At 62.4% G+C, this 230686-nt stretch carries 210 protein-coding genes and 2 pseudogenes (2 of these 212 cut by a window edge); 98 read left to right on the plus strand and 114 right to left on the minus strand.

Features of this window, described 5'->3' with window-relative positions; all coding sequences use genetic code 11:
• Window positions 1–321, plus strand: partial view of a hypothetical protein gene (locus GJB56_RS21130; protein WP_020971303.1) — the 3' portion only. The gene continues 57 nt to the left of window position 1, outside the view; only the last 321 of its 378 coding nucleotides appear in the window; its start codon lies off the left edge, out of view; it ends in the stop codon at window positions 319–321.
• Window positions 322–370: 49 nt separating this feature from the next.
• Here the strand turns inward: GJB56_RS21130 and GJB56_RS21135 are convergent, their stop codons facing one another.
• From GJB56_RS21135 to GJB56_RS21145, 3 genes are all read right to left on the minus strand, one after another.
• On the minus strand, window positions 371–1075 hold the full coding sequence (locus GJB56_RS21135; RefSeq protein WP_041815421.1) for an SDR family NAD(P)-dependent oxidoreductase: 705 nt from the start codon (window positions 1073–1075) through the stop codon (window positions 371–373).
• Window positions 1076–1127: 52 nt separating this feature from the next.
• Window positions 1128–2009, minus strand: coding sequence for an MBL fold metallo-hydrolase (locus GJB56_RS21140; protein WP_020909662.1), 882 nt, complete (start codon window positions 2007–2009; stop codon window positions 1128–1130).
• A 128-nt stretch (window positions 2010–2137) separates the two neighbouring features.
• Window positions 2138–2719, minus strand: coding sequence for a TetR/AcrR family transcriptional regulator (locus GJB56_RS21145; protein ID WP_230091034.1), 582 nt, complete (start codon window positions 2717–2719; stop codon window positions 2138–2140).
• Window positions 2720–2796: 77 nt separating this feature from the next.
• Here GJB56_RS21145 and GJB56_RS21150 point away from each other — a divergent pair, with 77 nt between their 5' ends.
• Complete coding sequence (locus GJB56_RS21150; RefSeq protein WP_019745979.1) at window positions 2797–3480, plus strand: SDR family oxidoreductase; 684 nt, start codon at window positions 2797–2799, stop codon at window positions 3478–3480.
• Window positions 3481–3505: 25 nt separating this feature from the next.
• Here the strand turns inward: GJB56_RS21150 and GJB56_RS21155 are convergent, their stop codons facing one another.
• Window positions 3506–3910: a DUF4259 domain-containing protein gene (locus GJB56_RS21155; RefSeq protein ID WP_019745980.1), complete on the minus strand. Its 405-nt coding sequence runs from the start codon at window positions 3908–3910 to the stop codon at window positions 3506–3508.
• 109 nt (window positions 3911–4019) lie between these two features.
• The gene (locus GJB56_RS21160; protein ID WP_020909664.1) at window positions 4020–5105 is read right to left on the minus strand and encodes a PQQ-dependent sugar dehydrogenase; all 1086 of its coding nucleotides are present in this window, start codon (window positions 5103–5105) and stop codon (window positions 4020–4022) included.
• A 178-nt stretch (window positions 5106–5283) separates the two neighbouring features.
• Here GJB56_RS21160 and GJB56_RS31690 point away from each other — a divergent pair, with 178 nt between their 5' ends.
• Entirely contained in the window at window positions 5284–5469 is a 186-nt protein-coding gene (locus GJB56_RS31690) for a hypothetical protein (RefSeq protein WP_230091035.1), read from the plus strand.
• A complete protein-coding gene (locus GJB56_RS21165; protein ID WP_230091036.1) occupies window positions 5466–6488 on the plus strand; it encodes an MFS transporter in 1023 nt (340 codons plus the stop codon). Before GJB56_RS31690 ends, GJB56_RS21165 begins: the two co-directional genes overlap by 4 nt.
• Before the next feature lie 27 nt (window positions 6489–6515).
• On the opposite strand, the gene GJB56_RS21170 is transcribed toward GJB56_RS21165, so the two are convergent.
• Entirely contained in the window at window positions 6516–7412 is an 897-nt protein-coding gene (locus tag GJB56_RS21170) for a helix-turn-helix transcriptional regulator (RefSeq protein ID WP_113682802.1), read from the minus strand.
• Between the two features lie 134 nt (window positions 7413–7546).
• On the opposite strand from GJB56_RS21170, the gene GJB56_RS21175 reads away from it, so the two are divergent.
• The 3 genes from GJB56_RS21175 to GJB56_RS21185 all read left to right on the plus strand — a co-directional run bounded on the left by GJB56_RS21175 (window position 7547) and on the right by GJB56_RS21185 (window position 11173).
• Window positions 7547–8569 (plus strand): zinc-dependent alcohol dehydrogenase family protein, encoded by a 1023-nt coding sequence (locus GJB56_RS21175; RefSeq protein WP_021333263.1) that lies wholly within the window; start codon window positions 7547–7549, stop codon window positions 8567–8569.
• A gap of 397 nt (window positions 8570–8966) precedes the next feature.
• Window positions 8967–10802 (plus strand): acyl-CoA dehydrogenase, encoded by a 1836-nt coding sequence (locus GJB56_RS21180; RefSeq protein WP_021333262.1) that lies wholly within the window; start codon window positions 8967–8969, stop codon window positions 10800–10802.
• A 35-nt stretch (window positions 10803–10837) separates the two neighbouring features.
• Window positions 10838–11173 (plus strand): hypothetical protein, encoded by a 336-nt coding sequence (locus GJB56_RS21185; protein WP_230091037.1) that lies wholly within the window; start codon window positions 10838–10840, stop codon window positions 11171–11173.
• Window positions 11174–11191: 18 nt separating this feature from the next.
• On the opposite strand, the gene GJB56_RS21190 is transcribed toward GJB56_RS21185, so the two are convergent.
• From GJB56_RS21190 to GJB56_RS21200, 3 genes are read right to left on the minus strand one after another with little or no spacing between them, the layout of a single operon-like run.
• Window positions 11192–11896 carry a hypothetical protein gene (locus tag GJB56_RS21190; RefSeq protein ID WP_019745987.1) on the minus strand — a complete coding sequence of 235 codons (705 nt, stop codon included), beginning with the start codon at window positions 11894–11896 and terminating at the stop codon, window positions 11192–11194.
• The gene (locus GJB56_RS21195; protein WP_113682803.1) at window positions 11893–12921 is read right to left on the minus strand and encodes an NAD(P)H-dependent flavin oxidoreductase; all 1029 of its coding nucleotides are present in this window, start codon (window positions 12919–12921) and stop codon (window positions 11893–11895) included. Before GJB56_RS21195 ends, GJB56_RS21190 begins: the two co-directional genes overlap by 4 nt.
• A gap of 45 nt (window positions 12922–12966) precedes the next feature.
• On the minus strand, window positions 12967–14169 hold the full coding sequence (locus GJB56_RS21200) for a YbfB/YjiJ family MFS transporter (RefSeq protein WP_019745989.1): 1203 nt from the start codon (window positions 14167–14169) through the stop codon (window positions 12967–12969).
• A gap of 95 nt (window positions 14170–14264) precedes the next feature.
• Here GJB56_RS21200 and GJB56_RS21205 point away from each other — a divergent pair, with 95 nt between their 5' ends.
• From GJB56_RS21205 to GJB56_RS21215, 3 genes are all read left to right on the plus strand, one after another.
• Complete coding sequence (locus GJB56_RS21205; RefSeq protein WP_113682804.1) at window positions 14265–15185, plus strand: LysR family transcriptional regulator; 921 nt, start codon at window positions 14265–14267, stop codon at window positions 15183–15185.
• Complete coding sequence (locus GJB56_RS21210; RefSeq protein ID WP_113682805.1) at window positions 15182–15871, plus strand: hypothetical protein; 690 nt, start codon at window positions 15182–15184, stop codon at window positions 15869–15871. Before GJB56_RS21205 ends, GJB56_RS21210 begins: the two co-directional genes overlap by 4 nt.
• 96 nt (window positions 15872–15967) lie before the next feature.
• Window positions 15968–16405, plus strand: a complete 438-nt coding sequence (locus GJB56_RS21215; RefSeq protein ID WP_007735601.1) for an SRPBCC family protein — start codon at window positions 15968–15970, stop codon at window positions 16403–16405.
• Window positions 16406–16424: 19 nt separating this feature from the next.
• Here GJB56_RS21215 and GJB56_RS21220 read toward each other — a convergent pair whose 3' ends face one another.
• Complete coding sequence (locus GJB56_RS21220; RefSeq protein ID WP_020971317.1) at window positions 16425–16892, minus strand: hypothetical protein; 468 nt, start codon at window positions 16890–16892, stop codon at window positions 16425–16427.
• Between the two features lie 128 nt (window positions 16893–17020).
• On the minus strand, window positions 17021–17647 hold the full coding sequence (locus GJB56_RS21225) for a class I SAM-dependent methyltransferase (RefSeq protein WP_195849553.1): 627 nt from the start codon (window positions 17645–17647) through the stop codon (window positions 17021–17023).
• Between the two features lie 108 nt (window positions 17648–17755).
• On the opposite strand from GJB56_RS21225, the gene GJB56_RS21230 reads away from it, so the two are divergent.
• Window positions 17756–18001: a DUF3253 domain-containing protein gene (locus tag GJB56_RS21230; protein ID WP_046379624.1), complete on the plus strand. Its 246-nt coding sequence runs from the start codon at window positions 17756–17758 to the stop codon at window positions 17999–18001.
• A gap of 42 nt (window positions 18002–18043) precedes the next feature.
• On the opposite strand, the gene GJB56_RS21235 is transcribed toward GJB56_RS21230, so the two are convergent.
• The 8 genes from GJB56_RS21235 to GJB56_RS21270 all read right to left on the minus strand — a co-directional run bounded on the left by GJB56_RS21235 (window position 18044) and on the right by GJB56_RS21270 (window position 27010).
• Window positions 18044–18955 (minus strand): NmrA family NAD(P)-binding protein, encoded by a 912-nt coding sequence (locus GJB56_RS21235; RefSeq protein ID WP_230091038.1) that lies wholly within the window; start codon window positions 18953–18955, stop codon window positions 18044–18046.
• Window positions 18956–18965: 10 nt separating this feature from the next.
• Complete coding sequence (locus GJB56_RS21240; RefSeq protein WP_046379625.1) at window positions 18966–19466, minus strand: hypothetical protein; 501 nt, start codon at window positions 19464–19466, stop codon at window positions 18966–18968.
• 121 nt (window positions 19467–19587) lie between these two features.
• The gene (locus tag GJB56_RS21245) at window positions 19588–20106 is read right to left on the minus strand and encodes a MarR family winged helix-turn-helix transcriptional regulator (protein ID WP_003943230.1); all 519 of its coding nucleotides are present in this window, start codon (window positions 20104–20106) and stop codon (window positions 19588–19590) included.
• Window positions 20107–20126: 20 nt separating this feature from the next.
• Complete coding sequence (locus GJB56_RS21250; RefSeq protein WP_326839305.1) at window positions 20127–21626, minus strand: amidase; 1500 nt, start codon at window positions 21624–21626, stop codon at window positions 20127–20129.
• 58 nt (window positions 21627–21684) lie between these two features.
• The gene (locus GJB56_RS21255) at window positions 21685–23193 is read right to left on the minus strand and encodes a carboxyl transferase domain-containing protein (protein ID WP_020971322.1); all 1509 of its coding nucleotides are present in this window, start codon (window positions 23191–23193) and stop codon (window positions 21685–21687) included.
• Complete coding sequence (locus GJB56_RS21260; protein WP_019746000.1) at window positions 23150–24397, minus strand: CaiB/BaiF CoA transferase family protein; 1248 nt, start codon at window positions 24395–24397, stop codon at window positions 23150–23152. Before GJB56_RS21260 ends, GJB56_RS21255 begins: the two co-directional genes overlap by 44 nt.
• A gap of 46 nt (window positions 24398–24443) precedes the next feature.
• Window positions 24444–25796 carry an MFS transporter gene (locus GJB56_RS21265; RefSeq protein WP_113682807.1) on the minus strand — a complete coding sequence of 451 codons (1353 nt, stop codon included), beginning with the start codon at window positions 25794–25796 and terminating at the stop codon, window positions 24444–24446.
• Window positions 25793–27010 (minus strand): M20 metallopeptidase family protein, encoded by a 1218-nt coding sequence (locus GJB56_RS21270; protein ID WP_113682808.1) that lies wholly within the window; start codon window positions 27008–27010, stop codon window positions 25793–25795. Before GJB56_RS21270 ends, GJB56_RS21265 begins: the two co-directional genes overlap by 4 nt.
• 165 nt (window positions 27011–27175) lie before the next feature.
• On the opposite strand from GJB56_RS21270, the gene GJB56_RS21275 reads away from it, so the two are divergent.
• Complete coding sequence (locus GJB56_RS21275) at window positions 27176–28249, plus strand: Lrp/AsnC family transcriptional regulator (RefSeq protein ID WP_230091039.1); 1074 nt, start codon at window positions 27176–27178, stop codon at window positions 28247–28249.
• 38 nt (window positions 28250–28287) lie between these two features.
• Here GJB56_RS21275 and GJB56_RS21280 read toward each other — a convergent pair whose 3' ends face one another.
• On the minus strand, window positions 28288–28920 hold the full coding sequence (locus GJB56_RS21280; RefSeq protein WP_113682810.1) for a TetR/AcrR family transcriptional regulator: 633 nt from the start codon (window positions 28918–28920) through the stop codon (window positions 28288–28290).
• 195 nt (window positions 28921–29115) lie between these two features.
• Between GJB56_RS21280 and GJB56_RS21285 the strand changes: the two genes are divergently transcribed.
• From GJB56_RS21285 to GJB56_RS32110, 3 genes are all read left to right on the plus strand, one after another.
• Window positions 29116–30528: a pyridoxal phosphate-dependent decarboxylase family protein gene (locus GJB56_RS21285; protein ID WP_113682811.1), complete on the plus strand. Its 1413-nt coding sequence runs from the start codon at window positions 29116–29118 to the stop codon at window positions 30526–30528.
• A gap of 86 nt (window positions 30529–30614) precedes the next feature.
• Entirely contained in the window at window positions 30615–30953 is a 339-nt protein-coding gene (locus tag GJB56_RS21290) for a YidH family protein (RefSeq protein WP_230091040.1), read from the plus strand.
• Window positions 30950–31267 (plus strand): DUF202 domain-containing protein, encoded by a 318-nt coding sequence (locus GJB56_RS32110; RefSeq protein ID WP_113682813.1) that lies wholly within the window; start codon window positions 30950–30952, stop codon window positions 31265–31267. The genes GJB56_RS21290 and GJB56_RS32110 overlap by 4 nt, the downstream gene beginning before the upstream one ends.
• A 25-nt stretch (window positions 31268–31292) precedes the next feature.
• On the opposite strand, the gene GJB56_RS21300 is transcribed toward GJB56_RS32110, so the two are convergent.
• Window positions 31293–32729, minus strand: a complete 1437-nt coding sequence (locus GJB56_RS21300; RefSeq protein ID WP_113682814.1) for an amidase — start codon at window positions 32727–32729, stop codon at window positions 31293–31295.
• Between the two features lie 39 nt (window positions 32730–32768).
• Window positions 32769–33995, minus strand: a complete 1227-nt coding sequence (locus GJB56_RS21305) for an MFS transporter (RefSeq protein ID WP_113682815.1) — start codon at window positions 33993–33995, stop codon at window positions 32769–32771.
• Window positions 33996–34114: 119 nt separating this feature from the next.
• On the opposite strand from GJB56_RS21305, the gene GJB56_RS21310 reads away from it, so the two are divergent.
• Both GJB56_RS21310 and GJB56_RS21315 read left to right on the plus strand, forming a co-directional pair.
• Window positions 34115–35014, plus strand: a complete 900-nt coding sequence (locus tag GJB56_RS21310) for a LysR family transcriptional regulator (protein ID WP_113682902.1) — start codon at window positions 34115–34117, stop codon at window positions 35012–35014.
• Between the two features lie 68 nt (window positions 35015–35082).
• Complete coding sequence (locus GJB56_RS21315) at window positions 35083–35571, plus strand: hypothetical protein (RefSeq protein WP_113682816.1); 489 nt, start codon at window positions 35083–35085, stop codon at window positions 35569–35571.
• A 63-nt stretch (window positions 35572–35634) separates the two neighbouring features.
• Here GJB56_RS21315 and GJB56_RS21320 read toward each other — a convergent pair whose 3' ends face one another.
• Both GJB56_RS21320 and GJB56_RS21325 read right to left on the minus strand, forming a co-directional pair.
• The gene (locus GJB56_RS21320) at window positions 35635–36495 is read right to left on the minus strand and encodes an alpha/beta hydrolase family protein (protein ID WP_113682817.1); all 861 of its coding nucleotides are present in this window, start codon (window positions 36493–36495) and stop codon (window positions 35635–35637) included.
• Between the two features lie 795 nt (window positions 36496–37290).
• Complete coding sequence (locus GJB56_RS21325) at window positions 37291–37662, minus strand: MerR family transcriptional regulator (RefSeq protein ID WP_070386004.1); 372 nt, start codon at window positions 37660–37662, stop codon at window positions 37291–37293.
• A 78-nt stretch (window positions 37663–37740) separates the two neighbouring features.
• On the opposite strand from GJB56_RS21325, the gene GJB56_RS21330 reads away from it, so the two are divergent.
• The 3 genes and pseudogenes from GJB56_RS21330 to GJB56_RS21340 all read left to right on the plus strand — a co-directional run bounded on the left by GJB56_RS21330 (window position 37741) and on the right by GJB56_RS21340 (window position 39666).
• Complete coding sequence (locus GJB56_RS21330; RefSeq protein WP_113682818.1) at window positions 37741–38976, plus strand: MFS transporter; 1236 nt, start codon at window positions 37741–37743, stop codon at window positions 38974–38976.
• A 61-nt stretch (window positions 38977–39037) separates the two neighbouring features.
• A pseudogene (locus GJB56_RS32115) lies at window positions 39038–39192 on the plus strand (alkyl sulfatase dimerization domain-containing protein); the annotation flags it as partial.
• Between the two features lie 54 nt (window positions 39193–39246).
• Window positions 39247–39666 carry an alkyl sulfatase C-terminal domain-containing protein gene (locus tag GJB56_RS21340; protein WP_162793412.1) on the plus strand — a complete coding sequence of 140 codons (420 nt, stop codon included), beginning with the start codon at window positions 39247–39249 and terminating at the stop codon, window positions 39664–39666.
• A 552-nt stretch (window positions 39667–40218) separates the two neighbouring features.
• On the opposite strand, the gene GJB56_RS21345 is transcribed toward GJB56_RS21340, so the two are convergent.
• Window positions 40219–40506 (minus strand): hypothetical protein, encoded by a 288-nt coding sequence (locus GJB56_RS21345; protein WP_230091041.1) that lies wholly within the window; start codon window positions 40504–40506, stop codon window positions 40219–40221.
• A gap of 435 nt (window positions 40507–40941) precedes the next feature.
• Here GJB56_RS21345 and GJB56_RS21350 point away from each other — a divergent pair, with 435 nt between their 5' ends.
• The 3 genes from GJB56_RS21350 (at window position 40942) to GJB56_RS21360 (ending at window position 43543) form a co-directional block, all read left to right on the plus strand.
• Window positions 40942–41907: a hypothetical protein gene (locus GJB56_RS21350; RefSeq protein ID WP_024488176.1), complete on the plus strand. Its 966-nt coding sequence runs from the start codon at window positions 40942–40944 to the stop codon at window positions 41905–41907.
• 628 nt (window positions 41908–42535) lie between these two features.
• Window positions 42536–42997, plus strand: coding sequence for an Hsp20/alpha crystallin family protein (locus GJB56_RS21355; protein WP_113682821.1), 462 nt, complete (start codon window positions 42536–42538; stop codon window positions 42995–42997).
• Between the two features lie 195 nt (window positions 42998–43192).
• The gene (locus GJB56_RS21360; RefSeq protein ID WP_113682822.1) at window positions 43193–43543 is read left to right on the plus strand and encodes a hypothetical protein; all 351 of its coding nucleotides are present in this window, start codon (window positions 43193–43195) and stop codon (window positions 43541–43543) included.
• Window positions 43544–43642: 99 nt separating this feature from the next.
• Here GJB56_RS21360 and dnaB read toward each other — a convergent pair whose 3' ends face one another.
• From dnaB to rpsF, 5 genes are all read right to left on the minus strand, one after another.
• Window positions 43643–45049, minus strand: a complete 1407-nt coding sequence (dnaB, locus tag GJB56_RS21365) for a replicative DNA helicase (RefSeq protein ID WP_019746049.1) — start codon at window positions 45047–45049, stop codon at window positions 43643–43645.
• Window positions 45050–45557: 508 nt separating this feature from the next.
• On the minus strand, window positions 45558–46013 hold the full coding sequence (gene rplI / locus GJB56_RS21370) for a 50S ribosomal protein L9 (protein WP_003941243.1): 456 nt from the start codon (window positions 46011–46013) through the stop codon (window positions 45558–45560).
• Window positions 46014–46031: 18 nt separating this feature from the next.
• Window positions 46032–46274, minus strand: coding sequence for a 30S ribosomal protein S18 (gene rpsR / locus GJB56_RS21375; protein ID WP_003941245.1), 243 nt, complete (start codon window positions 46272–46274; stop codon window positions 46032–46034).
• Between the two features lie 39 nt (window positions 46275–46313).
• A complete protein-coding gene (locus tag GJB56_RS21380) occupies window positions 46314–46838 on the minus strand; it encodes a single-stranded DNA-binding protein (protein ID WP_003941248.1) in 525 nt (174 codons plus the stop codon).
• A gap of 64 nt (window positions 46839–46902) precedes the next feature.
• Window positions 46903–47190, minus strand: a complete 288-nt coding sequence (rpsF, locus tag GJB56_RS21385; RefSeq protein WP_003941237.1) for a 30S ribosomal protein S6 — start codon at window positions 47188–47190, stop codon at window positions 46903–46905.
• Between the two features lie 210 nt (window positions 47191–47400).
• Here rpsF and GJB56_RS21390 point away from each other — a divergent pair, with 210 nt between their 5' ends.
• Genes GJB56_RS21390 through GJB56_RS21400 form a run of 3 tightly spaced genes read left to right on the plus strand, consistent with a single transcriptional unit; the run spans window position 47401 to window position 50165 of the window.
• Window positions 47401–48756 (plus strand): glycosyltransferase family 87 protein, encoded by a 1356-nt coding sequence (locus tag GJB56_RS21390; protein WP_113682823.1) that lies wholly within the window; start codon window positions 47401–47403, stop codon window positions 48754–48756.
• Window positions 48756–49340: a GNAT family N-acetyltransferase gene (locus tag GJB56_RS21395; RefSeq protein ID WP_113682824.1), complete on the plus strand. Its 585-nt coding sequence runs from the start codon at window positions 48756–48758 to the stop codon at window positions 49338–49340. The genes GJB56_RS21390 and GJB56_RS21395 overlap by 1 nt, the downstream gene beginning before the upstream one ends.
• A 45-nt stretch (window positions 49341–49385) precedes the next feature.
• Window positions 49386–50165, plus strand: coding sequence for a DUF4190 domain-containing protein (locus GJB56_RS21400; RefSeq protein WP_113682825.1), 780 nt, complete (start codon window positions 49386–49388; stop codon window positions 50163–50165).
• Window positions 50166–50171: 6 nt separating this feature from the next.
• On the opposite strand, the gene GJB56_RS21405 is transcribed toward GJB56_RS21400, so the two are convergent.
• Window positions 50172–54014 (minus strand): nSTAND1 domain-containing NTPase, encoded by a 3843-nt coding sequence (locus GJB56_RS21405; RefSeq protein ID WP_113682826.1) that lies wholly within the window; start codon window positions 54012–54014, stop codon window positions 50172–50174.
• A gap of 187 nt (window positions 54015–54201) precedes the next feature.
• Here GJB56_RS21405 and GJB56_RS21410 point away from each other — a divergent pair, with 187 nt between their 5' ends.
• The gene (locus GJB56_RS21410) at window positions 54202–54501 is read left to right on the plus strand and encodes a helix-turn-helix transcriptional regulator (protein ID WP_020909716.1); all 300 of its coding nucleotides are present in this window, start codon (window positions 54202–54204) and stop codon (window positions 54499–54501) included.
• Window positions 54502–54503: 2 nt separating this feature from the next.
• Here GJB56_RS21410 and GJB56_RS21415 read toward each other — a convergent pair whose 3' ends face one another.
• The 3 genes from GJB56_RS21415 to GJB56_RS21425 all read right to left on the minus strand — a co-directional run bounded on the left by GJB56_RS21415 (window position 54504) and on the right by GJB56_RS21425 (window position 59244).
• A complete protein-coding gene (locus GJB56_RS21415) occupies window positions 54504–56081 on the minus strand; it encodes a glycosyltransferase family 87 protein (protein WP_029256732.1) in 1578 nt (525 codons plus the stop codon).
• Window positions 56082–56120: 39 nt separating this feature from the next.
• Entirely contained in the window at window positions 56121–58268 is a 2148-nt protein-coding gene (locus GJB56_RS21420) for a transglycosylase domain-containing protein (RefSeq protein ID WP_113682827.1), read from the minus strand.
• Window positions 58269–58845: 577 nt separating this feature from the next.
• Window positions 58846–59244, minus strand: a complete 399-nt coding sequence (locus GJB56_RS21425) for a DUF5318 family protein (RefSeq protein ID WP_007735522.1) — start codon at window positions 59242–59244, stop codon at window positions 58846–58848.
• Window positions 59245–59372: 128 nt separating this feature from the next.
• On the opposite strand from GJB56_RS21425, the gene GJB56_RS21430 reads away from it, so the two are divergent.
• The 4 genes and pseudogenes from GJB56_RS21430 (at window position 59373) to GJB56_RS21440 (ending at window position 61791) form a co-directional block, all read left to right on the plus strand.
• Entirely contained in the window at window positions 59373–60137 is a 765-nt protein-coding gene (locus GJB56_RS21430; RefSeq protein ID WP_060939392.1) for a DUF1707 SHOCT-like domain-containing protein, read from the plus strand.
• Window positions 60138–60167: 30 nt separating this feature from the next.
• A complete protein-coding gene (locus tag GJB56_RS21435) occupies window positions 60168–60980 on the plus strand; it encodes a DUF1707 SHOCT-like domain-containing protein (protein WP_020971370.1) in 813 nt (270 codons plus the stop codon).
• A 10-nt stretch (window positions 60981–60990) separates the two neighbouring features.
• Window positions 60991–61113: pseudogene (locus GJB56_RS32120) on the plus strand (DUF1707 domain-containing protein); the annotation flags it as partial.
• Window positions 61114–61122: 9 nt separating this feature from the next.
• Window positions 61123–61791, plus strand: coding sequence for a hypothetical protein (locus tag GJB56_RS21440; protein ID WP_049941017.1), 669 nt, complete (start codon window positions 61123–61125; stop codon window positions 61789–61791).
• On the opposite strand, the gene GJB56_RS21445 is transcribed toward GJB56_RS21440, so the two are convergent.
• Both GJB56_RS21445 and GJB56_RS21450 read right to left on the minus strand, forming a co-directional pair.
• Complete coding sequence (locus tag GJB56_RS21445; protein ID WP_020971372.1) at window positions 61773–62957, minus strand: M20 metallopeptidase family protein; 1185 nt, start codon at window positions 62955–62957, stop codon at window positions 61773–61775. The genes GJB56_RS21440 and GJB56_RS21445 overlap by 19 nt on opposite strands.
• A 28-nt stretch (window positions 62958–62985) precedes the next feature.
• Complete coding sequence (locus tag GJB56_RS21450; protein ID WP_230091042.1) at window positions 62986–63468, minus strand: VOC family protein; 483 nt, start codon at window positions 63466–63468, stop codon at window positions 62986–62988.
• A gap of 107 nt (window positions 63469–63575) precedes the next feature.
• On the opposite strand from GJB56_RS21450, the gene GJB56_RS21455 reads away from it, so the two are divergent.
• On the plus strand, window positions 63576–64430 hold the full coding sequence (locus GJB56_RS21455) for a MerR family transcriptional regulator (RefSeq protein ID WP_113682829.1): 855 nt from the start codon (window positions 63576–63578) through the stop codon (window positions 64428–64430).
• Between the two features lie 21 nt (window positions 64431–64451).
• Here the strand turns inward: GJB56_RS21455 and GJB56_RS21460 are convergent, their stop codons facing one another.
• From GJB56_RS21460 to GJB56_RS21480, 5 genes are read right to left on the minus strand one after another with little or no spacing between them, the layout of a single operon-like run.
• A complete protein-coding gene (locus tag GJB56_RS21460) occupies window positions 64452–65261 on the minus strand; it encodes a cyclase family protein (RefSeq protein ID WP_081377613.1) in 810 nt (269 codons plus the stop codon).
• Window positions 65258–65839: a flavin reductase family protein gene (locus GJB56_RS21465; protein WP_020971376.1), complete on the minus strand. Its 582-nt coding sequence runs from the start codon at window positions 65837–65839 to the stop codon at window positions 65258–65260. The genes GJB56_RS21460 and GJB56_RS21465 overlap by 4 nt, the downstream gene beginning before the upstream one ends.
• Window positions 65839–67329, minus strand: coding sequence for a 4-hydroxyphenylacetate 3-hydroxylase N-terminal domain-containing protein (locus GJB56_RS21470; protein WP_113682830.1), 1491 nt, complete (start codon window positions 67327–67329; stop codon window positions 65839–65841). Before GJB56_RS21470 ends, GJB56_RS21465 begins: the two co-directional genes overlap by 1 nt.
• A gap of 17 nt (window positions 67330–67346) precedes the next feature.
• A complete protein-coding gene (locus GJB56_RS21475) occupies window positions 67347–67799 on the minus strand; it encodes a RidA family protein (protein WP_020971378.1) in 453 nt (150 codons plus the stop codon).
• A gap of 25 nt (window positions 67800–67824) precedes the next feature.
• Complete coding sequence (locus GJB56_RS21480; RefSeq protein ID WP_020971379.1) at window positions 67825–69219, minus strand: purine-cytosine permease family protein; 1395 nt, start codon at window positions 69217–69219, stop codon at window positions 67825–67827.
• 173 nt (window positions 69220–69392) lie between these two features.
• Between GJB56_RS21480 and GJB56_RS21485 the strand changes: the two genes are divergently transcribed.
• From GJB56_RS21485 to GJB56_RS21500, 4 genes are all read left to right on the plus strand, one after another.
• Window positions 69393–70784: an L-serine ammonia-lyase gene (locus GJB56_RS21485; protein WP_205318833.1), complete on the plus strand. Its 1392-nt coding sequence runs from the start codon at window positions 69393–69395 to the stop codon at window positions 70782–70784.
• A 149-nt stretch (window positions 70785–70933) separates the two neighbouring features.
• Window positions 70934–71497: a PadR family transcriptional regulator gene (locus GJB56_RS21490; RefSeq protein ID WP_003946014.1), complete on the plus strand. Its 564-nt coding sequence runs from the start codon at window positions 70934–70936 to the stop codon at window positions 71495–71497.
• Complete coding sequence (locus GJB56_RS21495) at window positions 71490–72593, plus strand: inositol-3-phosphate synthase (protein WP_003945979.1); 1104 nt, start codon at window positions 71490–71492, stop codon at window positions 72591–72593. The genes GJB56_RS21490 and GJB56_RS21495 overlap by 8 nt, the downstream gene beginning before the upstream one ends.
• Window positions 72594–72737: 144 nt before the next feature.
• Entirely contained in the window at window positions 72738–73796 is a 1059-nt protein-coding gene (locus tag GJB56_RS21500; protein ID WP_019746062.1) for an isopenicillin N synthase family dioxygenase, read from the plus strand.
• Window positions 73797–73804: 8 nt separating this feature from the next.
• On the opposite strand, the gene GJB56_RS21505 is transcribed toward GJB56_RS21500, so the two are convergent.
• Entirely contained in the window at window positions 73805–75922 is a 2118-nt protein-coding gene (locus GJB56_RS21505; RefSeq protein WP_070797618.1) for an oxidoreductase, read from the minus strand.
• A gap of 59 nt (window positions 75923–75981) precedes the next feature.
• Window positions 75982–77367 carry a MocR-like pyridoxine biosynthesis transcription factor PdxR gene (gene pdxR / locus GJB56_RS21510; protein ID WP_113682832.1) on the minus strand — a complete coding sequence of 462 codons (1386 nt, stop codon included), beginning with the start codon at window positions 77365–77367 and terminating at the stop codon, window positions 75982–75984.
• Between the two features lie 97 nt (window positions 77368–77464).
• Here pdxR and GJB56_RS21515 point away from each other — a divergent pair, with 97 nt between their 5' ends.
• Window positions 77465–78172 (plus strand): pyridoxamine 5'-phosphate oxidase family protein, encoded by a 708-nt coding sequence (locus GJB56_RS21515; protein ID WP_113682833.1) that lies wholly within the window; start codon window positions 77465–77467, stop codon window positions 78170–78172.
• An 80-nt stretch (window positions 78173–78252) separates the two neighbouring features.
• Here GJB56_RS21515 and GJB56_RS21520 read toward each other — a convergent pair whose 3' ends face one another.
• The 4 genes from GJB56_RS21520 to GJB56_RS21535 all read right to left on the minus strand — a co-directional run bounded on the left by GJB56_RS21520 (window position 78253) and on the right by GJB56_RS21535 (window position 81701).
• Entirely contained in the window at window positions 78253–79491 is a 1239-nt protein-coding gene (locus GJB56_RS21520; protein WP_113682903.1) for an HNH endonuclease signature motif containing protein, read from the minus strand.
• A gap of 60 nt (window positions 79492–79551) precedes the next feature.
• The gene (locus GJB56_RS21525; RefSeq protein ID WP_113682834.1) at window positions 79552–80367 is read right to left on the minus strand and encodes a slipin family protein; all 816 of its coding nucleotides are present in this window, start codon (window positions 80365–80367) and stop codon (window positions 79552–79554) included.
• A complete protein-coding gene (locus GJB56_RS21530; RefSeq protein WP_020971386.1) occupies window positions 80364–80834 on the minus strand; it encodes an NfeD family protein in 471 nt (156 codons plus the stop codon). Before GJB56_RS21530 ends, GJB56_RS21525 begins: the two co-directional genes overlap by 4 nt.
• A gap of 117 nt (window positions 80835–80951) precedes the next feature.
• Entirely contained in the window at window positions 80952–81701 is a 750-nt protein-coding gene (locus GJB56_RS21535) for an IclR family transcriptional regulator (RefSeq protein WP_020971387.1), read from the minus strand.
• A 247-nt stretch (window positions 81702–81948) separates the two neighbouring features.
• Between GJB56_RS21535 and GJB56_RS21540 the strand changes: the two genes are divergently transcribed.
• From GJB56_RS21540 to GJB56_RS21580, 9 genes are all read left to right on the plus strand, one after another.
• Entirely contained in the window at window positions 81949–83001 is a 1053-nt protein-coding gene (locus GJB56_RS21540) for an NrtA/SsuA/CpmA family ABC transporter substrate-binding protein (protein ID WP_019746070.1), read from the plus strand.
• 4 nt (window positions 83002–83005) lie between these two features.
• Entirely contained in the window at window positions 83006–83863 is an 858-nt protein-coding gene (locus GJB56_RS21545) for an ABC transporter permease (protein ID WP_019746071.1), read from the plus strand.
• Window positions 83860–84702 carry an ABC transporter ATP-binding protein gene (locus tag GJB56_RS21550; protein ID WP_031332129.1) on the plus strand — a complete coding sequence of 281 codons (843 nt, stop codon included), beginning with the start codon at window positions 83860–83862 and terminating at the stop codon, window positions 84700–84702. Before GJB56_RS21545 ends, GJB56_RS21550 begins: the two co-directional genes overlap by 4 nt.
• Window positions 84686–85729 carry an ABC transporter substrate-binding protein gene (locus GJB56_RS21555; RefSeq protein WP_019746073.1) on the plus strand — a complete coding sequence of 348 codons (1044 nt, stop codon included), beginning with the start codon at window positions 84686–84688 and terminating at the stop codon, window positions 85727–85729. The genes GJB56_RS21550 and GJB56_RS21555 overlap by 17 nt, the downstream gene beginning before the upstream one ends.
• Window positions 85726–86835 carry an LLM class flavin-dependent oxidoreductase gene (locus GJB56_RS21560; protein ID WP_113682835.1) on the plus strand — a complete coding sequence of 370 codons (1110 nt, stop codon included), beginning with the start codon at window positions 85726–85728 and terminating at the stop codon, window positions 86833–86835. The genes GJB56_RS21555 and GJB56_RS21560 overlap by 4 nt, the downstream gene beginning before the upstream one ends.
• Window positions 86832–87986, plus strand: a complete 1155-nt coding sequence (locus tag GJB56_RS21565) for an LLM class flavin-dependent oxidoreductase (RefSeq protein ID WP_113682836.1) — start codon at window positions 86832–86834, stop codon at window positions 87984–87986. Before GJB56_RS21560 ends, GJB56_RS21565 begins: the two co-directional genes overlap by 4 nt.
• Window positions 87983–88690, plus strand: coding sequence for a class II aldolase/adducin family protein (locus tag GJB56_RS21570; RefSeq protein ID WP_113682837.1), 708 nt, complete (start codon window positions 87983–87985; stop codon window positions 88688–88690). Before GJB56_RS21565 ends, GJB56_RS21570 begins: the two co-directional genes overlap by 4 nt.
• 41 nt (window positions 88691–88731) lie before the next feature.
• A complete protein-coding gene (locus GJB56_RS21575; RefSeq protein ID WP_113682838.1) occupies window positions 88732–89673 on the plus strand; it encodes an ABC transporter substrate-binding protein in 942 nt (313 codons plus the stop codon).
• Window positions 89674–89913: 240 nt separating this feature from the next.
• The gene (locus GJB56_RS21580; protein WP_113682839.1) at window positions 89914–91164 is read left to right on the plus strand and encodes a reverse transcriptase family protein; all 1251 of its coding nucleotides are present in this window, start codon (window positions 89914–89916) and stop codon (window positions 91162–91164) included.
• Between the two features lie 13 nt (window positions 91165–91177).
• On the opposite strand, the gene GJB56_RS21585 is transcribed toward GJB56_RS21580, so the two are convergent.
• From GJB56_RS21585 to GJB56_RS21595, 3 genes are read right to left on the minus strand one after another with little or no spacing between them, the layout of a single operon-like run.
• On the minus strand, window positions 91178–91564 hold the full coding sequence (locus tag GJB56_RS21585; RefSeq protein ID WP_003946047.1) for a RidA family protein: 387 nt from the start codon (window positions 91562–91564) through the stop codon (window positions 91178–91180).
• Between the two features lie 42 nt (window positions 91565–91606).
• Entirely contained in the window at window positions 91607–92419 is an 813-nt protein-coding gene (locus GJB56_RS21590; protein ID WP_020909738.1) for an alpha/beta fold hydrolase, read from the minus strand.
• Window positions 92416–93198: an IclR family transcriptional regulator gene (locus tag GJB56_RS21595; protein WP_019746079.1), complete on the minus strand. Its 783-nt coding sequence runs from the start codon at window positions 93196–93198 to the stop codon at window positions 92416–92418. Before GJB56_RS21595 ends, GJB56_RS21590 begins: the two co-directional genes overlap by 4 nt.
• Window positions 93199–93393: 195 nt before the next feature.
• Here GJB56_RS21595 and GJB56_RS21600 point away from each other — a divergent pair, with 195 nt between their 5' ends.
• From GJB56_RS21600 to GJB56_RS21620, 5 genes are read left to right on the plus strand one after another with little or no spacing between them, the layout of a single operon-like run.
• Window positions 93394–94398: an ABC transporter substrate-binding protein gene (locus GJB56_RS21600; protein ID WP_029256745.1), complete on the plus strand. Its 1005-nt coding sequence runs from the start codon at window positions 93394–93396 to the stop codon at window positions 94396–94398.
• A 10-nt stretch (window positions 94399–94408) separates the two neighbouring features.
• Window positions 94409–95191 (plus strand): ABC transporter permease, encoded by a 783-nt coding sequence (locus GJB56_RS21605; protein ID WP_195849555.1) that lies wholly within the window; start codon window positions 94409–94411, stop codon window positions 95189–95191.
• A gap of 2 nt (window positions 95192–95193) precedes the next feature.
• A complete protein-coding gene (locus GJB56_RS21610) occupies window positions 95194–95976 on the plus strand; it encodes an ABC transporter permease (RefSeq protein WP_202022878.1) in 783 nt (260 codons plus the stop codon).
• Window positions 95976–96782 (plus strand): ABC transporter ATP-binding protein, encoded by an 807-nt coding sequence (locus GJB56_RS21615; RefSeq protein WP_021334430.1) that lies wholly within the window; start codon window positions 95976–95978, stop codon window positions 96780–96782. Before GJB56_RS21610 ends, GJB56_RS21615 begins: the two co-directional genes overlap by 1 nt.
• A gap of 25 nt (window positions 96783–96807) precedes the next feature.
• Complete coding sequence (locus tag GJB56_RS21620; protein WP_113682841.1) at window positions 96808–97818, plus strand: YdcF family protein; 1011 nt, start codon at window positions 96808–96810, stop codon at window positions 97816–97818.
• 6 nt (window positions 97819–97824) lie between these two features.
• On the opposite strand, the gene GJB56_RS21625 is transcribed toward GJB56_RS21620, so the two are convergent.
• The 11 genes from GJB56_RS21625 to GJB56_RS21675 form a co-directional block, all read right to left on the minus strand.
• Window positions 97825–98658: an NmrA family NAD(P)-binding protein gene (locus tag GJB56_RS21625; protein ID WP_113682842.1), complete on the minus strand. Its 834-nt coding sequence runs from the start codon at window positions 98656–98658 to the stop codon at window positions 97825–97827.
• Between the two features lie 14 nt (window positions 98659–98672).
• Window positions 98673–100613: a hydantoinase B/oxoprolinase family protein gene (locus GJB56_RS21630; RefSeq protein WP_003946069.1), complete on the minus strand. Its 1941-nt coding sequence runs from the start codon at window positions 100611–100613 to the stop codon at window positions 98673–98675.
• Window positions 100613–102712 (minus strand): hydantoinase/oxoprolinase family protein, encoded by a 2100-nt coding sequence (locus tag GJB56_RS21635; RefSeq protein WP_019746087.1) that lies wholly within the window; start codon window positions 102710–102712, stop codon window positions 100613–100615. Before GJB56_RS21635 ends, GJB56_RS21630 begins: the two co-directional genes overlap by 1 nt.
• A gap of 281 nt (window positions 102713–102993) precedes the next feature.
• Window positions 102994–103665, minus strand: a complete 672-nt coding sequence (locus tag GJB56_RS21640; protein WP_113682843.1) for an SRPBCC family protein — start codon at window positions 103663–103665, stop codon at window positions 102994–102996.
• Window positions 103662–106184, minus strand: coding sequence for an aerobic carbon-monoxide dehydrogenase large subunit (cutA, locus tag GJB56_RS21645; protein ID WP_019746089.1), 2523 nt, complete (start codon window positions 106182–106184; stop codon window positions 103662–103664). The genes GJB56_RS21640 and cutA overlap by 4 nt, the downstream gene beginning before the upstream one ends.
• Window positions 106181–106825 carry a (2Fe-2S)-binding protein gene (locus GJB56_RS21650; RefSeq protein ID WP_029256750.1) on the minus strand — a complete coding sequence of 215 codons (645 nt, stop codon included), beginning with the start codon at window positions 106823–106825 and terminating at the stop codon, window positions 106181–106183. Before GJB56_RS21650 ends, cutA begins: the two co-directional genes overlap by 4 nt.
• Window positions 106826–106827: 2 nt before the next feature.
• Window positions 106828–107730, minus strand: coding sequence for an FAD binding domain-containing protein (locus tag GJB56_RS21655; RefSeq protein ID WP_019746091.1), 903 nt, complete (start codon window positions 107728–107730; stop codon window positions 106828–106830).
• An 89-nt stretch (window positions 107731–107819) separates the two neighbouring features.
• Window positions 107820–109259, minus strand: coding sequence for a uracil-xanthine permease family protein (locus GJB56_RS21660; protein WP_020909747.1), 1440 nt, complete (start codon window positions 109257–109259; stop codon window positions 107820–107822).
• 292 nt (window positions 109260–109551) lie between these two features.
• Complete coding sequence (locus tag GJB56_RS21665) at window positions 109552–110775, minus strand: aminotransferase family protein (RefSeq protein ID WP_113682844.1); 1224 nt, start codon at window positions 110773–110775, stop codon at window positions 109552–109554.
• Window positions 110776–110816: 41 nt separating this feature from the next.
• Complete coding sequence (locus GJB56_RS21670; protein WP_020971405.1) at window positions 110817–112295, minus strand: amidase; 1479 nt, start codon at window positions 112293–112295, stop codon at window positions 110817–110819.
• Between the two features lie 137 nt (window positions 112296–112432).
• The gene (locus GJB56_RS21675) at window positions 112433–113542 is read right to left on the minus strand and encodes a ring-opening amidohydrolase (protein ID WP_003946033.1); all 1110 of its coding nucleotides are present in this window, start codon (window positions 113540–113542) and stop codon (window positions 112433–112435) included.
• A gap of 223 nt (window positions 113543–113765) precedes the next feature.
• On the opposite strand from GJB56_RS21675, the gene upp reads away from it, so the two are divergent.
• The 4 genes from upp to GJB56_RS21695 all read left to right on the plus strand — a co-directional run bounded on the left by upp (window position 113766) and on the right by GJB56_RS21695 (window position 119203).
• Window positions 113766–114389 (plus strand): uracil phosphoribosyltransferase, encoded by a 624-nt coding sequence (gene upp / locus GJB56_RS21680; RefSeq protein WP_019746096.1) that lies wholly within the window; start codon window positions 113766–113768, stop codon window positions 114387–114389.
• Between the two features lie 92 nt (window positions 114390–114481).
• A complete protein-coding gene (locus GJB56_RS21685; protein ID WP_003946020.1) occupies window positions 114482–116179 on the plus strand; it encodes a PucR family transcriptional regulator in 1698 nt (565 codons plus the stop codon).
• 289 nt (window positions 116180–116468) lie between these two features.
• Window positions 116469–117695 carry a CaiB/BaiF CoA transferase family protein gene (locus tag GJB56_RS21690; RefSeq protein WP_019746097.1) on the plus strand — a complete coding sequence of 409 codons (1227 nt, stop codon included), beginning with the start codon at window positions 116469–116471 and terminating at the stop codon, window positions 117693–117695.
• Window positions 117692–119203 carry a carboxyl transferase domain-containing protein gene (locus GJB56_RS21695; RefSeq protein ID WP_020909751.1) on the plus strand — a complete coding sequence of 504 codons (1512 nt, stop codon included), beginning with the start codon at window positions 117692–117694 and terminating at the stop codon, window positions 119201–119203. The genes GJB56_RS21690 and GJB56_RS21695 overlap by 4 nt, the downstream gene beginning before the upstream one ends.
• Window positions 119204–119306: 103 nt before the next feature.
• Here GJB56_RS21695 and GJB56_RS21700 read toward each other — a convergent pair whose 3' ends face one another.
• From GJB56_RS21700 to GJB56_RS21710, 3 genes are all read right to left on the minus strand, one after another.
• Window positions 119307–120740 (minus strand): uracil-xanthine permease family protein, encoded by a 1434-nt coding sequence (locus GJB56_RS21700; RefSeq protein ID WP_020971407.1) that lies wholly within the window; start codon window positions 120738–120740, stop codon window positions 119307–119309.
• Between the two features lie 148 nt (window positions 120741–120888).
• Window positions 120889–122532: a PucR family transcriptional regulator gene (locus GJB56_RS21705; RefSeq protein ID WP_019746100.1), complete on the minus strand. Its 1644-nt coding sequence runs from the start codon at window positions 122530–122532 to the stop codon at window positions 120889–120891.
• 102 nt (window positions 122533–122634) lie between these two features.
• Window positions 122635–123750, minus strand: a complete 1116-nt coding sequence (locus GJB56_RS21710; RefSeq protein ID WP_113682904.1) for an XdhC family protein — start codon at window positions 123748–123750, stop codon at window positions 122635–122637.
• A 282-nt stretch (window positions 123751–124032) separates the two neighbouring features.
• On the opposite strand from GJB56_RS21710, the gene GJB56_RS21715 reads away from it, so the two are divergent.
• From GJB56_RS21715 to GJB56_RS21725, 3 genes are read left to right on the plus strand one after another with little or no spacing between them, the layout of a single operon-like run.
• Entirely contained in the window at window positions 124033–125220 is a 1188-nt protein-coding gene (locus tag GJB56_RS21715) for a CaiB/BaiF CoA transferase family protein (protein ID WP_020971408.1), read from the plus strand.
• Window positions 125221–125263: 43 nt separating this feature from the next.
• The gene (locus tag GJB56_RS21720) at window positions 125264–125923 is read left to right on the plus strand and encodes a TetR/AcrR family transcriptional regulator (protein WP_021346115.1); all 660 of its coding nucleotides are present in this window, start codon (window positions 125264–125266) and stop codon (window positions 125921–125923) included.
• Entirely contained in the window at window positions 125920–126579 is a 660-nt protein-coding gene (locus tag GJB56_RS21725; RefSeq protein ID WP_020909755.1) for an enoyl-CoA hydratase-related protein, read from the plus strand. The genes GJB56_RS21720 and GJB56_RS21725 overlap by 4 nt, the downstream gene beginning before the upstream one ends.
• Here GJB56_RS21725 and GJB56_RS21730 read toward each other — a convergent pair.
• Window positions 126547–127092 (minus strand): hypothetical protein, encoded by a 546-nt coding sequence (locus tag GJB56_RS21730; RefSeq protein ID WP_230091044.1) that lies wholly within the window; start codon window positions 127090–127092, stop codon window positions 126547–126549. The two genes, GJB56_RS21725 and GJB56_RS21730, sit on opposite strands and share 33 nt — an antisense overlap.
• Window positions 127093–127189: 97 nt before the next feature.
• Here GJB56_RS21730 and GJB56_RS21735 point away from each other — a divergent pair, with 97 nt between their 5' ends.
• Window positions 127190–127921 (plus strand): hypothetical protein, encoded by a 732-nt coding sequence (locus tag GJB56_RS21735; protein ID WP_020909757.1) that lies wholly within the window; start codon window positions 127190–127192, stop codon window positions 127919–127921.
• Here the strand turns inward: GJB56_RS21735 and GJB56_RS21740 are convergent.
• Window positions 127913–129304: an amidase gene (locus tag GJB56_RS21740; RefSeq protein WP_113682845.1), complete on the minus strand. Its 1392-nt coding sequence runs from the start codon at window positions 129302–129304 to the stop codon at window positions 127913–127915. The genes GJB56_RS21735 and GJB56_RS21740 overlap by 9 nt on opposite strands.
• 150 nt (window positions 129305–129454) lie before the next feature.
• Entirely contained in the window at window positions 129455–129766 is a 312-nt protein-coding gene (locus tag GJB56_RS21745; protein ID WP_007735219.1) for an ArsR/SmtB family transcription factor, read from the minus strand.
• Window positions 129767–129857: 91 nt separating this feature from the next.
• Here GJB56_RS21745 and GJB56_RS21750 point away from each other — a divergent pair, with 91 nt between their 5' ends.
• The gene (locus tag GJB56_RS21750; RefSeq protein ID WP_113682846.1) at window positions 129858–130916 is read left to right on the plus strand and encodes an SDR family oxidoreductase; all 1059 of its coding nucleotides are present in this window, start codon (window positions 129858–129860) and stop codon (window positions 130914–130916) included.
• 171 nt (window positions 130917–131087) lie between these two features.
• Here GJB56_RS21750 and GJB56_RS21755 read toward each other — a convergent pair whose 3' ends face one another.
• From GJB56_RS21755 to GJB56_RS21770, 4 genes are all read right to left on the minus strand, one after another.
• Window positions 131088–131942 carry an ATP-binding cassette domain-containing protein gene (locus GJB56_RS21755; protein WP_113682847.1) on the minus strand — a complete coding sequence of 285 codons (855 nt, stop codon included), beginning with the start codon at window positions 131940–131942 and terminating at the stop codon, window positions 131088–131090.
• On the minus strand, window positions 131939–133750 hold the full coding sequence (locus GJB56_RS21760; protein ID WP_205318834.1) for a dipeptide/oligopeptide/nickel ABC transporter permease/ATP-binding protein: 1812 nt from the start codon (window positions 133748–133750) through the stop codon (window positions 131939–131941). Before GJB56_RS21760 ends, GJB56_RS21755 begins: the two co-directional genes overlap by 4 nt.
• Window positions 133747–134640 (minus strand): ABC transporter permease, encoded by an 894-nt coding sequence (locus GJB56_RS21765; protein WP_205318835.1) that lies wholly within the window; start codon window positions 134638–134640, stop codon window positions 133747–133749. Before GJB56_RS21765 ends, GJB56_RS21760 begins: the two co-directional genes overlap by 4 nt.
• Window positions 134641–134797: 157 nt before the next feature.
• The gene (locus GJB56_RS21770; RefSeq protein ID WP_113682849.1) at window positions 134798–136279 is read right to left on the minus strand and encodes an ABC transporter substrate-binding protein; all 1482 of its coding nucleotides are present in this window, start codon (window positions 136277–136279) and stop codon (window positions 134798–134800) included.
• Between the two features lie 483 nt (window positions 136280–136762).
• Here GJB56_RS21770 and GJB56_RS21775 point away from each other — a divergent pair, with 483 nt between their 5' ends.
• Window positions 136763–139087 (plus strand): alpha-L-rhamnosidase-related protein, encoded by a 2325-nt coding sequence (locus tag GJB56_RS21775; RefSeq protein ID WP_162793414.1) that lies wholly within the window; start codon window positions 136763–136765, stop codon window positions 139085–139087.
• Window positions 139088–139154: 67 nt separating this feature from the next.
• On the opposite strand, the gene GJB56_RS21780 is transcribed toward GJB56_RS21775, so the two are convergent.
• Window positions 139155–140627, minus strand: a complete 1473-nt coding sequence (locus GJB56_RS21780; RefSeq protein ID WP_113682851.1) for an AMP-binding protein — start codon at window positions 140625–140627, stop codon at window positions 139155–139157.
• 407 nt (window positions 140628–141034) lie between these two features.
• Between GJB56_RS21780 and GJB56_RS21785 the strand changes: the two genes are divergently transcribed.
• From GJB56_RS21785 to GJB56_RS21805, 5 genes are all read left to right on the plus strand, one after another.
• Window positions 141035–142036 (plus strand): LacI family DNA-binding transcriptional regulator, encoded by a 1002-nt coding sequence (locus GJB56_RS21785; protein WP_113682906.1) that lies wholly within the window; start codon window positions 141035–141037, stop codon window positions 142034–142036.
• 124 nt (window positions 142037–142160) lie between these two features.
• Window positions 142161–143327 (plus strand): L-rhamnose isomerase, encoded by a 1167-nt coding sequence (gene rhaI / locus GJB56_RS21790; RefSeq protein ID WP_113682852.1) that lies wholly within the window; start codon window positions 142161–142163, stop codon window positions 143325–143327.
• An 8-nt stretch (window positions 143328–143335) separates the two neighbouring features.
• On the plus strand, window positions 143336–145381 hold the full coding sequence (locus GJB56_RS21795) for a bifunctional aldolase/short-chain dehydrogenase (RefSeq protein ID WP_162793415.1): 2046 nt from the start codon (window positions 143336–143338) through the stop codon (window positions 145379–145381).
• A gap of 4 nt (window positions 145382–145385) precedes the next feature.
• Window positions 145386–146798 (plus strand): rhamnulokinase, encoded by a 1413-nt coding sequence (locus GJB56_RS21800; RefSeq protein WP_113682907.1) that lies wholly within the window; start codon window positions 145386–145388, stop codon window positions 146796–146798.
• Between the two features lie 162 nt (window positions 146799–146960).
• On the plus strand, window positions 146961–148259 hold the full coding sequence (locus tag GJB56_RS21805) for a T3SS (YopN, CesT) and YbjN peptide-binding chaperone 1 (protein WP_020909759.1): 1299 nt from the start codon (window positions 146961–146963) through the stop codon (window positions 148257–148259).
• A gap of 24 nt (window positions 148260–148283) precedes the next feature.
• On the opposite strand, the gene GJB56_RS21810 is transcribed toward GJB56_RS21805, so the two are convergent.
• The 6 genes from GJB56_RS21810 to GJB56_RS21835 all read right to left on the minus strand — a co-directional run bounded on the left by GJB56_RS21810 (window position 148284) and on the right by GJB56_RS21835 (window position 155380).
• A complete protein-coding gene (locus GJB56_RS21810; protein ID WP_041815441.1) occupies window positions 148284–150473 on the minus strand; it encodes a transglycosylase domain-containing protein in 2190 nt (729 codons plus the stop codon).
• A 112-nt stretch (window positions 150474–150585) separates the two neighbouring features.
• Window positions 150586–150795, minus strand: a complete 210-nt coding sequence (locus tag GJB56_RS21815; RefSeq protein WP_019746112.1) for a hypothetical protein — start codon at window positions 150793–150795, stop codon at window positions 150586–150588.
• Between the two features lie 22 nt (window positions 150796–150817).
• Window positions 150818–151654, minus strand: a complete 837-nt coding sequence (locus GJB56_RS21820; RefSeq protein ID WP_019746113.1) for a carbohydrate ABC transporter permease — start codon at window positions 151652–151654, stop codon at window positions 150818–150820.
• On the minus strand, window positions 151651–152826 hold the full coding sequence (locus GJB56_RS21825; RefSeq protein WP_020971415.1) for a carbohydrate ABC transporter permease: 1176 nt from the start codon (window positions 152824–152826) through the stop codon (window positions 151651–151653). The genes GJB56_RS21820 and GJB56_RS21825 overlap by 4 nt, the downstream gene beginning before the upstream one ends.
• A 20-nt stretch (window positions 152827–152846) precedes the next feature.
• Window positions 152847–154136, minus strand: coding sequence for an ABC transporter substrate-binding protein (locus GJB56_RS21830; protein ID WP_003946022.1), 1290 nt, complete (start codon window positions 154134–154136; stop codon window positions 152847–152849).
• A gap of 170 nt (window positions 154137–154306) precedes the next feature.
• Complete coding sequence (locus GJB56_RS21835; protein WP_003946073.1) at window positions 154307–155380, minus strand: ABC transporter ATP-binding protein; 1074 nt, start codon at window positions 155378–155380, stop codon at window positions 154307–154309.
• 114 nt (window positions 155381–155494) lie between these two features.
• Between GJB56_RS21835 and GJB56_RS21840 the strand changes: the two genes are divergently transcribed.
• Genes GJB56_RS21840 through GJB56_RS21850 form a run of 3 tightly spaced genes read left to right on the plus strand, consistent with a single transcriptional unit; the run spans window position 155495 to window position 157240 of the window.
• Entirely contained in the window at window positions 155495–156319 is an 825-nt protein-coding gene (locus GJB56_RS21840) for a DUF2786 domain-containing protein (protein ID WP_113682854.1), read from the plus strand.
• A 50-nt stretch (window positions 156320–156369) separates the two neighbouring features.
• The gene (locus tag GJB56_RS21845) at window positions 156370–156813 is read left to right on the plus strand and encodes a TIGR04338 family metallohydrolase (protein ID WP_229757343.1); all 444 of its coding nucleotides are present in this window, start codon (window positions 156370–156372) and stop codon (window positions 156811–156813) included.
• A gap of 58 nt (window positions 156814–156871) precedes the next feature.
• The gene (locus GJB56_RS21850) at window positions 156872–157240 is read left to right on the plus strand and encodes a helix-turn-helix domain-containing protein (RefSeq protein WP_003946041.1); all 369 of its coding nucleotides are present in this window, start codon (window positions 156872–156874) and stop codon (window positions 157238–157240) included.
• Here GJB56_RS21850 and GJB56_RS21855 read toward each other — a convergent pair whose 3' ends face one another.
• Together GJB56_RS21855 and GJB56_RS21860 are read right to left on the minus strand one after the other, a co-directional pair.
• Window positions 157241–157828: an ATP-dependent Clp protease proteolytic subunit gene (locus GJB56_RS21855; RefSeq protein WP_003945993.1), complete on the minus strand. Its 588-nt coding sequence runs from the start codon at window positions 157826–157828 to the stop codon at window positions 157241–157243.
• A 4-nt stretch (window positions 157829–157832) separates the two neighbouring features.
• The gene (locus GJB56_RS21860) at window positions 157833–158441 is read right to left on the minus strand and encodes a ClpP family protease (RefSeq protein WP_113682855.1); all 609 of its coding nucleotides are present in this window, start codon (window positions 158439–158441) and stop codon (window positions 157833–157835) included.
• 271 nt (window positions 158442–158712) lie between these two features.
• Here GJB56_RS21860 and GJB56_RS21865 point away from each other — a divergent pair, with 271 nt between their 5' ends.
• Window positions 158713–159507: an LLM class F420-dependent oxidoreductase gene (locus GJB56_RS21865; RefSeq protein WP_020971420.1), complete on the plus strand. Its 795-nt coding sequence runs from the start codon at window positions 158713–158715 to the stop codon at window positions 159505–159507.
• Here GJB56_RS21865 and GJB56_RS21870 read toward each other — a convergent pair.
• Genes GJB56_RS21870 through GJB56_RS21880 form a run of 3 tightly spaced genes read right to left on the minus strand, consistent with a single transcriptional unit; the run spans window position 159429 to window position 163740 of the window.
• Window positions 159429–160658, minus strand: coding sequence for a CaiB/BaiF CoA transferase family protein (locus tag GJB56_RS21870; RefSeq protein ID WP_113682856.1), 1230 nt, complete (start codon window positions 160656–160658; stop codon window positions 159429–159431). The two genes, GJB56_RS21865 and GJB56_RS21870, sit on opposite strands and share 79 nt — an antisense overlap.
• The gene (locus GJB56_RS21875; protein WP_113682857.1) at window positions 160655–162370 is read right to left on the minus strand and encodes an acyl-CoA dehydrogenase family protein; all 1716 of its coding nucleotides are present in this window, start codon (window positions 162368–162370) and stop codon (window positions 160655–160657) included. Before GJB56_RS21875 ends, GJB56_RS21870 begins: the two co-directional genes overlap by 4 nt.
• Window positions 162370–163740, minus strand: a complete 1371-nt coding sequence (locus GJB56_RS21880; RefSeq protein ID WP_047889988.1) for an MFS transporter — start codon at window positions 163738–163740, stop codon at window positions 162370–162372. The genes GJB56_RS21875 and GJB56_RS21880 overlap by 1 nt, the downstream gene beginning before the upstream one ends.
• 147 nt (window positions 163741–163887) lie before the next feature.
• Here GJB56_RS21880 and GJB56_RS21885 point away from each other — a divergent pair, with 147 nt between their 5' ends.
• Window positions 163888–164766 (plus strand): LysR family transcriptional regulator, encoded by an 879-nt coding sequence (locus GJB56_RS21885; protein ID WP_031333904.1) that lies wholly within the window; start codon window positions 163888–163890, stop codon window positions 164764–164766.
• Here GJB56_RS21885 and GJB56_RS21890 read toward each other — a convergent pair.
• From GJB56_RS21890 to GJB56_RS21900, 3 genes are read right to left on the minus strand one after another with little or no spacing between them, the layout of a single operon-like run.
• Window positions 164763–166454 (minus strand): acyl-CoA dehydrogenase family protein, encoded by a 1692-nt coding sequence (locus GJB56_RS21890; protein ID WP_113682858.1) that lies wholly within the window; start codon window positions 166452–166454, stop codon window positions 164763–164765. The genes GJB56_RS21885 and GJB56_RS21890 overlap by 4 nt on opposite strands.
• A 10-nt stretch (window positions 166455–166464) precedes the next feature.
• The gene (locus GJB56_RS21895) at window positions 166465–167970 is read right to left on the minus strand and encodes a class I adenylate-forming enzyme family protein (RefSeq protein ID WP_020971425.1); all 1506 of its coding nucleotides are present in this window, start codon (window positions 167968–167970) and stop codon (window positions 166465–166467) included.
• A gap of 36 nt (window positions 167971–168006) precedes the next feature.
• Window positions 168007–168642 (minus strand): TetR/AcrR family transcriptional regulator C-terminal domain-containing protein, encoded by a 636-nt coding sequence (locus GJB56_RS21900; RefSeq protein ID WP_007735239.1) that lies wholly within the window; start codon window positions 168640–168642, stop codon window positions 168007–168009.
• 175 nt (window positions 168643–168817) lie between these two features.
• On the opposite strand from GJB56_RS21900, the gene GJB56_RS21905 reads away from it, so the two are divergent.
• The 11 genes from GJB56_RS21905 (at window position 168818) to GJB56_RS21955 (ending at window position 181033) form a co-directional block, all read left to right on the plus strand.
• Window positions 168818–169798, plus strand: coding sequence for a helix-turn-helix domain-containing protein (locus GJB56_RS21905; protein WP_113682859.1), 981 nt, complete (start codon window positions 168818–168820; stop codon window positions 169796–169798).
• A gap of 204 nt (window positions 169799–170002) precedes the next feature.
• Window positions 170003–171064 carry an aliphatic aldoxime dehydratase gene (oxdA, locus tag GJB56_RS21910; protein WP_020971427.1) on the plus strand — a complete coding sequence of 354 codons (1062 nt, stop codon included), beginning with the start codon at window positions 170003–170005 and terminating at the stop codon, window positions 171062–171064.
• A gap of 115 nt (window positions 171065–171179) precedes the next feature.
• A complete protein-coding gene (locus GJB56_RS21915; protein WP_020909773.1) occupies window positions 171180–171548 on the plus strand; it encodes an ArsR/SmtB family transcription factor in 369 nt (122 codons plus the stop codon).
• A 45-nt stretch (window positions 171549–171593) separates the two neighbouring features.
• A complete protein-coding gene (locus GJB56_RS21920; RefSeq protein ID WP_060939367.1) occupies window positions 171594–173000 on the plus strand; it encodes a substrate-binding protein in 1407 nt (468 codons plus the stop codon).
• A gap of 114 nt (window positions 173001–173114) precedes the next feature.
• Window positions 173115–174680: an amidase gene (locus tag GJB56_RS21925; RefSeq protein WP_069147415.1), complete on the plus strand. Its 1566-nt coding sequence runs from the start codon at window positions 173115–173117 to the stop codon at window positions 174678–174680.
• A 73-nt stretch (window positions 174681–174753) separates the two neighbouring features.
• The gene (gene nthA / locus GJB56_RS21930) at window positions 174754–175377 is read left to right on the plus strand and encodes a nitrile hydratase subunit alpha (protein WP_113682908.1); all 624 of its coding nucleotides are present in this window, start codon (window positions 174754–174756) and stop codon (window positions 175375–175377) included.
• Window positions 175378–175403: 26 nt separating this feature from the next.
• On the plus strand, window positions 175404–176042 hold the full coding sequence (nthB, locus tag GJB56_RS21935) for a nitrile hydratase subunit beta (RefSeq protein WP_003946075.1): 639 nt from the start codon (window positions 175404–175406) through the stop codon (window positions 176040–176042).
• A 98-nt stretch (window positions 176043–176140) separates the two neighbouring features.
• Entirely contained in the window at window positions 176141–177340 is a 1200-nt protein-coding gene (gene zigA / locus GJB56_RS21940) for a zinc metallochaperone GTPase ZigA (protein WP_113682860.1), read from the plus strand.
• A 31-nt stretch (window positions 177341–177371) separates the two neighbouring features.
• Window positions 177372–178313 carry an SMP-30/gluconolactonase/LRE family protein gene (locus GJB56_RS21945; RefSeq protein ID WP_154606697.1) on the plus strand — a complete coding sequence of 314 codons (942 nt, stop codon included), beginning with the start codon at window positions 177372–177374 and terminating at the stop codon, window positions 178311–178313.
• Between the two features lie 151 nt (window positions 178314–178464).
• Window positions 178465–180282: an ABC transporter substrate-binding protein/permease gene (locus GJB56_RS21950; protein WP_113682862.1), complete on the plus strand. Its 1818-nt coding sequence runs from the start codon at window positions 178465–178467 to the stop codon at window positions 180280–180282.
• Window positions 180283–180286: 4 nt separating this feature from the next.
• On the plus strand, window positions 180287–181033 hold the full coding sequence (locus GJB56_RS21955; protein ID WP_020909781.1) for an amino acid ABC transporter ATP-binding protein: 747 nt from the start codon (window positions 180287–180289) through the stop codon (window positions 181031–181033).
• On the opposite strand, the gene GJB56_RS21960 is transcribed toward GJB56_RS21955, so the two are convergent.
• The 7 genes from GJB56_RS21960 to GJB56_RS21990 form a co-directional block, all read right to left on the minus strand.
• Complete coding sequence (locus tag GJB56_RS21960) at window positions 181019–182200, minus strand: RNA polymerase sigma factor (RefSeq protein WP_113682863.1); 1182 nt, start codon at window positions 182198–182200, stop codon at window positions 181019–181021. The genes GJB56_RS21955 and GJB56_RS21960 overlap by 15 nt on opposite strands.
• An 8-nt stretch (window positions 182201–182208) precedes the next feature.
• Complete coding sequence (locus tag GJB56_RS21965) at window positions 182209–182616, minus strand: YciI family protein (protein WP_021346141.1); 408 nt, start codon at window positions 182614–182616, stop codon at window positions 182209–182211.
• A gap of 153 nt (window positions 182617–182769) precedes the next feature.
• Window positions 182770–183384, minus strand: a complete 615-nt coding sequence (locus tag GJB56_RS21970; protein WP_019746140.1) for a response regulator transcription factor — start codon at window positions 183382–183384, stop codon at window positions 182770–182772.
• Window positions 183381–184523, minus strand: coding sequence for a sensor histidine kinase (locus tag GJB56_RS21975; RefSeq protein WP_047889971.1), 1143 nt, complete (start codon window positions 184521–184523; stop codon window positions 183381–183383). The genes GJB56_RS21970 and GJB56_RS21975 overlap by 4 nt, the downstream gene beginning before the upstream one ends.
• Window positions 184524–184544: 21 nt before the next feature.
• Window positions 184545–185336: an ABC transporter permease gene (locus GJB56_RS21980; protein ID WP_070797551.1), complete on the minus strand. Its 792-nt coding sequence runs from the start codon at window positions 185334–185336 to the stop codon at window positions 184545–184547.
• The gene (locus GJB56_RS21985; protein WP_019746143.1) at window positions 185333–186271 is read right to left on the minus strand and encodes an ABC transporter ATP-binding protein; all 939 of its coding nucleotides are present in this window, start codon (window positions 186269–186271) and stop codon (window positions 185333–185335) included. Before GJB56_RS21985 ends, GJB56_RS21980 begins: the two co-directional genes overlap by 4 nt.
• Window positions 186268–186504, minus strand: a complete 237-nt coding sequence (locus GJB56_RS21990) for a hypothetical protein (RefSeq protein ID WP_019746144.1) — start codon at window positions 186502–186504, stop codon at window positions 186268–186270. Before GJB56_RS21990 ends, GJB56_RS21985 begins: the two co-directional genes overlap by 4 nt.
• 234 nt (window positions 186505–186738) lie before the next feature.
• On the opposite strand from GJB56_RS21990, the gene GJB56_RS21995 reads away from it, so the two are divergent.
• On the plus strand, window positions 186739–188820 hold the full coding sequence (locus GJB56_RS21995; protein ID WP_092765776.1) for a PhoX family protein: 2082 nt from the start codon (window positions 186739–186741) through the stop codon (window positions 188818–188820).
• 79 nt (window positions 188821–188899) lie between these two features.
• On the opposite strand, the gene GJB56_RS22000 is transcribed toward GJB56_RS21995, so the two are convergent.
• The 3 genes from GJB56_RS22000 to ggh all read right to left on the minus strand — a co-directional run bounded on the left by GJB56_RS22000 (window position 188900) and on the right by ggh (window position 199781).
• On the minus strand, window positions 188900–196660 hold the full coding sequence (locus tag GJB56_RS22000) for an isopeptide-forming domain-containing fimbrial protein (protein WP_154606698.1): 7761 nt from the start codon (window positions 196658–196660) through the stop codon (window positions 188900–188902).
• A gap of 980 nt (window positions 196661–197640) precedes the next feature.
• Complete coding sequence (locus tag GJB56_RS22005; protein WP_370334015.1) at window positions 197641–198336, minus strand: glycoside hydrolase family 25 protein; 696 nt, start codon at window positions 198334–198336, stop codon at window positions 197641–197643.
• 107 nt (window positions 198337–198443) lie between these two features.
• A complete protein-coding gene (gene ggh, locus GJB56_RS22010; RefSeq protein ID WP_019746148.1) occupies window positions 198444–199781 on the minus strand; it encodes a glucosylglycerate hydrolase in 1338 nt (445 codons plus the stop codon).
• A 110-nt stretch (window positions 199782–199891) separates the two neighbouring features.
• On the opposite strand from ggh, the gene GJB56_RS22015 reads away from it, so the two are divergent.
• From GJB56_RS22015 to GJB56_RS22025, 3 genes are all read left to right on the plus strand, one after another.
• Window positions 199892–200590 (plus strand): haloacid dehalogenase type II, encoded by a 699-nt coding sequence (locus GJB56_RS22015; RefSeq protein WP_046379692.1) that lies wholly within the window; start codon window positions 199892–199894, stop codon window positions 200588–200590.
• Between the two features lie 72 nt (window positions 200591–200662).
• Complete coding sequence (locus tag GJB56_RS22020) at window positions 200663–201574, plus strand: cation transporter (RefSeq protein ID WP_020909816.1); 912 nt, start codon at window positions 200663–200665, stop codon at window positions 201572–201574.
• 119 nt (window positions 201575–201693) lie between these two features.
• Window positions 201694–203070 carry an HNH endonuclease signature motif containing protein gene (locus GJB56_RS22025; RefSeq protein ID WP_113683355.1) on the plus strand — a complete coding sequence of 459 codons (1377 nt, stop codon included), beginning with the start codon at window positions 201694–201696 and terminating at the stop codon, window positions 203068–203070.
• Window positions 203071–203119: 49 nt separating this feature from the next.
• On the opposite strand, the gene GJB56_RS22030 is transcribed toward GJB56_RS22025, so the two are convergent.
• Window positions 203120–204121, minus strand: a complete 1002-nt coding sequence (locus GJB56_RS22030; protein WP_113683356.1) for a PHP domain-containing protein — start codon at window positions 204119–204121, stop codon at window positions 203120–203122.
• A 60-nt stretch (window positions 204122–204181) separates the two neighbouring features.
• Here GJB56_RS22030 and GJB56_RS22035 point away from each other — a divergent pair, with 60 nt between their 5' ends.
• Both GJB56_RS22035 and GJB56_RS22040 read left to right on the plus strand, forming a co-directional pair.
• Window positions 204182–204592, plus strand: coding sequence for a TIGR03668 family PPOX class F420-dependent oxidoreductase (locus GJB56_RS22035; protein ID WP_031330968.1), 411 nt, complete (start codon window positions 204182–204184; stop codon window positions 204590–204592).
• A 144-nt stretch (window positions 204593–204736) separates the two neighbouring features.
• On the plus strand, window positions 204737–205489 hold the full coding sequence (locus tag GJB56_RS22040) for a cyclase family protein (protein WP_195849626.1): 753 nt from the start codon (window positions 204737–204739) through the stop codon (window positions 205487–205489).
• On the opposite strand, the gene GJB56_RS22045 is transcribed toward GJB56_RS22040, so the two are convergent.
• The 4 genes from GJB56_RS22045 to GJB56_RS22060 all read right to left on the minus strand — a co-directional run bounded on the left by GJB56_RS22045 (window position 205486) and on the right by GJB56_RS22060 (window position 209704).
• The gene (locus GJB56_RS22045; protein WP_113683358.1) at window positions 205486–207018 is read right to left on the minus strand and encodes a GGDEF domain-containing protein; all 1533 of its coding nucleotides are present in this window, start codon (window positions 207016–207018) and stop codon (window positions 205486–205488) included. The genes GJB56_RS22040 and GJB56_RS22045 overlap by 4 nt on opposite strands.
• Window positions 207019–207167: 149 nt before the next feature.
• Window positions 207168–208046 carry a metal ABC transporter permease gene (locus tag GJB56_RS22050; protein ID WP_113683359.1) on the minus strand — a complete coding sequence of 293 codons (879 nt, stop codon included), beginning with the start codon at window positions 208044–208046 and terminating at the stop codon, window positions 207168–207170.
• Window positions 208047–208049: 3 nt separating this feature from the next.
• Entirely contained in the window at window positions 208050–208781 is a 732-nt protein-coding gene (locus tag GJB56_RS22055) for a metal ABC transporter ATP-binding protein (protein WP_113683360.1), read from the minus strand.
• Window positions 208778–209704, minus strand: a complete 927-nt coding sequence (locus GJB56_RS22060; RefSeq protein ID WP_113683361.1) for a metal ABC transporter substrate-binding protein — start codon at window positions 209702–209704, stop codon at window positions 208778–208780. The genes GJB56_RS22055 and GJB56_RS22060 overlap by 4 nt, the downstream gene beginning before the upstream one ends.
• A gap of 77 nt (window positions 209705–209781) precedes the next feature.
• Between GJB56_RS22060 and GJB56_RS22065 the strand changes: the two genes are divergently transcribed.
• From GJB56_RS22065 to GJB56_RS22080, 4 genes are all read left to right on the plus strand, one after another.
• Window positions 209782–210459 (plus strand): SDR family oxidoreductase, encoded by a 678-nt coding sequence (locus GJB56_RS22065; protein ID WP_021332580.1) that lies wholly within the window; start codon window positions 209782–209784, stop codon window positions 210457–210459.
• A gap of 139 nt (window positions 210460–210598) precedes the next feature.
• A complete protein-coding gene (locus GJB56_RS22070) occupies window positions 210599–211378 on the plus strand; it encodes a TIGR04222 domain-containing membrane protein (protein WP_020909823.1) in 780 nt (259 codons plus the stop codon).
• Window positions 211379–211383: 5 nt separating this feature from the next.
• Window positions 211384–212298 (plus strand): TIGR04222 domain-containing membrane protein, encoded by a 915-nt coding sequence (locus GJB56_RS22075; RefSeq protein ID WP_230091045.1) that lies wholly within the window; start codon window positions 211384–211386, stop codon window positions 212296–212298.
• The gene (locus GJB56_RS22080; RefSeq protein ID WP_113683363.1) at window positions 212295–213203 is read left to right on the plus strand and encodes a TIGR04222 domain-containing membrane protein; all 909 of its coding nucleotides are present in this window, start codon (window positions 212295–212297) and stop codon (window positions 213201–213203) included. The genes GJB56_RS22075 and GJB56_RS22080 overlap by 4 nt, the downstream gene beginning before the upstream one ends.
• Here GJB56_RS22080 and GJB56_RS22085 read toward each other — a convergent pair.
• Genes GJB56_RS22085 through pdhA form a run of 5 tightly spaced genes read right to left on the minus strand, consistent with a single transcriptional unit; the run spans window position 213132 to window position 219041 of the window.
• Window positions 213132–214238, minus strand: a complete 1107-nt coding sequence (locus GJB56_RS22085; protein WP_113683364.1) for a Glu/Leu/Phe/Val dehydrogenase family protein — start codon at window positions 214236–214238, stop codon at window positions 213132–213134. The two genes, GJB56_RS22080 and GJB56_RS22085, sit on opposite strands and share 72 nt — an antisense overlap.
• Window positions 214239–214262: 24 nt before the next feature.
• Window positions 214263–215672: a dihydrolipoyl dehydrogenase gene (gene lpdA / locus GJB56_RS22090; RefSeq protein ID WP_195849627.1), complete on the minus strand. Its 1410-nt coding sequence runs from the start codon at window positions 215670–215672 to the stop codon at window positions 214263–214265.
• A 14-nt stretch (window positions 215673–215686) separates the two neighbouring features.
• On the minus strand, window positions 215687–216910 hold the full coding sequence (locus GJB56_RS22095) for a dihydrolipoamide acetyltransferase family protein (RefSeq protein WP_113683547.1): 1224 nt from the start codon (window positions 216908–216910) through the stop codon (window positions 215687–215689).
• Complete coding sequence (locus GJB56_RS22100; RefSeq protein ID WP_113683365.1) at window positions 216907–217911, minus strand: alpha-ketoacid dehydrogenase subunit beta; 1005 nt, start codon at window positions 217909–217911, stop codon at window positions 216907–216909. Before GJB56_RS22100 ends, GJB56_RS22095 begins: the two co-directional genes overlap by 4 nt.
• A gap of 2 nt (window positions 217912–217913) precedes the next feature.
• Window positions 217914–219041 carry a pyruvate dehydrogenase (acetyl-transferring) E1 component subunit alpha gene (gene pdhA, locus GJB56_RS22105; RefSeq protein ID WP_113683366.1) on the minus strand — a complete coding sequence of 376 codons (1128 nt, stop codon included), beginning with the start codon at window positions 219039–219041 and terminating at the stop codon, window positions 217914–217916.
• A gap of 154 nt (window positions 219042–219195) precedes the next feature.
• On the opposite strand from pdhA, the gene GJB56_RS22110 reads away from it, so the two are divergent.
• Genes GJB56_RS22110 through GJB56_RS22120 form a run of 3 tightly spaced genes read left to right on the plus strand, consistent with a single transcriptional unit; the run spans window position 219196 to window position 220860 of the window.
• Window positions 219196–219666: an Lrp/AsnC family transcriptional regulator gene (locus tag GJB56_RS22110; RefSeq protein WP_020971454.1), complete on the plus strand. Its 471-nt coding sequence runs from the start codon at window positions 219196–219198 to the stop codon at window positions 219664–219666.
• Window positions 219667–219712: 46 nt separating this feature from the next.
• Window positions 219713–220537, plus strand: a complete 825-nt coding sequence (locus GJB56_RS22115) for a DUF692 domain-containing protein (RefSeq protein WP_113683367.1) — start codon at window positions 219713–219715, stop codon at window positions 220535–220537.
• On the plus strand, window positions 220534–220860 hold the full coding sequence (locus GJB56_RS22120) for a hypothetical protein (RefSeq protein WP_020971456.1): 327 nt from the start codon (window positions 220534–220536) through the stop codon (window positions 220858–220860). The genes GJB56_RS22115 and GJB56_RS22120 overlap by 4 nt, the downstream gene beginning before the upstream one ends.
• Here the strand turns inward: GJB56_RS22120 and GJB56_RS22125 are convergent.
• The 8 genes from GJB56_RS22125 to GJB56_RS22160 all read right to left on the minus strand — a co-directional run bounded on the left by GJB56_RS22125 (window position 220849) and on the right by GJB56_RS22160 (window position 228141).
• Window positions 220849–221643: a family 1 encapsulin nanocompartment shell protein gene (locus GJB56_RS22125; RefSeq protein ID WP_113683368.1), complete on the minus strand. Its 795-nt coding sequence runs from the start codon at window positions 221641–221643 to the stop codon at window positions 220849–220851. The genes GJB56_RS22120 and GJB56_RS22125 overlap by 12 nt on opposite strands.
• On the minus strand, window positions 221640–222698 hold the full coding sequence (locus GJB56_RS22130; RefSeq protein ID WP_044480584.1) for a Dyp-type peroxidase: 1059 nt from the start codon (window positions 222696–222698) through the stop codon (window positions 221640–221642). The genes GJB56_RS22125 and GJB56_RS22130 overlap by 4 nt, the downstream gene beginning before the upstream one ends.
• 68 nt (window positions 222699–222766) lie before the next feature.
• Window positions 222767–223723: an SMP-30/gluconolactonase/LRE family protein gene (locus GJB56_RS22135; protein WP_046379703.1), complete on the minus strand. Its 957-nt coding sequence runs from the start codon at window positions 223721–223723 to the stop codon at window positions 222767–222769.
• 33 nt (window positions 223724–223756) lie between these two features.
• Window positions 223757–224713, minus strand: a complete 957-nt coding sequence (locus tag GJB56_RS22140) for an alpha/beta fold hydrolase (protein ID WP_019746174.1) — start codon at window positions 224711–224713, stop codon at window positions 223757–223759.
• Window position 224714: 1 nt separating this feature from the next.
• Window positions 224715–225089 (minus strand): nuclear transport factor 2 family protein, encoded by a 375-nt coding sequence (locus GJB56_RS22145; protein WP_003942502.1) that lies wholly within the window; start codon window positions 225087–225089, stop codon window positions 224715–224717.
• 65 nt (window positions 225090–225154) lie between these two features.
• The gene (locus GJB56_RS22150; protein ID WP_046379705.1) at window positions 225155–225835 is read right to left on the minus strand and encodes a HEAT repeat domain-containing protein; all 681 of its coding nucleotides are present in this window, start codon (window positions 225833–225835) and stop codon (window positions 225155–225157) included.
• A 54-nt stretch (window positions 225836–225889) separates the two neighbouring features.
• Entirely contained in the window at window positions 225890–227320 is a 1431-nt protein-coding gene (locus GJB56_RS22155; RefSeq protein ID WP_037136903.1) for an APC family permease, read from the minus strand.
• Window positions 227321–227418: 98 nt separating this feature from the next.
• Window positions 227419–228141 carry a FadR/GntR family transcriptional regulator gene (locus GJB56_RS22160; RefSeq protein ID WP_021332595.1) on the minus strand — a complete coding sequence of 241 codons (723 nt, stop codon included), beginning with the start codon at window positions 228139–228141 and terminating at the stop codon, window positions 227419–227421.
• A gap of 186 nt (window positions 228142–228327) precedes the next feature.
• Between GJB56_RS22160 and GJB56_RS22165 the strand changes: the two genes are divergently transcribed.
• The 3 genes in view from GJB56_RS22165 to GJB56_RS22175 are tightly spaced (each overlapping or abutting the next) and all read left to right on the plus strand, a layout consistent with a single transcriptional unit that may run on beyond the window.
• Window positions 228328–229134: a gamma-glutamyl-gamma-aminobutyrate hydrolase family protein gene (locus GJB56_RS22165; protein WP_021332596.1), complete on the plus strand. Its 807-nt coding sequence runs from the start codon at window positions 228328–228330 to the stop codon at window positions 229132–229134.
• Window positions 229118–229891, plus strand: a complete 774-nt coding sequence (locus tag GJB56_RS22170) for an SDR family NAD(P)-dependent oxidoreductase (protein ID WP_021332597.1) — start codon at window positions 229118–229120, stop codon at window positions 229889–229891. Before GJB56_RS22165 ends, GJB56_RS22170 begins: the two co-directional genes overlap by 17 nt.
• Window positions 229888–230686, plus strand: partial view of a glutamine synthetase family protein gene (locus GJB56_RS22175; RefSeq protein WP_051253103.1) — the 5' portion only. It continues 578 nt past the right edge of the window; the window shows 799 of its 1377 coding nt (coding positions 1–799); the start codon lies at window positions 229888–229890; the stop codon falls past the right edge of the window. The genes GJB56_RS22170 and GJB56_RS22175 overlap by 4 nt, the downstream gene beginning before the upstream one ends.

Here is a 230686-nt window from a genome sequence, read left to right on the forward strand (position 1 = left end):
AGGCGAACCCTGACGTACGGCCTGTCCGTCGTTCTGGCTACCGCGGCACTGGTTGTCGCGATCGTGTGGTTGGGCTCCCGGCGGGGCGAATGCTTCGGTACCGACACCTTGCTGTGCTCACAGAAAGATCGCCGACTGGCCGTCTTCGTCCCGAGCCTCATGCTGCTACTCGGCTCCGTGGGCGCGTTCTTGCGAGCCTCCCTGCGATTGCACCGTCTGCGGCGCCTCTACATCCGGCCGTACATGGCGTGGCTCCTGACGGGGCTCACCCTGGTGTACCTGGCGGGAGCCTTCATCTTTATCGAGGGCAATATTCTCTGAATACATCTGTTCGGCAATCGGATTCACAGACCGAAGCGGTAGCTGTCGTTCAGAATCGTGTGTCGTCGATGGCAGTAAGGACCACTTCTCGAACCGATGACGAAGACGACAGATTCGAGATGGAGCGCACGGTATCCACGACGTCGTGCACGGGAACCAGAGACCCATCTCCGCGGGCAGCAGCGATGTCTCGGGGCACATCGAGTCCATCTTCCGTGTTGAGATATCCGAGGTGAAGGACCGTCACTGCGAGTCGGTCCTTCCGGTAGCCCTCTCTCAACGCGTCGGCAATGCCGTTGATCGCGGACTTCGATGCGCCGAACGCAACTTCCGGCCTACCGCTTCGCGGGAGCCCCGAGGTAGAACCAGTCAAGAAAATCCGAGGCCGAGGACGCCCGATCATCCGTGGGATCAGGCGCTTCGACAAAAGGATCGTGCCGGTGATGTTGGCGTTGATCATTTCCAGCATTTCGACGTCGGATTGATCTGTGAACGCATAATCGGAAGTGAAGGCGTCCCCTTCCCAGATTCCGACGTTGCAAATCAGGGTGTCTACACCTCCGACAAGCTCCTGGTCGATCGAGTTCGCTGCCGCAACAGGGTCGGTCAGATCTGCTTCGATCCACTCGGAGACGTCGAACCCGTCAGGGCGCCGACGAGAAATACCGACAACGTCGTGACCATCGCTCCTCAAGCCCTCGATCAATGCACGACCAAGTCCCCGGCTCGCGCCGACAACAACTACCCTCGCCACAATTGCACCCTTCTGCCCGCTCTGTTCACATCCAATGGATGACACGACACATTCATGCACGCCGAAATACGTTGCCCTCGAGCGTGACAACGGCACCGGCCGCAACGAGCCGCTGAAGGTGCAGCTGCGCAGTTCGTCGTTCGACTGCATCGACGTACGGCGCGTTGACGTGCGGACGGTAGACGAGGCGATGCGCGACGATGTCTTCCAACTGCCTTGGTTCACCGAGAAATTGGACGAGTCTTTCTTCGCGGCTGAGCAGTTTGTCGCGGTAGGCGGTCAGCCGGCGACGGAACTCGTCGCTGCCTTCGACGACGCCCTTTTGATGGAAGGTGCCGTACCACCGAGCGTCGATGCCCGCGGCGCGGTCGATGGAGGCGAGGAAGTCGTCGACGCTACTGCCCAGGTCGCCGTACATCGGGCCGAAGGAGGTGAGATCGATGTCGGCGACATAGAAGAAGCCGTCGGGCTCGATGAGGAGGCCACAATGTCCGGGAGTGTGACCAGGTAGGTGAATGACCGTCGCCGTGCGGTCTCCGAGGTCGAAGACGTGGCCGTCGGCGATCCCGGAAACGTCATCGTGCGTCGGGGGAATGCCGTACTGCGCTGCTATTGAATGTTCGACCTCAGCTCGCTCCTCGGGGCGGAGGCCGTAATTTGTGAGCATCGTGTCAAGGGAGGCGACCGACGGTGCGTCGAGGTTGTGCGCGTACGTCGGTGCTTGAAAATGCCGGAGACCGGCAACGTGGTCCTCGTGGCCGTGACTGATGAAGACGAGGTCTGCGCCCACGGGATCTCGGTCGAGGGAGAGGGACGGGTCGATCACCAGCGTGCGTTCGGATCCGTGCACGACCACGGTGTTTCCGAAGGGGACGGTCCCACCGTTCTCTGGTACCAGCACCGAGACTTTGCCAAATTCTGTGGGTGTGAACATCTCTCGCTTCTCCCTGCGGCCATCGGGTAGTGACGTTGCAGATCTCGAAGCAATCGAAGGTATCGCTGACAGAGACCTCAGTCAGTATGCATGGCCGGGTCAGCGGGCCGTACGCGGATCATCCTGGACTACCCGGTGAGCTCTTCACGAGCAGCGACAAGGACTTCCTCGGAGAGGGACGATCCCTTGGTGGCTCGCGAGAGGACCAGAGCGCCGATCATGGTCGAGAGACGCACCAGCCCGTCATGCTCCTCATCCGCGAGCGCCTTGGCAAAATCACCGACCCCCTCGACATACACCCGACGGGCCTCACTGTCTGCCGGCTCGCGTGCCATGTCGGCGGCGAGTGCAGCAGCGGGACATCCGTCTGCCGGATTGTCGCGATGCTCCACGGAGAGGTAGTTGCCGATCAGGGCTTGTCGAGCCTCGTCACGCTGGCCAGCGTGCCTTTCGAGACCTGCTGCGTGCAGCTGCGCCAGTTCAGCGAAGGCATGGGTGGTCGCTTCGTCGATGAGCGCGTCCTTGGACGCGAACTGCTTGTAGAAACCACCGTGGGTCAGCCCCGACGCCTTCATCAAGTCAGCGACGCTGAGGTGAGTGCCCTTCTCTCGGAACAGACGAGCTGCGGTTTCCACGACGCGCCGACGGTTCTCTTCCGCTTGTTGCTGCGATACGCGGCCCATCACAACGCCTTCCAGTTTGGATTTCACTTGACATCTATCCTAGCCCACACTTAGATTTGATTCATAATCTAAATGTCACCGACAGTCACAACCCTGGGAGAATCATGGACCTGAACAAGACAGTTGCGGTCGTCACCGGAGCCAATCGCGGACTCGGCCGCCATCTGGCGGCAGGGCTCGTCGAGCGCGGCGCGAAGGTGTACGCGGCTGCCCGCAATCCGGAAACTGTCGATCTGCCCGGCGTCATCCCCCTGAGGTTGGACGTGACGGACGCCGAATCGATCACCGCCGCAGCGCAAATCGCATCGGATGTGACCTTGGTGGTCAACAACGCCGGAATCTCTACCTCGGCACCCTTGATCGGGGGCGACATCGATGACGTTCGCCGCGAGATGGACGTCAATTTCTACGGCCCGCTTGCCGTGACCCGGGCGTTTGCTCCGGTCGTCGAAAACAACGGAGGCGGAACAGTACTCAACGTTCTTTCGGTGCTGTCCTGGTTCCATCCGGCTGCGCTCGGGTCTTACGCGTCATCGAAGGCAGCGGCGTGGGCGATGACCGACGCCGTTCGAGAAGAACTGGCGCCGCGGGGAATCGCCGTCTCGGCACTGCACGTTGCATACATGGATACCGACATGGCTGCGGGCGTACCGGCCGAACAGAAGATCGCTCCGGCCGATGTCGCCGCGCAGGCCCTGGACGGCATCGAACGTGGGCTGGCTGAGATCCTCGCCGACGACACCACCCGGTATGTCAAGGGGAGTCTGTCGTCTTCGAACTCCGAGTAACCAAGGGACTGTTGACGAGTGACACTCATCCCACCGTTTTGAGACTCGCCAATCTGCCCAGGATCGGTGCCCGCCAAGCCGCGAGGTCTTCCGGACCGTTTTCTTCCCACAACTCGTACAACTCCGACGTGTCGCTGTCTGCGACGGCACGCTCGAGTGCGGTGAGGACCCATGCCTTCTGCTCCGGACTCAAGGTTCCGGCGTACCCGGCGGCATCAATCTCGGCCAGCTGCACAGGCGCCGGAGCAACCCCGTGCGCAACCGCAAGGATCTCGGCGACGGCAATAGCTGTTTGAGCATCATCGGCATCGAGGTAGCCGTCGTCGGGGTGGCGTGCGTAATCGTCGATATCGTAGTCACCCGCCTGTACCGCGCTGAGCAGGTCGCCCGCTACGTCGTTGTCGAAAGGTCCTGAACCCCAAGTCCCCATGCTGTCTCTCCGATCCGTACCCGCGTCATCTGTCGTAACGATATTAGTGAATCACCGGCTTCGGCGAGGATCCTCGGGCTGGAAGTACTGCGTTCGCCGGAAATCGACATCAGCGCAACGGCACGCGAATGATGCGGTCATCACCGGGTTTGGGGTCGCCGCGTCCGTCGGTGTTGTTCGTCAGTATCCACAGCGACCCGTCCGGTGCGACTACAACATCACGGAGGCGCCCGTATTCGTCGACGAATTGCTCGTCGGCGGTCGCGGGATCGGTCAAGGGCACCGTGCGGAGTCGCTCACCACGAAGATTGGCGATGTAGATCGTGCCGTCGTGGATGGCGATTCCGCTGGGGCTGGCATCGTCAGGTGACCATTGTTGGAGCGGGTCGATGAATCCGTCTTCACCCGCAATCCCTTCGACCTCGGGCCACCCGTAGTTTCCGCCTGCTTCGATCTTGTTGAGCTCGTCCCAGGTGTCCTGCCCGAACTCGCTGGCGTACATCGTGCCGTCCTCGGTCCAGGCAATGCCCTGGGAGTTGCGGTGGCCGTAGCTGTAGACAAACGAGTTCGGAAATGGATTATCCAGCGGTACATCGCCATCCGGAGTCATTCGAAGGATTTTCCCGGACATCGAGTCGAGGTCCTGAGCCCTGTCTCGACTACCGGCATCACCGACGGTCACGTACAGCATCCCGTCCGGGCCGAACGCGATGCGACCACCGTTGTGGTAGTTGGCCGAAGCGAGCCCGTCGAGAATCGTCTCGGCCGGCCCGAGCGCGAATTCCCCCGGAGCACCGATGATGTCGAAGCGTTCGATCCGGTTCTCCCCGTTCGCGGTGAAGTACGCGTACAGGCGGTTTTCACGTACTGCGATCCCTAGTAAACCGCCCTCACCTCTGGGGCTGACGCCGTCGACGACTCCCACCTCGCGGCTGTTTCCGCCGGCGTCGAGTTCGAGGATTCGCGCGCTGTCGCGCTCACTGACAAGTGGTGTGTCGCCGTGGAATGCGATCGACCAGGGCGCGTCCAAGCCGTCGGCGACGGTCTCGGGTTCACCGAAGGCCGCGGCGGGCGCCGATCGTGTTGTCGTGCTTGCCTGCGGACGGGGCCCTTCAGGATCCTCGCTACCGCAAGCCGTCAGGAAGGCCGAGACGAGCACGGCGGCGCCCAGTCCTCGGATCTGTCGTCGTGTCATGGGCGCGTCTCCCGGGTTCAGGCAGTCTTTGCGCCGACGGTAGCGCGCAATCGGCCACACCGGGAGTCCCTTCGAGTACCCCCAACGACCGGGACTCCCTCGCAGGCGACGGGCGTGATGCCCTGGACGGGTGCGCCACGACATGCGCGTCGTCAACAGAAAGAGAACTGACCACCTCATGATTTCCGCCCCGACCGTCGAAGAAACCGGCCGCCTGCCGCTCGTGATCTACGTGCTGGCCGTCGGAGTTTTCTTGATGGGCACAACCGAATTCGTCGTCGCCGGCATTCTTCCCGAAATCGCGGGTGACCTCGGTACGTCGATCGCGAACGTCGGCCTGATGATCACCGTCTTCGCGGAATGATCGTCGGCACGCCGGCGATGGCGATCTTGACACTCAGGGTTCCCCGACGCGTGACCTTGAGCTCGGCGCTGGTTGTTTTCGCGATCGGACACGTCATCGTCGCGCTCTCGTCCAACTTCGGACTCATTCTCGGCGCCCGCTTCCTCACAGCCGTGGCGACGGGCGCATTCTGGGCAGTCGCCGCAGTGGTCGGAGCAAAAGCGGCCGGCCCGGCGTCTTCCTCGCGCGCGCTCGGCATCGTCTTGGGCGGAGGCATGCTCGCGAACGTCATCGGTGTTCCGCTCGGCGCTCTGGCCGGTCAGACCATCGGGTGGCGTGGTCCTTTCTGGGCCCTCGCCGCCCTCGCACTCGTCGCCGCGGCCGTCGTCCACCGATTGGTACCCGCCGACACCGACTCCGGTGCGGTGCCGTCCTGGCGAGCGGAGATCGCGAGCCTACGGGACGGACGCATCTGGCTCGTTCTGTCCGGTTGCGCCGTCGTGTGCGGGTCGTCGCTGGCGGCGTACAGCTTCATCTCTCCGCTGTTGACCGAGAACACCGGACTTGCTGCGTCGGCAGTGCCGCTAGTGCTTGTCGGCTACGGACTCGGTGCGTTCGTCGGCTCCAATCTCGGCGGTCGACTCGGTGCGAAGCATCAGTACGGGGTCTTGTTCGTCTCGGCAGCGATGACGTTTCTCGTACTCGGGGCGCTCTGCCTCTTCTCGCACAACGTGATCGTGACGGTGATTCTCGTAGTCATGCTGGGACTATTCGGCATGTCGACCAATCCCATCCTGATCGGGATGGCTGTGCGTTATGCCGATCAGGCGCCGACGATGGCTTCTGCTCTCAGCACCTCGTCGTTCAATCTGGGCACGGCGGTCGGCTCCTGGATCGCCGGGTTCGCGTTGGCCTCGAGTCTCGGTGCCACTGGGCCGGTGTTGGTAGGCACCGGCGTTGCCGCTCTCTACTTTCTGCCGCTGATGATCCTGTTGCGCAAGGAACGCACGAAGCGCACCGCCGTCGAAGTGGTCAACTGACGACCCGATCAACCGTCGCGCAGTTCGTCAGCCGTCCGTCAGCGACCGCTCCGACACGTGAGGCGCAGAGTCCGCATTCTCACTGGCTGCCAACGAGGCGAGTAGCTGCATCCGTTCCGCGGAGGGCGATCCGGGCTCTGCGGTGTAGATCGTGAGCGTCAACCCCGGCTCGGCGGCCATCTCCAAACCTTCGAAGGCAAGCGTCAGCTCCCCCACGGCGGAGTGGTGAAAAGTCTTGAATCCGGTGCCGTGATAGCGGACGTCGTGCGCGCCCCACCGACGCCGGAATTCCTCACTCCGAGTGCTGAGTTCACCGATCAGATCGTGCAATTCCTTGTTGTGAGGATCTCGCCCAGCCTCGGTTCGCAGAATCGAGACGGTCACCTCGGCAAACGCGTTCCAGTCCGGATAAAACTCGAAAGCCCTTTCGTCGAGGAACGTGAAGCGCGCGATGTTCGGGGGCTGCCCCGGCATGTCGTAGAGGTCCTTGTAGAACGCACGCGCGAGTGGGTTGACAGCAAGAAGATCCATGCGACCGTTCCGCACGAAAGCGGGTCCTGCGGTGACTGCGTCGAGCGTCCACTGGAGGCTCTGATGGGGCTTCCAGCCCTTCGCATTTCGCCGACGCGGGGGCCTGGCTACCGGGCTTGCCGCGTGCGCGAGATCAAATAGGTGGGCGCGCTCGGCGTCGTCGAGTCGTAGTGCCTTCGCGATACTGTCGAGTACTCCCGGCGATGCGCCGCTGATCGCTCCGCGCTCGAGCCTCGTGTAGTACTCGACGCTCACGCCAGCGAGGGTTGCCACTTCACTTCGACGCAGACCTTCCACGCGGCGGTTCGATCCGGCCGGCAGTCCAACTTGTTCGGGCGTGACTCGGGCGCGCCGCGAGGTCAGGAATTCGCGTACTTGCGCTCGATCGTCCATGCCATCGAGCGTAAGTCAGTGACCGGTAGCGAGGGAGTCCCTCGCAGTACCACTATCGCGCGGGACTCCCGCACGCCGCCAAATCGTGATCAGGTTGAAGTGACACGAAGAAACCGATGGTGAGGAGCCACGTCATGCGCGCTGTCGTCATGCATGCCCCCGGCGATGTCCGGGTCGAAGAGATCGATGCGCCGGTGATCGTCGAACCGACCGACGCGATCATTCGCGTTACAGCCACCTGCGTCTGCGGTTCCGACCTCTGGCCGTATCGCGGCATCGAAGAGCTGAATGGCCCGACGCCGATGGGACACGAATACGTGGGCGTCGTCGAACAGGTCGGCCCTGAGGTCAACGACATCGAAGTTGGGGACTTCGTCGTGGGCTCGTTCGTCGCGTCGGACAACACCTGCGAAATCTGCGAGGCGGGCTTTCAGTCTCGCTGTATCCACCAGGTCATGATGGGCTCGGTCGGCACCCAATCCGAATACGCTCGCATCCCGCTCGCGGACGGCACCCTCGTCCCTGTCCGCGGAGAGCCGACCGAGCGGCAGGCTCGCAGCCTCCTTGCAGCCTCCGACGTACTCGGCACCGGTTGGTTCGCCGCCGTAGCTGCGGAAGCCGGACCTGGCAAAACAGTCGCCGTCGTCGGCGACGGCGCAGTCGGACTCCTGGCGATCCTCGCTGCCAGACAACTCGGCGCCGAGCGGATCATCGCCATGTCACGTCACGCCGACCGGCAGGCACTCGCCACGCAATTCGGCGCCACCGACATCGTCGAAGAGCGGGGCGACGCGGGCATCGCGAAGATCAAGGAACTCACCGGCGGCTACGGCGCCCACTCGACCGTCGAAGCCGTAGGCACCCAAGAATCGATGATGCAGGCTATCGGAGCTACCCGCCCCGGCGGACATGTCGGCTACGTCGGGGTATCCCACGGCGTCGAACTCGACGGCATGAACCTGTTCTTCGCGACGGTGAGCCTGCTCGGCGGTCCCGCGCCGGTCAGGCGATTCCTACCCGAACTGATCGAGCTCATCATGACCGACCAGATCGACCCAGGCATCGTCTTCGACCTCACTCTCCCGTTGGAGGACGCCGCCGCCGGCTACCAGGCGATGGACGAGCGGCGCGCCACCAAAGTGCTACTCACCCTCTGACCGATACCAAAGGCTCACGAGACAGAACTGGGCTCTCCACGCCGATCGAGGAACGTCTCGGCTACCAACGAGAGGCGCTCTTGGTTTACCGAGCAGCATGTTCACTGATCACAGCGAATGCATATGACGCCGAAGGTGAGGATGGGTACTTCGATTGGTGCGCAGCCGCTTTGATCCAAGAGGATGCCACGCGACTGGTATGCACCCCCACCAGCGGAAACCGATTGTACGAGTGAATGTTTCAACGAGAGCGGCTCGGCGCTACTTTGTAGCAACGAAACTCGTCTCTACCTACGGTTGCGTACTGAATTCCTTGTGGGGCAGGCTTTCTTGTGTACTGCTGACGAGCCGTATCTGCTGACGAATCGTATTGCTGACGAACCAAGGTCGGAGAACAATGGGTCACTACAAAAGCAACGTGCGTGATATCGAGTTCAATCTGTTCGAGGTGCTCGGGATCGGCGAACTGTTGGATGCCGGCGCATACGGGGACCTCGACACCGACACTGTGCGCAACATTCTTGCGGAAGTAGCGAGACTGGCAGAAGGCCCGGTCGCCGCGTCCTTCGCCGACGCGGATCGGAACCCTGTCGAATTCGACGCACCCAATCACGCAGTTGTGGTCCCGGAACCTCTACGCAAGACGGTCGAGGCGGTGAACGAGGCCGGTTGGTCGCGACTCGGCCTACCAGAAGGCATGGGTGGTGTTCCTGCTCCGGCACCGTTGGTCTGGGCGATCGGCGAAATGTTGGTCGCGGCAAACGGATCCGCAAGCTTTTTCAACATGGGTCCACTGATGGCGAGCGTGCTCTACACCATCGGAAACGAACAGCAAAAACACTGGGCCAAAGAAGGATTCGAACGCGGATGGGCCGGAACGATGGTGCTCACCGAACCAGACGCCGGATCCGATGTAGGCGCAGGCCGAACAAAGGCGATCGCGCAGGACGACGGCACGTGGCACATCGAGGGCGTCAAGCGATTCATCTCCGGCGGTGACGTCGGAGACACGGCCGAGAACCTCTTCCACTTGGTGCTTGCCCGGCCCGAGGGAGCCGGTCCAGGAACCAAAGGTTTGAGCCTGTTCTACGTTCCGAAGTCCCATTTCAACTCGGACACACTTGAACTGGGAGAGCGCAACGGTGTGTACGTCACCGGCGTCGAGCACAAGATGGGCCTCAAGTCTTCCCCAACTTGCGAGCTCACCTTCGGAGCGACGGACGTTCCTGCCGTCGGCTGGCTCGTGGGTGATGTCCACAACGGTATCGCCCAGATGTTCCAGGTCATCGAGAATGCTCGAATGATGGTGGGCACCAAGGCGACCGGAACACTGTCCACCGGCTATCTCAACGCCCTCGAGTACGCAAAAGAACGAATTCAAGGCGCAGACCTCACCGAGCTGACAAACAAGACCGCGCCCCGCGTGGCCATTACGCACCACCCCGACGTCCGACGCAGCCTGGCGATGCAGAAGGCCTACGCCGAAGGCCTCCGAGCGGTCTACCTCTACACCGCTGCACACCAGAATGCCGATGTCGCCGAGTTGGTTTCGGGTGCGGATGCCGAATTGGCGGCGCGGGTCAACGATCTGCTGCTGCCGATCGTCAAGGGCGTCGGCTCCGAGAAGGCCTACGAACTGCTCACCGAGAGCCTGCAGACCCTGGGCGGCTCCGGTTATCTTCAGGACTACCCCATCGAGCAGTACATCCGCGATGCCAAGATCGACACCCTGTACGAGGGCACCACGGCGATCCAGGCGCAGGACTTCTTCTTTCGAAAGATCGCACGCGACCGCGGCGTTGCACTCGCTCACGTAGCCGGTCGCATACGAGAGTTCATCGACAGTGAGGCCGGGAACGGTCGTCTCAAGGCCGAGCGAGTCCTACTCGAGACCGCCTTGACCGACGTGCAGGAGATGGCCGGGACGCTCACCGGGTATCTGATGGCTTCCCAGGACCAACCCTCCGAGTTGTACAAGATAGGCCTCGGCTCGGTGCGCTTTCTGTACGCGGTAGGCGACCTGCTCATCGGATGGCGCCTGTTGGTGCAAGCGGAAGTCGCGTTGGCAGCCTTGGACCGTGACGCGTCGGCAAAGGACCGATCGTTCTACCGGGGCAAGGTGGTGATCGCGTCGTACTTCGCCAAGAACATCCTGCCCATCCTGGCGTCGACCAAAGAAATCCTGGGTTCCCTGGACAACGAGATCATGGAACTCGAGGAAGACGCATTCTGACAACGTGCCATAGTGAAAGCAGCCCTGATACGTACATGCAGAACTGCGTGTGGACGGTGTCGATGCTCGATGACGGTCAGTGCCACCTCGCGCTCGACGCTGGACCACAGCCAAAGGGCAAGAGTGCAGGAACCAGTCCCCTGATCGGCGTCAGGGTCGTCGGGCCGCACATCGAACAGCCTGTACAGGAGTTGACGGCCCTGATCGCCGGCGAAGTCCAGGACGAGCTGGCCGGCGGATTTCCCTTTGTGCACTGGCCCATCGAGAAGGACCGACTCTTGATGCCGACATTGCGTGGCGGACGCGCGGTATGGGTGGTTCGCAGCGCTGATCGCATTGTCTCCGAGATCGGCGAACTCTGCCCGAGATGAGAATGCTTGCTGCGTGATTCAAACGTGGTCGTGAACCGGTGACGGAATCTTGTTGGAACGATACGAGTCTCCGCTCCGGTTCGGCCGCCAGAGACGCCAGTGTTTCGCGGACAACCGGAACGGGAGATGGTCTTGTAGGTGACGAGCACCGGACGACAACCGTTCGTCTGCAGGCAGGTTGAGCCACAGGGACAGTGAGGATGTCGCGTTGCCGAGGGTTGCGCGTATGCCTGACTCGCCGAGAATCCGGCCGTATCCATCTACGGCAAAACGGCCGAACGCGTCGGGGGTGATGTCGGGGTACGGCGCGCGCGTGTTGGGGTCGATCAGGCGTACGGGCGCGCTGCAGGTCAGTGCCGCCACAGAACGTCCGTGGGTTGTAACCGCATCGCAACCAACGAGGGCATCGAGCGCTTCGTTGACAGAACCAGGTGGGACGTTCCATTCGGTATGGGTTTGCGCTTTGTAGCGGGGCCCACCGAAGAGCTCGGTAGCGAACGATGACAACTGCGCGGTCGGCTCGGATGGCCCACTCTGGTAGATCTCGAACGTCCACGACGGCAACGACACTGGTTCGGTGCAGGATTCCAGGAACGTCTGCAGCCGCTGAAATGCAACATCGGGACGCTTGACTCGAAGCGAGTGTGCACCACCGGCGGACCCGGGCAACCCGTCGTATGTCACTACTTCCGGCAATCCGGCTTCCGGTGTCCGCGCCGTCACAGGTTAGCCAATCGCGAAATCACTACCCCGGCTGGTTCCTCCGTCGCGTGGCGATAGCCGGTGCCGGCCCACAGGTGCATTCGCTCGGGATCTGCCTGCGCAACAGCGGCTTTGCGCATCGGGTTGGTCAGGTGATGGATGGCCGGATACCCGATGGGCGCTTGTGCGTCGTAGCGATCGATGAACTCGTTCCGAAGTGCCCGTGCAGGACGTCCCGTGAAAGCTCTTGTGACGACCGTGTTCCCGCGTGACGTGTCGGCCAGAGCGGCCTTGTGCGGAGCCGAGGCACCACTCTCCTCGGTGCGCAGCAGTACGGTACCGACCACTGCCGCGTCCGCTCCGGCACGTAAGGCTGCAGCGACGTCGGCGGAGGTCGCCAGTCCACCGGCCGCCAATAGCGGAACCGACGTGCGGTGCCGGATCTGAGCGATCAGTTCGGTGATCGGTGTTTCTGCCGGAACCTGCAGGGGAGTGAGCGTTCCGGAGTGGCCGCCGGCAGCCGACGATTGCACGACAAGCAGATCGGCACCGGCGTCGACGGCAAGGAGCGCCTCTGCCTCCGAAGTCACAGTGAGGACGACAAGTGAACCGGCAGCGCGCAGCGCCTTGATGACGCCGGGTGCGGGAAAGCCGAAAGTGAAGCTGACCACCGGAACCGGGCTGGCCAGGAGCAGATCGATCTTGTCCTCGAAGTAGTCGTCGTCTTCGACCGGCTCACCGTCAGCCAGTGTGATGCCGTAGCGATCCGCCTCGACCTGGATCGCCCTGGTATAGGCACGGTAGGCATCGACGTCGACAGGCACCGGGTTGGGCGCAAAGACGTTGACACCGAACGACACTCCCTCGGCGCGCACGGTGTCGATCTGGTCGGACAGAGCCTGAGGCGTCTTGTACCCGGCGGCGAGGAATCCGAGACCGCCTGCGCGAGAGGCAGCAGCAACAAGTGCCGGTGTGGAAGCGCCGCCGGCCATGGGCGCTGCGATGACAGGGACCTTCAGGTCGAGATCGGTTGTGAGTGCGCTCATTCGAACATCTCCAGTCCTACGTCGGGTAGTGCTCCGGCGGTTTCGTCATCTGACATCAAAAACTACCTCCTCAGTCGAGGTGGCCGTCCGAGGGTCCGCATCGAGATCGGAAGGGAATCGGAACCGCAAGGCCGCGGCGGCCACTGCTGCGCACAGAACGACGGCCGCACCCAACAGCAGAGCGTCGCGATACCCGTCTCGCAGCAACGGAGTGACAACGAGTGGGCCGAGAATCTGACCGACGCTGTATCCAGCGGTCAGCAACGCCACGGCGCGTGGGAACTGCAGGTGCGCGCCGATTGCCAACACAATTGACCCGATACCAAGGAAGGTGACACCGAACAGGAAAGCTGAAATCAGTGCGGGGCCGACGCCTCCGATCACAGCAGGAAGCGCTATGCCCACCGCCTGAATCAACAGGGCAACGAGAAGCAGAGTCGGCCTCGACCAACGCAGGCTGAGCCAAGCCCACAGGGCGCACGAGGGAAATGCGGCCAGACCGACCACTATCCAAGCGCCGCTGCCGACCCATTCTGGAGCGGCGAGATCGATTGCGGCAACAAGGAACGTGCCCGCGATGATGTAGCCGATGCCTTCCAGGAAATAACTGATGAACAAGGCAGTGAACCCGCGTTGGGAACTGGGGGTTCCCGGCGCGTCCGGTGTGATGGCCGGACGCGGTTCCGGCGTCAATCCCCAGGCTGCGACCACACACACCACTGCAAGGGCCGCAGATGCCAGCCAGGCTGTACTCCAGGTACCGATGAAGCGGACGACGAACACGAGGACCCCGGACAGGGCGATACCCAACCCAACTCCGCCGAATCCCCATCCGGCCAGGAATTGGGACTGCCCCCGAAGGTGCGCGTGCAAAGCGCTGACGGCGATCATGAAGACGAGGGCACTGGCAATGCCTGCGACGAGCCGCAGGGCGATCCAGATGGATCCGTCGTGGGTAGTGGGCATGAGCGCCAAAGTCGCGATGAGGACCACCAACGACGTACGCATCACCGCTGCCGAGCGCACCACGCCGGGAATGAGGATTCCCGCGAGCGCGCCGATCAGGTACCCGATGTAGTTGGCCGTCGCCAGGGTGGCGCCGAGCGAGGCGGACAGACCGGCCTGCGTGTGCATCAACGGCAGGATCGGTGTGTAGACGAATCGACCGATTCCCATGCTCGCCGCCAGCGCAGCGGCAGCTTGGACAGCGTGCGCTCGCGGGGAGACGCCGTTGTGGACTGTGGTCATGGTCTTATCGTGTGCCCCGGCCGCGCCGGACCGCCACGACCGCTTTACTCCTGACTGATAGGCACAACCTCCCACCGCACGTAGCATGAAGGATCGTGGAGCTGCGTCAGCTGAGATATTTCGAGGTCGTCGCCGAGGAACTGCACTTCGGCCGAGCCGCGGCACGACTACTGATAGCCGGGCCGTCATTGTCGCAGCAGATCATGGCACTCGAACGCGACCTCGGCGTCAAGCTGTTCGTCCGCGACCGTCGTTCCGTCGCTCTGACGCCAGCCGGCGCGGCCCTGCTCCCGGATGTCCGTGCGCTACTCGAGAGTGCCGAGAATCTGCGACGCCGCGCGGAGCGTCTGTCCGGAGCGGAGCCCGTCCGGATCGGCTACGTCAATTGGATTCCCGCCGATCTGATCGCGCGTACCTCGGGGGTCGCGCAACTGCACGTCGACGCCTGGGTGGTGCCTTCCCACGCGCAGGCCGCGCGGGTAGCGGACGGCAGCCTCGACCTGGCGATCGCCTGGGTGCGGAAAACCGATGTCGCCCAACATGCTCTGAGCGCGAAACTGCTCGGTGCGGATCGGCTCTACGCGGTCTCCACCGGAGAGGACACCACACCGGTGCGGGCACGCGACGTCGTCGTACTCGTCGACGACGACACCACCTCCTGGTATTCGTGGAACGTCTACGCCGAAGAATTCGCTCGCGATACCGGCGCACAGATCCTGCGCATCAACGACGGTGGTATCACCGGTCCGGCATTCTTCGATCACGTCCGTGCCGTCGGCCGTCCGGTCGTCAACTCGCCCAAAGGGCAGACCATCACGTTGCCAAGCGATCTCACTGCACGTCCGGTGATCGACCCCGCGGCGATCTGGACGTGGTCACTCCTGTGCCGCGAGAACGAAACGCGCCCTGCAGTTCTCGCGGCCGTCGACGCTCTCACCCGCGGCGTCACTGATCTCGAAATCCACGAAGACGGGATATGGCTACCCATGGACGATCCTTACCGGAGGACTCGATGACACGACGCGCTATTCGAGTTTTCTGGGGACGACGGCCGGAATCGGTGCAGGCCGTGGCCTCCCGGTGGCGTCGGACGTTGGAGCAAGTCGAATTCCTGTTGCCCGAGGTGGTCGGCGGGTCGTGGCAACAGATCCATTCCACTGGACCTGCTACTGCCGTGACCGTCGACCAGTTGGCGCAGGTCCTCGAGAACGCGCAGGCCGCCGAAGACTGGTCGGATCGTCTGGGAATCGGATTGAGGCTCGCATCCAGTGGAGGGTCCGAATGGGGGCTCGAACTCTCCGGGTTGGCGGGCGGCGAACCTGAAATCGTCCTTCAGTCGATGATTCTTGCCGTCAGCGCGCCGGACACCGCCGAAGTTCCTGAGACAGACCTACTTCGGATGCTCGCCGCGGAGTGGGAACCGGACTTCGGAGACGTCACCGACGACAACATCCTCGACGCTCTCGAAGACGAGTCCGACTATCGCGTCGGTGATCCCGTGATCGGCCGAGTCGGCTACCTCTCGTCCGCTCGCGCTGACGCGATCCCGGATGACCTGGCAGCAGGCGTTGCCGCGTTACCGGGCGGCGGCGTGTTGCTACAGATCGGGGCCGTCTATGGGGTCGTTCGGGCGTACGAGCGCCTGCGCGAGACCGGCGCACTCGATCCGCTTCCGCGTCCACTGGACCGCGCAGTCCTCTGAAGACGGTTACCGTTCGTCGAGTTTGGGTAGCCCGGGCGTCGGAACGAACTCTCACCGCGGCACTACCGCCGAAAAATGAACCGAAAGGCCCACCGCATGGTTGACGTCACCCGCAAATTCACCGCCGAGGTACCGATCGAAAAGGCTGCGGCGTTTCTCCGCGACTTCGCCAATGCGCCGACGTGGGATCCGGGCACCGAGAGCTGCACGCAGATCTCCGACGGTCCTGTCGGCGTCGGAACCCAGTGGCACAACGTGTCCAAGCTGTTCGGCGTCACCACGGAACTGACGTACACGCTGGTGACCGACGAGCTGAATCACGTTGTTCTCGAAGGAAAGAACAAGACTGCCACCAGTACCGACGACATCACCTTGACTTCGGTGGGTCCGAACTCGACCGAGATCGAATATCACGCGAACGTCGAGTTCAACGGTGCCGCCAAGATTGCGTCGCCTCTCCTGAAGGCGGGATTCGAAGCCAAAGTGGCACCAGAGACGGTGAAGAAGATGACGGAAGCCCTCGAAGCTCTCTGACAAGTCCGTCAGGTTCTTGTCACTGTGTGTTGCCGCCGCTCGCGCCACCGTTGCGAGCTTCGATGGCATCGATGGACTTCGTGAACGACTTTCCCAGCACTTGGGTGCCGACGAGTCCGAGTACCGACGCCAGGAGTTTTCCCTTGAGGTTCTTGCCGTCCCGGACCACGACGGCATCGACATCGGTCAGGCCCGTCGGCTGCCGGGTCAGCGTGTAGGTATGGCTCGACGCCCCGCCCCACAGGTTGGAGTCGGTGGTTGTCATCACGACGCGGTGCGGGTCGGTCCAGTCGTAGTGCAGACGCTCCCAGATACCACTGGAGCCCTCGGTGACATCAGCATCGTGGGGTCCTTGTTGGTGCACTTTCAGGTAGCTGTCCGCACTGCGGCCGAAGATTTCCTCACGGCCCGGGCCGAAGTCGGTCAGGCCTGCAAGGACCTGTTCGGGCGTCGCAGTGGTCGTCTTGTGAAGATGGATCGTGGTCATGGCGCCTTCTTTCAACTGTGGATGATCCGGTGCTGAAAAAGCCGGGGAGTGACTCATCCAGCACACCACTCACACGAAATGAATGAAAGAGAATTGCTCGCCCCGTCTCGATCCGCTGTCTCGATCCGCTATTCGACGCCGCGCCGGCTGGCAGTGATTGCGCCGTGCGGCCTGTAACCGCTCCCCGTCCGGGTATGGGTCTCGATCACGTCGAAACCCGCTGTGACCAGCACCTCGGCGAGTTCGGTCACCGGCCATCGATAACCAGTCGTCGCGGCGTGATCGAAAGGCTCTACCGTTGCGCCTTCGAAGAAGCCGACTAACAATCCACCGCCTGGGCGGATCACGCGCGCGAATTCAGCGAGCGGTGCCTCGATATCTTGCGGGTGATGGTGAATGAGCGAGTACCAGGACAGCACGCCGCCCAGTGAATTCGTTCTCGCGCCCAATGCCTCGAAGCCCCCGACCTCGAAGGAAAGATCCGGGTATTGGTTGCGTGCTCGTTCGACGAACTCAGGCACGAGATCGATCCCGCTCACAGCCAGCCCGCTCTGGGCCAGGAAGTCTGTCCACTGCCCCGGCCCGCACCCGGCGTCGAGTACGGGGCCGGTCAAAGTGGCGGCCCAGCTGGTCACCAGGTCCCGATCAGATACGTGCGTCGAATCCATCGAGCCGAAGAGGTCCGCGTACTCCTGGGATCTGGCCGAATACGACTTTCGGACTACGTCGCGGCGCGTTGCACTCGAATTCTCCACGCCGTCAATAATTATCGATGTGCACGATTCCTTCGCCACAACTCGCCGAACCGAAGGTTCATACTCTGTTGAAGGCCTACGGTCACGACCGGAAACTGAGGTCACACGGTGGAAGAGAAAGAACTGGCGGCGAAGATCCGCGAACTACTCAGTGCCCGATCGGCCGAGTCGAGCATCTGCCCCTCCGACGTGGCCCGCGCAGCGGCACCCGACAATTGGCGTCCGCTGATGGACCCCGTCCGAGAGGCTGCCCGCCACATGGTGGCCGACGGCGAAGTACAGATCACCCAGGGCGGCGAAGTCGTCGACCCGGAATCCGTACGAGGTCCGATCAGGATTCGGTGGGCTCGTTGATCAACCGCGTGACTTCTGGCGGCACTGCTCTCGCAGCGTGAATCAGCGGAAACGGTCCAGATGCTCACGCAGGAACGCATCCAGGCTTCGTGGCTCACGCCCCAGGACACGTGCCACCGTGTCGGTGGGTGACTCCGGGCGCGAGACGGCAAGTTGCTGGATCTCCAGAATGTGCTCGGCCAGCCACGGAGGCATGTGGGCATGATCGACGAGGTTTTGCCGCAGTTCGTGCGGTGCCAGGTCGATATATTGGACGGGGCGATCGAGCATGCGGGTCAGAGAATCGGCGATGCCGCCGTAGCCGACTGCCTCGCTACCCGTCAGGACGTAGGTACCGCCGGCGAGGTCGGCGCGTGTGAGCACGGCCGCGGCGACGTCACCGATATCTCGGCAGTCGATCCAGTTGCACGGCGCGTCCCGCATCGCGCCCAGAATCACCCCTTGCGCAGCCACCGCCGGAGCCAGGAGCAACAGATTCTGCATGAACGCATAGGGGCGGAGCAGAGTGTGGCGGATCCCGGATGCGCGCAGGTGTTCGCCGACGGCATGGTGGCCGCGGGAGAGAGCGATAGGGGAGTCGGCCGCGGCGGCGGGATCGGAGATCTTGACGATGTGTTCGACGCCGCTCTCGGCGGCTATGTCGATCACACGCGTTTCAAGCTCGACCTGTTCGAGTCCGTTGGCCATGGCGAGGAAAAGTTGTTCAGCCCCTTCGAAAGCCGTGCGTAGCGAAGTTGAGTCTGCGGCATCGGCCGACACTACTTCGACCAAACCGTCGGCCAAATCGCCGAGGTGGGCGCGCAGCCTGTCCGGGTCGCGGGACAGCGCTCTGCTCGGCACACCCGAGGATGCGAGACTGCGTAGCAACGCGCCGCCTGTGGTTCCGGACGCTCCCATGATGACGATCATCTTGTTCCTTTCGGTCTTCCCCGCGAAGCCGGGGATCTTTGACATGTGTTGTCTGTCATGGATTCTGACGGCGCCATCGCCAGCTGACGATGACGGCAGCCACAGCGGCAGATATCGGTAGATCGAGTTGCAGGCGAGCAAGCCGAGCGGTGTCGACCACACTCGTGTGAGCTGGTAGCCAACGGGAGGCGAACCACCCGACGAGGCCAGCAATTGCAGCGGCTCCGACGGCAAGAATTGCCGCCACCATGATGCGAGGCAGGGCCGTGGTCCACGGCCGTGACCTCCCGCGACGCTGCAGCCAGGAGCCGATCAGCAACGCCACCACTGCCGACGTGCCCGCAATGGACGTAAATGCCGCCATCGTGAGGCCCGGTTGGCCGGATGCGACTCCGCCCGCACCCGCCATCAGCGCAGGGGCAAGGTAGGCGACCAGCACCTCTCTCCACAGGGTGAAAGGTCGTGCGGCGCGACGATCGGTAACCGGGACGCGTCGATTGGAATCGGTTATCTCCCTTTTGTTTTCGCGACGGATCGGCGGGGTGAGTCCGGACATGAAGGAGACCAACTTTCCGATTTTAATTAGGTGGCTAACTATTTGGGCATGGAGAGAGAAGCCTTTGTCGAGAATTGGCGACGATTCGAATCGCTACACGAATGCCTGGAATCCCGGCCGACTACTCCGCAGTCAGCGCACCGATACCGCGAACGACCCGCGAGAGCAGATCCAGAAAAACCGCACGCTCGTCGACAGTGAGCTCGTCGACCATTTCCTCGAGACGAGCAAAGTGTTCGGGCGCCATGTCACGTAAACGCTGAGCGCCGCGAGCAGTCAGGACGACCACCGCACCACGCCCGTCCTCCGCGGACGGACGCCGAGCGACCAAACCCTCCTGCTCGAGGCCGTCGACCAGCCCGGTCACCGTGGCTCGCGAGACGCCGAGATCAGCGGCCAGTCGCGAGGGAGATTTCTCCCCGTCGTGGTCTTCCAGATCCGCAAGCAATCGGTAACGGCCGGTCGACAGTCCATACCTCGCGAAGTGAACCTCGGTTGCTCGACCGAGCCGCGCGCCCGCCGAGATCAGCCGCACCGCAACCAGCACCGCCTGCGGATCGGACCCGAGGCCGTAATGCTCCAACTGCCGCCGCGCCTGATCCAACGTGGGTGAGTCGTGATCGGTTCCGTCCACTGCCATGCAACTAATATGGCACCTAACTACATTCTGGTCAACCCTTCACCAGAGCGAGTGTCAACGCTGCCTAAGCCGTGCGCGAGTTGCAACAGGTCCAGATCGGCGTGACTGCGAGCCAGAACCTGTATGCCCATTGGCAGCCCCTCAGAATTGAAGCCTGCAGGCAGGCTGATGGCCGGCACGCCGAGAAGCGTTGCGATTGTTGCAACCTCCATCCACCGGTGGTACGACGACATGGCCCTGCCGTCGATCGATGTGGGCCAGTCCATTTCGATGTCGAACGGAAACACCTGGACACTCGGTAGCACGATGAAGTCGTACGTATCGAAGAGAGTCAGGAACGCGTTGTACATCGCGGTGCGCTTCACCGAAGCCTCGTAAACGTCCAGCGCCCCGATGGGCGGACGCCCATCCGTTCCATCGACCAGGCCCTCCACCTCATATCGAGCTTCGGGCTTGAGCGCCGCCCGCGTGACCGCGTTGTAGTAGAGAGGGTACAGCTGAGAGCCGGCGAGCCAGTGCCGGAACGTCAGCCACAGCGGCCAGAGATCCTCATTTCCGTTGAACCCGCCCGCTTTCGGCAGACCATGTTGTGAATCCATCTCGATTCCAAGCGCTTCGAAGATCGGTAGTGATGATTCACAGAGATCGAGCACTCCCGACTCCATCGGGAGATACCCACCGAGGTCACCCATCCACACTGCCCGTGCGCCGGAGAAATCTCGCTCCAACGTCGACGCCAGGCCTCCGTCCGAGTCGATGGACAACGGAGTGCGCGGATCGTATCCCGACATCGTTTGCAACAACATCGAGAGATCTGTAGCGGTGCGCGCCATCGGTCCGGGAACCCCCGCCTGTTGCACGAACACATCCGGCCCCTTCGCGGGTACGCGGCCGAAGGATGGACGAAGTCCGAGAATGTTGTTCCAAGCGGCTGGATTTCGAAGTGATCCCATGAAATCACTGCCGTCCGCTACCGGAACCATGTGGAGAGCCACTGCGACGGCAGCACCACCGCTACTTCCGCCCGCCGATCGGCTCGGGTCGTAGGCGTTGCCGGTTGCACCGAAGATCTCGTTGTAGGTGTGTGAGCCCAGACCGAATTCCGGAACATTGGTCTTGCCGACGAAGATCGCTCCCGCGTCCCGTATTCGAGCAACGTGAATCGAATCACTTTGCGCTGCAGGAATGTCGAACTCACCCCGAAAGAACCCGCGAGTCGTCTTGAATCCCGCCACATCGGCAGTGTCCTTGACCGCATGAGGGAACCCGTGCATCCATCCCATATCCTGGCCATCGGCCAGGAGCTTGTCGTGCTCTTGTGCCTCCTGCACCAATTCCTGTCGTGGGCGAAGACTGACAATCGCGTTGACCGAAGGGTTCACGGACTCGATCCGGTCGAGATAGGCATTCATCACCTCCTCGCATGACACTTGCCGATCATGAATTGCCGCCGACAAATCGGATGCGTCGAGTCGAACGATCTCGTTTCCAACGGGCAAAGTGGGCTGTGAAGACTTCAAGTGATGCTCCTCGAGTCGGTGCTGATCAGTAGTTCGGTGAATTGGAGCGCGGGCCGGTTTACATCGGTACCGCCACAGGGGATTCCCCGATGCGACTGAAGTGCGTCAGCCGTCCACTCAGGCGCTGTTCGGACGTCTCTCTCAGAGAGGAGACCAGCGCGGCACGTAATGACTGGCCGACGCGTTCACAGAATTGGTCAGGTTCGTCGGCGGCATCGGGATACTCGGGTATCACCGCATGCACAATGCCGTCTGCCAGTAGATCTGTTGATCGAATGTTCTGCGCCGAGACCATCTCCGGCGCATGGACGATGTCGCGGTAGATGATCGCGCTTGCACCTTCCGGCGGTAGCGGGGACAACCAACTGTGCTGAGCGGCGAGAATGCGGTCCGCCGGCAACAGCGCCAGTGCGCCTCCACCCGCCCCCTGGCCGAGGAGCAGCGATACCGTCGGCGTCCTCAGCGCCAGGAGTTCTGCCAGGCACTTCGCAATTTGGTTCGAAAGTCCGCCTTCCTCAGCTTCTTTCGACAGATTCGCGCCGGGTGTGTCGATGACTGTCACGAGCGGCAGGTCAAGCTCTCGGGCAAGGCTGATTCCCCGGCGCGCCTGACGCAGCGATGCCGGGCCGAACGACTGTTGTCCGGTCTGGGCACGGCGATCCTGCCCGAGCAGAACGCACGAGATGTCCCCGAAGCGGACCAACGCAAGAATCAGAGCGGGGCTCTGTTGGCTTTGCCCGGTTCCATTCAGGAGCACCATGTCTGAAGCTGAATGGCCAAGTAGCTCGCGGACGCCCGGCCGTCCGGAACGGCGGGACGCAAGGACCGTTTCCCAGGCGGGTGTCGCGGGGTCACTGACATTCGGAAGCGCCAGTCCGCGCTCGTCAAGTGTCGGGCGCGAGGTCAAAACCCGCAGTAGCACGTCCAGTGTCTCCGCGAGCTTGTCAGGAGAGCACACTGCATCCACCAGCCCGTGCGCGTGGAGGTTCTCGGCCGTCTGGACCCCAGGTGGAAACGCGACGCCGTACAAAGTTTTGTACACCCTGGGACCGAGGAACCCGATGAGCGCCCCGGGCTCCGCGATCGTCACGTGACCGAGCGAGCCCCAGGAAGCGAAAACTCCACCTGTGGTGGGATTTCGGAGATACACCAAGTAGGGAAGGTGGGCTTCCTTGTGCGCGGTGACAGCGGCGGTGATCCTGACCATCTGAAGGAACGCCGTCGTTCCCTCCTGCATCCGTGTTCCACCGGAAACCGGCAGGGCGACAAGGGGTAGTGCTTCTCTCGTCGCCCGCTCGATGGCATCGACGAGGCGTCCGCCGGCCGCTACACCGATCGACCCCGCCAGAAATCCGAACTCACAGATCAGTACCGCGACTCGGCGTCCACGTACCGTTGCGGACCCGGTCATCACGGACTCGTCCAGTCCGGTCCGCTCGCGCGCCGCGGCCAGTTCGTCCGTGTACGCACCACGCGCCATGCTCTGACGGACACTCGAATCCCACGACTCCCACGAGTCAGGATCAAACGTGAGATCGATCAACTCGTGTGCCGTCAGACGATTCATTGCCTTGCTCTCCTAGCCATTTCATGATTTCTTCGCCATCCGCACCGAGCACAGGAGGCGGTCGATGTGCGGTTCGGGTGACCTCACTTCCGTCAGGATCGAAGAACCGCAACGGTGGTCCCGGGATGGTCAGCCTCCCGAGCGTTCGATGATCGACGTCGACGAGGAGCCCCTGCGAGCGGGTCTGTTCCCACTCGTAGACCTCACGCAGGTTTCGGACTTTTCCTGCCGGAACGCCGGTGGCCTCCAGCTTCGTCAACAGTTCTTCGGTCCCGTAGGCCCCGAAGACCGCTTCGACCAATTCGTTGACCTTCTTACGGTTCTCGACCCGTTCCGGGTTGGTCGCCATACCGTGTGTATCCGGGTCGATCCAGAATCCGTCGCAGAAACGTTTCCACAGACCTTCACTGCCGACTGCGATCTGTACAGCACCGTCTGCCGTCGGAAATAGTCCGTACGGACAGATCGACGGATGATGATTGCCCTGAGCCTCGCCGATCTCCCCTGCGACGGTCCATCTCGTCCCCTGAAAAGCATGCACCCCGACAACACTCGCCAGCAGGGAGGTTCGGACAACTTGTCCCCTGCCCGTCACCTCCCTCTCTCGAAGTGCTGCAAGAATTCCGAACGCTCCGTGCACTCCCGCAAGGAGATCGGCGATAGGAACGCCGACACGTTGTGGGTCATCGGGTGACGAACCGGTCAGAGACATCAATCCGGCTTCACCTTGGGCGATCTGGTCGTACCCGGCGCGACCACCTTCAGGACCGTCATGGCCGAATCCGCTGATCGACAGCACGACCAGTCCGGGGTTGATCTCCGCTAACCTTTCCATCGGGAATCCCAGGCGGTCCATCACGCCGGTGCGAAAATTCTCGATCAGAACGTCGGCGCGTGCGATCAGGGCTGTGAGAGTTCGACAACCGTTCTCGGACTTCAGATCCAAGGCGATTGATTCCTTGTTTCGGTTTGCCGACAGGAAGTACGTCGATTCACGTTCGCCACGGGCGGGGTCGACAAAAGGTGGACCCCACCCACGCGTGTCGTCTCCACCGTCAGGTGTTTCGACCTTGACGACGCGCGCTCCAAGATCCCCGAGCATCATGGCCGCATGCGGACCGGCCAGTGCCCTGCTCAGATCCACGACGACTGTACCTGCAAGCGGTCCTTGATAATTCGGTGTCACTGCTGCTTCTGCCGGCACTGCCAAATCCTCTCGGGCGATGGGAGACCTGCTCCGTATCTGTGAGCTAAACACTGGAAGGAGAGAGGGATTCGGAAACTTCTCCAGCAGCAGTGAGGTCCTTTCCTTTCGACTCGGGCAGGAAGAAGATCACGGTAGCGACCGAGATCGCCATCAGAACAATGGCGTACCAGTTGAAGACGCCGGGAATTCCCTTGTCGGCGAAGAAAGCCTGGAGATACGGCGTCGTGCCACCGAAAATTGCGACGGCAAGGGAAGTCGGCAATCCGATTCCCACCGCACGCATGCGAGTCGGGAACATCTCGGAGAACACAGCAGGACCGATGGACACGGTGCCGGCCATGAATACCAGGGCAATTGCCATCGCCACGAACAACTGCCACGCCTGCCCCCGAATGATGGAGGTGAGCGGAAACAGCAAGGTGATCATCATGATTCCCGAGAAGATCAGAACCGGGCGCCGGCCGACGCGATCCGAGACGGTTCCCCAAACAGGCAGCATGATGATGAACACCACGTTGGCGGCGGCTCCCGCCCACATTGCTCCCGATGGATCCACGCCGTGGACACTGATGGCATACGCCGGAGTTGCCACGGCCCACACGTAATAGTTGACCGTCGATCCAACCGTCATGGCGGCGACTCGCACCAGCAGGCGACGGTGTTCACGGATCTGCGACCACAGCGAGGGCTTGGCCTGCTGCGATTCCGACTTCTGTGATTTGGCAGATGATTCGAAGATCTCTGTTTCCTGCAACCGTGATCGCAAGTACAGCGCGAACAGTCCGAAGACACCGCCGAGCACAAACGGAATTCGCCAACCGTAACTGCTCATTTGGGCGTCGGTGAGGATTCCCGAGAGGACCGCCGCCAGAACTGCGCCGCAGATGATGCCGATGGTTCCGGAGAAGTAGATCAAGCTGGCCCACAAGCCACGCTTCTCTCGCGGCGCCATCTCCGAGATATACGTATTGGCCGAAGGCAACTCTCCGCCATGAGCAAGACCCTGGATCATTCGACACGTCACCAACACGACGGCAGCCCAAGCCCCGATCGTCTCGTGCGTTGGGGTCAGTCCGATGATCAGACTCCCCACTGCGGCGAGTCCGACTGCCACCGTCATCGAAAACTGTCGGCCACGGCGATCCGCGATCAATCCGAATAGCACTCCACCGAAAGGACGAGCGACGAACCCGACAGCGAAGACTCCAAAAGTCTTCAGCAGATCGGACATCGGGCTTCCGCTGGCAAAGAACTGTGGCGCGAAGAACACCGCGAAAAGCGCGTAGATGTTCCAGTCGAACCACTCCATCGCGTTGCCGGTGCCGATTCCGAACAGAACCTTGAGGTTCTTCTTCCTCGACGAGGGCGGTGTGGTTTCTTTGTGGTGATCGCTCATCGTGTGCCTCCAGCGGTGACGGCCAACTTTTCGACGGCCAGTGCCGAATAGACCGAGGCCGCATCCCCGAGCACACCCTCGAAGAACTGTGCACGCGGCGAATGGTTTGTCGGAGCAGCGACCGGATCGCAGCCCGGCATTGCAGCTCCGAGCCCGATGAACGCTCCCGGGACTCTGTCCAAGACATAGGAGAAGTCCTCGGAACTACTTGTCGGCCTTGGCGATTCCAGGTAATGCTCCTCGCCGAGCAATTCGCGGATCACGCCCTCACTGAACGCAACTTCCTCCGCATTGTTGACGGTCAAGGGGAACTGGGCACGGAAGTCGATGTCCACCTCTACGCCGTGCGCGGCGGCAATGCCCTCCAGTCCACGGCGAATCACTGCGCCGAGTTGTTCCTCGTTCTCAGCCGACCAGTGACGGACGGTGGCACCGAAATGTGCGGAATCGGGGATCACGTTGTTTGCCGTGCCCGCATCCACGACACCCACGGTGATGACAACCGGATCGAATGCGTCGAAATCCCGTGTCACGATGACCTGCAGCGACGTGATCATCTGCGCCGCAGCCGTGATCGGGTCCTTCGCGCGGTGCGGCGACGAACCGTGACCGCCCGCGCCCCGCACCGTCACGTCGAGCGTGTGCGACGCCGACATGATCGGCCCCGGCCTACTCACGAAGAGTCCGGCCGGGATCCCGTTGGCCATGACGTGCAGTCCGTACGCGTAGTCGGCACGGCTCCCTGATGCATCCAACACGCCCTCGTCGATCATGTTCTTGGCCCCACCCCAGCCCTCTTCACCGGGTTGGAACATGAACACGACGTCACCGGCCAAGTGATCGCGGTGATGTGAGAGCAGCCTTGCCGCGCCGACCAATGCGGTTGTGTGCAAGTCGTGTCCACACGCGTGCATGGCTCCGTTCGTGGAGGCGAAGTCCACCCCGGTGCGCTCGTCGACCGGAAGCGCGTCCATGTCGGCTCGCAGCAGCACCGTCGTCGTATCGCCTGAATCCCTTGCTGCACCTCGCAGAACGGCTGTAACCGAGGTGCTCGAAGTTCCGGTGGAGATCTCGAGTGGGAGACCCTGCAGCGCTTCGAGCACCCGCTCCTGGGTTCGTGGCAGCTCGAGACCGATCTCCGGCTCACGGTGTAACTTGTGCCGCAGCGCGACGAGGTCGCCCTGCATCTCGTCTGCGTCATCTTTCAGGTTCACAGAATTTGGCCTTTCATTGGCAGGGGAAGACTCGCGAAGTTCCGGAGACAGACGCAGGTGCGATCTGCAGTTCTTGCAGCCCGGCACGGTGTGTCGTAGGTAACGATCTAGATAGCTATGATGAAGCTTCCCTTAGGAATGATCGAGAATTCGCAGGAATTTCGCATGAGTGATGAACCAATGAAGGAATTCGACATGCTCGACGCGGCGGACCAGGCAATGGTTCACGCTTTGCAGATCAACCCGAGGGCAAGTTGGGCGCAGATCGGGAAAGCTCTCGAGCTCGACCCGGTGACGCTGTCGCGTCGATGGATCCGTCTGGTCGACCGCGGTGCAGCGTGGATAGGGTGCAATCCTGGCCCGATCCTGGCCGCCTCCGGTCTGGGAAACCTTGCCTTCGTGGAAATCGACTGCGTCAACGGCAGCGTGCAAGCCGTGGCGCACGCGCTCAGTGAGCAGCGGATGGTGACCGGCATCGAACACGTGACGGGCGCACGAGATCTGCTGGTCACGGTGATGGTGACGGATTTGAGCGTCCTGTCGCAGTGGGTCACCGAGGAGTTGGGTGCCATTGCCGGCGTCGTATCGAGCCGCATCCAGCTCGCCGGGACGATCTACACCGGCGGTAGTCGGTGGAGGTTGCGTGCGCTGAGTTCGAGTCAGGCAGATGCGCTGGCCGCAACGCGCATCACGGTCGATCACCACGGCGCATTTCGGCCGACAGACATGGACCGACGCATCATGGTTGCACTGTCGGTGGACGGACGCGCCTCGTACACCGAGTTGGCCGAGGAATGTGGCGCCAGCATCGACACGATTCGACGACGCGCGCGGCGCCTCTTTGCCGCTGGAATGGCACGACCCCGCTGCGAAGTGGCCCGCCCCCTCTCCGGAAGCCAAGTGACCGTCATCCTCTGGGCCCAGGTTTCACCGTCTCAGATCGGCCATGCTGCACTGACGATCTCGGCTATGCCCGAGGTCCGCCGGTGCACGGGGGTCACTGGTCGCGACAACTTGCTGATTGTCGCGTGGGCACGGTCCGTGGACGACGCGCAACGGCTCGAAGGTCGGTTGTGCGAAGCACTACCCGGGCTCTCGATCGCAGATCGCGCGATCTCGCTGTGGACGATGAAGCTCAACGGTCATCTACTCGACGAGCGAGGGTACCGCGTGGGAGCGGTACCGATCAGCCCCGGTGAACCGGCCCGTCGCAGTGTGGAACCTTCCAGCTCGATCTGAATGTTGCGCTCTTCGAAAGCCCTTGGAAAGCAGGACGATCAACTCTTTGCGGTACCGGACAATCCGAGCGCAGTCGGCAGTATGTGATCGACCAGCATGTCGACGATGCGTTCAGCTTCGTCGGGATCGAGGACGGTCGCGAACCGGACGGTCGAACCGGCGATGTGATTGCAGGTGAAGACAAGCTGATCGACGTCGTACTGCATGGACTCCGGCACGACACCCCGGATCACGTCAGCGATGAGAGCACTGGTCTGACGCGTGTTCTCCACATCGATCCGAGCGAGATCGGGGTTTGCGACGGCGGCTGACCACACCGCCGCGTACGTGGTGTCGTCGCGGAAGATCTGCCAGTAACCGCGGACCACGGAACTGATGACTTCGCGAGCGTCTTGCACCGTCCCGGCGGGAGCAATCGATTCGATGAGCCTGGCACGCACCAGAGTTTCGTATCGCTCGAGCAGCGTCTGCACGATGGCGGTCTTTCCCGGAAAGTACCGGTAAATCGACGGGAGCCGAAGGTCTGCTGCCGATGCCAGTTCACTCATGGTCATGGCGTCGATTCCGTCGCGCGCGATGAGCTCTGCCGCACAGTCCAAGATGGCCTCGACGCGCGCCTTGCTGCGCTGCTGTTCCGGGAGGCGACGGGAGGGAACGGCGTCGGGCGTCATCGTGCAGTCTCCGTCATGGATACGAGAATATACGGCCTTCACCGCTTGACATGACAGAGTGTCACGTTCACCATATGTGAAAGGTTCTCACGTATCGGTTCGATTGTTCGCCGGTGCGCTGACGATCCACTTCGATTAGTTCGGCCTGACATCGCCGACGACCCAATCAAGTTGACACACAAGAGGAGTCAAGACGTGTTGGAAAACGGTGTGCCAATCGACCAGGTACTGGCGGAGCTTGCCGAACGGCATCGAATGGATGATCCGTACGCAGATCGCCCGGGCATGGTCAACATGTACAACACTGGTCTCGACACCGTCGAGAAGGTCGCAACGGACGCCTTCGGAATGTACATCCATGTGAATCCCCTTTACTCGTCGACGTTTCCGAGTGTTTATGCGTTGGAGAAGGAGTTGGTCCGCGCCGCGAACGACATGCTGCACGCACCCAACGACGCCACCGGCAGCTGGACCATGGGTGGCAGCGAAAGCATCATGATGGCCACGAAGGCTGCCCGAGACGGGGCGAAGAACATCACGCGGCCGAACATGGTGCTTCCGATCTCGGCCCATGCGGCATGGTGGAAGGCAGCGCACTACCTCGGCGTCGAAGCTCGAACCACGACGGTGGATCCGGAGACGTACAAGGCCGACGTCGCTGCAATCAAAGCGGCCGTCGACGAGAACACGATCTTCGTGGTTCTGTCGGCCCCCCAGTACGGCCAGGGCGTGATCGATCCGATCGAAGAGATCGGTAAGTTCTGCCTGGAACAGGGGATTCGCCTGAACGTCGATGCCTGCATCGGCGGTTGGGTTCTTCCGTTCGCTGAACGCCAAGGATGCGAAATTCCGCTGTGGGACTTCAGAGTTCCCGGCGTCAGCTCGATCACCGTCGACCTGCAGAAGTACGGGTACACGAACAAGGGATGCTCGCTCGTTCTGTATCGCACTCGCGAACTGCGTCTTCCGCAGTTCTTCGCACACGCGAATTGGACTGGCTACCCGATCGTCAACTCCACGGTAATGAGTTCGAAACCAGGCGGGTTGCTCGCCGCAGCATGGTCGATCGTCAAACACATCGGTGACGACGGCTACATGCATCTCGTCGAGGAGGGTCTGCGGATTCGCCGGGAACTGGAAGCGGGGGTCGCCGCGATACCCGGGCTGCGAATCATGGGGAAGCCCGAATCCACACTCGCTGCAATCACCACCGATCCAGACGCGGACGAGGGCGTCGACTTCTTCCTCTGGATCGACGAACTCGCGAAGCGGAACTGGACCATGCAGCCGCAGTTGACGCAGCCCGGCGTTCCTCCGAGCATCCATTTCACGATCGCGAAACAGCACGGTAGTTACATGGCCGAGTTCATCGAGGTCATGCGAGAGGCCTTGGACGCAGCGCGCCTTCGTGATCCCTTGATTCCGGCGGAGCGCCTCGCCGAGATTCACGCCCTTCCGGCGGACACGACCTTCGCCGACATCGTGCCCATCGTGATGGAGAGCTTCGAGGACGGGAAGCCGTCGACGAAGACTCACCTCGTGCTCGACGCCTTGCCGATGCCGCTGAGAGAGATGGCGATGCTCGCGTACTTCGACGCACTCACGTGAGCCGGCGATCAGTTTCGATCGACGAGACAACAACTCGGTCATACCGCGACTTCAAAGACCTCCTGTTCACTCGAAGGAGATCGTTGGTGGATCCGGACAGAGCGGATGAGAACGAGCCTGACTATCGATTCACTCTGGCGAACGAGCGAACTTTTCTTGCCTGGATCAGGACTGCATTCGGCCTTCTGGCAGGTGGCGTGGCGATCGATCAACTGATTGCACCGTCACCGGCCAGGACCGCAATCTCGATTGCATGTCTGTCGATGGCGACAGTGCTCGCGACCGGCGCCTATACCCGTTGGCGCCGTGTGCAACGCGCGATGCGGCAAGACAAGCCGCTGCCGAAGTCCGCGCTGATGCCGGCAATCGCTTGCGCCAGTGGGATGATCGCTGTTATCGCGATGCTGTCGATGGCTCTGCCATGAACGGCGTCACAGCTCGCGATCCCGGACTTCAACTGGAGCGCACGGCATTGTCCTGGCGGCGAACTGCTTTGGCATCTACATCCATCGCCGCTCTGTTCATCCACCAGGCCGCGAAGGAAGGATGGAAGGCATCTGCGATCGTCCCTCTCCTGGCCACCTTCACCTTGCTCGGGACGGCGTGCGCTGCATTCATACGGGACCGAACATTGCGGAGTGGATGCGTAAGACTTTCTCGATCAACGGCATTCGCGGTTTCTTGCGCAACCGCAGCTACGGCGGTCGGCACAGCGGCAATACGCATTGTCGGCACGTAGACGGACCGCTGCCGTCGGAGGCCGTCTACGTCCGAGGGTTCGGATGCTCATTCGGATACGGCAGGACCTTCTCGAGGGCGAGCCCTATCGCAAAGGCCGTGTGGTCGTCGTACGGCCGCGTAACTATCTGTGTACCGGTGGGGATTCCGTTCCGAGCGAAACCGGTGGGGATTGTCAGCACCGGGCAGCTGCTCAGGATGTTGAAGGTGATGGCCAGGACAGCCTCGAGGTAGAACTCCAATTCTGTTCCAGCCACATTGATTCCGTGCCCGACGTAGTCGTCGCCGGCAAGAAAGCCCTCCGTCACCACTGCCGGAGTGATCAACGCGTCATACGTGTCGAACAGGGATCCGATCGACGAATAAAGTTCGGCTTCGATCGCGAGTCCGTCCAGGAAAGTCGCGTCACCACGGGTGCGGCGTGCCCATCGCGCGAATTCCTTCGCGTACTCCGTGACCTTGTCGGGGTGCGCGGACGCTTCGGCGGAGATCGATGCACCGAACACGTGATCGTAGTGAATGGCGGCCGCACGCATGATTGCAGCGCGTGACAGGTCGACTTCGATGATCTCCGCGCGTGCGCCCAGCGCAGTGAGGGTGTCCACCAACTTGGCGGTGTTGGCGGCAACGTCCGGATCAACCGGCCAGTCACCCAACGCGGGGATCACGGCGATACGCATTCCTGTCAACGAATGCGTTGCGAGGCCGGGCAGCGGCGATGCCGGCACATGCGAGGCAATGTCAGTGGAGGTCGGTCCCGCGATGACCGACTGCATTGTGAGGCAGTCACTTACGGTGCGAGCCATCGGACCGCAGTGGCAGTAGCGATCGAGATTGAAGGGCGGATCGACGGGGACACGGCCGTGCGGTGGCTTGAACCCGACAATTCCGTTGAGTGACGACGGAGTTCGGATCGATCCTGCAACATCGGAACCGGTAGCCAAGTGCGTCATACCGGTGGCAAGTGCGACTGCCGATCCGCCGGAAGACCCGCCGGAGGAGTATTTCGTGTTCCACGGATTGCGAGCGACGCCCCACAACTCGGACTGTGTGAACGCGGCCGAGGAGAATTCCGGGGCCGTCGATCGCGCGTGGACGATGGCACCGGCGTCGACGATCCGCTGCACGAAAGTCGAAGTGTGGGTGGCGATCAAGTCCTCATAGACCTTGGACCCTTGAGTCCACGGTTGGCCTTGTACCGGTTCATCCTCTTTCACCACAACGGGAACACCGGCGAGCGGAAGGCTGACATCCGAACCGCGGACGTAGTGGCGTTCCGCTGACTTCGCTTGCGCCCGTGCCGCATCGAAGAAAGTGTGTCCCACTGCATTCAAGGTCGGGTTGAGCGCCTCGATACGTTCGATGGTGGACTCGAGTACCTCCACCGGAGACAGCGATTTGTCCCGGTAGCGTTCGAGCATCTCGGTCACATCCATGAAGGTTGAAACGGGTGTCTGGCGCATATCTGTTGTCCTGCCTCTATGAAGGTTTTGTGTAGGCGGCTAGGTTGTCAGTTCGTGCTTTGCCACGACGGGATTGCGGAATGTGGCGAGCAGCATTGCGAGAGTGGCGATTCCCGCGGCTATCCAGAAGACCGTTTCGGAACCGGAGTGGTCATGAATGCGTCCACCCGCGAACGCGCCGAGGGCGATGCTTGCATTGAAGACTGCAACCCACAGAGCCGCAGCGGCCTCTCGGTGAACGGGAGCTGCTTGTGCGATCCATGTTTGAGTACTCACCGATACACCACCGTAGAAGAGGCCCCAAGCCGCCATGAGCAGAGCAGCTGTGATCAAGGTGGTAGCCGAGATCGGGAACAGGGCAAGGGTGATCGCTACTCCCGCGCTGAGGATGACGACCACAGTCTTCGGAGACTTGGTGGCAGATGGCCCGGCTATGAAGTTGCCGACAACGCCCAGAACCCCGTAGATCAAGAGCATCGTGCCGATCTGCGCAGGGTGCAATCCTGCGAAGAACTCCAGCCCCGGACGCACATAGGTGTACGCCGCGAAATGAGCGGTGACGATGAGCGCGGTAATCGCGATTCCGACCCGGACTCCCGGGTTCCGAAAAGCCACCGCGAGACTCCCGAGCGACAAAGCTTGATCAGCTGGCATCACGGGTAGGACAGCGAACATGGCGAGCGCGATCAGCGTCGCGGCGCAGCTGAGAGTCCAGAATGCCACGCTCCACCCGGCCGCTGCTCCGATATACGTCCCCGCAGGGACACCGAGAACTGAGGCAACCGCGATTCCGCTGAAGATGATCGTGGTCGCCAACCCGACGGATCTGGAACCCACCAATTTGGGTGCCAGGCTAGCGGCGAGTGCCCAGACTCCGCCCATGCTCACACCGAGTAGGACGCGAGCACCAGCGAGGACAGCGAAGCTTGGTGCGAGAGCCGTGAGGGCGTTCGCCGCTGCGACTACAAACATCAGGACGATAAGCGTCGACCGACGATCGAAGCGCCGGGTCACGATGGGCACGAACGGGGCAGTGGCCGCTGCCACCAATCCGGTAATGGCCAGTGAGAGCCCGATGGTCCCTTCGCTTTCCACCAGGTCAGCACCGATCGGGGTGAGTAGCCCGACCGGCATCATCTCTGCCGCGACAACGATGAAGGTGGACGCTGCGATCAGGGCGACCGCAGCCCAGTGGTTCTCGATGGTGTGTGCGTGGGTTGAGGACGTGGGCGCGGGGCTGTTCTGCCCGGGCGCGGAATGTGGCATGTAACCAGAGAAGCTCCCGCACGCCCAAGTATCAACGGCGATTCGCTCATCCAACCATTAGCTCAATTCATCGATGAGCCATGATGGAGTGGTCGAATGAGTCGAGGGTCGGAGTGAAAATGTCGGAGCCTCCGATGCGTGAGATCGAGTGTTTCCTCGTTCTCGCTGAAGAACTGCACTTCGGTCGCACCGGCGAACGACTGTTCATCTCCCAGGGCCGAGTCAGTCAGCTGATCAGCGGGTTGGAGCGTCGTATCGGCACCAGCCTGGTGGCGCGCACCAGTCGCCGCGTACACCTGACTGAATTCGGCGCCGAATTTCTTGCGTCGTTGGCTCCCGCGCATCGTGCGCTTGTCGGAGTAATCGAGGACGCTCAGTCACGAGCACGCAACATGCCGACGCCGCTTCGGGTGGGTTTCCAAGGAGCAATTTACGATTCGATCGCGGCTGCTGTCTCTCGCTTCGAGATACAACATCCGCAAACTTGCGTGACCATCAAAGAATTACCCCTGGGTGATCCGTTCAGTGATGTACTCGCCGGGCGAATCGATGCGGCAGTGGCACTTCTCCCCGTAGATGAGCCCGAGCTGACAACCGGGCTCGTCTTTTCTCGACAGCCCCAGACCCTGGCCGTCTCAGTCCATCACCCGTTCAGTGAACTGGGCGTGATCGACGCCGAGCAGTTGGCGCAGATCTGTCTGGTACCCATCACCGGCCCCGCCCCCGACTATTGGCAGCGTGTGAATTCCCCGAGCACGACGCCGGGCGGAGCCACGATTCCCACGCAGGGTGGGGCGAGCACCGTTCAGGAAGGCCTGTCGCAGGTCGCATTCAGTCAGGTCGGCCTCATCCTGTGCGCAGCAACCGCTACATACAGCCAGCGCTCGGACATCACATTCGTACCGATCAACGGATTACCCGCATCTGCTTTGGGCCTCGTGTGGCGTACCGATCTCGAAAGCCCACGACTCCGCGCTTTCGCGAAGGCGATCGAGGAAGCACACTCCTGCCCCGCCTGACGGCGATCAGCCAAGTCGCGGAAGGACTCCGGGACGTGGGGATGCATCGTGTGTGGGATGATCGCGCCATGTCTGCGATCACCGACTACTTCACCGCGCGCACGGATGAGCACGCCACCTCCGCCCTCGAGGGGCTCGTCGACTTGGAACCAGCGGTGATGGAGGCGAACGATGCCTCTCGCCCGCGGATTCAGTTGGCTGCGGGTGGGACTCCAGTTCTGCAGGCGAAAGGCGTCGATCCGGTTGTCGCGCTCGGCCGACTGGAGGCAGCCCTCACCGCTCGCCCCTACGACGAGGTCGCAAAAGGTCCACGCTGCGGGAAACTCGTCGCAATGAGCGACGACGGCGACACCCTCGTGCTCACGGTTACCGACGAATTACGCGATGCCCTAGCGGAATTGAACGCTGAAGGTGTCGCCGCCACTGCGGCGGCCTGGGCGATCGACGAGACGAGTGAACCGTCGGAGGACTCAGTGCCGTTCCTGACCGCCTTCGCCGAACTAGCGACCAGAGCTGTTGCTCAGGGCGCACGGATGTACGGCTACGTCGTCATCTGAGCTTCGCGACTCCGCCGACCTGATTGGAAGGCTGTTCGTCTTCGACAACTCCAGATCTGACCGTCACCCCGGGATCTGCAGGGCCAGATCGTTGCGGTCGAAGTCGGAGAACTGCTGGGTGTCAGTGCAGTATCCGCAGCTCGCTCCGAAGAACTCGGTGCGAGCGTTCGGATCGTCGAGTAGCCAGTACCGCAGCCACGCCGTGCTCGGCCCGCGCATATCGCCGCCGTTGATCGCCGTACCGAAGTGCGTGGCGCCGCGCAGTTCCAGATACTCGGCCGGTACGTGGTCGGCGTCCTCGTACATCGCCCGCACGATCGCCGGCCAAACGATTGCGTCGGCCTGGCCGGCCAGATAGAGAACCGGCTCGTCGATGAGATCGACATCATTGAGCGGGCCAGGCTGGATCGCGACGGCAGTGTCGACGCGGTCGTCGATCGCCGCATTGATCGCCGCAGACCCACCCTGCGAGTGCCCCACCGCACCAATGTGTTCCAGGTCGACTTTGCCGTAGAAGACGCTCGACGGGCTGGCCGCCTTGTCCGCGATGAGGTCGATTCCCGACCGCATGGTGATGGCGAAGTTGCTTGCCGGTGTATTGGCGGCGACCACGATGAATCCGTGGCTGGCGTAGTGGCGCAACAAGGAGGTGTACGCACCTGGGAGCACACCGGTCCCGTTCCCCCAGATCACAACAGGGTGCTTCTCGCCGCGCGCGCCGAGCTGGCGCGGGTAGTACAGAGTGTGCACCAGCCCGATCGAGACGTTCGGCGTGTACGGCCCTGCACTCGCCCAATCGTGCCCGACGCTCGGGATGCCGGGCGCATCGGCAGCCGCTGTTCCGGTTGCGCCCGTGAGTCCTAGCGTCGCGCACAACGCAACCGCCGCTGCAGCATTCACGAAATGTTTCAGAGACTTTCGCATGAAAGTCAACCTTTCGAAGTTGATCCGGAGTGACGTGTATTACATATTCACCGGAAGGCAACCCGTCGGCTTTGTTCGAGGAAACGGACTATCCCAGAAGTGTTGTGTCTGTAGACAAAAATCATCGTTCTCGGCGAATGACCGGCCGACGCAAACACCCAGGGTCCCACGGCGTGGTGGCAGTTCGAGTATCTCGCCCACAGTGCAGCCGCGTTCGGATGCTCGCTCAGCACTGGAGAGTTCGAGGAGACAGCACCGACCCCTTCGTATGCGAAATACGCGAAGGCATCGCGATGCTGTGACCTCATCACGAAGGCGTGGTCGATTCGCGGTTCGATCGAACGCAGATGGCGATAGACATCGAAAGTTTCGAACCGCGGTGCGACGACCAAGCCGATACGCATGAGGTCGTCGCCGATGAATACCCCGCCCACCGGTGACGGGGTGCCGGGCAGTGGTCCGGAAGGCGCACCATGCGCGTCCCGGGAACGCCGGTGGGCGGCGACTCCATTATTGCCACGTCAGCGGTGCCGGCCATGACGGTGATACACGTACATCGAAGTTGGAGATACTCATGGCCAAGTCGAAAGCACGGGCCGCAACGACCGTCGCGGCTCTTTCCCTGGCAACTCTTGCCGCTGCGCCTACCGCGTGCGGGTGCCGCCGTTTATGCGACTGAGTGTCCTCGGTTTCGTCGGTCGAGATGGGGAAAATCCGGGTGCTGACCGCGGGGTGAATTCGCGGGAACTTTCCGCTCGCTGTGCGCATCCGACTAGTCGTCGGCGTGTGTTCTTGTTACGAAGCTCGGATCTCGCGGCTCACAGCCTCGAGGTAGCCGTTGATAGCTCGGTGATTCTTCGTGAGGCATTCGATCTTCTCGGCCATTCGGTCACGTTCGTGTTCGAGGGTCGCGATCATCTCTGGGGTGACGTAGGGCATGTGAATCGCCTGTGAACTGTTCAGGCAGGGCAGGATCTGCTTGATGATCCGGGTGGGCAGACCGACATCGAGCAGGCCCCGGACTTGCAGTACGCGGTCGACAACGTAGCCCTCGTAATCTCGGTACCCGTTCGGGAGCCGGTCGGAATGGATCAGCTCCTGCTCTTCGTAGTAGCGGAGCAGGCGCACCGGCGTATCCGTGCGCTGCGAGAGCTCGCCGATCCTCATCGCCACTCCTCTTCTATCTGGCCCGCGCTACGGCCGAACTTGACCCTCACATTAATGTCATACATCGATGATAAGGATATGACACGAATCGATACCCCACCATCTCCTTCTGTCGCTGACACCCGATTCCCTCTCGCGGGCCTGCTGGCTCTGGCTGCCACAGGCTTCATCACGCTCCTGACGGAGACCATGCCTGCCGGAATGCTGCCGCAGATGAGTCACGACCTCGGAGTAAGTGAGTCGGCGGCGGGGCAGGGCATCACCGTCTTCGCGATCGGAGCGATTCTCGCGGCAGTTCCGCTCACACGAGCCACAATCGGCTGGCAACGCAAGCACCTGCTGCTGTTCGCGATCTCAGGGTTCGCCGTCGCCAACACGGTCACAGCACTTTCCAGCAATTTTTCACTCACACTGGCAGCACGATTCCTAGGCGGGATCGTCGGCGGCCTGCTGTGGGCGCTTCTGGCCGGGTACGCGAGGCGGATGGTTTCCCCGCATCAGCGCGGCAAGGCCATGGCTATCGCGATGGCCGGCGGGACCGTTGCTCTTTCCGTCGGAGTTCCTGCCGTAGCGTTCCTGGCGAAAGTCGTGGAGTGGCGATTCGCTTTCGGGATCATGACACTGGCGTCACTCGCACTGATCGTGTGGGTCATCGCAGCCGTTCCGAACTTCCCCGGCCAGCACTCGGACGCCCGGCTCCCGCTGGCGAGCACGTTCCGCCTGCCCGGTGTCGCTCCGATCCTCGTCGTGACGTTGACGTTCGTGTTCGCACACAACATCCTCTTCACCTACATTGCGCCCTTCCTCGCCCCGCTCGACATGACCGGTGATGTCGATTCGGTGCTACTCACCTTCGGCCTGATCTCGCTGGTGAGCATTTGGATCACCGGTGTCCTCATCGATCAGCACCTGCGCACGCTCATGATCCTGGCCTGCGCATTCCTGGCCGCGGCTGCCCTTGTCCTGAGCGTATTCTCAGGCATCCCTGTTCTCGTGTATGTCAGCGCGGCACTGTGGGGACTCGCATTCGGCGGGACCTCAACTCTGCTGCAGACTGCGATCGCTGATGCCGCAGGTGCCGCGGGCGACGTCGCACAAGCACTCCTCACAACGTGCTGGAACATCGGGATCGCCGCGGGCGGGATTACTGGCGGCATCGCCCTCAGCGCAGTGGGAACCCCAGCCCTGAGCTGGATCACAGTCGTGCTCGTGACCCCAGCACTCGTGATCGTCATAGGAGCACGTCGACACGGGTTTCCCAGACGTGCACTCAAAAACGACACGATGCCTGAACTCGGCCATCCGACAACATAAGTTCGATAAGAACCGTGTGGAGGTGCACGCGGTCGAGGCGTCGCGCCGGTATCTCGCTCTCATGGGCGGACGTGACCGTGTCGTCCGGGAAGCGAAAACCGTTGCCGGGCAAGGTGACCATCAGCGGTCGGCAGAACTTCTGCGGCACGTGTCCGGGTCGATCCTGACGACTTCGAGGCGCGAGAGCTCAAAGCCGAGGAACTTCGCCAGATCGGATATCGCACCCCCAATAGCAACTGGCGCAACTGGTATCTCACCGCCGCCCGCGAGTTGGACGGCACCATCGACTACTCCCTCGCCATTGACATCAACGCCCCCGATCAGATCGGAGCCCTCCCCGCCGCCGCGCTACTAGAGGGATTGCGATTCCGGATCGACCCGAACAAGAACGAAGGAACCACCGCCTCAGCGGGATTCGTGGTCACCGACACGGACGAGAGCATCGGACTCACCATCCGCAACGGAGTCGTCGAAACGAACACGACCATCCCGAACGACGCAGACTTCGTGGCCGAACTCCCCAAACTCGTCGTCATGGGCATGCTGTTCGAAGACAGCACCGCGGTCCTTACCAAAGCCTTCGACAGCGGCAGTGGGAAACTCCCACGCGGATCACTCGATGACGCCGCCCGATTCTTCGCGTATTTCGATCCCAAGGACACCGGCCACGTCCACCTCAGCGACCGCTGAACACCCGCACTGTCCGAGTCCCCGAAACGATCGACTTCGCCGTCAGCGGTACGGAATAACTCTGCGGGGGTGTTCGTTGTAGAGGCTGCCGGTGTTCGGATCTTTGCCCCGGGTACCACCGAAAGAAATGCCGCTTCGAGCGGCCACCTGCCGAGAGGCGCAGTCGGGGCGGCCCATCAGACTTACATGTGAAGACTTACATGTGAAGACTTACATGCGACGTCTGTCCGAGAGGCCGAATCCGATACTGCCCACGGACCCAGGGCGTCAAACATTATGTGGCTCGCGGACTGCGGTGCTGAACATTGTGAGCTGACCTTGCGTTCGATCTGGCCGGGAATCCGTGATGACATCTGGTGCGTCGACTCACAATGAGGTCGACACAGTCGTTCCGACAGCATCGAACTTCGGTTGCCACCAATCCACAGAAATCCGCAATCCTCTCGAAAAACTCTGGCATGGCCAACCACTACGCAAAACCCGGTGCACTCTCGAACCGCAGTTTGAGTGAGAACCGTCGGACCGCGCGCCGGTGGTAGGGCGGTTGGACCGTCAGTCCTCATGATGCTTGTCGTCAGCACGAGCCTGGAATTCCGAGAACTGTTCGTCGAGGTTTTCGACCTTCTCGTCCGACATCCCCGTGACGTGGTCGGCGAAAGCTGTCCCGGCGACTGTGCCGCCGGTCCCGGGCACCGTGACCGTCTCTCTCGATCCAGGCTCGTATCTTTTGTCCATCTCGTCCGCGAGTTCTTTCGCCCCGTCAGCGGTGTCGGGACTTGTTTCGGATCCAGTCGTACCCTCTTGGCCGGCATCAACGTGCCCGGAACTTTCCACGTTCACTGGTATCCCACTCTCTGCATCGACACCGACCGGTCGTCGCTTCAGGCAACCTGCCGACACTCGAACGGGTTGCTCGGCAGCCTGTTTCGTCGACATATCAGTTGCGGGGTCACGACGCATTGGAGGTACCCCGTCCGCCGCACGGCGAATCCGGAATGTTGGTCCGCGGTATCCAACGACCTACACGCGCGGTGGTACAGGGACTGCGAGAGCCTCGCGGACGGATCAGGCCGCCCCACCATGAAATCGGCCCTCGCCACCCTTGGCCCAATTACTCGTCGATGCGGTTCGACATCCGCAGCGAAGTTGCGGTGGTTACTAACGGTAGGTCGGGGTAGCCCGCGTATCGGCGGTGGCTCCGCGGTCCGCGGAGCACTCGTCGAGCACAAGCTGAACATCATGTAAAGCACGCACCGACGAAGGGACGACCCCGATATGAGCAACTCCGAAACCACGTCCGCCTTGATCAACCAGCTGCGCATCATCCTCGGTCTGACACATGCCGAGATCCAGGTCGCCGAAACACGCGTCGCTCAGGCCAGAACCGAAGCGGTTCGACGCGAACTCACGGAAAACGCAGAGAACGGTCGAGAAAGGGCCAGTTCCATCGAGTCCACGATTCGCGATCTGGGTGGCGTTCCGGAATCGGTCGGTCCGTTCCTCGGACGAGCGACAGCAGGAGTGAAAGCGATGGTCGAACAGGCCCAGCCCTTCGACGAAGCTGTACTGGGAGACCTTGCGCTCGAACATCAACTCCTCGACCGCTCCCGCTACCTCAAGGCCCTGGCCACTGCCGGCGGCGATCAGACCGTCGCGGCGTTGGCCGACCGCCTCATCACTGCACACTCCGCGACTGTGGACTGGCTGACCACCGTCCTTGCCGAGGAGGCACTCGGGGGGCCGGCAGCTTTGCGTCGCACTCCCTTCCAAGCGGCCACCGGAGCAGCCATTCGACTGGTCAACGTTCCGGTCTCCTGGTCCACCCGCAGTCTCGACCGTGCCATCGACGCTGTTCGCACGTCGCCGCCGGTATTGGGTGAGCTGATCAGCTGGGGCGCATATGCCGGTGACGTGACTGTGAAAACACTGTCGGCCAGTAGGGATGCGGCCATCGCCACGGCTGAGAAAGTCACTCGCCGAGAAGGTGCCGACGGTGCCGCGGATGTCTTCCGTTCGGTACGGAAGTCGAGTGGGTTACTCGACCCCGCTGAACTTCCCATCGAAGACTTCGACGAACTCAACGTCACCCAGGCCGTCTCCGCGGTGAAGGAACTGGCCGACGCCGCACAGGTACGAGACATCGTTGCGTACGAGGAAGCGCACAAGAACCGACACGGCGTCGTATCCGCTGCACAGGCAAGACTTGCGGCGATCGCCCAGGAAGTCGTCGGAATTAACTGACCTTCGTATCCGCCTGAGGAGGGCGAGAGAAAACAGCCTCTGCATTGCTTCGTGTCCCGAAGAACCGAGCAAGGCCAGACCGCCCCGAACACAACTACAAAGCACTCCCGAAATCGGCGATACGCGTTCATCACGACAGGTTCCGGGCATACGGGGCGGGGGCTGACCACGCATCAAAGTCAGCCCCCGCCGCCGTTTCTGCAGTTTAGGGCTGTCAGCGCAAACTCACCATGGAAGAACGCGCCTGTCTGCTCGAAATCTACGAGACGCGGCAGTTTCTGAATCGAAACACATTGCAAGAATACGGGTTTGAAGCAATCGCCGTTGTACGCGAACATCGATCTTGCTGGGCGCAGCGGCAGTCGTAATCCCGCACGAACTCGACCGGCAGCTGACAGCATCTCGACACCGGCAATTCCCGTTCCGCCCCAACCACTTGGGGTTGGCAACCGCCGTTGTTCCTGCTCCGATGCTGCCTTGTTCGCGACCGAGACACTCCTCGAAAAAATCTGGCACTCTCAGTTGCAGAGTGCTAATTCGTCTGGTTATCATGTTCTCGCACAGTGAGTTCGGTCGACCGCCACAGTGGCGGGGACCTTTCGTTTCACGACATGGGAGGTGCGTTGCTGTGCTTCGTTTCGATCCTTTCACCGACATCGACGCGATCACCAAGTCCGTCCTCGCCGCGGGAACCGGCAACGGACGCAGTCCACGGTTCATGCCGATGGACCTCTACAAGGTCGAGGACCAGTACGTCCTGCACGCCGATCTTCCCGGCGTCGATCCCGGCTCGGTGGACGTTCACATCGACGGCTCGACTCTGACGTTGACCGCGCATCGCGCCGCCCTCTCCGAAGAGGGTGTGAGCTGGCTGGCGAGTGAGCGTTTCGCTGGAACATACAGACGGCAACTGTCGATCAGCGACGACATCGACGCCGAACAGATCGTCGCCTCGTACGACAACGGTGTGTTGACGGTGACCTTGCCGATCGCAGAGAAGGCGAAACCGCGGCGGATCGAGGTCTCCTCCGGACCGCCCTCACGTACCGAAACCATCGAAGCGACAACACAGGTCCAGGTCGAAGCCTGATCCTACTGGCCCGGACAAGCGTTCCACGGTGGGGTGAGTTCCGAAGACACGCGATGCGTGCTCGGGACTCACCCCACCGCCCTTTCGATCCCCTCTGCCGTTCGATCCCACTGCCGTTCGATCCCCTCTGCACCCGTATGGCCGATCGGCCCATCCACCACACGAAAGAATCAGCACGAGAACCCTTTAGCTGCCATGACTGCATCCACCATCCCCCCGCACGAACAATCCGACAACACCGACAACACCGAATCCCGCGCGCACACTCCACCCGATTGGTGGGATCACCACCGTCCGATCACCAGCGACGAATACAGCGACATGGCGCTGATGCTCGGTGCACTCTCGATCCTGACGTTCTGGATGTTCGGCCTCGGCATCCTCCTCGGTGCCGCCGCCATCGGAACCGCCCTGGCAGCGCGCCGACCCGACACCCCCGGACACGACCCCAGCGACAACACCGCCGGTATCGTCGGGATCCTCACCGGCATTGCCGGAATCGCCTTCGGCATCATCTTCCTCACCGCAGCACTACCCCACCTGTAGACGAAACCGAATTTTGCACTAGTGGAATCGAATTGGTGCTTGTAGCAGGATCTCACAAGATCTGAAATCCGTCCCACCTTCAGGCGATGGCGGCAGCAGCTATCCCCGCGCCATATCGACGAACTTCGAGAGGTGAAGCTGGTGCGCCACAGTGATTGTCGCGGTTGGGCCGTTACGGTGCTTACCCAGAATCAGGTCGGCTTCACCGCCACGCGGATCGTCTCGCTCGGTCGCGTCGGGGCGGTACAGCAGAATCACCATGTCGGCGTCCTGCTCGAGCGATCCGGACTCACGAAGGTCGGCGACCTGGGGACGCTTGTCGGTTCGCTGCTCGGGACCACGGTTGAGCTGACAGATCGCGACAACCGGAACTTCGAGCTCCTTCGCCAAAAGCTTTAGGCTACGGGAGAATTCGGAGACTTCCTGCTGACGGGACTCGACCTTTTTACCCGAGCTCATCAGCTGGAGGTAGTCGATGACGATCAGGCGAATGTCGTGTTTCTGCTTGAGCCGCCGCGCTTTTGCGCGAATTTCCATCATGGTGAGGTTGGGGGAGTCGTCGATGAATAGCGGCGCCTCGCTGATCTCACTCATGCGACGCGCGAGCTTGGTCCAGTCGTCGTCGGTCATCTTGCCGGAGCGCATGTCGCCGAGCTTGATCTTTGCCTCCGCAGACAGCAGACGCATGACGATTTCGGTTTTGCTCATTTCCAACGAGAACATGACGCTGGCCATGCCGTGTGTGATGGAGCAGGAACGCAAAAAATCCATTCCAAGGGTCGATTTGCCCACACCAGGTCTAGCCGCGACGATAATCATCTGACCAGCGTGAAGGCCGTTGGTGATCTCGTCGAGATCCTTGAATCCGGTGGGCACACCGAGGGAAATTCCGCCGCGGCTGGCGATGGAGTCGATCTCGTCCATCGTGGGCTGGAGGAGCTCGGTGAGGGGTACGAAGTCTTCGGTCGTTCGACGCTCGGTGACCTCGAAGATCTCGGCCTGCGCGCGGTCGACAACCTCGGCCACGTCCTGGCCCTCGGTGCCGGCGTAGCCGTACTGGACGATGCGCGTACCGGCGTCGACCAGACGACGCAGCACGGACTTCTCGGCCACGATCTCGGCATAGAAGGCGGCGTTGGCGGCTGTGGGCACTGTCTGGGTCAGCGTCACCAGGTAGGCAGCACCACCGATACGGCGGAGCTCACCTCGACGGTCGAGCTCGGCGGAGACCGTCACCGGGTCGGCGGGCTCGCCACGGCTGTAGAGGTCCAGGATCACGTCGTAGACGGACTGGTGGGCGGGCCGGTAGAAGTCACCCGGACGCAGTACCTCGAGGACGTCAGCGATGGCGTCCTTGCTCAGCAGCATGCCGCCGAGCACCGACTGCTCGGCAGTCATGTCCTGAGGTGGCTGGCGTCCGAACTCCTGGTCGGGCTCGGCCTCGGGAGGGCCCGGGTAGTCCGGCCCCGAGAAGTCGGAAGGTCCTCGATCATCTACAACAGCCACAAGCGAGACCTTCCCGTAAAACACTCGACGACACTGCCAGAAACCGCAGCGCCCTCATCATTTGTACCTGCCCCCACCGACATCCCCTAGCCGCATTCGGCCGGGCTGTAGATAGACGCCGAGATGACGTTAGGGACTAGTAGGTCCGCATACAAACCGGACTGTGGATAAACCTGTGGATGCTTTGTGGAAACTCCCGCCCCACGGTGTGCACCGCCTGTGGAGCATTTGGGGACTACTTTGCCTAGCAACCACAAAAGACCAGGTAGATGGCTATCCACAATTTCACAGGCCTGTTGATGAAAATAGTTTTTCCACAGTCGGCGCGTCGGCGTGTCGGGCGTGTTGCCTCGCCCGATTCGTCACTGATCACCAAGTCGAACATCACAGTGTGAGAGTTATCCCCAGGTCCGATTCGGGACGCTGTCAGGCGGCACACCGCACCCCGAAACAAAACGTCGGGCCCCACACACCGAAGTGTGCGGGGCCCGACGAGACGAACAGTCGACTATGCGCCGACGACGTTCAGGTTGAACTTGGCAACCACATCGGGGTGCAGGTTCACGACCACGGCGTGCTTGCCCGTGTTCTTGATGTGAGCCTTCGGCAACACGATGGAGCGCTTGTCGACAATCGGTCCACCGGCAGCCTTGATCGCAGCAGCGACGTCAGCGACGGTAACCGAACCGAAGAGCTTGCCCGAGCCACCGGCGGTCTTGACCGTCAGCGTTACGGACTCGAGGCCCTCGATAGCTGCCTTGAGCTCCTTGGCGTGATCCAGGCCGCGCACAGCGCGCGCTTCCTGTGCACGACGGATGCCCTCGACCTGCTTCTCGGCGCCACGGGTGGCGACGATTGCCAGTCCGCGGGGGAGCAGGTAGTTACGGCCGTAGCCGTCCTTGACCTCCACGGTGTCGCCAGGCGCACCGAGGTTGTCCACGTCAGCGGTGAGGATGAGCTTCATGTTCTTTCCTCCCTTTCCTTAGCGAGCCACGGTGGCGTAAGGCAGCAGTGCTACCTCACGTGAGTTCTTGACGGCAATGGCAACGTCGCGCTGGTGCTGGACGCAATTGCCGGTGACACGGCGAGCACGGATCTTTCCGCGATCGCTGACGTACTTACGAAGCAACGTCGTGTCCTTGTAGTTGATCTGCGTGTTCTTCTCTTTGCAGAAGGTGCAGACCTTCTTCTTCATAACCTTGTCGCGCAAGGGCGGCTTCGGCATGTCTTTGCTCTTTTCTGGATGTTCCTGATCAGGTACGGATCAGAAGGGCGGTTCGTCGCTGCCCGCACCACCGAAGGAGCCCGAAGCCTGAGGCGCACTGCCCCAAGGATCGTCTCCACCCGAAGGTGCAGCGCTCGGACGTCCGCCACCCGATCCGCCGGAGGAACCGCCGAAGTTGCCGCCTCCACCGCCGCCACCACGGTTGGCCTTGTTGACCTTTGCCGTGGCGTACTTCAGTGAAGGACCGATTTCATCGACTTCGAGCTCGACGACAGTTCGCTTTTCGCCCTCGCGAGTTTCGTACGAACGCTGCTTGAGCCGGCCGCTCACGATTACTCGTGAACCACGGGTCAAGCTCTCCGCGACGTTCTCGGCTGCTTCGCGCCAGATGTTGCAACGCATGAACAGCGCATCGCCGTCTTTCCATTCATTGGAATTACGGTCGAAGGTGCGGGGCGTGGAAGCAACCGTGAAGTTTGCAACCGCGGCACCCGCCGGGGTGAAACGAAGTTCAGGATCAGCCGTCAGGTTTCCGATGACGGTGATGATGGTGTCGCCAGCCATGTGGTTCCTCCTGCATTGATGTAAGACCGTTGGGCGCGAGAGTAGAGCTCGCTACCGACAGTAATTACTTGTTGTGGCGCAGAACCTTCGTGCGCAGAACCGACTCGTTCAGACCGAGCTGACGATCGAGCTCAGCGACGGTGGCGGGAGTGGCGTTGATGTCGATCACCGCGTAGATACCTTCAGCATGCTTCAGGATCTCGTAGGCGAGACGACGCTTACCCCAGACATCGACCTTGTCGATCGTGCCGCCGTGCTGGCGCACAACATTGAGGAACGTATCCAGTGAAGGAGCGACAGTGCGCTCGTCCAGGCTGGGGTCAAGGATGACCATCAATTCGTAATGACGCATAAGACCTCATCACCTCCTGTGGACTAAGTGAAAACGGCCACGGACTATCCGTGGCAGGAGGGTCGTTGCGTCAGCAACCCTCGTAGGTTACACGAGGGGCCTTGACCAGGGAAATCGTCCCGGCCCTCCGGGAAGACCACCAGATCGATGCGCGACGCGTGGTGCAGACGCATCACCCCGCGAGCCACTGCGCCCCCTAGGGTGAGAATCATGCGAACAGACCGCAAGACCCCGGCGTCGATCCTGGCGTTGGTCGTCGGATTGTGCGGGCTGACGATGGCGCTGGGCTATTTCAACAAGGCCAGATGCGGCGGTGCACCGTTCGCGCCCGACGGCCGAAGCCTGAACTTCGACGTCAACAAGAACATCGACGTCTGCTACTCCGACATTCAGCTGCTCTGGCTCGGACGAGGCATCGATCAGCATCTGTTCCCCTTCGTCACCGGCGGCATAACGCCCGAAGGATTCCTGACCGGCGGAACCGTCGAATACCCGGTGCTCAGCGGAATTCTGATGTGGCTGGGCGGTATCGGCTCACACACCGACACCGATTTCCTTCTGCACTCGGCCCTGATCCTGGCTCCTTTCGGACTGCTCACGGCGTGGATGCTCGGCAAGATGAGCGGCGCGTACGCGCTCGTGTGGTCGGCGACTCCGCCTCTGGTTCTGTACGCATTCCACAACTGGGAGCTCCCGGTGGTGGCCACCAGCGTCGGCGCGATCTTCCTGATGACGTTCGAGCGGATCCCGCTGCGAACTCGCGCGGTTCTGGCGGCCGTCATCCTGGCGATCGGTTTCTGTTTGAAGCTGTACCCGGGAATGTTCGTGCTGCCGCTCATGGCCTACGTGCTCCTACGCGGCACCGAAGGCAAGCGCTACGACGTTCGTGGGGCGCTGATGACGGCGGGCGCGGCGATCGTCACCGTCGTCCTCGTCAACCTGCCGTTCGCCCTCATCTCGTACGAAGGCTGGCGCGCGTCGTTCAGCTTCCAGGAGAAGCGAAGCGCCGACATCACCACCAACTCGGTGTGGTTCTGGGGTTTGCGCCCGTTCTACGGTTTCGGAGTTCGCGAACTCAACGCCGACTACGACGCACTGGTGAGCATCCTGTCTCCGGTCATGATCCTGGTCTCGTTCGCGCTCGCGATGTATCTGGGTTGGCGCCGCTACGTCCGTGACGGCTACTTTCCGTGGATTGCAGTCAGTGCCGCGATGTTGTGCGGATTCGTGTTGCTGCACAAGGTCAATTCACCGCAGTACACACTGTGGATCCTGCCGTTCCTCGTACTGTTCAAGATCCGGTGGTTCTGGATCGTCGCCTATCTGATCGCCGACGCAGCGTTGGGTATCGGCATCTTCCGGTACTTCTACCAACTGGACATGAATCTCGATCCGAGCAAGTACGAGGCCGTCGTCCAGGCGAGCGTGTGGGGCCACGTCATCCTGCTCGCCCTGTTCTTCTTCCTGTTCCTGCGAGTCCCGTTGCGGTATCCGCTTGCCGGTGGGACCGATCAGATTGCCAACTCCGACAACAACCTTCCGACTCACTCACGGGAGCACGCCTGATGACTGCATCATGGTTCGAATCACCGACGCTGACCGGTGATCGTGTCCGACTCGAACCCCTGGGCGTCGCGCACACCGACGCTCTGCTCGCTGCTGCCGACGACCCGGCGATCTTTCGTTGGACCGCAGCGCCCATCACCGATCGGGAACAGGCACAGAGGTACATCTCTGCAGCCCTCGACGACCCGAATCGGATCGCCTTCGCGCAGGTGAACATCGCGACGAACGCCGTGGTCGGCACTACGTCCATGTACCAGATCGACCCGGTAAACCGCAGTCTTGCAATCGGATACACGTGGTTGTCGCGATCTGTTCAGGGAACCGGGATCAATCCCGAATCGAAACTGCTCCTGCTTCGTCACGCCTTCGACCAGCTCGAGGCCGTGCGCGTCGAGTGGCACACGGACGAGTTCAACGAACAGTCCAGGGCAGCGATCGCAAAGCTCGGCGCTCAGTTCGAGGGCCTGCTGCGCAAGCACCGGCGCCGCGCCGACGGCAGTTGGCGTACAACAGCGCTGTTCGCGATGACCGACGACGATTGGCCGACCATCGCACCTCAGCTCGAGACACGTACCCGAAACTAGCCATCACCTGCACTCTTCGGCCAAGTCCATGCCAAGATTCACCTCATGAGCGATCAGGGTGGGTACGGGTACCAGGGCAATCAGAATTGGCAACCGGCTCCGTACGGGCAGCCCGATCCGTACGGCAGGCGCCCGACGAACACACTCGCGGTGCTCGCCCTCGTCTTCGCGTTCCTCATCGCGCCGTTGGGGATCGTCTTCGGGCACATCGCTCGCGGCCAGATCAAACGGACCGGCGAAGAAGGCGACGGACTCGCCCTTGCCGGACTGATCATCGGCTACATCTTCACCGCACTCGGCATCCTGGCCGTGATCGTGTGGATCGCGTTCTTCGGGCTGCTTGCCGCCGCTTTCGGCAACGCCGCCGATGAAGCGAGTTCGCGGAGTTTCACCTACACGACGCCGTACTCGTACTCCACGACCACGACTCGGGCGCCGAGTGCACCCACCACAGCGCCGAGAACGACGACGCCACCACGCGTCACAACCTCGATCGGTCCAGCGCCGACCGTCTCTGGCACCGACCGTCAGGGTTTCATCTCCGGCGGCCCCAGTTGCAACTCCACCAATCCTGCCGTCGCCATCGCCGTCACGACCGGATCACGAATCGTCATCTGCGAAACGGGAGTCGGCCGCTACTACTACAAGGGTCAACGGCTGAGCGACGGCGCCACCATCGAACTCGACGATCCGACGCCCACCGGCAACGGATTCACCGTCACCAACAAGGACGTGACGTACCAGCTTACCTCCGCCGGACTGGTGATCACCGGCAGCGGAGGCGAGCTGGGTCGGGAACCGGCGCTCGAGTTCTGGATGAACTGAAGCGCGTCAGCCGGCGCACGGATCCTGATAGGGAACACCGGGCAGGTAACGCTCCCATTCGGCTTCCGTGATGGGAGATCCTGCGGTGCGGCACAATCGATCAACGACGCTGTCGGGGTCGATTCCCCACAAGCGAACGGTCTTGTCCGACCCGCTGCCCGCGATCATGTCACTCTCGCCGGCGAACTGAGCGTCGTTGACGCGACCCGGGTAGGCGGACAGCGTCGCAAATCGTGTTGACCGCGAGGGGGTCTCGATATCCCAGAGCCAGACGGTTCCGTCGCCGACACCGGCAGCGAGCCGATCACCGGCGCGGTTGAACGAGATCGAATAGATTGCGCCCTCGGGACCGAGAAGACGAGCGAGCTCCTCGGGTGCCGACGGTGTGCGTACGTCCCACACGGCGACCCTGTGATCCGCACTTCCGGCGGCCAACAACGTCCCGTCGGCGCTGAAAGACACTGCTAGTGCGTAACTTTCGAATCCACCCACCGTCGCCGCCACCCGGGGCGACGCTGGGTTCGACACATCCCACAGATCCACTTCGTTCTTGGCGTTCGCGATCGCCAGGATGTCGGCGCCCGGTTGAAATGCCATCATCTGCGGGTAAGAGCCGACATCGGTCGACGACAGCAGCTTCGGTTCCGATGGATCGGAAACGTCGACCAACGCAATGCTGTTGTCGTCCTGCGAGGACACCGCCACCAGATCTCCGGCGGGATTCAACGCGACGACCGCCACGATGCCCTTCACGTACACCGCGGGTTCGCTGTAGATCCGTGGCGACGCCGGATCACTCAGGTCCCAAAGATATGCACCGCCGCCGCCGGTGCCGCTCACAGCCAGGTTCCCGTCTGCCGACACCGCCGACGCACCGCTGAAAGAGTCGTCCCCTTGCGGTTTCAACTCCGGCATCACCGCGGGGCGATCGAGATCCTCGGTGTTCCACGCCAACATCGCGCCACCCCTGGCCCCGACGCCGGCCACCAGACGCGAGCCGTCCGCGGCAAAGGGACTGGTGAAAATCGTGTCCCGAGGTCCCGCCCAGACCGGACCCGGTAGAGCCCACACGCGAGTCACACCGTTGAGTCCTCCGGTGACCAGGTTGCGGCCGTCGTCGCTGTAGTCGACGGTGGTCACCGCCCCACTGTCCGGAAGTGTTTCGATCAACGCCCCGGTTCGTGGGTCCCACACGCGCACGGAGTTGTCGGAACTTCCTGCGGCAAGACGTGTTCCGTCTTTGCCGTAGTTGAGTTCGTTGACGTAGCTGGAAAATCCCGTCAGTGCCGGCAGGGGAGTGGGGCGCGCCGGATCGCTCATGTCCCACCGAACCACCTCCCTGCCAGTGGTTCCCGCCGCAAGCTCGCGTCCGTCCGGACTGAAGGCGACACCGAGGTAGTGGACGGTGGTGCCGTTCGGCTCGGTCGCGAAGATCGGCGCCGATTCCTCACCCCACTTCGCGACGTCCCACACACGAAGTGTCGATTGACGCCCGCCTGCCACGAGGAAACGTCCGTCAGGACTGAACGTCGCGGTGACGATGCCGTCAGCTGGGTGCGGAAGAGCAGGCAAAGCAACGGCATTCGCGGAAACGTCGATGTTCCATCGCAGGACGTCGGGCGTCGAGGTACCGGCGACCAGCTTGGTTCCGTCTGGACTGAACTCCATGTCCTGCACTACGCGTTCACCGTCGACGGGAAGAGTTCCACGGACCGGATTCTCGGGATCCGACACGTCCCACAGCGCAGCGCCGCCGGCGCCACCGGTCGCAAGCAGCCGTCCGTCCGGGCTGTAGGCGACGGCAAAGAGCGCCGTGCCCTCCGAGACTCCGAGGAACTCCGCCTGCGGAACAGCTGAGGCCACACCGTCCACCATCGGATAAAGTCTGACCTTCCCATCCGAACCACCCACCGCCACAACAGTTCCGGCTGGGTTTATCCGGGCCTTCATCGCGCCGGGCGGTCCGATGATGCGAGTAGCCGAATGAACGCCCGACGCATCCAGCAATGCCGAGCGGGCTTCGGTTGTTTCGTTGACCGCAAATGCCGCCAGAGCAAGCTGCGACGCCAGCGACGGATCCCGCTCGCGCATCCTGATCGACTCGGTGGCCACCTGACGCGACATCGCCTCGTCTCGCGCGGTATCTGCTTGGACACGTTGACGATTGGCTCCGATACCGGCGACGGTCGCAACCACCGCCAACACCAGAGCGATCACCGACGCAGCTGCCAACGCAGTCACGAGCCGTCGCAGAACGCGTGTACGTCGGCGATCGGCAAATTCCTGCTGATCACGATGCTCGATGCTCGCAGCGAGGTACTCCCGCTCGGTGGCGTTGAGGTCGGCGGCGCGGGTCCGACTCGGTTCCAGTGGGAGACCGAGTTCACCCGAGTTCAGCCATTCTTCCGTCAGGTGAAGACGTGCGGGTCCGAGCAGCGCGCCGGGGTCGCGTCCACTGTCTTCCCACACCTGCGCCGCGTAGGTGAACCGGCGATGCACCGCCAGGCCGGCGCGGTCCGAGTCGATCCAATCGCGAAGCCGACTCCACGCTGACAGTAAGACCTCGTGCGAAACCTCGACCGTCTCTTCGTCGACGGTGAGAAGGCGCCGTAAGGCGAACCGGTCGATGACGGTGTTCACGTCGTCGACGTCGTCACCGAGGAAGAGTTCGGTGCGCGGTGCACGCCGACGCGTCTGCGTCACTTCGTCGACGTTGACCAATCGGAGGAAGATCCTGCGCGCCAACTGCTGCTGCCGCTCTGTGAGCTCGCCGTACACTTCCTCCGCGCTTTGCTGGACGGCTCCGGCAATCCCGTCGGTGGCGTAGTAATCCGAGACGGTCAGAGTTTTACGCGTCGACCGTTGCCAGGTCCCCAACAGTGCGTGTGACAGCAAGGGCAAAGCTCCGGGGTCGCTCGCCGTACGCGAGCCGCGTGGTGTCAGCTCGGAGACCAGAACCTGAACCAATTCGCTCTGCACGGTCATCCCGGCCTTGACCGCCGGCTCGACGATCACCTCGCGCAATTGTTCGTCGGTCAGTGGCCCGACCACCATCGGCGAATCGTCGAGCAGCGGCACCAAAAGCGGTTCCTCCGCCGCGAGACCGTAGAAGTCGGCGCGCATTCCGATGACGGCGATGGTGTTCTCACCGAGTTCCGCGAGAGTCCGCAGTATTTCCTCGCGCCGATCACCGTCGCACTGCGTCCACAGTTCCTCGAACTGGTCGAGGATCAAGACGGTTGGTTCGTCGGAAATCGACGACGGAATTCCTCCCGTACCCGGCTGCAGGATTTCCACCCGCCAGCCGTCGAACCGTGAATCGCCCTCGGCAACCTTGGGGGCGAGTCCCGCCCGCAGCAACGACGACTTACCCGATCCGGAAGCACCGATCACCATGAACTGACTGCGGCCGACACCTCGTATCGCCGACGCCACCCGCTCGACCAAGTTGGCAGTGAGTTCGTCTCGACCGAAGAACCACTCGGCGTCCTCTTGTCGGAAAGATTCGAGACCTCGATACGGAACGGTGGCGTCGCCGCGTCGTCTGGCCGTCAGCTGCCTCACTCGTTGCACCGCACCGATCCAGCGCTGCCGCTCATCCTCGGAGTCGACACCGCAGGCCTCGAGGAGCGCAAAAAACATCGGGGTACTCGCCGGCGTCGGCAGGTGTTGGCCGGCGAACCATCCGCTGACGGTTCCGTGCAAACCACCCGAACGCTCGACGGCTTCGCGGACCGTCAGTCCGGCTGCCTTCCGCAACGCCGTGAGCGCCTCAGCAAACTGTCCACGCGACTCGATCTGGCCCGGATCGACCTGATTGTGCCTACCGGCTTCCGCCTTCGAGTTCATAGCGAGGCACTCTATCGGAGCAGGTAGGAGATTTGTCCGTTGTATGGACTCTGTATCGAGAGAGTTGCGTCCGTTCCACTGAGACGCCTAGATCGAAATACTCGTTCTCAGTCGCGCCCCATCTCAGCAGCCCTTCTGCAAATACGGCAGTCGACGCCCATTCCCTCCGTCGAAAGGCGCTGCGCGCATGTCTTCAATCGGCTTTTCTCCGAAGATCGAGGCAAACGTGTCCCGAGTCGGCAACCCCAAGCACGGCAAGCACAAGCCGAAGCTGAGCGTCCGCGAGATCGAAGTACTTCTCGCCTGGCTTCGTTCGGATTCCAAGTCCGAGGTCGCCGAGACACTCGGCCTACGCGTCTGCACCGTCAACACACACATCACTCGGGTACGCACGAAGTACAGCGACGTCGGGCGGCCGGCTCCCACGAAGGCAGCGTTGTTCGCCCGCGCGGTCCAGGACGGGTACACCACCCTCGACGAGTGGTGACCTCAGACCGCGACGGTTTCCGGTTCCTTCGCTTTGGACGGCTTCAACCAACCGGGTAGCCAGGCAGGTTGTTTGTCCGGAGCCTGATCGAGAACACCGCCCGCCGGATCGTCGATGAACCCGTACCGCACGAGATCCTCCGACGGCCGGTAGATCTGACGGAGCACCAGCGCGCACAGAACGAGTACCGCGATGTCCCGGATCACGACGGTTCCGGTGAACCACTGCTCGGGCAGCCCCTTGTTGGACACCCCGAGGTAATACATCATTCGAGGAACCCAGACCAGGGCGTCGATGGTCATCCACGCGAGCAGGAGTCTGCGGTGCGGCAAGGCCAACACGGCCAGCGGCACCAGCCACAGAGAATACTGCGGGCTCCACACCTTGTTGGTGAGCAAGAAGCCCGCCACCAACAGGAAGCACAACTGCGCAACGCGCGGACGACGCTGCGCCGTCAGGGCGACGTATCCGACACCGATGCAGACGGCCACGAACAAAAGCAGAGAGACGGCGTTGAGATTCGACGGTGACTCGCCCTGTGCGAGAGGACCGTCGAGGCCCTTCCACGACGTGAACGACGCGATCACGTTGTAGAGGGAATCTGGATCGGCCCCGCGCTCGGAGTTGAGCCGGAAGAACTCGTACCAACCATGCGGGTACAGCGCGGCGATGGGCAGGTTCACCGCAAGCCATGCCGCGACGGCACTGAGTGCGGTCACCAGCCAGTCCCTCGTCTTGCCCGCGCGCAGACACAGGACGAAAAGCGGTCCGAGTAGGAGCAGCGGGTAGAGCTTCGCGGCGCCGCCCAGGCCGAGCAGGATTCCCGCGAGCACTGGCCGCTTGCGTGCCCACGCCAACAACCCGCCAGCCGCGAACGCCGTCGCCAGAGGATCGAAGTTCGTGAACACGTGCACGATCACCAACGGGGAACACGCGATGAGCGCGCCGTCCCACACTCGTCGTCCGGCCAGCAGGGTGCTCGCCCACACGGTGACCAGCCACGCCAACGCCAACCCGAACGCCACGACGTTGAAATAGAGCGCCACCTGAATCGCGCCCGGCAGCCAGGTGATCGAATCCCACGCCTTGGCGACCTTCATCGCGCCGTACTGATAGAGCCCCGAGATGACCGGATACTCCATGTACCGCATCTGGATCGAACCGTCGCCGCGTACTTCTTCCCACGACGTCTTGTACGGGAATGCTCCCTGATCGAGGCGTTCGGCTCCGTACAGCGGAACGGTGTCGGAGTAACACATCGCCACGTACTGACGGCTGCCACTCCAGTCGAGGCCGACCTGCCCGCTCTCGCCGACCGGCGCCTGCTGAATACAGCCGGCCTTCGCGAACCAGCCGAAAGCCAAAAACACCACGGCGAGCAGAAGGATCACTCGCATCGGGGTGAAGAAGCGAGTGCGTCCGATCAGTGCGTGACGACCTACCGGACCGCCGACGGTTCCCGACAGCGCAGACACCATCGCGTCGTTGCGACTGGGAACGTCCCGCCAATCCGCCGAACGAAGATCTTCGGCCAGCGGAGCGGGGGAGGTCGGTTCGGCATCATCAGCATTCGCGGCCACTCCGCGAGGTTACCGTCTTTCGAACCGACCACCCTCCAACTACTGGCCGGGGCTCACACCTGCCGGTTCTTCCTCGGTGGTCTCGCCTGCCCCTGGTACCTGCGGCGTGGTTGTCGTCGGCCGGGAGATCCCCGGAATCGGGATGGTGATGCCCGGCAGAACCTCGACCTGCGTCGTCGTCACCACGGGCGGCGGAGTGGTTTCCGTCGTCGTCGGTGCGGTGGTCGGCGGCGCCGACGTCTTGGGCGGTGCAGGTGCCGTGTACTCCGGAACACCACCGGCTTGGCCGTTGATCTTGCCCGGCGTCGGGAACTTCTCGTTGTCGGTGCCGTCGAGAGCGCCGTCCATCGTGTCCTTCCAAATGTCCGAAGGCAGACCCGAGCCGTAGATCATCGCGCCACCGGAATTGGTGATCGCTTCACCGTCGGGAGTTCCGACCCAGACCGCGGTCGAGAGTGACGGCGTGTAGCCGACCATCCATGCGTCCTTGTTGGCTCCGGTGTCACCGAGCTGCGCGGTACCTGTCTTCGACGCCGACAGACGTCCGCCGGCCAGGTTGTGACCGCGCGAGTACGCCGCGATCGGCTGCATCGCAGCCGTCACGTTGTCCGCCACGGCAGCGTCGATGCGGTCCTCACCGGCGGGTGCGCCGCGGTCCAGCAGCACAGTGCCGTCAGCCGCGACGACCTTCTGGACGAAGTGCGGTGCGTGATACGTGCCGGATGCGGCGAGCGTCGCGTACGACGACGCCATGTCGAGCACGCGGGCCTGGTACTGGCCGAGCACGATGCCGTTGTTGGGACCGGAACCGTCAGCCTCGGTGAGCGACGGGCCGACGCCCGGGATGTCCTTCGGGATGCCTGCTTGGTGTGCGATGTCCGCGATTGCCTGCGGGCCGTTGCCGTCGAGGCTGAGCATCTGGCGGTAGAAGCTGGTGTTCAGCGAACGCTTGAGCGCCTCTGCGATGGTGCAGGTGCCGCAGCTTTCACCTTCGACGTTGCCGATGGAGATGCCGTTGACGGTCAGCGGCGAGCTGTCGTACATCTGCGAGAGCGGGATTCCCTGATCCAGGGCGGCTGCGAGACCGAACACCTTGAACGAGGAACCGGTCTGAAGTCCGGCATTCGCGAAGTCGTATCCCGCGCCGTCCTCACCGCCGTAGTACGCCTTGACGGCACCGGTCTTCGGGTCGACCGAGACAACTGCGGTACGCAGGTTCTCCGGCTCACCCTCCATGTTGGAACGGGCTGCCTCGACCGCTGCGGCCTGAGCCTGCGGGTCGATGGTCGTGGTGATCTGCAAGCCCTCGGTGTTGAGCAACTGCTCGCTGATTCCAGCGTCGCCGATCTCCTTGAGCACCTGACGCTTGATCAGGCCCTCGGGTCCGGTCGAGCCTTGGCTGCTGTTGTCGACCTGGGCGAGCGGGATGTAGGCGGGGTACTGCATCGGCGTGCGCGCGGCCTGATCCAGCGTGCCGGCGGACACCATGCCGTCGAGCACGTAATCCCAACGGGACTTCGCGCCGGTCGGGTTGGTCTCGGGATCGAGGAGCGACGGAAGCTGAATCGACGATGCCAGGACGGCGCCTTCTTCGATGGTCAGCTGGTCGACGGGCTTACCGAAGTAAGCCGTGGATGCTGCGCCGATGCCGTATGCGCCGCGACCGAAGTAAATGGTGTTCAGATACGCGGCGAGGATGTCGTCCTTGGACCACTCGTTGGCCATCTTCGAGGAGATGACGAGCTCTTTCATCTTTCGCGTCAGCGAACGCTCCGAGCCGACGAGCGCCTTCTTCACGTACTGCTGCGTGATGGTCGAGCCACCACCGGCACTGTCGCGACCGAGGACGTTGTCTCGGGCTGCGCGTGCGAAACCGGAGATCGAGAAGCCCGGGTTCGAGTAGAAATCGCGGTCCTCTGCGGCCAGAACGGCGTTCCGAACGTGAAGCGGTACCTGATCGAGCGAAACCTCGACGCGGTTGCCGTCCGGCGGGACGACGGTACTGATCACCGTGGTGCCGTCGGCGGCGAAGACCGTCGCCACCTGATTGGTCTTGAGGTCACCTGGCTTGGGGACGTCCTGCACGATGTACGCCGCCATGAAGGCAAGGACGGGCAGAACAAGACCGAGCGCCACCAAGACGTAGGCCGAGCGGCGAACTGTGCGCCACTTGGACTTCTTCTTCACGGTGCTCTTTCTTCCCTTCGGGGGTTGTCCGTCGTTGCCACCGCCACCGGAGCCACCTGTCGGCGGCTTCGTCGGCGGAGGTCCGACCGGCGGGCGGGTGCCCGCGTTGGTACGGGTGGTCGCTGCTGCTGCCGCGACGCGCTGGGTCGGTTCGTTTGCCTGAGCGCCTGCGGCGCGATCTCGAGGCGGCGGGCCGGCAGGTCGGCCTTGCGGCGGACGACCCTGAGGAGGGGGACCGGCGGGGCGGCCCTGAGGAGGCGGGCCCGAAGGTCGGGCTTGCGGCGGACGACCCTGGGGCGGGGGTCCCATCGGACGGCCTTGCTGCGGACGACCCTGAGGGGGCGGACCCATCGGAGGGCGTCCCTGCGGAGGCGGACCCTGCGGTGGTGGACCCATCGGACGTCCCTGCGGCGGACGACCCTGAGGAGGTCCGGCGGGACGGTTGGGACCGACGGGACGGCCACCCGGGTTGTTGCCTCCCGGGTTGTTGTTGCTGGGGGAACTCACGAATCAAATCTCCAGTGGTCACGGACCGATCACGTGCAGACTTCGATCGGGCCCTTCTTCGGGTGTGGCGTTACTCGCTGGCGGTGCGCCGGCTTGGTGGGCGTGCTCGCCGCGGTCGCGGCGGCGCAGGTACTGCGCCGAGCACATAGGACTGCACCAAGTGGTTCCAACTGCAGGTACGGCACACCTCTACAACGTGCACCGTGAACTCCTCTGCTGTTTCCGCAAGCCGAGCGAGCTCGTCCGAGGTTCGGGCCGATCCCGAAACCTGACCGAGCTTGTCGCCGAACACCCAGGACACGAGCGTCAACTGTTCCTTGCGGCAAATGGGGCAGACGACGTCGCTGCCCCGGCCGTGGAACTTCGCGGCTCTGAGTAGGTACGGATCGGCGTCACACACTTGCTTGACGTCGGTCCTACCCGCAGACACTTCGGCCAGCACAGACCGACGCGCGAGCGCGTAGTCCACAACTTGCCGCTGTATCCGCACCTGACCAGCGTACGTGCGTCCGTGCCGCCACGGACGGTTCGGGAGGGTCACGATGAACACATTTTGCGGTCCGGACGCATGGCGACCAGCAATTATCATTGGAACCTGTGAGTTCTTCCAAGACGCCGGCCACCCGCGCACGCGATACGGACCGTATCGACGCCTGCGCCAGACTCGACGCCGCTTACGCCGAGGGACAACTGGGCGCCGCCGAATACTTCGATCGCACCGAGCAAGCGCGAACTGCCACGACGGTGGTCGAGTTGGCGTCGTTGATCGGCGATCTACAGGAAGCTGCACCTCGTGCGCGCGTGAAATCTCCCCACGTGACCTTTCGACGAAAAGTGCTCTACGTTTCGCTGGCCGCTGCGGCGGTGGCGGGCGCGATTGCACTGGCTGCAGCCCAACGCGGTCCGCTCGAGCCGCCGGCCGAGGTGGTCGAACGGTTCACAGCAAGCACCGAGCCTGCCGATTCTCCGTTTACTCCCACCGGCATCGACGACGTCTTCGCGTCGTTCGTCGCGACGTACGGTTCCGAGACGGTGCGGGTTGCGACCTTTTACCCCGATCGAGCGGTGGTCGGCCGCGTCGACGGATCAGGGAACTTCCGGAACTTCGATTTCCGCGGCACTCTCACTCCGTCCGACGAACCCGCGTCGGTGGCCGGCAACACGGACATGGACCTCACCAACGTGAACCGCGACGCCTTGGTATCGGTGATCGCACAGTCCCCCGCCGCGCTGGCCGGTACCCGCGTGGACCACATCACCTTGGCCGATTCGGGTGCGCCGGTGATAAGCATCTACGTCGTCGACGACACCGGGGCGTACACGGGCGTGCGCAAGATGACCTTCGACGGCAGGGTGTTCTGACGCACAGGCCTTGAATTTAGGATTCTCGGCATGGCCCAGAAATATCCGCCGAACACCCGCGCCGCAAACCGGGACAGGGAGACAACCGCGGCCGTCGTCGATGCGGCGTTCGGAGACGGACAGTTGAACGCCGCCGAGCATCGCGCTGCCGCGCAGGCGGTGGCGAAAGCGCGCACTCTCGACGAACTGGCCGCCATCGTCGCCGACTTGCAGGGCGCAGCGAATCCGCCGTCCGATCGACGTCGCCCACCAAAACGACCGGTGCCGTGGTTCGCAGCGGCAACGGTGGCGGCAGCGCTGGTCGTCGGCGTCGGGGCTTATTCGCTCACGCACCGAGATCCCGTGACGCCGCCGTCCGCAGTTGCGCCTGCCGTTGTCCCGAACCCGGAGCCCTTGGTCATACCCACACCCTTCATGGCGAGCGCGGAAGGGATCGCCCTCTTACGTGACCGGTTGCGGGAAAAGTTCGGCTCCACCGTCGTCGACGAGATCACCTTCAACAACAGCGCAGCCTATTTCTCCCTCGCTGTTCCCGGTCAACCCAACCGGAAGATCAAGTACTCCTTTCGCGGCGGCTTCACTGCGGACGGCGATCCGGAAAGCCGTAAGATCGACACTGCGACAGTCGATCTCGACGCGATTGATCTCGAAGCCGTACGACGAAACATCGAGGCGATCCAGCGGCACGTCAATGTGCCCGACGCCCAGGTCTACTACATTTCGTACACTGCCGGAGAAGAACCGCTGCTGGATATTTCGGCGAAAAACAGCTTCGGCGAAGGCGGATTCGTCAATACCACCTCCGCTGGCGAACTCGTCCGCGTCTACGCCTTCACCGATTAGGAATCAGATCATGCCGTCGAGTCCCTCCCCGTCTAAACGTGCACGAGATTCCGACCGAGCCGATACCTGTGGGGTGCTGGACAACGCCCTCGCAGACGGGCAGCTACATGCCGGAGAATACGAGTCTCGAACATCAAAAGCAATGTCCGCCAAAACAATTCACGACCTTCAGGTTCTCGTGAATGACCTTCAGATCCCCTCTCGATATCTCGACACCGAGGTGGTCCGGCCCCGCCTGCCTGCGCCACCGAAATCGGTGAAAGCTGCTGCGGCCGTCGTACTTGTCGCCGGTGTCGTCGGGGCGCTGATCGGTTCGGCCACCAACCCGGACACGTCACCGCTCGGGACCGACGCACCGATCCCGAATCTGATGACCGGCCACGGCGTGGCGCAGTTCATCGACGATTACCGGGCCGAATTCGGCGACACCATCGCCGATACCGTCTCGCTCAGTACCGAAAACGCAACCGTAGAACGAGTGGCCCATGATCAGCCCGGCAACTACGTCAGATACATCTACGATGGTGACTTCAAATCCTGGTCGACACCTTCACCCCGAAAAACCGGGACACGAACAATCGACCTGTCGACGGTCGATCTCGAGGTTCTGGCGCGGCTGATCGCCGGCGCTCCGGAAACGCTCCGGGTTCCGGGCGGAGTGGTCGACCAGATCCGTTTCGAATACCCCACCATCGGCCGAGCCAACGAGCCGACTGTCTCTATGTACGTGAGAAACGAGGCCGACGACTCCGGCCACCTGGAGACCACACTGTCGGGCGAGCCATTGAGCGTCTACCCATTTGCGCCTTGATCTGCCAGACGCCCTTGCACCCACGCCACGATCAGATCCCGGGTGGGGGCGAGCACGTCATCGGAAAATGTCGCCCGCGCAGAGTGATTCGACGGTAAGTGGCTTTCGTCGCTGGTACGGGCCCCGACGAGCAGGAAGACACCGGGCACTTCGCGGAGGATCCACGAGAAATCCTCGGAGATTCCGATCGGCTGCTGCAATCGAGTGACCGACGTGCCGACTCCCGCGGCGACCGCATCCAGTCGGTCCAGTTCAATGCCGTTGCTGACTGTCGGCACAGTGTCCTGGGTCAGCACCACTTCAGCCTCGACGCCGTGCGCGTGTGCGACGCCGTCGACGGTACGACGCACGATCGACTGCAGACGCGCATCCGTGTCCTCCGAGAAACTGCGGATCACCCCGGACAGAGAAGCGTTGTCGGGTATGACGTTTCGCGCCTCACCGGCGCGTAATGCACCGAACACCACCGCAGCGGGCTCGAACATCGAGACGCCGTGTGACGCCGCGATCCCCACGGCACCAACAGCTTCCGCCGCCGCTGTGAGTGGACTACGCGCCAGGTGAGGGGAGGAGCCGTGGCCGCCACTGCCGGTGATGGTCACATCGACGAGCGTCGAACCCGACAGCACTGCACCCTCGCGTGACGCGAATTCACCGGCGCCGAGCAGATGAGCGAGGACGTGCAACCCCAGTGCGGCCACCGGGCGCGCGCCGGAAACGCCCAGGAGGCCTTCCTCGAGTGCCAGTTTCGCACCGCCGTGGCCTTCTTCTCCCGGCTGGAAGAAGAAGATGACGTCGCCGGTCAGATCGGCTCGCCTCTCCTGGGTTTCCAATGCCGCCGCGAGGACGATCGCCATGTGCGCGTCGTGACCGCACGCGTGCATCGCCCCGTTGCCCGACGCCCAGTCGAGTCCGGTGTCTTCGGCAACAGGGAGAGCGTCCATGTCGGATCGCACCAGGACGGTGGGAACCTGAGACGGGTTCGAGCGATCGACCCTGCCGCCGCGCACCACGGCGGTTACCGACGACATCGCGGTGCCGAGCGTCAGTTCGATTCCCGATTCGACGAGTCGGTCCAGCAGGTAGGCCTGGGTCAGCGGGAGGTCGAGGCCCACTTCGGGCATGGCGTGCAGATCGCGACGTACCGCGACGATGTCGATGCTCACAGAGTGCTCCAGATGTCGTTGGTGACGCTCAACTCGTGCCCGTCCGCGTCGTCGAGGGCGAACGAGGAAGGGCTGCGGGTCCGCGGGTCGTCACCAGTTCAGTGGGTCCGTTGCTAAGACCGCCCGGTTCTTCGGGTCCGCGCAGGTGGATCTCCCGCAGTCGGCGCGGCTCAGATGTCGCGCCGGGAAACGCCTGGCCGCCGGGACGCTCGAGCCGGAAAGGTAGGTCAGGGCGAATGATCGCCTGGTCGCAGCCGACGAGGCGGACGCTGACGCCGGCGCGACTAAGCGGCACGGCGTCGTCGCCGACAGTGCCTGCCACTGCCCACGCCGCCAAGGCCCGGTCGTGTTCAAGTGCGGCAGAGACCAGTCGTCCGAAGGGGTGCTGCGCAGCGGCGACGGGGTCGTTCACAGTCGCCAGTTCCAGGTACGTCTCCCCCATCGGAATGATCAGATTGCTGGTGCCGACTCCGTCGTGGCGGCCACCGCCACGCACCTCGAGACCTGTCACCTGCGACACAATTTGTGCGGCTTTCTTCAAGTCGCCATGTACGAGAACTATATGATCTACGCGCACGTTCACCGTGATCCGTTTCCCCTTTCGTGAGGTCGAGGTCCATGTCTTCAACCAGTTCCCCGAATCGTCCGGACGAGCCGGTGCCGAAGTCTGCAACCGATGCCGCGATCCTCAAGATCGGCCACGTGGCCAGCATCGTCGGCGTGTCTACCGCACGAATTCGGTTGTGGGAGCAAGAACGGCTGATCACCCCTCTTCGCACCGAGTCCGGGCAACGCATGTATTCGATGCAGGACGTCAAACGGCTCGAGAAGATCCGCAAGCTCCTCGAATCCCGCTCCATGACCGTCGTCGGTATCCGACAGGCGCTTGACGGCGACGTCGAGGACGACGCCCCACCCGCCGAAGACGACATCGGCGCCATAGGCGCCCGAGTCAAGGAGCTTCGACGCCGAAATCGGATGAGCCTGCGTGACCTTTCGCAGGAAATCGCGGTCAGCCCTTCTGCGTTGAGCGCATTCGAGCGTGGACTGAGCAAACCCAGCATCGGACGCATCACACAGATCGCACATGCGCTCGGAACGACCACGCCGGAGCTCCTCGGTATGCCGGCCTCCGAGGATCGGATGATCGTGCGCGCCGACGAGCGCGAAGTCCTTCCCCTCGAAGCCGAAGGCGTTCGAATCGAGAACCTTTACCAGTCGTCGACGGTGTTGCAGTCCCAGATGGTCACCATCGAGCCCGGTTTCGGCAGCGGTGAACCGATGGCTCATGCAGGAGAAGAGTTCCTCACCGTTGTCGCCGGCAGCGTGGAGATCGTTCTCGACGGCGTCGAAACCGTGTCTCTGGCCACCGGCGACTCGATGACGTTTCCCAGCACTCGCCCGCACACTTACGCCAATCATGGCACCGTCACCGCCCGCGTAGTGTGGGTGAACACTCCACCGACCTTCTAATTCCTCCAGCCCTGTGCGTGGTTAAGGAGTCTCCGGACTCCCTAACCGCGCACGGGGGATCGCGACGGCCCGAATGGGCGAGCCGGTGCCGCCGACGAGGTGCAGTGGCAGGCCGAAGTAGTCGAAGCGGGTGTTCACCAACTGTCCCAGATTCTGCAAATGCTCGGTGTTCACGATCCCGTACTTCTTGCACACCATGTGTCCGGCGAAGCTGTTGTCGAGACTGTTGTCGATCGCATTGCAGTCGGTGCCGATGTTTACCACACCCTTCTTCGCGAGGTATTCGGCGCCCTCCCAGGAGAATCCGGGATTCTCGTCGATGTACTTGCGTTCGGGGAACCAGCGATCGCCGTAGTCGAACCAGGCCAGTACGATATCGCCGGGCCTGATCTCCTCACCTGCCTCGGCCAGCGCCCGCTCGGCGATCTCGACGTCCTCGATACCCGCCGATCCATGTGTCATCGGTTCGGGGCCTTCGAATTTCACGTGCGATAGATCGAGACAGACGGCCGAACCGTAGTAGTACGCCAACGGGGTGTTGTCGATGGTGGCGCCGTCGGGGTCGTACTCGATGGTCGCGTCGGCGTGGGTGCCGGCGTGCTCGCTGATCACGAGATTGCGCGCGTAGAACCCATCCTTGGTCCCGTACATCGCCTTGAACTGCTCGTGTGTCTGGTTCACCGGAGTGAAGGTGCGCTGATGGCCGAACCACATCGGCATCCCTTCGTACACCGGCCTGGTCAGATCGACTATCGGTTGACGGTTCTCGAGTAGCCGATCACCAAGCAGTGGGCTCTGCTGTCTGGCAGCCGTATCCGGTGTCGTGGTCATACGATCCCTCCTTCTGGGTCTCCCACGGCGAACGAGCCGAAGGTGCGGTCGAAGTACGTCAACGGTCCGGCAGTCTCCGCGTGAGCGCCTGCACGCGCCGAGACCACGTCGGCGACAACGAGGACGTGGTCGACGGCTTCCACCATGAAGACCACTGCGCATTCGATGTTGTACAGGGCCCCGTCGATCGCCGGCAGCGAGAACCGCGGTCCAGGGCTGCACAGTTGTTCTTCGGCAATGAATTTCGGCTTACCAGGCGCAGCGAGATCGGCGGCGAGCGCCATCTTGTCGTCGGAGAGGATTGCGACGCCGAAGCGCTCGCGCTCGGCGATGTAGCGGGCTGTGACATTGGTCTTGTTCACCGACAACGAGATCCGGGCCGGATCAGCCGAGAACGAGGACACCGAACTGAGCGTCAGCCCCCAAGGTCGCCCCTCGACCTCGGTGGTCACCACCACGATACCGCTCGCCAGCTTGCGCATCGAGGCAGCAAAATCCTCGGCGGGCACACATGGGTGGGTGGCGCCGGCTGCTGCACGAAGTGATGCGGTGCGTCTGTCCATCACCGGCGCGCCCATCAGGCGATCCCCACGTAGTCGCGGACTCGCCGAGCGGCTGCGGTGCGATCGGTCTTGGAGTAGACGAGGTTACGGACGAAGGCTGGCGGAGTGGCGTTGACGTTCTCGAACAGTCCGACGCGGCCCGCGTGAGCACCCGCGACCAGGTCCCAGACGAAGTTGAAGAAGGTGTTCTTGTCCCGGGCGGAGACCCCGGTTCCAGGAAAGAACTCTTCCATCCGGGAGCCGAATTCCGGATGATCCCAAACTTTTTCGGGCCAGCGGGCGACGAGCGCCTGCCCGCACAGATCGCGAAGCAGATAGGTGATGCGGGGATAGTTCTCGATCGAGTAGAGACGGCCTGCCGTTGTCAGTTCCGGGTTCGGTACATGCAGGCCACACCATTCCACTGACTCGTGAACGGTGGCGAGCGAATACGCCTTGAGGGTTTGTGCGTAGAGCGTGATGTCGGCGACGGCAGCCTGCACACCGGGAATCTTGTCGGTGCCGAGGATCTCGGTGATCACCTGCGCCACACCGGTGAACATCTCTGCCCGGAAGGCCAGGCGCGTCATCACCGACCACAGCGAATACGCACAGGATTCGTAGTACAGGTCGAGCAATCCCAGGTTGTACTTGCTGAAGACGTACTCACGCGGGATGAACACCTTGTCGAAGATGATCGTCTGATCGAGTTCTTCACCGGCGTGATCGAGCGGGTGATCATTGCGCGGCGTGTTCATCTTCGCCGTCGGCTCGCGCAGGATGAGCGAGAGACCGGGGGAGTTGACCGGGATCGCCGCCCAGATGGCCGCTTCCGGCCCGACTCCACCGCCGAGAGTGGTCGAGAGAGTGAAAAAGTGTGCGAGGGAACCGATGCTACCGGCTACCTTCGCACCTGAGATGACGATTCCGTCGGGTCGGTCTTCGACAATGCGCAACTGCGACGGGCGCTCGTTTCGCGGAATACTCTTGTCGGACTGCGGGTCTGCGATCAGATCTGTGCTGAGCAGGTTGTGATCACCAGATATCTTCACGAAATCGCGTATGTTCTGCGCGAATTCAGGGTTCTCCGCTTCGATCCTGTCGATGGTCGAGAGGAAGCCGAGTGCCATCATTGCGCCGTAGTCGTTGGGACGGCCGTACATGCCCATGGTCTTCTGCGTGATCAGCCGCGTCGCTTCACGTTTGGCCATCAGGTCAGCGCGAGTGCGGGGAATCTGCCATCCGATGGCGCGTCGGCCACCGTCGTCGTCCACGTAGGTGAGAACGTCGCGGGTCTCCGACGCGAACTGGGCATCCTGAATTCCGGCCAGGGTGTTGACGGCACGCAGGTCGGGATGGGTGGTGACATCCTCGACATCCTCACCCTGTGAGGAGATGATGCGGCGGCCGTCGCGCAACGAGGCCTTGTACTGATCACCGGTGAGCAGGTGCCCTCCGGTCTGCGAGAGTTGTTCGGTGACCTTGTCGATGCGCAGTCTCCGGGCGTCGAGCGTGGGGTTGGTCATGATGTTCCTTTCGGTGATCAGCCGCGGATGACCGCGATGGCTTCGGCCTCGATGAGAAAGCCGTCGTACATGAGTCCGGCGACGCGTACGCCGGTACCGGCAGGCCCCTCTTCGGGGAGGAATTCCATCCGAACGCGGGTCATGGTCTCCCAGTTCTCCTGAACCTGGTCTCCCGAGCCGTCGAAGCAGTAGTAGGTATTGAGTTTGACGACGTCGCCCCAGGTGGCACCGGCCTCGGCCAGTACTGTGGTGAGCGACTCGAATACATTGCGGGTCTGCGCCTCGATGTCACCCTCTCCGAGGACGTTTCCGTGTTCGTCCGCCGAGAGTTGGCCGCCGGTGAAGACGAGGTTCCCGATCCGCCATCCCTGTGAGAACGGAGTCTTGATGTGGTGAGTCCAGGTGCTGTTCATCAGACGCTGGCGGTCAGTGCCGTCGCCGACGAGGTCGGCGAGTTCGGTCCCGGTCATGAATATTCCTTTCGGTGTTCAAGTTTCAGGCAGCGGCTGCAGCGAGAGCCGGAGTGCGCTTGGCGGAGAGTCGAACGAGCGCGAGATAGAGAAAGAAGCTGGCCACGGACCCGACGAGCCAGGACACGTCGACCCCGTTCATGGCTGCGGCCACCGGTCCGGTAAAGAAATCGCCTGACATGAAAGGCATTTGGATGACAAAACCGAGGATGTAGGTAGCCAGGGCCGGTATGTTGAAGGCCCCATAGCCGGCATTGACGTCACTGAACGCGGCAATATCGTACTGTCCCTTGGCGATCATGTAATAGTCGACCAGATTGACGATGCTCCAGGGGATGAGCAAGCACATCAGGAAGTGGATGAAGTTGGAGTAGTTGACGAGAAAGTTGTCAGCGAACAGCAGGGCCACCATGAATGCGATGACGGCGGTGCAGGTGGCGACGAGGTTACGCGCGAAAGCTCCTGGTTTCCAGCCTGTTCGGAATGTTTGCATCAACGTCAGCGTGCACAGGGACGGGCCGTAAAGGTTGATCACCGCCGCGTCGATGGCGCCGAGGAAAAGCATGACGAGAACGAAGACGCCAATCGGACCTGGCATGATGTCGAGCAGTTGAGCGACGCTTCCGTCGCCGCCTGCCGCGGTCACGAGGAGCGCACCGAGGGTCATCACCGGAATCGCGCCGACAACGGCGCCGAGATAGGTGTACCAGAACGCCTCGCGCGAAGGAGTCGCCGCGGGCAGGTAGCGAGAATAGTCGGAAACGTAAGGCGCGTAGGCGATCTGCCATGTCGCGGCGATCGACGTCATCCCGAGGAAACCTATCACGCTAAAGCTCGTATCCGCCGATGTCGCGGGCCCTCCACCGGCGGCTTGGAAGGTGAACACGGCGATCAAGATGACGGCAATTCCGAAGAGAACGAGCAAGGCGCGGTTGAGTCGGTGAATGAACTCGTAACCGAAGATGACTGCCACCAGCGTGAGACCAGTAGTCAGCACCAACGCAAGCGAGGGGTTCAATGCGGGTACCAACGCAACAAGTGTGTCTCGGGCAAGCACGATGATAGACGCGAGAAAACCCAGGTACATCAGGATGACGACGACCAACACGAGCAGCGAGCCGTACATACCGAATTGTCCACGTGCCTGAATCATCTGCGGCACACCAAGTTTTGATCCCTGCACCGAGTGCAATGCCATGAAGACCGCACCGATCAGGTTACCGAGGACGATCGCGGCAATTGTCGAGGCGATGTCGAGTCCGTACACAGTCGGACCCAGCACACCCATCACGAGGGTAAGGGGCATGATCTGGACGCCGAACCAGACCGAGAACAGATGGCGGGCAGTACCGGTGCGGCGCTCTTCCGGCACAGGTTGGATCGTGAGGTCCTCGATGAGTGAGGAATCAGTGGTCTTCATTGGCACCTCTGCAGTGCGTGAGTAGTGAGAATCGGAACCGATCGAGTGATGTACGGATAATCTACAACTGTGCAGTAAGAAATATCTACGGAACCGTGGAGAATTTTCTTTGCCGAAACATCCTCGAAACAGGGCAATTTCCCTGTTTAACTCACTTCAGACGGAGAAGATCGATGAAATCTGTGCTAAATACCTCATATTGTGCTGATGGATCTGTGGGCGCACACACGTCCATGTCCGAATTGTTTTCGATAGGCATAGGTCCGTCGAGTTCACATACCGTCGGGCCCATGCGTGCTGCCGCGTCGTTCGTGGCGGGACTACGCAACGCACACCTGCTTGCACGGACTTCGCGCATTCAGGTACGGCTTCGCGGCTCCCTCGGGGCCACCGGAGTCGGCCACGGATCTCCCGACGCAGTCCTCGCGGGCTTACGCGGATGGTCACCGCACGACTGCGATCCCGCTGCCGTCCACGGATTATGGGAACATTCGCGTTCGCTGCACGAAATATCAGTCGACGACCACTCGGTCACCGTCGCTTACGAGGACATCACTCTTGCCCCGTTCGACCCCCACCCAGATCACCCGAATACGTTGGAGTTCACTGCGATAGCGAACGACGGCACAGTTATCGAGGACCGCACTTTCCTATCCGTCGGCGGCGGTTTCGTAGTGACGGTGGGCCAGACGCAACCATCGCCACCACAGATTCCGTACCCCTACCGCACGTTCGACGACCTTCTTACACTCAGCGCATCACGGGAAGTGACCGTCGCAGAGATTGCCGCGGCAAACGAGTGGGCGCTCGGCCGAGACCCCCAAGCCGACGCGGTCCAGATCTGGGAAGCCATGCGGGCGTGCATCGGCGCCGGTCGCACGCGGGCAGATGGCACACTCCCGGGAGGTCTTGCCGTTCGCAGACGTGCCCCCGGACTCGCCAGGACTCTGGACAGCCAACCCACGCACGAACTGACCGCAATTTCTCGGATCCAACTCGCAGCATTGGCCGTCAACGAGGAGAACGCATCGGGATTCCGGGTGGTCACCGCGCCGACGAACGGGGCAGCGGGAATCTTGCCCGCAGTTGTGGAGCATTACCTTCGGACGCCAGGTGCCGACATGAATGGCGTCGTCGACATGCTCCTGACCGCGACTGCCATCGGCAGCGTCGTGAAGGCGGGCGCTTCCATCTCCGGGGCAGAGGTCGGCTGCCAGGGCGAAGTGGGTTCGGCGTGCGCGATGGCGGCCGGAGCCTTGTGCGCGGCCCTCGGCGGAACGCCGGCACAGGTGGGAAAGGCAGCGGAGATGGGTCTGGAACATCACCTGGGCCTGACCTGTGATCCGGTGGCCGGACTGGTACAGATCCCGTGCATCGAACGCAATGCGATAGCTGCCGTCACCGCGGTTCAGGCGGCGACACTCACCCTGAACGAGGAGGATCAGCCACACCACGTCTCACTGGACACCGCCATCCGTACCTTACGCGACGTTGGCGCCGACATGCACGACAAGTACAAGGAAACTTCACGCGGCGGGCTTGCAGTCAATGTCGTCGAGTGCTGAGTTGTCCACCCAGCCCGCGGCCAATCGAGGCCGTCTATCCGTGACACCTTGGTACACGTATCGGGCCGCAGTGTGGTTTTATATATCGGCGCGATATAGTTGGTTATCGCATCAAGCGGTTAGGTTCAACGACTCGGGAGGTTTGTCAGTTGCTCGAACTCGCAATCCTCGGGCTGCTCCTCGAGTCACCGATGCACGGATACGAGCTGCGTAAGCGGCTCACTGGTCTGCTCGGCGCATTCCGCGCGTTCTCGTACGGATCGCTGTACCCGGCACTGCGGCGCATGCAAGCCGACGGATTGATCTCGGAAGACGTCGACACTGCCACCGGCACGCTCAAGCGTCGGGCGCGTCGCGTCTACCAGCTCACTCCGGAAGGTCGGCAACGTTTCACCGAACTGGTCGCCGACACCGGGCCGCAGAACTACACCGACGACGGTTTCGGCGTTCACCTCGCCTTCTTCAGCCGCACCCCCGCAGAAGCGCGGATGCGGATCCTCGAAGGCAGGCGACGCCAGGTCGAGGAGCGCCGTGAGGGGCTCCGCGAGGCCGTCGGTCGGGCCAGCGGATCGCTGGACCGCTATACCCGTCAGCTCCATCAGCTCGGACTCGAATCGAGTGAACGCGAAGTGCGTTGGCTCAACGAATTGATCGCAGCCGAGCAATCGACAACAGGAACATCCCGGAAAGAAGGAGAACCCGACCATGGGTGAGAACAGCACCGCGGTGCGCGTAGCCATTGTGGGCGTGGGTAACTGCGCCTCGTCCCTGGTTCAGGGCGTCCACTACTACAAGGATGCCGACGAGACCCAGACGGTCCCCGGCCTCATGCACGTCAAGTTCGGCAAGTACCACGTCCGCGACGTGCAGTTCGTCGCTGCGTTCGACGTCGACGCCAAGAAGGTCGGCTTCGACCTCTCCGAGGCGATCCTCGCGAGCGAGAACAACACCATCAAGATCGCCGACGTCCCGCCCCTGGACGTTCCCGTTCAGCGTGGCCCGACCCTCGACGGCATCGGCAAGTACTACGCCGAGACCATCGAGCTGTCCGACGCCGAGCCCGTCGACGTCGTCAAGGCACTCAAGGACGCTCAGGTCGACGTACTCGTCTCCTACCTGCCCGTCGGTTCCGACGACGCTGACAAGTTCTACGCACAGTGCGCGATCGACGCAGGCGTTGCATTCGTCAACGCCCTGCCCGTCTTCATCGCTTCCGACCCGGAGTGGGCTGCCAAGTTCAAGGACGCCGGCGTCCCGATCGTCGGCGACGACATCAAGAGCCAGGTCGGCGCCACCATCACCCACCGCGTGATGGCGAAGCTGTTCGAAGACCGCGGCGTCGTGCTGGACCGCACCTACCAGCTCAACGTCGGTGGAAACATGGACTTCAAGAACATGCTCGAGCGTGATCGCCTGGAGTCCAAGAAGGTTTCCAAGACCCAGGCCGTGACGTCCAACCTGACCGGCGCACTTGCCGGCAAGGTTCACGACCGCAACGTCCACATCGGTCCCTCGGACTACGTGGAGTGGCTCGACGACCGCAAGTGGGCATACGTCCGCCTCGAAGGCCGCGCCTTCGGTGACGCTCCCCTGAACCTGGAGTACAAGCTCGAGGTCTGGGATTCGCCCAACTCTGCCGGCATCATCATCGACGCCGTGCGCGCCGCCAAGATCGCCAAGGACCGCGGCATCGGTGGACCGGTTTACCCGGCTTCCGCTTACCTGATGAAGTCCCCGCCGGTCCAGATGGCCGACGACAAGGCTCGCATCGAGCTCGAAGCGTTCATCATCGGAGCCGACGAGGCCTGATTTAGGTTCACGCTGATTCGGGGTCTTGCGCCAACGGCGCAAGGCCCCGATTCTGTTATCCGCAGGGTGTTTCCGCATCCGCGCGGGTAATCACGCCTGCGGCTGCCGAATCGCCGAGCGGGTCCGGGTGCCGATCAGCGTGGAATGATGGACATCAGAACCATCACACGGATCGAGGACCCCATGTCGATTACGTCGCTACCAGTGCTCGATCTGTCGCTTGCGCAGAACCCCGACACCGCCGAGCAGTTCCGCACTCAGCTCCGCGAGGCCACCCACGAGGTCGGATTCTTCTACCTGGTCGGCCACGGAATTCCCGACGAACTGCAGCGACGCCTCCTCGCCGTCGCCCGCGAGTTCTTCGCACTTCCGACTGCCGAGAAGCTCGCGATCGAGAACGTCCGCAGCCCGCACTTCCGTGGGTACACCAGGCTCGGCGGCGAACTCACCGAAGGCAAGCAGGACTGGCGCGAGCAGATCGACATCGGCGCCGAACAGCCCGCGGCCGAGCGCACCGACACCTCACCGGCCTGGGAGATCCTGCAGGGCCCCAACCAGTGGCCAGACGCCCTTCCCGAACTCCGCGACGTCATCACCGAGTGGAACGACACACTCACCTCGATCGCACTGAGCCTCTTACGCGAATGGGCGGTAGCCCTGGGCCAGGATGCGAACATCTTCGACGACGCGTTCGCTCACGATCCGTCGATCCTCATCAAGGTGGTGCGTTACCCGGGCCGCCCGAAAGGTGCCGGCTCCCAGGGCGTCGGCGGGCACAAGGACGCGGGTGTGCTGACTCTGCTCTATGTCGAACCGGGCAAGGGCGGTCTGCAGGTCGAGCACGACGGCGACTGGATCGACGCCCCGCCGATCGACGGGGCACTGGTGGTCAACATCGGCGAACTGCTCGAGGTCGCTACCGGCGGCTACTTGAAAGCGACTGTGCACCGGGTAGTTTCACCCGAAGGTGACGGTGAACGTATCTCGGTGCCGTTCTTCTTCAACCCGAACTACGCAGCGCAGATCCCGGAGTTCGACCTACCGCCCGAGCTGGCGGCGCGCGCCACCGGCGTCACCGTGGACGCGAACAACCCGATCCACGATTCCTACGGGGCGAACGCCCTCAAGAGTCGACTACGCGCGCACCCCGATGTCGCGGCCCGATGGTGGCCGGACATCGTTGCGGCACAAAGCGCTACCTAGGGGATGGGTCAAAGATCCATCGCGACTTTCCACGCCGTGTGCATCGCACCTTCGATGTAGTCGACGTTCACCGCGTCACCGACCACGTGCACGTCGGAGACGACGCCGATCAGAGCGTCGGCCAGCGGCGCTTGCGCTGACACCCCCGATGCGACGACAACCATGTCGGCTGGAGCGGTCAGTGTCTTGTCACCGGAACGGAATTCGACGTGCTCCTTGGTGATTCGCTGCACCGTTGAATTGCGGTGAATGTCCACACCGACATGCTTGGCGTGGCGCACAGCCGTCCAGCGGCGCGGCATCGCCATCGGAATACCCAACTGCTGGCCTTCTTCGATCAGCGTCACATTGCGACCTCGCTCGGCCAGGAACTCCGCAAGCTCGAGTCCGACAAGCGAACCACCGATCACGACAACGTCCTTACCCATGGGCAGGAACTTGCGGGTCACAGCTCGGATCGCCGCGGGGCTCTTGGTGATACCGGACAGCTTGCCCAACTTGGCCATCGTCCGCAGGAACGGCGGCACCTGTGAGACGTCTCCCGCTCCGGTCATCAACGCGCGCAACGAATCACCGGTGTGCACGTGCGGCAAGTCGCCGCCCGGAACACTAGGCCGCTCACGAACTGCACCGGTGGCCACGACTACGGCGTCGGGGTTCAGTGCCCGGATCGAAGCAACCGAGGCTTCGGTCTTCAGTCGAACATCGACACCGAGACGCTCGATCTCCACTTTCAACCAGCTGAGCAGACGTCCGTTGTCCGGGGTAGTGAGGCTCGAGAACCACAGGGTGCCGCCAAGGCGATCGGATTTGTCCAACACCGTGACTCGGTGCCCACGTTCAGCGGCCACGCGAGCCGTTTCGAGACCACCGGGGCCCGCTCCGACCACAACAACGTGTTTCGGAGTGCTGGTCCGAACGAAGGGGAGCAGCGCTTCGTTGCCCAGGGCAGGGTTCACCGCGCACAGCGGGGTCTCGTCCCAGAAGTTCTCCTGCACGCAGACGTAGCAATTGATGCAAGGCCGAACCCGCTCGGGTACACCGTCTTTGAGTTTGTTCACCAGCTGTGGATCGGCCAGGAGCTGGCGGCCCATCGCGGCGAAGTCCGTGCGACCTTCCGCGATCATCTTCTCGCCGACCTCGGGGAGCATACGTCCGACCGTGATCACGGGGATCGATATCGCCTGCTTGATTCGCGTTGCATTGTCCGTGTAGTAGCCGACCTTGTCGGGCAGGGGGCCGTCGGTGAAGTTGGCAAAAGCATTCAGCGCGGTACCGGTGACGTGAATGGCGTCAGCGCCGGCCTCTTCGAACATCTTGGCGGCCGCAGCAGCCTCGTCGACGGTCAGCCCGTCGGTTTCGCCGTACTCTTGACCGGCCAGACGCACGATGACGGCAAGCGCACCACCGACCTCCTCCTTGACCGCCCGAATAACCTCACAAGCCAGGCGAGCACGGTTCTCCATGGAACCTCCGTACTCATCGCTGCGCTGATTCGTGTACCGACTCAGGAACGCTCCGAGGACGTAGTTGTGGGCACAGTGAATCTCGACGGCGTCGCCGCCCGCCGCTTTCACCCGTCCGGCAGCCTCGGCGAACATGCGGACGAGCCAATCAAGATCTTCCTTGGTGGCCTCGTGGTAGGTCGCCCTCTTGCCCTCGTTGATGGCAGCCATCTTGCCCAGTTCTTCGGGCGTGCAATCGGCCATCGCACTCATGTCACCCGGCGGCTTCGGTGTGGACGGGACCAACTGGGGTCGGCCGTCGAGGGTATCGATGCGCGCCACCTTGCCGTGGTGTGTCATCTGCACACAGAGCTTGCTGCCTGCGTCGTGCACCGCGTCGGCCAGCGCTTTGAGTCCGGGGATGAACCGGTCTTCGGAGAGCCCCGGTTCCTTGCGGCTGGTGCAGCCCAGCGGGTACGCAACAGCGCAGCAACCGGTGATGATCAGACCCGTTCCACCGGCCGCACGAGCCACGAAGTGGTCGATGTCGCCCTTTTCGATTTCCCCGTCTTCACACAGGTTCATGTCCATCGCAGGGAGAACCACGCGATTGGGCACGGTCATCGGGCCGATGGTGCCTGGTGCGAGCAGGTGCGGAAAGGTCTGGCTTCGGATCGTCACGAGCAGACGCTAGAACTGGACCACGCCCATCCGTTGCCGCACTCCCGATCAACGAGACTTCACGCGCTGTGACGTGCGAGGCACTCGGCTATCACCTCGAGCGAATATTCGAGGTCCGCGGATTCCACTCGCCCGTAGCCGATGACCAATCCGCCGGGGTCTCCGTGCGTTCGGGTGGACTCGACCAGGGTGGGCACTTCGACGCCGTGTTCAAGTGCCTCGCGAGCGACGGTGGCTGCCAGATCCGCGTCGAGCATGAGCGTCGTGTGCATGCCGGCGCCGAGACCCCGCAGTTCACCGAACGATGACAGCGCTTCCTCGACCGCCCGATCGCGCTCCCGGTACCTGCGCCGGGCGGTACGTACCGCCCGATCCCATTCGCCGTCACGGAGCAGGGACAGGAGTGCTTGCTGCAACGGAACCGACGGGAAGTCGCCGATTCGCTTGCGGTGTAATGCTATGCGGTCGACCAGGTCGAGGGGAGCTACCAACCAGCCCAATCGAATTCCGGCGCCGAGCGTCTTGGCGACCGTTCCGAGATACACCACCCGATCAGGAGCCAACTGGGCGAGCGCAGGCAAAGGCGCTACATCGTAACGGAATTCGGAGTCGTAATCGTCCTCGAACAGGACGACGTCGCGGGCGCGTGCGAACTCGATCAACTGGTTGCGCCGACCTACCGGAAGCAGCCCACCCGTCGGATACTGATGGGACGGTGTCACATACACACCGCGGACGCCCTCCGACGCCGTTTCGAGTTGGTCGACACAGAGACCATGAGCGTCGACGGGCACGTCGAGCAGCGACCATCCACAGGCTGTTGCGGCCGAGGACGCATACCGGTATCCGGGATCTTCCATCGCCAGAACAGCACCACGGGTACGCAGAGCCGACAGGGCGAGGCCGAGACCATGCGTGGCACCTGAGGTGATCAGGATTCTCTCGGGTTCAACCGACATTCCGCGGGCTCTTGCCAGCAATTCCGAGAGTGCCGAACGCAATTCGTAGTCACCCGCAGGATCGGGATCCTCGAATGGTGGCGGTTTGGACCCGACGTCACGCCACGCCCGCCGCCACGCTGCCGATGCACGCGGCGGCGTCCACGGCACGCCTGGCCGGAGCTGCACCCTGGGCGACATCTTGTCGGCGGTCTTCTTCGGTGTAGTCGTGGGAGTGACCACGGGAGAGGGCGCCTCGGCAACGAAGGTACCCGAGCCGTGCACAGCGACAAGCCAACCCTCGGCGATCAACTGCTCATACGCCCGTTCCACGACGCCCCGCGCCACCTCCAGCTCCGCCGCCAGCTTCCGGGAGCTGGGTAACCTCAGTCCCACTGCCGCCTTACCACTACGGATATCAGCTCTGAGGTGGTCGGCAATCTGGATCGGGAGCGCCCGCCGATCTGTCCGGTCGAGGACGACGGCTACCGCCGAAGGAAGAAACATTCAGAACCCTCTCGGAAGTGGCAAATCGAAGTGGCCTATCGAAGTCTCCACTGATTGGACCATGACTTAAAGCCACTTTGCCACCAGCATTGTCTGCATGACAGATTCCGTTGTCTTTGCTGCCCCTGCTCCTGCCCCCACTGCACCTACTCCGCTGTCTCCGACAGCACGTACGACGCACAAGCGCGCCCGCCACCACGGCGTCGCAGAACGCGCGGCACTCGTCGACGTCTTGCAGTCCGCGAAGCTGTGCCACATGGGCGTGAACGTCGGCGGAGTTCCCATGGTGTTCCCCACCGCGTACGGGTTCGACCTCGACGGCCCTGACCGCGGCGGGTCTATTTATGTTCACGGCTCGGTGGCCTCGCGAAGCTTGGCTCCCGACAGCGAAATCTGCATCACCATCACGATCCTCGACGGGCTCGTGTTGGCGCGGTCGGGCTTCCACCACTCGATGAACTACCGCAGCGGCGTCATCATCGGATCACCTCGAGTCGTGACCGACGGCGACGAGCGAGTGAAGGCTTTGAATCTGATCGTCGACCAGGTGGTTCCCGGACGTTCCCAACACTTGCGGGATCACACGCGCAAGGAAATGGCGGCAACCATCGTTCTTGCCCTGCCGTTGTACGAGGCTTCCGTCAAGGCCCGCACCGGCGGCCCCGGCGACGATGCCGCCGACATTGGTGTCGAAACCGTTTGGGCTGGAGTAGTTCCCGCAGCTACGCACTTCGGTGAACCGATCCCGTCCGAGGATCTCGACTCAGGTGTCGCGCTTCCGGACCATATCTCGACGATGCTCTGACCGCACACGCGACTCCGACAAACGCAGCTCGCACCGGGGCATGGCTATGCCCCGGTGTGTACGTATTCAGTTGCGCCCGTTCAGGCTGCTGTAGGTGGGCTGTTCCCGCCGATCGGGTGCTGATACGGGTCAACCGACATCGGCGGATAGAACACCGTCCTCCGATCCGGGCCGATCTCCACCCGCCACTCCGTGTGGTGCAGCGTCCGATGGTGATGACCGCACAACAAGATCAGATTGTCGAGATCCGTTGGGCCACCATCACCCCAGTGAACAATATGATGAGCATCGCACCACCCCGACGGCGTCCCACACCCCGGAAACGCACACCCGCCATCCCGAACCGCAAGAGCCCGGCGCTGCGGAACAGTCGCCGTTCTCGCTTCCTTACCGCAGTCGAGCGGAACACCGTTCTCATCCAACAAGATCCGCGTCACGGTGCAGTCGCACGCCAGCATCCGGGCAGTATCGATACTGATCGGACCTACCCAATCCGTCCACGCGAACCCCAGTTCCTCCGTCGACGGCAGGAGGTCTTTCAACGCTTGCAGATCTGTCATATCTTTTGCCGACGCGGTGACCGTGATGTGTGGTTTCACGCCGCCTTCGATCGGACCCAACCCCGCCCGCTCATACCGGCGCAACAACTCGCAAAACCCGTCCGCACGCCGTAATGCCGGAGTACGCGTGTCCTTCACACCGTCCTTCTCCGGCGTCGGCGCCGACAAACTCGACAACAACGTGATCAGACGGGCCCCGTTCACAGCATCCAAGTCACCCTTCACAGACACACGCCCGTACAAGCCTTTCGAGGCGTAAAACTCGTTGCGCTCCGAATCCTCCCCGACCGGAACACCATCCTCACGCTTGCCGTACTGCTTCTCGATCCGCCGAATCGCCGCCCGCACCGCATCACAATCGGCAATGTTCTTCGACGCCAGGCCAAGCAGAATCCCTCGGGCCTTGTCCACATCCGCCAGCGTCATGTTCTTCGGCGGATGCTGACAAAACGACGCCACCTGACGCGCCTTCAACGCATCCACATCACCACGATGAAACGCATCCGCGACAACAGGTTCGAGCATCAACAACCGCGCCAACCCGACCAGCAGACTGCACTCACCGATCTCCAAATTCGTCGAACCATGCAACCACTGCGCGATCGCCCGAAAACCCTTCCCACCGAGAACCTCCCGGGAAAACATCTCCACGATCAGCAACACCAACCGCGACTGCAACTCGTGCCGGACACGCACCAGATCCAGAACCTCACCCTTGAGGTCCTCACCATCCAGCTGCCACGCATCCCGACTGTCCATGCAGCAATCATATTCGAACATAGTTTCGAATACAAGAGAAAAACGGAATGAAACTAGCTGCTAATCAACAACTTTCGCATTCCAGACAGAACGGGCATGATCTTGGGTGGCTGTGGAAACCTCCGCTTGGCCGCCCATGAAGGGCCGGACAAGATCCAGCGGCAAGGGGAAGACAACGGTGGAGTTGTTCTCGCTACCGATCTCGTGAAGTGTCTGCAGATATCGCAATTGCAGGGTGGTCGGATTGCGGCTGATCACCTCGGCCGCCTCGGCGAGCTTGGCCGAAGCCTGAAACTCTGCGTCGGCGTTGATGATCTTGGCCCGACGTTCACGTTCGGCCTCTGCTTGCCTGGCGATGGCGCGCTGCATGTTGGCTGGAATCTCGACGTCCTTGATCTCGACGGTCGTGACCTTGACGCCCCACGGTTCGGTCTGCTGGTCGATGACTTTCTGCAGATCCTCGTTGAGGCGTTCACGTTCGGATAGCAGCGAGTCCAGCTCAGCTTTACCGAGGATGGAGCGCAGTGTGGTCTGGGCGATCTGTGAGGTGGCGGCCAGAAAGTCCTCGACTTCGACTATCGAACGGTCAGCGTCGACGACCCGAAAGTACGTGACGGCGGTGACCTTCACAGGAACATTGTCGCGGGTAATCACTTCTTGGACCGGTATTTTCAGCGTGACGGTTCGCAGACTGACCCGTTCCATGCGATCGATCGCCGGCACCAGAATCACCAGGCCTGGGCCTTTCAAGGTGATCAATCGGCCGAGGCGGAACACCACCGCGCGCTCGTACTCGCGCAGAACTCTCACCGACATTCCCACAAGGACTGCAATCAGCACGACAAACACGAACAACACGACAAGCACGGTGGTCATAGCGGCAGCTCCCACGGTTCACGACGGCGCACTTTCAGAGTCAGGCCTCGTACCTGCTCTACGACGACGGATTCGCCCACGGCAGGCACAGAGTCGTCGTACCCGAATTCCATTCGAGCACTCCATAATCCGCCGTCAAGCTCGACCTGCCCCTGCGCGCCGGTCCAACTGCGAACGGTCGCGTCGGAGCCGACAAGAGATTCCGTTCCGGTACGCACGGGCGCGCGGCGCGCGGTAAGCGCTTTTCGACTCGCTACCGCCACCACGCCCAGGCCGACTACCGCGACCCCCGCCGTCACCGGGATCGCGATCAATTGCCCGATACCGTCGGATGTGAAAAGCATCCAGACGCCGGCACCGATCATGAGTGCTCCAAGCACACCGAGCACCCCCGCGGTTGGGGCATGCGCCTCGACCACGATCAACAGGACGCCCAGCACCAGGGCAACGACACCGATCGTCGTCATCACTCGTCTCCACGCTCGCGAGGACGCGGTCACGTCGCGTAGCCATTGTGCGATCGCGCCCTCGGCTTCAACGGTAATCACGTTCGGCCGGATCTGCCACAAGCACTTCACGCCAGTTCAGAGAAGCACTTCACCGATCTGTCGCGCAGTCACCTTGGCAAGGTCGGCGAGGAACGGAATCCGTTCGTCGATCATCAGCTCGACCGGACCACGAAGCCCGAGAGCGTAACGCACAGTACCGGATCCATCGATGATCGGAATTCCGATCGTTCGGTAATCCGGGGTCAACTCCTCGTCGTTGAATCCGTATCCTCGCTCACGAGTCAGTTCCAATTCCCGGCGGATACCGGCAACATCGGTGATCGCACGCTGAGTGGTCGCTTCACGTGGCAGCGCAGCGAGCTCGGAATCGTCGACATCGGACCACGCCAGAAACGCTTTCCCGAGTGCGCTCGCATGCAAGGGAAGGCGGACACCCTGGAGCACGTGCCCGTCGGCCTCGCGCCACCGACTGAATCCGAGCAACACCACCTCACTTCCACTTCGCACTGCCAGGGAGGCGGATGCTCCTGTCGTCGCGGCCAATTGCTCCAAATAGGGCTCGGACAGATAGATCCGATGCTGCCGGTAGGAGACCTGTCCGTAGGCCGCCAGCGCCGCGCCGATGCGATACCGACTGGTTGCGTCGTCCTTCTCGAGGAACCCCGCGTCGACGAGCGACTGCAGCAATCGATGCGTGGTGCTGACCGCAAGCTCTTGTCGCCGCGCAACTTCCGAGACTCCCAGTTCTTCGCCACTGCGAAAACATGTGAGCATGGTCAGGGCACGAGTTACCGTCTGAACTCCCGCGCCGCGTGCGTCCGTCACGAACGATCCTTTCGCTGTGGCCTGATCGACCTGAGAATCGGACGCTAACACGGACCCAGCAGTCCGGCCATCCTTTCCATCAGGCGGAAAGGAACCAGACGCGGACCCACAAAAGCCCAGATGAACAGACTTCCGATGTTGTCAAGATTTCCAATCTCCAGAAAACAAACGGGGGTAAAACAGACACGCACCCAATAGCGTCATCGTCGTCAGTTCTGACGAATCAACGCCTGAAGGAGCCACATACATGTCCCGCTTCCGCCGACTGCCACGAGCTGCCGCTGCGCTCGCCATGATCCCGCTGGCCGGGTTGGCGGTGGCGTGTGGGTCTTCCGATTCCGACAGCGCCGCAGGCAATTCCAGCGCCGACTTCACGCTCAAAGTCTTCGATCCCGGAAACTCCGGTGCCATCGCCGTCGGCAAGCGTGACGGAACCTACGACGAGGCGCTGGCACCGCTGGGCGCAAAGATCGAATGGGTCAAGACCACACCGGGATTCAGCTCCAACCTCAAACTGTTCAACAGCGGAGAACTCGACATCCAAACCGGCGCATACAGTCCCGTCGTCGGCGCACTGTCCAAGGACGTGGGTGTCCGCATCTTCGCCACGTCCGACCCGTACAACAAGGACCAGGCCGGCATCATCGCCACTCCGGAATCCGGAATCAAGACCGTCGCAGATCTGGCCGGCAAGCGCATCGCCGTCAACCCTGCAGGTAAGGGCGAGTACATCACGCTCAAGGCCCTGACGCAGGCCGGAGTGCCGATCGATTCCGTCGAACGTGTTCCGCTGCAACAGGCTGACGCGGCGTCGGCGTTCTCCACCGGGCAGGTCGACGCGTGGGCATCGTTCCTGATTCCGTATCAGGAGGCCAAGGCCAAGGGCGCGGTCGAGATCGCAACCGAGGCGAGCATCGACTCCGTGGACAGCACCATCATCGCCGGCCGCACCGCAGTACTCGAAGCGCATCCCGAGGTGGTCCAGAAGTTCCTCGAGGTCACCCAGGAACTCACCGCGAAGCAGCAGGCCGACCCAGCAGCCTTCGAGAACGTCTTCGAACAGACCGGTCCGCGTGCACTCTCCGGACAGCGGCTCGACGACGCGATCACCCTGGGCGGCCAGATCACCAACTTCCGCTATCCGACTGCAGCGGATGCCACCGACCTCGAATCTATCTCCACACTGTTCGCCGAGAACAAGGTGATCCAGCAGCCCCTCAAGGGCAGCGACGTGATCTTCGACCTCCAGGGTGCTGTGGCAGGTTCGGCAGCGGCAGCGCCCACCACCGAGGGGAAGTGACCCGATGGTGACGCTGACCCGGCCCGCACGAACGGCGTCGCCGTCAGTGGAGCATCCGCAACTCGAAACGCCCCGCTACCGGCGCAATCGCAGCAGGCCCAAGTGGGTCTCGATCCCCCTCCGCTTCCTCGTGCCCGCGCTGCTGGTTGCCGGATGGTGGATCGGATCCGCTACCGGACTGATCCGCGAAGAGATCCTGGCCGGACCTCCGGCGGTGTGGACGGCATTCGCCGAGCTGTACCAGTCGGGTCAGTTGGTCGACTTCGGTCTCGCGTCGCTTCAACGTGCTGCACTCGGTGTTTCGGTCGGTGTGATCGTCGGATTGGTGCTCGGGGTTCTCTCCGGTCTCTCCTCGCTCGGCGAAGAACTGATCGACTCGACCATGCAGATCAACCGCGCGGTTCCGTTCCTCGCGCTCGTTCCGTTGTTCATCGCCTGGTTCGGTATCGACGAAACTTTCAAGGTGGTCCTGATCGCGGTCGCCACCGTCGCCCCCATGTACGCGTACACCTACCTCGGTGTGCGCGGGGTCGATCGCAAGATGGTGGAAGCGGCACAGGGTTTCGGACTGACAGGTTGGCGACTGGTGTTCGGAGCGATTCTTCCGACCGCCCTCCCCGGTGTTCTGATGGGGCTTCGAATCTGCCTGTCGCTCAGCATCACCGGATTGATCGCCGCCGAGCAGGTCGGCACACGTGAGGGGATCGGATACCTGGTCACCCTCGCGCAGGAATACAACCGCACCGACTACATGGTTCTGTGCATCGTCATGTACGCGGCGCTGGGTCTCATCTTCGACGCCGTGGTCAGGCTGATCGAGCGGTACTCCATGCCGTGGCGGAGATTGTCGGTGGCGCGATGACGAACACGACCGTCGGCTCGCTGCCGACCACCGAAGCACCTCTACCACCGTTGGCAACGCGTGAGCGGACCGGTACCACCGCGGCCGAACGACGAGCCGGATCACCAGTGGCAGTCTCACTCACCGGAGTGCGGAAGTCGTTCGGTGACAAGACTGTTCTGGGAGGTATCGACCTCGAGATCACACGCGGAGAGTTCGTCGTTCTCCTCGGCCCCAGCGGCACCGGCAAGACGACCCTGTTGCGAGTGCTCTCCGGTTTGGAAGCACCGGACAGCGGCGAGGTGCTGGTTCCGCGCGACCGCACGGTCGTCTACCAGGAACCGCGATTGATACCGTCGAAGCGAGTTCTGGCCAATGTCACAGTCGGACAGAAGCGGTCACGTCAGGTGACCGACAATGCACGCAACGCACTCTCCGAGGTCAACCTCGCGGACAAGCACCGAGCCTGGCCGGCCACCCTCTCCGGCGGCGAGGCCCAACGCGTCGCATTGGCGCGCGCTCTCGTTCGCGAACCTGAACTATTACTGCTCGACGAACCGTTCGCGGCCCTCGACGCTTTGACCAGGCTCCAAATGCAAGACTTGGTAGGCGATCTGGTCGCCCGCCACCGTCCGGCTGTACTACTCGTCACGCACGACGTCGACGAAGCCGTACGACTTGCCGACCGCGTGCTCATCCTCGACAAGGGCGGTTTTGCCGTGGACGTCGACATCGACCTGCCACGCCCCCGCGATCGAAACGATCCCGAATCTTTGCGCTACCGAGCGAGTTTCCTGAAGGAACTCGGTGTCGGCCGCACCTTCCCCGACGGACAGGACAGTCATGACATTGATCGCTGATTCCGCAATCGACACACTCTGGTACACCCGCTGCCCCGTTCCCACCGCCAGCGGTCTCGCCAACAGTCTCGGTTGGCTCGACCGGACGGCAAACGAATCCGGGGTGCGTTTCGGCGTACTGCAAGATGCCGGACCGGAATTGGCAGTGCGCCATTTCGATCACCACCTCTCCGGACTCATTCGCGAAGGCGGCAACGTCCCCGCACTGGCCGCGCGTGCCAGTGGTTCTCCGACGCGGCTCATCGGGCTCACCTGGATCGACGAGGCCCAGGCGATCCTGGTGCGCGGAGACTCCGACATCCGAGAAGCAGGTCTTCTGGCCGGCGCTCGGATCGGAATCCCGGCCTGGGCTGCGGATCAGGCCAGGAGCTTTCCTCGCGCCATGGCCCTGCACGGCTTCGCCTCCGCACTTCGACTGGGCGAGTTGAGTTTTGCCGACGTCACCCTCGTCGAGGTTGCGACGACCGCAGCCCCCGAGGTCCGCACCGCCTCGTCCACCCGCAACACGACGTGGGGTGTCGAATCCCTGCTCCGCGGCGACGTCGATGCCATCTACGTCAAGGGCGCCCGCGCCCAGGAAGTTGCCCGCGAACACGGCCTCGTCGTGGCCGTCGATCTCGATTCCACTGCATCCCTACGTGATCGCGTGAACAACGGCACCCCACGACCGATCACAGTTCATGCCGACCTACTCGAACAGCGCCCGGACATCGTCGTCGGTTTCCTCGCCGAGAGCCTGAGAGCGGCGGACTGGGCCGCAGCCAATATCGACGAGGTCCGAGCCGTGCTGCAGACCGAAACACAGTCCGGGCCCGAAGGTGTGGTGGCAGCGTACGGCGAGAACTTCCACACCGGACTGCATTTGAGCCTGTCGGACGAGCGTGTGGACCTGCTCGGCGTGCAGAAACAATTCCTGTATGCGCACGGCTTCCTTGCCGCCGACTTCGACCTGCAGTCCTGGGTGGCGCACGAACCACTGGAACAGGCACGCGCACTTGTCGCCGCGCAGAAGGGCACAGAAGAATGACGGACGTCTACTGGGAGCTGCCCTCGCGCGGTGACGGACGCCGGGCCGTGACCGCGCTGAACAGTCGCGGCGGCTTCGGGCCACAGCGACCGACTACCGTCGCGACCGATGTTCGCCCCGGAAACTTCGGGCCCTTCGACGAATTGGCACAGATCGTTCTCGCAGCCGAACTGTCGGGCGTCGACGGCGTTGTCGCACCGTACGATCCGAATGGCGAAGAATCCTGGATCGTTGCTGCCGCCGCCCTACGTCAGACGCGTCATTCGCGAGTGGTCGTGGAGTTTCACCCCACTTTCGGCACCCCCGTCTACGCCGCCAAAATGTCGGCCACACTTCAGCGCCTGTCGGCAGGTCGTCTCGAATGGCGAGTGAAGGTAGAGACGGACCCCGAAGACGCCGCTGCTCGCGGAGACGTGGTTCGAGGAGCCGACCGCTACGCGCGCGCCGCGGAGTTCCTGACCGTCGCACGCGGTGTGTGGAACGAGGAACAGATTCTCCCCGGCGGATTCGGCGGCACGGGTTACGACTTCGACGGCGAATACTACGACGTACTCGGCGGCGGATTCCGAGGCATCTTGTCGGGACTCCGCTTTCCCCGAGTACATCTGACCGGAGACTCACCGGAAGCTCTGGAACTCTCGGCCCACCATGCCGATGTCCATCAGTTCACCCTTGCCGGTGACGAGTTGTCGACACGGATCACCACCCTCGACGACCGAGCATCCGAACTCGGCAGGACCGTCGAGAAGGTCCTGCGCATCCCGATCATCGCGAGGGAGACAGCCGACGAAGCCTGGGCTCGCGTCGAACGGCAACTGAGAGAGGCCGATTCCGCTGCACTCGAGATCGATCGGGGCGGCATCCTGTGGTCCGGATTCGACCGCATCGGCTACGAGCACAGTATCGGCCTCGTCGGAAGCTACGAGGAAGTGGCGCAGCGATTGTCGTCGTATCGCGATCTCGGCGTGGACGGTTTCGTCCTGTCCGGTCGGCCACACATCGAAGAGCTGCACCGCGCGGGCGAGCATCTCCTACACCTGGTCGATCCCGAGGGTCGGATCCGCAAGGAAGAGAAGGCCACCACAGAAGAGAAGGCCACCGTATGAGCATCGATTTCTATTGGCGGATCGGGATGGAAGGCGACCACGCGTCGCTGCGTACTCCACGTCGCTACAACCGCGGCGATGCCGGTGGATACGGGCCGGGCAACATCGCTCCCGCGATCCGCGGCGGTGAGTTGGACGGATACAGCTACATCGACCACATGGCCGCAGTGGCAAAGGCTTCCGAGTCCGCCGGCTTCCTCGGTGGACTGCTGCCGTCCTTCCCGATGACCGAGGATCCGTGGGCGACCGCAGCAGCATTGGCCGCCGAGACCACCACGTACCGTTTCATGGTCGCGTTCCAACCGGGGTTCCTTCACCCGGTGCAGGCCGCGCGGATGTCGGCCAGTCTGCAGCGAGCAACCGGCGGACGTCTGGTTTACAACATCATCAGTGGTGGAGGCGGCGCGCCTCAGCTGTGGTGGGGCGACAAAGTCGACCACGACGATCGCTACACCAGGACATCCGAGTTCCTCGATGTCCTCAAGGGTGTGTGGGACGGCGAACCTTTCGACTTCGACGGTCGCTTCTTCCAAACCCACGGCGCTGCACTTCCACCCGGACTTGCCTGCCAGCCGTTTCCCGAGGTGTACTTCTCCGGATCTTCGGCAGCAGCCGTCGCCGCCGCCGGACTGCACTCCGATTACTACCTTTCCTGGCTGGAGCCGTACGCCGATCTGAGAGCCAAGATCGACGGCGTGCGGGAGAACTCGGCCAAGCTGGGACGCACCCCGAAGTTCGCCGTACGCATCGACGTCGTTGCCCGGCACACCGAAGAAGCCGCGTGGGCCGAGATCGAGAAAGGCTGGGCCTTCGTCGACAAGGGGGCCGCCGACCGCGCAGCGCAGGGCGATTCGGTGGGCGCCGCCCGCATCAAGGGGTGGGTGCCCGAACACATCACGGGTTACCGAGATCTGGAAGTACAGCCCAACGTGTGGTGTGGCTTCAGCCTCATCCGTGGCGGACCGGCGTTCGGACTGGTCGGCAGCTACGAACAGGTCGCCGAAAGACTCGACGAGCTGCGCGAACTAGGCGTCGACGCCTTCATCCTCGCCGGTAACCCGCATCTCGAAGAGGCATACCGCGTCGGCGAAGAAGTTCTTCCCCTCCTGCAGCGCACCCCGATCACACCTTCTGGACTGGAGACTCGATGACCACCACCGAAACTCGACTCGACGCCGATACCGCAGCATTCGTCGAAGCAGTGCGCAAAGCAGCAGACAAGGCATTCGACGTCTTCCGCAAGACCGGAACGGTTGCAGCCAACGGGACCGTGAACTTCGTCGAACGCGTACCCGGCACCGAAATCGCGGTCGCCCTGAACGACCCGGGACCGTGGGCGGACGATCCGTCGGTGTCACCAGTTGTCGCTACGTTCGATGGAGAGGTGCTGTCCGGCAACGGATCGGCTGGTTTTGTCACCGGCTACGCGTCAGTGTTCCGTGAGCATCCGGAAATCACCAGCGTCGTCCACATCCACACTCCGTGGCTCGGCGGTTGGGCACAGACACACCGGACGCTACCCATCCGCTATGCGGCTTCGCAGAGGCTGACGCTCTCCCGAGAGATTCCGCCGCACATCGATCGATCCCGGTCTGCGGGCGAGTTCATTCTCGAGCGTCTCGAACACGATCCCGATCTGGTGGCGATCTTCGAAGCCAACGGCGGGGTCAACGTCATCGGCCGCAGCGGGTTGCTCGACCTCGCGAAGTTCGTCGTCCTCCTCGAGGAAGGCGCCCAGTTCCAGGCGACCGCCGAAACCCTCGGCGGTTCGGTCGAATTCGATCCGTCCAACCTCGCCGTCCAGTGGGGCCGTAGCGGACTCGCCGACGAGGCGCGTCGACGCGGCCTCATCTAGCCACCCCCATCACTGATTCAGAACAGGAAACCGTAGATCTCATGACCGTTCGCGTCGGATACTTCCCACACAACAATTCACTGTTCGTTTTGCGCCACACCGGAATCCTCGAACGTCGTCTCCCGGACGTCGAGTGGGTGGACCTGCGTGAGCTTCCCGCCAAGCCTGCAGTGAACCCGGAAAACGCCTTGCCGACCCTGCACTCGGACTGGCTGTTCGAGGAGGGCGGATACGACGTGATCGGAACCGGCTTCACGCCGCCCGTCACCGGTTTGGCCCAGGGCCGCGATCTCGTCTACATCGGAATCTCCGGCCCCCGCGTGGAGAACGGGCGCCTGGTAGTCAAGGCAGAGTCCGAGATCAACACGGTAGAGGACCTGCGCGGCAAGCGCGTCGGCATCGCGCACGGATCGTGGCAGACCACACTTTTGTTGTTCGCCTTGGATCAGGCGGGGCTGACCTGGTCCGACATCGTCCCCGTCGATACCGACGTGCGCGGTGGTGGAGCGGACCTCGTCGACGGCACCATCGATGCCTGGGTAGGGGCGTACCCGGGGCTGACGGACATCGAAGCGAACCACGAACTGCGCACGCTGATCGCCACCGACGGACTCTTCAGCCACCCCTCACTGTGGTTCACCCGGCGCGATTTCGCGGATACCAACCCGGAGGCCCTCCAGGCGATCATCGAGGCCCTGCAGGAATCCGACGCCTGGATCGAAGCCAACCCCCGCGAAGCCGCGCAGATCTTCGTCGACGACATCGAGAAGCGTGGCGGGTCCACGAGCCTCGATGCCTGGGAAGCTGCACTGCGCGGACGTCCTTTCGGTGTCAACCCGGTCACCGACGAGTTCCTCGACGAGCAGCAGCGCGCGGCCGATCTCCTGCTGAGCAACGGACTACTGCCGAAGGCGGTCACCGTCCGTGAAGCAGTCGTGCCGTGGATCAGCGAGTTCGTCGGTTCGGATCGTTCGTCGATCTGAGAACCCACACCTGACAGATCCGCTTCACACGTGACAGATACCGAACGGTCTGCCATTGTGAAGGGATGCGGCGGCGCGTGGGTGAGAGTTGGTCCACGCGACCAGTCTCAGGGGTAACCCCTGGGTCGGCCAGAAGAATTGGATACTGCGTCCACCGGCGTTCGGCACGCTCCGCGTGCTTGCCGCCGCACCGGACAAAGGATTTGGTCACCCCGCCCCGTCGCATCCCGGAGTCGAATCATGCGTGACTTCGAGCTCGATCCCGAGTTGGCGCGTCGTCTGGCCGTTGCGGCTGCTGACGCTCCGTGGACCCTCAGCGGCCTCGAGGAGGCATTCGGAACCGTCTTCGGCGTTTCCCCGACGCTTCTGGCCGTGCGCGTTCTCGACCTCATGCCCGCCCCACCGTTCGAACCGCAGACTCTGTACCGATTGCTTCGCGAACTACCTCGCCTGCGGCCTGTTCCTCTCTCACTGGACACCAATGAATCCTCGGTGTGGCGGTTCGACGTTCCCCGCTACAACACCAGTGTGGACCTGGCTCGTTCACTGGATCTGACGATCTCCGAACTCGAGTGGTTTGCCGACCGAGGGGAATGGCTCCGCACGAAACCCCTACCGCTACGCCACTACCGGCCCATGCAGATCAGCAAGAAGACCGGCGCTCGCCTCCTCGAGGTACCGAAACCTCGATTGCGCGAAATTCAGCGCAAGATTCTGCGCCGCATACTCGACCTGGTGCCCCCGCACGACGCGGCACACGGATTTGTCCGTGGTCGAAGCCCTCTGACTTTTACAGCGCCGCACGCACAGTCGGAAATCGTGATCGGTGTGGACCTCGCGCAGTTCTTCCCCTCGATCAGCGGCAGCCGCGTCCACGCCGTCTTCACCGCCCTCGGCTATCCACCCGCAGTGGCAGGAGTTCTCACCGGATTGTGCACTGTTGCAACACCTGCCGATACCCTGCGCGGCCTACCGTATGCACAGGCATCACAGCTACGCACCGCGCATCTTCCGCAAGGCGCGCCAACTTCGCCTGCACTGGCGAATCTCGTCGCGCGCAAACTCGATATCCGCTTGAGTGGACTCGCACAAGCAAACTGGCTCACCTACACCCGATACGCCGACGACCTCGCGTTCTCCGGAATCGAAGTAGCCGACGTCGGAACCCTCCTCTGGAGCGTCGAGCAGATCGCCAGGGACGAAGGGTTTGCCATCCATCCACGAAAGACCAAGGTGATGCGCCCTCATCGACGCCAACACCTCACCGGATTGGTGATCAACGACCAACCGTCGTATCCGCGTGACGACTACGATCGCTTGCGCGCCCTGCTGCACAATGCCGCCAGTACTTCTGCGCAGGAACAGAATCGGGACGGTATCGAGAACTTCCGCGCCCACATCTACGGCCGGATCGCTCACATCGGCGAAACCAGCACTACGCGCCGACGCACATTGCTGCGCCTGGCTGAACGTGTGGATTGGGACGGCTAGTGCCCGCGAGCAGTCAGACCCGCGGTGTGTACGCCATGCATTCGACCTCCATGTGCGCACCCAGCGCCAGTCCGTCTGTTCCGAACGCACTGCGGGCCGGCAGTCTCGACGCCGGGAAGTACTCGAGGTAGACCTTGTTGAACTCCTGCCAACGAGACATGTCGTCAAGCATGACAGTGCATTTGAAGATTGCTTCGACGCCGGAACCGTAAGCGATCAGCGAAGCCACGATGTTCTCCATGGTCTGTCGAGCCTGCGCTTCGAAGCCGTCGGCCAAAGTCCCGTCCGGGAGCATGCCGATCTGACCCGACAGATACAGAACGTCTCCGACGCGCACTCCGGTAGAGAACGGCGTATCGAAAGCGGGTGGGATGAACTCGACGGTCTGAGATGAATCCATTAGATCTCCTCGGAGTTGGAATATGCGTGACGAGTTGGCGTTTCAGCGCACTGGGCGGGCACGAACATCGGCCAGGAAGTGCGCCACCAACTCGTTCCACGCGTGTGGGTCCTCGAAGTAGGGGGAGTGGCCGCGGTCGGCAAGTTCGACCACTTCGGCGTGGGGCAGGAACTCGGCGGCGCTGCGAATCCGCTCGGGTGTCATCAAATCGTCCAGCTCACCCGCGATCAGCAGAACCGGCGCCGTCACCGCGGCAAGATCGCTCGGCGAGTAGTTGTGGGCCTTGAGAATTCGGAAGAACTCGGTGTCAGGTGGGCGATGACCGAAGGTGCCGAGAGCTTGGTACAGGTATGCCCTCGCCATGTCCAAGCTCGGCAACCGTCCGCCCACAGCGGGGTGTTCCCCCAGTGGCCGCGCCGTGACGGGCGCCGCGGTGAGGGGAGGTGCGCCGTCCGGACCGAATCCGACGGGAATGCCGCCGGTCGTGCAGGCCAGGACTACCGACTCCACCCGCTCCGGAACAGCGATCGCGGTCCCCAATGCGGCCCAACCGCCCATCGACTGGCCGACCACGTGCGCTCGATCGACCTCCAACAGGTTCATGATTTCGATCAGATCCGAGACTGCCGCTACCGGGCCGTGGTTGCCCTTTTCGTTGGTGGACCGGCCGAATCCTCGCTGATCCCAGCTGATTACCCGATAATGCTGAGCGAAGTACGGTACCTGTTGGTACCAGACCGCGGCGTTGCCGCCGAGACCGTGCGTGAGAATCAGATCCGGGCCTTCGCCGGCAGTCTCGTACCAGACCCGTTCGCCGTCTGCGACGGTGATGAAGCCCTCGGTCCGTGAAATCATCCTTCTTCTCCTGTGTCGGACGGGCGCTTGCCCGAAGTGTGGTCAGTGAGGAGTTGCTGCACTTCATCGGTGGCCCGCAGCAGGTGTTCTTCGACCATTCGCGTCGTTTTCGCATCGAAGTCGGTATCGAACCCGATCACCGTCAACGCGCAGAGCGGAGATCCCTTGCGGGAAGACACTGCACGCGAGACCGAACCGATGATGTCCTGAGATCGTTTGTGTACAACGGCGAATCCGGTTTTCTGCGTCTCGGCTATGTCGGCGAGAAAGCCGGTGGGGCCTTCCAGTGGATAGCCGCTCTTCTCCACCATCGCCAGGTAGGGCGCCCGGGTGTTGTCCTCGAGTGCCGCGACCAACGCGAGCGGACCCGCGAACCGGTGCGGCGGAAGCAGATCCCCGAGCATCCGAGTGATCATCTTGAGTCTCTCGGGACGCAGCGCCGCGATGATCCGCGTTCCGCCGCTCTCGAGAACCTGCAGATTCACCATCATGTCGGTGCTCTCGGACAGCACCCGCATGGTCGGATCGCACAAGGCCGCCAACGAGTGCGCTGCCGCTTCGTGGGAAACCTGCAGTGCAGCCGGTCCGGGGAGATAGCGACCGTCGTAGCGGAAGACCCAACCACGGTTCGCGAGTTCTCCGAGCACTCGGTGCGCAGTCGGGCGGAGCATCCCGACTTCTTCTGCCAGTTCGCTGAGCTTCATCGGCGTGGTCGAGCGCGCGATGGCCTCGAGTAGATCCAGCGCTTTGTCGACGGCGGACGCAGAACCCTTCGTCATCCGATCCCCTCCCGGTGCCGTGGATGTACCCGGCGATCCGAAATCTCGTGTTCTTGGAAAACCCTTGGCATTCGTCTTGGAAATTACTATAGTCACAACAATCGTTCCGGCGTACGGAATTCTTTGAGCGTCTTCACCTTCCCACCGGATTACCGGCAAGGAAGTCATATCTTTCCCAGCGAGAGGCTTTCGGACATGACGGTTGGACATACCCTTCGGTCGACACCACGGTTCAGAGTTGTTGCCCTAGCTGCGGTCGCGACCGCAGCATTGGCACTGACCGGCTGCTCGAGCGACGCCACGGCCTCCGACGACGGGGGCACCCAGACCACCACGATTCGAATCGCACCTCAGCCGATCGCAGACTTCGCACCGATCTGGCTCGGAATGGAGCAGGGATACTTCACCGACGAAGGACTCGACATCCAACTCGTCGAGGGCGGCGCCAGTTCCTCGGCTCAAATTCCGTTGCTGCTCAGCGGAAATGCAGATATGGCAGCCACGACCGCCGCCGCCGCAATTCAGGCACGCAGCCAGAACATGCCCGTCACCATCGTCGGAGGACTCACGAATTTTGCCGCGAGTGACGGCGTCGACCAGTCCGGCCTCGTCGTCGCCAAAGACAGTTCCATCAGCGGCTTCCGTGACCTCGAAGGCAAAACCGTTGCGATCAGCGGATTGAAGTCCGTCAGCGAGGCAGTCATCTCTGCTGCGGTGGAGAAGTCCGGTGGAGCAGCGGACAAGATCTCGTTCATTCAGGCGCCCATGCCCAACCTCGGCGACCTTGTTTCCACTGGCGGAGCCGATGCGGCATTCCTCATCGATCCGTTCCTGAGCAAAGCAACCGACTCGGGGCTGAAGATCCTCGGCCACCCCTTCCCCTTGGCCGCGCCCGGTGTGCCAGGGACCTCGCTGGTCGCTTCGGAATCGTTTGTCGACGCGAACCCGGACTCACTCGCCAAATTCCGCACGGCGCTTGCCAAATCCGTCGACTACGCCAATCAGAATCCGGGCGCCGTCAAGGCTGCACTCTCGACACAAGCCAAGATTCCGCTCGAAATGCTGGCCAACAGCAAGAATCCTCAGTTCGTCGCAGTAGTGGAACCGGGTGCTCTCGGCACGGAGATCGAACTGCTGGTCAAGTACGGGGTACTGACGGATTCGGTCGAGGCCGATTCCTTGCTGACCCCGGCCAACTGAGTTGTCCGCCTTGACAACCCTGCAGACTCGCCGCAGGCAGGTTCTGCTCGGTCGGCTGCTGACGCTCTTCGCGTTGGCAGCCGCCTGGCAGATCTTCGGAATGCTCGGCGACGAGGACGTCAAAGGTATTCCGAAGTTCAGCGACGTGGCAGTGGCCCTTGTGAACGAACTCGGCACGTCCTCGTTGTGGACATCACTGGGACAAACGGTGACCACCACAGCGATCGGATTGGCGCTGTGCCTGGTCGTCGGGATCCCGGCAGGACTGCTGCTCGCCGCGCACCCGTTCCTGACGGTCTCCTCCCGTTTCGTCATCGACTTCTGCCGAACCGTTCCGCCGCTCGCAATCATTCCGCTCTTTCTGCTGATCATGGGCCCGACGCAACGGATGGCGGTGGCGCTGATCGTGGCAGTAAGTGTGTGGCCGATTCTGCTCCAGACGATTCACGGTGTGCGCAACGTCGACCCGGATCTGCTGGCGACCGCACGATCCTTCCGACTTCCGCTGTGGCGCAGACTCGCTCTCGTCGTCGCACCGGCGTCGATGCCCTACATCTTCACCGGGATTCGCATCTCGGCAACACTGAGCTTGCTGCTGACCATCGGTGCAGAATTGATCGCGGGCGTGCCGGGACTCGGTAAGGAGATCCTGCTGAGCCAATCCGTCCCCGATCGAATGTTCGCACTGATCATCGTCGCCGGACTCCTCGGAATGCTGCTCGCCTTCGCCGTGATGGCGATCGAGAATCGTTTACTTGCTTGGCATTACATCCCGAGGAGGATGACGACGTGAAGATGATGTCAGGACTTCGACTCCTCGCGTGGGAGTTGTGGCTGCCGATCTTGATCGTCGTCGTATGGTACTTCGGTTCGGAGTCGAGCAAGTCGCCCTACTTCCCGCCACTGTCGCGTATCTGGAAAGCATTTGTGGACAACTGGTTCGGTCCGGGATTCGCCCACGACGTCGTACCGAGCTTGACCAACCTTGCCTTCGGTCTTGCCGTGGCACTGGTGGTCGGCATCGGCGCCGGTCTCCTGCTGGCCCTGTTCCCGCTGGCTGCCGATATTGCCGATCCGTTTCTCCAGTTCTTCCGCGCCATTCCGGCGCTGGCCGTATTGCCCGCCCTCTTCATCGTTTTCGGAACCGGTTCGACGGGTAACGTTGCCGCCATCGCCTTCGGCGCGGTCTGGCCGATACTCCTCAACACCCTCGACGGCATTCGCTCCATCGACCCGAGTATCCGATTGGTGGCGCGCAGCTACCGGATCCGTACACCCCTCCTGGTGACGCAGGTACTCCTCCCCGGAGCGATGCCGCAGATAACAGTCGGCATCCGTACCAGTCTCGCGATCGGTGTCGTCATCATGGTCGGCAGCGAAATGTATGTCTCCACTGCAGGAATCGGTCACTTCGTGATCGTCGCGCAACAGACATTCGCCATCGCGGACATGTGGTCCGGAATTCTCCTGCTGGGAATCATCGGATACGTGCTCAACCTCGGATACGGCGTGATCGAACGATGGTTGCTCAGATGGCAGCCGCGGACCCACGACGCTCTCGCAGTGAAAGGAAACTGATGTCATCCACAGAATCTGCGGCATCGATACCCGCAGTCGAACTGAACGGCCTCGGGGTGACCTACGGCGGCCCCACCGGCCGCGAAGTGCTCCGCGGGATCGACCTTACGGTCGCACCGGGAGAAATCGTCTGCATCGTCGGCCATTCCGGCATCGGCAAAAGCACGCTGATTCGTTGCATCGCCGGTCTGCAGAAGCCGACCACCGGTGAGGTCCGCATCGCCGGGATCGCGATCGATGCACCGCCGGCCACTCTGGCTCTCGTGTCACAGGACTACGGACGCACACTGATGCCGTGGCTTCGAGTGGGCGAGAACGTTCGCCTGCCGCTGCGGGGCAACGGTCTGGCGCGGAAGGTTCAGAACGAGAGGGTTACCGATGCACTCGCCGTTGTCGGTCTAGGTGGTGCTGCGCGTTCCTACCCCTGGCAGTTGTCCGGCGGAATGCAGCAGAGAGTAGCGATAGCTCGCGCTCTCGCCTATCGGCCGCAGGTACTCCTCATGGACGAACCCTTCGCGTCGGTCGATGCGCAGACCCGCGCGGAACTCGAAGACCTGCTGCTGACGCTTCAACGTGATCTTGGTATCACCGTCCTCCTGGTCACCCACGACGTCGACGAATCGGTGTACCTGTCCGATCGAGTGGTCGTACTCGGCGGAACGCCGGCATTGATGCAGGACATCGTCGACGTCCCGTTGACCGGAGCTCGAGATCAACTGACCACCAAGGCGGACCCACTGTTCATCGAGTGCCGTACCAGGGTGCTGTCCGCAATCCAGCAGTCCAAAACGGTGGCGCCCGTGTAGTGGGCACCTCGCCTAGTCTGGCTCCGTGATCCTTCTCCTCATCGGCCTCGCGCTGCTCGGATTCTGCGGCTACCGGTTCAGGCAGGATCGGCGGAGGCTGAGCAACGGCGTCTATCTACTTCTCGGAGTGATCTTCACCGGTCTGTGGATGCTGCAGTCGGGTGCACCGGGGACCGAGATCCCGTCGTTCGTCATCGCGACGATCGCTCTGCTCTCGCCGTTGCTGGTGCTCCTGCTTGCAGGATTCCTGATCGTCAACGGGGTCACGATGCTGCGGCGCGAGGGATTCAGCGTGGCGAACCTGCTCTCCCTCGTCGCCGGACTCGGACTGCTCGTTCCCTACGTACTGCTCGCATCAGCGTTGCTGACGCAGAGATATTGGCTCGCAGTCGTTCTCGGATCGTTCAGCCTGGTCGCGTCGTACCTGGGGTTTCTGTTCACGAGCTTTCTGCTCTACTCCTACGTGTACGGACGCCAGAAGTACCAGCCCGGGATGGACGCGATAGTGGTGCACGGCGCCGGGCTTTCGGGTGCCGACGTGACGCCCCTGCTGGCCAGCCGTCTGGACAAGGCCGCGGACGTCTTCCGCGCCGAGGTCCGCGAAGGACGTTCACCGCTGTTGGTCGTCAGCGGCGGGAAGGGATCGGACGAGGTGGTCAGCGAGGCTGAGGCAATGTGCGTCTACCTCGTCGATCACGGGATCCCGCGCGAGAACGTGATGCTAGAGGACCGTTCGACCACCACCCTCGAGAATCTCGAGTACACCAGGGACCTTCTCCGCGCCGACACCACGAGGCCTCGAATGGTTCTGGTCACCAGCAACTTCCATATACTCCGAACCGCAACGTTTGCCCGAAGCCTCGATCTGGACGCAGAAGTCATCGGTTCCCACACCGCCCGGTACTACCTGCCGAGCGCTATTCTGCGCGAGTTCGCCGCCGTCACGGTGGAACACAAGTGGCTCAACGGAACGGTCTGCCTGATCCTCGCCGCCCTGCCCCCACTGGTTGTCTGGGCGGCAGGAGGCATTGCGTAGCAAGCCTCACCGAATCAGGCTCTCGACGCCCATCGGTCGGCGACCCAGAAGCAGTTCCACGGCAGCACTGCCCGCAAGGAAGTCGTGGTGGTTGTAGAACTCGAACATCGCCGCCAATCGTGAGCTGGCGTTGACGTCCAGGCCGCTGCCGCTCTGTTCACGCCATTGATCCACGCTGATCTGTTCTATCGCGACGGTACGTGACGTCTGCTTCTCCACCATCTGTGCCACCTCCATGACGCTCAGAGCTTGCGGGCCGCCCACCTCGTACGTCGCTCCGTGATGCTCGCCCGGGCCCTCGCTCAGGACGACCGCGGCAACAGCTGCCACGTCCGCCAAACTCACGAACGAGAACCTCGTGTCCGCGCTGTACGGCACGACGATGGTCTCTGACCGACCCGTGAGTACTGCTTCGAAATTCTGCGCGTACGCACATGGTTGCAGCACAGTCCATTTCAAGGGAGAACGATGCAGTTCGTCCTCACACCTGGCTTTGTCCAGGTGATGCGGCATTGACGGGCTGAACGGCCACGCCACGGAGTGATAGACAAAGTGCTCCACCCCCGCCGAAGCCGCTGCCGTCAGCGCATTGCGAAGCAGTGCCGGCTCGTCGGGATGGACGTTCGGGGCAATGAAGTACACACCTCGGCACCCGGCGAGCGCCTTGCGCAGCCCTCTTCCCGTTTCGAGTTCTACCTCGAAGTCCCCGTCGACACGCGCCTTTCGCACCAGTCGCCGAACTGTCACGCTCGGCGGCAGTGCAGCGACGACTGCCTCACCGGTCTTACCCGCGGCGCCGATCACCGCGATGTCGGCGCCGCGAGCAATTCCGTTCTCCATGAGAGTTTTCCGTCCTAGACGTAGTCGTAGACCGCTGAGGTGGCGCCACCGGAAAGCTGCGCGTAGCCCGGACCCCGATCGAAGAAGGGTTCGTTCTCACCGCGCTCCGAGCGCAACTGATCCCGTAGCTCCGTGGTAGCAGCCTCGTCGACCGACGGCTCGTCACCCTCGATCACGACAACACCGTAGTCGTCGCGTGCGCCCTCCACGGAAACCTTGCGCCACTGAATGTCTCGCAAGACCTCTTCGATCGGGCGCTCCAGTGGATCTCCCCAACCGCCACCACCGGTGGTGCGAATCCGTACGACCTCGCCGGCCTTGATCGGCTCGGCATCGGTCAGAGCGTCGAACTCACGCTCGTTCGGTCCACCCGGATCCAGGACCACGGAGAACGGCCGACCGGCCTTGCCGCCCTTGACTCCCCAGCAGGCGAGGATCGAACGATCCGCAATGGACATGAAGTGCGCATCCTTGAGCATCCGGATGTGCTTCTCGTATCCCAGGCCGCCGCGGTAGCGTCCGGCTCCGCCGGAATCCATGGCCAGACCGAGCTTCTCGACGATGAAGGGGAAACGGCTCTCGGTGAATTCGGTCGGCAGGTTCCGTGAATCGGGAACGACGTGAATCGTGTCCTCACCGTCGGCGTAATAGCGTCCGCCCGAACCGCCGCCGAGCACCTCACGCATGAGGTACGAGTGACCCTCGAAGTCTTCACCGTAAACACCGGTGTACCTGATGGTCTCCTGGTCGGCGGGCATGTTGCCGTCCACAGCCTTGGCGACGACGCCGGCCAGCACTCCGAGCAGACGGAGGATGACAAAGGTGCGAGCGTTGGTGGGGGCAGGGAAGATCGGGGTGATCAATGTTCCCTTTTCGGGGAACTTCATCTCGATCAGCGGTACGACGCCCTCGTTGACATCCAGTTCGGCCATGCGCTCGGGGGTGTCCGCGAGGTTACGCAGAATCGGGGCCAACCACTTGATGAGGAAGTTTCCGTCCGCGTAGTCACCGCAGTGGTTGATCGGGCCCTTTGCCTGCGGTCCGGTTCCGTTGAAGTCCAGGATGAGTCGCTCGCCGCCCTCGTCCTCCGGCCGCGTCTTCGTGAGCGTGATCCGCTGGATGTGGAGCATCGGCTCGTCGACGCCGTCGTGCTCGGCGTAGTCCTCCCACGTGTACTCACCGACCGGGATCTTGCTGAGGATCTCGCGGCGGTACGTCTCGGTGGTCGCGTCCATCATCGCGTCGAAGCACGACTCGACGGTGTCGACGCCGTAGCGCTCGAACAATTCGGTGAGTCGACGCGCCCCCATCAGGCACGCCGAGCACTCGGCGTCGAGGTCAGCTGCGAGAGCGTCCGGCATGCGGGAGTTACGCGTCATGATGCGCAGCGCCGCCTCGTTGGGAACTCCCTGGTCCCACAGTTTGATCGGCGGAACCATCAAACCCTCTTCGTACACCGTGGTGGCGCCGGACGGCATGGAGCCGGGGCAGCAACCGCCGATGTCGTCGTGGTGACCGAATGCCTGAACGAACGCAACAACCTTCGGCTCGGCATCGGGAGTGACGCGGGCGAAGACAGGCACCGTGACGCAGAGGTCGGGGAGATGGCCGATGCCACCTTCGGACAGGTAGACGTCGTTGTGGAAGTACACGTCTCCCGGCTTCATCGTCTCGAGTGGGAAGTCCCGGGCGATCGGATGAACCAGGGCGGAATACGAACGGCCCGTGAGCTTGCGGAGGTTCCGGTCGTGAATACCCGCGCGGAAGTCGTGAGCGTCACGGATCATCGGCGAACGCGAGGTGCGCGAAATGGAGGTCTCGACTTCCATTTCCACGCTGGCGAGGTAACCGGCGACGATCTCGACCAAAATCGGATCAGGTGACGCACCGTCGGTAGCGGTGAGTCGGTACGGCTTGGCCGCGGTGGCAGCAGCAGCATCGAGAATGGCGGTCATCACTTCACTCCGTTCGAGTCGGAAGACTTCGAGATACGAATGTTCCCGAAGGTGTCGATACGTGCCGAGAATCCGGGGTGGATCGGGACAGTCGAGCTGAACTCCTCGATCACGGCCGGTCCTTCGATGACGTCACCCGCACCGAGCAGCGTGCGGTCGTAGGTAGCAGTTTCGACCCAGCTGTCGAAATACGATTGCCGCGAACCGGTTCGGGCGGTGTCGGCGCCAGTGCCGGCGGGGATCTCCTTGAGCGTCGGACGCTTGATCGGGCCGATGCCACTCACGCGCAGGTTGACCCATTCCACGTGCTGCGACGGGTCTCCCCGGAAGTCGTAGCCGTACAGTTCGCGGTGCGCCTGATGGAACGCCTCGGCCGCGTCGTCCATGATCTGCGCCGTGACGGTACCTTCCGCCACCGGGACGCGTACCTCGAAGGCCTGACCGAGGTAACGCAGATCCGCAGTACGGGAGTACTTGCGCTGCGTCTCGTCGAAACCCTCTTCGGCGAGCGCGATCTCGGCTTCGCCGGCCAACGCGTCGAACTGGCTCTGCAGGTCTTCAGCCTTCAACCGGTCGTGACGACTGACATGCGTCTGGACGTAGTCGTTGCGGACATCGACCGTCAGCAGACCGAACGCGGAGACGTTACCCGGATTGAGCGGGACAAGAACGTCTTTCAGACCCAGGATGTCGACGAGACGGCAGGCGAGCAGGGAGCCGGAGCCGCCGAACGTCACGAGGGTGAAGTCGCGAACGTCGAGGCCACGCTTGACCGTGATCTGACGCAGGGCGTTGGCCTGGTTCCACGCCGAAACCTCGAGGACACCGACCGCACACTCCTCGAAGCCCAGACTGAGCTGTGTTGCAAGCTCTTCGAGGCCCTTGCGTGCCAGTTCTGTGTCGAGGGGAATTTCGCCGCCGAGCAGATGGGGTGGGATGCGCCCGAGCAGGACGTGCGCGTCGGTGATGGTCGGTTCGCTGCCGCCCTTGCCGTAGCACAACGGTCCGGGATCGGCGCCCGCCGACTGAGGGCCGACTCGGAGGGTGCGTTCCGGCGTCATCCACGCGATCGAGCCACCGCCGGCGCCGACGGTCACGACGTCGATCATCGGGATCTTCGAGGGGTAGTTGCCTACTCGCCCTTCGGTGGTCAGCGCGGGCTCGCCGCGAACCACGACGGTGACGTCTGTCGATGTTCCGCCGCCGTCACAGGTCAACACCTGCTCGACGCCGGCCGCATCGGCGATCAGCGCAGCACCGAGAGCTCCGGCAGCCGGTCCCGACAGGACTGTCGTAATAGGCTGGTGAACAACCTCTTTGGCTGACAGGACACCGCCGTTGGACTTCATGACGTAGAACGGTATGTCGCGGGGTTCGCCGTCGGTGGTCGAGAACTCACGCAGACGATTCGCGATGTTGTTCACGTAGTTTCGGATGTTCGGCTTGACCGCGGCGTCGACGAGAGTGGTGATGGACCGCTCGTATTCGCGGTACTCACGAAGCACCTGGCTCGAGATGCTCACCGTCGCATCGGGGAAGACCTCGAAGAGGATGTCGCGAACGCGCTCCTCGTGCGTCGGATCGGCGTACGAGTGCATGAGGCAGACGCCGATGGTCCGGATGCCGCGGTCCTTGAAGAACTGCGCTGCGCTGCGAACGCTCTCTTCGTCGAGCGGACGAATCTCGCTGCCGTCGAAGGAAAGCCGTCCACCGACGGTGCGTACACGATCGGCGGGAACGATGCGTTCGGGCTTGACCCAGAAGTACGAGTTGCCGTAGCCGTCCGGCACCGACTGACGAGCGATTTCGAGAACGTGCTCGTAGCCTTCGGTGGTGATGAAGCCGAGGTTCTCGACCTTGCCTTCGAGCAGCTTGTTGGTCGCAACGGTCGTGCCGTGGCTGACCGCACCGATCGAGTCGCCGCTCTCGCCGAGCTTGGCGAGCACTTTCTCGATACCGGCGAGAAAGCCCTCGGCGGGATCCGCCGGGGTGGACGGGGTCTTGGTGGTGACGATGGCGCCGGTTTCGTCGTCCACTGCCACGATGTCGGTGAACGTTCCGCCGGTATCGATACCGACCCGAATCTTCCTGGGTTCCACGCTTCCTCCTGAGATCTTTGGCTCGTCTCGTCTGGTACCGATCGACGGTTGCGGCCTAGCCGGTGAGTGGCTCGTACCTGACGTGTAGTGCTATTCCACAGGTTCGGAAGGGCGGATTCTTTGTCACAATTCGCCGAATCGGGGGACCAAGGTTCGGCGCACGATCACGAGCGGATCTTCGCCGGCGCCCCCGTGGGTTACGCGGACGTGAAAAACGCCCCGAACCTGGTCGGTTCGGGGCGTTTCCCTCATCGTGAATCAGCTGTTGACACCTGAGTGAACTACTCGCGACAACCAGAACGCGCCAGGAATCCGCCTATAGCAACACCTGACAAAGCAATGGCTGCGCCGACGACGGCGCTGACCATCACCGTGCGAGCATCGGCGCCACCCGCTGTCGGTGCAGCGGCCGGAAGAATCGCCGGTGCCGCGACAGCTCCGGAAACTACCGGCACCGCCTCGACCGACGCTGCCGGTATTGCCGCGGCCACGGCGGCAGTGACCTTCTCGGGGATGCCGTTGGCAATGACGCCGTCGATGCTCTTGAAGAACACCCCGGCCATCTTCTTGGCTACACCGGTGATCATGCGCTGCCCGACGCCGCCGACCATCCCGCCGACCACGGCGTCGGCGTCATACGAAAGCAGCGTGCCACCCTCGTTCTCCGTCAAGGTGACCGTGACGTCCGCCTTCACCGTGCCGGGAGCACCAGCCCCCGAAGCCGTCATGACAAACGAATTGGGCCGATTCTGTTGCGACAGAACAACCTCGCCGTCGTAGACGCCCTTGATCGACGCAACTCCGGCCATGATGGAGAGCTTGTAGTGATTGTCCGTGAGCTGCTCGAGCGACTGCACACCGGGAATGGTCGCGGCCAGTACACGACCGTCCTGGAGCTTGTCGTAGACCTCTTCGCGAGGTGCCGTCAGCTGCGCGGTGCCGGCGATTCTCATGCATTCTCCTCTGATGACGAACCCGCATGTGCGAGTCGAAGTTCGAACAGTTCGGACGGTGAAATGGGCATGGACGTGATCGAGATTCCTTCGGCGTCCTCGATGGCGGCCGCGATGACGGCGCTGGTGGGGATCACACCGGCCTCACCGGCACCCTTCATTCCGAGTGGGTTGAGCCCTGACGGCGTGACGGTGTGATCCATCTCGAGCGAATCCGGCATCTCGGTGACGAACGGCATCAAGAAGTCCATGTACGACGCGTTGAGCATCTGCCCGTGCTCGTCGTAGACGATCCGCTCGTAGAGTGCGCCGCCGATACCTTGCGCGACGGCGCCCATGACCTGGCCTTCGACGATGCGGGGGTTGATCACGTTTCCGCAGTCGTGGATGACAACGTAACGACGGACCGTGATCTCGGCTGTCACGGGATCGGTTTCGACGATCGCCGCGTGCACTCCCGAAGCGAAGGTGGAACTGGGCGGCGAGTAGTAGCCGGTTGCTTCCAGACCAGGCTGCTCACCCTCGGGAATCGGCGGCTTCGACATGTCCGTGTCGGTCTTGGCGAAACCGGTGGCCAGCTTCGACTCACGGTCGAACGCATATCGTAGCGGGTTCGACAGCACGGCAACAACACTCAGCGGTACGGACGTACCTTCCACACCGGCTTCGGTGCCGATCTTGCACACGTGGCCTTCCCGGAGTTCCAGTTCGGTTTCCGGCAGATCCAAGATTCCGGAGGCGATCTTCTTCGCCTTCTCCGCGACCATCTGCGCCGCGACATGGAAGGCCGAACCCGACATGACCGCCCCACGCGAGGCGAAAGTGCCTACGGCATAACCGAACCGGCGGGTATCACCCGTGACGATCTCGACGTCGGAGACCTTGACTCCGAGATCGTCCGCAACGATCTGGGCGAACGCGGTCTGATGGCCTTGGCCTTGCGTCGTCAAGCCTGTTGCCGCCTTGACCTTTCCGGACGTCTCGACCACGACGTGGGCACCCTCGTAAGGTCCCGGGCCGGTTCCCTCGACGTACGCACCGATACCGATTCCGACCGACCGCCCTTCGGCGCGAGCCTTCCTCTGGTACTCGGGAAATCCGTCCCAGTCGATGAGCTTCTTGAGCTTGTCGATGCCTGCCTGGTAGTCGCCCGTGTCGTAGATCAACGGGCGTCCGTCCTGGAACATCAGGCCGAAGTCGTACGGCATGTCCTCAGGGCGAATGAAGTTCGCCTCCCGCACCGCGATCTTGTCCTTGTTCAGGTACTTGGCGATGGCGTCCATGGATCGCTCCATAGCGAACACTGCCTGCGGACGTCCGGCGCCGCGGTACGGGGTCACGATGACCGTGTTGGTGTACAGCGAATAGGCGTTGACCCGGAACGACTTCGGCTTGTACGGCCCGAGAACCTGCGTCGCGGTGTTGATCATGACGATGATCCCGTACGGCAGGTAGGCACCGTTGTCGTGCCAGAACGTGAAGTCGAACGCCAACAGGCGACCCTCGTCGTCGAATCCGATGTCGACCTTCTGGATCTGCCCACGCTCGTGCGCGCTCGAGATGAAGTGCTCACGGCGATCCTCGACCCACTTCACCTCACAGGAGATGCCGGCCTGGCCGAGGCGTCGAGCGGCCCACGTGATCATCACTTCTTCGGGCCACGGGTGAACGATCTTGACGCCGAATCCACCGCCGACGTCAGGAGCGATGCAGTGAACCTTGTTCAGCGCCATCCCCAATCGCGCGGCGATTGCGGCGCGGGCGGACGTGGAGGTCTGGGTGGAGGTCCAGAACGTGAGGGTGTTCTCGTCGCCGTCCCAGCGCGCGTAGACACCCTTGCCCTCCATCGGCATGGAAGCCGAACGCTCGATTTCGAGATCCAGCGTCAGTCGGTGCGGCGCGGCGGCCAGTTCGGCATCCAGATCTCCGAACCCGTGCTGCAGGTGAGCGGCGACGTTGTCCGGAACGTCGGCGTGGACGGCGTTGGCGGCAGTGCGAGCGACGTCGATCCCCACTACAGGCTTCAGCGCCTCGTAGGTGACGTCGATCTTCGCGCAAGCGTCCTCGGCGATGTACCGGTTGTCGGCGACCACCATGGCGATGGCTTCGCCGACATGCTTCACCTCGTCCTTCGCGAGGGGATACCCGTTGCGCGGAGCGATGATTCCCGGATGCGGAATGAGCAGTGGCAGGTTCTCCGCCATTTCCGGCGTGTCGGCCAGGAGATCTTCGTAGGTGTAGATGGCATGCACACCAGGCACTTCCAGCGCCTGGTCGATGTCGATGTCGATGATTCGCGCATGAGCGTGCGGCGACCTGACGAATGCCGCGATCAGCGCGTTGTGGCCCAGATCGTCGAGGTATCGCCCCTGACCGCTGAGCAGACGCGTATCTTCCTCGCGCGGAATCGGTTTACCGAAGAACTTGCCGTCGTCGGCAACCGAATGATCGGCCGTCGAATGATCGGAAGCGGGGTGCTTCGCCCCGTTGCGCTTTGCTGGTTTGACCGGAGTACTCATGCCTTACCCGCCCGTCCTCCGACGGGATTCGTTGTTCCCCGCACCTTGCGATCCAACGCCTCCCGAGTGGACGCGTCGTCGATTCCGAGCGGGAACTGCCCGGCCCGTTCACGCTTGATCTCGGCTGCGCGCAGAACCGACGCCCTGATGTTCTGGTATCCCGTACAACGGCAAAGGTTTCCCGCGATCGCGTCGGTTGCTTCCTCACGTGTGGGATTGGGGTTCTCCTCGAGAAACGCCGCGATGGTCGTCACGAATCCCGGAGTGCAGAATCCGCACTGCAGACCGTGACAATCCTTGAACGCCTGCTGAACCGGATGCAAAGTACCGTCCGGCTCGACGAGGCCTTCGACGGTCGTGATCGATCGACCTTCGAGGCTGGCAGCGAGGACGAGGCAGGACCGAACCGGCTTTCCGTCGAGCAGCACGGTGCACGCACCACACACGCCGTGTTCACAACCGACGTGCGTGCCCGTCTTACGGAGGTGGTGACGAATGGCATCCGAAGCCAAAGTGCGGGAGGGAAGAACGACGGTGCTCGTCACCTCGTTGAGCGTGAACGTCACGGCCACATGGTGCTCACCGGTGTCTGCTGCCAACTCGGCAAGTTGATCATCGATGGAGCGATCGTTTTTGGACATTGTCACCACTTTCCTGCCAGTACTGCGTTCTCACTGAGAGCATCCGTTGCCGCCGCGAAGCCGACCCGCGCCGTGAGCGCGGACACCAACTGCGAGCGGTACGCCGCCGTCCCGTGAATGTCTGCCTCGGTATCTATCTGCGCGCGGGCGCATTCTCCGAGAGTGCGCCATCGCGGGTCTCGCTGATCCGTCGCGGACGCCCCCGCCAGCACGTCCGTGTAGTCCACGACCTGCCCCAGTTCTCCGGCGGACACGTACGTCATGTGCGCTTCGGCCACCAGACCGTCGACCACGCGAATCCGGGCGACGACGCCGACCAGTGCATAGTCACCGTGACGACGCGCGATCTCGTCGATGGCGGTCCCCACTCCGGGTTCGGCGCCGGGCACCGACACCGACACCGCGATCTCGTCCGATTCCAGGCTCGACTCGAGAGGACCGGCAAAGAGATCCGTCGACGCGATCTCGCGGGTGCCACGCACCGACTGGACGGTCACGCTGCCGCCGAGCAGTGTCAGGACTGCCGGCATCTCCGCCGACGGGTCGGCATGGACGATGGAACCGACGCTCGTCCCGCGGTTACGGATCGTGGGGTGCGCTACCAACTGCAGAGCACGGTTCAGTAGAGGCTGAACTCGACGAGCACCTTCGTCGGCCGCCAGCACCGAGTGCGTGGCCAGGGCCTGGAACCGCACTCCTTCGTCTTCGGACGAGGTCACCGAAGCGAGGTTCGGGATCGATCCGATGTCGACGATGTGGGCGGGCGCGGCGAGGCGCATGGACAGCAGCGGCACAAGCGATTGCCCACCGGCGAGCACCTTCCCCTCGTGAGAGACCTCGGAGAGGATTCGGCACGCGTCCTCGACCGAGGACGGTCGGTGATAAGTCAGCGGCGACGGTTTCATTACTCAATCCTGCCTCTATGAGTCACTTCACGTTTTGTGCAGATGTGACAACGGTCACGGGTCATACCTGGCATACATTCAACTTGGCATCACGTGAGCTGCGCCACGGGCTCTTCCCGTTCGTCATCTGACGTATCCGGACCCGTCGTGGAGCCCGGTCGCCTGCCGGGCTCCGGCCTGTTCAGTTCGGGGTTCCTGGACCCGACGAACTGGCAGAAGTGGTACATCACGATCAAGACGATGGTGCCGAGCGCGATGCCTCCGAGTGAGAACGTGTCACTGAACTTCAGAGCCGTGTCGCCGATACCGATGATCAGACCGGCGGCGATCGGCATCAGATTCAGCGGATTCCCGAAGTCGACACCGTTCTCTTTCCAGATCTTGGCGCCGAGCAGACCGATCATGCCGAACAGAACCACAAGAATTCCGCCGAGAACGCCGCCGGGAGTCGCCGCCATGACCGCCCCGAACTTGGGGGAGAAGCCGAGCAGGATCGCGATGACACCCGCGATCACGTACGCGGCGGTCGAGTACACCCGAGTGGCCGCCATGACACCGATGTTCTCGGCGTGTGTCGTCGTGGGAGAGCCGCCTACTGCGCTGGCGATGGCGGTGGCAAAACCGTCACCGGCAATTGCGCGTCCGATGTACGGGTCGAGATCGTCGCCCGTGATCTCGGCGACGGCCTTGACGTGACCGGCGTTTTCCGCGACCAGTGCGATGACACCGGGAAGGACCAGAACGATGAACGTGAGGCTGAACGAGGGAGCGTGGATACCGACGATTCCGTTGGCTTCGTCCGAGAACGGCGGCAACCCGAACCATGACGCCGAGTGCACCGAATCCCAGTTGACACGAAAGTGCTCGGTGGGTGCTCCACTACCGCCGGCGGACGTGATCGGACCGGAGACCCGGTCGAGGACCCACGAGAAGATGTAGCCGAAAACCAGCGCGACGAGAATGGCGATACGTCCCAGGAAGCCGCGTAGCGCAACGCTCATCACGATCAGGGCAACCATCACGATCAGTGCCACCCATTGGTCCTGCGGCCAGTACAACCCCGCGACAACGGGCGCCAGGTTGAAACCGATCAGCATCACCACAGCGCCGGTGACCACCGGCGGTAGCGCTTTACTGATGACGCCACCGCCGAGAAAGTGGATGGCGATGCCGACGAATCCCAGAACCAACCCCGACACCAGAATCGCACCGGTCACTTCCGCCGTCGTTCCACCCTGAGCACGAATAGCGGCAACGCCGCCGACGAAGGCCGCCGACGTACCGAGGTAACTGGGGACGCGTCCTTTGACCACCAGGAGGAAAAAGAGCGTACAAAAGCCCGACATCATCACGGCAAGTTGAGGATTGAGCCCCATGATGATCGGGAAGACGAACGTCGCGCCGAACATCGACACGACATGCTGGCCACCCAACCCGATGGTTCTTCCCCAACTGAGTCGCTCGCCGGGAGCGACCACTTCACCGGGTCCGATGTTCTTTCCGTCTCCGTGCAACGTCCAGATCGGCATGACGAGACCTTTCGCGAAGGAGGAAGGTGTTCGAAATGCTTTGTGCCCCAGCTCACAAACACCGTGTCTGGAGTGAAACGCTAATGCAGCAATCAGATTTGGACGTGATGACAATCTGCCAGAACCCACTCGCCGAGATTGGCAACAATGGTGGCAGATGACGCGGGCAGGGGTCATCGTCAGTGCTGGAGACAGTTTCGACCGAAATGAGGACCGCGCCGCGAAGGGTCCAAACATTTTCTTCGGCTTAATGATTCCGTAACACGATGTCTGTCAACGGAAAACGAGGTACCTAGCCCAGGGCTGCGAGGATCCCTGCTGCCATCTCCGCGACCTGATCGTCGGTCATGACGAACGTCGGCGAAATCTGCATCGCACCCTGACCCGCCGCGCGACCCGAAATACCGTGCTCACGCAACGTCTTCACGAACGGCAAAGCCTCCGCCGGATCAGCCAACTGCACCGCAGCGACCGCACCGAGCCCACTACGAACCTCCGCCACCCGCGGATGCTCGGCCAACGGCTGCAGATGCGTATGCAACGACGCCTCCAGACGCTTCGACTCCCCAAGCAAATTCTCACGCTCGAGAATGTCGAGGTTCGCCATCGCCGCCGCAGCAGCACCGGCATGCCCGCCGTACGTGTAACCATGACGCCACCACGAACCCGCATAGAACGGCTCCGCCACCCGCGGCGCGATGAACACCGCACCCATCGGAACGTAACCGGACGTCAAACCCTTTGCCGTGGTCATCATGTCGGGCTGCAAATCGAAACGAGTAGACGCGAACCACTCGCCGCCGATACGACCGAAACCGGTCACGACCTCGTCGACGACAAACAAAATGTCGTGCTCGCGGCAGATGTCGCGCACCTCGGCCAGGTACCCCTCCGGCGGAAGATACACCCCACCGGCACCGATGATCGGCTCCGCGAAGAACGCGGCGATCCTGTTCGCACCGATCCTCTCGATCAACTCGAGCAGACTCTTCGCATCATCCCAGCCGACCGTGGCCGCATCCGCCATCAACTCGCCGTACCCCTCACGGTTCACCGCAATACCCGCCAGAGCCGTTCCCGCAACATGCATTCCGTGGTACGCCTTCTGACGACCGACGATGATCACCTTCTCCGGCTGCCCCACCTCGTGCCAGTACCGGCGAGCGAGCTTCGCCGCAGTGTCCACCGAATCCGAACCACCCGAAGTGAAGAAGATCTTGCTCCCGGCAACCGGCGCGATCGTCGCCAACCGCTCCGCCAACACCTGCGTGGTCTCGGGAACAAAATCACCGAAATTCGAGAAATGAGCGATCTTCGACAACTGAGCCGCCACCGCGTCCGCGATCTCCGTGCGCCCGTGCCCGACATTGGTGAACCACAGGCCGGCCGTCGCATCCAGATACCGAGTGCCCTCGCGGTCCCAGATGTACGCGCCCTCACCGCGAGAGACGACAAACGCGCCGTTCTTCTCCACAGCGCCCATGTCCGCGAACCCGTGCCACAATGCCGAAGCCATCGTCGTTCTCTCCCAACTGGATACGTTCGAAATAGATTAGGTCAGTTCACGCGGAGTGCGGGAGGAAGAACCCGCTCGACCCACTGGGTTGCCTGCTCGAATGCGTAGGCGAGTTGGAGTACGTCCACGTCGGCTCCGTGCCGGCCGATGATCTGGATACCCATGGGAAGCGAACGATCGTCGAAGCCGACCGGCATCCCCGCAACCGGAACCCCGGCCATCGTCCAGGGAACAACCGTCTCCATCCACCGGTGATACGTGTCCATCGACCGCCCGTCGACGGTCTCGGGCCAGTGAGTGTTCTTGTCGAAAGGAAACACCTGAGCACTCGGCGCGAGAATGTAGTCGTAGGTTTCGAACATCTTGGTAATGGCCGACAGCCAGCCGTTGCGGGCCTCCGCAGCCTTGGTCACGTCGAGTGCCGAGAGGGTGACCGCATGCCCGAGTTCCCACAACAGTTCGGGCTTCATCAACTCACGCAAACTCGGATCGTTGTACTGATCGATCAAACCGAGCTGCGCCCACCAACGCCATCGCAGGAACAGTTGCCAGATGTCCTCGGGTTTGAAGTCGGGAAGCGCAGCCTCGACGCGGCACCCCAACTGTTCGAAGACCTCGAACGAGGATTCGCACAACTCGAGAACTCCAGGTTCGGTTGCCAGGTAGCCGTTCCAGTCACCGACCCATGCGATCCGAGAGCCCTTCAGATCCCGTGCGAGGCTTTCGGTGAACACAGCGGGATTCTCACGAATCCCCAACGGTGCATAGGCATCCGGTCCCGCCATCGTGGAGAGCAGGTGAGCCACGTCGGTGACGGTTCGGCCCATCGGACCCACAACAGCGCCCTGAGCGATGAATCCCGTCTCCGGTATCCGACCCCAGGAAGGTCGAAACCCAACAACGTTGTTGAACGCCGACGGGTTTCGGAGCGAACCCATGTAATCGCTTCCATCAGCCACCGGCAGCATGCGAAGCGCCAACGACGCTGCTGCGCCTCCGCTGCTACCGCCGGCAGTGCGCGAATTGTCGTACGGCGACACCGTCGTACCCCACACCGGGTTGTACGTCTGCGATCCGAGCCCGAACTCCGGTGTGTTCGTCTTGCCGATCACGATGGCACCGGCAGACTTGATCCGCTTGACGAACAGGTCGTCCTCTTCGGCGATTCGATCCGCGAACATCGGCGACCCGGACGTGAACGGCAGACCCTTGGCTGCCGAAAGATCCTTCACCGCATGCGGAAACCCGTGCATCCAACCGAGATACTGCCCACTCGCCAACTGCGAATCACGCTCGCGCGCCTCCGCCGTCAACGCTTCCCGATCCCGCAATGCGACGATCGCGTTCACCGCCGGGTTATGAACTTCGATCTGGTCGAGGTAGCTGTCCATCACCTCGACACACGACACTTCACGCCTGCGTATCAGACCACTGAGCGTGACCGCATCGGCCATGACGAGCTCGCGATTCTCGGGCGCACCGGAAACGCTCTCGTCGACAGGGTCAGCAGCATGAACCATCGTGAATCCTTTCAAGCAGTGAAGTGGGTTGCGCCGGCAGAATCTCGGTCGGATTCGCCGCCACCGGCAACTGATTCGAGGACGAATTACCGGTGGCGGCGCGCGACTGTCGAAGTTTCCAGCGAGGTTCTTACCGGCTACTGACCGAGATCGACGATGGCGGCGACAGGGCCGCCGCCCTCGGGGCCCTGATGCGCTGCCGAGACCGAGACGAACACTGCCGGATCACCGGTGACAGCTGCCGTGACTCCACCTACGCACGACTTGATCTGGCGGTGCCAGTGCACGTCGGAGTCGTCGAGCATCGCATTACGACGGCCGCGGACCGTTCCGTCCTGGCTGGCCTCGCACTTCAAGAACACGTTGACGAGTTGACCGTCCAGGTCGCTCGAGTGCGGCCGCTCCGGAAGTTCGAGTCCGGCGTCACGGATCGCCGCCCAGATGCCGTCCTGGTCGAGCGGATCCTTCATCACGCTGTGGCCGATCCGGTAGCGTCCGCCGACGCCACGTGCGTTACCGACGACAACGATCTGAGCACGGTCCAACTCGACGCCGGACGAGCAGGATGCAACAGAGGAGAAGAGCTCGCGGCTGTGCATGACATCCTCGTCGGTCGGCATGTCGATTTCGCCGAGTGCAACCGCGATTCCGAGCGCCGTACCGCCGTTGGACAGGTCCATCGACTCATGAGTCTGTTCGGTCCACACGGTCTTGCCGCGACTCTTGGCGTCACGGATGGTGTGGATTGTCAGCAACGGAGTCTTGGTCTGTACGTAGTGCACGTCGGCGGGATCGGTGATTCCGGCATCGGCCATCGCATCTTTCACTGCCGCAGCTACTTTGGTGATCATTGCGGTACGACCGATGTCCTCGGGCAGCAGCTGCTCACTCATGGCGACACCCACGGTCAGTCGCGGCTCGTCGGTCTTGGTGACCTTGTCTGCCGGTACCGTCGCGAAGATCGTCGCGTGCGGGCTGATCACACCGTCCGTGCCGCCTGACCAGACGATCGGCACCTCCGCCACCTCTTCGGGGCTGCGATTACCCTTGGCGGAGAGAACCTCTCGAAACGCTCGGTCCGCGATGATTCGCGTGTAGTCGTTGACGCCGCCGTTACCCTCGGTTTTGCCGATGACTGCAATGACGCGGTCGGCCTCGAGGACACCGTCGTCGATCAGCTTGGCGAGCTCACTGGCGTCGGAGACGCTGTGTAGCGGAACCTTACGGACCTCGATTGCTTCGGGCATTGGCATCTCCTTGTATAGGGAATCGTGGAGGCAAAATTGGGCCTTGACAGCTCCTGGCGCCCAGCCCAGCCGAGCGGTTCGGAACTGCCATGCCGACCACGCTATGACGACTCGAACCCTTCGGCATCGTCAATAGTTGCCCAAACGAAAACCGCGATTGGTTATTTCGACTCCAATTCACCGGTTGTGCGCCGCCCCATCGGTTCTCACTTACGATTCGACCATGGACACCACTGTTGTCGACCATCCGCTGGCGGCATCGCTGCTCACGACCATGCGCGACGCTCGCAGCGACAACGCAACTTTCCGGTCCGCCTTGCGCAGACTGACCCATATGTTGGTCTACGAGGCCATGCGCGGCGCAGAAGTGGAACAGTTCGACATCGAGACGCCAGTTGCTCCGACGCTGGGAGTGCGGCTGGCAAATCCACCGCTCCTGGTACCGGTCTTGCGAGCAGGCCTCGGCATGGTCGAGCAGGCGAGTGCCCTTATTCCGCAGGCAGGTGTCGGTTTCGTGGGAATGGCACGAGACGAGAAGACACACCAACCGGTTCCGTATCTGGAGTCCCTTCCCGCTGATCTGTCGGGCACCCCCGTCTACGTCCTCGATCCGATGTTGGCGACCGGTGGATCCATCATCCGCACAATCGATCTGCTCATTGCACGCGGAGCCACCGATGTGACTGCAATATGTGTCGTCGTGGCTCCGGAGGGGATCGAAGCACTGAGGAACTCCGGACATCCAGTCAGGCTCCTCACTGCGAGCATCGACGACGGCCTGAACGAAAATGCTTTCCTGGTACCTGGACTCGGAGACGCGGGCGATCGCCAATTCGGACCACGGTAGTTGGCAGACATACGGAGAACCACTCATTTCGAGAGGCTATTTTCGTCAACTGTTGACAATGTTCGTCGCGTGATCGAGCGTAGTCTCGCGACATGGATAGATCTGCCAAATATTCGAGCGAAGAGCTTCAACATTTGCCAGAAGGTGGCGACTACAGACTGACGGTTCGGGATGTCCTCGAGCTGCCCAGTCTGCGTGGAGCCGAAGTCCTTGCCGGGCACGGGGGCTTGCGCCACCTCGTTCAATCGGTGAACGTGATGGAAGTACCGGACATCCTCGCTTGGGTGAAGCCGAACGAACTGTTGGTGACAACCGGGTTCCCGCTGCGTTACGGGCGAACCGGAGAGCTTCTCGACGATACAGATCTCAGCGACCTCGTCGACGGTCTCGCACGCCGAGGAGTCGCGGCACTTGCCGTTAAAACGGGCCGCTATCTCGACGAACTGCCGGAAGCCATGCTGCACATGGCAGAGCAGCGAGGGCTGCCGTTGTTGGTTCTTCCCGTCACCGCAGGATTCGACGAGGTGATCTCGGAGGTCTTCACCAAGTTGGTGGCGAAGCAGTCTGCGGCACTCGACATTGCCGATCGTCTTCACCGCTCGTTGACGTCGATCGTCTTGGAAGGTGGCGATCTACCCCAGATTGCCGCGGAATTCGCCGCGCTTTTCGACGTCAGCGTTCTCATCTGCTCGCCGGACGGAAGAGTGTTGACGGAGGCCGGAGATTCAGCCGCGCTGAACGCGCTTCCGTTGTTCGAAAGCACCGGTCGGTTCCTGACCGAACGGGTCGCTGTCGGTTTACAGAACGCGCCCAAAGGATTTCCTGGTCAGTTGGCGCTCACCCGGGTGGTGGCCGGCGGCACCGACCACGGCCGAATGGTCGCGTACGCCGGCACCCACGAACTCGGCGCAGTTGTCGTCCAAGCGCTGGAGCGAGCGGCCACCGTTGCTGCGCTGGCCGTCACCAAGCAGCTGGCAGTTGCGGCAGTGGAATCCAAATTCCGCGGCGACTTCCTCCGCGACGCACTGATAGGTGAAGCCGGCTCGCCGGCGGAAGTGAGCGCGCACTTCACCCAGTTGGGGTGGGATGTCACTCGTCCACTTGCCGTAGTGGTTGCAGAACTCGACGTCGATCACCCGGAATCCCAGCACGCGAATTCCACGCGCACGGACCAAGATCGACTCAGCGACGGCTGGCAACAAGTGGTACGCACCCACGAGCGGACGGCACCCTCCGTCGGGTTTCGACACGAGGTGGTCACGCTTTTCCCCACCAGCACCGACCGTGCGGTTCGGGACATCGAAGGGTTGGTGCGCAAGGTTGCCGGAGATCGCACCAGCGGCCGCCGCTCCTTCAGCACGGGAGTGAGCCGGGTGATCTACTCCCTGGCCGATCTACCTGCTGCCTACGACCAGGCCTGTACGGCCGTGGTCGTCGGCCGACGTATCAACGGGCCGGGCCAGATCGCGCACTTCGACGAACTCGGCGTACACCGACTCCTTTCGCTCCAGACGGACAAGAGCGAACTGCGTTCGTTCACCGATGACGTTCTGAAGTCACTGTCGGCGGACAACGCCGAAGCCGCAGATTTGCGTCTGACACTCCAGACGTTGCTCGACTGCAATTGCAATGTCGCCGAGGCGTCCCGGGCACTGCATATGCACTACAACACTTTGCGATACAGAATCGGAAAGCTGGAGAGCGTCGTCGGATCGTTCACCGACGACCCCGTCCTTCGATTGAACGTCTCACTCGCCCTGCAGGTCATGAAGATGCACGAAATGTCATGAAGATGCACCAAATAGGCTGACAGAGCGCCCCAATTACGGTTCGATACAACCGCAATCCAGCCGTGCGTTAAGCGTTCGTCACTTCTTACCCACCACTGATACCCGTCATCGGCAAGGTTACCCATGTGCCGTTGACCGGTGCGCGCTTACGGTTCGAAAGACGGGCCGCACATACCTCCTTCAGTGGCCCTGGCCGATTTCTCGGTCCAGCGGACCGGAGTCGACCGAACTACGGAGGCCTCAACCACCAACTGGCTCAGCCAATTACACCAGAACACGGCGGTGCGACATGAACTCGACTTCGAAGCCTCACAACACAAGTGCTCGTAGTGGTCCGCTACACGACGTGATTGTCGTCGACCTCACGCGCGCACTCGCGGGTCCTCACGCGGCAATGATGCTCGGCGATCTGGGTGCAGACGTGATCAAGGTCGAATCACCTCACGGTGGCGACGACACCCGTGGGTGGGGGCCGCCTTTTGTCGAGCCACCGCTGGAACCACCGAACACGCAACGGGAATCGACGTACTTCCTCTCCACGAACCGGAACAAGAAGTCGATCACGCTCGACCTCAAATCCGACAGCGGGCGCGCAACCCTCGAAGATCTTGTCTGCCGCGCCGACGTTCTCATGGAGAACTTCCGCACCGGAGTTCTCGATCGACTCGGATTCTCCACCGAGCGGCTGGCCGAACTCAATCCTCGACTGATCGTCTTGTCCATCAGCGGTTTCGGCCACGACGGCCCGGAAGGTGGTCGCGCCGGCTACGACCAGATCGCCCAGGGGGAAGCCGGACTCATGTCGCTGACCGGCTCGAATCCGGACGACGTTCAACGAGTCGGAGTTCCGATCGCCGATCTTCTCGCCGGGATGTACGGGGCGTTCGGTGTCGTCGCGGCTTTGAAGGAACGCGAACAGACGGGCAGAGGCCGTGTCGTTCGAACGTCTCTCTTGGCCAGCGTGGTCGGCGTTCACGCGTTTCAAGGAACGAAGTGGACCGTCGCCGGCGAGGTAGGCACAGCGCAAGGCAACCACCATCCCTCCATTGCACCGTACGGACTCTTTCGTACCGGCGATGGCGCAGTGCAGATCTCGGTCGGCAGCGAAAGCCTGTGGAGAAGATTCTGCGAAGGGTTCGAACTCGATCCCGACGCCCCCGGTATGGCAACAAACGCCGAACGCGTCGAGAATCATTTCCAGGTAGTCGAATTGATCGAACGTACCTTCAAACCGTACTCGCGTGACGAGCTTCTGACCGAACTCGACCGTATCGGAATACCGGCAGGACGGGTTCGGACGATCTCCGAAGTGTACGAATGGGAGCAGACCCGATCACAGGGATTGCTCGTCGACGTCGACCACAGCACGCTCGGCAACATCACACTGCCCGGGCCGCCGCTGCGATTCTTCGATCCGGACGGAACCGAAGTGACGGAGACCCGGCACACCGCACCGCCGGTACTCGGTGAAGACACTGACGAAGTCATGTCGTGGCTACAAGGATTCACCCGATGAACCGCCTGACGGCTCGCGACTTGCTCGACCTGGTGATCGATGCCGGCACCTGGGAGTCGTGGGATACCCCTCCGATCCCCGTCGCGACCGACTCCGATTACGCCGAAGCACTTCTGCGGGCGCAGGAGAAGACCGGGCTCGACGAGTCCGTCCTGACCGGAAGCGCCTCCGTCCGAGGCCGCCGTGTGGCAATCATCGTCTGCGAGTTCGGTTTTCTCGGCGGATCGATCGGCGTGGCGGCGGGCGAACGCCTCGTCGTCGCCATCCGTCGAGCGACGCAAGAGCAGCTGCCCCTTCTTGCGCTTCCCACCTCCGGAGGAACGCGTATGCAGGAGGGGACAACGGCATTTCTGCAGATGGTCAAGATCACCGCGGCGCTCATCAAGCACAAAGAAGCGCACCTGCCCTACATCGTCTACCTCCGAAACCCCACCACCGGAGGCGTATTCGCGTCCTGGGGGTCACTCGGTCACGTGACGATCGCGGAGCCAGGAGCCCTCGTGGGATTCCTCGGCCCCCGGGTGTTCGAGGCTTTGTACAACTCACCTTTCCCCGTCGGTGTCCAGACAGCGGAGAACCTTCACGAGCACGGACTCATCGATGCGGTGAGGCCGCCAGACCAGCTCGCCGAAATCGTCGACCGCGCATTGCGCATCATCACCTCGAGACGTCGTGGGTACTCGTTGCCGAGTGACCCGTGCTCGTACGATTGCCCACCCGATACGTCGGCGTGGGAATCCGTCGTCGCATCCCGACGCGAAGACCGACCGGGGATCCGGGAAGTGTTGCTCAATTCCGCCTCGGACATGCTCCCGCTCAACGGAACCGGCCAAGGCGAGAACGATCCCGGCATCATGCTCGCGCTCGTTCGCTTCGGCGACATGCCCTGCGTCCTTCTCGGACAGGACCGACGCGGACAGACTGCTCACTCCCCACTCGGCCCCGGCGCTCTGCGGGAAGCTCGGCGAGGGATGCGGCTTGCCGCAGAGCTCGACCTGCCGTTGGTGACGATCATCGACACGGCAGGCGCGGCACTGTCGAAGGAAGCCGAAGAAGGTGGATTGGCCGGCGAGATCGCTCGGTGCATAGCCGACATGATTTCACTCGAGGTCCCGACCATTTCCCTCCTGCTCGGGCAGGGCACCGGCGGCGGCGCCCTGGCACTGATTCCGGCCGATCGAGTGCTGGCGGCCCGCCACGGTTGGCTCTCGCCCTTACCTCCCGAGGGGGCGAGCGCGATCATGTTCCACGACATCACGCACGCTCCGGAGATGGCGGCCGGTCAAGGGATACGGTCCTTCGATCTGCTCACGGGCGGCATCGTCGATCGGGTCATCCCCGAATTTCCCGATGCCGCGGACGAATCCGCCGCCTTCTGCACTCGCGTCGGAGCGGTACTGCACTACGAGCTGAGCGTGCTCAGTGCTACCGATGCGACTGAACGGCTCATCACCCGCACCGAACGCATCGACCGTATCGGCCTGGTCGAAGCCAGCACTGCCGTCTGATCGATCAGCACACAGCACACAGAACACGCACACACCGCGAAAGGCCGGACATCCTCCAAGGAGGATGTCCGGCCTTCGACAATCGAGCACACTCAGCCAAGTGTCACGTGAGCTGCGGGGCGGGTTCTTCCCGTTCGCCGCCGGGAGCCTTCGAATCCGGCTTGTTCGGTTCCGGATTCTTCGCATTCAGCTCCGGGTTCTTCGAACCGATGAACTGGCACAGGTGGTACATCCCGATCACGACGATGGTGCCGAGCGCGATCCCGCTGAGCGAGAACGTGTCACTGAACTTCAGAGCCGTGTCGCCGATACCGATGATCAGACCGGCCGCGATCGGCATGAGGTTGAGCGGATTCCCGAAGTCGACGCCGTTCTCCTTCCAGATCTTGGCGCCGAGCAGACCGATCATGCCGTAGAGCACCACGGTGATTCCGCCGAGAACACCGCCGGGCGTCGCCGAGATGACGGCACCGAACTTGGGGGAGAAGCCGAGCATCATCGCGACGATGCCCGCGACCGCGTAGGCGGCGGTGGAGTACACACGGGTCGCTGCCATGACACCGATGTTCTCGGCGTACGTCGTGGTGGGCGAACCGCCGACGCTGCTGGCGATGGCGGTGGCGAAACCGTCACCGGCGAGCGCGCGTCCCATGTACGGGTCGAGATCGTCGCCGGTCATCTCTGCGACTGCCTTGACGTGGCCGGCATTCTCCGCGATCAACGCGATTACACCGGGAAGGACCAGGATGATGAACGTCAGGCTGAACGACGGAGCGTGGATGCCGACGATTCCGTTGGCCTCGTCCGAGAACGGGGGCAGGCCGAACCACGACGCCGACTGCACCGAATCCCAGTTGACGCGGAAGTGCTCGGTGATCTGACCGGTGCCTGCGTCGTACGAGGTGATCGTGCCCGAGACCCGGTCGAGGATCCAGGAGAGGACGTAGCCGAAGATCAGCGCGAGGAAGATGGCGATGCGCGCCATGAAGCCACGTAGCGCGATACTCATGACGATCAGGGCCACCATGACGATCAGAGCCACCCACTGGTCCTGCGGCCAGTACAGCCCCGCGACGACGGGTGCCAGGTTGAATCCGATCAGCATCACCACTGCGCCGGTCACCACCGGGGGAAGAACCTTGAATACGACCCGGCCACCGAGGAAGTGGATCGCGATACCGATGGCTGCCAGGACCAGTCCGGACACCAGGATCGCGCCGGTCACCTCTGCGGACGTTCCGCCTTGGGCACGAATGGCGGCGATACCGCCGACAAAGGCCGCCGACGTACCGAGGTAGCTGGGAATGCGTCCCTTGACCACCAGCAGGAAGAAGAGCGTACAAAAGCCCGACATCATCACGGCAAGTTGAGGATTGAGCCCCATGATGATCGGGAAGACGAACGTCGCGCCGAACATCGACACCACGTGCTGGCTGCCCAGCCCGATGGTTCTTCCCCAGCTGAGCCGCTCGCCGGGAGCGACCACTTCACCCGGTCTGATGTTCTTTCCATCTCCGTGCAACGTCCAAATCGGCATGATGGGACCTTTCGTGCAGAGGAAGGTGTCCGAACGCTGAGTGTGCTCCAGCTCACAAAACACCGTGACTGGAGTGAAACGCTATTACAGCGCAGGGGTATCGACGTGATGACAATCTGCCAGAACCCACGGACTCGGATTGGCAATATTAGTGATTGATGCCGCGCATCGCGGTTATCTTCAGTGCTAGAGACAGATCCAGCCGTAGCTCGGGTTGCGCCGTGAAGGGTCCAAGCATTTTCTCCAGCTTAACGACCCTGTAACGCAGTGTGTTGTAATGGAAGTGGAGCTTGCGCGCTGTCTCGGCGATGTTGATGTTGGTCGCGAGCAAGACTTCCAATGTCTTGCGCATGTCCTGCGCTTCGGCAGTTTCCTCCGTCAGTTCCCGCAATGTCTCCCGCGCGAACGTCTCCAGCTCGTTTTCGTCCTCGACCAGACTGAGCAGTCTGTACACACCGAGATCGTCGAACTGAGTCACCGTCCACGGACCGGAGATCCGGCGTCCGACGGTCAGTGCGGTGCGCGCCTGACTGTAGAGCGCGGGGACGGCGTCGATCGCCGCTGTCGGCCGGGACACCCCGACACTGAACGGCCTTCTCCCGCCGCCACCTTCACCGCGAACGACCGTGACGAGGTCCCGCACCAATGCCATCGTGTCGGTGCCGACGCCCATGACGATCACCGTCTCGCCCGTCAGCGCGGTCACCGCCGCACCGGGATCGCGGTGGGCGATCGCCCCGGAGAACGCCATCGCCTGGCGATCGACGACGGGCAGCCGAGCGGGCGCCGCAGAGGCCGGTTCGTCGATCGGGTCCGGCTCGATCGAGACGATCACCAGCGGGCGATCGAAGTCCCAACCGAACGTCTTGGCGTGGGAGACAACGTGATCGTGGTCCCCGGCCCGGCCGAGGAGCAGGTCGTGAACGAAGTTGGCGCGATGGCGTTCTTCCACCGACGCCACGGCCTGCTCACGGGTGATGACCAACGCGCACACCGACGCCGCTCGCTCGACCAGGTACTGGTCGTAACTCGTCATCACGCGCTCACCGGTGAACAACGCGAGACGCCCGTGGTCGATGTGATTGGCGGAAATCGCGGACACCGCGATGAATTGACCGTCGAACTCGTGCAGACCCAACCCGCCCTCGACGGTGTCGGTCCGCAGACGACCGGTGGAATCGACGGCGGGACAGGCAGACAGATGCTTGCGCTCCGCCGCATCCCCGGCGCGGCAGATCTCGCGTCCGTCCGAGGTGGTGATCAGGGCGGCGCCCTTCATCTCCCGTGCGATGACCTCGGTCAATTGTGGGAGGCCGCCGCCGCCCATCACGACGTCGACCAGCAGCCGTCGCAAGCGCTCGGCCCCGAACATGGCGTCGATCTGGGCCGACTCCGTCTGCTCACGGTCTCTCGCCGCAGGGTGATCGCACGCACCGTGAAAAACCAGGAGCGGGAAGCCGGCGCTTTCGGCCGCGTCGACCAGTTCCGGCGCGAGAGTGTCCCCGTCTGCGCCGAATTGGACGGCGAGCGCTGCAACTCCGCGCGTCGACAACCGTCCGACAAATGCTTTGAAGGTTTCGGTGACCCGGGCGAGGGTTTCCGGCGTGGTGATCAGCAACTGTCCGTGTCGCAGCCACGGTCCGATGTCCGGAACCGCCATGAATCCCACCCGGGCTACCGTCGGGTCTTCGGAGCCGCCGGCGACCTTTCGAACACCAGGAAGGAGCGGGGTTCGAAGAAGTTCGGAGAGAACAGCATTCACCTCGGATGCCGGTACGGCCGGGTTTGCCACTTGGCAGGCACCTCGATTTCATTCGGATCACGGAAGATGGTTCACGAAAGAAACGATCCTATCCCCACCGAACACAAGATGTCCGAATTCAGCGCAGTCGACTCAGGCCGTTCGATGCAGGGCGGTCGGATTCTCCTGAGGTGGCGGGTGGATCGGCCCCTGCAGATCCCGCAGTTCCAAACCGGAGGCATTGCGCAGGGTCTTGGTCATCTCGGCGAGGATCGACACTGCAGTCTCCTCCGGCGTCCTGGCGCCGAGATCCAACCCGATCGGTGAGTGCAGACGCCCCAACTCGGCGTCGGTGACGCCTCGCTCCTTCAACAGCGCCACCCGACGCTCATGCGTCGCACGACTACCCATCGCGCCGACGTATGCAGCCGGCGAACGCAGCGCGATCTCGAGCAAGGGGATGTCGAACTTCTCGTCGTGCGTGAGCACGGCCAGGACGGTTTTGTTGTCGATCGGTGCGGTTTCGAGGAACTTGTGTGGCCACATGACGACCAGATCGTGGGCGTCGGGGAAGCGCGCTCGTGTCGCGAAGACCGGCCGTGCGTCCACGACGGTCACTCGGTAACCCGCAAAGGCGCCCAACGTACACATCGAGGCGGCGAAGTCGATGGCTCCGAAGACGTACATCCTCGGTAGCGGCGCGAAGATCTCGACCAGCAAGTCGTGCTGCGAATCGATGAGAGTTCCCGCCGGCGCGACAAAGGCTACGGACTCACCGGTGTCCATAGTGCGCAACAGGATGGAGACCTCGTCCTCCGTGGCGTCCAGATCCCCGCTTCGTCGGCCGTGCTCGACGACGAGGTGCCGCGCCGGCGCTCCCGGACGCACTTCGGTGACCACGACGACGGGCGTATCGGCTTCGATCCGTTCACAGACCTGACCGAACTCGGCGAAATCGGCTCCGACGGCCTGGACAAACACTTCGATGGTTCCGCCGCAGGTCAGCCCTACTCCGATGGCGTCGTCGTCGGAGACACTGAAGACCTCGACGCGATTGGTGCCGTCGGCGAGAACCTCCTGGGCGATCTCGTACAGCGCACTCTCGATGCACCCGCCCGAGACGCTGCCGACCACCTCGCCGGAGCGTGAGACGGCCATAGAAGCACCGGGCATGCGCGGTGAGGATCGCCAGGTACGGACAACCGTCGCCAGTGCAAAATCCTCGCCGCGGGCGTGCCACTGCGCCAGCTGAGTGGAAATGTCGCGCATCGCCTCGCCTCCCGCTTGCATCGCCGTCCGTAGAGAGTTCACGGTATCGGCCCACCGCAATCCTGCCTGTCACACAATGCGCCTAAATCCGGGCCCTGCAGTTGTGCAATGTCGCCGTCGCATCACCGTGCGCTCTCGACCAGTGTTGTCACCGAGCCCAGCCGAAAGCAGGCCTGACCTTCATTCTTCCCCTCTCCGACGATCACTGCAGCGGTAATTCACGCAGATGGTGCGACGGATCGAGTGGGCGACGTTGCACACCACAGAACCGAGGTTTCTCCCATGGACCAATTGCTCAGCGGTATCAAAGTTCTCGACCTCACCCGCGCTCTCGCGGGCCCTCTGTGCACGTCGCTGCTCTCGGACTTCGGCGCCGACGTGGTCAAGGTCGAAACCCGTGGCTCCGGCGACAGTTCGCGTCAGTGGCCGCCGTTCGACGGCGATCGAAGCCTCTACTTCGCTTCCGTGAACCGCGGCAAGAGGTCGATCGCCATCGACATGCGCAGTGACCGCGGACGGAAACTGCTTCGCAGCCTGGCCCTCGACGCGGATGTGCTGGTCGAGAATTTCCGTCCGGGAGTACTGGCCGACATGGGGCTCGATCCCGATTCGCTCGAGCAGGAGAATCCGGGTCTCGTCGTGATGAGCATCAGTGGTTTCGGCCCGGTGGGCCCTGACCAGTTCGCGCCCGGACTCGATCAGGTGGCCCAGGGCATGTCCGGGTTGATGTCGGTCACCGGCGCCGGGGAACAGACCCCGATGCGGGTCGGTATCCCCATCATCGACACGGTCTCGGGCATCTACGCGGCGCTGGGTATCACGGCGGCGCTGGCTTCGCGCGGTCGCGACGGTCGTGGGCACCGCGTGCAGACCTCATTGCTGGAATCCGCGATCTCGATCATGACCTTCCAGGCGCAGGACTACCTGAGCACCGGGCGGGTGTCGACGCCGAACGGCAATACGCACCCGACGATCACGCCGTACGGCGCTTTCGACACTGCCGACTTCCCGATCAACATTGCCACCGGCTCGGACAAGCACTGGATCGCGCTGTGCTCGGTTATCGGCGACCCCGATCTCGCCTTCCGTGCCGAATATGCCACGGGTAAAGAACGTTTGGCGCACCGAGACCAACTGACCAAAGAACTCGAGGACCTACTGACCACGAAGGGCGCCGCACAGTGGATCGCCGAGATCCGCGGTGCCGGAATCCCCTGCGGCCCGATTCATTCGATCGATCAGGTGTTCTCCGACCCGCAGGTCGAGGCATTGCAGATGGTCGAGCAGACCCAGAGCGCCGACGGAACATCGATTCCCGTTGTCCGCGGACCGTTCTGGGTGGACGGCAAGACCCTTCCCGTCAGGAATGCGCCACCCATGACTCTCGGCGGTGACGCCGACGGCGTACTCACCGACTTCGGCCTGCGCCCGGAGGAGATCGAGGATCTTCGCGCAAATTCGGTGATCTGACCGCACACTAGTAACAGAGCAGACGCTCTGTTACTGTGCGTTCATGCCTCGGCCACGCGTCCACGATCTCGACACGCTGCTCGACGCTGCCGAAAAACTTGCCGCCACTGCCGGGCCGAGCGCTGTCACGGTCAGGGCGGTCTCCGACGCCACCGGTGTATCCAACGGGGCGATCTATCACGCATTCGGCTCTCGCAGTGGACTGGTCGGTAGCGCGTGGCTGCGTGCCGCGCAACGATTTCTCGCGCTTCAGCAATCGAGAGTGGACGACGCTCTCGCGGACCCCGCGCCGACCTCCGCGGTTTCCGCCGTCGTCGCAGCCGCCGAAGTTCCGGCCGTCTTCGCGCTCGACTACCCACAATCCGCGTTGCTGCTGCTGACGATTCAGCGCGACGAACTGCTCGGCACCGACGTCCCTGCCGACATCGCCGAGAAACTCACACAACTCGACCGGTCTCTGGTCGACTTGTTCATCCGGTTGTCGACCGCGCTCTGGGGCCGCAAGGACGGCCGAGCCGTCGAAGCAATCGAAGCCTGTGTTGTCGGCCTGCCTACCGGGCTGCTCATTCATCCCGCCAAACGCGCCGACGGTTGGCGAGTCCCCGACGCCGCAGCACGCGCGCGGTTGGATGCCGCCGTTCGAGCGGTTCTGCATCTCGACCCACCACTGCCCAAGCCCCGCAACAGGAAAGGTCAATCATGACCGCAACTCTGCGCTTCGAAGACAAGATCGCCGTTCTCGATCTCGGCGAGGACGAGAATCGATTCTCGCCGGATTGGCTCGATTCCGTCGACCAGCTACTCGACCAGGCTCTGAGCGAAGGCGCACACGCCCTGGTCACCACGGCGACGGGCAAGTTCTACTCCAACGGACTCGACCTCGACTGGCTGGGCGCGAACGGCGACAAGGCGAAGTGGTATGTGCAACAGGTGCAGTCGCTGTTCGCCCGGATGCTGACGTTCCCCATGCCCACCGTCGCGGCGATCAACGGCCACGCCTTCGGAGCGGGCGCCATGCTCGGCATCGCGCACGATTACCGCGTCATGCGCGATGATCGCGGCTACTACTGCTTCCCGGAGGTGGACATCAACATCCCCTTCACCGAAGGAATGGCAGCTCTCATCCAGGCCAAGCTCAGCCCGGCGTCGGCAATCGTCGCCATGACCACGGGGCGGCGATACGGCGGAAGTGACGCATTCGCAGCCGGTTTGGTGGACTTCACCGCATCCGTCGATGCTTTGACCGCGAAGGCCATCGAAATGGTTGCGCCGATCGGCCCGAAGAATGCGGGCACACTTGGGGCAATCAAATCGACGATGTTCGCTTCAGTGGTCACCGCTCTGAACACCGACGGCTAAGAGCGCTGGACTGCGTTCTCGCAGAGCCGCTTCCAGATCATCGGCAACACTTTCGGGATCGCGGCCTTCTGTGCTCAGAACCACGTCGACCCCACTGAGCGTCGGCATCGAACCGGCCAGCAGTTGTGACGCTTCCACCAGATCGTCCAGCCCGGCCCAGCCGGCCGGTTCACGTTCGACGATTCTGGCGAGCAACGTATCCGGATCGGCCTCGAGGCGCGCCAGCAGGTACCCCTCGGCGCCGGTCGCGGCCAGCAAGGCATGCCCGTAGTCGTCGTCTTCGACGGTCGCCGTGAGGAACAGGAGTTCGTACCCCGCTTCCCGGTACGACGCGCACAACATCCCGACGTGTGCGATTGCCCGCTCGGTTCCCAGCGGCGGGTAGCACCGCTCGAGTTCGTCCACCTCGATCATCGCGTTGCTCACCCCGGCCTCGCCGAGTCGATCGTGAAGCGCGGTCAGCACGGAACTCTTCCCCGCGCCCGGCGGGCCTGTCAGCAGTAGTACGAACACGTCCTCCACTATTCCAGAGCCTTGTGCAGGCGCGGGGCGGCGAGAAGGCTGGAGAAGACAGATTGACGTGCACAACAGCCCTGATCGGAGCACAGCGATGACCACCACGATCACCGAAATCGCGCCGGACATCTACCGACTGTCGACCTTCGTGGACGAAGCGAACCTCACGATGAACCAGTTTCTCGTCGACGGCGAGGAACCGTTGCTCTTCCACACCGGGCAGCGAGCGTTGTTCACCTCAGCTTCCGACGCACTCTCCACGCTGATCGACATCGACCGTCTGAAATGGATCACGTTCGGTCACGTCGAGGCCGACGAGTGCGGGTCCATGAACTCCTGGCTTGCGGCGGCCCCCGAAGCACAAGTGGCGCACGGCGCGATGGGGTGCTTCGTTCAGGTCAACGATCTGGCCGATCGGGCGCCACTTCCCTTGCAGGACGGCGACGTCCTCGAAACCGGCAGGCGCCGCGTTCGGCACATCGACACCCCGCACGTCCCGCACGGTTGGGACGCGGGCCTGATGTTCGAGGAGACGACGTCCACACTGTTCTGCGGAGACCTCTTCACAGCGTTCGGGCACCACCCCGCGACCACCGAGCACGAAATCGTCGGTCCCGCTTTGGAAGCCGAGGACTTGGGCCACGCCACCTGCCTCACCCCGGATCTCGAACCCACGATCCGCGCCCTGGCCGACCTCGAGCCGCGGATTCTGGCTACCATGCATGCACCGACGTACTACGGCGACTGCGTCACCACGCTTCACGACCTGGCCGACTCGTACGCAACACGTTTCGCAGCCGAAACCGAAAGATGGAAGTCAGACTAGAGCTTGCGCATTCGACGTGATTCGCGCCGCCACGGACAGCGCAACATGCTCGTGGAACGGTCGCGCCACCACCTGCACTCCGATCGGTAAACCGTCGCGGGAGAGTCCTACCGGAACCACGACCGACGGAAGGCCGAGCACACTGATCGCCCGGCAACTCGCGAGCGCGTCCATCCACGTGAGTTTGCGACCGCCCACCTCGAAGCTCTCCACACCGAGCGGCGGAGCGAGCACCGACGCAACCGGCAGAATCAGGACGTCGCCCACCTCGCCGAGGAAGTCGGTGATCAACACCGCGCGATCCGCCCACAGCGCTTCCACCTCGGCGGAACTCCGATCATGGCCTGCCGCAAGCATGGCGGTGATGTCCGCGTCGAAAGAGTGCGCTGAACCCGCGGCAAGAGAGTGGATGTCCGCATGGGTCTCGACCGATCGCAACGCGCCGAAAAGCGCGTTGGCCCGCGGCAGAGCCAGACCGTCGTACTCGCTCGCGTCCAGGCTGTTCGCCACCGAGCGAACCGCCGACAGGATTTTTTCGTCGACAGGCATGGTCCCTTCGCCGGGTGCCCAGCGGATGTCGAGGTGTTCGACGTCGACCGAGTCCGGCTCGGTCCACGCGAGATACGGCTTCGACAGGACGCGCAGCGCAAGCGTCGCATCACCGAGGTTGCGGGCCAGTGGGCCGATGGTCTGGATCGTGCCGTGCATCGTCGCCGGATTGGCGAGTACCCGTCCATCCGAAAGCACGCCGGGGTATTGCCCTTCCGGGTCGACACGGCCGAGCGTCGGGCGAACCGAAGTGAGGCCGGTGCAGTGGGCGGGCCAACGCACCGAGCCACCAAAATCCGTACCGAGTCCGAGCACGCTCATTCCGGCAGCAACCGACGCGGACTCGCCGCCACTCGATCCGCCGGGGGACCGGACGACGCCGTCCGGTCGCACCGGGCTGGCCGTGGTTCCGAACAGTTCGTTGCGCGTCAGGCCGCACGCGCCGAATTCCGGCGTGTTGGTCTTGCCGATCAGGATTGCGCCGGCAGCCTTGAACGCGGCGACGGCCGGGGCGTCGACGGCCGGGACGTTGTCCGCCAGAGTGCGAGAACCGGCGGTGGTACGCACGCCGGCTGTGGCGATCAGGTCCTTGACCGTGAACGGAACCCCGGCAAGTGGGCCGAGTGTCTCGCCGTGAAGGCGTCGTTCGTCCAGGCTGTCTGCGGCCGCACGCGCGTCCTCGGCGCACACGGTGACCAGTGCGTTGAGTTCGCCGTTGCATTCGTCGACCCGTGCGAGATGTTCTTCGACGACGGTCCGCGCCGACGCCTGACCCGACCGCACGGCCTCGGCGATGGATCGGGCATCACGGCCCACCCAGCTCTCACGACTCATCGCACGCCTCTCCTCACCGGACTCCTCTGCCGAGCGTAAGGACAGTAAGCAACCCGAGAAACGACCACAATGCACATACCGACGGCTCCGGCGATGTGAGGTTTTGCCACAACGTCCGCGGTTCCGGAGGGATCGGTCAGGTGCTGGTACCTACAAGCCCTGCCTGATGAATGCAGCAAGCTTCTCGATCTGTTGCTCGTTTCGTTTGTAATGCCTCCACTGGCCGATTCGTGTGGTGGTGACCAGATCCGCGGCCTGGAGTGCGGCCATGTACTGAGACGCAGTCGATTGCGACACCTTCGCCCTCGCTTGTATGTGCTTGAGGCACACTCCGACCTCCTCGGCAGGCTCGAGCTGAGGGGGAAAGCTCCCGGGGTCTTTCAACCACTGCAGGATTTGTACACGCATCGGGTTGGCCAGCGCCTTGAACGCCGTTTCCCACTCGGTTGTTGCGTCTTCCATGCTCGAGATCATACCGCTAGATCGCGAAATGCCGATATATATGGTTCACTCCCTATATCGCAACATCGCGATATTCCAATGGGAGGCTGAAATGGTGCATCACAATAAAGTCGCACTCGTGGTCGGAGCCCGAGGTGTGATCGGTGGGAACTTGATCGATCACCTCGAATCAACCGGCGAATGGAAGATCATCGGACTCTCGCGCCGAGGCGGCACGAACACCGACCGGGTCGAACACATCGCAGTCGACCTGCTCGATCCTTCCCGGACTGCAGCGGCACTGAGCGGACTGGACGACGTCACCCACGTCTTCTACGCCGCCTATCAAGACCGCCCGACATGGGCCGAGCTGGTTCCGCCCAACTTGGCGATGCTGGTCAACACTCTCGACGCCATCGAACCCGTTGCCGGCGGACTCGAGCACGTCAGCCTGATGCAGGGCTACAAGGTTTACGGGGCACATCTCGGACCGTTCAAAACTCCGGCCCGCGAGAGCGATCCACCGCACATGCCACCCGAGTTCAACGTCGACCAACAGCAGTTCCTCGAACGCAGGCAGCTCGGCAAGTCGTGGACGTGGTCGGCGATCAGACCCTCGGTCGTCTCCGGATTCGCGTTGGGCAACCCGATGAACCTCGCGATGGTCATCGCCGTCTACGCGACCATCTCGAAGAAACTGGGTGCCCCACTCCGGTTTCCCGGCAAACCCGGCGCGTACACCAGCTTGATCGAGATGACCGACGCCGGACTCCTGGCCGAGGCAACGGTCTGGGCCGCGACCAATCCCGAGTGCGCAAATCAGGCGTTCAACATCAACAACGGCGACCTGTTTCGCTGGCAGGAGATGTGGCCGAAGATCGCAGCCTTCTTCGACATGGACGTCGCACCTCCGCTCCCGATGTCCCTCGATGTCGCAATGGCGGACAAGGAGTCGGTGTGGGATGAACTCGTCGAGGAACACCAACTTGCTCGGACCCCGTATTCCGATGTCTCGTCCTGGGGGTTCGGTGACTTCGTATTCGGATGGGACTACGACTTTTTCGCTGACGGATCGAAAGCTCGGCGGTTCGGATTTCACCGCCACGTCGACACCGAAGCGATGTTCCTCGACATCTTCGCCAATCTGCAGGCTCGGAAGATAATTCCCTGACTGGAAACACGGTCGCTTCGGATACTCTTGTCGGGATCAGAAACTCGCGTCGAGCATCGTTATTCGACTGAGGTGCCGTCGGCCCTCATGGAGGTTCCTTCCGTCTCTGGCGCCGAAAAGATTTCGAACCAATCGTTTCGGGCGCCGGCTATTGCATTCGACAACGCATTCTCAGAGGCTCGTTGCCCGCTCACTGCGGGCGAACTCACGGCGACGCTCGCGTCGGGCCTTCTGCTCGACGGGATCTGCCACCGGTGCTGACATCTGCAGCTTCTGCGTGTACGGGTGCGCCGGCCGGTCTGAGACCTGCTCCGCGTCACCTACTTCGACTATCTCACCGTTGAGCATCACCGCGATTCGGTGACTGACTGCGCGAACGACAGCGAGATCGTGAGTGATGAACAGGTAGGCAATCCCCTTTTCTTCCTGAATCTCGACGAGCAAATCCAAGACCTTCGCCTGGGTCGACAAGTCCAGCGCACTTGTGGGTTCGTCGCAGATCAGCACGCTCGGAGACAGGGCGAGTGCACGTGCGATCGCGATTCGCTGCCGCTGTCCACCGGAGAACTCGCGGGCGGTACGGGCGCCCGCGTCTGCCGGAAGATGCACCTGGTCCAGCAACGACCGCACCATTTCCCGGCCTGCCTTCTGCCCGCTCGCAAGCAAAGGTTCAGCGAGGATGTCCTCGATTGTCATCGACGGGTTGAGCGACGAATAGGGGTTCTGGAACACCACCTGGATGGAATTGGCGATGGAGCGTCGTTCCTTGCGGCCCAAACGGCTGATGTCTCGGCTGCCCATGTGGATGGTCCCACCACTGACCGGAGCCAGTCCCAGGATCGCGCGGCCCAGAGTTGTCTTCCCTGAACCGGATTCACCGACCAATCCGACCGTCTCGCCCGCATGTAGGTCGAGCGAGACGTTCTTGATCACGTGAGCTTCCGGCGATCGGAAAGTTCGACCCGGGTAGCGGACATCGAGATCCCTGATCGACAACAACGGGGTAGATACGGTCGAGTCGCTCACGGCGCCACCTCGACTGACGTGGCCTCGAACGGGATCCGACTGGCGAACCGGTCAGGCATGGAGTCCAACAGCATTCGGGTGTATTCGTGCTCCGGTTCAGCGAACAATGTAAGTACGTCACTGCTTTCCACTATGCGACCCTCCTTCATCACGCTCACACGATCACAAATATCTGCCACGACCCCGAAATTGTGCGTCACCAGAAGAACTCCGAAATCGCGCTCGTTCTGCAGATCACGAAGAAGGTCGAGGACGTCGGCTTGAACGGTGACATCCAGTGCCGTTGTCGGCTCGTCCGCCACGATGAGCTCAGGTTCACCGGCGAGGGCGCCGGCGATCAGCACACGTTGAGCCATACCACCGGAGATCTGGTGCGGATACAGATCGAACATCCGACGTGGATCGTTGATTCCCACGCGTGCAAGGAGATCGAGCAACCGTGCGTGCGCATCGTGTTTGCTGATGTCGGCGACAGCACGCAGGCCGTAGGTGAGTTGTTGCCCAACCGTGAAGGTGGGGTCCAGGTTGGTCATGGGCTCTTGCGGGATGTACGCGATACGCCGGCCACGCGCCTTCTTCATCGCATTCGAATCATTGAGAATGTCCTGCCCACGGAAGAACACGGATCCACCGACCACTGCGGCTTCCGGAGGAAGGATACCCAGAATCGAGTAGGCGATCTGAGACTTACCCGAGCCCGATTCACCGACCAGACCGTGTATTTCGCCGCTCCTCACCTCGAGATCGACTCCGTGAACCACAACACCGACCGTCTCACTCGACGAGGGGTACCCCAGTTCGAGTCCCTGGATCCGCAGCAGGACGTCGGACTTCGGCTTCGTGTCGGTAGGGAGCGCGGTTGACCGCTCACGGGTGCCCTCGCGCTCGGCCCGGATCTCTTTCACCTTCGACGCCGACAGAGCTGGATGGCGGGTGCCCGACGTTTCGAGTGTGTCGCGCAGTGTATTTCCGAGGATCACCAACGAGAGTGTGGTTGCACCGATGAGCAGGGCCGGCCAGACGACGGCGGTGCCGTTGTTGTAGATGTTCGCGAACGCTTCGTTGAGCATTCCACCCCAAGACGGTGTGTTGCTGTCTCCCAATCCGAGAAACTCCAGCCCCGCCTGAACCGAGATACCTGTCGCCAGAACGAATGAGCTCTGCACGATCAGTGGCCCACGGATCGAACGCAGGACATGCCGCGAAATTATCCTCCCGTCGGACAAGCCCGCGACTCTGGCGGCGTCGACGTACAACTCACTTCGGATACTCAGGACAAGGGAGCGGACCAGTCGGAAGAAATTGGGGGCAATGAGCACGCCCAGAATCGCCATGGAGACAGTGATGTTCGGCCCCACGACGGTGTAGAGCGAGATGAGAAGAATGAGTCCCGGAAATGCCAGCACGATGTTCGAAACCCAGTCGAGAACATCGTCGATCCGACCACCCCAGTAGCCTGCCACCAGGCCCGTCACGATGCCGATGCCAGCCGAGACGGCGAGAACCACGAGGCATGCCATCAAAGTGCCGGTCGTTGCGTACATCAAGCGGGAGAGAATGTCTCGACCCGAGCGGTCACCACCGAGCAGGAATTCCGTGTCGAACGGTGCCGCATTCGTCAGTTCGAGTTTGGCGAGATTGGGGTCGAACGGGGCAAGCAAGGGTGCGGCAACCCCGAAGATCACGATGGCGATGAAGACAACAAGCGAGCCCGCCGCCATCGGGTTCTTCAGAAGCCGTCGCCAAACCGACTTGTTTGTCGGCGCCGTCGATGCCGGACCGGCCGACATGATCGAGTCAGTGCTCACGAAATCCTCACCTTCGGGTTGATCCAGCCGTTGAGCAGATCGGCGCAGACATTGACGACGATGACCACCAGCACGCTGAAAACGACACAACCCATGACGGCAGGAAGATCGCCGGTGATCGCCGCAGTCTGCGTCAACTGCCCCACGCCGGGCAAAACAAAGATTCTTTCGATCAGGACCGCTCCACCAACAAGTCCGATGGTCTGGAGAGAGAGAACTGTCAGTCCCGGACTGGCAGCATTTCGCAGTGCATGGCGAAGAACGATCGCCCGCTCGGATACGCCGCGCGAGCGAAGCGTGCGGATGTAGTCCTGCGAGAGAGTGTCGATGAGGGAGCCGCGAAACTGTTGCGCCGAACCTGCCACCAGGCCGACGAGTATCGCGGTCACGGGGAGCACCAGTGATGCAGCCCATTCGCCTGCATTCTCCTCGATCGGCACGTAACCGGTCGCAGGGAAGAGCGGGATCGCAATGGCGAAAGCAAAGACAAGAGCGATCGCAACGAGGAAGTTCGGGAGCGCGAGACCGCCGATCGAAAGGAACTGCAGGCCTTTGTCGACCCACCCGCCGAACACCGCCGCACAAACGCCGACGACAACGCTCAGGACCGCAGTCAGCAAGATAGCGAGCACGACCAGCGAGATCGTCACCGGTATACGCGTCGTCAACATGCTACTGACGCTCTCGCCGGTGGCGAAGCTGGCACCGAGGTCCCCGGACAGCAAACCTTTGAGCCATTCCAGATATTGAAGTACCACCGAACGATCGAGACCGAGTTGAGCCACGCGTGCGGCAACTTGTTCATCGGTTGCGGTCTCGCCCAGAGACTGACGCACACTGGCAGCTCCGTTGGAGAACACCATCATGAAGGTCAAAGCTGTTACTGCCAAGAAGAGTACGAGAGCGAAAAACAGTTTCCGCCCAAGGAAGTTCAACATATGGTGCCTCGGAATTCGTGATTTCGGAGTGCGGTCTGCCCAGCGTGATGCTTGTACGGGTGTATCCCGTGCGTGGCCGCCACTCTGCGGCGACCACGCACGGGCCGACTCACTTGAAGGTGTACAGATAGGGTGCAGAGTTTCCGGTCATCTTCTCTGCGGAGACGCCACCCTTGAACGCCCAGAAGCTTTCCGGGAAGGCCAGGACGCTGAACCAGGCCTGATCCGTTACGAACTCGTTGATCGACTGCACGATCTCTTTCTGCTTGTCCTCGGGGGCAACCTGCAGGTCGGCGATGAGTTGCGTGAGCTTCGGATCCTGAGTCTTGAAGACGTTCCAGATCGCGTTCGGAGCCAGTGAAGCATCAACGTCGGCTACTGGAGTGCCCGAGGGCAGTCCGAAGGGGATCACCGGGTAAACCCCCTTGAGGAACTTGTCGAGATACTGTGTCGCCGGGACGCTTTCGATATTCACATCGATACCGATCAGACCCAGCTGCTGCTTGATGATCGGGGAGAGCATGTCGGTACGTCCGGGGATCTCCGGGATCGTCAGATCGAAGCCGCCTGAGTATCCCGCCTCGTTCATGAGCTTCTTGGCGGCCTCAACGTCATAGGCCGATGCTGCAAGCAGGTCCGCTTTGTACGCGTCGCTGTTCGTGTTGAAGATCTGGTTGTTGACGACGCCGTGTCCTTGGTAGATAGCCTTGACGATCGCGTCACGGTCGAAGACCTTGTTCATGGCCTGGCGCACCCGGACATCCCCGAGCGCCGGAACTTGCTTGCCGTCGCGGTCCATGATGAACATGCCGTTCCAGTTGACGGCATTTCCCAGCAGCGTCAACCCTGCCGATTCAGCTTGGTCGGCATTCGCCGCCGAAACCGGGCCGGCATCGATCTGCCCGGATCGCAGAGCATTGAGACGCGCGGTCTCGTCTTCCATCACGCGGATGACGACGCGGTCGTACGGGTAAGCATCTGCATTCCAATAGTTCGGGTTGCGTTGGTAGACAAGCGAGGTTCCGCTGGTGCTCTCCTGGCTCACGAACGTGTACGGGCCACTTCCGACGGGATTGGTGGCGAGATCAGGCGATGCCAGTGACGCCGGGCTCGCCAGGATGCCGGGCGCCCACGTCAGGAACTGTGCAAGCAACGCGTTAGGGCGTTCTGTCGACAGTTCGACAGTTCGATCGTCGAGGGCTACCACCTGGACCCCGGCCAGGCGTACCGAGTCCGGTCCAGCGCTGTCCCGCATGTGTTCGAGTGAAGCCTTGGCAGCTGCGGCATCGACTGCAGCGCCGTCGGTGAACGTCATCCCGTCCCGCAACTTCAGGGTGAGAGCGGTGCGATCCTCGTTGTATGAGAACGATTCAGCGGCGTTCGGCTCGATAGAGCCGTCGGGTGCGTATTTGAGGAGAGTGTCGTAAACCGGCTGCCACAGGACCACGCCCGTTCCGGCGCTGACTTGCTGTGCCGGATCCCAGGATCGAGGTGCCACATCCACACCCAGTGTCAGTGTTCCTCCAGTCGAGTCCTTTTCGCTGCTTCCACCACCGCAGGCTGCGACCAACATCGACGTTGCGGCAAGCACCGCAACCCCTTGAACGAGCCGCTTCAGCCTGCGCCTCGGCGCAGGCCGCCGTGGTCCGGAATCATCCGCACGGGTTCTCGACAACAATGTCCACCTCCGATTGCCCGGCGCGAACCGGAACTTTTGAAACGATCAATGTTGCCGAACAATACGTGTTCTGAGACACATTTGGCAAGATCTTGAACGAAATTCCATATTCGCCGTTCAAGCTGCATATATGGACTCCAAAAGGGCGGAAATTTCTTGACAGAAGGCACTATGGAGCGTTTCAATTATCCGGAAAAGTCACTCGCTCACACATCTCTTCGGCACGATCTGCCGCCGGCACTGCGCAGGACAGGACTTCCGTTGAACCCCATAACCGTTCCACCACGCTTTCCACTGCATTGGCGTGGCCACTGGATCTCGCACCCGAACGGCGCACAGACAGACATCGTCGTCGGTCCAATCCAGCCGCCACTACCACCGCATCCGTTTCATCGCGTGGAATTCGCCACCACAGTCGAACTGCCGACTCCAGTCACCCATGCCCCGTGCCGGGTCAGTGCAGATTCACGATACGTACTGACAGTGGGCGGTGCAGTCGTCGGACGTGGCCCTGTCAGATCACAGGCAGACCGCCTGCACTACGACGAATACGACCTCGCTGAATTCCTGGTGCCCGGACCGAACCGCATCGAACTCCTGGTCACTTACTACGGACAGCCCAATCCCTTCTGGGCACCCGCGCGTAGCGGGGCCGGCTTCGGCAATCAAGCAGTAGCGGTCTTCGAAGCCCGGATCGGTGACTTTTGGCTGGCGACCGACGAGTCCTGGACGGCACGCGAACTCGGCGAATGGAGTGCGCCGACCGATCTCGGCGCAGACGCACGACTGCCCCTAGAAGCATTCGACGCCACCGCGCCGCCACGTGAGGCCGTACCCGCACTCGTTCAGACGGTCAAGCACATGGGCGGGCTCGCCCGCTCGCAGCCACCGACGATGCCGTACGGACGCATGCTCCCCAGACCGATCGGCGCCCTCAGCGAGAAGAACGTCCACGCGAAGTCCATGTCGTCGGTCGATCAGCTCGAAACCGACGTGCTCACGGCCGGGGCCCCGATTCGGCGGATCGGTGAGATATTCGAGCGCCACCAGCAATACCGAACACAGAACTACACCCCTCGCGATGTACTGACAGTGAAACCGCACAGTCCGGTGATCATCGAAGTCGACATGGGCGAAATAGTCGCCGGTCGGGTCAACTACCTGGTCGACTCGGAACACTCGGTGACCGTGCGGGTAGCACTTCTCGAGAAGGCATTCGGCTACGAAAGCGACTCGGGCGAAGCACACGTGGCCGGCAGTATGATGCGGTCCGAACCGGGCAAATCGAAGTTCGAGGCGATCGAGGTGAACGGATTTCGATACGCGCTACTGCTCGTGGAATCGACAGAGCCGACACGATTCTCACTCGAGCAGTTCGACGTCGACGAATTTCTGTACGCACTCGCCGGTGACCACTTCTTCACCAGCGCGGACGCACAGATCAACGAGTTGTATCGGGCCGGACGTCGCACCGTCGAGTTGAACTCTCATGACGCCTTCATCGACTGTCCGACGCGCGAGCAGCGGGCATGGGCGGGCGACGCATACGTACATGCGATCACGCATTTGACGTGTTCGGACGACTGGCGGCTGGTACGGCGAAGCCTCGAACTCGGCGACTCACCCCGATCCGACGGTCTACTACCGATGGCCGCATCCGGCGATGTCGAATTCATCGACAACATCACGATTCCGGACTGGTCGCTCTATTGGATCCACGGCTTGTCCCTGTACTACCGCTACTCCGGCGACACCGCCTTCGTTCATGCTCGAATACCGAGCGTTCAACGCATTCTTCGCTGGTTCCTCGCCTACAAGATCGAGGACCGAAACCTGATCGGTCACCTGCCCGAGTGGGTACTCACCGACTGGTCGGCAGTGTTCCTCGACGGATGCAGTTCCATCGTGAACGGCTTACTCGGCCGCGCGCTGCTCGAGTTCGCCGAATTGAGCGAGGCAATCGGCAACAACGGCGATGCACGATGGGCCCGCGACGAATACGACTCGCTGTGTATCGGTTTCGAAACGTTCTGGGATGAGGAGCGCGGCGTCTACATCGACCATGTCGACGGAAAGAACGCACCGGATGCGTGTTCACAAATGGGTCAGGCTGCCGCTGTCGTCTCGGGATTTGCGCCGGCCGAACGCTATTCCGCACTGACGAAAGCACTTTCAGACGAGGATGCGACGGTATACCGCAACTGGATCGGTGGGGCCAGCGGTTACTCCAAGGAGCGACGTCTCATGCATCTGCAGGGCAGGCAGGAAATCGACTGGGACACAAGGACACAAATCACGCGAGCAGAACCGTTCGGCCAGGCGATGGTGCACGAGGCGTTAGGAAGGATGAACGCCATGGAGCCGCTTCTCACAAGCGTGCGCCATTGGAGTGAATTGCTGTGGGAGGGAAATTCGACCTTCGCAGAGTGCTGGGGATTCGGAACACCCTGCCACGGTTGGAGTTCCTCGCCGACTTCTGCACTGATAACCAATATCCTGGGGATTCGCCCAGCCGAACCCGGATACCGATCGGCAGTCGTCGCCCCTCGCTACGATCTACTGCCCGCGCTCTCGGGAAGCTGCCCCACCCCGTTCGGTGCAATCCGTTTGAAGTGCACCGAGTCGACGATTACCGTGCACAGCCCGGTCCCCGTCTCCTTCCGACGGCCTGGCGGTGACGTCGAAAGACTCGCGGCCGGATCCCACGAGCTGGCGCCGTAGGTTCGGCAACTACTGCGGGGTGCTGCTGGCCGATGAGGGCAAGCAGCACCCCGCTTCTTTCGGCCGACTACCCGTCGAGCGAATTCCTTTTCTGCACACGAGCATCGCGTAGAGCGCCCCGTCGCACCTTGCCTGCGTCGTCTCGCAACGGAGTCTCACTGAACTCCACCGAGCGAGGCAACTTGTAAGGCGCCAGGCGGTCTTTCAGATGTGCGAGAAGGTCGTCCGCGCCAGTTTCGTCTGCAACCTGAACGATCGCGTGGACGACGTTGCCGAGGTCCTCGTCGGGCAGTCCGATCGCAGCGCACGTCAGCACCGCCGGGTGTTCGGCGAGCGCAGCTTCGATCTCGGCCGGGTAGACGTTGGCTCCACCCACCAAGATCATGTCGCTCGTGCGATCGGTGAGATAGAGGAACTTGTCATCGTCGAAATATCCCAGGTCGCCCAGGGATTCCCAATCGCCGTGAGTACGAGATTTCGCACCTACGTATCGATAGGTTTCAGGCGTGCCGGGCGCCCGACGCATCCACACCTCGCCGACCGTTCCACTCGGCAACTCGCGAAACTCTTCGTCCCGAATGGTCATTTCGCCAGACAGTACCGGCCCGACCGAACCCGGGTGAGTCAACCAGTTGACGCCGTCGATCATGCAGTTCGCCTGGGCTTCTGCGCCCGAATACAACTCGACGACCTTCTCCGGGCCTATCCAGTCGAGCCACCCACGTTTGACCACAGGCGGACAGGGTGCCCCGACATGCAACACGGTTTCGAGCGTCGAAACATCGGCCGCGCTGCGGATCTCGTCGGGAAGCCGCAGCATACGGCCCATCATCGTCGGGACCACGTAGAGCCAGGTGACGCCGAATCGGTCGATCGCGTGAAGGGTACGTTCAGCGTCGAATCGATCCATCAGCACCACGTGCTGCCCTTGCAACAAAGCCATCAGCGAGAACATGTTGGGCGCATTGTGGAACATCGGCGCCGTGTTGAGCATGACCCCGCCTACCCTGAGTCGCAGAGCATCGGCACGACCGAGCACCGCTTCAGCGCTCGCTTCCTGCCCCGACACGATCAATTTCGGGCTTCCCGTACTTCCGCCTGAGGTCGGAGCTTTCCACGCCGGGGAGATCATGTCCGGCAACGGCTCAGCTGATTCGCCCGACACGTCTGCGCTTGCGCTCATCCAAGCCCGTCCATCACCTGGCTCGAGCCCTACCACCAGCGACGGATTCGCGACTTCCAGTAGCCGGCTCAGCTCGTCGGCCGGCAGCCGGGCCGAGAGTGGTTGCGGAACAGCTCCGAGTTTCCATGCTGCGATGGATGATTCGATGTGACGCACACCGTTGGGCAGCGCAATGGATACCATCGAACCGGCAGTGACCCCCAGCGCTGCGAAGCGGCGTGCCAATTGATTCGTGCGGCGCTCCAGTTCACTGCGAGTGACGCTCTCGTGATCATCCGTCACAGCCAGTCGGTCCGGTGCCTCGAGTGCCAATGTCTGCAATCGAGCAGGAAGTGATGTCGGTTCGTCGGTGCTCATGCCTCGCGCTTTCGAAGGTTGCATTATTTCGCAAGTGTGGTCAGTTCCGAGCTAGGTGAATCGCGATGTTTAATCGTTTCATTCGTTTCTTCGTGACAGTAGGCAGCGGCACCGGTCGAAGTCAAGGCTTGGCAGCCCCGATCGCCGGCGAGTCCTGACTCGCGCGAACGTGCGCAGGCCGTGTCGCAGAGTCGAAGCAGGTCCCAGCCCCACAATTACTTCCGATGCGCAGCAGGTGCACGTAGGATTTCCCGATACACGACCACACAGCGGTTCGGCGTTGCTGAATCATGCAGCCGCAAGGGCCTTGTAGGCTGGCTCAGTCCAGCGGACTGAACGCAATCGTTTCAATAGGAGTCTTGGTGACAGTGCACGACGGTCGGTCGTCTTCGAACCAGGTCATCGGCATGCGCGATGTCGCTGCGGCGGCAGGCGTCTCCATGGGCACGGTCTCCAATGTCCTCAACCGTCCGGAAATGGTCAGCGCCAAAACTAGGTCCCGGGTGCAGGCAGCCATGTCCGAGCTCGGCTTCGTCCGTAACGAATCTGCACGTCAGCTACGCGCGGGACACAGCAATACGCTTGCGTACGTCATGCTCGACGGCGCCAACCCCTTCTTCACCGACGTCGCCAAAGGCATCGAGGAAGCTGCCGAGGCCCATGACTTGTCGGTATTCCTCTGCAACAGCAACAACCGAGCCGAACGAGAACTGACTTACCTGAACAGGTTGGAACAACAACGAGTTCAAGGGGTACTCATCACGCCGATGGACCCGGAGTCCGCGATTCTCGACGAGTTACCCAAGCGCGGAACGCGTGTTGTCATCGTCGATCGACGTCGGGCACGCCCGACTCACTGCTCGGTGACGGTCGACGACGTCGAGGGCGGCGGCCTGGCCGTCGAGCATTTGCTCGAAATGGGCCATACCAGCATCGCATTCGTCGGCGGACCGCCTTCGATCGGACAGATCCGCGATCGGCGGGAGGGCGCACTCAATGCCGTTGCGGAAGCCGGGCTCTCACCCGATCACCTGATCGAAATCGACACCGCCGGGCTGACAGTCTCAGAGGGAATCGGGGCAGGCGAGCGCATTCTCGGCCTCAGCGCGAAGAACCGCCCGACTGCGGTGTTCTGCGCCAACGACCTGTTGGCGCTCGGATTGCTTCAGCAATGTGTCGCCCTCGGAGTTCGAGTGCCGGACGATCTGGCCATCGTCGGCTACGACGACATCGAGTTCGCGGCAGCCGCAGCGGTGCCACTCACCTCGGTACGCCAGCCACGCAAACTCTTGGGCGAGACCGCGGCCAATCTCCTCTTTCGTGAGGTCGAGGACCCCGAACATACCCATGAGCAGGTACTTTTCTCTCCCGAACTAGTCGTCCGTCGCTCGTCACGATCCACGAACTGACACGGGCTTACTACAGCCGCACTTTTGAGCGACTACTCCCTACTCAGACGCACCGGGGTTGACAGTTGTGGAGCCCATCACATAATTTGAATCGATTCAAACATTCTCGATTCAGTGGAGCGGCATGCCTACATTCAGTGAAATCTCGGAAGCGCTCGCGGACCAGTCCATCGAATTGCCTTCGTGGGCGTTCGGTAACTCCGGAACTCGATTCAAAGTGTTCGGTTCCACCGGCGCGCCTCGGGATCCCTACGAAAAACTCGCCGACGCGGCCAAGGTTCACGAACTGACCGGACTGGCACCGTCGGTCGCTCTGCACATTCCGTGGGATCTCGTCGACGACTTCGACAAGTTGGGTACCCACGCTGCCAACCTCGGAGTGCGACTGGGAACCGTCAATACCAACACATTTCAGGATGACGACTACAAGTTCGGCAGCCTCACACATGTCGACGAACGAGTACGTGCGAAGGCAATCGCACACATGCATCAGTGCATCGACATCATGGATGTCATCGGCAGTCGCGACCTGAAGATCTGGCTACCGGACGGCACCAACTATCCCGGCCAAGGCGACCTGCGTGATCGACAGGACCGACTTGCCGATTCGCTACGCCAGGTCTACGACCGTTTGTCCGAGCATCAGCGACTTGTGCTCGAATACAAGTTCTTCGAACCCGCCTTCTACGCCACCGACGTCCCGGACTGGGGCACCTCGTACGCTCACAGCGTCGCCCTCGGCGAGCGCGCTTTCGTCTGCCTCGACACCGGACACCATGCACCTGGTACCAACATCGAATTCATCGTTGCTCAGTTACTGCGCCTCGGCCGTCTCGGCTCCTTCGATTTCAATTCGCGGTTCTATGCGGACGACGACCTGATCGTCGGCGCTGCAGATCCATTTCAGTTGTTCCGCATCATGTTCGAGGTCATTCGTGGTGGTGGATACGGGCCCGACAGCGAAGTCGCATTCATGCTCGATCAGTGCCACAACGTCGAGGAAAAGATCCCCGGACAGATACGCTCGGTCCTCAACGTCCAGGAGATGACCACCCGGGCCTTACTCGTCGACCGTGCCGCCCTCACCGAGGCGGAGAAACTCGGTGACGTGCTCGGCGCACACGAGATCTTCATGGATGCCTTCTACACCGACGTCCGTTCGGACCTGGCAGATTGGCGCGTATCTCGCGGTCTTCCCGCCGAACCCATGCAGGCATACCGCGAAAGCGGATATGCAGACCACATCAACTCCACCCGGACGGGTGGAATCCAAGCCGGTTGGGGAGCCTGAATCTCGCTATGACTGAATCGACGAAAACCACTGTCGCGCAACTGCTTGCCCGTTCGAACAGGCTCGGATCGGATCCGAGGAACACGAACTACGCAGGTGGAAACACCTCGGCCAAGGGCCACGTCACGGATCCCGTCACCGGCGATACTGTCGAACTCCTGTGGGTGAAAGGGTCCGGTGGAGATCTCGGTACACTGACCGAAAACGGTTTGGCAACACTCCGGTTGGACCGGATGCGGTCTCTTGTCGACGTCTATCGCGGCGTCGACCACGAAGACGAGATGGTCGCCGCCTTCGACTACTGCTTGCACGGGAAGGGCGGCGCCGCTCCGTCGATCGACACCGCGATGCACGGTCTCGTCGGTGCCGCCCACGTCGATCATCTACATCCGGATTCCGGAATCGCCATTGCCACCGCCGCCGACGGGGAACAACTGACCAAGAACGTCTTCGGACAGAAAGTCGTGTGGATTCCGTGGCGCCGACCGGGCTTTCAATTGGGCCTCGACATCGCCGAGGTTCACAAGACGCATCCTGAGGCGGTAGGCACCATCCTCGGCGGTCACGGAATCACCGCGTGGGGTGCATCCAGCGATGAAGCCGAAGCCAATTCTCGGTGGATCATCGAGACCGCTCAGCGGTATCTGGACGAGAACGGATCAGCCACACCGTTCGGCGAAACGGTCGACGGTTTCGCACCGCTGCCCGTCGACGAAAGGCGCGCGCGGGCCGCAGCGCTCGCCCCGCATCTGAGAAGGATCGCATCCCGCGACCGGCCCATGGTCGGGCACTTCAGCGATGCCGACGTCGTACTCGAATTCCTTGCCTCCGAAAAGCTTGCACCACTTGCAGAATTGGGAACCTCATGCCCTGATCACTTCCTGCGGACCAAGGTCAAGCCGCTCGTTCTCGAGCTCCCGACTTCGGCGACGATCGACCAGTACATCGCCCGTCTGACCGAGCTCCACGAGGCATATCGCAAGGATTATCTGGCCTACTACAACCGCCATGCGACCGCGGATACTCCTCCCGTCCGCGGAGCCGACCCGGCGATCATTCTCGTTCCCGGCGTCGGAATGTTCTCCTACGGCAAGGACAAACAAACTGCACGCGTCGCCGGTGAGTTCTACACCAACGCCGTCAACGTCATGCGGGGTGCCGAGTCCGTGTCCACCTACGCGCCTATCGACGAGAGCGAGAAGTTCCGGATCGAGTACTGGGCGTTGGAAGAGGCGAAGCTTCAACGGATGCCGGCACAACGTTCGCATGCCTCCCGCATCGCGTTGGTGACAGGTGCTGCGAGTGGAATCGGACGAGCGATTGCGACTCGTCTGGCAGCCCAGGGCGCATGCGTGGTGATCGCCGATCTCGACGGCGAGAAGGCCAGAGCTGCTGCGGAGGCTATCGGCAACACGGACATCGCGATCGGCGTGCAGGCCGACGTCACCGACAGCGCCCAAGTCCACGCTGCCGTGAACGCTGCACTCCTGGCCTTCGGTGGCCTGGATCTACTGGTGAACAATGCCGGACTGTCGATTTCGAAACCACTTCTCGACACCACCGAGCAGGATTGGGATCTGCAGCACGACGTGATGGCCAAAGGCAGCTTCCTCGTGGCGCAGGCCGGGGCGAAGGCGATGATCGATCAGGGCCTCGGCGGCGACATCGTCTATATCTCGTCGAAGAACTCGGTGTTCGCCGGGCCGAACAACATCGCGTACAGCGCGGTCAAAGCCGATCAGGCCCACCAGGTTCGCTTGCTCGCTGCCGAACTCGGCGAGCACGGCATCAAAGTCAACGGCATCAATCCCGACGGAGTTGTGCGTGGATCCGGAATATTCGCCGGCGGCTGGGGCGCCAAGCGAGCTGCTGTCTACGGAGTCGACGAGGAGAAGCTGGGTGAGTTCTACGCGCAGCGAACCCTTCTCAAGCGTGAAGTCCTTCCGGAACACGTCGCCAACGCCGCCGCGATGATCACATCAGACGAGTTCAGTCACACCACCGGATTGCACATCCCGGTCGATGCCGGCGTCGCTGCCGCGTTTCTCCGGTAGACCGGTGACGGCCAGAATCTTCGCAGCGGTCGACATAGGGGCTTCGAGTGGTCGAGTGATCGCCGGCGTGATCGACGCGGGCACTACTACACTGCACGTCGTTCATCGTTTCGCCAACGGCGCGAGCGCGGTGGACGGGCACCTACGCTGGAGCCTCACTGATCTCTACGGTGAGGTGCTCGCCGGTCTGCGCGCTCTCGCTGCATCCTTTCCGAGTGTCGAGTCGATCGGAATCGACACCTGGGCCGTCGACTACGGCCTACTCGACGCGAACGGAAACTTGCTGTCCGAACCGATTTCTTACCGCGACAACCGAACTGACGCCGTGATCGACGATGTGCACGCACGCGTCGATCCGCAGGCGATGTACACCGTCAACGGGTTGCAGTTCCTACCGTTCAACACCGTCTACCAACTTGCCGCCGAACAGCGATCGCCCGACTGGGGGCGAACAGCACACATCGTGCTCATACCCGACTTGTTGGCGTACTGGCTCACCGGACAACTCCGTACCGAATCGACGAACGCATCGACAACCGGTTTACTCGACGTGCACACCGGCCGGTGGGCAACGGAGTTGTTCGAGAATCTCGGTATTTCAGAGACGCTTTTCCCGACACTCGACCAACCAGGTTCGCAACGAGGCACGATTCGGCCCGAAGTTGTTCGGTTCACCGGACTTTCACCGTCCACTGTCGTGACGACCGTCGGCTCGCACGACACTGCATCCGCAGTGGTCGCGGTTCCCGCCTCCGGCACGCGATTCGCGTACATTTCGAGCGGCACCTGGTCGTTGGCTGGTCTCGAACTCGCACGCCCGGTTGTCACCGAAGACGCACGCCGCGCTAATTTCACGAACGAACGAGGCGTGGACGGGCGAACGCGATTCCTACGCAACGTCGGCGGGCTGTGGCTGCTTCAGGAGTCCCTACGATCGTGGGCTCGAGAGGGTAGGCAGTTGGAGCTGCACCAACTGCTCGAGGAAGCGAGAGGAGTGGGTCCGTCAACGAAACGAATCGACGTCGACGACGTGAAGTTCATCGCGCCGGGCGACATGCCTGTACGGATCAGCGACGCCGCGGGGCTGTCGACGTCGGCAACGCCGGCCGAGGTGACCCGCTGCATTCTCGACTCATTAGCAAGCGCGTACCGACACACTGTGCACACAGCCGGAGAACTCGCCGGAGCGAAAGTCGAGACGATTGCAATCGTCGGCGGGGGCTCGCAGAATTCGCTGCTCTGCCAGCTCACCGCCGACGAATCAGGTCTCCCTGTCACTGCTGGGCCCGTCGAGGCAACGGCGCTGGGAAACATCTTGGTCCAAGCTCGTTCTCGCGGAGCAGCACCGTCGTCGCTGGAGGAGATTCGTCAGACGATCGCATACACCCACCGAATCCGACACTACGAGCCGCAATAGGTGATATCGCTGCACTGTCAGGGATATCGCGATCCTCCTTCTTCTTCGTCCAATGGTCACTGTCGGACCCCGGGACTACCGTCGTAGGCGGGGTTTGAAAAGCAGGGGTTTCGGCGAGTCGTCGGTAGGGCCCCATGCGCCCCCCGGACCAGAGGAGCGACGATGTCGGACAATACTTTCGATCTGGAAATCCTGAGTGCCTGGACTACTTTCGAGACTCATCTCGCTCGCTACATCTCCGTGATGGAGGACGACGACACTCTCGTGGTGGAGTCGCATTACGACAGCATGGACGAACTGGCAGACGCACCCGCGTGCATCCAGTTCTTCGCGTGGAACCAGACCTCCGTGCGCTGTGAAGTCCCTTCCAACAGGTTTCTGCATCCACTGCGGATGCTCGAACCGGAAGACCATTCAGCGCTGCTCGACATGGGGTTCAGCGCTCCCGATCTGTGCGAGCACGAGCCCGAGGGCAACGGGTCCATGTCCTTCTACATCGACGTCGACCGCACTCGTCCCGAGGAACTGGTGACAAAGGTGTTGCGTGTCTTCCGCGAGATGTGGAGCATTGCGCACCCGTCGTTCCTGCGTGCCAGCACCAGTGGACGCGAGTCGACGCCGGCGTTCGCCACGACGCCGTCGCACGCTCCCTCGGGTTCGGGTGACATGCTGCGGATCCTGGTCGACGGGGCCGTCGAACGCCTTCTCGGTCATCCGCCCAAACGTGACGACGACGGCGACATCCCGCTGGTCCGCGGTGAGCAGGTCACCTATGTTCGTGTCCTCGAGGACGACGAGTACGTGGAGGTGTTCTCGCGGGTCGTGCATTCGGTGGAGAACGTCGATAACGCTGCTGTTGTTCTCGCCCAGCTCAATCGGCAGTGGCCGACCATCAAACTCATTCTCGTCGAGCAGAGTGTGCTGGGCGTGGTCCGCGTAGACGGGGCACCCTTCGTCGCCGAGCACCTCCTGCGGGCTCTGCGCTCGTTCGCCGAATTGGCCGAAGCATCCGACGAACTCGCCGAAGAACTGGGCGGGCAACCCATTCGTGCAACCGGAGACACCGCCTTCAACGACGGGATGGCCTCCGAGCACGAAGATCCCGGTGCCGAATACGAATCACACGAGTGCCACGAATTTCCTCCGGCACTCATGGCCCTCCTCGAACTCGACGCGGACGGAACGGGCGAGCTCAGCGCCGAAGAGGTTGCCGTGATCTGTGAGCACGACCGCGACACCATTCTCGACTACCTGAGGATCAGCCAGGAGCAGGAGACGGCCTGGCACGAGGCGTTGACCGAGTCCATCCGGCGCAAGGACGACGACACCGACCTGTGCGCGGGCGAAAAGCGCGCGTGGACGCACGCGATCCGCAACCTCAGGCGCGGACTGCGCGTCGTTGTACTTCCCGCCAAGGATGCAGCGCCGACCCAGCTCGGCCTCTTCGACGATCAGGCCTGAGACCCGGAAATCGAGCGCTACGGCTCAGCCCGGTAGCGGGATGACGATGCCAGGCAAGATCTCGATCTGACGCGGCAACTGGGGAAGCTGCGGCACTTCGATCGGCGGCAGGCCGGGCACCTCGATGGGTGCTGGGGGAGCGGCCGCGCCCGTCGTGGGCGTGCCCGTCCCGTCACCCGAGGTCACACCGGAGTTGGCGGGAACGCCGGCCTGCCCGCCGATGGGGTCGGGCCACGGGAAGCTCTCCCAGTCGGAGCCCTTCAACGCGCCGTCCATCGTGCTCTTCCAAATGTCCGCAGGCACTCCGGAGCCGTAGATCAAACCACCGTAGGAGTTGGTGATGGCCTGCGCGTCGGAAGTTCCGATCCACACCGCGGTGGACAGCGACGGCGTGTAACCGACCATCCACGCATCCTTGTTCTGCCCCGTGTCACCCAACTGCGCGGTGCCGGTCTTGGCAGCAGACGGGCGTCCACCGGCGAGCGCGTGACCGTTCGAGTACGACGCGATCGGCAGCATTGCCTGCGTGATGTTGTCGGCAACGGCAGCATCGAGACGACGCTCACCGGGAGAGACCGGGCGATCGAGCAGGACTTCACCTTCGGCCGTCACGACCTTCTGGATGAAGTGCGGCTGCTGGTACACACCGGAGTTGGCGAGCGTCGCGTACGCGGATGCCATGTCGATAACACGAGACTGATACTGGCCGAGCACGATTCCGTTCTCCGGCGGGCCACCCTCCTGTGTGAGCGTCGGGTAGTCGAGTCCGGGAATCTGTTCGGGGATGCCGGCCAGATGGGCGGCGTCGGCGATCTTCTGGGCACCGTTCTCCATCGAGAGCATCAACCGGTAGAAGCTGGTGTTCAGCGAACGCTTGAGTGCCTCGGCGATGGTGCATCGACCACAGGATTCGCCTCCGACGTTTCCGATGGTCACACCGTTGATCGTGAGCGGTGAACTGTCGAACCGTGCGGACAGCGGAATGTCTTCCATCAATGCTGCGACCAAGCCGAAGACCTTGAACGCTGAACCGGTTTGCAGCGGCGCCTGGGCGTAGTCGAAGCCGGCTCCGTCGTCACCGCCGTAATAGGCGTCGACGCCACCGGTCTTGGGGTCGATGGACACTACTGCGGTCCGCAGGTCTTCCGGTTCACCGTCGAGATTCCGCTTGACGGCGCCCAGCGCAGCTTCCTGCGCAACCGGGTCGATGGTTGTCGTGATTTGCAGACCAGCGGTGTTCAGCGTCTGGTCGCTGATACCGGCCTCGGCCAGTTCCTTGAGTACCTGAGTCTTGATGTGGCCTTCGGGTCCGGGCGCCTGGTTCAGATCGGTCGGCCGATTGGCGGGGGCGACAGCCGGGAACTGCATCGCGTCGCGATCCGTCTTGGTCAGGCTGCCCAGTTCCACCATGCCGTTGAGAACGTAGTCCCAGCGCGCTTGCAGTGCGGACAGATTGGTCTCGGGGTCCAGGAACGACGGGCTCTGGATGACGGAAGCGAGAACTGCGCCTTCCTCGACGCTCAGCTCACTGACCGGCTTGTCGAAGTACGCGTTCGACGCGGCGGCGATACCGTAGGCACCGCGACCGAAGTAGATGGTGTTGAGATACGCGGCAAGGATGTCGTCCTTGGACCATTCGCGCGCCATCTTGGCGGAGATGACAAGCTCACGCAGCTTCCTGTCGATACTGCGCTTGTCACCGACCAAGACGTTCTTCACGTATTGCTGAGTGATCGTCGAGCCACCGCCGGCGCTTTCCTTGCCCATCACGTTGTCTCGGGCAGCGCGAGCAAATCCGGAGATCGAGAAGCCGGGGTTGGTGTAGAAGTTGCGATCCTCCGCCGAGAGCACCGAATCGCGGACGTGAATCGGGATGGCCGACAACGCGACCTCGGTGCGGTTTCCCTCCGCCGGCACCACCTTGCCGAGCACGGTCGTGCCGTCGGCCATGTAGATGGTGGACACCTGATTGGTCTGCATGTCCGAGGGGCGCGGGACATCGGTCCGGCTGTACGCGACAGCAAAAACCGACGCAGGCACGATGATCATCAGGAGCACGAGAACGTAGATGGTCCGCCGGACGTACCGCCACTTGGAGCGCTGCTTCTTCTCCGGCTTGGCCGACTTGCTCGACCGTGGGGAATTAGCCGACTTGCCCGATCGAGCCGACGACTGATCGCCACCCGTCGCACTCGATCTGTTCGATGGACTCACTCAACACTCCCGGTCGTGGATCCGGACTTACCGGCACCATTCCACCAGGGTGATATCTCGATCAGATAACTCCCGGCAACTGCGATACCGAAATGTCACCCTACCGGGCTGGCTACTCGCGACGTTCTGCTCGGACCGCGTTCCGATATCCGCGGAACGCCAGCCCGAGAGCGACGACGCAACCGAGCAGCACCAAAGACGGCATCACGCCGGGGTCGCCCTTGACGATCGCGACCACAGCGCCGATCAACGCCATGAGGGCGAAGACCGAGATGAAGCCGGCGATCAGCTCCATGCGCTGGGCGCGCGAAGCCCGCCTCATCGAAACCGCGCGCAGGCGCGCATCACGACTTGACGCCGCCTGCGGTCAGACCGGCGATGATGCGTCGCTGGAAGATGAGAACCATGATGACCAGCGGGATCATCACAAGGGTTCCGCCGGCCATGATCGAGGTGTACGGCGTGACGAATGGGTCGGTTCCGGAGAATTTGGCCATCGCCACCGTGACGGGCGCGGTTTTGTCACTAGAGAGTTGCAGCGAGAGCAGGTACTCGTTGACCGTTGCGATGAAAGCCAAAATCGCGGTGGTGAACAGTGCCGGCGCGGCGAGCGGCAGCATGATCAGACGGAACGCCTGGCCACGGGTGGCGCCGTCGATACGCGCCGCTTCTTCGAGCTCCCACGGAAGTTCAGAGAAGAACGACGTCAGCGTGTAGACCGTCAGCGGCAGCACGAACGAGATGTTCGGGATGATCAGCGCTTTGTAGCTGCCGATCCAGCCGATGTCGGTGAACAACTGGAACAGCGGGGTCACGAGGGCGACGACCGGAAACATGGACGCGCCGAGGATGATTCCGGTGACGAAGTATTTGCCACGGAAATCGAATCGCGAGAGCGCGTACGCCGTGAACACACCGATGACCAAGGCGATCAGCGTGGTCGCACCCGCGATGATGAGGCTGTTCATCAGTGCCCGGGTGAAGTTCACCTTCGCGTCGGGATCGAGCGCCGCGGTGAAGTTCGACAGCGTGAGATTGGTGGGCCACAGCGACGTCGAGAACGTGTCAGCCGGGTCGCGCAACGCCGTCACGATCATCCAGTAGCAGGGAGCGAGTCCCCACACGATGATCAGTACGACGCCGATGTAGGTGCCGATCTTGCCGCGTAGTGCCTTGTTCATACCGGCTCCCCCTTCCGCTGCTTTTCCTGCGTGCTGACCGCATTGGCTCCGAGGAATCGGACCAGGATGAAGGCCACAGCGAAGATGATGAGGAACGTGATGGTGGACAGGGCCGAAGCCGAATTAGCGCCGACGCGCATCTGATCGACCACCAGAACCGAGATGGTGGAGGTGGCGGGATTGGATCCCATCATGATCGCGGGCAGGTCGTACATGCGCAGCGCGTCCATCGTGCGGAAGAGCACGGCCACCATGAGTGCGGGCTTGACCAGCGGAAGCGTGATCATGCGGAATCGCTGCCAGGCCGTCGCGCCGTCGACCTTGGCGGCCTCGTAGACGTCGGCGGGAATCATCTGCAGACCCGCGAGAATCAGCAACGCCATGAACGGCGCGGTCTTCCAGACGTCGGCGACGACGATCGCGAATCGTGCCGGCCAGGGATCCGCCGTCCACAGGATGTTGGTGCCGAGGATCTTGTTGGCAATGCCGTCGTTCGCGAAGATGAAGAACCACAGCTTCGCGGTGACGGCGGTGGGGATGGCCCAGGGAATCAGCACGGAGGCGCGGAGCAAACCGCGGCCGCGGAACGTCTTGGCCATGATCAGCGCCATCGACAGACCGATCACCGTCTCGAGCAGAACGGTGACGACGGTGAAGCCGAACGTATTTCCGATCGACTGCCAGAACTGCGATCCGAGCGTGCCGGGCGGGCAGGGAATCGAGCCGTTGGCGGTGTTGCAGGACTGGGTGATCCAGTTCTTGTAGTTCTCGAACCACGTGAACTGACCGGTGACGAACATGCCGGTCTCGGGGTCGAGCTTCTTGCCGTCGCTGTGCATCGACATCCAGATCGCTCGTCCGAGCGGATACAGAATGATGACGGCGAGAACGATCAGCGACGGTGCGACGAACGCCCACACCGGAACTCGTCGACGCTTCTTCGGCTTGTCGGCCGACGCAGGCGGGGGCGAGGTCGGTGGGGGTGGAGTAGCTGCAAGGTCAGGCAGAACCTTGGTCAGGGATGTCCCTGCTGCCTCGGATGCCGACGGCTCTTCTAGCGGTTCCGGTGCACGGTGTCTCCCACCAACGCCCGAACGGTCGGGACCGGTTGAACCGGCCCCGACCGTGGGGTTGGTAGGCACAGCCGCGGAAGGATCCTGCGGTTCTGCCATTGCTTATTGCTCCTGGTAGATCAGTTACCCGCGGTTTCGATGCCGGCCTTGGTGTCCGCCAAAGCCTGCTCGACGGTCTTCTCGCCGCGAATAGCAGCGTAGGTGTTGTCGGAGATCGACTTCGACACCTGCGTGTAGTACGGCGTGACGGGGCGCGGCTGAGCGGTAGCGAGTGCTTCCTTCAGGGTCGCGAAGTACGGGAACTGAGCGAGCACTGCCGGGTCGTCGTAGACAGCCGAGAGGACGGGTGCGCCGCCGACCTCGGTGAAGTACGTCTGCGACTTCTTGGTCTGCATGAACTCGAGGAAGTCACGAGCCGTTGCCGGCGCGTCGGAGTACGCGCTGATGCCGACGTTGTAGCCGCCGACGGTCGAAGCGCCCGGTCCGTCGACACCCGGAAGAACGGTGTAGCCGTACTTGCCGGCAACCGAGGTCTTCTCACCGTCGACCGAGAAGCCGGACCACGTGCGCATGAAGAGTGCCTTGCCGTCACCGAACGCGGTCTGCGACTCGCCTTCGGAGTAGGTCAGTGCTTCCTGCGGAATGGTGTTGTCGGCGAAGTTGTCGACGATCGACTGAACGCCTGCCTTCGTCTTGTCGTCGATGGCCGGGGTGAGTCCGTCCGGGCCGACCCACGGGCCGTCGAAAGCGTTGGTGATCTCGGTGGTGTTGACCGTCAGGCCCTCGTAGTTCTTGAACTGACCGATGTAGCAGGAGATGCCGGCTTCGACAGCCTTCGGGCAGTTTTCCTTGAGCTCGGCCCACGTGGTGGGAGCCTTCTCGACGAGGTCCTTGCGGTAGTACAGGAACGCGGCGTTGGTGTTCTTCGGCGCTGCGTAGAGCTTGCCGTTGTAGGTGCCCGAAGCGACGGTCGACGGCAGGAGGCCGGACTCGTCGATCGCGAGGTCACCCTCGAGCGGCAGCAGCCAGCCGTTTGCGGCGAACTGAGCCGTGTTGACGACGTCGACGCCGATGAGGTCGTACTCGTCGCTCTTGGCCTGCATGCGCTGGGTGATGTCGTCGACCTGCGCGTTGGCTTCCTTGGCCAGCGGCTTGAGCGTGACCTTCTCGTCCGGATGCTCCGCATTCCAGTCGGTGATGATGTTTTCGAGCGCCTCGTTCAGGGCATCCTGCCCCTCGACGATCGTGATGGGTCCGCGGCCTTCGCTCGAGGACGATCCCCCGGATGCGGCCGTGGTGCTGGTTCCGCTGTCCTTGTCCGAATCGGACGAGCAGCCTGCCAGTACCAGCATGGACGCTGCCGTGGCTGCAATTGCAGCGCGGCGCATCGCCTTCGAGTTCAGAACCATGGATTCGCTCCCCGTATGTGTATGACAAATAGACGGTCACCGAGAGCCGGCTCACGGCATGCGCCATGGGTGCCGGCTCCCGGCATCGGCCCCTACTGTGGCACGAGACACCCCTACTTGTGGGTATTACGCCGAACCTGAATCGGTCATGTGTCGTTTGACAGGTCCACCTAACCCAGGCGACGCCCGTCGGTGGTGGCAAAAATGTGCACCTTCTCAGGGTCGACGCGCAGGTTGACTCGCTCGCCCTTCTGCGGCGGGTTGCGCCAGTCACCACGCGAAACGATCTGCTGCAACCGTCCGCCGATCGTGGTGCGTCCGTAGACGTAGGCGTCGGAACCGAGTTCCTCGACGACGTCGACCTCCATCGGCAAGCCTTCGGCGGCGATCTCGAGGTGCTCGGGGCGAATACCCAGAACAACCTCGGTTTCGACGACACCGTTCATCGTCTCGCGCGGAACGGGAACGATCCCGTCACCGAATGCGACGCCGCCGTCGACGACGGGGAGGGTGAACAGGTTCATCGCGGGTGAACCCATGAAGCCGGCAACGAAGACGTTCTTCGGCTTGTTGTAGAGCTCACGCGGCGAGGCGCACTGCTGCAGGATTCCCTTTTCGAGGACGGCGACGCGGTCACCCATCGTCATGGCCTCGACCTGGTCGTGGGTCACGTAGACCATCGTCGTCGCGAGGCGTCGTTGCAGCTGAGCGATCTGCGTGCGCGTCTGAACACGGAGTTTCGCGTCGAGGTTCGAGAGGGGCTCGTCCATGAGGAAGACCTGCGGCTGGCGGACGATGGCGCGGCCCATCGCAACTCGCTGACGCTGGCCACCGGACAGCGCCTTGGGCTTGCGGTCGAGGTACGGCTCGAGATCGAGCATCTTCGCGACCTCTTCGACGCGGGCGCGGATCTCCGTCTTGTTGGTTCCGGCGAGCTTGAGCGCAAAACCCATGTTCTCGGCCACCGACATGTGCGGGTACAGCGCGTAGTTCTGGAAGACCATCGCGATGTCGCGCTCTTTCGGTTCCTGACCGGTGACGTCGCGGTCGCCGATGAGGATGCGCCCGCTGTGGACGTCTTCGAGCCCGGCGAGCATGCGCAGGGTGGTCGACTTTCCGCAGCCGGATGGTCCGACGAGGACGAGGAACTCGCCGTCCTCGATCTCGAGGTCGAGCTTGTCCACTGCCGGGGTGTTCGATCCGGGGAACAGGCAGGTGGTGCTCTCGAAAGTCACTGAAGCCATGACGGGGTTGATCCCTTCTACCGGCAGGAACGTGCCGGACGATCCAAGTTGAGGGTGAGCGTGTGCGCTAGCAGCATAAACGTCCGTGTCGGCGCGCGAGCGTAGTCTTTCACGGTGAGTTCGGAGAAGATGCTGACCCGCATCGGTGCGCTGCTTCGCCAAGCGGAGTCCACCGACAATCCACACGAAGGTGAAGCCTTCATGGCCGCCGCGCAGCGGTTGGCCACCGGTTCCGCGATCGACCTGGCGGTCGCGCGGGCGCACACCGCGTCCTCGGAAAAACGTGCGACACCCACTCAGCGGCTCATCACCATCGGCGAACCGGGCAAGCGCGGGCTGCGAACGTACGCCCAGTTGTTCATCGCGATCGCCGCTGCCAACGACGTACAGTGCGACATCGCGCAGACGTCGGCCGTCATCTACGCCTACGGCTTCGCCGGTGACATCGACGTGTGCGAAGCGCTGTACTCGAGCCTGCTCTTCCAGATGGTCCGTGACTCCGACGCGTACGTGCGCTCCGGGGCGTACCGCGGCGAAACATCCGTGCGGACCGTCGTCGAAACTCGTGGACGACGACGCGTCAGCACGCAGGTCCGCAAGCCGGTGGCCGGAGTGACGGCGCGCCTGAACTTCCAGATGGCGTACGCGTCCCGGATCGGTGCTCGGTTAGCCGAGACGAAGCAGGAGACGGAGAAGGCGGCGATCGCAGAATCTGCCACGTCGTCTTCGGAAACCGCACTCGTGCTGCGCAACAAGGAAATCGAGCTCAAGGACTACTACTCGTCCAACTCCCAGGCACGTGGGACGTGGCGGGGCGGTGGCCGCGCGAGTGCCGGGCATTCCTCGCATGCTCGACGAGCGGGTGATCGGGCGGCGCGCTCCGCACGTCTGGGAAACCTTCCGGAGATCGGCGGGGTGCGCGGGCAGCTCGACTCGTGAGGGATACGCAGCGGAACGCCGTCTACGAGGCAGAGACGTTGGTGCGCACCATGTTCGATCGCGCCGACGAGCGCGGACTTCGGAGCGTCGAGGTCATGGGTTCCACCATCACGTTGCCGGTCGAGCGCAAATTCGGTTCCGTCGAGTCGGTCCAGGCGTACTGCGATCAGCTACTCGGGCTGAACTGGGTACTCGCGACCTGGCCTCGCGCAACCATTCCGGTGTCCGTACGCTCCCGCGCCGGCAATGCCGCCGCTCACTACTCGAACGACGTCATCGCCGTCCCGGACGACCGTGACGGCCGGTGGGCGCTACGCGAATTCGTTGTCTTGCACGAACTTGCGCACCACCTCGGCGACCCCACTTCCGACGAGGCCTCCCACGGGCCCGAGTTCGTCGACCGCTATACGAGCCTTGTCGGCGAGATCATCGGACCCGAGGCGACCTTCGTTCTTCGAGCGATGTTTCTTGCCGGTGGTGTTCGAACGGACTAGATGTCAGCCCTCGGTGAACCGGGTGGTGTGCGAACCGGTCGGCTGGAATACTCGGCCTATGGATGCGCCGCGCAGACTGGTCCTGGTCAAGGGTGAGTCGGAACTCCCCGATCCGGCTGTCGCCGTGCGCAAACCCCCGCTGATTCGTGAAGCCTACGGACGAGTGCTGCGGGAGGTCAGACGCGATCAGGACCGAACTCTCGACGACGTAGCCGCAAAGGTCGGGATGTCGAAGCAGTACCTCTCCGAGATCGAACGGGGCAAGAAGGAACCGTCGTCGGAAATTCTGCGCGCCATCTGCGAAGCGCTCGGGATGCCGCTCGAGCACCTGCTGTTCCGAGCGGGCAACAGGATCGTTGCGCTCAACTCCCTCACCTTCGGACATTCTCCCGCACCGATCTCCGGTCCCGTCCTGATGGCAGCCTGATCAGTTCCCTTCGATGAGGGTGTCAGCCAGTCCGTAGGAGATAGCGTCGTCGGCAGTGAAGATCCTGTCTCGATCGGTGTCCTTGCGGAGCCGCTCGACGCTCTGACCGGTGTGCTTACTCAGAATCGCCTCGGTCTGCTCCCGGATTCTCAGGATCTCGGCTGCTTGAAGCGCGAGGTCCGAGATGGTGCCGCTACCTTGCGTCGACGGTTGATGCAGCAGCACCCGCGAATGGGCAAGAACATGCCGATGGCCCGGAGTGCCTGCGGCCAGAAGCACTGCAGCAGCCGAAGCCGCTTGACCCATGCAGTACGTCGAAATCGTCGGTTTCAAGAACTGCATGGTGTCGTAGATCGCGAGCATCGCCGTGGTGGAACCGCCGGGAGAGTTGATGTACAAACCGATTTCGCGATCCGGGTTGTCGGCCTGCAGATGCAGCATCTGAGCCATCACGACATTGGCGACGCCGTCGTCGATCTCTGTGCCGAGAAAGACGATGCGTTCGTTGAGCAGCCTGCTGAAGATGTCGAAAGATCGCTCACCCGTCGGTGTTCGCTCGATGACACTGGGAATCGTGTACTGGGACATGACGTCACAATCCGATCTTGGGGAAGGTGGCTTGCGGTGCGATCTCGGCGAAGGACGTCACGACGCGGTCGACGATTCCGTACTCGCGCGCCTGCTCGGCGGTGAACCAGCGATCCCGATCGCTGTCGGTCTCGATCTCTTCGACGGTCCGGCCCGTTTCGGCGGCGAGGATTTCCTGCGATTGACGCTTCATCAGCTCGAGACTCTCGGCCTGGATCGCAATGTCCACCGCAGTGCCACCGATACCCGCCGAAGGTTGGTGCATCATGATGCGGCTGTGCGCCAGGCTGATTCGCTTGCCGTGGGTGCCGGAGCAGAGAAGCACCTGGCCCATGCTGGCGGCGAAGCCCATCGCGACCGTCACGACGTCGTTGGGGATGAGCTTCATCGTGTCGTAGATGGCCAGCCCGGCAAACACCGATCCGCCGGGTGAATTGATGTAGAGCACGATGTCGCGCTTGGGGTCGGTGGTGGCGAGGAGCACCAGTTCCGAACACACACGTTCGGCCATGGCGTCGTTGACCTCGCCGGTGAGCAGAATGGTTCGCTGTCGGAAGAGCCTGTCTGTCAACAGGTCACGGTAGCCGGTATCGGTGGGCACTTCAGTAGTCATGAATCCATTCCTACCGGCGCGGCAGTGCCGCGGCCCCGCCTGTCTGCTGTGGGCAGACCACCCCTGTTCTTGCCTGCCCCCCCCTTTTTGCCCGCCCCCCTTTGTGAGCGAACGGCACGTTCAGTCGATCTAAGGCGCCGAAGGTACCGTTCGCTCGAAAAGGGGTGGGTACAAGTGCGGGCAAACCCGTCACCGACGGCGGCGGTAGCGGTACCGCGCACACCCGGCCATGATGGGAGAAGACAACCATTCCTCTCGTCAGGAGCGTGGCATGACTCGTCCGGTACGCATCGGTGTTCAACTCCAACCCCAGCACGCACCCGATTACGGGTTGATACGCGACGCCGTCTTGCGGTCCGAGGACGCCGGGGTGGACATCGTCTTCAACTGGGACCACTTCTACCCGTTGACCGGCGATCCCGACGGCGCCCACTTCGAATGCTGGACCATGCTCGGCGCCTGGGCCGAGCAGACCGAACGCGTCGAAATCGGCGCCCTGGTCACCGGTGGTGGCTACCGCAATCCGGATCTGCTCGCCGACATGGCGCGAACCGTCGACCACATCAGCGGCGGACGCCTGATCCTCGGCATCGGTGCCGGCTGGTTCGAGAAGGACTACGACCAGTTCGGATACGACTTCGGCACTCCCGGTTCACGGCTGAAACTGCTGGGCGAATACCTCCCCCGCATCACGGGCCGCCTGGCGAAGGGCAACCCGCCGCCGACGCGCAACATCCCGGTCCTCATCGGCGGTGGCGGCGAGAAGAAGACCCTGCGCTTGGTCGCCGAGTACGCCGACGTCTGGCACAGCTTCGGTGACCGCGAGACACACCTGCGCAAGTCAGGCATCCTCTCCGACCATTGCGCCGACGTAGGCCGGAACCCGCTGGAAGTAGAGCACTCGGTTCCGTGGCCTGGGCTCGAGAATGCTGCTGACCTGGTCGCCGACGGTGTCTCGCTCTTCACCGTCGGCGTCAGCGGACCGGACTACGACCTCACGACGCTTGCCGAGGCCATCGCTTGGCGCGACGACAACACACCGCCTGCGTTGAGCGGGCTGGCCTGAGCGGTACCAAGGACTTCGTCGTTGTCGGCGCCGAGAACGGGCGGCGCCGACGTCAGACGTGGCCTCTGGCCGGAGAAGTTGACCGGAAAGGCCACTTGCTTCAACGGTCCGAGCGTCGGATGGTCGACGGTTCCGACCATTCCGAGCGCGGCGGTGTGGGGATCGGAGTAGATCTCGTCGAGATGGCGGATCGGTGACACCGGCACGGCGCGTTCGGCGAGAAGAGCGCACCAGTGTTCGACGGTTTCCGATGTGAAGGCGCTGGTGAGTTCTCGTTCCAGACTCTCGCGGTTCTCCACCCTGTCGCGGTTGTGGACGAAACGCGGATCGGTGACCAGTTCACTCCTTCCGATGGCCTCGCACAGCGACGCCCACATCGCGTCGTTGCCGACAGCGATGACGAAGTACCCGTCGCTGGCAGGAAATGCTTGATACGGAGCAAGATTCGGATGACCGGAGCCCAACGCAGTCGGGCGCTCACCGGTGGCAAAGTAACTGGTCGCCCAGTTCACGTGCATCGCGAGTTGGCACTCGTACAGCGACGTGGTCACGTACTGTCCGCGTCCGGTCCGGCCTCGTTCGACCAATGCGGCCAGGACACCGACCAGACCGAAAAGCGCTGCGCCCAAGTCTCCCAACGCAAACCCGGATTTCATCGGAGCACCACCCGGTTCACCGGTGAGCGACATGAGCCCACCCGCGGCCTGCGCGATCATGTCGTACCCCGGTTCGTCGCGCAGCGGTCCTTCTTCACCGAAGGCAGAGATGTGCAGGGTGATCAGATGCGGGTATCGCTCGGACAGTGCCTGGTAGTCGAAGATCTTCTGTAATCCGCTGCCCGGCTTGAAGTTCTCCACGACTACATCGGTCTCTTCGAGCATGCGGTGGATGATCTCCTGTCCTTCGGTGGACTTGAGGTCGATCGTGACCGACTTCTTACCGCGGTTGATCGCGAGGTAGTAGGCGGCATCTACCCCGACGAAGGGAGGCCCCCACGAACGCGTGGGGTCGCCGCCTTCAGGGTGTTCGATCTTGGTGACGTCGGCACCGAGATCGGCAAGCGACATGGTTGCGTACGGCCCGGCAAGGATCTTCGACAGATCCAGAACACGGACACCGGCGAGGGGTGTGGGGCCTGTTGGAGAGTTCACCGATGACCACCTGCTACAGAGAGGAACTCGGCTACGACGTCACGTGCATCATCCAGCTCGACGTCACCGCCGTCGGTGATCACGTCGAGATTGCCGAGCGCAGCCGACGGCACCTTCCCGGCAAGACCGGCCAGGTAGGAATTAGCCACCAGCAGTGACCGGTACCCATTACCGTGTCGGATGCCGTGATCCGCAAGATCGAAAAGCAGGGTCGCCATGACGGCACGAGCGAGCTCGTCGGCATACTTTGCGCTGGCGGCCTGGGCGGCATCGTCAGATCCGGAGATCAGACGATCTCCTTCCTCTACCAGTTCCTCCCAGCGCCGCAACAGAACTCCGGCCCCGGCTTCGCAATCCGGTCCGACGGTGGACAGGATGTCCGTCATAGCTCCCGCGACCGTGCGGTGCGAGTTGAACTTGCGCAGGCACCGAAGTACGTCCAGCGCAATGACGTTGCTCGAGCCCTCCCAGATCGAGCCCAAGTGGGCATCCCGCACTAGTCGCGCGTTCGCCCAATCCTCGATGTAGCCGTTTCCTCCGCGCACCTCCATGGCCTCGCCGGTGACCACCCGCGCGCGTTTGCAGACAAAGTGTTTGGCGATCGGCGTCAGTACCCTGATCAGTGCGCGCGCCTGTTCGTCGCCGCCGTCTGCTGCCTGAAGACACTGTGCGCTGTACGCGACCAGGGCCAGCGAAGCCTCGGCATCGAGTGCAAGGGGAAGAAGCGTCGCCCGCATCAGCGGCTGGTCGAAGAGCTTCTTACCGAACACGACTCGACTCTTCGAATGTTCGACGGCTTCGCGGACTGCTCGGCGCATGAGAGCGCTCGAACGCATCGCATTGGACAGGCGAGACGTGTTGACCATCTCCGCCATCTGGCGGAACCCTCGATCGAGTTCACCGACCTGGAGTGCGTGCGCGCGGTTCAGCGTCACCTCGCCGCTCGGCATCGAACGCGTACCCAGCTTGTCCTTGAGACGATCGATCGTGAGGTTGTTGCGCTCGCCGGATCCCAAGGTCTTGGGCACCATGAACATTCCAACTCCACGCGTCGAACCATCCTGTCCGCCCGGGAATCTCGCGAGGGTGATGATCACATCGGCATCCGGGTTGGAGGCGAACCACTTCTTGCCCGTCAGAACCCATCCGTCACCGTCGCGCTCGGCGCGTGTTTCGGTGCAGGCGATGTCGGTGCCTGCCTGAATCTCGGTCATGAACATCGCACCCGTCTTCGCCTGCTCGGGGTCCGTCGACGTCAACGCGTCGATCCAGGGCGAGAACACGGCCGGATCACCGAACATACGCAGGGTCCGCGCAGCAGCATCTGTCATCGACACCGGGCAGGCCAGCCCGAACTCTGCCTGCACGAAGATGTACGACGCGAGGTACTTCGCGAGTGGCGGATGCACGGAGTCCCATCCGTGCAACCCTTTTCGGTGCGACATGGCGGACAGGCCGTACTCGTTGTACGCCGCCCGGCACAGTTCCAGGTAGGCCGGGTGATAGGAAATCCGGTCGACGCGGTCACCGGCCTTGTCGAATTGCTGCAGCACCGGCGGGTTCTTGTCTGCGATGTCGGCAAGCTCGGACAAACGGCCGGCGGCATCTCGGCCCAGTCGGTCGAGCAATCCGTTCAACGTCTCTCGGTCCGCCCCGGCGGTCCATCTGTCCACTACCGCTGTCAGAGCGGGGTCGGTGTATGCAAAGTTCATCAGTGGTCTACGCCTTTCAGGGTGGAAACATCGGTCATGTTCGAGGAGCTCGTCGACTCCAGCCCTTGCGCGTGCAGCGCACTCCTGCGCAACAGTGCCGTCATACAGACAAGGGAGAGAACGACATACACGAGCCCAAGAGCGACGACCGGCCAGATCGAGTTGGTTCGCGTCAGCAGATACTGGCTGACCATCGGGGCCGTTCCGGCAAATACGGCTGTCGACAATTGGTACGACAGAGAGATGCCGGTATACCGAACATTGGTGGGGAAAACCTGCGCCAGGATGCCGGCCAACGCGGCGTAATACATTGCGTGAGGCGCCGTCGCGAGGACCATACCCAGAATCGCCAAGGGCACGGAGCCCGTCTGAACCAGCACGAACATCAGTGGTAGGAGCACGATCTCCGGAAGCAGCATCCAACGGACCGCTTTCGACGGATCGATCCGCGTGGCCAGCACAGCACCGAAAGGCTGTACGAGCGCCTGGGCTACCAGTGCCACGGTGATCACGAGGAGAAAGTCACTGCGCTCGAAGCCGAGATCCGTTGTCGCCCAAGAGAGCGCAAAGGTTGTCTTGACGTACGTGATGGCAACACCGGCAACCACAGCGCCGACGCCGAGAGCAAGTTCGACGGGATGCGAACGCAACACTTCGACCAGCGGCATCCGTGTACGTTCCTGTGCCGCAACAGCCTTCTTCATCTCGGGTGTCTCGGAGATGTGCAGTCGGATGTAGAGAGCGACGATCACCAAAGCTGCGGATCCGAGGAACGGCAGACGCCAACCCCACGACTCGAACACGGAATCCGACATCAACGTCAGGCCGAGGAAGGCCAGCGTCGCGAGCAGGTTGCCGACCGGTGAACCCTGCTGCGCAAACGCACCGTAGAGCACCTTTTTCTTCGGGGGAGCGAACTCTGTGGCGATCAATACGGCGCCACCCCATTCGCCGCCCATGGCAATGCCCTGGAGAACACGCAGTGCCACAAGCAGTATCGGTGCCCAGATCCCGATCTGGGAGTACGTAGGGAGGAGGCCGACACCGACAGTTCCCAACCCCATGAGCGCGAGGGTGATGATCACGGCGTTCTTGCGACCGAACTTGTCTCCGAAATGACCGAACACCACTCCGCCGACCGGACGAGCCACGAATCCCACGGCAAAAGTCGCGAAGGCTGCGAGTGTTCCCACCGCCGGCGACGCATCCGGGAAGAACAGCGGGCCGAGCACCAAGGCAGATGCGGTTCCGTAGATGTAGAAGTCGAACCACTCGATAGTCGTTCCGACAAACGCCGTGATTCCGGCCTTGCGTGCCTGTTTGGTGTTGTATTCAGGCGGATTGGTGTCTTGACCTGGGTGTTGATCCACGGTTCTCCCTGATTCTCGCGTCGGGCATCACCAAGGGATGCAATGTGAGGCGTGAATCACTATCGTCCGAAATCCATGTAGAGTCCAAGACTTAGTTCGACTCATTTATGTGGAAGAACCACATAAATGAAACCCGGGAGGAGCGACATGGAATTGCGTCAGCTGCGCGCGTTTCTCGCAGTCGCCGACGAGCTTCATTTCGGCCGGGCCGCCGAGCGACTCCACATCGGGCAGTCCCCGCTCAGCCAGACAATTCGGGCGCTCGAGCGCGAACTCGGCACCGACCTGTTTGTCCGGACCACCAGATCAGTGCAATTGACCGCAGCCGGCGAAGCCTTGGTCACGCCCGCACGAATCATCGAAGCGCAGATCGCCGTCGTACGGGATATCGCATCAGCGGCGTCGACCGGGGAAACAGGCCGTGTCACGGTGGGTTTCGGCGGAACGGGCGGCTACACGGTGCTGTCGGCCCTCACACGATCGCTGGCCGACTCCCATCCGGGAATCGAACTGGACCTACGGCCGCAGATGTACTCGGGTGAGGTGCTCGACGCTCTCCGACGCGGAACACTCGACATGGGCATAGTCGGCCTGCCCATTCCGCGCGGATTCGAGACTCACACTGTGCGCGAGGAAACCTTGATGGTCGCGGTTCCGGCCAGGCATCACCTCAGTACCCGGGACTCGGTGTCACCGGAAGACCTGGCAACCGAGCGATTCGTGATGTATCCCGCCGAGCACGGCTCGGTGGTGCGCGATGCGACGTTGTCCGTCTGCGCCACAGCAGGTTTCACGCCCACCGTCGCGCACGAAGCCCCCGATCCGTACAGCCTGTTGGCCATGGTCGGAGCGGGGGTCGGGATCGCCGTCGTCGTGGAGTCGACGGCGCATCTGTCCATGGACGGGGTCGTGTACCTGCCGATCGCCGGGGCCACGCCCACGCTGAAAATCGCGATGGCATGGCGGCCCAACAATCCGACGCCGGCAGTACACACCGTCACCAGGGTACTGAGGGAGCAGCCTTAGGCTCTCGCGAGAATTCCGGCGAAATCTGTTCCCACAGGCAGAGTTCCGTACTCGTGACCACGGTCGGCGCCGAGGCGAGCGGCAATGAACGCATCGGACGAAGCGGCCGGGGAGTGGCGCACCATGAGCGAAGCCTGCAGCGCCAACGCCATTGCCTCGACGACGGTCCGAGCGCGGAGCTGGGCGTCGGCGGGTGCCATCGTGGCGAGCTCACCGAGTTGGCGTCGTACCCGATCGAGGTGATGATCGAGGACCGGGTTGTTGCCGCGAGCGAGGTTGACCTCGTGGTCGAAGGCGGCAACGGAATCGGGTTCACGGGTCATAGCGCGCAGGACATCGAGCGCGATGACGTTGCCCGACCCCTCCCACACGGCCATGACGGGCTGCTCACGGTAGCGACGGGCAAGCGGGAAGTCCTCGGTGTAGCCGTTGCCGCCCAGGCACTCGAGTGCCTCGTAGGAGTGGTGCGGGCCGCGCTTGCAGATCCAGTACTTCGCAACAGCCGTCGCGAGTCGGCGGAACGCCTTTTCCTGCTCGTCCGCGTCCTCGTCCTGCGCGCGAGCCAATCGCAGTGCGGTGATGGTGGCGGCTTCGGATTCGAGAGCCAGATCGGCAAGCACCGACGTCATCGCCGGCTGATCTGCCAGGACGGCACCGAAAGCGCTGCGGTGCCGTGCATGCCACACCGCTTCGGCGACCGACTGACGCATACCTGCCGTGCTGCCGAGGATGCAGTCGAGTCGCGTCTGGGACACCATTTCGATGATGGTCCGCACGCCACGACCCGGTTCGCCGATCATGGTGCCGACGGTGCCGTCGAGTTCGATCTCGGACGACGCGTTGGACTTGTTGCCCAGCTTGTTCTTCAGACGCTGGATGCGGAAGATGTTGCGTGTGCCGTCGGGCAGGATGCGGGGGAGAAGGAAGCAGGAAAGTCCCTCACCGGCTGCACCTTCGGCCTGAGCAAGAACCAGGAACGCGTCGGACATCGGCGCGGAGCAGAACCACTTGTGTCCGGTGAGCAGGTAGTCCGCACCCGGGCCGCCACGTCCGGCCGGCTTGGCGATGGTCGTGTTGGCTCGCACGTCGGAGCCGCCCTGCTTTTCCGTCATGGACATTCCGAATATCGCGGATGCCTTTCCGGGAGCATCCAACTCGGGGGTGTAGCTCCGAGAAAGGGCACGCGGGGTCCAGATGGCGGCTACATCGGGTTGCAGCTCGAGCGAGGGGATCACGGCGTGCGTCATGGAGATCGGGCACGCGTGGCCCGGTTCGACCTGGGAGAAGAGCATGAATGCCGCGGCCCGAGCCACGTTGGCACCCGGCTTCGGGTCAGCCCAGGCAGAGGTGTGCGCACCGTGCGCAACGGCAGCAGAGATGATCCGGTGATACGACGGATGGTATTCGACCTCGTCGATGCGGTTTCCCCAGCGATCGAAGGTCTTCAATTCGGGGATCACCGTGTTGGCCAACTCGGCGTCGTGCTGGAATCCAGCACTGCCAACCAGTTCACCAATGTCGGTGAGTTCGCTTGTGGCCCAATCGGCGTCGTGGCGCGCGACGCCTTCGACCAGGACCGCATCGAGCTGGAACTCGTTGACGTCCGTGCGCGGTACCGACTGGTTGAGCACTGCATGGGTGCGATGCGGAGCCGGGTGGGTGACGGTCTTCTCGGAAATATCAGTCATGACAGGCCTTTCAGCTCGCTGCGCGGATGAGGTGCTTCTGGATCTTGCCGGTCGGTGTACGCGGAAGAATGGTCGCGAACACCACTTCACGCGGAATCTTGTAGCGCGCCAACTTGTCCGAGAGGTAGTCCTTGATGTCGTCGGCGCTGATGACATCCGGTTCACGCCAGACGACGTGTGCGACGACGGTCTCGCCCCATTCTTCGTTGGGTTTTCCGACAACGGCGACGTCGACGACGTCCGGGTGGCCGGAGATCACGTCCTCGACCTCCTTGGAGTAGACGTTCTCACCGCCCGTGATGATCATGTCCTTCGCGCGGTCGACGATGAAGAGGTAACCGTCCGCATCCTTGCGCGCCAGATCGCCGGTGCGATACCAACCTCCGTCGGCAAAAGCAGCCTTCGTGGCAGCGGGGTCGTCGAGGTACCCCTGCATGACGGTGTCGGCGCGCAGCCAGATCTCACCGATCTGATCGGGCTCCGCGTCGGTGCCGTCATCGGCAACCAGGCGCAGGTCGACGCCGGCCAGCGCGACGCGGCCGATCGAGCCCGCCTTGCTCAACTGCTCCTCGGGGTACAGCACAGTGCCCACCGGCCCGGTCTCGGTCATGCCGTAGACCTGCCGGAATTCGGTGGTGCCGTACGACTCCACCAGTCGCCGAGCGACATCCGCGCCGATCGGTCCGCCGCCGTACAACCACGCACGAACGCTACCGAGGTTGTAGTCGGCAAAGTTCGGCACGAGGTTGAGTGCAGTGGTGTAGATGACCGGCGGGCCGAAGCAGAGGGTAATACGTTGTTCCTGAACAGTTTCCAGGAATTTGACGGGATGGTACTCGCGCAGCAGCACGACGGTTCCGCCCATGTAGAGCGTGGACATGAACCAGTTGTTGAGCGGGGAAGCGTGCCAGATCGGGACGGCCATGAGCAGGCGCTCGTCCCGAGTCGTCGACACGGCGAGGGCCGCGGTGACGGCAACACCGACGACGTTGCGGTGGCTGTGGACGCAGCCCTTGGGCGAGCCGGTAGTCCCCGAGGTGTAGAGGATTTCAGCCGGATCGTTCTCGTCGATGTCGATACCGTCAACGCCCTCTTGGCGGGTGATGGCGTCGTCGAAGAAGTCGAAACCGTCTGCGACAGAGTCCGTGCTGATCAGCTTGGCCGTTGTCTCCAGTCGACCGACAACCGGCGCCAACTCACCGTCGAAGACGCACACCGACACCTTCGCGTGTCCCAGCACGTAGGCAACTTCCGGAGTCTGCATCTTGTGGTTGATGGGGACCACGACGGCGCCCAAGCGCCAGGCACCGAGCATCGCGTACACGAATCCCGGAGTGTTGTAACACATCAGCGCGACGCGGTCGCCCGGCTGCACGCCCAGCGACTGCAAATAGCCTGCGGCGCGTCGACTTCCGTCCTGAACCTGGGAGTACGTGTGATCGTGACCGTCGAATATCAGGAAGGGTTTGTCCGGGGTCTTGGTGACGTTGCTGTCGAATACGCGAACGATATTCATCGAAGTCCTTGTCGGAGAATCACGCTCGAAGAGAGTTCATTCCATCGAGCTGTTGAGTACGGCGTCGGGTATCTGGAGAGTGGCGAAGATGACGGCGACCGCCTCCTCGAGGGAGTAACCGAAGCTCTCGCCGGTGGCAGTTTTCTGAATGACGAGGCCGAAGATCGCAGACCAGAAGGCCTTGGATTCGACGTCGATGCCCGCGCGCAGCTGCCAGCCGGTGCGGATCAAGGTACGGAGGAGGGCTGTTTCACCCGAGGAATGCAGAGTGCGAAGCGTCTCGGAGATCAGATCGCGGAGTTCACCACGGCGACCCGTCATCATCATCGCTTCCACGAACAGTTCGACACTGGGAGCGCCCGAGCCGAGGAGTGATCCGACCAGCTTCTCGGTGTAGTCGCCCACGGTGTCGGCGTCGGCGGCATCGACCTCGGCACGCTTGCCTGCGCGCAGAACGGCTGCACACGCCACCTCGACGAAGAGCTTCTCTTTTGAGCCGTAGTAGTAGGTCACCTGGTTGGGATGGGCGCCGGCGGCGGTGCAGATCTGCGCGATGGACACGCTGTCGCCATGTTCGAGGAAGAGCTCGGTTGCAGCGTTGAACAGTGCCATGCGCGTCTGCTTGCCCGACTCACGCGTCGCGCGCGCTGCGGGAACTGACTCGGTGACCATCACGAACTCCTACTTGTTTGTATGACAAACAATAACTCGGCGTTGTTTGTATGGCAAACAATTTCTCCCGACGTGATGACATGTCGACTCCTATCGACATGTCCGATGTGCGGGATTACTCTCTGAACATCGAGCACCCGAGAACTTCGGCTTTTCTGCGAGGAGGCGCCCTGCAATGCTCGCGCGATCCGGCTTCTCCCTGCCCACACGCACGACTCTCACGGGCGACTGGGCAGATTTATTGCGTGAGCATTTTGTCGCGCTCGACGTATCCGATATCGAAGACGGCGATGGATTCAGCGGGGCCGTGCACTCGGCCCAACTCGCACACGTTCGGGTGTCCGCAGTTCAATCGATGGAACAACGAATAGTCCGTAGCAGCAGCCTGATCAAGAGTGACGGTGCGGACTATCTGCAAATCGGAATGATCCGCCGCGGTAGCGCGGTAGTGCGGCAAGACGACCGCGAATGCGTCCTACGACGTGGCGACTACGTCCTGTACGACACCACGCGCCCCTTCGATTGGCAGATCGAGGGACACGCACACGACGGCATCTGGGGACTCGAGGTGTTCACCTGGCCACGGTCATACCTGTCCCTCAGCGACGCGGAGGTCACGAGCTTGACCGCCATTGCCTTCGACGGACACGCGGGCCTGAGTGGCCTGCTGGGTCGCTTTCTTCACGATCTTGCCTCCGTCCGCATGACGTCCGACGCGAGCGGAGACGAGGAGGAAGTCGTCAACGAGATCGGCAGCCTGGTCAAGTCGGTTCTTCACGCAACCGCGCGTCCGATCGTCTCCCGGCGAACTGGCCTGTACGAATCCGCTCTGGCGGCCATAGACGCCCGCATCGCTGACCCGGCCCTGTCACCGGTGGACATCGCGGGATCAGTCAAAGTCTCCATTCGCCAGTTGCACCGAGCCTTCGCCGAACACGGCACAACGGTGTCGCGTTCGATTCGCGGCCGTCGACTCGACGGTTGCCGTCGTGAGATCGTGCAACGCCACGGCGTAGAGCGGTCGCTGACCCAGATTTCTCACCGCTGGGGATTCACCGACCTGGCCGCCTTCAGTCGCGCATTCAAGGCGGAGTTCGGGATCAGCCCGCGGCAATACCGGTCGCAAGCAGTGGCCCCCACAAGTACTGCCCGCTGATCTGTAACATCCTCGGACACTTACCCATTCAACATGATGTTCAAAACGTTCTGTCGCCGACGCCTATCCACAATTCTCGGCGCGGTAGGCCAAGTATCGGGCGCTGACGGCCAAGTTTGCTCGGCCTCGCGGGCGTAGATTTTCGGCACGGCGTTGCCAAGTGCCAGGCACCCGATCCGGCCACCTACATCACAGGGAGCACTCATGGAATCTGCAATCGGTGAACATCTTCAATGCCCGCGCACGCTGACCAGGCGCGTTCCGGATACCTATTCGCCACCATTTCCCATGTGGGTCGGGCGTGCGGACGACACATTGCACCAGGTCGCGATGGGCTATCTCGGCGTGCAGTTCCGCGGCGAGGATCAGCGCTCGGCAGCACTGCAGTCCATGCGGGATATCGTCGCCGGCTTCGACTTGCCGGACGGACCGGCACACCACGATCTGACCCACCACATCGACAACCAGGGCTACGAGAATCTGATCGTGGTCGGGTACTGGAAAGATGTTTCTTCCCAACATCGTTGGAGCACATCAGCTCCGGTGGCCTCCTGGTGGGAGTCCGAGGACCGCTTGTCCGACGGATTGGGGTTCTTCCGGGAGATCGTGGCCCCGAGAGCCGAACAATTCGAGACGCTCTACGCGTTCCAGGACGATCTCCCCGGAGTGGGAGCCGTCATGGACGGTGTCAGCGGCGAGATCAACGAGCACGGCTACTGGGGTTCGATGCGCGAGCGCTTTCCGATCTCTCAGACCGACTGGATGCAGGCCTCGGGCGAACTACGGGTCGTCGCCGGTGACCCCGCCGCAGGTGGGCGGGTAGTAGTGCGGGGACACGACAACATCGCACTGATCAGATCCGGGCAGGACTGGGCCGACGCGGAAGCAGACGAGCGCAGCCTCTACCTCGACGAAATCCTGCCGACTCTTCAATCGGGCATGGACTTCCTCCGCGACAACGGCCCGGCCGTCGGGTGCTACAGCAACCGTTTCGTACGCAATATCGACATCGACGGAAACTTCCTCGACCTGAGCTACAACATCGGTCACTGGGCCTCACTCGACCAACTCGAGCGGTGGTCGGAATCCCACCCGACCCATCTGCGGATCTTCACGACGTTCTTCCGGGTCGCCGAGGGCCTGTCGAAATTACGTCTCTACCATGAGGTCTCGGTATTCGATGCCGCCGATCAGCTGTACGAGTACATCAACTGCCATCCCGGGACCGGGATGCTGCGCGACGCGGTGACCACCGCCGCGCACTGACCGAAGCCGCCGGAAAACTTCGGCCACGTTCTTTCCCTCGGAGGCAACTCGAGATATGTTGACGAGTGTCGACATATCTCAGTAGAGGCCATCGAGGAAGCGCGGACAGCACACAGTGACTACTCAACGAAACGAAGAGTTGGCGTTTGCTGTGCTGGCCGACCAGGTGCGCCGACAGATTCTCGACACTCTGGCTACCCACGGCGAATGCAACGCAGGCTTCATCAGCGATCAAATTTCGACGGTCGGTCGCACCACGGTATCCACACATCTCAAGGCGCTGCGGCTGTCCGGAGTTATCGTCGAACGCCGTCAAGGACGTCATCGCTTGTTTTCGATCGATCCGTCTGGGCCCGCCAACGATGCACTCCAGTTCCTGCGCGACGTCCTCGGGCGAGCGCTGGAAGCAGGTTCGAACGCCTCCGAGTTGCCGACCACGGCGACTGAGGATTCCGACGCGGCTTCGGTGCGTCGCCGGGCTTGAGGCCCTGTTTGAGCCCCAGCATCTATTTCAGGCAGGAAGTAGAACGTGCCAGGTCTCTCCGTAACGGCACAGATCGTGACGACGGACCCGCCAGGGTCAGCCTTCGAGCGCTTCGAAACGGGGCAACTGCTCGAACTCGAATGTGAGCAACTGACGGTCGGGGCCGCCGTCGCCATCTCCCTTCCCGTCGGCAACGGCGCACGCGCAGATGTAGCCGGAATGCCGATCACTCTGTTGGGGTACGTCGCCGGCGTGAAGCGGGGCCGATCGGTCGTGATCGTGCACCACCAACCGTGGCGCGGCCGTCTGACGATCCGGTTCTTTCCCGACGGCACCGGCACCCGAATCGTTCTCGAGTCCAGCCTCGATCAGGACGGCATTTCCTGGCTTGCCAACAAGCGCGGATTCGCTCCACCCGAACCTCCGCGCTCCGACCGACATCGGATCGGACTGCTGGTCAGCAAATCCGGCTCGGCGGCTGTATTCGCCCAGGCCACAGAAACACTCGCTGCCCTGGCGGTCGAAGAGATCAATGCCGACGGCGGTGTCGGCGGCGTTCTCGTCGACTTGGTGATCGGCGATGACGCTTCCGACTCGGCGGCCGGAGCGGCGACCGCACTGCGATTGGTGAAAAGCGGATGTCGCGCCATTTTTGCGTGCGTGACGTCGTCGACCTTCAACGCCGCCGCATCTGCGTTGCAAAACACCGGTGTGTTGTTGGTACACACAGTTCTCAACGAAGGAGGTCGATCGCGTCCGGGGATCCTTCGATTGGGTGAGCGGCCACTCGACCAGACGCGAGCGGGCATACCCGCAATGATGTCCGAGACCGGTTCTCGCACTTGGTTCCTGGTCGGTCAGCAGTATTCGTGGTCGTTCGGAGCACATTGGGCGGCTCGGCGTGTGATCGCCGAATCCACAGGTTCGGTGGCCGGCGAAGTCTACGTACCGTTGGGAACAACCGACTTCTCACGGATCATCGAGTCGATAGTCGACTCCGGGGCGGAACTGATTCTTTCCACCCTGGTGGGCCATGACGAGGTCTTCTTCGAACGGCAATGCGCCCAGCACGGACTGCGGGCCACCACGCGGACGTTCGCGCTGGTCCTCGACGAGGCCACTCAGCAGCTCATCGGCAATTCCGATGCCGACGGAGTCTGGGCGGCATTCGGCTACTTTCAATCCGCAGCCGGCGAGCACGACCTCGAAAAGCGATACAGCGCAAGCTCGAACGAACTCCTGCCTCCGCTCAGCTCTCTGTCGGAGACAACGTACGAAGCGATCGTCGCTTACGCACGCGCAGTCGAACGAACGTCGGCGGGCGATCCGGAAACAGTACTTCGGCAGCTTGTCACAACGTCGAAAAGCTCGACGGACACCGGCGTTCCACTGCATCGGCCGATTCTGATCGCTGAATCACGCCATGGGCGTCTGTACCCCCGCTCTCTCTGAGCGCGCGTAACCCGAACTTAACGAGTCAATATGTCGATACCTATTGACGCAATTACTGATCCGGCCCTAGTCTGAAAGACAAGTGAAGCCGATCACATCAGGAGCACACTTCTCATGGCGACAATCCGACCTGACGACAATGCAATAGACACCGCTGCAAGGCATTACGGCATCACTCTCGACCAATCAGCCCGGCTCGAGTGGCCGGCACTGATCGACGGAGCACTGGGCTCCTACGACGTCGTCGACCAGTTGTACGCCGACGAGGCAACCCCGCCGACCACGTCACGCGAGCATGCGGTGCCAACTGCGAACGAAAATCCTTTGAGCGCTTGGTATGTGACCACAAGCATCCCGCCGACGTCGGACGGCGTCCTGACCGGCCGACGCGTGGCGATAAAGGACAACGTGACCGTGGCCGGAGTTCCGATGATGAACGGGTCTCGGACGGTAGAGGGATTCACTCCGTCTCGCGACGCGACTGTGGTCACTCGACTACTGGCGGCCGGTGCAACCGTCGCAGGCAAAGCTGTGTGTGAGGACCTGTGTTTCTCCGGTTCGAGCTTCACACCGGCAAGCGGACCGGTCCGCAATCCATGGGACCCACAGCGTGAAGCAGGTGGATCATCCGGTGGCAGTGCAGCTCTCGTTGCAAACGGGGACGTCGATTTTGCCATCGGCGGGGATCAAGGCGGATCGATCCGGATCCCGGCGGCATTCTGCGGCGTCGTCGGACACAAGCCGACGTTCGGGCTCGTCCCGTATACCGGTGCATTTCCCATCGAGCGGACAATCGACCATCTCGGCCCAATCACACGCACGGTCCACGATGCCGCACTGATGCTCTCGGTCATCGCCGGTCGCGACGGTAACGACCCACGCCAAGCCGACAGCGTCGAAGCAGGTGACTATCTGTCCACCCTCGACTCCGATGTGGATGGTCTGCGAATCGGGATCGTTCGAGAAGGTTTCGGGCACGCGGTCTCACAGCCCGAGGTCGACGACGCAGTCCGCGCAGCGGCACACAGTCTGACCGAAATCGGTTGCACGGTAGAGGAAGTAAACATCCCGTGGCACCTGCATGCTTTCCACATCTGGAACGTGATCGCCACGGACGGTGGTGCCTACCAGATGTTGGACGGCAACGGATACGGCATGAACGCCGAAGGTTTGTACGATCCGGAACTGATGGCACACTTTGCTTCTCGACGCATTCAGCACGCCGACGCTCTGTCCGAAACCGTCAAACTAGTGGCCCTGACCGGCCACCACGGCATCACCGCCCTCGGCGGCGCGAGCTACGGCAAAGCCCGGAACCTCGTACCGCTCGCCCGCGCCGCCTACGACACTGCCTTGAGACAATTCGACGTCCTGGTGATGCCCACACTGCCCTACGTCGCATCCGAATTGCCGGCGAAGGACGTGGATCGTGCAACCTTCATCACGAAGGCTCTCGGGATGATCGCCAACACGGCACCATTCGACGTGACCGGACATCCGTCCCTGTCCGTTCCGACCGGCCTGGTAAACGGGCTTCCGGTCGGAATGATGATCACCGGCAAGACCTTCGACGATGCGACGGTCCTCCGGGTCGGGCGCGCATTCGAAAAGCTTCGCGGCGCGTTTCCGACGCCTGCCGACCGCATCTCCGACTCTGCACCACAACTCAGCCTCACCTAATCCTGTATCCGCACTTGCACAACAAATTCCACCGATTCACACATGATCAGCCCGCATAGAAAAGGTGAACCAGATGTCAGTAACGATCGACCACACAACGGGGAACGCCGCACCGGCCCAGGCGCCGGTCTCCGATCGCGCGTGGGCCCTGTTCCGCGCACTCGACGGTAAGGGATTGGTACCCGACGGTTACGTCGAGGGATGGAAGAAGACCTTCGAGGAGGACTTCAGTCCAAGGCGCGGAGCGGAATTGGTCGCGCGGGCTTGGACCGACCCCGATTTCCGGCAGCTGCTTCTCACCGACGGTACCGCCGCGGTTGCCCAGTACGGATATCTGGGCCCCCAGGGCGAATACATCGTGGCAGTCGAAGACACCCCGACCCTCAAGAACGTGATCGTGTGCTCGCTGTGTTCATGCACCGCGTGGCCCATCCTCGGTCTGCCGCCGACCTGGTACAAGAGTTTCGAATACCGTGCACGCGTGGTCCGCGAGCCACGGAAGGTTCTCTCCGAGATGGGAACCGAGATCGCGTCAGACGTCGAGATCCGCGTCTACGACACCACCGCCGAAACTCGGTACATGGTCCTACCGCAACGTCCCGCAGGCACCGAAGGCTGGAGCCAGGAACAACTGCAGGAAATCGTCACCAAGGACTGCCTGATCGGCGTCGCAGTCCCGCAGGTCCCCACCGTCTGACCACCCCGACAAGAAAGAAGCACACCATGGATGGAGTACACGATCTTGCCGGAGTTCAAGGCTTCGGCAAAGTCCCGCATACCGTCAACGCCGACATCGGCCCCACCTTCCACGCCGAGTGGGAACACCTGCCGTACAGCCTGATGTTCGCCGGTGTCGCCGAACTCGGGGCCTTCAGCGTCGACGAAGTTCGATACGTCGTCGAGCGGATGGAGCCCCGCCACTACATGATGACCCCGTACTACGAGCGGTACGTCATCGGCGTCGCGGCGCTGATGGTCGAAAAGGGAATCCTGACGCAGGAAGAGCTCGAAAGCCTTGCAGGAGGACCGTTCCCACTCTCACGGCCAAGCGAATCCGAAGGCCGACCCGCTCGCGTCGACACAACCACCTTCGAGGTCGGTCAGCGAGTACGTGTGCGAGACGAATACGTTCCCGGGCATATTCGAATGCCTGCTTACTGCCGAGGACGGGTGGGGACCATCGCTCACCGGACCACCGAGAAGTGGCCGTTCCCCGACGCAATCGGTCACGGCCGCAACGACGCCGGCGAAGAACCCACCTACCACGTGACGTTCGCTGCGGAGGAATTGTTCGGCAGCGACACCGACGGCGGAAGCGTCGTTGTCGACCTCTTCGAGGGTTACCTCGAGCCTGCGGCCTGATCTTCCAGCATTCCAGGCGGCGGTCACGCGATCGCAGCGGTTCGCGTGACCGCCGCCTGATCACAACGATTCACTCATTCGGAAGGACACTGGAAATCATGGTCGACACACGACTTCCGGTCACGGTGCTGTCAGGTTTCCTGGGCGCCGGGAAGACGACGCTACTCAACGAGATCCTGCGCAATCGGGAGGGCCGCCGGGTTGCGGTGATCGTCAACGACATGAGCGAAATCAACATCGACAGTGCAGAAGTCGAGCGTGAGATCTCGCTCAGTCGCTCCGAGGAGAAACTGGTCGAGATGACCAATGGCTGCATCTGCTGCACTCTGCGAGAGGATCTTCTTTCCGAGATAAGCGCCTTGGCCGCCGATGGCCGATTCGACTACCTTCTCATCGAATCTTCGGGCATCTCCGAACCGCTGCCCGTCGCGGAGACGTTCACCTTCATCGATACCGACGGCCATGCCCTGGCCGACGTCGCCCGACTCGACACCATGGTCACAGTCGTCGACGGCAACAGTTTTCTGCGCGACTACACGGCTGGGGGTCGCGTCGAAGCCGATGCCCCGGAAGATGAACGAGACATCGCGGATCTGCTTGTCGATCAGATCGAATTTGCCGATGTCATCCTGGTGAGCAAGGCCGATCTCGTCTCGCAACAGCACCTGATCGAATTGACCGCGGTCCTACGATCTTTGAACGCAACTGCTGCGATAGTTCCGATGACTCTCGGCCGTATCCCACTCGACACGATTCTCGATACCGGCTTGTTCTCGCTCGAGAAAGCTGCTCAGGCCCCTGGATGGCTACAAGAACTCCAAGGTGAACACACCCCCGAAACCGAGGAGTACGGAATCGGTTCGGTGGTGTACCGCGAGCGCGCGCCCTTCCACCCACAACGCCTGCATGATTTCCTGAGCAGCGAGTGGACCAACGGAAAGTTACTTCGGGCCAAGGGCTACTACTGGAATGCCGGCCGGTTCACCGAGATCGGGAGTGTTTCTCAGGCCGGTCATCTCATTCGCCACGGATACGTCGGCCGTTGGTGGAAGTTTCTACCCCGTGACGAGTGGCCGGCCGACGACTACCGTCGCGACGGAATCCTCGACAAGTGGGAAGAACCTGTCGGTGACTGCCGACAAGAACTCGTCTTCATCGGCCAATCCATCGACCCGTCTCGACTGCACCGAGAACTCGACGCGTGTCTACTCACCACAGCCGAGATCGAACTCGGGCCAGACGTGTGGACCACCTGGAGCGACCCCCTGGGCGTCGGCTATACCGACCAGACCGTTTGATATTGGTCCGATTTGCCGTAAGTTGTGCGCAATGGGGCTATCACGCAACCGAACTCGGGCGTTGTTGATCGTCGCGGCAATCGCAGCCGGGACCGCTGCCGCGGCAATCGCAGCCGGGACCGCTGCCGCGGCGACGCCGGCGGAGGCCACCTGGACAACCGCGCCGATGTGCGGCGATTGGCAGGTCGAGACCGTAGCCCAGGGGTTGGAGCAGCTCGAAAACCTCGAGACCGATGACAACGGCGGGTTCTACCTCTCCGGCGAGTCGAAGATCTATCACGTCGACGCCGAAGGACAGGTACGAACCGTCCTCGACGGCATGGCTGCTCCTGGCGGTTTGCAACTCGACGGTTCGAGGCTGTCCTTCCTCACCAGACAGGACGGCAAGCTGTGGCAACTGGACACCACGACGGATCGGCTGTCCGCACCCGTCGACTTCGCGGGCAACGGCTTGCTCCGCCTGCCTGACGGCGATCTTCTGACGACGTGGGTCGGAACGGAGGGCGGCCCGTCGAAGGGCGTGTCGCGCTATCAACTTGACTCCCGAACCGTCGTACCCAATTGGGCCGCAGTGCCACGTTCGGAGGGGCTCGCGCTCAGTCCGGATCATCGAGCCGTGTACACCGATGATCTGTTCACAGGTCAGATCATTCGAGTCCCTGTGGATACCCCTGATGCGTGGGCCGTTGTCGCAACCGTCCCGAGCCCGGTACCCGGTCTCGACGATCTGACCGTGTCGCGGGATGGGATGCTCTACGTCGCTGCTCACCTCGAGGGCGCGATCTATCGTGTAGATCCTGAGACCGGGCAGTCCTGCGTCGTCGCTTCGGGTCTGTCGGGTGGGTGGACCGGGCCGAGTTCAGTGCGTATCGGCCGGGACGGCGACGGCTGGGCGCTCTACGTCAGCGGCTTCGACGGGACACTGCGCCGCCTGGTACCTCCGGCGGGCGTCGAACTCGCACCCGTTCGGTAACTCCGTTCTCTTCGAGACGGGATTCTCCGACCTGGCGATACTTAAAATCACGCTGATTTGAAGGCATGCCCGCAGCGCAGCGGCCGCTTGTCCGAAAACTGTCAACAGTTCTACACGGAGAAATGGCTACCCTTAGGTTTACGCTGCTCGCATGTTTTCTTCCGTCGCAGCGAAGATCCGCCTGGTGGTGGCACTGCTCCTCACCGCCCTCCTGGCGCTGACTCTGTCATCGTGCTCGAGTGGTTCGGATTCGTCGGCAGCCCCCACAGACCTGTGTGCACCCCCAGGAGTGGGAGCCGCAACCGCGGCCCCCACCAATCTGGATGCGGCAGCGGGTGCGGGCGCCGAAGACCGCTACACCACGGCCACCGTCACCCCGGTCGATCGGATCGACACCTCGAAGCTGAACTTGATCAAACCCGGGGTCATCACGGTCGGCACGCTCGGTGACGCGCCCCCGAGCATCTGCGTCAACTCCGATAATCAGTACACCGGATACGACAACGAGCTGCTGAAGGCCGTCGCGGACAAGCTGGGCCTGAAGGTCGAGTTCGTCGGCACCGAGTTCGCCGGGCTTCTCGCCCAGGTTGCCGGTCGACGCTTCGACGTCGGCTCGTCGTCCATCACCACCACAGACGACCGTCGCAACACCGTCGGCTTCACCAACGGTTACGACTTCGGATACTTCTCCCTCGTCGTGCCTAACGGCAGCCCGATCACCGGCTTCGGAGACCTGGACGCATCCAAGCGCATCGGCGTCGTGCAGGGAACCGTGCAGGACGACTACGTCGTGAACACGCTCAAGCTCGATCCCGTGAAGTTTCCCGACTACGCCACGGCGTACGCGAACCTCAAATCCGGACAGATCGACGCCTGGGTAGCTCCGTCTCAGCAGGCCGAAGGCGCAATCGCTCCCGGTGACCCGACCTCGATCATCCAGAACACCTTCTCGGTCAACAACTTCGTCGGCTGGGCGGTGAACAAGGAAAACCAGCCGCTGATCGACGCCCTCAACTCCGGCCTCGACGCAGTCATCGACGACGGAACCTGGTCTCAGCTGTACGCCGACTGGGTACCGCGCCAACTCCCTGAAGGCTGGAAGCCCGGATCCAAGGCCGCGGCCACTCCGGAACTGCCCGACTTCGCAGCCATTGCCGCGGAAAACGCAGCAAACGGTGACGGTGGCGATACTGCGTCGTACCAACCGAAGTCGACGCTCGAACAGCTCAAGGACACGTTCTTCGACTGGGATCTGTACAAGAAGGCATTCCCCGATCTCCTCAAGACCGGTCTTCCCAACACCCTGATCCTTGCGCTCGCGTCTGGCATCATCGGCACGGTCCTCGGCATGCTGCTCGCTGTCGCCGGTATCTCGCGCACCCGTTGGCTGCGCTGGCCGGCCCGCGTCTACACCGATATCTTCCGTGGCCTGCCCGCCGTCGTCATCATCTTGATCATCGGGCTCGGCGTCGGACCGATCGTCAAGGGAATCACCGGCAGCAATCCGTACTGGCTCGGTGTCGCGGCGCTGTCGCTGCTCGCGTCGGCATACATCGGTGAGATCTTCAGATCCGGTATCCAGAGCGTCGAGGCCGGGCAGCTCGAGGCTTCACGTGCCCTCGGCTTCAGCTACCGCAAGTCCATGTCGCTGGTCGTCATCCCGCAGGGTGTACGACGCGTTCTGCCGGCGTTGATGAACCAGTTCATCTCGCTGATCAAGGACTCGTCGCTGATCTACTTCCTCGGTCTCCTCGTCACCCAGCGGGAGCTCTTTGCCGTCGGACGTGATCTCAACGCCCAGACCGGCAGCCTGTCCCCGCTCGTTGCGGCAGGCTTGTTCTACCTTGCTCTGACCATCCCGCTGACGCACCTCGTCAACTACATCGACAACCGACTCCGGACCGGACGCGCCGACACTTCAGGCACGTTGGATCCGCTCGAGCAGGCCATCGTCGTGGAAAGGGGCTGAGGACATGACCACCAGCTCTGAACTGAAGTCCGTATCGCTCACCGGCAAGGACCTGCATCTGTCCTTCGGCACAAACAAGGTGCTTCGCGGCGTCAACCTGCACGTCGACGCCGGAAACACCGTCACCGTCATCGGGCCCTCCGGTTCGGGCAAGTCGACGCTCCTGCGCGTGCTGAACCGTCTGCACGAGCCTGAGCAGGGTGACGTGCTGCTCGACGGGAAGTCCGTCTTGAAGGACAACCCCGACGAGCTTCGCCAGCGAATCGGCATGGTGTTCCAGCACTTCAACCTGTTCCCACACAAGACCGTCGCCGAGAACATCGCGCTCGGGCCGAACAAGCTCAAGGGGTTGTCCAAGGAACAAGCTCGGGCGCTCGCGCTCGAGCAGCTGGATCTGGTGGGGCTCAAGGAGAAGGCGGACTCGCGGCCCGGCAACCTTTCCGGTGGTCAGCAGCAGCGCGTCGCCATTGCCCGCGCCTTGGCGATGAAGCCCGAGGTCATGTTCTTCGACGAGGCGACGTCAGCTCTCGACCCCGAACTGGTCAAGGGCGTTCTGGCGTTGATGGCCGATCTCGCGAAGTCCGGTATGACCATGGTCGTCGTGACGCACGAAATGGGCTTCGCGCGTTCCGTTTCCGACAAGGTGCTCTTCATGGACCGCGGCGCCGTAGTCGAAACCGGTACTCCGGAACAGCTTTTCGACGATCCAGAAACAGATCGACTGCAGGCGTTCCTGTCACAGGTTCTCTGACCCAGGACGCTTCAGAGATCGACGGGCGTTGATCCTCGACGACTGAAGCATCAGATGGTCACGTTCGGCGAGGTTGGATGCCTTGTGCGCTGCATCGGCATACAACCTCGCCGCCGTCTCCAGGTCTCCGTCGCGTTCACGGAGATAGGCCTCGACTGCGGCATGGCGTGGAAGTGAATCGTCCAGCGCTGCAAGAGCTGCCAAGCCGGCGCGTGGTCCGTCTGCCTCGCCGACCGCCACCGCTCGGTTGAGCCGGACGATCGGGCTGTCGGTCAGGGCTGCGAGTTCGTCGTACCACTCCACGATCTGCACCCAATCGGTCTCGTCTGCTGTGAGAGCGTCGGCATGAAGTGCGGCAATCGCGGCCTGGGCTTGGAACTCGCCCAGTCGGTCGCGAGCGAGGGCTCCCTGAAGGATCACGACCCCTTCCGCGATCGTCTCGGTGTCCCACCGTCCGCGGTCCTGCTCGGCAAGCGGAACCAGGCTGCCGTCTGCGGCAGTGCGCGCGGCGCGGCGAGCGTGATGAAGCAGCATCAGAGCGAGCAACCCCGCCACCTCGGGATGATCGATCGCAGCGGCGAGCTGCCGGGTGAGCCTGATGGCCTCGGCAGCCAGGTCGACGTCGCCGGAGTACCCCTCGTTGAAGACCAGATAAAGGACACGTAGAACGGTGGCGACATCGCCGGGTTGCTCGAACCGGACGCCGGAGACCGTGCGCTTGGCTCGGCTGATGCGCTGAGCCATCGTCGCCTCAGGCACCAGGTAGGCCTGCGCAATCTGGCGAGTGGTCAGCCCGCCGACAGCGCGCAGCGTGAGTGCAACGGCGGACGACGGCGTCAACGACGGGTGAGCGCACAGAAAGTAGAGCTGGAGTGTGTCGTCCACGCCCGGCACCGACCCGCTGACCGGCCGCTCGCCTGGCTGCTCGTCAACCAGAAACTCCCGCTTGCGACGAGCCGCATCCGACCGGATCCCGTCGAGGAACCGCCGCCAGGCCACTGTGACCAGCCAGCCCTTGGGGTCCCTCGGCGGGTTGTCCGGCCAGGTCCTGACCGCCTCGAGCAGAGCATCCTGCACGGCATCCTCGGCCGACGCGAAATCTGCTCCGCGGCGGACGAGGATGCCGAGCACGCTCGGAGTCAGACTTCGAAGCAGCGCGTCGTCCATGAGAGTCGTCAGTCCGTGATGGTCGGCGGCTCGGTCAGGAACGGGCGCAGTTCGAGCCATTCGTGAATCGGCTTCCCGCCTGCGCCGGGCGCGGCCGAGAGCTCCCCGGCCAATTCGACGGCTCGGTCGTAGTTGTCGACGTCGATCACCATCCAGCCGGCAATGAGGTCCTTGGTTTCCGCGAACGGGCCGTCGGTGACCGGCGGGCGACCCTCACCGTCGTACCGGACAAAGGTGCCCTCAGGAGCGAGAGCCTGACCGTCGACGAACTCGCCCGCCTTCTCGAGCCGATCCGCGAAGTCCTGCATGTACTTCACGTGGGCCGTGATCTCTTCCGGTGTCCACTGGTCCATCGGCACGTCGTTGACTGCAGCCGGAGCGCCGCGGTAGTGCTTGAGCAGCAAGTACTTGGCCATCGTGAATCTCCTCTGTGTCGGTGCCACCCATTCTGGTCGCACTTCACTACAGGGACGAAGCAAGTCGGGGATTCTCGACATTGCGGGGCCTTCGGCCCTGTGCGCCTTTTTGGTAGTGCCCGCAACCAGAAAGGCGCACGGGGGCCGGAGGCCCTAAATCCACCCCTGCCGGCGGGCGATCACTGCAGCTTCGTGCCGATTGGCCGCACCGAGTTTGGTGACAGCTGACGACAAATAGTTTCGGGTGGTACCCGCAGACAGGTGTGCCCGGGAAGCGATCTGCTCGATGGATGCCCCGTCGGCCGCGTATTCGAGTACGTCCGCCTCGCGCGGAGTAAGCGGTGAGTCGCCGGCGCCGATCGCCTCGGCAGCCAACGACGGGTCGACGTACCTCCCACCGGCATGGACGCTGCGGACCACCTCGGCGAGCGTCGCCGCAGGCGTCGTCTTCGGTAGAAATCCGCGGACACCTGCTGACAGTGCCTTCTTCAAGTACCCAGGACGCCCGTGGCTCGTCACGATGATCGAGACGCACCCCGAGACCGTCTGCGCAATCTGTTGCGCCGTCTCGATGCCGTCGATACCCGCCATCTGAAGGTCGAGCACGGCTACGTGAGGTTGATGCTTTGCAGCAGCGATCACGGCATCCTCGCCGGATTCGGCTTCTGCCACGACGACGATGTCGTCCTCGAGCGACAACATCATGGCCAGAGCCGAGCGGATCAGGTTCTCGTCGTCGGCCAGCAGTACCTTGATCGGCTCGGTCACCGAGACTCCTTCGTTCGGGACGGAAAGTGGGCGGTGAGGGTGAAGCGATCTTCGTCCTGCACGGTTTCGACAGTTCCTCCGACGGCGCCGACGCGCTCGCGTAAGCCGTTCAGGCCGGTTCCGTTGTTCGGCTCTGCGATCCGTGCGCCGTCGTTGGCAATCACGACGCCGTCCGCGGACACCTCGATGCTGCAATTCTCGGCACTGGAGTGCCGGAGAATGTTGGTCACGCCTTCACGGACGACCCAGGCAGCGGCTTCGGCCAGTTCCACCGGCAATTGATCTGCCGATCCACGTATCGCGGTGGAGATTCCGGCGGCCTCGAGCAGAGACTGCGCACCGGCCAACTCGGATGCCAAGGCGATGGACCGGTATCCCCGAACCAACTCGCGCGCTTCGTCGAGAGAATCTTGCGCAAGTTCGCGTACTTCGTCCATCTGCGCGGCTGCACGATCGTCGCCGCGTCGTGAAAGAGTGGCTGCAAGTTCGCTTTTCACCGCAATTGCAGACAGTGCCCGCCCAACGACGTCATGGAGATCGCGCGAAAATCGCAATCGCTCCTCGGCGACGGACAGGGCAGCGGCAGCTCCGCGAGCCTCGTCCAATTCGGTGACCATGCGAAGCAGCCACACCGACATATAGACGGTCAGCCCCATGAAGGCGGCGACGATTCCGACGGACACGCCGCTTTCCGGACCCGCAAGCAGTCCCAGTACAACCCCGGCGGCCACTGAGCCCACGATCAGCCAGCGCAACGACGTCAACCCAGCAAGGGGCACGACAAGGATTGCCGCGAGCCAGAAGTACGGGCCGTTCTCGCCATTGCTTCCCAAGGCGATTCCCGCCGAGCAGAACGCGGACAACGTCATCACGGCAAGAGGAATCTGGACGGGCTTGGCCACGACTCCGCCCAGATCTGACATCCGAGAGACGGCGATGCCGCACGCAACGGCACTGATTCCGAGGAAGACACCCGACAGGTACCGATCCGCAACGATCTCGGTGACCGCACCGAAGCCACCGAAAACCACTGCGACCATGATGAACGATTGCCGCGTGTAGAGGCGAACCTTGTCGACGTTCGACGCGGTTCGCCACGTCCGTCTCGGATTCCAGCGTCCGAAGTTCTGCGCGATCATGCCCACTACCTTCTCAGAGTTCTACGAACGCGGTTCCCAGCGGAAGTGGACGTTCGCGATCAGAACCGAACCGACGATCCACGCCAGCATGACCAACAGCGGTTGCCCAGCCGAACCGAAGGTGTCGACAAATCCGGCCGCCGCACCGGGCGCATCGCCCAGATCAGCCAGTTCGCCAGTGGTCCGCCCCAGCCATCCGAGATTGAGAAGGTCGACTACTGCGGCCAGCGGAGTGAAATCGAGAATGCGAGCAATGTTGTCCGGCACGACATTCCTGATCGAAGACATACCTGCCGTCGCCAGAATCAGAATCGGCATGCAGGTGATCTGCGCCGCCTCTGCATTTCGCGTGACAGCCGAAGTGATCAACGCCAGCGCCGTGAAGAGCGCGGCGCCGCCGATCACCGCGACCAGCACCAGCACCGGATTGACCGGGGCACTGCCGCCCAGAACCATCACAGCGATTCCGATGACCACCGTCAACAGCGCGGTGAGAACCCACGACGGCACTGCCGGGCCCGCCAGGATCTCGGCGTCGCTGCATTCCCCGGTCCGTAGTCGCTTGAGAACCAACTCGTCACGACGCGTCGCGTACACCGACAGCAAGTTGTAGAAGACCACGAAGACGAGAAGGAACAGCGCAAATACCTCGAGGCCTGCCGACACCGACTTGTCCGACAGCCCGCCGTCTCGCGACAGGTACAGCATTCCCACGGGAAAGATCAGCGGGAGGACGATTGCATTGAAGAGCAACAGTCGATTTCGTCCCAGGAGCGTGAACTCCGAACGAGACAGGGTTGCGATGCGGTTCATGCCGACGCTCCTTCGAGAGTTGCGTGATGATCGAATTGGTCTGCAATGGAGAGGAATACTGTCTCCAGGGACGCCGCTCGGGCATCCAAGCCGGTCAGCAAGACATCATTGTGCTGCGCCCACAGCAGCAGTTCCGTCAGCGTCTCCTGGACGGTGCGAGTGGTGATCAGCACCAGATCGTTTTCGACGCGCACCTCGGCGCCGGCCAGCGCTGGGAGCGGAAGACCGGGGCGGTGCAGTTTGATCTGGGCGGGATGATCTGCGACGACGTCCGCCACGGTTCCGCTGCGCACGACCGATCCACGGTGCATGATCGCCAATTGGTCGCACAAGGATTCAGCTTCGTCGAGATAGTGCGTCGTCAACATGATGGTGACGCCCGACGCTTTCAAGTCAGCGATCAATTGCCAAGTGTTACGACGACTTTCGGGATCCAAACCAGTAGTCGGTTCGTCGAGGAACAGTACGAGTGGCCGGCCGATGATCGCGCACGCCAGATCCAGTCGGCGCGCTTCACCGCCCGAGAGGAACTTCACGCGGGTATCGCCACGGTCACGCATGTCCACGCGCTCGAGCACCTCGTCGACGGGAAGCGGATTCGAGCACGTTCCGGCCCACATCGCCAAACTCTCACGAGCAGTCAGGTCTTGGGGAAGCCCACCCTTCTGGAGCATGATGCCAAGCGACGGTCGAATCTGCTTGCGGTTGCGCACCGGATCCATTCCCAGAACGCGCACCGTACCGGCGCTGGCTCGTGAAAGGCCCTGAATCACTTCGAGAGTGGATGTCTTGCCGGCACCGTTTGTTCCGAGGAGGCCGAACAGCTCGCCTTCCTGAACACTCAGATCCAGATTGCGAACAGCATCGAACGCCTCCTTGCCGGAGCCGTAGCGCCGCGACATTCCGACTACGTCGATCACGGGATCGCCCTTCATCGCTGCGCCTCCTCTCGGTTCCAGCTGCGCAGTCCGATCGTGAATCGAATGCCCGCGTAGACCGCGAGAGCGGCAACAAGAATCCAGGACACCGGATTGGAGCCGATGATCGCGAACACTCCTCCGATGATCGCGATGTTCACCACGATCACAACAAGTTCGCGGCCCATCGTGGGTGCGGGTCCGATGTCCATCAGGTCCGTCAGGAGGCTTCCCTCATGTGGTTCTCTCATGCCTCAAAGCCTCGCGGGAAGTCCGCGACGAAAACAGTGCACAGCGTCATCACCTGCGGTGACACCGTCATGGATCGGCGATGACAAATGTCATGCGACGTCCCCGCGGGGACGCGTCGTAAATTGCAGGTAAGGGTCGCCTCGTTGTTTTGCCGTTCATTTTTACGTTCCTTTACCCTCGCTTAGAGCTTCTACGGTTCCCGAAGTCCGTACATCGAATCTCGGGAGTTCACGGTGGCTATCAAGCCTTTGGCCTTGTTCGTCAAACACGACGGCGTGTCTGCACGCGCGTCGATCACCTGCCAGTACAAGTGCGGAAACGCGTGCTCTCATGAGGTCCCCAACACCTCGGGCGGCGAATACTTCCGCGATATCGCACGCACGGCACTGACTCGTCGCGGCATGCTCCGGGGCAGCGGCATGGCAGTCCTCGCGGTGGGAGCAGGCAGCGCCCTCGTCGCATGTTCGGACGAATCCGCAAGTGCGGAACCGGGAACCGGTTCGACGAGCGGCAGCAGCGGCGGAACCACACCAGCGGGGACGAACTTCGACGCCGTCGCGCCCAACAAGGAAGACAAGGTCACCGTCCCTGACGGATACGATCAGGCCGTCGTCATCCGTTGGGGTGACGCCGTTCTCGCCGGAGCCCCGGCATTCGACTTCGACAAGCAGACTGCGGCAGCACAGGAACTGCAGTTCGGATTCAACAACGACTTCGCCGGATTGCTCCCGGTCGACGGGCAGCCCAACACCTACCTCCTCGTGGTCAATCACGAATACTCCACCGAGCCGGCGATGTTCCGCGGCTACGATGCGGAGAACCCGACCGAGGAGCAGTTCAAGATCGGCCTGGCCAGCCACGGACTGTCGGTCGTCCAGGTCAAGGGCGAATCCGACAACGGCAAGCTGGTACCGGAGATCGGATCGAACAACCGCCGCATCACCGGAACCACGGAGTTTGTCGTGACCGGCCCCGCTGCAGGTAGCGACTTCCTCAAGACGAGTGCCGATCCCACGGGAACCAAAGTGCTCGGCACCCTCAACAATTGCGCTGGCGGCGTCACACCTTGGGGCACAGTGCTTTCCGGCGAAGAGAACTTCAACCAGTACTTCGCGAACGCCGAGGGTGTCACCGATCCCACGGTGGCAGCACGGCTGAAGCGCTACGGTCTGGCCGGAGCCGCTTCCGAGCGAAAGTGGGAACGCTTCGACAAGCGGTTCGATCTGGTCGCAGAACCCAACGAGGTCAACCGATTCGGATACGTCGTCGAGATCGATCCCTGGGATCCGTCGTCGACTCCGATCAAGCACACAGCGCTCGGACGTTTCAAGCACGAAGCCGCCACCATTTACATCACGTCGGACGGCACCGTCGTTGCATACAGCGGTGACGACGAGCGCTTCGACTACATGTACAAGTTCGTCTCGAGCCGAAAGATGCAGGACGGCAAGAGTCAGGCAGCCATGCGCCACAACATGACTCTGCTCGACGCCGGAACACTGTACGTTGCAAAGCTCAGCGGAAACTCCGCCGGCGAGATCGACGGAACCGGCAAACTCCCGTCGGACGGCAAGTTCGACGGAACCGGCGAGTGGGTAGCCATCCTGCGCACCGGCGAAGACGGCAAGGGCGAATCGCTGGTAGACGGTATGAGCGCCGAAGAGGTCGCCGTCTTCACCCGCCAGGCCGGTGACAAGGTCGGGGCAACGAAGATGGACCGCCCCGAGGACTTCGAGGCAAACCCGAAGAGCGGCAAGGTTTACGTCGCACTGACCAACAACACCAAGCGCGGAGTCGACGGTGGCGCCGTGGCCGACGAGGCGAACCCTAGGAACAACAACAAGAACGGCCAGGTCCTCGAAATCACCGATGACCACGCCGGCACCACCTTCGGCTGGAATCTTCTTCTCGTCTGCGGAGATCCGGCCACAGCCGATACTTACTTCGGCGGGTTCGACAAGAGCAAGGTCAGCCCCATCTCATGCCCGGACAACCTTGCCTTCGACCCGCACGGCAATCTGTGGATCTCCACCGACGGCAACGCACTCAAGTCCAACGACGGACTGTTCAGCGTTGTCCTCGAAGGCGAAAACCGCGGTGAGACAAAGCAGTTCCTCACCGTTCCCGTCGGCGCCGAAACCTGCGGCCCCATCGTGGACGAGAAGCGCGTCATCGTCTGCGTCCAGCACCCCGGCGAGACCGACGACGCCAGCATCGAAAGCCCCGCATCCCATTGGCCCGACGGTGGTTCCGCCCAGCCTCGCCCGTCGGTAGTTGCAGCCTGGAAGAAGGACGGATCTCGGCTCGGCTCGTAACACACACGAAAACGACTGTGGGGCAGATCGCATACTCTGCGATCTGCCCCACGTCGTTTACCTCAGATTCTCAAGAGAATCAGTTGTCACCATCCTCGCGACGCTTACGCGTCAGGAGAACAACACCCGTTCCCAGCGCCAGCAGCAGAACCAAACCGCCTGCCGCGAGCAACCCGGTGTTCACGCCACTCTCACCAGCGCCACCACCCGAGTTGATCGTTCCACCCTGAGGAGCAGACGTCGGCGGCTTCGGCTGACCCGGCTGACCCGGGTTTGCTGTCGGCGGCTTCGGCTGTCCCGGAACCGTGCTCGGAACCGGCTGACCCGGAACCGTCGGCGGTACGACGATCGGAGGCACAACGACGATCGGGGGAATGATGATCGTCGGTGTAACCGGCACCGTCGTGTTCGGAACCGTCGTGGTCGGCGGAACTGTCGTGACCGGCGGCGTTGTCGTCGGCGGCGTCGTTGTCGTCACGCCACACGGATCCACAATCTCCTCCGCGACAACTTCTTCTGTCGTGGTCTCCTCTGTGGTGGTCTCCTCTGTGGTGGTCTCCTCCGTGGTGGTGGATTCCTCCGTACCGGTCACATCAGCGTCACCGGTAGTGGTCGCGCTAGCCGTCGTCGTCGCAACCGTTGTGGTCGGAACCATCCGCGTGGTCGTCGTCGGAGGAACACAGGGCTCCGTCGTGACCGGCGGCGTCGTGGTGGTCGTCGGAGGCACCGTGGTGGTGGTCTCCGGCGGGTCCACCGGGTGTTCGGTGCAGAGAGCGTCGCCCGGGACACAGTCCACCGGCGGGTTCTCGCCACCAACCACCAGGTAGTTGTTCAGGACGCCCGGGGTGAATCCGGGACCTGACAATGTTCCGATCTCAGGATTGACCTTGACGGTGTACGTCACCGTCGCGCTCTCACCCTTGGCCAGCTTTCCGGTGACTGTGAAGACGTTGTCGACGACACCCGAAACAACCAGCGTGGAAGTGGTAGCCGGATTCTTCGTCATTACTGCATCGTCGAGAACATCGGTCAGATCGTCGTAGAAGCTGATCTCACCATCCGCGGTTCCCACATTCTTGAACGTGAGCGTGTACGTGATCTCCTGGCCGCCAACCACACGGTTCGTGGTGGACGGGTCAGAGGACTTCAGTACCTCGATTGCGGGAGTGCCATCAACCGGGTGTTCGGTCGTGACCGGCGGAGGAGTGATCTCCGGACCGGTCGGCGGCTTCGCAGTACCGGTGACCTTGTTGTTGACCAGAACCCCGCCGGCAACACCGTCGTTGACCTTCACCTGGTAGGTCAGAACAACCGACTTACCGGCCTCGAGTGCACCAGTCCAACTCAACGTCGTACCCGACAGGGTCGGAGCAGTCGCGTCGACACCGTCGACCGTCGCCTTGAGCGAACCGTCCACCAACGCCGCGTTGTCGAGAACCTTCGACAGATCATCGGTCAACACCACCGGATCAAGGGTCGTGTTACCCGTGTTCGCACCCGTCACCGTGTACGTGATCGTCTGACCAGCAGCAACATTGGTACCCGAGACCGGATCCGCAGTCTTCGCGACCGTGAACCCCGGAACCTTCACCGGGTGTTCGGTCGTGACCGGCGGAGGAGTGATCTCCGGACCGGTCGGCGGCTTCGCAGTACCGGTGACCTTGTTGTTGACCAGAACCCCGCCGGCAACACCGTCGTTGACCTTCACCTGGTAGGTCAGAACAACCGACTTACCGGCCTCGAGTGCACCCGTCCAGGAGAGCGTGGTGCCCTCGAGGGTCGGAGCAGTCGCGTCGACACCGTCGACAGTTGCCTTGAGCGAACCGTCCACCAACGCGGCGTTGTCGAGAACCTTCGACAGATCATCGGTCAACACCACCGGATCAAGGGTCGTGTTACCCGTGTTCGCACCGGTCACCGTGTACGTGATCGTCTGACCAGCAGCAACATTGGTACCCGAGACCGGATCCGCAGTCTTCGCGACCGTGAACCCCGGAACCTTCACCGGGTGTTCGGTCGTGACCGGCGGAGGAGTGATCTCCGGACCGGTCGGCGGCTTCGCAGTACCGGTGACCTTGTTGTTGACCAGAACGCCGCCGGCAACACCGTCGTTGACCTTCACCTGGTAGGTCAGAACAACCGACTTACCCGCTTCGAGTGCACCAGTCCAACTCAACGTCGTACCCGACAGGGTCGGAGCAGTCGCGTCGACACCGTCGACCGTCGCCTTGAGCGAACCGTCCACCAACGCGGCGTTGTCGAGAACCTTCGACAGATCATCGGTCAACACCACCGGATCAAGGGTCGTGTTACCCGTGTTCGCACCCGTCACCGTGTACGTGATCGTCTGACCAGCAGCAACATTGGTACCCGAGACCGGATCCGCAGTCTTCGCGACCGTGAACCCCGGAACCTTCACCGGGTGTTCGGTCGTGACCGGCGGAGGAGTGATCTCCGGACCGGTCGGCGGCTTCGCAGTACCGGTGACCTTGTTGTTGACCAGAACCCCGCCGGCAACACCGTCGTTGACCTTCACCTGGTAGGTCAGAACAACCGACTTACCGGCCTCGAGTGCACCAGTCCAACTCAACGTCGTACCCGACAGGGTCGGAGCAGTCGCGTCGACACCGTCGACCGTCGCCTTGAGCGAACCGTCCACCAACGCGGCGTTGTCGAGAACCTTCGACAGATCATCGGTCAACACCACCGGATCAAGGGTCGTGTTACCCGTGTTCGCACCCGTCACCGTGTACGTGATCGTCTGACCAGCAGCAACATTGGTACCCGAGACCGGATCCGCAGTCTTCGCGACCGTGAACCCCGGAACCTTCACCGGGTGTTCGGTCGTGACCGGCGGAGGAGTGATCTCCGGACCGGTCGGCGGCTTCGCAGTACCGGTGACCTTGTTGTTGACCAGAACCCCGCCGGCAACACCGTCGTTGACCTTCACCTGGTAGGTCAGAACAACCGACTTACCGGCCTCGAGTGCACCAGTCCAACTCAACGTCGTACCCGACAGGGTCGGAGCAGTCGCGTCGACACCGTCGACCGTCGCCTTGAGCGAACCGTCCACCAACGCCGCGTTGTCGAGAACCTTCGACAGATCATCGGTCAACACCACCGGATCAAGGGTCGTGTTACCCGTGTTCGCACCCGTCACCGAGTACGTGATCGTCTGACCAGCAGCAACATTGGTACCCGAGACCGGATCCGCAGTCTTCGCGACCGTGAACCCCGGAACCTGAACCGGATGCGTCGTGCACAGTTGCGTCGCCGGATCACACACCTCCGGAGGATCAACCGGCGGAGTCGTCCCCGGAACAACGAAGTTGAGCACCGTGTTGTCGGCATTCGCCGCAACGCGATCGGCATCAGCCTTGACCGTGACGGTGTACGTCACCGTCTTCGTTTCGCCGGCCGCCAAGGTTCCCGTCACCGAGAAACCATCCGTGCCGACCATCACAGCAGTCAACGGAGCATCAGCACTCAAGCTGCCCGCAACCAGATCAGCATCGTCGAGCAGACCACGCAGATCATCGAAGTGCGCGACCTCACCCGCACCGTTACCGGTGTTCGAGAACGTGAGCGTGTACTTGATGTCCTGACCGGCAACAACATTCGAACCCGACACCGGATCAGAGGACTTCACCACAGCGATCTTCGGAGAGACCACCGGATGCGTCGTGCACAGCTGAGTCGCCGGATCACACACCTCCGGAGGATCAACCGGAGGAGTCGTCCCCGGAACAACGAAGTTGTTCACGAACACCCCACCGACCACATCGGCATTGACCTTCACCGAATACGTCACCGTCTTGCTCTCGCCGGCCGCCAAGGTCCCCGTCACCGAGAAACCATCGCTGCCGACCATCGTCGCAGCCAACGGAGCATCAGCAGTCAAACCACTCAATGCACCCTTGTCCACAACCTGACGCAGATCGTCGAAGTACGCGACCTCACCCGCACCGTTACCGGTGTTCGTAAACGTGAGCGTGTACTTGATGTCCTGACCGGCAACAACATTCGAACCCGACACCGGATCAGAGGACTTCACCACAGCAATCTTCGGAGACACCACCGGGTGCTCGGTCGTGACCGGCGGAGGAGTGATCTCCGGACCGGTCGGCGGCTTCGCAGTACCGGTGACCTTGTTGTTGACCAGAACGCCGCCGGCAACACCGTCGTTGATCTTCACCTGGTAGGTCAGAACAACCGACTTACCGGCCTCGAGTGCACCCGTCCAGGAGAGCGTGGTGCCCTCGAGGGTCGGAGCAGTCGCGTCGACACCGTCAACGGTCGCCTTGAGCGAACCGTTCACCAACGCGGCGTTGTCGAGAACCTTCGACAGATCATCGGTCAACACCACCGGATCAAGGGTCGTGTTACCCGTGTTCGCACCGGTCACCGTGTACGTGATCGTCTGACCAGCAGCAACATTGGTACCCGAGACCGGATCCGCAGTCTTCGCGACCGTGAACCCCGGAACCTGAACCGGATGCGTCGTGCACAGTTGCGTCGCCGGATCACACACCTCCGGAGGATCAACCGGCGGAGTCGTCCCCGGAACAACGAAGTTGTTCACGAACACCCCACCGACGACATCGGCATTGACCTTCACCGAATACGTCACCGTCTTCGTTTCGCCGGAAGCCAAGGTCCCCGTCACCGAGAAACCATCGCTGCCGACCATCGTCGCAGCCAACGGAGCATCAGCAGTCAAACCACTCAATGCACCCTTGTCCACAACCTGACGCAGATCGTCGAAGTACGCGATCTCACCCGCACCGTTACCGGTGTTCGTGAACGTGAGCGTGTACTTGATGTCCTGACCGGCAACAACATTCGAACCCGAGGCCGGATCAGAGGACTTCACCACAGCAATCTTCGGAGACAGGACAGGATGCTCGGTCGTGACCGGCGGAGGAGTGATCTCCGGACCGGTCGGCGGCTTCGCAGTACCGGTGACCTTGTTGTTGATCAGAACGCCGCCGGCAACACCGTCGTTGACCTTCACCTGATAGGTCAGAACAACCGACTTACCCGCCTCGAGTGCACCCGTCCACGAGAGCATGGTCCCCGACAGAGTCGGAACAGCGGCAGGACCACCATCGACCGTCGCCTTCAGCGAACCGGCCACGAGCGTCGCGTTGTCGAGAACCTTCGACAGATCATCGGTCAACACCACCGGATTGAGCGTCGTCTTACCGGTGTTCGCACCCGTCACCGTGTACGTGATCGTCTGACCAGCATTGACGCCGGTACCCGGCGCCGGATCCGCTGTCTTCGCGACCGTGAATCCCGGAACCGAGTGATTCGTCTCCACCGAAGGAGGAGTGATCTCCGGACCGGTCGGCGGCTTCGCAGTACCCGTGACCTTGTTGTTCAAGACTGTGCCCGCGGCAACGCCGTCGTTGACCTTCACCTCATAGGTCAGAACAACGGACTTACCGGCTTCGAGAAGTCCGGTCCAGGAAAGCGTGGTGCCCGACAGCGTCGGGGCGGCGACAGGAGCACCGTCGACGGTCGCCTTCAGCGAACCGGGAACAACAGCAGCATTATTGAGAACCGCACCCAGATCATCGTTGATCTTTACCGGATCAAGGTTCGTCTTGCCGGTGTTGGTTCCGGTGACGGTGTACTTGATCGACTCGCCGGCCTGAACCGTCGAACCGGAAATCGGATCAGCAGTCTTCTCCAGTTTGAAGCCGGGAACCGAGTGATTCGTCTCCACCGTAGGAGGAGTGATCTCCGGACCGGTCGGCGGCTTCGCGATACCCGTGACCTTGTTGTTCAGAACCGTGCCCGCGGCTACGCCGTCGTTGACCTTCACCTGATAGGTCAGAACAACAGACTTACCAGCCTGGAGATCGGCGGACCACGACAAAGTGCTGCCCGACAAAGTCGGAGCAGTCGCAGGAGCGCCGTCGACGGTCGCCTTCAGCGAACCCGGAACGACAGCAGCATTGTTGAGAACCGCACTCAGATCGTCTTTGATCGTCGCGGGAGTCAGGGCCGTCTTGCCGGTATTAGCACCGGTGACCGTGTACGTAATGATATCGCCGGCCTGAACCGTCGAACCTGTCGCGGGCACAGCGGTCTTCGCGACTGTGAACCCGGGCATGGGATGCGTCGTGCAGAGATTGGTTGCAGGATCACATGTTGTGGGAGGAGTTGTTGTACCCGGAACGAGGTAGTTGTTCAGGACTTTGTTACCACCGTCTTTGACCGTGACGGTGTATGTGACTGTCCCTTTGCCGCCGGCTGGCAATGTGCCGCCGACTTTGATTTTGTCGGCGCCGTCCAATGCAGCGGTGAGTCCGCCTGTAGCAGCACCGACCGCAACCGTTCCGTCATCAATGACGTCGGCAAGGAAGTCCGTGTAGTCGATCGGTGCCGGCGCAGTGCCGGGATTCTCGAAATTCAGAGTGTAGGTGATTGTTTGGCCGATATTGACCGTCTCACCGGTAGGTGGTGACGACGACTTCTTCACGAGAACCGGGGTATTGATGATCTTGCAGTACGCGTTGTCACCAGGTGCCAATGCTGTCTGCGCAACTCCACCAGCTTGAAGATTCTTGGCCACACCATTGACCTGGCAGTCCCACTTCGTCGCGTAGTTCGCGGTCTTGGTCGCCGAAGTAGTGGGCTTCTCCCAGAACGTGACGGGGGTAGGCGTCGTGTCAGCGAGGAGCATCCTCCAACCGGTGGAAGCGGTGGTTGCTGTAGCCCCCGTATCGGTGCTCTTGAGCACCTGTCCGCTCGCGGCATTTGCATCGGCGAAAGTACCGGTGCTTGTTCCGATGGTGAAGTCATCGCCGGGGCTGACCCGGGTGAGTTCCTTGTCGATCTTGACCCTCGGCAGCAAAATGCCGAACGCAACACCCTGCCGAGACGTGTCAGCTGTGGTGTTTCCGAAAGTGCCGGCGAAGGAAGTCGGCGCTGTCGCCGCCAGTACTACCGTTCCAGGTGAGTAATTCTTACTGAGGTCGTTGTCCCACCACGAGTTGCATCGAACCGAAGTCGTCCCCAGCCCGGTGAGACCATCGGCTCCACCGACAGTGCCGTTGCACGCCCGAATCGGCGGCCAACCTGGAGTGTTCACACCCATGGTGCGATCGATCAGGCGGAAGTTCTTGTCCGACTGGAATGACAGGAATTCTTTGTTGTTTGCGGCAACAGGGTCCGTCGATTCGGCATCCGCGACAACAAGTCCGTAGTTGTTAACAGCGCCGTTCGGCCCATTCATGACAATATTGTCGAGCTTGACGGTTCCGCCCGACTGGACCCGATTACCCCCACTCATTGTTGGAACCGTTTGGTACAGAGCAGGTTTGACCGCAGACGGCAATCCACTGTATGCGACGTCGCCGAGCGCGGAAAGGCCCTGTAACGCCGGAAGCGGGTACGCAGCTACACCCGTGTGCGGCTTTGTCGTGGATCCGTCGATCGAGTTGACCAGCTTGGCATTGAAGCTGATGGAGTAGATATCCGTCAGCTTGACTGTCATCGGCTGTCCCGCTGCTGAGGTTGCGGCAGCCTGGTTGAACGTCGACATATCGATCCAGCAGATGTTCTGCGAGAGATTGCCGGTGTTGGGCGCACTGAACGCACAGCCCGTGGGCGGTTGCTCGTCCGGCAGGACAGCAGCGCGAGCCGGCGTCTGAGCCTGAACGGGACCGCCGAGCGTTGCGGCCGGCTGCGCTGACGCAGCTACTGCCGTCGCGCCGGAGAGGCCGAGAATCATCGCGATGGCGGTCCACACCACCGTCCACGCTCGCACCCAGGGCGGGAGCCCTGCGGTGAATAAGGCCGACCTTGTCGGCGGTATGTCGTTAGGCATTTCTTACTCCCCAGGATGTGCCTGATCGATGTTCGGTGGACGGAGATTCGAGAGCGCTGGCGCGAACTCCCGATTGATCGGTTGGTTCGGGTCGATCCGCCTGTTTTCGGCTGATCGACCTCACACCGGACGCTGTTGCCGGTCCTGTCATTCGAGCTCCTCTTCGGAAACACCTGCGTGTTGGAAGAGCCGCCCTGAACAGGACCTTGGCCCTCGAAATCCGTGCAAATCGAGAGCAACCTTCCAGTTATCTGAATCAAGATAACAGATAACCGGGAGCTTGCCCATCGAAAGTCGGACAAAGCAGACCGATCGACGTTTTTGTTCGTAGATCGGACAAGCTTCGAGGAGCAGCGTTGTTCAAGCGGACAATTCAGCCCTCGGAGTACGGCACCGCTCCGAACGCGATGGCATTCGGCGTTTCCGCTGACCAGATCGGGTGACGACCAACTTCGAGGGCGACAAGGAATCTGGACAAATGCCCAATATGGATAAGGCCTGTTGGATGCGCCACAGCGCCTCGAACCATGAGCGGAAACTCCGTACTGAATGGAGTCCGATCACCCGTGCGAGCACGTCGAAATTTTTCGAATTGATCCAGACCACACCCGGCGACGGCTGCCGGTAACCAAGTACTCCGGGGCTCCGATAATTGGATTGCGAGGTGCCATCTTCGACCGAAACCGAGCGGGCGCCTTCGAGCCAGACCCAACTTCAAGTCCGTTTTGTAGCTTTTCAATTGGAGCGGTCCTGCTCATTTTCTGCCATAGCTATCTTCTGATCCTGCTCAGCTAGTCGAAAGTTCAGCGACTGTGGCTACCACTCGGCAGAATTCTCGTAACTGACGAGCAACAACCGGACTAACCAGCCAAGCGTCACAAGAGTGCCAAAAAGGGCCCTTCCGCATGCCTCGAGGCAAATGCATCGAGGGCGAAAGGGCCCGAACCGGGCACCACGGAGCCAAGGGCCCCCGCCGCAAACTAGCTGCTGCCGAACCCCACACTGTTGGCGTAGCGATCGAAATCGCCCTGCGCTCCGCTGTAGACGTTGATATCAGTGTTTCCGGTGATCCCGGGGATGCGTCCGGTGCTGGTGTACTGCCAGAAGGTCCAGTTGGACCAACCGCCGGGCAGCGGGCCCGGAGCGTTCTGCCCGTTGTAATCGGCGATCCACAGCGGGTAGTGGTTGAACTCGGTGGTGTTGGCCATCTGAGTGCGCCAGAAGTTGGGATACGTGTAAATGATGGGCTGCCGCCCGGTGAGTGCCTGGACTGTATTCAGGTAGCGATGAGTCCAGTCGATGACCTGACCGGCGGGAAGTCCCTTCGCATCCTCTAGATCCAGAACGGGCGGGAGGTCACCAGGTCCGTTGATACCCAGGACGATCGCCGAATAGAAGGCGGCCTGGGCTTCGGGGGACTGGCGAACATCTGCGTAGTGGTAGGCCCCGCGCGAGACGCCGGCAGCCCGCATGACCAGGCAATCCTGGATGAAGTACGGATTGACGTAGTTGAGCGACTCGGTGGCCTTGACCATCGCGAACTCGTGCCCTGACGCCTTGACCTGGAACCAGTCGATTCCGGTTCCGTCCACGTGCTGCCACGACGAGACGTCCGGGCCGCGGGGAGCGTCGGCAGCGGCGAGGCCAGGTGCCGTGATCGCGATGGCAGCTGCCATCGCGATCGGGGTGAGCTTGCCCAGTGTCCTGACGATCCGTCGCTCGACCATTTCCCGAGAGTAAGGTCGACTAGTCCGTTTTGTCCGCTAATTCAGGGAATGTTCACTCAACCGAGCCAATCGAGAACAGCCGCCGCGGTCCACGACTGTTGCATGCTGCCTAGCGGCTCACCGGTGAAAGGCTCGTAGTACTCGGCAAAACTGCCATCACTGGCCTGCCGCAACCCCTCCGAACGCAAGACGTGCGATCGCTCGGCCCACCCCCGACGCGCGAACGCCCACGAGAACAACCACGTGATCACCGGCCACACCGGGCCACGCCAATACTCCCGAGGACGGAAATCGCCGGAAACCGGAGACGTCGACGGTGGGACGGCAAATCGCATGTCCGGGTGACCACAGAATTTGGGCCCCTCGAAAGTACGCAACAGAGCGCGCTCGGCATCGCGGCTCAGGCCGCCGCACAGCAACGGCGCAAACATCGCGATGGTCTCGGTATGAACCCATCGTCCGGTGCGAAGATCGAAATCCTTTGCTGCACCCGATCGTTCATCGGTGGTGGCAATTACGCCCTGCCGGAATCGATCTGCCCAACCGCGCAGATCACGGACGTCGGAGTTTGGTCGCGAATGCTCCTCACCGATAGTTGCCAAAACGTCACATGCCATCGAGAAAACCGCACTGACAAACACGTCCTCCACGGCAAAACTCATGGCAGTGGCGAGTTGAGAATCCTCGTACCTCACGGCCTTCATCTCTTCGAGAAGCCAAAGGTAGCGGTCGTATTCGTGATCCGTGGGTCGCTGAGACAAGTCGGTCACCACAGCGAGATCAGCGCGCTGATACGCAGGCACTTGTCCCGCAACAACATTCGCGTACGCCAGATCCCATCGCGGAGAATTGTCCATCCCCGATTCCCACCCGTGATAGAGCGCGATGCGGCCGTTGCCGTCGAGATCGCGGGCCTCCGCCAACCAGCGGTGCCACCGAACCAGATCGCTCCAGCGCCGGTCGAGGAACTCTTCCGCGACCGCACGCGTCGTACGTCCGTGCCGACGCGAATGATCGAGAATCCGCTGCACCGCAATCGCGTGAACGGGGGGTTGGGTGATTCCCGACGTAGCGGTACCCAAAGGAGCATGCGCTGCCAACGCATTGACATCCCAACGCGTCGGGCCGGGGAAGTAGCCGTCGACACCGTTCGCGAACACGATGTGCGGAATCATTCCGTTCTTCCACTGAGCCGAAAGCAAGGTATCGAGCTCTACTACCGCCCGTTCGACGCTGAGCGGCGCCAAACCTACCGCGACGAACGCGGCGTCCCAGCTCCACATGTGGGGATACAGCTTCGGGGCAGCGCTGGTCATCGTGCCCAGGTCGTTTCCGCGCAGCAGGTAGGCAGCTCGGGCGGCGAGCTGAGTCGGGGTAAATCCGCGGTCGGCCATAGATGTCTATTTTGCGACGCGCGGCGCCTTTGCGCTCATCGAGCACGAATCGGGCGCCGCAACCGCGATAATGTGGCAACACCGTCAGGCGATCTCGAAGTGGAGGGCTTGTGCGCGAGAAGATCAAAGCACTGCTGTTCGACGTCCAGGGCACAGCGACCGATTTTCACAGCACCCTGTGCCGAGAGGCCCGTCGGATCACCGACGCCGACGTCGACTGGCCAAGATTCGTCAATCTCTGGCGCGCTGAGTACTTCGCGAACACCTCCGAGGCCGGCGACGCCACAGGCGAATGGGTGACAGTACATTCGGTGTACCGCGAGGCTCTGCGCAAGCTGTTGGCCCGCGAGAGCATCGAACTTTCCGATGCCGAACAGGAAGAACTCACCACCGCCTGGAAATTCCTGGACCCGTGGCCGGACACCGTCGCCGGCCTGACAACCCTGCGCCAGCAGTACACAATCGCTGCCTTGTCCAACGCCGACGTGAATGCCGCAGTCAGCATCTCCCGGCACGGAAATCTGCCATGGCATGCCGTCTTCACCGCCGAAATGGCCGGTGTCTTCAAACCAGATCCGAAGATCTACCACCTGGCTGCTCGATACCTCGGGTTCGACCCGGCCGAGATCATGATGGTTGCCAGCCACAAATATGACATCCGGGCGGCCAAAGCTCTCGGGTTCCGCACAGCCTTCATAGCCCGACCACTCGAATTCGGAGCCAGGGGCAATCCCGATGTGTCATTCTCCGACGAGTTCGACATCAACGCCGAGGACTTTCTCGATCTGGCAGCGCAATTGGTCCACTGATGCCGTGCCTGCGCGTCGTTGCTGGTATTCCTACGTGAAGGAATATCGAAACGGACAGGCGGTTTGGATTTCATGGGCACCAAGGAAGACAGCGCTACCCGCGAACGCAAGGCCTTGCGGTACTCGCTCGTGGTCGCAACGGCGTTGGCTGTGCTCGCCGCATTCTGGGGCTGGATCTCGCAGTCCCAGGTGATCCTGCTCGACGGTGTGTACGCCCTCATCGGAATGGTGTTGACGGCGCTGTCGCTGCGGGTCTCGCGGATAGCCGACTCGGGCCCCACCGCACGCTTCCCCTTCGGTAAGGAGGCATTGATCCCGGTAGTCATCGCTGTCCAGGGCATGGCGCTACTGGCGACGCTCGCCTACGCCGCAGTCGAGGCAGTTCGTGTCATCCTCGCGGGCGGGGCCGACGTCACCGCGGGGTCGCTGGTGGCATACGGCGCTGTCAGCGCAGTGGTGTCGATCATCATCTGGCGCTACGTCGGACAAGTCGACCGCACATCTGATCTGCTCGTCGCCGAAGCCAGGCAATGGGGAGCGTCGGCTGCCTTCAGCGCGCTGGTCGCAGTCGGTGCTGTCGTCGCAATGATCCTGGGCCGCACCGATTTCTCAGACGCCGACCGATATGTCGACTCCGTCTTGGTCCTCCTCGGCTGCGCGTTGTTGGTCCCGCAACCGTACGCACTTCTGCGAACCGCACTGATCGAACTCCTCGAAGGTGCTCCCGGCGAAATCGTTCAGGCCCGCGTGCACGAGGCCATCACCGCCGTCCGCGACGAATTCGGCTTGGACGAACCGACTCTCACCATGAGCAAGGTGGGTCGCAAGCTGTATATCGAAGCGACGTTCATGGTCGCGCCACACAGCTGGGACATCGACGGTGAAGACGCAGTTCGACGCTCGTTCGCCAACAGCCTCGCCGATCTCCCCTACGAACCATGGCTCAACATCGAACTGACCACAGATCCGGCGCTGATGCTCTAGAGGCGGAATCTCCTCTCGAACAGTAGAATCGCGACGGCCGGGCCCACCTCACCTTCTCGAAAACGTCCTTGACTCGAAAGTATGTTCGAGTATGATGGAAGGTGGAACGGGGGGTTCTCATGACGATCGACACCATCGACGACGCTGTCACTGCCGTGGTCAACAGCTCCGCTGTGGGTGTGCGCGGACGATTGTGGCGGCTGCACCCCAGCAACGTCCGCGAGATCGCCATCACCGCGTCAGCGGAAATCCTTCGCCTGGAAGCCATTCGAGTGGCCGCGGTCGACACCCTGACGTTGAACCCGGACGAACAAGTACTCTGCTACCGCGGCACCGGACAATGGCTCGCGAACCACACCATGCTGCAAATCTCCACCGGCAGAAGAATCGCAGCCCTGGGCAAAGCGCTACGGTCGTTCCCCGAGATCGAAGACCAATTCGACTCCGGCGAACTCACTTTCGAGCACGCAGCACTGATCGTGGCGTTCTGCGAATCCCCACCCAAAACAATGCCCGACGCCGCGCTACCGTACTGCCGCGACACACTCCTCGCCGCAGCATCCGGAACCGAAGCAACCACCGTCAAACTGCGCTACGCCATCAGCGTCCTCGAGCACATGTTCGAATCCGACGACATACCACCAAGCGAAGACACCGATCGGAACGAACTGCGCATCTCCCCGACCCTCAACGGAAGAGTCTCCGTCCGAGGCGATTTCGACGGAGTGACCGGCGAGATGCTTCTCTCCGCCCTCTCCAGCCTCTCCATGCCCACCCCCGCCAATGACGGCACACCCGACAAACGACCCGCCGCCACACGCAACGCAGACGCCATGGCAGAACTCATCCGGCGCTACCTCGACAACGCTGCCACCGGTATCGACGGCGGCCAACGCCCACACCTGAACGTGCACATCAACGCCAAAGACCTGGCCTACCACCGTGAATGCGCCTCCACCGCAGGCGACTCAACAGGCCGCACCACGACTACCGACCCGTCCGACCGTGACGACCTCGACACCCTGGACCTTGGCATGCCGGATCTCGACAAACAAGATCTCGATGTCGGCCACATGCCCTGGATGGGACCACTGAGCGTCGGCCGCACCCGCATGATCGCCTGCGACTGCATGCTCGGCGCCGTCCTCCTCGACGAAAACGGTGCCCCACTCGACGTCACCCCACTCAAAAGGCTTGTCACCGCGGCACAACGCACCGCCCTGATCGCCCGCGACAAAGGATGTGCCTTCCCCGGCTGCGACTGCGTCCCTGCCTGGACCGACGCCCACCACATCAAACACTGGGCAAAAGGAGGACCAACCGTCATGGACAACCTGGTCCTGCTCTGCCGAACCCACCACACCCTGATGCACCGAAAACCCGGATTCACCGGACAATGGGAAATCCAGGTAGGCGCTGATCACCTGCCCTGGTTCATCCCACCGCCAGGCATCGACCCCGACCAGAAACCCCGTCGCTCCACCACGCGGATCTGAACCCGGAGGTCACCGAGCAAACGCCTCGGTGACCCATTCCGGCGTGCTCTCAATTGCCCGCCCACTCCAGAAGATTTTCGGCGGTCCACGTATTGATCACCCGATCCGCTTCGACGCCGCACTTTTCGGCCCGGTCACAGCCGTAGCCCTGCCAAGCCAGCTGACCGGGGGCATGGGCGTCGGTATCGATGGAGAAAAGACAATCGAGATCGCGGGCCAACTCGATCAAACGCGAAGGCGGGTCACGACGCTCCGGTCGGGAGTTGATCTCGACGGCGGTCCCTGATTCTCGGCAGGCCTCGAACACTTTCTCCGCGTCGAACTGCGACTCGGGCCGGGTTCCGCGAGCACCCTCGACAAGACGCCCAGTGCAATGCCCGAGAATATCGACACGCGGATTTCGCACTGCAGCAAGCATTCTGCGGGTCATCGCCTCGCGTTCGGACCGCAGCTTCGAGTGCACGCTCGCCACCACGATGTCGAGTTCGTCGAGTAAATCGGGATCCTGATCGAGTGAACCGTCCTCGAGGATGTCCACCTCGATTCCCGTGAGGATGCGAAAGGGAGCCAGTTCGGCATTCAAACCGGCTATCACGTCGAGTTGAGAACGTAGGCGCTCCGCGGACAGCCCGTTGGCAACAGTGAGGCGAGGCGAATGATCGGTGAGGGCGCAGTAGTCGTGGCCGAGTGCTGCTGCGCGTCGCATCATCTCTTCGATGGGGCTTCCGCCGTCGGACCAGTCGGAGTGTGTGTGGAGATCGCCGCGCAGCGCTTGGCGCAATGGGCCGTCTCCGATGGGCTCGGCCTGCCCCCGCAGTTCCTCGAGATACTCGGGGACGCCGTCGTACGACTGGGTGATGATCATTGCCGTTTTGGGCCCGATGCCGGTGAGAGCCTTCCAACTGTCGGCCTTCCGGCGAGACTCCTTCTGCTCGTCGGTCAATCCAGCAAAGACCTCCGCAGCTCGGCGATAGGCCTTGACGCGGTGCGTTTCAGCGCGTGATCGTTCGAGCCAGTAGGCGATCTCCCGAAGCGCTTCATCCGGTTCCATGAGACCACTGTTCCGTCAGCAGCGGCTCGCGGCAAGCCTTGATCCCCTTACGCTGTGAATATGGACGACCCGAGAGCACGATTTGAAGCCGCGCGGGTGGCTCACCTGGCAACGGCAGATGCGGCCGGCGTTCCGCATATCGTGCCGCTGGTATTCGTTTTGGTCGGCGACACCGTCTATTCCTGCGTCGACCACAAACCGAAGACCACCACCGCACTTCGCAGGCTCCGGAACATCACCGAGACAGGGCGTGCGAGCCTGCTCGTCGATCATTACGACGACAACTGGTCCGCGCTCTGGTGGGTCCGCGTCGACGGACGCGCGGAGGTCCTCGGCCCCGGTACCAAGGAGTCCGAGAGCGCAATCGACGCTTTGGCCGCAAAGTATCCGCAGTACGTAGATCACCGACCGCACGGACAGGTGATAGCCGTCCGCGATGTGGAGTGGTCGTCATGGTCGGCAGCAGCCTAAGGTTCTGTCCTAGTGTTCAAGGAGCGAAAGTGATTGCAACACTCTCAATTCGGGCAAATTGGCGGGGGATCGATGAAACGACGACAGTTACTTCAGCGCGCAGCCACAGGCCTGGCGCTGGTAGCGGGGCCTCAGGTGATCGACATGGGTAGCAGTTCCGGAAGCAGCCAAGACGCAACAACCCCGTTGGATGAGCTGTTGCAAGTCGTTTCGCTCTCCCACGTGAACGACCCCGCGACGACGCCGATTTTTCCCGGCGATCCCGCGTTCACTCTCGACACAGCGGCAACCATCGCAGACGACGGCTACTACCTCCAGTACGTCAAGGAGGGTGAACACACGGGCACACATTGGGGCGCACCCGCGCACTTTCAGGAAGGTGGACTCACAGCCGACCAACTCGATCCGGCCGACCTCTTCCTTCCCGCAGTGAAGATCGACATCCGGGACAAGGCTGCCGCCGATTCGGACTATGCGCTCACGGTCGCGGACCTTCAGGAGTGGGAAAGGCGCAACGGCAAGATCCCCGATGGAGCGGCCGTGGTTCTCTGGACCGGTTGGGAATCGCGCTGGGGTAGCGAAGAATATGCCAATGCCGATGCCGAGGGTGTCACCCACCAACCCGGATTCTCGGTGGACGCGGCGCAGTGGCTGATAGACACCGGACGCTTGGGCACCCGCGGAGCATTGGGAACCGACACCTTCGGTCCCGACCTCGGAAACGACGAGACCTACCCCGTCTCGACGCTCCTGTACGACAAGCATCGAATCAGCCTGGAGAACTTGAACAATCTTGCCGCCCTGCCAACCACCGGGGCGAGCATCCTTGTCGGTGGCGCGATCAACAAGGCCGGATCGGGTTCACCGGCAACGATCTTCGCACTCTTACGGCGCTAGTCTTCGCGGCGATCGCAGTAGACGACAACAGCGCCCTTTCCGCTTCTCTTCGCCTCGTACATCGCCGCATCGGCTCGGCGGAGAAGAGCGTGTGCACTCAGCGGCTCGTCCGCCAACTCGAACTTCGCGACACCAACGCTCGCACCCACCGACACCGATGTTTCTGCAGTCTGATCAGAACTGAGCGCGTCGACGATCCGGCGGGCTACGACGACGGCGTCGTCGATCGGGCCCTGCAGAAGCACGGTGAATTCGTCGCCGCCGAATCGAGCGACAAATGCACTCTCGGGAACCGCTTCGCGCAGACGCGCCGTGAGGGCAACCAGTAACCGGTCACCGGCCGGGTGCCCGTAACGATCGTTGACCTGTTTGAAGTCGTCCAGATCGACAAGCATCAGCACCCAATCGGAGTTCGTGAGGCGGTAGTTCTCGATGGCGCTCGCGAAGTGTTCGTCGAACGCGGCCCGGTTGGCGAGCTCGGTGAGTGGGTCGTGATGCGCTCGGTACCAGAGCTCGTCCTGCGCAGCGGAGATCTGTTGGAGGAGCGCGTCGTTCTCGAGGAGCGTGAGTATCTGGCGCACCAGCGCGAGAACCAGCACGCCGACGCCGAGTATCACGACCACGGCATCGAGATTGCCGACGATCAGTGCCTGAACAGACACGATCGTCGCGATCACCGCGATCAACAGATACGGCAGCAGCAACTGAGTCCGATCACTTCGCCACTGCTGTGGCGCGTCGCGGTTCCGAGGCTCGGTTCGCTTCGTCAGCGCCGCCAAGGCGATCAACGGCGGCCCCGCGATGAACCCGGCATCGGCGATGGTCGGCATACTCTCGGCGCCGATCGCCACCAAGTACGCGTACAGACTGTCCGAAAGGGAGAGCATCACCAACCCGCACCCGAGGAACGTCAGCGGTTCGCGGATCTCGGCAACGGCCTTCGGTCCGATGACCATCAGCAAGACCATCGCGATCAGAACGAAGTCGGTGATTGGATACATCACCGCGACAAGAAACCCGAGAGACCCTGTCGGACCGGTATGAACGACGGCACCCAGGGCGGTCGTCCACGTGAGGATGAACAATCCACCGACAACGACAAGCCCGTCGAGCGTCAGCACGAGCCAGAGATGGATCGGGCCGATCGCCTCACGCCGGGGAGACTCACGTACCAGCGACAGAAGCGCCGGTACGGCAAACACCGGGAACATGAAGAAACCGATGTCCGCGATCGACGGCGACGGAAGTGGTACGTGGAGAACTGAGCGGTAGAACGCCCAGAAGAACATTCCGAGGGTCCAGCCGGCCATACCGAGAGCCATCAGAGTTCGCCAACGACGCTCGACTCCGTGATGGCGCCGCGACGTCCACCAACAAACCGCAGTCGCAGTGGCGCCGCCGATGAGCTGGGCGACATCGTCCACCAGAACCGAGGTTCGTGGGCTGAGCAGCCCGGATCCGGCGAGGACGATGACCGCAACAACGACGCCGAGAACCAGCCACGTGCGTCGTGCTCGGAACTGCGTCATCGAAGGGCCCATCGGTGTTCAAGGCGTCACCACCGATTGTCTAGCAGCCGGCATCGTTGCGGCCGGAATGTTTGTGGTGACGAATGCCCGTACGAACCTACCCGATTTGGTAGCGGATTGTTAACTGGACGAACGATCAAGACCGCCCGTCAAGCCACGGCGCTGTATTCCGCTCGGGTCCTACGCCGCTGCGAAGTCCGTTTCGCGATGACCCCCTGCGACGGGCTGAACAGGTACACCAGGGCGAATACGATGCCCTGCGTCATCACAACCATGCCCCCGGAAGCTGTGTCGAGGTAGTAGCTGACGTAGATACCCGAAATCGCACAGATTGCGGAAACCACCGGAGCTATCACCAGCATCCGCGAGAACTTGTCAGTGAGAAGGTAGGCCGTCGCGCCGGGGATGATCAGCATCGCCACCACCAGCACGACTCCGACAGCTTGCAGCGCCACAACGGACGTGAGTGCGAGGACGCCGAGTAGCAGCGCTCCGAGACGCTTAGGCGAAAGACCTATCGCGTTGGCATGGATCGGGTCGAAGGCAAACAACGTCAGATCGCGACGCTTGATCAACAGAATGCTCAACGCCAACGCGCCGAGTATCGCGACCTGCAGAAGATCGGACGAGCTCACCCCCAGCAGGTTGCCGAAAATGATGTGGTTGAGATCGGTCTGGCTGGGGGTCACCGAGATGAGAACCAAACCGAACGCAAAGAGAGTCGTGAAGACGATACCGATCGCGGCGTCTTCCTTGACGCGGCTGGTGTTACGGATCAGTCCGATCAATGCGACGGCGATCAGCCCGAAGATCAAGGCCCCGATGGCAAATGGAGCGCCGACGACGTAGGCGAGGACAACACCGGGCAGGACAGCGTGCGAGACGGCATCGCCCATCAGTGACCACCCGATGAGCACCAACCAACAACTGAGCACCGCGCAGACAACCGCCGCCACAACCGCAACGGCCAACGCGCGCACCATGAATCCGTACTGGAGAGGATCAAGTAGCAGTTCAACGAGGTTCATCGATCAGGTCCTGTCCATCACGTCGAGACCGAAAGCCAGGGCGAGGTTTTCCGGTTGAAGCACGGTGTCCGGGTCGGCGTGCACCAGGACCTTGCGCATGAGCAGTACCGCCTCGTCGCAGAGTTTCGGCACGGCGTGGAGGTCGTGAGTCGAGACCAAGATCGATCGGCCGTCGGAAGCCAACTCTCGTAGCAGCGTCGAAATCGTTGCCTCGGAACGCTTGTCGACGCCGGCAAAAGGCTCGTCCAGCAACAGTATCGACGCGTCCTGTGCGACACCGCGTGCGACGAAGGCGCGCTTCTTCTGACCACCCGAGAGCTGACCGATCTGACGATCCGCAAATTCTGTGAGCTCTACCCGCTCGAGGGCCTCTGCCACCGCCTCGCGATCTGCACGCCGCGGACGTCGCAAGAACCCGAGGTGGCCGTACCTACCCATCATCACGACGTCACGGACACTGATCGGGAAGGTCCAGTCGACGTCTTCACTCTGCGGCACGTATCCGACGCGCCCGCTCTTGCGCGCAGCGGCTGCGTCGAGACCGGCGATTCTCACAGAGCCGTTGTCCGGCTTGATCATTCCCATGATCACCTTGAACAAGGTCGACTTTCCTGAACCGTTCATACCGATCAGTCCGCAGACGCTTCCGGAATTCAACGTCAGATCGACATGGTCCAGTGCGTGGACCTCGCCGTAGTGAACGCTGACGTTTTCGACGCGAATGGCTTCGTTCATGATTTACCGCCGGTCAGACCGCCGAGGATGACGTCGGTGTCGTGGCGAATCATGTCCAGGTAGGTGGGCACGGGACCGTCGGCTTCGGACAGCGAGTCGACGTACAGCGTCCCTCCGAATTTCGCACCGGTCGCCCCGACAACCTGCTGCATGGGGGCATCCGAGACCGTCGACTCGCAGAAGACCGCGGGAACGGAATTGGCCCGGACGAAGTCGATCGCGGCGATGATCTGCTGCGGCGTCGCCTGCTGCTCGGCATTGACCGGCCAGATGTAGGCCTCGCTGAGTCCCGCGTCCCTGGCCAGATAGGAGAACGCACCCTCGCAACTGACGAGTGCACGCTGACCTGAGGGCAATGCCGCCAGGCCACTGACCAGGCCGTCCTGAACTGCTTGCAGTTCCGCCTTGTACTTCGCGCCGTTCTCCGCAAATGCCGAGGCGTTGTCCGGGTCGAGGTCGCTGAAAGCAGTCACCATGTTGTCGACGTAAATCTGCGTATTCAACGGAGACATCCATGCATGCGGATTGGGCTTGCCCGCATACGCGTCACCGGCGATCGGAATGCCTTCGACACCGTCGCTGACCACGACGTGTGGCACGTCCAGACCGTTGACGAATTTCGCGAACCACGCCTCGAGGTTCATGCCGTTGTCGAGGATCAGATCGGCTTCGCTCGCCCGCCGAATGTCTCCGGGCGTCGGCTCGTAGCCGTGAATTTCCGCCCCTGCCTTGGTGATCGACTCGACGCGAAGGTGATCGCCGGCAACGTTCTGGGCGATGTCCGACAGCACGGTGAACGTGGTGAGCACCACCGGGCGGTCGTCGTCGGAGCCGGAATTCACCGCAGAACAGCTGGAGAGAAGCAGGGCGGCGAGGGCGGCAATTCCCAGGCGGCGGAAGTTCTTCGCGTCGCGAGTCGTCATGGTCGAACTCTAATATGTGGGTAAACAAATACACAAGTTCGTATAGCCGAACAATTCACACTCGATAGGCTCGGACCATGCGTCCTACTGCCTTGATCACCGGTTCCAGTCGCGGCCTCGGAGCTGCCATCGCACGCGAACTGGCGCCGACACACGACCTGCTGCTCGGTGCACGATCCGCGCAGGCCCTCGAGCCGATCTGCGCCGAACTGCCCAGATCGACGCCTCTACCCCTCGACCTCACGGACTACGCCGCCGTCGCGGTCGCTGCCTCCTCCATCACGACGCTAGACGTGCTGGTACACAACGCCGGCGTGGCCGACATCGGAACCATCGAGGAATCCTCGGTCGATCAGTGGCGACGCACCCTCGAGGCAAACGTCATCGCCGTCGCCGAACTCACTCGTGTCCTCCTTCCTGCCCTCAGGGCAGCCGGTGGCCACGTCGTACTGATCAATTCCGGTGCCGGACTGCGCGCCAACGCCGGCTGGGGCTCGTACGCGGCCAGCAAGTTCGCCCTGCGCGCCTTCGGAGACGCCCTACGTCTGGAAGAGCCGGCACTGCGGGTCACCTCCATTCACCCCGGTCGAATCGACACCGACATGCAGCGCAACATCGTCGCCGGCGAGGGCGACGAGTACGACCCGGAACGCTTCCTGAAGGCCTCCACTGTGGCGCGTGCCGTACTCACTGCCGTCGAAACACCGTCCGACGCACACCCCACGGAGATCGTGCTTCGACCTACCGGCCGGTAAATCCCCAGTTCGCCGGTAACGGAATGATGACGATGGCCACCCGGATATCGCTTTTCCCGGTACTGGCCCGATACTGACATCAGTTGTCGGACAAAGAGACTGGACTGGTTCTCAGGAGTTCATCGAGAGGTGGTGTGCGATGCATGATCATACGAATACGTGGGGAATTTCCACCGAGGCTTTCCTCGGGTGGTACGTCGCCGCTGCCACCGGAGCTGTGGTGATCGCACTTGTGATCAGAGGCGTCGCCATGCGCAAGCCCACACCTGCATTGCGCACACTCACACCACCGGAGATGGGTGTACTGACCAGCGACGAGCGTGCGGTACGCGCTGCCGTGGCAGAACTCGAGAGTGCTGCATATTCTGCCGGCCAGGGTCAGCATGACCGCTTCACCCGCATCGTCCGCCAGCGGATCGACGACGCCGGTGGAACTGCCGTGCCCTCCCGGCTCGTGCCGACACTTCCGCTGCCCCTGTTGGAGCTTCGTAGCGACCTGGTGCAGGCCGGCTACCTGAACGGCAATCGTGAACACACTTTGACGCGATTGTCCGTGGTACCGGTCGTTGTCGTCGCCGTGGTCGGCACGATCAGGACCGGATTCACTGTCGTGAACGAGAACCCGGTGGGATACCTTCCGCTCGTGGTCGTCTGCCTCGCCCTGATTGTCGTAACCCTTCTCCGCCTGAGCCGACGCACTCGTTTCGGCCAGGTCGAATTGAGTCGCCTGAAGGACGAATACTCCTACCTCACACCGAATTTCCAACCGTCGTTTGCTACCTACGGGGCGACGTCGGCGGGTATTGCCGCGGCACTCTTCGGTCCGGGTCGCGACGGCGGTTGGGCACCCGGATGCGGCGGCGGGTCTTCACCGTCCAGTTGCTCGACCTTCTCGAGCACCGTGAGCTGTGGGGGGTGAGTGCGGTGAACAACTACTACTCAGCCGACACGTGGGGGATCCCCAGCCAGACTTTCCTTCAGTGGTACCTGGTGGCGGCTGCCGTCGCGATCGGACTCTCGCTGTACAGCCGAATGACTGCGCGCCGGTCGCCCGTGGTCGTCGACTCGGTCCGTCGGCCGCTCACTCCTCCCGAGATCGGTGCCTTGACCAGTGACTACCAGGCCGTTCTGGCGTCGATGGCTATTCTGCGTAGCGCCGAACTGATCAGCACCGAAGGAAAGACCAAGCTGGCACTCACTGCGGAGGACAAGAGTCGTCTCGACTGGTTCACCCGTACCGTGCACAAGCGACTCGGCAACGGAAAGGTCCCGCTGCGGCAGGTGCGTCTGATGGGACGGCTGAACGTCGCACTCACACAACTACGTACGACGCTGATCGACGAGGGATACTTGCAACGCCCGCAGGACGGGCTGACTGCTGCCTTTCGGACCGTTCCGATCCTGGCGGTAATTGGTCTCGGCGTAGTCCGTCTCGTCGCCGGCATCGCCGGCGGTAAGCCGGTCGGGTTTCTGCTCCTCACCATCATCGTTCTCGCGCTGATGATTCCACTTCTCCGCATCAAGCGTCGTCGGACAGCTTTGGGCGACAGCGAGCTTCGACGCCTCAAGCACGAAAACTCGTACCTCTCACCGAAACTGCGGCCCGCGTACACGAGCTACGGTCCCTCGCTCGCCGGACTCTCGGCGGCGCTCTTCGGTTCGGGCGCTCTGGTTCTGATCGATCCCGCGCTGGCGGGAGCGGTGGCTGCGGGCGCCGCGTACAGCCCGGGCGGCGGGGGTTCGAGCTACTACAGTTGTGGCTCCTCATCCGGATCGTCCGGCTCGGACGGCGGTGGCGGCAGCGGTAGCAGTTGCGGCGGCGGGGGGTGTGGGGGATGAGCACGCATGCAGCCGACACGTGGGGGATCCCCAGCGAGGATTTCCTCTACGGCTACATAGCCGTTTCGGCCACGCTCATGGTTCTCACTCTGGGGTGGCGTCTGATGATCCGGGCACGCCGGTGCAGGTATTCCGCCGGGCACGGGTATTCCGCCGAGCAACTGACCCCTCCGGAAGTCGGCATGCTGACAGACGAGTCACGCGCCATCGCAGCATCGTTGGCAATCCTGCGTAGCGCTGATCTGATCACCACCGACGGCGCTGTCCTGCGCCCGTTGGGCCCTGGCGACGAGACCCTGGACTGGTACACCCTCACCGTGTACCAGCGCCTGGCCCAGCAGGCCCTACCCCATCGTCGGCGGCAACTCGCCGAGCGCATGACGGTGGAAACAGCTCGCCTACGAAACTCTTTGGCGGACCGGGGATACCTGACCTCCGACAGCACCAGGCGTTCAATCTTTCTCTCCACAGTTCCGCTGAAGATCCTGGTGGCCGTGGGTATCGTCCGCATTGCTTTCGGACTGCACAACGACAAGCCCGTCGAGTTTCTGATTCTCGCCGTACTCGCCACCGGGTTCAGCATCCCGCTGCTCGGGCTCAACTTCGATCGCACCACCTCGGGCAATGCGGCACGTTCGGAACTGACCACGGCACACGCCTACCTGTCCCCGCGCAACAAGCCTGCCTTCTCTGCCTACGGACCACGCTTGGCGGGGATGGCCGCCGCTCTCTTCGCCGGTTCGGCGATGCTGATGATCAATCCCGCCTTGGCCTCCGCCGCCGGAATCGGTGCCGACGGCAGCGGAAGTAGCGGGGGTTCGGACGGTGGCGGTTCAGACGGGGGAGGCGGCAGCTGCAGCGGGGGTGGCGGATGTGGCGGCGGCGGTGGTGGATGCGGGGGATAGCCGCGTCCGGGCGAGCAGAAGCGCTGCGGCCTCGGTAGTGATGCCACGTTCCTCGCTCAACGAATACACCTCGTCCAGAGTTCGACCGATCCCTCGGGTTCGTTCGACGACGTCGTCTTCGTTCCACCCCAGGACTTCTCGCCCCACGAGGTGAAAGGCTCCGCCTGCGTTCGCCACGAAATCAGGGGCACAGAGAACCCCGCGGCTTCGCAGAACCTCGCCCGCAGCGGCATCGGTCAAGATGTTGTTTGCTGCGCCCGCCACGGCCAGAGTCGGAATCGACGCAGCAACAGCGGAATCGATGATGCCTCCCATCGCACAGGGAGCAAAGAGGTCACACGACGTTCGAAGTACCTCGTCCGCAGGAACGATCGTGTGCCCCGCAAGAGAAGCCGCCTCGAGGCGCTGCGGGTCCGTATCGGCAACAAGCAGGCGTGCCCCAGCCTGCGCTGCGAGACGCACAACATCCCCGCCGACGGCGCCGAGCCCCTGAACCAGCACCTTTCGGCCGTCGAGTGTTCCGAGTCCACGACGACGCGCCGTGGCCTTCATCGCTTCGAACACGCCCAGAGCCGTGGCGTGCGCGCTGGAACCGGCGCCACCATTGTCGACCGAACGCCCGAAGACGTACTTGGTGGTGCGACTGAGCTGATCCATGTCGGAAGAGTTGGTGTTGACGTCAGGACCGGTCCAGTAGTTTCCCTCGAGCTTGTCGATGTTCTCCGCGTGAATGTCGAGGATACGAGACCAAGTCGCCGAGTCGATCCGATTGCGCGGTGCGGGCAGTGCTATCACCGACTTCCCGCCACCCATCGGCAGGTCGGAGACAGCCATCTTCAAAGTCATTGCGCCGGACAGCTTCCCGGCGTCCGCCAGCGCGTGACCGATCGAGGGGTAATGCGCCGCCCGCGTGCCACCCGACGCCGGTCCCAGACGGGTGGAGTCGATTCGGATCACAAAGGTCGTGTCGGTCTCCCGATCATGTCGGGTGACGGTCAGTTCACCGTCCCAGCGCAGTTCGTCGTCGATGCTCATTGCAGATCCTCTTCTGGTCATGGTTCAGCGGTGCGCGTGCAGTGGTGTTCCCGCGAGTGCGAGCATGGCCTCGCCCAACGCCTCGTTCTGGCTGGGGTGCGCGTGGATGAAACGCCCCACTTCATCGGGAAGTGCTTCCCAGGCGACGGCCAACTGCGCCTCACCGATCAGTTCACCAACCCGGTCGCCTACCAGGTGGACGCCGACGACGGGACCTCTGGTTCCGCTGCGAATCACTTTGATTCCCCCGGTGGTTCGCAGGATCTGACTCTTGCCGTTACCCGACAGGTCGTAGACGACGGTGGAGACGTCACCGTACTGCTTGCGCGCCGCCTCTTCGCCGAGTCCGACTGATGCAACTTCGGGATGTGAGTACGTCACGCGAGGAATCAAGTGTTCGGCGACCGGTATCGGATCCTTCCCGGCGATCTGTTCAGCCACAAAGATCCCTTGTTGGAAACCTCGGTGCGCCAACGCAAGACCGGGCACGATGTCGCCGACCGCGTACACACCGTCCACGGACGTACGGAGGCGTTCGTCGGTAACGACAAAACCCTTGTCGAGGCTGATTCCGTTTTCTTCGAAACCGTTACCGCCCGTGCGGGGTCCGCGGCCGACGGCGACCAACAGTAGTTCGGTATCGGATATCGTTCCGTCGCCTAGTTCGACGCGGACCGAATCGGCTGCTTCTTTCGCGGAAACGATCTTTGTGTCTGTCTTACAGACGATTCCGCGTTTCCGGTAAGCCCGCTCCAGCTGCTTCGACGACCACGGGTCCTCCGCGGCGATCAGTCGCGGGAGTGCCTCGACGATCGTGACTTCGGCGCCGAACGAGCGCCAGAGGCTCGCGAACTCGACGCCGATGACACCGCCACCGAGCACTGTCGCGCTGGTGGGCACCCGGTCGAGTTCGAGCGCCTGGTCACTGGTGAGGATCCGGCGGCCGAGTTCGATGCCGGGCAGTTCCCGCGGATACGATCCGGTGGCCAGTACGAGTGATGTTCCGGTATAGCGGGTTCCGTCGACGTCGATGCTTCGCCCACCGACGTACGTTCCGTATCCGTTGACGATAGTGATCTTGTGTTGCGCCAACAAACCTTGCAGACCGCTGTACAGCCGCTCGACTGTCCCGTTTTTGTAGTCGTGCACCTGCGCGATGTCGATGCCGTCAAAAGATGCTCGGACTCCGAATTGCTCACTGGTGCGTGCCGAGTCGGCGACCTCGGCGGAATGCAGCAGCGCCTTGGTCGGGATGCATCCGCGGTGCAGGCACGTTCCGCCGACCTTGTCCGCCTCGATCAGCGTGACCGACAATCCGAGTTGGGCGGCGCGGATGGCGCAGGCATAGCCGCCCGATCCTCCACCGAGGATCACGACATCAATGTGCTGTTCTGCAGTTGTCATCGGAGCCTTGGTCATCGGAGGCTTGGTCATCGGAGGCTTGGTCATCAGAGCCTTCCCAGGACGCGGATCGGGTTCTCGATGTAGTCACCGAACAGCCTCAGGAATCCACCGGCTTCGCCTCCGTCACAGACGCGGTGGTCGAAGCTCAACGAGATCTGAGTGACCTTACGGACGGTCAACTCGCCGTTCACCACCCACGGCTTGTCGATGATGCGCCCGATCCCCAGAATTGCCGCCTCGGGGTGATTGATGATCGGAGTCGATCCGTCAACCCCGAATACCCCGTAGTTGTTGAGCGTGAACGTGCCGCCGGTCAGGCGGGCGGGTTCGAGTTTGCCGTCGCGCGCAAGGTCGGTGGTCACCCGAAGTGCTTGTGCGAGTTCGACAGTGCTCAAGGTGTCGGCATTTCGAATGACCGGTACCATCAATCCCTTCGGTGTCTGTGCGGCAATTCCCAGGTGGATGCGGGCGTGTCGAACGATCTCGCCTCGAGCAGTATCGACCGACGAGTTCAGTTCGGGGTACTGCGCCAACGCCGCGATGGTCAGCCGAGCCAGGAGCGCCATCAGTCTGATCTTGTCGGAATCGGGCAGTGACTTGTTGATCTCGGCTCGCGCCGCCAACAGTTCGGTGGCGTCGACGTCGACCCAGGTTGTCGCGTCAGGGATCTCACGGCGGCTGGTGGACAGCTTGTCGGCCACCACCTTGCGAAGCCCCTTGATCGGGATGCGTTGGTCGCTCACGTGCGACGTTTCCGTCTCCGGGCCGGTGTTCGACCCGGCCTCGACGTCAGCGCGCGTTATCACCCCGCCTGCACCCGATCCGGAGAGCAAGGAGAGGTCGATATCGTTGTCGACAGCCAGCTTACGAACGATTGGTGAGATCACGCGTACCGACGGAGCAGCTTTGCGACGGCGTCTCGGTGCATCCTCACTGGTGCCGTAGCCGATCAGGACGTTGCCCGAACCCGCGCGTTCCTCTTCACGGTAACGCTCGTGGTTGGCCGAAACGACCGCGTCGACACTGCCGCCACCACTCACAGTGATCAACGGCGTGCCAACCTTCAAGGTGTCGCCGTCCTTGCCATGTAATTCGACGACGGTCCCGGCGAACGGGATAGGCACGTCCACAGCAGCTTTCGCAGTCTCGACCTCGACGACGATCTGATCGATGGTGACCACGTCGCCGACCTTGACGTGCCACTCCGCAATATCGGCCTCGGCCAGACCTTCACCCAGGTCGGGGAGCATGAATACCTGATTGCTCATGCCGTCACCGCCCAACGGGTGTCCGGGGCGTCGTTCCACTGCAGACGGTCGACGGCGTCCAGGACACGGTCGACGCTGGGCAGGTGGTGACGCTCGAGCTTCGGCGCGGGGTAGGGGATGTCGAATCCGCTGACCCGGAGCACCGGAGCGTGGAGATGGTGGAAGCATCGCTCCTGCACGCGAGCAGCAATTTCCGCACCAACACCGGCAAAGCCCTGCGCTTCCTGGATGACGATGCAGCGTCCGGTCTTTCGCACCGACGCGGTGACCGTCTCGTCGTCGAACGGCACTATCGACCGGATGTCGATCACCTCGATGTCGCGGCCCTCGGCCGCAGCAGCCTCGGCGGACTTCAGTGCAACCTCCACGGACGGACCGTAGGCAATGAGCGTCGCGTCACGACCGGGGCGCCGGACGACGGCGCGCCCGATCGGCTCCCGTGCGGTCAGTTCGACATCGGCTCGCGAGAAGTACAGCTTCTTGGGTTCGAGGAAGATCACCGGGTCGGGGTCCTCGATCGCCGAACGTAGCAGTGAGTACGCATCTTCCACCGTGGACGGCGCCACGACCTTCAGGCCGGGTGTGTGTGCGTAGTAGCCCTCGCTGGAATCACAGTGATGCTCCACCCCGCCGATACCGCCGGCAAAAGGAACACGGATGACTATCGGAATCGACAGTGCACCCTTGGTGCGGTTGCGGATCTTTGCGACGTGCGAGGCGATCTGCTCGAATGCCGGATAGGCAAACGCGTCGAACTGCATTTCCACGACCGGACGAAAACCGGCCATGGCCATGCCGATTGCGAATCCGATGATGCCGGACTCGGCGAGGGGAGTGTCGAAGCATCGGTCGTCGCCGAAGTCGCGGGTGAGGCCGTCGGTGACGCGGAAAACGCCGCCCAGGGTGCCGACGTCCTCACCGAAGACGACAACGTTGTCGTCCGCAGCCAGAGAGTCACCTAGCGCGGTGTTGAGGGCCTGAGCCATCGTGAGCATGGGCATGGTCAGTGTCCCCCTGTGTCAGCGGCTTCGGCGGCAAGTTCGGTTTCGAGTTGGGCTTGTTGCTCACGCAATTGCGGTGTCTGCTCGGCGAAGACATACCGGAACAGATCGAGCGGATCGTGCGGGCGGTCGACGTTCATGCCGGCGCGCAGTGTGGCGGCCTCGGTTTCTGCCTCTGCGGTCAGTGATTCCACGAAGGCGTCGTCGATCAGATCGTGTGCGCGCAGATACTTTTCGAGACGCGGCAACGGATCTCGCCCGAGCCAGCTTTCCACCTCGGCGCTGTCGCGGTAGCGGGAGGCGTCGTCGGCATTGGTGTGTGCGTCGATGCGATAGGTGTGTGCCTCGACGATCACCGGTCCGTTTCCGCTGCGGACGAAGCGCGCCGCCTCGTCCATGACGGCCATCATCGCAACAGGATCGTTGCCGTCGACCTGCTCGCTGCCGATCCCGTAGCCGACGCCCTTGTGCGCCAACGTCGGTGCTGCGCTTTGACGTGACAACGGCACGCTGATCGCAAATCCGTTGTTCTGCACCAGAAAGACGACCGGTGCCTTGAAGACGGCGGCGAAGTTCAGCGCTTCGTGGAAATCACCCTCACTGGTGGCCCCGTCGCCGCAGAGCGCCAGCGCGACGGTGTTCAGGCCCCGTCGGGACTCCCCGTAGGCCACCCCCGCTGCATGCAGCAATTGCGTTGCCAGCGGGGTGCACTGCGGCGCACTGCGCAGCGCTACCGGGTCGTACCCGCAGTGCCAGTCGCCGGCAAGCATGCTCAGAATCTGCACCGGATCGACACCCCGAGCAGCCAACGCCATCGAATCCCGATAGGTGGGGAAGAGCCAGTCACTCGGCTCCAGACTCATCGCTGCCGCGATCTGGCATGCCTCCTGCCCTCGCGAGGACGGATACACGGCCAAACGCCCCTGTTTGGTCAGCGCCGTCGCCTGCTGGTCGAAGCGTCTGCCCAGGAACATCTTTCGATACATCTCGATCAGGCGATCGTCGCTCGGTTTTGCGTAGCGGGCCTCGCTGCGCGTCAGTTCTCCAGCAGGGTCGAGGTACTGCACCGCGGAATCGGCCGGCAGGAACTTTTGATACCGCAGTTCCCCCAAGGGCTCGACAAGAGTCACTTCTACCTCCAGAAGACGTTGTGTCCATCAGTATTCGCACTTCGGCGACGTAATGGCAGAAGGCGTCGAAGATTCAAGACAAACGGCCTATCATCAGGATTCGGGCAGCAATATGTCCATCAACCGACTCGACTACCGAAGCAGGAATGGACAGATGGCCACCGAACCGCACGCTCTCGATGCGATCGACCGCCGCATCATCGCCGAACTGGTCGCAGACAGTCGCATCTCCATGCGTGCACTGGCCGAGAAGGCGCACATATCTCGCGCTCACGCCTACGTCCGCATCGAAAGGCTCGAGGACGCCGGAATCATCACCGGATTCACGACGCGGATCGCCCATGAGAAGGCCGGACTCGGCTCCTCGGCGTACGTGGCGCTCTCGATCAGGCAGCACTCGTGGCGAGGTCTGGCTGCGTCCTTGAAGGCCCTGCCGTTTGTCGAGCACTTCTCCCTCCTCGGCGGCGACTTCGACGTTCTGGTGCTGGTTCGAGCCCCGGACAACCAGGAACTACGCCACACCGTTCTCGAAGAACTCCAGGGACTCGACGGGGTTCTCTCGACCAAAACGTGGCTGATCTTCGAAGAAGGCAACGGTCCGGGACCCAACTGGTTGCCCGGCTGATCCGTCTATAGTCGCCGTTAGCAGTTGCACACGGGAGGTGACTCGAATGACCCTGTACGGCCTGGGAATCGGTTGGCGTCCCGAGGTATCCGGAATCATCGCGCAGCTAGACGGCCTGGCGTTCTGCGAAGTCATTGCGGAATCCATCGGAACCGAGATACCGCCGCACCTCGGTTCGCTGGGAGTTCCGGTGATCCCGCACGGAATCTCGCTCTCCCTTGGCGGGGCCGAGGCGGTAGATCAGGCACGGATCGATCACCTTGCGCATGCAGCCCAGCTACTGGACGCCCCCTTGGCGAGTGAGCACATTGCATTCGTGCGGGCGGGCGGCATAGAGGCCGGGCACCTGCTCCCACTGCCACGCACCTACGAAGCGATCGATGTCTTGGTACGCAACATCACCCGCACTCAGGACGGTCTACCGGTGCCGTTTGCCGTCGAAAACGTTGCCGCCCTTTTCGACTGGCCCGACGACGAGTTGACCGAAGGGGAGTTTCTCTCGGAGATCGTCGACCGCACCGGGGCTCTGCTGGTTCTCGACATCGCGAACGTCTATGCCAATGCCCTCAACCGAGGGCGTGATCCCTGGGCCGAGCTGATCCGGCTACCACTCGAGCGAATCGCATACTGCCACATCGCCGGTGGCAGCATCAGCGACGGCAAATACCACGACACGCATACCGATCCTGTGCCCGAAGCCGTGCTGGAACTCCTTGCGCAGTTCACCGCCGCCGGTCACCATCCCGCGATAATGCTCGAGCGTGACGGAAACTATCCGCCGGCACTGGAATTGCTCGACGAACTCGATGCCATCGCCGACGCATCGGGGCTCGATCGCATCACCGCGGGCACCGATTGGTCACGCACATGAGCGCGCTCGGTGAGCGTCAAGAGGCACTGATTCGCGCACTGGTGGCAGGCGGCGAACTACCCGAAGGCTTCGACAAAGACGATGCTGCCGTTGTCTCGACGGCACTGCTCCGAAAGCGCGCAGGAGAAGTGGCGCACCACCTTCCGGTCGTGCGCCACACTCTCGGCGATCGCTATCTTCGGTTGTTCACAGCGTGGGCGGACGGACGGCCGAAGACGTCTTCGCACGCGGACGCCCAGGCTTTTGTCGCCCACCTCCAGGACATCGGCGAACTGCCTCGCTCGCCCTGGCATCAGAGGTTTCGAAGGCTCTTACGCAAGTGAGACAACGGCTTCGCTGGTGTACATGAGGAACGTCATCGATTCCTGGAAGTACAGCTCGACGGAGTTCGAATCGTGCGAGAGGTAACCGATGGACAGGTCCTGGCCCAGATGCAGTTCGTAGTCACCACCACGCGTCGACAGCAGGAAAGCGCCGTCGATGGCCGGGGCCCAGATGATCTCGCCGTCGAGAACGCGTCGCAGGTGCTCGCGGATGGGGTAGCCGTGATCGGAGGTCTCGTTGATCGCGGTGAACGCGTCGGCGTTCAGGAGCAATGAGTACGGTCCGTTGACACCGGCCAGGCGCAGTGACGTGATCGCCTGGCTGATGGCTTCCGGGTAGTCCTTGGCGTCGATGGGGAGCTTCAATTCCGGGTTGGAACCGCTCGCCCGCACGCCGGTAATGCTGGCTGCGGGGTATCCCTCGAAGATGGCGCGGTCCTCGGCGAACGCGATCTGCTTGGCGGCATCCTTGACCGGCTGCCAGTCGGAGTCCTTGGCGCCGCGTTCGACGTCGTCGATGGCCTGACGGCTGACGGTGAACGGGACCCGCAGTTCGATGACCGGCTGCGACTGACGAGCGTGTGCGATGACGCCGTCGGCCAAGGGATTGATCGGCACCTGATGTCCGAGCGGGATGGCCGCAAGATCGTCACCTGACGGGCCCTCCACGTCCACCACACGACGACCGGCGACGTGGCGCTTGAAGGTACGGCTCGCCTCTTCTTCGATCTCGGCCCAGGCTGCTGCCGAAATGGGTGCTAGGTCGCGGTGCAGGTTTGTCATTGCTGGGCACTCCTTTTGAGGCTGCCGATTCCGAGAGAACCGTCAGAGATGGGCGCTGTGAACGTCGCTTCGGGAACGAGCCTGGTCGGCGCGTCCGGGGGATCGTCGAGAAAGTCCGCCGTCGGAACGAAGAAATTGATTCCGGTGACGGCGGTGGAGAAATCGAGAATGCGGTCGTAATTGCCGACGGGATTCCCGATGAACATGTTGGTCAGCATCTGCTCGGTGACCGTCGGCGACGCCGAGTAACCGATGAAATAGGTACCCATCTCAGCGGAGCCGACGTGGCCGAACGGCATGTTGTCGCGCAGAATCTGGATCTGCTCACCGGATTCGTCTTCGATGACGGTGAGCGCGGTGTGCGAGTTGGCCGGTTTCGTGTCGTCGTCCATCTCGAGGTCTTCGAGCTTGGAGCGTCCGATGACGTTCTCCTGCTCCTCGACGGGCAGGGAGTTCCACTCCGACATGTCGTGGAGGTACTTTTGGACGATGACGTAACTGCTGCCCGCGAAGTCCGGATCCTCGTCACCGACGGTGACCGCGACGTAGGCGGCCTGCCCGGACGGGTTCTCGGTGCCGTCGACAAAACCCATGAGGTCGCGTTGTTCGAAGTACTTGAACCCGTGGACCTCGTCGATCACCGACGCGGCGCCGGCCAACCTGTTGGTCACGACCGTGGCGAACTCGAAGCACAGGTCCATTTGACGGGCCCGGATGTGGAACAACAGATCGCCCGGTGTGCGGGGAGCGTGGTGTTTGTCACCGGTCAACTCGACAAAAGGATGCAATTCTGCCGGCCGTGGACCCTCGAACAGACGGTCCCACGCATCCGAACCGATGCCGACGACGGCGGCCAAGCCACCGGCGGGAACCCGGAATCCGATCGAGCGTTGCAGCCCGGAAATATCCGCCAGAACGTCGTGAACTGCCTGCTCACCACCCTCGTCGATGGTGAAAACCAGGAAGATCGCAGCTTCGGTGAGCGGGGTCAGCAACGGCTGCGGTATCGCGGGAAGGGCCACTTCGGCCTCGTCGATCTCACTCGTTTCCGCCATGCAGACCAGTATGGACGATTCCGGCAGTCCCGGCATCAGTAGTGGGTAAGACGAGTGAAGGTGTCGCGTTACGGTGTCGCGGCCTGGGCGCCCGCGTCGAAGCCAGCCGGAATCTCGAAGATCTTTCCGTCGAACCCAGCGCGGTAGAGATGCCCGGCCGCGAATCCGGAAGTGCCACGCCCGTAGGTCAACACACTCGACGCCTGCAGTCCGCTGGTGAGCGAGCAGTACTGGCCAGGTCCGTCGATCCGCCACACCTCACCACTGATGTCCGTGGGAACGATTGCGCGATCTCGCGAGTCCAGGGTCAAACCATCTGGAGCAGAGAAGGTTTCGAGACCGCCGAGATCGACCAACGATTCCGAATACCCTGGATTGTCGACGGAGATGCGGCTGACACCCGGGTTTGCGAACGTGCGCGAGACGTAGAGCCAGCGATTATCGGCGCTCAGGGCGGCGCCGTTTGCACTCGGGAAAGTCGCCCACGCCGGGTCGACGGCACCGCCTGGGCTGACCTTACCGATCAACGAACCGAAATCGTTGGTGGCATAGATCGTTCCGTCGTGCGCGACGGCGAGGCCGTTTGCAGCGCTCAGACCACCGGCGATCGGCGTCACGGCACCCGAGTTCACGTCCACCCGCGCGACCGATGCAGCACGCGTCAGATCGCCGATCAGCACGCCGGCGTTTGCTCCGGTTCCCACCAGCAGTGAACCGTCCGGGCTCCACGCGAGTGCGCCCGCACCGCCGGGAACCGTCGCGATCGGAACTGCGGCCTGACCAGGCGCGTCGACGCGGAAGATTCGACCACTCACCAGGTCTGTCGTGTACAGGCGACCCTGCCCGTCCACGGTGACACCCTCGAGGGCCGCGCCCGGAATCTGGGCGCTGAGGATTGCGGGGGACGAGCCAGGGCAGGGCGGCGCGGCCGCGGCACCGGACACACCCAGAGCCAGAAGCGAACCGGCAACAAGAGCACCGGTGATACCTACCCGAATACCGCGATCGAAGATCCTGGTGCGCATCTGCGCAACGCTAGACCTTCGGCCCGATTTCGCCTAGAGCGACCGAAGGAAAGAGATCAAAAGTTCATTGACCTCGGTAGCACGTTCCTGCTGTACGAAGTGCCCCGCGCCGCCGAGAAGGTGCACACCCCGCAGGTCGGGGACGGTGTCCTTCATGCGGTCCAATGCCTTGGGGCCGCTCATCGCTATGACCGGATCCTCGGCGCCCGCCACGAAGAGCGTCGGGACGTTGACGTTCGCGCCGTCCAGATCCGCACTGCGTTCCCAATTGGCGTCGTACGCTCGGTACCAGTTCAAGCCGCCTGTGAAACCTGTTGCAGTAAAGGCCTTTACATAAACATCCAGATCGTCCTCGGTGAGCCACGACCACGGCAATGCAGGCGCCTCGGGCAGTACGTCGAGGTAGCCGTTTCCTTCGGACGGGTTCTTCCAGACGTCGAGGTACCGGTAAGCCCCGGAGAGGGCATGGAAGAGCCGCTGAAGAAACTCACGTGGACGGGCGTCGAGTTCGCGCTCCGCGACACCCGGTTCCTGGAAATAGTGAATGTGCAGAAAATGCTTGCGCGCCATCGCGGCGTAGATGGTCGAGGGTTTTGCGGGAAACCGGTCGGGCGCATAGGGGACCGCCAACGAGACAAGCCCCGCAACACGATCGGGATGGCGCAGAGCGGTGGTCCACGCGACCGGCGCGCCGAAATCGTGGCCGACGAACACCGCTTTGTCGATTCCGAGAGCGTCGAGTAGGTCGATCAGCCGGTTCGCGACGGCATCGTTGGTGTAGTCCTCGACCGCTTCGGGGCGGGTAGTGCCGCCGTAACCGGGCATGTCGAGTGCGATCGCCCGAAAACCCGCTTCCGTCAACGCTGCCGACTGATGCCGGTAGCTGTACCCGAGGCCGGGAAAGCCGTGACACATAACCACAGCTGCCCCAGAACCGGAATCGTCAATCTGCCAACGGAATCCGTCGACATCGATCGTCTTGACCGTCATGTCAGGCGGTGATCATGTCTTCCTGGTTCCAGAATGCACGCATCGACAGGATCTTTCCGTCGTCGTCGAAGGTCATGACGTCGATGGGTGCGATGGTCAGGGTCTGCTCGCCGAGCTTGGTGATCAGCGAGAAGTGGAATGCCGCTTCGTTTCCGGCGATGCGGAGGGTCTGAAGGTGAGCTTCCTGGTCGAAATTCTCGATCACGGAGTAGAACTCGAGAATGGACTCGCGGGTGGTGCGCACGTCGGTACCAACCGGGTCTTCAACGGTTGCACCCTCGGCATACAGGGCCACAACCTGGGCGGCAGTGCCCGTGGCAACTGTCTCGATGTAGGCGTCGACGGTCTTGCGGATTACCTCTGCGGACGGTGCCATGGTCTACCCCTCGTAGTTAGAACAGGTTCTAATTCTGAGGATAACCTACGTCTCTGGTCCACGGGTCAGGTTTCGAGCACCTTGCGCAGGCGAGCCTTCTTCCGGTTCTCCCGGACGATCCAGACGACATCGGCGTCATCCGACGCCTCCAGGGAGACGAATGCCGGCAGGGCATTCTCCGGATCAGCCGCGACCGCGACGCTCCAGCAGTATCCGAGCGCCTGCCGGAGAGTACGTGTGTCGGCGTCACGACGGGCATCAGCTGGTTGCGAGACGATCCACTCGGTAGCGTCTCGGCACACCTGGACGGCCAGCGCAGCGTTGGTCCTGTCCTTCAGCAACCGTGGCTCGCAGATCCCGGCAGCCGCTGCGCGCAGAGTCAATGGATGGGTGGAGCGTGCCCACTGCTCGATGATCGCCCGGAACAATTCCGGATCCGTGTCGCCTATCGCTTGAACGGCCATCGCGGCAGCTTCACGTGCACGCCACGAAGCACTGGTGGTCGCCTCCGTCAGACTGTCCAGAACAGCCTCGTCGCGTGAACGAACAAGGATGAATCCGAGCCCGACGATCCCACAGCAGCGGATGTATTCGTCTTCGGACTCCACCGCCTGCAGGATGTCGTCGTCATCGGCGCCGCGCGCGAACTCGAGCATGAGCGCGAGGTTCGCGCGCGGGCCGGGCAATCCTGAACGCTCCTGCAGATAACTCCACAGTTCATCGCCGTCCAGATCCGCGAATGTCATGGGAGTCCTGCTTTCTCGAGTGCGGGTGCACCCATCATTTCACCGAAGGCCCTCTCATGACGGGAGTTCGAAGCTCACTTGCTTGCGTCGACGCGCATAGAGGAATCCACCGACAAACGCGAGCACCAGCACTCCGGTCATCACCACGGCCAGAACGTTGCCGCCCAGAAGAAGCGGGAGGTTTCCGGCAATGGCGATCGCGAATCCGATGAGGCCGACGAGCCCCAGGCTCGGGGCAAGTTTGGTGTGCCAGAGGCGCTGATCGACCTTCGTACGATGAAAGAATACGAGAACGGCGAGGCACGTGAGCAACATGAGAGCCACGATCCCCACCGTCGCGACGCCGGCGAACCACGCGAAGATCTGTGTCACCGGATCCAGACCGATGACGATGCAAGCTCCGAGAAGCACTAGAGCACAGCAGGATTGCACCACCGACGCGATGTGCGGCGAACCATGCACGCGGTGCGTCCGCCCACCTGCACCCGGCAGAACGCCGGTGTTCGACAGAACAAAGATGTATCTGGCCAAGACATTGTGGAGAGACAGAACTGCGGCAAAGAGACTGGACACCAACAGAATTTGAATCAGATGGGCTGTCACCGTTCCGGCAAAGTCAGTGGCAGTGGTGATCAACATGCCGTCGGGATCGGTGCTCGCAATGTCCACTGCACCCTTGTCGCCCCACGCCGTCACGACCGCCCAACTGGAGAGAGCATAGAAGCCGCCGATGAGGATCAAGGCGGCGTATGTCGCTCGCGGGATAGTCCTCGCGGGATCCTTCGCCTCATCGCGGAAGATCGCCGTCGACTCGAACCCGATGTAGCCGGCAAGCGCGAATACCAATGCGACACCGGGGGATCCGGAGAAAATATCCGACGGAGAGAACATTGCCGTCGACGGACCTTCCGGACCACCGTCGGCGATGATGAAAGCGTCGAGTACGACAACGATCCCGACCTCTGCGATCAACAGGATGCCGAGCACCTTGCCCGACAATTCGATATGACGAAATCCCAGGACGGCTACCAGAGCCAACGAGGCGAGCGAGAAGATCCACCACGGCACTTCCGGACCACCGTAGGAGGTGATCAACGAACTCATTGCCGGGCCGAGGTAGCCGTACACCGCCAATTGCACTGTGCTGTAACTGACAAGCGCCAACATCGCACTGCCGACACCGGCACCACGGCCGAGACCATGTCCGACGTAGAGATAGAACGCGCCGGTTCCCGGGATGTAACGCGACATCGCGGTGAATCCGACGGCGAAGAGCAGAAGTACACCGGTGGTCACGGCGAAGGTCATGGGGAAGCCCGCACCGTTGCCACCGGAAATGCCCAGCGGCACAAGCCCACTGATCACAGTCAGCGGAGCGGCCGCGGCAACGACCATGAGGACTATCGAACCGGTACCCAGCGAGCCTCGTAGAGTTCGGTCATCGCCGGATGCATCATGTGAAGCATTGACGGAAGTATGGGTCATACCGGCGATGTTAGAACCATTGAAGTCGATTCGGGACCCAATTCACAAAACTTTTACTTGCGAAAAACGGGACGAACCGTCCGTTCGTCGCGCTCCCGTCAGCCTTCTTCCTGCAGCGCCAAGCGTTTGAGCTCGTCTTTTGCGTGCAGAATGTGACGTTCCATTGCCTCCGCCGCGCGAGCGCTGTCGCCCCGCTTGATCGCCTCGAAGATTTCCTTGTGCTCCACCCTCGAAGCCTCGACCTGGTCTTCGAACACGAGATGATCGACGGGGACGAACATTTCACCGCGAGCCTCGACCACAGCGGCCTCCAACCTGCTGTTTCCCGCCGCTCTGGCGATACCGCCGTGGAACCTGGCGTCACAAGCCCGGAACGATCCCCGACTTCCGGAAACCCCCAATTGCTCAATGGATTCGAGCAACTCGAGAAGATGACGATCGGTTCGCCGGACCGCCGCGAGGCTTGCCGTGCGCATTTCCAACCCGATACGGAGGTCGACGATCTCGTCGATGTCTGCTTCTCGCGCTTTCAACTGGCCAACCCAGTCTTCATAAGGCCTGGTCAACTCCGAAACGAACGATCCGCCCGTGGCTCCTCGCCGCACCTCGATGTATCCCATCGCCTGAAGGATTCGGACCGCTTCTCGCACACTGACTCGACCGACTTCGAGTTGCTGAGACAGTTCACGCTCGGACGGCAGGCGATCACCGGGGCTGAGCGCGCCGCTGTGAATGAGCAGTCGCAAGCGTCGAGCGATATCCTCCCCCAACGTCGGTGCACTGACCATGAATTCGATGGCCGGCAGCTTGTCGATCTGCACGTCTCGTACCCCCTACTCGGTGCCTGGACCGACACTTACGCTTCGTCTTGACCTACGAAATCGAACGCTCCCATTCGCAACTGTCCTTGAATAGATACAGCAGCGCGCGGCACTTCGAACCCGTTACCCCAACTTTACAAGCCAAACTCTAGCGAAAAGCCATTCAATGGTTCTATGCTCGCTCCTATGACCCAATTCACGATGACGGCGGAGGCACTCCCCGCCATGCCCCTGATCGGAGTCACCGGCCGCGTCGACCGCGGCGGGCCGTCACTACCCAACGTCGTCGGCGACGCGTTGATGGAAATGTTCTTCACCGATTTTCCCTCGAAAATCCGCGCTGCCGGTGGTCAACCGATCCTGCTGAGCATCCACAGTGATCCGCGCCGAATCGTCGAGCATCTCGACGCCCTCGTCCTCAGCGGTGGTTCCGACGTGGACCCCAGGCGATACGGCCGCACCCCCGGACCAAACTCCTCGATGATCGACCCCGCTCGGGACGAATTCGAGTTCGCCCTGGTCGATGCAGCCTGGGAAATCGGACTGCCGATCCTGGGTGTATGTCGAGGACACCAGGTCGTCAACGTCGCCCGCGGGGGCACTCTGATTGCCGACCTTCCGACCGACGCCGGTGAGGCACACAGCTTCTTCGGTTATCCGCGTTCGTACCGACCGCAACAGGTCGCTCTGGAATCCGGTTCCGTCCCACACAGTCTGTTCGGCAACAGCATTCACGTGAACAGCCTTCACCACCAAGCCGTGGACACCCCGGGGAGCGGGCTTCGGATCGTCGGACGCGCGCTCGACGGCGTCGCCGAAGCCATCCAGGCCGCCGATCGCCCCGTGGTGGGCGTGCAGTGGCACCCCGAATTCTTCGTCGAAATCGACCCGCTCTTCTCGTGGCTCGTCGACGCTGCAACCTCCCGTCGGACCGATTCTTCTCACCAGACCGATCATCACAGAATGGAAGACAACAATGTCACGTACGCATGAGAACAAGGTCGCCCTCATCACCGGTGCAGGTTCCGGAATCGGCCGCGGCATCGCGCTGCGTCTCGCCTCCGACGGTGCCCGCGTTGCGGTCGTGGACCTTCACATCGAAAGTGCAAAGGAGACCGTCGCACTGATCGAATCACAGTACGGCACACCTGCGCTCGCCCTCGAAGCCGATGTGCGCGACCGCGCCGCAGTGAGCGCCGCCTTCGAAGCGACCGTCGCCGAATGGGGACGCTTCGACTACCTCGTCAACAACGCCGGTCTGATCACGATGAGTTCTCTCGAGAACCTCACCGACGAAGAGTGGGACCTCGTCCTCGACGTCAATCTCAAGGGCATGTTCATCGTCACGCAGATCGCCACCCCGTACTTCCGCGACGGCAACAGCGGCGCTGTGGTGAACTTGTCGACGGTGGAAGCGGACGTGGTTGTGTCCTCCCAGGGCTTCGCCCAGGTCCACTACAACGCGTCGAAGGGTGGAGTGAAGATGCTGACGAAGGCTCTGGCCGTCGAACTCTCGCGGTACAACGTACGAGTCAACGCAATCGCCCCCGGGCCGGTACCGACCGCATTCCTGCCTGGCATCGACGTCTCCTCCGGCGAAGTTCTCGACTTCATGAAGTCCAGGCTCCTGGTGCCGCGCGTCGGACGCCCCGAAGACATGGGTGCTGCAGTCTCCTTCCTGCTGTCCGACGACGCCTCCTACATCAGTGGGGTCCAGCTGCCCGTCGACGGCGGATGGCTCGCCCGATGAAAGGCCGGCTCACCACGGCCGAGCTCGCCGAGTCCGACATCGACACCGTCCTCATCGCCGGTATCGACCTCTACGGGCGATTAATCGGCAAACGGGTCCCGACGCGAATTTTCCTCGGCAACATCGACGAGGGCCTGCACGTGTGCACCTGTGTGTACGCCTGGGATGCCAACCAGCGTATGGACAAACTGGTAGTCGACTACGCCGGCGGGCACACCGGCTGGCACGACTTCCGTCTGCGACCCGATCTGGGGACACTTCGACGTGCGTCGTGGCTCGAGTCCACTGCCATCGTCATCGCAGACTCGGTCGACGAACATACCGGCGAGCTCGTCCCGATCGCACCGCGCACGATCCTGCGCAAGCAGATCGACAAGCTCGAATCAGACGGCCACACCGTCTACGCGGCAACGGAACTCGAGTTCCACCTCTACCGGGGTACCCCCGACGCGTTGAGGCGCAGCGGATACCGAGATCTCGAACCCACCACCCTGGTGCCCTCTGATTACACCATCACCGCCGGCAACGCGATGGAACCCTTCTTCCGCAAGGTACGAACCGCGTTGGAGGAGAGCGCAATTCCCGTCGAAGTTTCACAGGTCGAATACGGCCTGGGCCAGTGGGAGATCAACCTCGAATACGGAACCGCTCTCGAGATGGCCGACCGCCATGTGCTCTTCAAGCAGGTGGTTCACGACGTCGCCGCGGCAGAAGGGCTCACGGCGACCTTCATGGCACGTCCGAGCACCGACGGCATGGGCTCGTCGTGTCATATTCACGCGTCCATGCGTAGCG

Source organism: Rhodococcus sp. AQ5-07, assembly GCF_009707305.1.
In the GTDB taxonomy this organism is placed as follows: Bacteria; Actinomycetota; Actinomycetes; order Mycobacteriales; family Mycobacteriaceae; genus Rhodococcus_F; species Rhodococcus_F erythropolis.

Excerpts from the sequence above, each read along its gene's own strand:
- GJB56_RS21140 (WP_020909662.1), bottom strand. The coding sequence starts at position 2,009 with ATGTTCACACCCACAGAATTTGGCAAAGTCTCGGTGCTGGTACCAGAG.
- GJB56_RS21150 (WP_019745979.1), top strand. The coding sequence starts at position 2,797 with ATGGACCTGAACAAGACAGTTGCGGTCGTCACCGGAGCCAATCGCGGA.
- GJB56_RS21155 (WP_019745980.1), bottom strand. The coding sequence starts at position 3,910 with ATGGGGACTTGGGGTTCAGGACCTTTCGACAACGACGTAGCGGGCGAC.
- GJB56_RS21160 (WP_020909664.1), bottom strand. The coding sequence starts at position 5,105 with ATGACACGACGACAGATCCGAGGACTGGGCGCCGCCGTGCTCGTCTCG.
- GJB56_RS31690 (WP_230091035.1), top strand. The coding sequence starts at position 5,284 with ATGATTTCCGCCCCGACCGTCGAAGAAACCGGCCGCCTGCCGCTCGTG.
- GJB56_RS21165 (WP_230091036.1), top strand. The coding sequence starts at position 5,466 with ATGATCGTCGGCACGCCGGCGATGGCGATCTTGACACTCAGGGTTCCC.
- GJB56_RS21170 (WP_113682802.1), bottom strand. The coding sequence starts at position 7,412 with ATGGACGATCGAGCGCAAGTACGCGAATTCCTGACCTCGCGGCGCGCC.
- GJB56_RS21175 (WP_021333263.1), top strand. The coding sequence starts at position 7,547 with ATGCGCGCTGTCGTCATGCATGCCCCCGGCGATGTCCGGGTCGAAGAG.
- GJB56_RS21180 (WP_021333262.1), top strand. The coding sequence starts at position 8,967 with ATGGGTCACTACAAAAGCAACGTGCGTGATATCGAGTTCAATCTGTTC.
- GJB56_RS21185 (WP_230091037.1), top strand. The coding sequence starts at position 10,838 with ATGCAGAACTGCGTGTGGACGGTGTCGATGCTCGATGACGGTCAGTGC.
- GJB56_RS21195 (WP_113682803.1), bottom strand. The coding sequence starts at position 12,921 with ATGAGCGCACTCACAACCGATCTCGACCTGAAGGTCCCTGTCATCGCA.
- GJB56_RS21200 (WP_019745989.1), bottom strand. The coding sequence starts at position 14,169 with ATGACCACAGTCCACAACGGCGTCTCCCCGCGAGCGCACGCTGTCCAA.
- GJB56_RS21210 (WP_113682805.1), top strand. The coding sequence starts at position 15,182 with ATGACACGACGCGCTATTCGAGTTTTCTGGGGACGACGGCCGGAATCG.
- GJB56_RS21215 (WP_007735601.1), top strand. The coding sequence starts at position 15,968 with ATGGTTGACGTCACCCGCAAATTCACCGCCGAGGTACCGATCGAAAAG.
- GJB56_RS21220 (WP_020971317.1), bottom strand. The coding sequence starts at position 16,892 with ATGACCACGATCCATCTTCACAAGACGACCACTGCGACGCCCGAACAG.
- GJB56_RS21235 (WP_230091038.1), bottom strand. The coding sequence starts at position 18,955 with ATGTCAAAGATCCCCGGCTTCGCGGGGAAGACCGAAAGGAACAAGATG.
- GJB56_RS21240 (WP_046379625.1), bottom strand. The coding sequence starts at position 19,466 with ATGTCCGGACTCACCCCGCCGATCCGTCGCGAAAACAAAAGGGAGATA.
- GJB56_RS21245 (WP_003943230.1), bottom strand. The coding sequence starts at position 20,106 with ATGGCAGTGGACGGAACCGATCACGACTCACCCACGTTGGATCAGGCG.
- GJB56_RS21255 (WP_020971322.1), bottom strand. The coding sequence starts at position 23,193 with ATGAATCGTCTGACGGCACACGAGTTGATCGATCTCACGTTTGATCCT.
- GJB56_RS21265 (WP_113682807.1), bottom strand. The coding sequence starts at position 25,796 with ATGAGCGATCACCACAAAGAAACCACACCGCCCTCGTCGAGGAAGAAG.
- GJB56_RS21275 (WP_230091039.1), top strand. The coding sequence starts at position 27,176 with ATGAGTGATGAACCAATGAAGGAATTCGACATGCTCGACGCGGCGGAC.
- GJB56_RS21280 (WP_113682810.1), bottom strand. The coding sequence starts at position 28,920 with ATGACGCCCGACGCCGTTCCCTCCCGTCGCCTCCCGGAACAGCAGCGC.
- GJB56_RS32110 (WP_113682813.1), top strand. The coding sequence starts at position 30,950 with ATGAACGGCGTCACAGCTCGCGATCCCGGACTTCAACTGGAGCGCACG.
- GJB56_RS21300 (WP_113682814.1), bottom strand. The coding sequence starts at position 32,729 with ATGCGCCAGACACCCGTTTCAACCTTCATGGATGTGACCGAGATGCTC.
- GJB56_RS21305 (WP_113682815.1), bottom strand. The coding sequence starts at position 33,995 with ATGCCACATTCCGCGCCCGGGCAGAACAGCCCCGCGCCCACGTCCTCA.
- GJB56_RS21310 (WP_113682902.1), top strand. The coding sequence starts at position 34,115 with ATGTCGGAGCCTCCGATGCGTGAGATCGAGTGTTTCCTCGTTCTCGCT.
- GJB56_RS21315 (WP_113682816.1), top strand. The coding sequence starts at position 35,083 with ATGTCTGCGATCACCGACTACTTCACCGCGCGCACGGATGAGCACGCC.
- GJB56_RS21320 (WP_113682817.1), bottom strand. The coding sequence starts at position 36,495 with ATGCGAAAGTCTCTGAAACATTTCGTGAATGCTGCAGCGGCGGTTGCG.
- GJB56_RS21325 (WP_070386004.1), bottom strand. The coding sequence starts at position 37,662 with ATGAGGATCGGCGAGCTCTCGCAGCGCACGGATACGCCGGTGCGCCTG.
- GJB56_RS21330 (WP_113682818.1), top strand. The coding sequence starts at position 37,741 with ATGACACGAATCGATACCCCACCATCTCCTTCTGTCGCTGACACCCGA.
- GJB56_RS21350 (WP_024488176.1), top strand. The coding sequence starts at position 40,942 with ATGAGCAACTCCGAAACCACGTCCGCCTTGATCAACCAGCTGCGCATC.
- GJB56_RS21360 (WP_113682822.1), top strand. The coding sequence starts at position 43,193 with ATGACTGCATCCACCATCCCCCCGCACGAACAATCCGACAACACCGAC.
- rplI (WP_003941243.1), bottom strand. The coding sequence starts at position 46,013 with ATGAAGCTCATCCTCACCGCTGACGTGGACAACCTCGGTGCGCCTGGC.
- rpsR (WP_003941245.1), bottom strand. The coding sequence starts at position 46,274 with ATGCCGAAGCCGCCCTTGCGCGACAAGGTTATGAAGAAGAAGGTCTGC.
- GJB56_RS21380 (WP_003941248.1), bottom strand. The coding sequence starts at position 46,838 with ATGGCTGGCGACACCATCATCACCGTCATCGGAAACCTGACGGCTGAT.
- rpsF (WP_003941237.1), bottom strand. The coding sequence starts at position 47,190 with ATGCGTCATTACGAATTGATGGTCATCCTTGACCCCAGCCTGGACGAG.
- GJB56_RS21390 (WP_113682823.1), top strand. The coding sequence starts at position 47,401 with ATGCGAACAGACCGCAAGACCCCGGCGTCGATCCTGGCGTTGGTCGTC.
- GJB56_RS21395 (WP_113682824.1), top strand. The coding sequence starts at position 48,756 with ATGACTGCATCATGGTTCGAATCACCGACGCTGACCGGTGATCGTGTC.
- GJB56_RS21400 (WP_113682825.1), top strand. The coding sequence starts at position 49,386 with ATGAGCGATCAGGGTGGGTACGGGTACCAGGGCAATCAGAATTGGCAA.
- GJB56_RS21405 (WP_113682826.1), bottom strand. The coding sequence starts at position 54,014 with ATGAACTCGAAGGCGGAAGCCGGTAGGCACAATCAGGTCGATCCGGGC.
- GJB56_RS21410 (WP_020909716.1), top strand. The coding sequence starts at position 54,202 with ATGTCTTCAATCGGCTTTTCTCCGAAGATCGAGGCAAACGTGTCCCGA.
- GJB56_RS21435 (WP_020971370.1), top strand. The coding sequence starts at position 60,168 with ATGGCCCAGAAATATCCGCCGAACACCCGCGCCGCAAACCGGGACAGG.
- GJB56_RS21440 (WP_049941017.1), top strand. The coding sequence starts at position 61,123 with ATGTCCGCCAAAACAATTCACGACCTTCAGGTTCTCGTGAATGACCTT.
- GJB56_RS21455 (WP_113682829.1), top strand. The coding sequence starts at position 63,576 with ATGTCTTCAACCAGTTCCCCGAATCGTCCGGACGAGCCGGTGCCGAAG.
- GJB56_RS21460 (WP_081377613.1), bottom strand. The coding sequence starts at position 65,261 with ATGACCACGACACCGGATACGGCTGCCAGACAGCAGAGCCCACTGCTT.
- GJB56_RS21465 (WP_020971376.1), bottom strand. The coding sequence starts at position 65,839 with ATGGGCGCGCCGGTGATGGACAGACGCACCGCATCACTTCGTGCAGCA.
- GJB56_RS21470 (WP_113682830.1), bottom strand. The coding sequence starts at position 67,329 with ATGACCAACCCCACGCTCGACGCCCGGAGACTGCGCATCGACAAGGTC.
- GJB56_RS21475 (WP_020971378.1), bottom strand. The coding sequence starts at position 67,799 with ATGACCGGGACCGAACTCGCCGACCTCGTCGGCGACGGCACTGACCGC.
- GJB56_RS21480 (WP_020971379.1), bottom strand. The coding sequence starts at position 69,219 with ATGAAGACCACTGATTCCTCACTCATCGAGGACCTCACGATCCAACCT.
- GJB56_RS21485 (WP_205318833.1), top strand. The coding sequence starts at position 69,393 with ATGAAATCTGTGCTAAATACCTCATATTGTGCTGATGGATCTGTGGGC.
- GJB56_RS21495 (WP_003945979.1), top strand. The coding sequence starts at position 71,490 with ATGGGTGAGAACAGCACCGCGGTGCGCGTAGCCATTGTGGGCGTGGGT.
- GJB56_RS21500 (WP_019746062.1), top strand. The coding sequence starts at position 72,738 with ATGATGGACATCAGAACCATCACACGGATCGAGGACCCCATGTCGATT.
- pdxR (WP_113682832.1), bottom strand. The coding sequence starts at position 77,367 with ATGTTTCTTCCTTCGGCGGTAGCCGTCGTCCTCGACCGGACAGATCGG.
- GJB56_RS21515 (WP_113682833.1), top strand. The coding sequence starts at position 77,465 with ATGACAGATTCCGTTGTCTTTGCTGCCCCTGCTCCTGCCCCCACTGCA.
- GJB56_RS21520 (WP_113682903.1), bottom strand. The coding sequence starts at position 79,491 with ATGGACAGTCGGGATGCGTGGCAGCTGGATGGTGAGGACCTCAAGGGT.
- GJB56_RS21525 (WP_113682834.1), bottom strand. The coding sequence starts at position 80,367 with ATGACCACCGTGCTTGTCGTGTTGTTCGTGTTTGTCGTGCTGATTGCA.
- GJB56_RS21530 (WP_020971386.1), bottom strand. The coding sequence starts at position 80,834 with ATGACGACGATCGGTGTCGTTGCCCTGGTGCTGGGCGTCCTGTTGATC.
- GJB56_RS21540 (WP_019746070.1), top strand. The coding sequence starts at position 81,949 with ATGTCCCGCTTCCGCCGACTGCCACGAGCTGCCGCTGCGCTCGCCATG.
- GJB56_RS21545 (WP_019746071.1), top strand. The coding sequence starts at position 83,006 with ATGGTGACGCTGACCCGGCCCGCACGAACGGCGTCGCCGTCAGTGGAG.
- GJB56_RS21550 (WP_031332129.1), top strand. The coding sequence starts at position 83,860 with ATGACGAACACGACCGTCGGCTCGCTGCCGACCACCGAAGCACCTCTA.
- GJB56_RS21555 (WP_019746073.1), top strand. The coding sequence starts at position 84,686 with ATGACATTGATCGCTGATTCCGCAATCGACACACTCTGGTACACCCGC.
- GJB56_RS21560 (WP_113682835.1), top strand. The coding sequence starts at position 85,726 with ATGACGGACGTCTACTGGGAGCTGCCCTCGCGCGGTGACGGACGCCGG.
- GJB56_RS21565 (WP_113682836.1), top strand. The coding sequence starts at position 86,832 with ATGAGCATCGATTTCTATTGGCGGATCGGGATGGAAGGCGACCACGCG.
- GJB56_RS21570 (WP_113682837.1), top strand. The coding sequence starts at position 87,983 with ATGACCACCACCGAAACTCGACTCGACGCCGATACCGCAGCATTCGTC.
- GJB56_RS21575 (WP_113682838.1), top strand. The coding sequence starts at position 88,732 with ATGACCGTTCGCGTCGGATACTTCCCACACAACAATTCACTGTTCGTT.
- GJB56_RS21580 (WP_113682839.1), top strand. The coding sequence starts at position 89,914 with ATGCGTGACTTCGAGCTCGATCCCGAGTTGGCGCGTCGTCTGGCCGTT.
- GJB56_RS21585 (WP_003946047.1), bottom strand. The coding sequence starts at position 91,564 with ATGGATTCATCTCAGACCGTCGAGTTCATCCCACCCGCTTTCGATACG.
- GJB56_RS21590 (WP_020909738.1), bottom strand. The coding sequence starts at position 92,419 with ATGATTTCACGGACCGAGGGCTTCATCACCGTCGCAGACGGCGAACGG.
- GJB56_RS21595 (WP_019746079.1), bottom strand. The coding sequence starts at position 93,198 with ATGACGAAGGGTTCTGCGTCCGCCGTCGACAAAGCGCTGGATCTACTC.
- GJB56_RS21600 (WP_029256745.1), top strand. The coding sequence starts at position 93,394 with ATGACGGTTGGACATACCCTTCGGTCGACACCACGGTTCAGAGTTGTT.
- GJB56_RS21610 (WP_202022878.1), top strand. The coding sequence starts at position 95,194 with ATGATGTCAGGACTTCGACTCCTCGCGTGGGAGTTGTGGCTGCCGATC.
- GJB56_RS21615 (WP_021334430.1), top strand. The coding sequence starts at position 95,976 with ATGTCATCCACAGAATCTGCGGCATCGATACCCGCAGTCGAACTGAAC.
- GJB56_RS21625 (WP_113682842.1), bottom strand. The coding sequence starts at position 98,658 with ATGGAGAACGGAATTGCTCGCGGCGCCGACATCGCGGTGATCGGCGCC.
- GJB56_RS21630 (WP_003946069.1), bottom strand. The coding sequence starts at position 100,613 with ATGACCGCCATTCTCGATGCTGCTGCTGCCACCGCGGCCAAGCCGTAC.
- GJB56_RS21640 (WP_113682843.1), bottom strand. The coding sequence starts at position 103,665 with ATGAGAATCGCCGGCACCGCGCAGCTGACGGCACCTCGCGAAGAGGTC.
- cutA (WP_019746089.1), bottom strand. The coding sequence starts at position 106,184 with ATGAGTACTCCGGTCAAACCAGCAAAGCGCAACGGGGCGAAGCACCCC.
- GJB56_RS21650 (WP_029256750.1), bottom strand. The coding sequence starts at position 106,825 with ATGTCCAAAAACGATCGCTCCATCGATGATCAACTTGCCGAGTTGGCA.
- GJB56_RS21655 (WP_019746091.1), bottom strand. The coding sequence starts at position 107,730 with ATGAAACCGTCGCCGCTGACTTATCACCGACCGTCCTCGGTCGAGGAC.
- GJB56_RS21660 (WP_020909747.1), bottom strand. The coding sequence starts at position 109,259 with ATGCCGATCTGGACGTTGCACGGAGACGGAAAGAACATCGGACCCGGT.
- GJB56_RS21665 (WP_113682844.1), bottom strand. The coding sequence starts at position 110,775 with ATGGCTTCGGCATTGTGGCACGGGTTCGCGGACATGGGCGCTGTGGAG.
- GJB56_RS21670 (WP_020971405.1), bottom strand. The coding sequence starts at position 112,295 with ATGGTTCATGCTGCTGACCCTGTCGACGAGAGCGTTTCCGGTGCGCCC.
- GJB56_RS21675 (WP_003946033.1), bottom strand. The coding sequence starts at position 113,542 with ATGCCCGAAGCAATCGAGGTCCGTAAGGTTCCGCTACACAGCGTCTCC.
- upp (WP_019746096.1), top strand. The coding sequence starts at position 113,766 with ATGGACACCACTGTTGTCGACCATCCGCTGGCGGCATCGCTGCTCACG.
- GJB56_RS21685 (WP_003946020.1), top strand. The coding sequence starts at position 114,482 with ATGGATAGATCTGCCAAATATTCGAGCGAAGAGCTTCAACATTTGCCA.
- GJB56_RS21690 (WP_019746097.1), top strand. The coding sequence starts at position 116,469 with ATGAACTCGACTTCGAAGCCTCACAACACAAGTGCTCGTAGTGGTCCG.
- GJB56_RS21695 (WP_020909751.1), top strand. The coding sequence starts at position 117,692 with ATGAACCGCCTGACGGCTCGCGACTTGCTCGACCTGGTGATCGATGCC.
- GJB56_RS21700 (WP_020971407.1), bottom strand. The coding sequence starts at position 120,740 with ATGCCGATTTGGACGTTGCACGGAGATGGAAAGAACATCAGACCGGGT.
- GJB56_RS21710 (WP_113682904.1), bottom strand. The coding sequence starts at position 123,750 with ATGCGCGACATTTCCACTCAGCTGGCGCAGTGGCACGCCCGCGGCGAG.
- GJB56_RS21715 (WP_020971408.1), top strand. The coding sequence starts at position 124,033 with ATGGACCAATTGCTCAGCGGTATCAAAGTTCTCGACCTCACCCGCGCT.
- GJB56_RS21720 (WP_021346115.1), top strand. The coding sequence starts at position 125,264 with ATGCCTCGGCCACGCGTCCACGATCTCGACACGCTGCTCGACGCTGCC.
- GJB56_RS21725 (WP_020909755.1), top strand. The coding sequence starts at position 125,920 with ATGACCGCAACTCTGCGCTTCGAAGACAAGATCGCCGTTCTCGATCTC.
- GJB56_RS21735 (WP_020909757.1), top strand. The coding sequence starts at position 127,190 with ATGACCACCACGATCACCGAAATCGCGCCGGACATCTACCGACTGTCG.
- GJB56_RS21740 (WP_113682845.1), bottom strand. The coding sequence starts at position 129,304 with ATGAGTCGTGAGAGCTGGGTGGGCCGTGATGCCCGATCCATCGCCGAG.
- GJB56_RS21745 (WP_007735219.1), bottom strand. The coding sequence starts at position 129,766 with ATGGAAGACGCAACAACCGAGTGGGAAACGGCGTTCAAGGCGCTGGCC.
- GJB56_RS21750 (WP_113682846.1), top strand. The coding sequence starts at position 129,858 with ATGGTGCATCACAATAAAGTCGCACTCGTGGTCGGAGCCCGAGGTGTG.
- GJB56_RS21780 (WP_113682851.1), bottom strand. The coding sequence starts at position 140,627 with ATGAGCACCGACGAACCGACATCACTTCCTGCTCGATTGCAGACATTG.
- GJB56_RS21785 (WP_113682906.1), top strand. The coding sequence starts at position 141,035 with ATGCGCGATGTCGCTGCGGCGGCAGGCGTCTCCATGGGCACGGTCTCC.
- rhaI (WP_113682852.1), top strand. The coding sequence starts at position 142,161 with ATGCCTACATTCAGTGAAATCTCGGAAGCGCTCGCGGACCAGTCCATC.
- GJB56_RS21795 (WP_162793415.1), top strand. The coding sequence starts at position 143,336 with ATGACTGAATCGACGAAAACCACTGTCGCGCAACTGCTTGCCCGTTCG.
- GJB56_RS21805 (WP_020909759.1), top strand. The coding sequence starts at position 146,961 with ATGTCGGACAATACTTTCGATCTGGAAATCCTGAGTGCCTGGACTACT.
- GJB56_RS21815 (WP_019746112.1), bottom strand. The coding sequence starts at position 150,795 with ATGAGGCGGGCTTCGCGCGCCCAGCGCATGGAGCTGATCGCCGGCTTC.
- GJB56_RS21820 (WP_019746113.1), bottom strand. The coding sequence starts at position 151,654 with ATGAACAAGGCACTACGCGGCAAGATCGGCACCTACATCGGCGTCGTA.
- GJB56_RS21825 (WP_020971415.1), bottom strand. The coding sequence starts at position 152,826 with ATGGCAGAACCGCAGGATCCTTCCGCGGCTGTGCCTACCAACCCCACG.
- GJB56_RS21830 (WP_003946022.1), bottom strand. The coding sequence starts at position 154,136 with ATGGTTCTGAACTCGAAGGCGATGCGCCGCGCTGCAATTGCAGCCACG.
- GJB56_RS21835 (WP_003946073.1), bottom strand. The coding sequence starts at position 155,380 with ATGGCTTCAGTGACTTTCGAGAGCACCACCTGCCTGTTCCCCGGATCG.
- GJB56_RS21845 (WP_229757343.1), top strand. The coding sequence starts at position 156,370 with ATGTTCGATCGCGCCGACGAGCGCGGACTTCGGAGCGTCGAGGTCATG.
- GJB56_RS21850 (WP_003946041.1), top strand. The coding sequence starts at position 156,872 with ATGGATGCGCCGCGCAGACTGGTCCTGGTCAAGGGTGAGTCGGAACTC.
- GJB56_RS21855 (WP_003945993.1), bottom strand. The coding sequence starts at position 157,828 with ATGTCCCAGTACACGATTCCCAGTGTCATCGAGCGAACACCGACGGGT.
- GJB56_RS21860 (WP_113682855.1), bottom strand. The coding sequence starts at position 158,441 with ATGACTACTGAAGTGCCCACCGATACCGGCTACCGTGACCTGTTGACA.
- GJB56_RS21865 (WP_020971420.1), top strand. The coding sequence starts at position 158,713 with ATGACTCGTCCGGTACGCATCGGTGTTCAACTCCAACCCCAGCACGCA.
- GJB56_RS21875 (WP_113682857.1), bottom strand. The coding sequence starts at position 162,370 with ATGAACTTTGCATACACCGACCCCGCTCTGACAGCGGTAGTGGACAGA.
- GJB56_RS21885 (WP_031333904.1), top strand. The coding sequence starts at position 163,888 with ATGGAATTGCGTCAGCTGCGCGCGTTTCTCGCAGTCGCCGACGAGCTT.
- GJB56_RS21890 (WP_113682858.1), bottom strand. The coding sequence starts at position 166,454 with ATGACTGATATTTCCGAGAAGACCGTCACCCACCCGGCTCCGCATCGC.
- GJB56_RS21895 (WP_020971425.1), bottom strand. The coding sequence starts at position 167,970 with ATGAATATCGTTCGCGTATTCGACAGCAACGTCACCAAGACCCCGGAC.
- GJB56_RS21900 (WP_007735239.1), bottom strand. The coding sequence starts at position 168,642 with ATGGTCACCGAGTCAGTTCCCGCAGCGCGCGCGACGCGTGAGTCGGGC.
- GJB56_RS21905 (WP_113682859.1), top strand. The coding sequence starts at position 168,818 with ATGCTCGCGCGATCCGGCTTCTCCCTGCCCACACGCACGACTCTCACG.
- oxdA (WP_020971427.1), top strand. The coding sequence starts at position 170,003 with ATGGAATCTGCAATCGGTGAACATCTTCAATGCCCGCGCACGCTGACC.
- GJB56_RS21925 (WP_069147415.1), top strand. The coding sequence starts at position 173,115 with ATGGCGACAATCCGACCTGACGACAATGCAATAGACACCGCTGCAAGG.
- nthA (WP_113682908.1), top strand. The coding sequence starts at position 174,754 with ATGTCAGTAACGATCGACCACACAACGGGGAACGCCGCACCGGCCCAG.
- nthB (WP_003946075.1), top strand. The coding sequence starts at position 175,404 with ATGGATGGAGTACACGATCTTGCCGGAGTTCAAGGCTTCGGCAAAGTC.
- zigA (WP_113682860.1), top strand. The coding sequence starts at position 176,141 with ATGGTCGACACACGACTTCCGGTCACGGTGCTGTCAGGTTTCCTGGGC.
- GJB56_RS21945 (WP_154606697.1), top strand. The coding sequence starts at position 177,372 with ATGGGGCTATCACGCAACCGAACTCGGGCGTTGTTGATCGTCGCGGCA.
- GJB56_RS21950 (WP_113682862.1), top strand. The coding sequence starts at position 178,465 with ATGTTTTCTTCCGTCGCAGCGAAGATCCGCCTGGTGGTGGCACTGCTC.
- GJB56_RS21955 (WP_020909781.1), top strand. The coding sequence starts at position 180,287 with ATGACCACCAGCTCTGAACTGAAGTCCGTATCGCTCACCGGCAAGGAC.
- GJB56_RS21960 (WP_113682863.1), bottom strand. The coding sequence starts at position 182,200 with ATGGACGACGCGCTGCTTCGAAGTCTGACTCCGAGCGTGCTCGGCATC.
- GJB56_RS21965 (WP_021346141.1), bottom strand. The coding sequence starts at position 182,616 with ATGGCCAAGTACTTGCTGCTCAAGCACTACCGCGGCGCTCCGGCTGCA.
- GJB56_RS21975 (WP_047889971.1), bottom strand. The coding sequence starts at position 184,523 with ATGATCGCGCAGAACTTCGGACGCTGGAATCCGAGACGGACGTGGCGA.
- GJB56_RS21980 (WP_070797551.1), bottom strand. The coding sequence starts at position 185,336 with ATGAACCGCATCGCAACCCTGTCTCGTTCGGAGTTCACGCTCCTGGGA.
- GJB56_RS21985 (WP_019746143.1), bottom strand. The coding sequence starts at position 186,271 with ATGAAGGGCGATCCCGTGATCGACGTAGTCGGAATGTCGCGGCGCTAC.
- GJB56_RS21990 (WP_019746144.1), bottom strand. The coding sequence starts at position 186,504 with ATGAGAGAACCACATGAGGGAAGCCTCCTGACGGACCTGATGGACATC.
- GJB56_RS22000 (WP_154606698.1), bottom strand. The coding sequence starts at position 196,660 with ATGCCTAACGACATACCGCCGACAAGGTCGGCCTTATTCACCGCAGGG.
- GJB56_RS22005 (WP_370334015.1), bottom strand. The coding sequence starts at position 198,336 with ATGGCAGCTGCCATCGCGATCACGGCACCTGGCCTCGCCGCTGCCGAC.
- ggh (WP_019746148.1), bottom strand. The coding sequence starts at position 199,781 with ATGGCCGACCGCGGATTTACCCCGACTCAGCTCGCCGCCCGAGCTGCC.
- GJB56_RS22020 (WP_020909816.1), top strand. The coding sequence starts at position 200,663 with ATGGGCACCAAGGAAGACAGCGCTACCCGCGAACGCAAGGCCTTGCGG.
- GJB56_RS22025 (WP_113683355.1), top strand. The coding sequence starts at position 201,694 with ATGACGATCGACACCATCGACGACGCTGTCACTGCCGTGGTCAACAGC.
- GJB56_RS22030 (WP_113683356.1), bottom strand. The coding sequence starts at position 204,121 with ATGGAACCGGATGAAGCGCTTCGGGAGATCGCCTACTGGCTCGAACGA.
- GJB56_RS22035 (WP_031330968.1), top strand. The coding sequence starts at position 204,182 with ATGGACGACCCGAGAGCACGATTTGAAGCCGCGCGGGTGGCTCACCTG.
- GJB56_RS22040 (WP_195849626.1), top strand. The coding sequence starts at position 204,737 with ATGGGTAGCAGTTCCGGAAGCAGCCAAGACGCAACAACCCCGTTGGAT.
- GJB56_RS22045 (WP_113683358.1), bottom strand. The coding sequence starts at position 207,018 with ATGACGCAGTTCCGAGCACGACGCACGTGGCTGGTTCTCGGCGTCGTT.
- GJB56_RS22050 (WP_113683359.1), bottom strand. The coding sequence starts at position 208,046 with ATGAACCTCGTTGAACTGCTACTTGATCCTCTCCAGTACGGATTCATG.
- GJB56_RS22055 (WP_113683360.1), bottom strand. The coding sequence starts at position 208,781 with ATGAACGAAGCCATTCGCGTCGAAAACGTCAGCGTTCACTACGGCGAG.
- GJB56_RS22060 (WP_113683361.1), bottom strand. The coding sequence starts at position 209,704 with ATGACGACTCGCGACGCGAAGAACTTCCGCCGCCTGGGAATTGCCGCC.
- GJB56_RS22065 (WP_021332580.1), top strand. The coding sequence starts at position 209,782 with ATGCGTCCTACTGCCTTGATCACCGGTTCCAGTCGCGGCCTCGGAGCT.
- GJB56_RS22070 (WP_020909823.1), top strand. The coding sequence starts at position 210,599 with ATGCATGATCATACGAATACGTGGGGAATTTCCACCGAGGCTTTCCTC.
- GJB56_RS22080 (WP_113683363.1), top strand. The coding sequence starts at position 212,295 with ATGAGCACGCATGCAGCCGACACGTGGGGGATCCCCAGCGAGGATTTC.
- GJB56_RS22085 (WP_113683364.1), bottom strand. The coding sequence starts at position 214,238 with ATGAGCATCGACGACGAACTGCGCTGGGACGGTGAACTGACCGTCACC.
- lpdA (WP_195849627.1), bottom strand. The coding sequence starts at position 215,672 with ATGACCAAGCCTCCGATGACCAAGGCTCCGATGACAACTGCAGAACAG.
- GJB56_RS22095 (WP_113683547.1), bottom strand. The coding sequence starts at position 216,910 with ATGAGCAATCAGGTATTCATGCTCCCCGACCTGGGTGAAGGTCTGGCC.
- GJB56_RS22100 (WP_113683365.1), bottom strand. The coding sequence starts at position 217,911 with ATGCCCATGCTCACGATGGCTCAGGCCCTCAACACCGCGCTAGGTGAC.
- GJB56_RS22110 (WP_020971454.1), top strand. The coding sequence starts at position 219,196 with ATGGCCACCGAACCGCACGCTCTCGATGCGATCGACCGCCGCATCATC.
- GJB56_RS22115 (WP_113683367.1), top strand. The coding sequence starts at position 219,713 with ATGACCCTGTACGGCCTGGGAATCGGTTGGCGTCCCGAGGTATCCGGA.
- GJB56_RS22120 (WP_020971456.1), top strand. The coding sequence starts at position 220,534 with ATGAGCGCGCTCGGTGAGCGTCAAGAGGCACTGATTCGCGCACTGGTG.
- GJB56_RS22125 (WP_113683368.1), bottom strand. The coding sequence starts at position 221,643 with ATGACAAACCTGCACCGCGACCTAGCACCCATTTCGGCAGCAGCCTGG.
- GJB56_RS22130 (WP_044480584.1), bottom strand. The coding sequence starts at position 222,698 with ATGGCGGAAACGAGTGAGATCGACGAGGCCGAAGTGGCCCTTCCCGCG.
- GJB56_RS22135 (WP_046379703.1), bottom strand. The coding sequence starts at position 223,723 with ATGCGCACCAGGATCTTCGATCGCGGTATTCGGGTAGGTATCACCGGT.
- GJB56_RS22140 (WP_019746174.1), bottom strand. The coding sequence starts at position 224,713 with ATGACGGTCAAGACGATCGATGTCGACGGATTCCGTTGGCAGATTGAC.
- GJB56_RS22145 (WP_003942502.1), bottom strand. The coding sequence starts at position 225,089 with ATGGCACCGTCCGCAGAGGTAATCCGCAAGACCGTCGACGCCTACATC.
- GJB56_RS22150 (WP_046379705.1), bottom strand. The coding sequence starts at position 225,835 with ATGACATTCGCGGATCTGGACGGCGATGAACTGTGGAGTTATCTGCAG.
- GJB56_RS22155 (WP_037136903.1), bottom strand. The coding sequence starts at position 227,320 with ATGACCCATACTTCCGTCAATGCTTCACATGATGCATCCGGCGATGAC.
- GJB56_RS22165 (WP_021332596.1), top strand. The coding sequence starts at position 228,328 with ATGACCCAATTCACGATGACGGCGGAGGCACTCCCCGCCATGCCCCTG.
- GJB56_RS22170 (WP_021332597.1), top strand. The coding sequence starts at position 229,118 with ATGTCACGTACGCATGAGAACAAGGTCGCCCTCATCACCGGTGCAGGT.